A 230,686-nucleotide genomic window follows, 5' to 3' on the forward strand; every position below is an offset into this window, starting at 1 on the left:
CGTCCTTTGCCGAGGGGAGTTCGCCGGAGGAGATGGCGGCCTTGGCGTCGGACGGGCTGGTTCGCGCGGTCAGGGCGATGCGCTCGCACACGTCCTGGCCGTCTTCGAGGACGGAGGACGGGTCCTGGCCGACGTGCACCTTGCCGGCCAGGTAGTCCTTCTGCCGCCCGGTGAACGTGCCGGTGGCCGGGGTCAGGCGAGCCGCGGGCACCGTGGGGCCGGGGCTCGGCTGGACGCTTTCGGCGGTGCCGTCCGGACCGACCGAGGGGGACCGCTCGGCAGGGGGCGCGGTCGCGGTGGGGGTTGCAGCCGTGGCGGAGGAGGAGGCGGTGGAGGAGGCGGCCGCGGTGGGCCGCGCGGCCTCCGTGTGGTGGGCGCTGCCGCAGCCGGCCAGCGCCGCCGCAGCCGCCATGAACACGGCGGCTGCGGCGACGCGCGCGGGGCTCCCGGTCACGGCTGGCCGAAGACCAGGGTGAGCTGCGGGTGGCCCGACGTCCCCGGGGCGTCGCGGGACCACAGCCACGCCGAGTCCGCACCCGTGTCGGTCAGCGCCAGGTCGTAGCTCTGGCCGAGGTGGTCGCTGAGGGCGGAGGCGGTGAGAGCCGCCGAGTAGTCGGTCTGGAGCGCCGACGGCGCGTGGAGGGTGCCGAGCACGGTGGAGTCGAGGGCGGGCTTCGTGGACCAGGTGACCCCGGTCTCGGTCCAACTGCCGGTGACCGGTTGCACCGCGAGGTCGTCGGTGGAGCCGCCGGTACTGAGCGAGCTGGTGCGCACGGTCAACTCGGCGCTCTTGAGGACCATTCCGGACGGCGCCTGGGGCAGGTCGAACCGGAGGTAGGCGGTGTACCCGGTCGTGCCGCGTACCGCCAGCTGCTGGTCGGCGCCGTAGTTGGTGGTCTGGGCCGCCTCGTTGACGTAGGCGTCCGCGCCGTCCGACACGACGGTGGTGGCCGAGGTCGGCGTTCCGGGCGTGGTGACGCTCGTCGCCTCCGACTTGGCGCTGGTGTTGCCGGCCGGGTCCGAGGCGGTGACCTGGTACGTGTAGGTGGTGCCGGGCTGCGCGCTCGCGTCGGAGAAGGACAGGGTCGGGAGCTGCCAGAACGTGGAGTCGCCGGTCACGGCGCCGATCTTGGTGCCGTCGCGGTAGACGGTGTAGGTCAGCGTGGTGTCGTCGAGGTCGAGGCCGGCCTGCCACCGCAGCAGGACCCGTCCGCCGGTCGCGTTGGCGGCCAGCGCCTGGAGCGGCACGGAGGGGGACCGCGTGTCGGGGGTGTTGGCGAACCGGACCAGGCCCTGCTGGGGACGGTTTCCGTTGCTCGCGATACGGGTGAACTCGCCGCCCACCCACAGGTAGTCGGTGCCGCCGCTGGAGGCGACCGTGAGGGCGCGCGGGCCGATCTGCTCGGTGCCGGCGGGGCCGTCGTCGGTGTCCGGGAACCAGCCGAGCAGCGGCTTCGGGTTGTCCACCGACTCGGCGAGCAGGTGCTGACGGTCGTTCATCTGCGGGAACTGCCCCATGCTGGAGCAGTCGTGGGCGTGGGAGGCGCTGTAGAGGACGGACTTGTAGACGATGACCGCCTGCGTCGCGCCCAGGCAGGTGTCGCGCCACCGCTGGCCGAGGCTGCTCCAGCTGATGGCGATGCGGCCGTCGAACACCCCGCTTCCGGTGCCCTCGTTGCCGGTGTAGAAGCTCGTGCCGTCGCTGGTGATGTTCTGGACGGTGGAGGTCGCCGGAATGAAGCCCGGGTACGTCTTCACGTTCGCACCGGTGGTGGCGTCGACCACGGCCAGCGCGTGCGAGGAGGCGCCGTTCACGGTGGCGAAGTCGCCGCCGATCGCGAGTTCGGTGCCGTCCGGGCTCACCGCCAGTGACTTGCCGGCGTCGTCGGCGTCGGCCGTGAAGGGCTTGAGCGCGCCGGTGGTGGACACCGCCGCGAAGTGCTGCCTCGGCTCCCCGGCCACCGTGGTGAAGTTGCCCGCCATGTAGACGGTGTCCGAGGTCACCGCGAGACCCCGCACCTGCGCGGAGACCGACACCCCGAACGAGGACTTCACCGAGCAGGTGGCGATGTCGATCGCCGCGATGTTGCTGGCCGGCACCCCGTTCACCGCGCCGAAGGTGCCTCCGGCGTAGAGGGTGCCCTGGTCGGGGGAGACGGCCAGCGCCCGTACCGTCGCCGTGCCCGACCCGACGGTGAAGGACAGCTTGCACGAGGTCGGAGCACCGGTGGCGGCGTCGAACGCCTGGAAGTTGAGGGCGGGTTGTTCGCTCGTGCCGGCCGCCGCCCCGGGCGGCCGTACGGTCGAGAAGGTCCCCCCGGCGAAGACCACGCCCTGGGCCTGGGCCAGCGCCCACACCACCCCGTTGGTCTGCCACGTCGCCAGGTCGTCCGCGGTCATGGCCACCGGCGGTGTGAGCGCCCCCGCCGGTGCCGGCGCCACCGCGGTGCCTATCGCTGTCAGGACCGCGCACGTCACCGTGGCGGCCAACCCCCTTGTGCTGCGCATCAGATCCCCTCTGGTGCGTGCGTCATGGCGGCTGCCCGACCGGACAGCCTCGGCCGGAGACTAGCCCGGTTTCCGCCCCGGTCGTCCCCGTTCGGGGAATCTTTGACCCCGTCATGCCAGTAGCGGCTCGGGCGGCTCGGGCGGCTCGGGGGAGCACCCGCTCAGCGCAGGGGCTCGCCCACCGCGTGCATGTGGCCGAGCGCCTGGCGATAGGAGGCGAACAGGCCGGTCTCGGTGTACGGGATGCCGATACGGGCGCAGTGCGCGCGGACCAGGGGCTGCGCCCGGCGCAGGTGGGGGCGGGGCATGCTCGGGAAGAGGTGGTGCTCGACCTGGTAGTTGAGGCCGCCGAGCAGGAAGTCGACCACCGGGTTGCCGCGGACGTTGCGGGAGGTGAGCACCTGGCGCCGCAGGTGGCCCCAGCGCGTGCCCTCCTCCGGCATGGCCATCCCCTTGTGGTTGGGGGCGAACGCGCACCCGAGGTGCACACCGGTCAGCGCGTGGTGCACCGCCGCGAAGGCCAGCGCCTGCCCCGGCGTCAGCAGCGTGAGCAACAGGGCCGTGTAACCCGCCAGATGGGCCAGCAGGAGGCCGCCTTCCACCAGCCGGTCGGCGCCGCGCAGCCGGCGCAGGTCGCGCACGCTCGCCACCTTCAGCGCGAGGCCCTCCAGAAGCAGCATCGGGAAGAACAGTCCAGCCTGATGTTTTGTCAGAAAGTGTGCGAAGCCGACGCGTTCGACCGCCTGGGCCCTGGTCCACACCAGTGCGCCGACCTCCACGTCGGGGTCCTTGCCGACGTGGTTGGGGTTGGCGTGGTGCCGGTTGTGCTTGTCCGTCCACCAGGACGCGCCCATACCCAGCAGGAGGTTGCCGTGCAGCAGCGCGAGGGCCCGGTTGGCCCGGCGGCCCGCGGCCACCTGCTGGTGGCCGGCGTCATGCCCGAAGAACCCCGCACGGGCCGACAGCACCGCCGCCGGCACCGCCAGCGCGAGCACCCACCACGACCCGGTCGCGCCCACCACCGCCACGCCGGCGCAAAGGGCCGCAGTGGCCAGCAGGTTCACCGCGATGGACACCGCGTAGTGCCGCCGCCTCCGTCGGAGCAGCCCCGCCTGCCGCACCTGCCGCAACAGGGGCGCGAACTCGCTGCCCGCGCCCTCCGCGGGGACGTCCGGCAGGCCCGGGACAGGTGGAGCTGCGGTCAGGGTGCTGCTGGTGGCGGCCATCGAAGACGCTCCTCGGGCAGGCAGAGGCGGCCGCCGGACGACGGCAGGCCGGAAAGGACGGTGGCGGCCGCTCTCCGACCGCACCCCTCACGCTAGAAACCGCCGCCGCGCCGGGCCATGGCACCACCACCCGACCCCGCCGGTGGCCACCCCGTCCCGCCACCGGGGGCTACCCCCCGTGCCGGCGACCCCCGGCCCTGCTACGGAACAGCCGCCCGGGCCCCCGCCCCCCGCCGCCCGCTCAAGCCCCTGTGCGTCCCCCGAGAGGTCCCTGGGAAGTCCCCGAGTCGAACTCCCCGCCCGGGAACTGAAGATTCCGCTGCGGACGAGTCAATTCCCCCTGTCCCGTACGGGAATTGATCTCGCCGACCGGACCGGAGCCGTGCCGTCGGGATCACGATGGGCGCGGGAGTTCGGGCAGCGTCCGACGGACAGGGGGATCACCTCATGGCGAAGTGGCGGGTACGCGCGGTTCTCGCGGTCCTCTCGGCTGTCGCGGTGTTGAGCGGGTTGTTGGGAGTGGGGCCGCAGGGGGCGCGGGCGGTGGCGGACAGCGCGCGGCTGTCGGCGCCGTTGCCGCCGGGCAAGGTCAGCCCGGCGGCTCATCAGGACGCCAAGCACTCCACGCAGCCCCGCCCCGCCAAGGGCTCGAAGCGGGCCGAGCTCGTCGACGGGCTCAAGGCGCAGGACGCGGCGCGGCGTACCGCGCGGCCCACCAGCCTCACCGACGTGCCGAAAGCACTGACCGCGCGGTGGAAGGCCGCGCGGTCACCGCAGGCCGAGGCGGCCCGTGAGAAGGCCGTACTGCCCGGCGACGCACGCCATCGGACCTACGAGAAGAGCCAGCCGAAGCGGACGCTGGACCAGCTGCTCGACCCCGCGCCCGCGGCCTCCCCGACCGCGGCGAAGAGCGGCGCCGGCGGGGCGGGGACTGCCCCGGTACGCACCGTCAGCGCGGAGACCGCCTCGGCGAAGACCTACGGGGTGACGTACTCCACGGCCGGCTTCGGCGGCACGCCTCCCTGGTACGGCGGTTTCGGCACCCTGAACACCACGGTCTGCAACAAGTCCAACTTCGCCTGGGCCAAGGGCGACTACGAGCTGGGCTACCACCTCTACGCCAACGGGGACACCACGCAGAGCTCCTTCGGCTTCACCGACCTGCCGACGGCCCTGGGCGTCAACGCGTGCGTGAACGTGCCGTTGGTCGTCGAGGAGCTGGCCGCAGGCTCGTACAAGCTCGCACTCGACATGATGGAGGGGCCGACGGACGAGTGGTTCAGCACCGGGTACGGCATCCCCGCGGTCGTGGTCTCCTTCACCGTCCCGCACAGCGCCCCCAGCACGGAGATGGAGGAACCACTCGACAACGATGTCGTCGAGAACCTGGAGCCCCGCCTCTTCGTCACCGTCTCCCACGACGCCACCAAGGCACTGGACATCGACTACAGCCTGTGCGCGGAACAGGAGACCGGCGAGAGCTGCACGTCCTCCGGCTGGATGGCCCTGAACGTCCTCCCCGGGGTGTTCCGCACCACCAGCACCTGGAATCCGCCGACCTCGGCCATGCGCTGGAACACCGCCTACGACTGGCACGTCACGATCCGCGAGGCGGGTACGGTCCGTCCGCAGAGCCCGACAGCACACTTCACCACGGTCATCCCGCCCGCCCCCGGGGCCGCCTGGGGAGTGGACGCGTCCACCATCGACGCGGCCGGTGTCAACGCCCGTGACGGCAACTACACCCGCGCCGAGACCGACCTCACCGTGCCGGGTATCGGCCTGCCGCTGGAGATCAGCCGGACGTACAACAGCGCCAAGACCACCGCCGGGCTCTTCGGCCTGGGCTGGACGTCCTTCCTCGACATGCGCTCGCGCCAGGAGGGCGACGACTTCGTCGTCGTCAGCTTCCCCGACGGCCGGGAGATCCGCTTCGGGCGCAATCCCGACGGCACGTACGCCCCCCAGTACGGCGACGGCGACGCGGTCTCCGTCATGGACTACACGCACGTCATGCTGCGTGGCGGCACCCGCTACCAGTTCAACGGCGACGGCACGATCGACGAGATCAGCTCACCGGACGGCGATTCCCTCAAGGTCGACTACAGCGGCGGCGTGCCCTACCGGGTGGACGACGTCCGCTCGGGGCGCTCCCTCTACCTGACGGTGACCGGCGGGCTGATCACCCGGGTCGCCACCGCGCCCGCCGGCTCCACCGCGTCGGACGTGCAGAGCCGCACCTACCGCTACCAGGGGAACCAGCTCCAGCAGGTGTGCGCCCCGATGGACCCGTCCCCCTGTGGGACCGTCTACGCGTACGTGGGCCCCGGCAGCCGTATGTCGGGCGTCGAGCGGGCGAACGAGACCCAGCGCGCGGTGATCAGCTACGACGACGACGGCCTGGTCAGCCACGTCGACCTCGGTGACGACCTGTCCACCGGCGTGGACAACGGCTGGAGCTACGCCCGCCGCACGGACCCGGACGACGGCTCGCGGATCGTCGTGGTGACCGACCCGCGCGGCAACGCCTTCTCGTACCAGTACGCGGTCAACGGCGACCTCTGGAGCCGCTGGGTCGGGGCCGGCGCCGCCTTCGACGGCGGCACCCGCAGTTGGTTCTACGACGTGCGCGGCCGGCTCAGCGGGGTGATGGACGAGAACGACAACGTCACCCAGTACTTGTGGGACAGCATCTCCGGGCAGGTCTCCGACGTCATCCAGATGCGGGACGACAGCACCCAGATCACCACCCACACCGACTACTACTGGTACACCCCCGGAGATCCGCGCAACGGCCTGCCGCGCACCGTCCAGGACCCCGACCACGCCACCGCGTCGTACACCTACACCGCGGACGGCCGGTTGAGCACCGAGAGCGAGACCGGCTGGGCCCCGCCCACCCGCTACACCTACAGCTGCGACGGCGGCGCCGCACCGCCCGCGGCGGTCGACGACGCCGACGCTCCGGCGGGCTCGACCGTGCCGTGCGGCCTGCTCATCGACGTCACCGACCCGGAAGGGCTGCACACCCGGTACGGCTACAACACCCACGGCGACCGCACCCGAACCGTCACTGCCTCAGGGCTGGTCACCGACACCGTCTACGACGGGGTGCTGGGGCGCCCGCTGACCGTCACCACCGACGCCCTGGACGGGGCCGTGTCCACCAGCACGACCGCCTACGACGCCGACGGCCGGGTGTCCACCGTCACCGACAGCCCGGTCACGGACCCGGTCTCCGGCACCGTCCACCAGAAGCAGGTCGCCAACTCCTATGACAGCGGCTACAACCGGCTGACGTCGACCGTCACCCGCGACCTGACGCCCGCGGACCAGGGCGGCGACCCCGCTCGGACGGTGGATTACGGGTACGACAGCCGCGACCGCGTCACCGACGTCACCGAGAACGGCGTCGAGACCCAGCACGTGCGCTACGACGGCATGGGCAACGTGGTGGAGAGCTGGTCGCCGACCGGCGGCCACTACACGTTCTGGTACACGGACGCAGACCAGCTCTCCGAGGTCCGGCTGGAGAACTACACCGACGATCCGACGATCCAGTCGACCCCGCGCACAGTCCCGCTGGCCTGGTACGACTACGACGACGCGGGCCGGCTGTCGGCGACCACCGACGAGATGGGCGCCACCGTCCTGTACGACTACACCCCCGACGGCCTGACGAAGCAGGAGAGCGTCCTGGGCGCCGCCGAGGACGGCGGCGACCTCGTCCTGCACGCCTACACCTACGACAACGCCGGCAACGCGCTCACCGACACCGCGGGCACCGGCGACGAGGCGCGCACGATCAAGACGGCGTACGACGCGCAGCACCGGCCCGGTCTCGTCGAGGTGGCGCCCGACGCCCAGGACCGGACGACCTCGTACTCCTACGACTTCGACGGCAACGTCATCTCGACCCTTCTCTACGGCGCCGGCAGCCCCACCGAGGAGACGGCCGCCCTCATCGGCCCCGACGGTCAGCTGGCGCAGACGGATCAGTGGGTGTCCGCGCTCGAAGATCCCCTGGTCACGGAGTACCGGCGCGACGCGGAGGGCCGCCCGCTCGCCATCACCGACCCCCGTGGGGTCACCAGCTACGGGATCCTCGGGAACACGGACCCGGCGTACACCATCAACCAGACGTACGACGCCTACGGCCGGCTCTCCAGCATCGCCCAGCCGCCGGTCAGCGTCGATGACGGTACCGACGCGGCGCAGCACACCGAGCGGCCGACCACGGTCTACGGGTACGACACCTTCGGAGACCTGACCGAGGAGAAGGACCCGGACGGGCGGGTCACCCGGCACGAGTACGACGTCCACGGCCGCCTGGTAAAGACGGTGTACCCCTCCTACACCGCACCCGGCGACACCGCCGTCACCCCGTCGGAGTCCTGGACGTACGACGACTCGGGCAACGTCACCTCCCACACCGACCTCCGCGGCGCGACCACCGACTACGTCTACGACGTCCGCGACCGGCTCGCGCACGTGACGCAGCCCTCGGCCGGCGACGGCGCGCCGCGAGGCACCACGACCTACCGCTACGACGACGGCGGCCACCTGCTGTCGGTGGTGGACCCGACGCTCGCCCAGACCCTCCAGACCTTCGACGTGCTCGGCCGGACCACCTCGGTCACCGACGTGGTGCGCCGCGCCGGAGCGGCGGCGCAGCAGTTCACCACGTACTACGCCTACGACGACTTCGGCGAGGTCACACACGTGACGCCGCCCGACGGCCTGGTCACCTCCTACATGTACGACAAGAACGGCGACATGTGGCAGCGGTGGCAGGGCAGTGACGTGTCGTTCTTCTACTACGACATCGCCGGTCGGCTGGTCAAGGAGGTCGACCCGAACCAGGCCACCCGCTTCTGGGACCGCGACCCCACCGGCCGGGTCACGGCCGAGCGGTACACCGACGGCACGGAGCACACGCTGGCGGCGGAGACGTACAGCTACGACAAGGCGGGCAACGTCACCGGTGTCACCGACCCCGACGGCCACAAGCAGACCATCACCTATGACGCGCTGAACCAGCCCACCACGCTCACCGGACCGCAGACCACGGCCGCGGACGGAGCCGTACAGCCCCCGGCGGTGACCCGGTTCGGCTACGACGAGCTGGGCGACCCCACCCGGGTCACGGACGCGGACGACCACGCCACCACGACCACCTACAACAGCCTCGGCCTGGCCGAGAGCGTCGTCCTCCCCGCCACGTCCACGCAGTCCTCGCCGGCGGACCGCACCACGACCACCGCCTACGACGCGGCGGGCGACCCGGTGCGGCAGACCGCCCCCGGCGGCGTCGTCCGCACCTCCCACTACGACGACCTGGGCCGGCCCACCGCCGTCGCGGCGACCGGCGGCGACGGCGACGTGCAGCGCGGCTACGGCTACGACCTCGACGGCCGGATCACCTCCGCAGCCAACGAAGGGCAGCAGGCGCAGTCGTTCACCTACGACGACCGCGGCCTGCTCATCTCCAGCCAGGGCCCGGCGGGTTCGTCCTCGTACACCTACGACGGCGACGGCCGCACCCTCACCCAGGAGGATCCCGCGGGTTCGGTCAGCTACACGTGGACCGACCAGGGCCACGGCCCCATGTCACGCACCGACTCCGTGACCGGCACCACCACGAGCTACGCGTACGACATGCGGGAACTGCCGGCCGGAGAGGTGACCCAGAACTCCGCCGGCGACACCGTGCAGACCCGCACCTTCGACTTCGACCAGTTGGACCGGCTGACCAAGGACACCTCCACCGGCACCCAGAACCTCTCCCAGAGCTACAGCTGGGACCCGGCGGGGAACCTGGCCTCCGCCACCACCGACGGCTCGGCCACCGACCCGCACACCCAGACCTACACCTACGACGAAGCCGAACGGCTGACACGCACCCAGGACACCACCACCGGCGAAGGCACCGACTACACCTGGGACCCGGCGGGCAACCGGACCCGCACCACGAACTGGACCGCCGGCCCCGACGGCCAGCCCGCCAAGCAGACCTCGACCACCTCGGCCAGCTACGACGAACGGGAGCGGGTCACCGAGGCGGACTCCGCCGACGGCTCGTCCACCGCCTACAGCTACACCCCGCGCGGCACCCTCGCCTCAACCGCCACCACCCCGGCCGGCGGCGGCACCCCGGTCTCCCGCGCCACCGGCTTCGACGCGCTCGACGAGATGACGGCCGACGGCCAGAACACCTATCAGTACGACGCGCTGGGACGGCTGCTGGGCAGCTCGGACGCCGGCGGCGGAACCGGCAGGCAGTTCGGCTACGGCGGGTTCAGCCAGGAACCCGCCACGGACGGCAGTTACGCCTACGCGCGCGACCCGGACGGCACCGCTTTCGCCAGCGTCCCGACCACCACGGACGGCACGCCCTCGCTGCTGATCGACAACATCCACGGCGACCAGGTCGCCCAGCGCGACGCGGACGGCGGGGCCATCACAGCGGGACGCTCCTACGGCCCGTTCGGCGCGGTCACCCAGACCACCGGTGATCCGTCGAACCTCGGCTTCCAGGGCTCGTGGACCGACCCGGACTCAGGCCGGGTCGACGCCGAAGCCCGCTGGTACTCGCCCGACAGCGGGACCTTCACCGCCCCGGACTCCGCCGACGTACCGGTGGCCGACGCCACGTCGGTGAACCCGTACGCGTACGGTTCGGCGAACCCCGCCACCTACTCCGACCCGACCGGCCACTTCTCGATCAACCCCGCCGGACTCCTCTCCGACCTCTCCAGCGCGGTCAAGAACGCCGGCAGGGTCTCGCTGAACGCGGCGGAGACGGCCGGTTCCGCGATCGCCGAGAGCGGGGGCGGCCAACTGGTCGACCAACTCGCTGAGCGTCTCGGCACCGAGGCCGCGGAGGAGGCGGCCGCCCGGGTCGGACTGCACTTCGTGCCCGGACTCGGCGAGGTCATGATCGGCATCGACGTGGCGACGCTCGTCTACTACATCGTCAACGCCGACGGTTCCACGTCACCGGTCAACGTTCCCGGCAGCACCCAACTGAGCCAGCCGGCCACCACGACGCCGCCGATGAGCCAGGGACCCGCCAGGCAGGCGGTCACCCAGCCCCAGCCCCCGGCCCCGCCCGCCGTCCACCTGACCGGCACCAGCAGCAGCTCGTCCACCAAGGCGTGGAGCACGCAGAGCAGTTGGTGGGACGACACCAACCGCTACGACCGCACCGACGACTACACATACACGACCTACTACACCTGGAGCTACTTCTCCGACGGCTCGTCGAACTCCAAGATCACCGGCACGTCGTGGAAGGACTTCTACCGGACCGTCGTCACCCCGCTGATCGACCTCGACCACCCGGCCGCCGACCTCGGAACGCTGCCCACCGCGGTCGGCGAGGGCGTCGACACCCCGCCGTCGTCCACCACTCCCACCGGCTCGTGTACCTCCGGCGGCAGCCTCTCCGACTGCGCCCCCACGCAACGCGGCGCCCCGTTGCCACCGGACGCGCTCATCGGCGGCAACCCCTGCGGTGAACAGCCGGGCCGGGCGGTCGGCCTGGCAAACGGCCTGCTCTGCACGGGGGACGGCAACTTCATGCACCCCGGAACCGGCACCGTCTACTGCGGACCGGACGGCGGAAGCGGCGCCTGCACCCCCATGCCCGCGGGCTTCTCCGGCACCGCCGACTCCGGAGCGGCGTGCGGGAAGGACAGCTTCAGCGCTGACACCCCCGTCCTGCTCGCCAACGGTACTCACGAGCCGATCGCGGACATCCACCCCGGTGACCAGGTCCTCTCCACCGACCCCGCCACCGGCCGCACCACCGCGGAGACCGTCACCGCCACGCTCGTCCACCGCGACTCCGACCTCGTCGACCTCTCCGTCCAGGCCGACGGCCGGACGGCCACCCTCCACACCACCGCGAACCACCCCTTCTGGACACCCGCCACCCACACCTGGACCCCAGCGGCCGCACTGCACGCCGGCACCTCGCTCACCACCACCCCCGCCCACCACGCCACCGTCCAGTCCCCTCACCCAGCCCCCGGCACCGCCACCCGCTACAACCTCACCGTCTCCGATGTCCACACGTACTATGTGCTGGCGGGCGGCGTCCCGATCTTGGTGCATAACACCTGTGGAAATGGGGTCTATGAACAAGGCGGTAGCGTTCGATACCATCCGCTTGATGCGGATGGGCGCGCGACTGGTGTTTCTGCTTCTCTCTCCAAGGGCATGCTAGATACGGGCACTGCAGCTAATGGTGCAATTGAGCCATCTGGCTGGGGTGGAAATGGCACGCTCTACAATGAAGCGCGCGGCCATCTGCTCGCGGATCGACTCGGAGGCTCGGGTGATCTGGAAGAGAATTTGGTGACTCTCACGCAGGATCCGACAAATTCACCGATTATGCGCGATGAGGTTGAGGGGCTGGTGTATGATGCGGTGAATTTGGGTGAGACTGTTCAGTATAATGTCAGAGCCATTTATGGTGAAGATGGAGATGTTCCTCCGATTGGGCTTGAGATCGAAGCATTTGGAAATCAAGGCTTTTATCTGAAGCGATACCTGGAAAATCCGGCGGGCATGTTCGGGATGGACGGTTGAGGTCTGGGATGAGTAAATCCAGCGAGCTCCGCTCGCTCTGCCCTCCCCCTGCTGATCTGCAAGCTGTCGAGGTGGACTGGCTGCGACTGGAAGAGCGGATCGGTACGGAGCTGCCTGGCGACTACAAGTGGCTTGTGGAAAGCTATGGGCCTGGTTCTTTCGATGGCTTTCTCCATATTCTTCAGCCCAGCTCGCCTTTTGAGCCGCTGAGGTTGGAGGAGTCGGCAGTCAGGGCTGCTCAAATTCTCGAGCAGGTATCAAGTAATGGCGAGACAATTCCTTTTGAAATCTCGAACCTTCTTCCAGTTGGAAAGACAGACAATGGCGATGTAATTTATTGGGTGAAGCGGCCCGATGGCTCCCCTGAAGAGTGGGTGATCACTGTCAATGCGGCTCGTAATGTAAAATGGCCAGTATTTGACGGTGGAATCGTAGAGTTCTTGGTCTCCGTTCTTTCTGGCGAGCGACGGATCGAGATCTTCCCGCGCAGTTTTCCGAGCTTGCACGTTCAGTTCTCTGGATATCCTCTGCGGCGCAGAGGTCGGCGTCGGTAGGCCGCTCATCATTTCACGCAGCGGCCCCGCCGGATGCATTTCCGGCGGGGCCGCTGGGGTGTCTGACGGCAGTAGTTGACGGCAACGTCAGCGGACAGGTACTGCACCAAGCGGTGGGTCGTCGCCGTCGTCGGGCTCGGCGGCGGTCTCCGGGAGGTTGCCGAGGGCGTGTCCGAGGAGGTCGATGGCCTGGCGCTGGAGGTGGAATCGGACGTGTGCGTAGACGGTGGCGGTGACGCCGATGTGGGCGTGGCCCAAGAGCTCCTTGATAACGACGAGTTCGACGCCCTGTTCCAGGAACAGGGTCGAGACCGCCACCGAACTGCCGCCCATCGCTGTCATCATGCGCCTGGCCCGAGCCTTGGACCTCACCGTCGACATGCACCTCGCCCCTGGGGACGAGCCCACCGTCACCATCGTCACCCCGGCCGCCTGAGCTCGGGAGGAGCCATGCGTGACGCCCCCACAGCACTCGCCCGTGAGCTGGGCCGACTCGTCCGCGACCGGCGCACCGACCTCGGGCTGTCCCAGGCCGAGCTGGCCGAGCGGTGCCGGATGAAACAGCCGCAGATCTCCCGCTTCGAAGCCGGCAGAACGGTGTCCACCCTTCCGATGCTGCGCCGCCTGGCCCGTGCCCTTGGGGCCGACTTGACCATCAGTCTCACTCCACACGACGAGGCCGCTTGACGGGGATCTCAAATCCCGAGAATTCCCCGGGTGGTCTAGACCTTCGACGGCAGTAGTGACGGCAACACTGGCGGACTTCAGTGCACACGCACGGACATGGAACGGCTGTCAAATCGGAGCCTGACCAGCGAAGTTCCAGCTGACGGAGATCCCGCCCGCACAGTACTATGTGCTGGCGGGGGCCACGCCGGTCCTGGTCCACAATGACGACAAGAACCTCTGCAAGCTGCTTGGGATCACTCAGCCGCAGTTCAATAAGCTGGTCGGAGATGCCTATCGCGATCACATTGCCGACTCCTACCGGCGGCGTCCGCGTCAACTATGTTTTTGACGGCCACTGAGTTTCAGAGGTAAGCAATCATGGCATTTGAGTGTGGTGCCCTCGGGCGTTCTGGCGGCAAGACTGCTCTGGAGTGCTTGCATTAACTTCTGGTGCACCTGCTGGCCCAAGATTCCGACGTCTCCCATGGTTCGATCAAGGAAGGCGAGGGCTGGGCTGCCAGCAGAATCCAGGTCGCCCGCCCTGGGGAAGTGATTCTAGAGCAGTATATTCAGGTGAGTGTCGGCGGAGAGGTCGTGGAAATTTACCTCGAGCGTGCCCGTGGGTGTTGAGCGACGATGATCTTCAGGGGCGGGATCTCATGATGCCAACTGTTCTCAGCGGAGTAATTGATCCTGTGGTCAATGATCGGATCACGACCTACGCCCTGACGGAGTGGCACGGAGTTTCATGGGACGAGACATCTGGATTTACCGTCCCGGGATCGTCTGATTAGCGCTATTCTGTAGCGTGGTTAAGCGGTCAATGGAAGTCCTGCTGGTCCTGCCTGATTTCTGATTGGGTGCGGATCTTGCTGCGCGAACTCCTCGCCCACGGAACCACCTTCAACGAGGCGAACTGAGGCATGATCACCGAGTGCGCGAAGGGCGAGACCCATGCGGCGACGCTGATCCTGGAATGCCTGGAGAAGAACGGCAGGAAGTTCGACGTGACAGAGGCGCTCCGCATGATCGCTGAGGCGAGCGACCCCCAATGGGAGCTGAAGAGCGTCCAGGCTGCTGTGCAGCTTGTCTTCGTCGGCGCAACGCGCCTCACCCACCTGCGCTGCACCCGAGGCAAGACCTCCGAGGCCGCCACCAACCCCGACGACGGCGACGGCCCGCCGCTTTGCGCAGCCGCCGTCCGCTGACGTTGCCGTCAGCTGCTGCCGTCGGACTCCTCGAAATGCTGATCAGAATTCTAAAGGAATTCTTCACTCTCGGAGCAGGTGTGCCTGCGGCAGGAAGGGTTAAGTCGCGCCGCACCATCTATGGCTCGTTCCGCCAAGCCTGGCGACGGTGACGACCTGCCACTTTGTGCAACACCCGTTCGCCGACGTTGCCGTCAGTTGCTGCTGTCAGACACCCAAAAGGCCCCCGCCGGAACATCATTCCGGCTGGGGGCATCGACATTTTTCGCAATCCGCCACTGCTAGGCGGTCAAGCTATTCTGACATATTGGAATAGATCTTCCCCGTGAGATCAGCGGATTTGCAGCCTCTCTGGCACTCGACAACCTCTCCGGGACCGTTGAGAGCCTCCAGTAAACCGGTGAGCTTCCGTCAAACTATATGACCAAGGAACAGGCGCAGGCGGCTGGCTGGAAACCAGGAAAGGTGCTAGGCAACGGCATTCCTGGTGGGCAGATAGGTGGCGATGTCTTCGAAAATGCGAATGGTCTCGTTCCTGGGGCGCCGGGTCGCACCTGGCGAGAGGCGGACCTGGGTATCAACCTCATGATGACGGAACGCTCCGAGCTGAGCAGGGCTCTCCTGGGCATTGAAGCGTTTGAACGGATCTCGTCGGTGCTGACCCGGGTCATGGATCAGGACGAGTCCTTCGGACTGGACGAAAGGTTCGCGGTGCGCTTTGCATAGCGGATGACCGGGACGCGAGCCCGAAGAAGCCCTGCCGGAGCATGTTGGTCCGGCGGAGCAGCGGCGCCGCCGCACCCTTTGGCGGCCCTTGTGGGCAGCGGTGGAAGGGGGTGCGGCGGCGCCGGCCGGTCAGATGTCGCGGAAGATCTCGATCTGCGCGCCGATCGTGTTCAGCCGCTCCGCCAGGTCCTCGTACCCCCGGTTGATGACGTAGACGTTGCGCAGCACCGACGTGCCCTCGGCCGCCATCATCGCCAGCAGGACGACCACCGCCGGGCGCAGCGCGGGCGGGCACATCATCTCGGCGGCGCGCCAGCGGGTCGGGCCCTCGACCAGGACGCGGTGCGGGTCGAGCAGCTTGATCTGGGCGCCGAGCCGGGTCAGCTCGGTCAGGTAGATCGCGCGGTTGTCGTAGACCCAGTCGTGGATGAGGGTGGACCCCATGGCGGTGGCGGCGATGGCCGCGAAGAACGGCACGTTGTCGATGTTGAGCCCGGGGAACGGCATCGGGTGGATCTTGTCGATGGGCGAGGTCAGCTTCGACGGGCGCACGGTGAGGTCGACGAGGCGGGTGCGGCCGTTGTCGGCCCGGTACTCCGGGGTCAGCTCGTGGTCCAGGCCCATCTCCTCCAGCACCGCGAGCTCGATCTCCATGAACTCGATCGGCACCCGGCGGATGGTGAGCTCCGACTCGGTGACCACGGCCGCGGCCAGCAGGCTCATCGCCTCGACCGGGTCCTCGGAGGGCGCGTAGTCCACGTCCCGGTCGATGGTCGCGACGCCGTGCACGGTGAGGGTGGTGGTGCCGATGCCCTCGACCCGCACCCCCAGCTCCTCAAGGAAGAAGCAGAGGTCCTGGACCATGTAGTTGGAGCTGGCGTTGCGGATGACGGTGGCGCCCTCGTACCGGGCGGCGGCCAGCAGTGCGTTCTCGGTGACCGTGTCGCCGCGCTCGGTCAGCACGATGGCCCGCTTCGGCGTGATGGCGCGGTCCACCTCGGCGTGGTAGGAGCCGTCGGTGGCCGTGATGTCCAGGCCGAAGTGGCGCAGCGCGTTCATGTGCGGCTGCACCGTGCGGGTGCCGAGGTCGCAACCGCCGGCGTAGGGGATGCGGAAGCGGTCGGCGCGGTGCAGCAGCGGGCCGAGGAACATGATCACGCTGCGGGTGCGGCGGGCGGCGTCGGTGTCCATCGCGGCCAGGTCCAGTTCGGCCGGCGGCACGATCTCCAGGTCGTTGCCGTCGTTGATCCAGCGGGTGCGCACCCCGATGCTGCCGAGCACCTCCAGGATGCGGTAGACCTCCTCGATCCGCGCCACCCGGCGCAGGGTCGTGCGGCCGGCGTTGAGCAGCGAGGCGCACAGCAGCGCGACACACGCGTTCTTGCTCGTCTTGACGTCTATGGCGCCGGACAGCCGGCGGCCGCCGACGACCCGCAGATGCATCGGACCGGCGTAGCCGAGCGCGACGATCTCGCTGTCCAGGGCCTCGCCGATCCGGGCGATCATCTCAAGACTGATGTTCTGATTACCGCGCTCGATGCGGTTCACGGCGCTCTGGCTGGTCCCCAGAGCCTCCGCCAACTGCGCCTGTGTCCAGCCTCGATGCTGGCGAGCGTCGCGGATGAGCCTGCCGATACGTACGAGGTAGTCGTCGGTCATGCCAAGAAGGCTATCTCATATATGAGATACGGCTACAGGGGCTGGTCCGTTCGTGGGCGAGCCGTGACCCGCCCGTCGACGGGGGTCCGCCGCGCCGACCTCACCGTACTGCCGAGGGTCCGGGGCGCCACCCGGGACGCGCAACGGAGGTACCCGGACGGCCGCGGCCCCATGGGTGACGGACGCGGCCGGCGCCCCGGCGGTTCCCGCCCCGACCGGCCGCGGCGGTTCCCGCCCCGACCGGCCGCCGCGGTCCCGCGTCCGGCCGCGCCGATCCTGTGCGCGGCCCTGTCTGGGCGGGCGGTGGGAGGGTAGTCGAGGGGTGCCGCGGGCGGGTGCCGGGCGCGGCGGGAACGCCCGGGGGCGTTCGGGGCGGGCCGGGGGTGTCCGGGGCGCCGCCGTGTACTAGAGTTATCTCGACATCGAGATATCTGCCGAGGCGTACCTGAGACCGGCAGCACGCGGTGGTACGCGCGAGAACATCCATGAAGGAGACTGTCGTGTCGGCGAACAGCTTCGACGCCCGCAGCGCCCTGCAGGTGGGCGGCGAATCGTATGAGATCTTCCGGCTGGACAAGGTGGAGGGCTCCGCCCGCCTGCCCTACAGCCTGAAGGTGCTGCTGGAGAACCTGCTGCGGACCGAGGACGGCGCCAACATCACGGCCGACCACATCCGCGCGGTCGGCGGGTGGGACTCCCAGGCCCAGCCGAGCCAGGAGATCCAGTTCACGCCGGCCCGCGTGATCATGCAGGACTTCACCGGCGTGCCCTGCGTGGTGGACCTGGCCACCATGCGCGAGGCGGTCAAGGAGCTGGGCGGCGACCCGGCCAAGATCAACCCGCTGGCCCCCGCCGAGCTGGTCATCGACCACTCGGTCATCGCCGACGTCTTCGGCGCCCCGGACGCCTTCCGGCGCAACGTGGAGCTGGAGTACGGCCGCAACAAGGAGCGCTACCAGTTCCTGCGCTGGGGCCAGACCGCGTTCGACGAGTTCAAGGTCGTCCCGCCCGGCACCGGCATCGTGCACCAGGTCAACATCGAGCACCTGGCCCGCGTCGTCATGGTCCGCGACGGCAAGGCGTACCCCGACACCCTGGTCGGCACCGACTCCCACACCACCATGGTCAACGGCCTGGGCGTGCTCGGCTGGGGCGTCGGCGGCATCGAGGCCGAGGCGGCCATGCTCGGCCAGCCGGTGTCGATGCTGATCCCGCGGGTCGTCGGCTTCAAGCTCACCGGCCAGCTGCCCACCGGCACCACCGCCACCGACCTGGTGCTGACCATCACCGAGATGCTCCGCAAGCACGGCGTGGTCGGCAAGTTCGTCGAGTTCTACGGCGAGGGCGTGGCCGCCACCTCCCTGGCCAACCGCGCCACCATCGGCAACATGTCGCCGGAGTTCGGCTCCACCGCCGCGATCTTCCCGATCGACGACGAGACGATCAACTACCTCAAGCTGACCGGCCGCTCCGAGCAGCAGGTCGCGCTGGTCGAGGCGTACGCCAAGGCCCAGGGCCTGTGGCTGGACCCGGCCGCCGAGCCGGACTACTCGGAGAAGCTGGAGCTCGACCTGGCCACGGTCGTCCCCTCCATCGCCGGCCCCAAGCGCCCGCAGGACCGCATCGTGCTGGCCAACGCCGCCGAGCAGTTCGCCGTGGACGTGCGCAACTACGTGACGGACGACGAGGAGGCGGGCAAGGAGTCCTTCCCGGCCTCCGACGTCCCGGCCACCCACAACGGCGTGCCGACCAAGCCGACCACGGTCACCACCCCCGAGGGCGACACGTACGAGATCGACCACGGCGCCGTCACCGTCGCCGCGATCACCTCGTGCACCAACACCTCGAACCCGTACGTGATGGTGGCCGCCGCGCTGGTGGCGAAGAAGGCCGTCGAGCGCGGCCTGACCCGCAAGCCGTGGGTCAAGACCACCCTGGCCCCGGGCTCGAAGGTCGTCACCGACTACTTCGACAAGTCCGGCCTGACCCCGTACCTGGACAAGCTGGGCTTCAACCTGGTGGGCTACGGCTGCACCACCTGCATCGGCAACTCCGGCCCGCTGCCGGAGGAGGTCTCCCAGGCGGTCAACGAGGCCGACCTCGCCGTCACCTCGGTGCTCTCCGGCAACCGCAACTTCGAGGGCCGGATCAACCCGGACGTCAAGATGAACTACCTCGCCTCGCCGCCGCTGGTCGTCGCGTACGCCATCGCCGGCTCGATGAAGGTGGACGTCACCAAGGACGCGCTGGGCACCGACACCGACGGCAAGCCCGTCTACCTCGCCGACATCTGGCCGACCGAGGCCGAGGTCAACGACGTGGTCGCCGGCGCCATCGGCCAGGACATGTTCAGCCAGTCCTACAAGGACGTCTTCGCGGGCGACGCCCAGTGGCAGGCGCTGCCGATCCCCACCGGCAACACCTTCGAGTGGGACACCGAGTCCACCTACGTCCGCAAGCCCCCGTACTTCGAGGGCATGGCGCAGGAGCCGGCGCCGGTCACCGACATCGCCGGTGCCCGCGTGCTGGCCAAGCTCGGCGACTCGGTCACCACCGACCACATCTCGCCGGCCGGCGCGATCAAGGCCGACACCCCGGCCGGCACGTACCTCACCGAGCACGGTGTGGAGCGGCGCGACTTCAACAGCTACGGCTCGCGGCGCGGCAACCACGAGGTGATGATCCGCGGCACCTTCGCCAACATCCGGCTGCGCAACCAGATCGCCCCGGGCACCGAAGGCGGGTTCACCCGCGACTTCACCCAGGACGGCGGACCGGTCGGCTTCATCTACGACGCCTCGCGCAACTACATCGAGCAGGGCATCCCGCTGGTCGTGCTGGCCGGCAAGGAGTACGGCTCCGGCTCGTCGCGCGACTGGGCGGCCAAGGGCACCGCGCTGCTGGGCGTGAAGGCCGTCATCGCCGAGTCCTACGAGCGCATCCACCGCTCGAACCTGATCGGCATGGGCGTGCTGCCGCTGCAGTACCCCGAGGGCGCCTCCGCGCAGAGCCTGGGTCTGACCGGTGAGGAGACCTTCACCTTCACCGGCGTGACCGCGCTCAACGAGGGCACCACCCCGCGCACGGTCAAGGTCACGACCGACACCGGCGTCGAGTTCGACGCCGTGGTCCGCATCGACACCCCTGGTGAGGCCGACTACTACCGCAACGGCGGCATCATGCAGTACGTGCTCCGCTCGCTGCTGCGCAAGTAACCGCACCGCGGCCGCACCCCGGCCGCCGCGTCCCCCGTACGGGCCGCACCTCCGTCACCCGGAGGTGCGGCCCGTACGCTTTTGCCGGTGTTTTGCCTGTTCCCCGCCGCTCTCGGCTGGTTCACTACTTGAACACGCCTGGTGGGAGGAGGTGTTGGGCCGCGGAAACAGCTTTCGGCCAAAGTTCCGGACGTTCGCCGACCCCACGTTTCGGGCAGGTCTCAACTCGGGAAAACTTGCCGTCCAAACTTACATTCGATCTTGCCCTGTTCGAGCGAAGTGGACTATACCTGTCGCGTCCAGGGGCCCGCGGAGCGCGGGAGCGGGCGGAGGACTCGGACCGGCTGCCTGAGACGGCGTCGGCTATCGTTCCTCGCCTCACTGGATGCAGAGCATCACTCACGCTTCAACTGTTCGCGGGCGTCGGCGGGTTCCGCTGCACCGCATGAGTCCTGGAGAGGGCGAGGACTTGAGCATGGGAACCGAGTTCAACCGGCGTGACGCAGTCAAGCGGGCGCTTGCCATCGGCGTTGTGGCCATTCCGAGCGCGTCGCTGCTGAGCGCGTGCGCGTCGAGCGGCGGCGGAGACAGCAGCTCTACCCCGTCCAAGGCGGCCGTCAGCAAGGGCAATCCGTTCGGCGTCGAGGCGAACACCGAGCTGGACGTGCTGATCTTCAAGGGCGGCTTCGGCGACGACTACGCCAAGCAGTTCGAGAAGCTGTACGGCAAGGAGTACCCGAAGGCGAAGATCTCGCACAACGCCACCCAGAACATCACCGGGTTGCTCCAGCCTCGTCTGAACGGCGGCACTCCGCCGGACGTCGTCGACGACTCCGGCAACGCGCAGATCAAGCTGGACGTCCTGCAGAAGGCCGACCAGCTCACCGACCTCACGCCGTTGCTGGACGCGCCCTCGGTCGACGACCCGAGCGTGAAGGTGCGCGACACCCTCATGCCGGGCACCATCGAACTGGGCACCATCGGGGGCAAGTTCGTCACCCTGCAGTACGTCTACACCGTCTTCGGCCTGTGGTACTCGGGCAAGCTGTTCAAGCAGCACGGCTGGACCGCCCCCAAGACCTGGGCGGACTTCATCTCGATGGGCGCGGAGATCAAGAAGGCCGGCATCTCCCCCTTCGCCCACCAGGGCAAGTACCCGTACTACATCAACGTCGCCATCGTGGACCTGGCCGTCAAGAACGGTGGCATGGACTGGCTGACGCGCCTGGACAACCTCGACGAGACCGTCTGGGACGACGCCGCGGCGAAGGCCGCCATCAACGCGGTCTACGAGATCGTGCAGAAGAACTACCTGCTGCCGGGCACCAACGGTATGACGCACATCGAGTCGCAGACCGCCTGGAACCAGTACAAGGCCGCCTTCATCCCCTGCGGCGCCTGGCTGGAGAACGAGCAACTGAAGGCCACACCCTCGGACTTCGAGATGACCTTCATGCCGATGCCCTCGCTCCCCGGTGACAAGCTGCCCTTCGACGCCCTGCGCGGCGGTGCCAACGAGCCGTTCATCGTCCCGAAGAAGGCCAAGAACGCGGCCGGCGGCATGGAGTTCATGCGCGTCATGCTCAGCAAGGCGGGTGCCACCTCCTTCGCGCAGAGCGCCAACTCCCTGACCGTGGTGAAGGACGGCATCGGCGACGACGTCCAGCTCCGGCCGGGCACCAAGTCCACCGTGACCGCGCTGAAGGCGGCCGGCGCCAACGTCTTCAACCCGACCTACCTGCAGACCGCCAGCTCGCTGGACGTCGACATGGGCAATGCCAGCTCGGAGCTGATGGCCAACCGCATCAAGCCCGACGAGTGGCTGAAGCGGGTCAAGGCGGCCACCGTGAAGGCCAAGAAGGGTTCCTGACATCGTCGGGCGGCGGCGCGGCCGGAGCACACGTCCGGCCGCGCCGCCGCCCACCCCGGATTCGCAGCGGAGCAGACCAGGGGCAGCAATGAGAAGAAACAGTAAGTACCCCTTTATCGTGGGATTCCTCATCGTCCCCGTCGCCTTGTACGCAGCGCTCGTGCTGTGGCCGTACATCCAGACGATCGGCTACTCGTTCACCGACTGGTCGGGCGAGTCGCAGAAGATGAACTTCGTCGGTTTCAAGAACTACACGACGCTGTTCTCCGACACCGTCTTCCGGCAGGCGCTGTGGCACAACATCCTGCTGCTGATCTTCCTGCCGGTGATCACGATCCTGCTGGCGCTGTTCTTCGCCTTCCTGCTCAACGTCGGAGGGCGTGGCGGCACCGCCGGAATCCACGGCGTGCGCGGCTCCGCGTTCTACAAAGTGGTCTTCTTCTTCCCCCAGGTGCTGTCGGTGGCCATCCTGGTGGTGCTCTTCGAGGCCGTCTACCGAAGCGACAGCGGCGGACTGCTCAACGGCATCCTGATCAAACTCCACCTGGAGAACGCCGACAAACCGATCGAGTGGCTGAGCGACCCGAGCCTGGTGCTCTGGTGCATTCTCGCCATCCTGGTCTGGTCCGGCGTCGGGTTCTACCTGGTGCTGTTCTCGGCGGCGATGCAGTCGATCCCGAAGGAGATCTACGAAGCCGCGCTGCTGGACGGCTCCGGTCGCGGGCAGACCTTCTTCAGGGTCACGATGCCCCTGCTGTGGGACAGCATCCAGACGGCCTGGGTCTATCTGGCCATCGCGGCCATGGACGCCTTCGCGCTGGTGTCCGCGCTGACCCCGGGCGTCTCCTACGGCGGCGGCCCGGACCACCACAGCGAGGTGCTCTCCACCGTCCTGATGCGCAACTTCCTCTACGCGGGGAAGAGCGGTTACGCCTGCGCCATGGGCGTCATCATCCTCCTGCTCACCCTGATCCTGTCCATCGTCACGCTCCGGGTCACCCGGCGCGAGCGCATCGAGTTCTGAACCGGGGGCGCGAGATGAGCACACCCACCATGGAGTCCCCCGCACCCGGACTGCCCGAGGAGCCGGTCGCGCCGCAGCAGCGGACAGCGGCCAAGCAGGCTCGGTTCGCCGACAGCGGCAGGGTCCTCAACGTCTTCTCCCACGGCTTTCTGATCCTGTGGGCGATCATGATCGTGCTGCCGCTGGCGTGGATCGTGATCAGCTCCTTCAAGACCGACGGTCAGATCGGCGGCAGCGCCTGGACCTGGCCGCACCACTGGTCGTTCGACGTCTTCCAGCGGGCCTGGAACAAGGGAATCGGCGGATTCCTGCTGCACACCGTGGTCGTGATGGTCTTCTCGGTGACCCTCACCATGCTCTTCGGCGCGATGGCCGCCTACGTCCTTTCGCGCTACGAGTTCCCGGGCAACCGCTTCCTCTACTACCTGTTCGTCGCCGGCGCGATGTTCCCGGTGTACCTGGCCCTGGTGCCGCTGTTCTTCATGGTGAAGAACCTCGGCATGCTCAACACCTACCAGGGTCTGATCCTCGTCTACATCGCCTACTCGCTGCCGTTCACCGTCTTCTTCCTGCACTCGTTCTTCCGGACGCTGCCGACGGCGATTCACGAGGCGGCCATGATCGACGGCTGCTCGCACTCCCGGGCGTTCTTCCAGGTCATGCTCCCCATGGCCAAGCCCGGCCTGATCAGCGTCGGCATCTTCAACGTACTCGGCCAGTGGAACCAGTACATCCTTCCGCTGACCCTCATGCAGAAGCAGACCGGTAGCGACCACGACCGGTCGGTGCTGACCGAGGGCCTGATGAACCTCGCGCTGCAGCAGGGCTACGCCGGCGACATGCCGGCCCTCTTCGCCGGTATGACCATCGCCATGATCCCGGTCCTCGTGGTCTACCTCTCGTTCCAGCGGCAGGTGCAGGCCGGCCTGACCGCGGGCACCATGAAGTGACCGGCGCGAGCATGGGAACGACCCTTGAGGGGAATGCCCCGGGGGGAAGGTGACGAAGGGGCGGCCCCCACCGCCCGTACGCCCGCGTCCAGCGGCCCCGCACACGCGGGGCCGCTGGTCCGCGTTCGGGGTGTCGGGCCGTAATGGGGCGGCTCTGCCCCTTGACGGGACATCATCGGAAACACTCAACTTAGAGTTCACATGTTGTAGACGACGGGGTCTCGCCGGTGTGAGCAGAGCCGCATCGGCCTTCCGGCCTCGTCCCGTGCGGGCCGCCGGGCCTCGGTCCGGCCGCCGGGCAGGAGTGGATGACGTGGAGACTCCGGGATCGCAGTCGTCGCTGCACCGGGCCAACCTGGAGCGGGTGGTGCGGGCCGTCCGGCTGGCCGGATCGCTCACCCAGGCGGAGATCGCGCGTACCACCGGCCTGTCGGCCGCGACGGTGTCGAACATCGTCCGCGAGCTCCGGGACAACGGCACGGTGCAGGTCACGCCGACCTCCTCGGGTGGTCGGCGGGCCCGCAGCGTGGCGCTGTCGGGGGACGCCGGGATCGTGGTCGGCGTCGACTTCGGCCACTCCCACCTGCGGGTGGCCGTCGGCAACCTCGCCCACCAGGTGCTGGCCGAGCAGTCCGAGCCGATCGACGTGGACGCCTCGGCGGCGGAGGGCTTCGACCGGGCCGAGCAGCTGGTGGACCGGCTCGTGCGGTCCACCGGGGTCAGCCGGGACAAGGTGCTCGGCGTGGGCCTGGGCGTGCCCGGCCCGATCGACGTCGAGTCCGGCACCCTGGGCTCCACGGCGATCCTGCCGGGCTGGAGCGGCCTCAACCCGCGCCAGGAGCTCTCCGGCCGGCTCGGCGTGCCCGTCCAGGTGGACAACGACGCCAACCTCGGCGCCCTCGGCGAGCTGGTGTGGGGCGCCGGGAGGGGGGTGCGCGACCTCGCGTACATCAAGGTGGCCAGCGGTGTCGGCGCCGGCCTGGTGGTCGACGGGCGGATCTACCGCGGCCCCGGCGGCACCGCCGGGGAGATCGGCCACATCACCCTGGACGAGGCCGGGCCGGTCTGCCGCTGCGGCAACCGCGGCTGCCTGGAGACCTTCACCGCGGCCCGCTACGTGCTGGAACTGCTCCGCGGCAGCCACGGCGACCAGCTCACCATCCCCAAGATGGTGCAGCTGGGACGGGAGGGGGACCCGGGATGCCGCCGGGTGATCGGCGACGTCGGGCGGCACATCGGAATGGGCGTGGCCAGCATGTGCAACCTGCTCAACCCGAGCCGGGTGGTGCTCGGCGGAGACCTCGCGGAGGCGGGGGAGCTGGTGCTGGGGCCGATCAGGGAGTCGGTGTCGCGCTACGCCATCCCCAGCGCCGCACAGCGGCTGTCGGTGATGCCGGGGGCGCTCGGGGCGCGGGCCGAGGTACTGGGCGCACTGGCCCTGGTCCTCAGCGAGTTGGGGGACTCCACCCTGCTCGACGGGAACACCTCGGTCGATACTCCGGCATTCTCCGCGTAACCGAGCGTTCACGCAGCTAACGAGACGTGCCGTTGCCATCTCGTTAAGTGTTTACTTCTTGACGACACCCGTCAACCGGAGTTGACTCACTCGCACCTCGGCCGCGGTGTTGCGGCCCTGTCAGGGAGGCAACCTCAATGAACGCAATGACGCGTCGGATTGTCATCGGCACGGCAGCGGTGTCGATGGCGCTCACCATGGCCGCGTGTGGCAAGGCGGGTGGCAGCAGCTCCGGCAAGGATAACAAGTCCATCGGCATCCTCCTGCCGGACAACGTGACGAACCGTTACAACCAGTTCGACAAGCCCTTGATGGAGAAGAAGATCAAGGAGCTCTGCTCGGACTGCAGCATCTCCTACGACGACGCCGGCGGTGACCCCAACAAGCAGGCGCAGCAGGTCAACACCATGGTCACCAAGGGTGTCAAGGTGCTGATCCTCGACCCGCAGGACTACGTGGCGATCAAGTCCTCGGTCGAGAACGCGGTGAAGAAGGGCGTCAAGGTCGTCGCCTACGACCGCTTCGCCGAGGGCCCGGTCTCGGCCTACGTCTCGTACGACAACGAGAAGATCGGTGAACTCCAGGGCCAGGCGCTGCTGGACGCCATGGGTCCCGCCGCCACCCCGTCGAGCAAGATCGTCATGATCGACGGCGACCCGTCCGACCCGAACGCCGCCCAGTTCAAGGCCGGCGCGCACAAGGCCCTGGACGGCAAGGTCAACATCGCCTACGAGCAGACCGGCCTGTGGAAGGACACCGAGGCCAACAAGAAGATGTCCGCGGCCATCACCTCCCTGGGCGCGAAGAGCATCGCGGGCGTGTACTCCGCCAACGACACGATGGCCGGCGGTATCGCCACCGCGCTCAAGGGCGCCGGCATCAACCCGCCGCTGACCGGTCAGGACGCCGAACTCACCGGCCTCCAGCGGATTCTGACGGGCACGCAGACCTCCACCATCTACAAGCCGTACGCGCCGGAGGCCAACGCCACCGCCGAGATCGCGGTCGACCTCATCGAGGGCAAGGACTTCAAGTCGATCACGGACACCACCGCCACCAGCGGCTCGGGCCAGTCCGTGCCGGCCCACCTGATCGGCGCCACCTCGGTGACCAAGGCCAACATCAACAGCACCGTCATCAAGGACGGCCTGTACAAGGTCTCGGACCTGTGCTCCGCCGAGTTCGTCGCGGCGTGCAAGGCGGCCGGTATCAGCGTCAGCTGATGAAGCGTCACCCGCGGTCCGAGTGAGGGCCGCCGCCTCCCGCAGAGCCTGTCCGGCGCTCCCGCCCCACCACCACCCCGCTGCCGGGGCGGGGCGCCGGACGGAAGGCGGCTGCGAGGGCGGCTGGTCGGAGCCGGCCGGCGGGTCACCGGGGAACGGGGGCGTCGTGCCCCCTCCCCGTACAGTTCTGTCATGTGTGCTGCCCAAGCAGCGCCCCCTCCGCGGCTGTTCACGAACGCCGCGGCATCCCCGCCGGTCAGGCGGCGAAGGAGATGGTTCACGTGTCCGCTACGCCCGTGCTGGCGTTGCGCGGAGTCTCCAAGCGATTCGGTGCGGTCCAGGCCCTCACCGACGTCGAACTGGAGGTCCATGCCGGAGAGGTTGTCGCCCTGGTGGGTGACAACGGTGCCGGCAAGTCCACCCTTGTCAAGACGATCGCGGGTGTCCACCCGATCGACGAAGGCCAGATCGAGTGGGAGGGCAAGCCGGTCGACATCAACCGGCCGCAGGACGCCCAGCACCTCGGTGTCGCCACCGTCTACCAGGACCTCGCGCTCTGCGACAACCTCGATGTAGTCGGCAACCTCTTCCTCGGCCGGGAGCTGCTCCGCGCGGGCGCCCTGGACGAGGTCACGATGGAGAAGCGCAGCCGCGAGCTGCTCGACACCCTCTCCATCCGCATCCCCAGCGTCCGCATCCCGATCGCCAGCCTCTCCGGCGGTCAGCGCCAGGTGGTGGCGATCGCCCGCGCGCTCATCGGCGAGCCCAAGATCGTCATCCTCGACGAGCCCACCGCCGCCCTCGGCGTCGAGCAGACCGCTCAGGTCCTCGACCTGGTCGAGCGGCTGCGCGAGCGCGGCCTCGGCGTCATCCTCATCAGCCACAACATGGCCGACGTGATGGCGGTCGCGGACACCGTGAGCGTGCTGCGGCTGGGCCGCAACAACGGTTCCTTCGACGTGAAGACGACCACCAACGAAGAGATCATCGCCGCTATCACCGGTGCCACGGACAACGCGGTGACCCGTCGGCGCGCGCGCAACACGGAGGCGGCCAAGTGAGCAGCGACAAGACCACCGCGGGCACCTCCACCACGGAGGAGGTCCCTCCGCCGGCCGTGCCGGCGATCGACCCCCGACTGCTGGTCCGCGAGCAGGGCCTCGCCGGCTACTGGACGGAGTTCAGGCGCCGGATCAAGGGCGGTGAACTCGGCTCGATGCCCGTCATCGCGGCCCTGATCATCATCGTCATCGTCTTCCAGCTGGCCAACGACCGCTTCCTGAGCGCCAACAACATCAGCAACATCGGCTACTACCTGGCCGGCACCGGCATGCTGTCCATCGGCCTGGTGTTCGTGCTGCTGCTCGGCGAGATCGACCTGTCGGTCGCCTCGGTCAGCGGTCTGGCCGCCGCGATCTTCGCGGTGTTCACCACCAGCCACGGGATGAACCTGTGGCTGGCGGCCCTGCTGACCCTCGTCATCGGTGCGCTCATCGGAGCCTTCCACGGCTTCTTCCTGGCCAAGGTCGGCGTTCCCGCGTTCGTGGTCACCCTCGCCGGCTTCCTCGGCTGGAACGGCTACATGCTGTGGCTGCTCCGCAAGACCGGCAGCATCTCGATCGCGGACAAGGGCCCGATCAAGATCATGGACCAGAACTCCTACTTCATGAACTCCGACGTCGCCGGCGCCTACATCCTGGCGACCGTCGGAGTCGCGCTGATGCTCGGCACCTCGCTGTTCGACCAGGCCCGCCGCCGCAAGGCCGGTGTGCCCTTCCGGGCCACCAGCGAGATCATCCTGCGCACGGCGCTGGTGGCGATCGTCTCCTACGGCGTCGCGATCGTGCTGAACAACTACAACGGTGTGCCGAACTCCCTGGTGATCTTCCTGGTCGTCCTGGTGATCTGCGACTTCGTGGTGCGCCGCACCACCTTCGGCCGCAAGGTCTTCGCCCTGGGCGGCAGCCTTGAGGCGTCCCGCCGAGCCGGTATCAGCGTGCCGGCCGTGCGGATCGCGGTGTTCTCCCTCGCCGGCGGCTTCGCGGCCCTGGGCGGCCTGTTCCTCGCGGGGCAGATCCAGACCGCCAACACCCAGGCCGGCAGCGGCAACGACCTGATGCTCGCCATCGCGGCAGTGGTCATCGGCGGCACCAGCCTCTTCGGTGGCCGCGGCAGCATCTGGTCGGCGCTCATCGGCGGCCTGGTGATCACGTCCATCCAGACCGGTCTCGACCTGCTCAACATGGACCAGTCGATCCAGTACATGATCACCGGCGCGGTGCTGCTGGCCGCGGTGATCATCGACTCGGTCTCCCGCCGCACCCAGCGGTCCTCCGGCCGGGCCTGACCCCGGCGCGGCGCGGCCGGCCCCCGGGGCCGGCCGCACTCCGCGCCGCAGCCCCTGACGCCCGCCGGGCGGCCCCGTCACCCGGGGCGCCCGGCGGGCGTGCCGCGTTCCGGGGCCGCCGGCGGGCCGGGCTCCGCAGCGCCCTCCCGGGCTTTCCAGCGCTCTCCGGTGCTCTCCCGGCTCCCCGGGCAGGGCGGGGCCGCGCGGAGGCCGCTCCCCGCCCGGTCGGGCGGGTGGACGGCGGGGCCGCCCGGCCGCCATACCGGACATGTGCTCGAATTGCCTGCCGGACACCTGGCTGAAGGCGGGCCCCGCCACTCGTCCCACGAGGTGGCGTCCGCCCGGGTGACCCGTCTCGCATGGGTCGGCCGCCGCGCCGATAACCGGAACACTAGACTCGCTCCAGGCCAAAGGCGGCCCACGCCGAGCGTGACAGGCAGACGACAGGAAGAGGAGGCACGGGGTGGCACTGCTGACCCGTATCAACGGTCCCCGCGACCTGGACCGGCTCGGCCCGCAGCAGCTGGAGCAGCTCGCCGGGGAGATCCGCGCCTTCCTCGTCGAAGCCGTCTCCAAGACGGGCGGCCACCTGGGCCCCAACCTGGGCGTGGTGGAGCTGACCATCGCGCTGCACCGCGTCTTCGACTCGCCGGTCGACCGCGTCCTGTGGGACACCGGGCACCAGGCTTACGTCCACAAGCTGCTGACGGGGCGGCAGGACTTCAGCCGGCTCAAGTCCACCGGCGGCCTGTCCGGCTACCCCTCGCGTGCCGAGTCCGAGCACGACGTGATCGAGAACAGCCACGCCTCCACGGTGCTCGGCTGGGCCGACGGCCTGGCCAAGGCCAACCAGCTGCGCGGCCGCGGCGACCACGTCGTCGCCGTGATCGGTGACGGCGCGCTCACCGGCGGTATGGCCTGGGAGGCGCTGAACAACATCGCCGCCGCCAAGGACCGCCCGCTGGTCGTCGTCGTCAACGACAACGAGTGGTCGTACTCGCCCACCATCGGCGGCCTGGCCAACCACCTGGCGACCCTGCGCACCACCGACGGCTACGAGCAGTTCCTCGCCCGTACCCGCGAGGTGCTGGAGCGCACGCCGCTCATCGGCCGGCCGCTGTACGAGACGCTGCACGGCGCCAAGAAGGGCCTGAAGGACTTCATCACCCCGCAGGGGATGTTCGAGGACCTGGGCCTGAAGTACCTCGGCCCGATCGACGGCCACGACATCGAGGCCGTGGAGTCCGCGCTCCAGCGCGCCAAGCGCTTCCGCGGTCCCGTGCTGGTGCACTGCATCACCGAGAAGGGCCGCGGCTACACCCCCGCCGAGCGGGACGAGACCGACCGCTTCCACGGCATCGGCCCGATCCACCCCGACACCGGCCTGCCCATCGCCGCCGGCGGGGCCGACTGGACCTCCGTCTTCGGCGACGAGATGCTGGAGCTGGGCCGGGAGCGCGAGGACATCGTCGCCATCACCGCCGCGATGCTGCACCCGGTGGGCCTGACGAAGTTCGCCAAGGAGTTCCCCGACCGCGTCTACGACGTCGGCATCGCCGAGCAGCACGCCGCGGTCTCCGCCGCGGGCCTGGCCACGGGCGGGCTGCACCCGGTGGTCGCGGTCTACGCGACCTTCCTGAACCGCGCCTTCGACCAGGTGCTGATGGACGTCGCCCTGCACCGCTGCGGGGTCACCTTCGTGCTGGACCGGGCCGGTGTGACCGGCAGCGACGGTCCGTCCCACAACGGCATGTGGGACATGTCGATCCTCCAGGTGGTGCCGGGCCTGCGGATCGCCGCGCCGCGCGACGCCGACCAGGTCCGCGCCCAGCTGCGCGAGGCCGTCGCCGTGGAGGACGCGCCCACGGTGGTGCGCTACTCCAAGGGCGCCGTCGGCCCCGCCGTCGCCGCGGTCGGACGGATCGGCGGCATGGACCTGCTGCGCCCGCCGGCCGAGGGCACCGAGCAGCCCGACGTGCTGCTGATCTCCGTGGGAGCGCTGGCCCCCATGTGCCTGGAGATCGCCGCACTGCTCGACGCCCAGGGCATCACCTCCACCGTGGTCGACCCGCGCTGGGTCAAGCCCGTCGACCCCGAGCTGCCCGCGCTGGCCGCCCGCCACCGGGTCGTGGTCACCGTCGAGGACAACGGACGGGCCGGCGGCGTCGGCTCCTCCATCGCGCAGGCCCTGCGGGACGCGGAGGTCGACGTCCCGCTGCGCGACTTCGGCATCCCCCAGGAGTTCCTGCCGCACGGCTCCCGCAAGGACGTCATGGCCGCCGTGGGGCTGACCGCGCCCGCCATCGCCCGGCAGGTCACCGGCGTCGTCGCCACCCTCGGCGGCCGGTTCGCCGACGAGGCCGCCGACCCGGCCGGGGCCGAGGGCGACCCCGCCGACACCGGTCGCGCCGCCCGCGACTGAGCCAGGCCGGGGCCTGCCGGGTCCGGCCCGCGCCCAGGGAAGAGGGGGGCACCCGCACGGGTGAACCCCCTCTTCCGCTGGCGTACGCGTGAGCGCGCCTTTCCGGGTGAGACGACCCACCGCAGTGGAGTAACGACGTCGCCTGGAATCGGGAGGGCGGCACCTCGCCGCTCGCGACCCCAGGAGGTGCGCCTTCGTGGACACCGGATTCCAGGACAGCTCGACCCCGCCGCGCCGCGGGCTCTTCCGGGCGAAGACCGTCGAGGAGTCCATCGCGGACACCGAGGACCCCGAGCGCGGGCTGCGCAAGGAGCTGTCCACGCTGGACCTGGTGGCCTACGGCGTCGGTGTGATCATCGGCACCGGCATCTTCGTGGTGACCGGCTCGGTCGCCAAGCAGTACGCCGGCCCCGCGGTCGCGCTGGCGTTCATCGCCGCCGGCGTCGTGTGCGCGCTGGCCGCGCTCTGCTACGCGGAGTTCGCCTCCACCGTGCCGGTGGCCGGCTCCGCGTACACCTTCGGCTACGCCTCCATCGGGGAGCTGCCCGCCTGGATCATCGGCTGGGACCTGGTGCTGGAGCTGGCGCTGGGCGCGGCGGTGGTGGCCGGCGGCTGGTCCGGCTACATCGCCAGCCTGCTCTCCGACGCCGGGGCGGACGTGCCCGCCTCGCTCAGCCACCAGGGCGGCGGCTTCGGCTTCGACATCCTGGCCGCCGCGCTGGTCCTGGTGCTCACCGGCATCGTGATGGTCGGCATGAAGCTGTCGGCCCGGGTCACGGGCGTGGTGGTGGCGGTGAAGGTCACCGTGGTGCTCCTGGTGATCTTCGCCGGCCTCTTCTACGTCACCGGCGGCAACTACCACCCGTTCCTGCCGCCCTCGCGGTCCAACACCGGCGGCGGCTCCCAGCTGCACGCCCCGCTGGTCCAGGTGATGTTCGGGTTCACCCCGTCCTCGTTCGGCGTGATGGGCATCTTCTCCGCCGCCGCCGTGGTCTTCTTCGCCTTCATCGGCTTCGACATCGTCGCCACCGCCGCCGAGGAGACCCGCCACCCGCAGCGGGACCTGCCGCGCGGGATCTTCGGCTCCCTGGTGGTCTGCACCGTGCTGTACGTGGCGGTGTCGCTGGTCGTCACCGGGATGGAGAAGTACTCGAAGCTGGACACCAGCGCCCCGCTGGCCAACGCGTTCACCTCGGTCGGGGCGCACTTCTGGGCCGACGTGATCAGCTTCGGCGCCGCCGTCGGCCTCACCTCGGTGGTGCTGATCCTGCTGCTGGGCCAGACCCGGGTGTTCTTCGCGATGAGCCGGGACGGGCTGCTGCCCCGGGCCTTCTCCCGGGTCCACCCGCGCTTCGGCACCCCCTACCGCACCACGCTGCTGCTGGGCACGGCCGTCGCGGCGATCGCCGGCTTCTTCAGCGTCGGGCAGCTGGAGGAGATGGTGAACATCGGCACGCTCTTCGCGTTCATCGTGGTCGCCGTGGGCGTGGTGGTGCTCCGCCACACCCGCCCCGACCTGCACCGGGCGTTCCGTGCGCCGTGGGTGCCGTTCCTGCCGGCGCTGTCGGTGTGCGCCTCGCTGTGGCTCATGATCAACCTCAGCGTCGAGACATGGCTGCGGTTCGCCGGCTGGATGGTCGTCGGCCTGGCCGTCTACTTCGGCTACGGCCGCGGTCACAGCCGGCTGGCACGCGGCCGCTGAGCCCGCCCCCGTCCCGCGGCCCGGCGGGTTCACCGGCCCCGGGCGGCCACCCGCCCCGGCCCGTTTCCGGGCCGGGGCCGCGCGGTGGTAGAAATGCGCGAGAGCTCGCGCGGGACGATCGAGGTGGCGTAAGGCATGGCCGAATCCAAGGGGTCCAAGGAATCGACGGGACCCGACAGCACCGGTGGCACGACGCTGCCGGGCTCCAAGAAGCGCAAGGGCATAGTGGCCCGGCTGCGCCCTTACGCCGTGGGTGTCATGGCGATGGTCGTGGTCTTCGGCGGCTCCGCGGTCATCGGCAAGCACGTGCGGGACAACAAGGACGACAAGGTCCGCAACCCCACCGGCGCCGCCGCGCCCGCCCCGGTGCCCACCGGCCCGGCCGACAGTGCCTCGCCGAGCCCCACCGCGGCCTCCGGGTCGAAGCTCCAGATCGCCATCCACCCGTCGGCGCCGGTGACCGTCACCATCTACGAGGACCTGCGCAGCCCCGACTCCAAGGCGTTCGCGGACGAGTACCAGGACACCTTCCGCCAGCTGCTGACGACCGGTCAGGTCGAACTCCACTACCAGCTGGTCACCGCCACCGACAGGACCTACGGCGGCACGGGTTCGGAGTACGTGGCCAACGCCGCGGCGTGCGCGCAGGACCAGAGCCGCTTCACGCAGTTCGTCCTGCAGGTCTGGCAGCACCAGCCCGACCCGCACTCCGACACCCTGGCCGACGAGAACCAGATAAAGAGTCTCGCGAGGAAGGCCGGCGGGATCAAGATGGCCACCTTCGAGCCCTGCATCGAGCAGGGCGACCACATCGGGTGGGTGCGCAGCTCGCAGGCCGACTTCGCCGCCTCGAAGCTGGGCTCGGTGCCGGCCGTGGAGATCGACAACAAGCCGGTGAAGGACGTGCGCACCTCGCTCACCCCGGCCGAGCTGCGCTCCGCGGTCGAGAAGGAGGTCAAGCGCGTGGTCGCGCTCCAGGCCACCCCGACGGCCTCGCCCACCCTGCACTGACAGGAGCGGGCGCCGGCGCCCAGGCGCACTGAACGGCGGGCCGCGGACCACCCTCACGGGTGCGTACCGCGGCCCGCCGTTCCCGTGTCGCGAGCCGCGGGCCCCGAGCTCCCCGGGGCCCCGCGGCATGACACGGCCGCGGCACCAGCTCCCAGGAGCCCTGGCATCCGGCCCGGACACCGCCGGCGGGGCGCCCGTACGGCCCGCGACGCGGCGGTGCCCGGCGCCCCCTCGCGGGGGAGGCCGGGCACCGGGCGGCCGGGTGGGGCCGTCAGACCGCCGGGACGCTCGCCACGCCCGGTTCCAGGAACGGCTTGCCGTTCACCCGCTGGGACACGCCCTCCCGGTCCAGGTACGGCGTGACGCCGCCCAGGTGGAACGGCCAGCCCGCGCCGGTGATCAGGCACAGGTCGATGTCCTGCGCCTCGGCCACCACGCCCTCGTCCAGCATCAGCCCGATCTCCTGGGCCACCGCGTCCAGCACCCGCGCGCGCACCTGCTCCCCGGTGAGTACCGTGTCGCCCTGCTCGACCAGCGCCAGCACCTCGGGGTCCAGCTCCGGCCTGCCCGAGTCGTGGACGTAGAATCCGCGCTTGCCGGCCCTGACCATGGCCGCCAGGTTCCGCGAGACGGTGAACCGCTCGGGGAAGGCGTCGTGCAGCGTCTGCGACACGTGCAGGCCGATGGCCGGGCCGACCAGCTCCAGCAGCACCAGCGGCGACATCGGCAGGCCCAGCGGCTCCACCGCCCGCTCGGCGACGTCCCACGGGGTGCCCTCGTCGATGGCGTTCTGGATCTCGCCCATGAAGCGGGTCAGGATGCGGTTGACCACGAACGCCGGGGCGTCCTTGACCAGTACCGCGGTCTTCTTCAGCTTCTTCGCCACGGCGAACGCGGTGGCCAGCGAGGCGTCGTCGGTCGCCTCGGCCCGCACCACCTCCAGCAGCGGCAGCACCGCGACCGGGTTGAAGAAGTGGAAGCCGACCACCCGTTCGGGGTGCGCGAGCTTCGCGGCCATCTCCGACACCGACAGCGAGGAGGTGTTGGTGGCCAGTACCGCGTCCGGCCGTACCACCGCCTCCAGTTCGGCGAAGACCTGCTGCTTGACGCCCATCTCCTCGAAGACGGCCTCGATCACGAAGTCCGCGTCGCCGAACGCCGCCGCCTTGTCCAGGTGGCCGGTGACCAGGCCCTTGAGCCGGTTGGCCTGGTCGGGGCGGACCCGGCCGCGGGTCAGCAGCCGGTCGATCTCGCCGTGCACGGAGGCGACGCCCTTGTCGATCCGCTCCTGGTCGACGTCGGTGAGCACCACCGGCACCTCAAGGCGGCGGGCGAACAGCAGCGCCAGCTGGGAGGCCATCAGGCCCGCGCCCACCACGCCGACCTTGGACACCGGACGGGCCAGCGACCGGTCCGGCGCGCCCACGGGCCGCTTGCCGCGCTTCTGCACCAGGTTGAAGGCGTAGACCCCGGCCCGCAGCTCGCCTCCCATGATCAGGTCGGCCAGCGCCTCGTCCTCGGCGGCGAACCCCTGCCGCAGGTCGCCGCCGCGGGCCGCCGAGATGAGCTCCAGCGCCCGGTAGGCGGCCGGGGCCGCGCCGTGCACCTTGCTGTCGGCGATCTCCCGGCCGCGCGCCACCGCCAGGTCCCACGCCTCGCCGCGGTCCACCTGCGGGCGGGCCACCTCCAGCTGGCCGCGCAGCACGGCGGCGGTCCAGGCGAGCGACTGCTCCAGGAAGTCGGCGGCCTCGAACAGGGCGTCGGCGATGCCGAGTTCGAAGACCTGGGCGCCCTTGAGCTGGCGGTTCTGGTTGAGCGCGTTCTCGATGATGACGGTGACCGCCCGGTCGGCGCCGATCAGGTCGGGCAGCAGCGTGCAGCCGCCCCAGCCCGGCACCAGGCCGAGGAAGACCTCGGGCAGCGCGAACGCCGGGACCGACGCGGAGACGGTCCGGTAGGTGCAGTACAGGCCGATCTCGACGCCGCCGCCCATGGCCGCGCCGTTGTAGTACGCGAAGGTCGGCACCGCCAGCGACCGCAACCGGGAGAAGACCTCGTGGCCGCCGCGGCCGATCGCCAGCGCCTCCTCGCGGCGGGCCAGCAGCTCCACGCCCTTGAGGTCGGCGCCGACGGCGAAGATGAACGGCTTGCCGGTGATCCCGACGCCGATGATCTCCCCGTCCGCGGCCTCCTTCTCGACCTGGTCCAGCGCCGCGTCCAGGTGGCCCAGCGACCGCGGGCCGAAGGTGGAGGGCTTGGTGTGGTCGAAGCCGTTGTCCAGCGTGACGAGGGCGAACCGGCCGGCCCCCGGCAGCTCCAGGTGGCGTACGTGGGCCTGGGTGACGACCTCGTCGGGGAAGCGCTCGGCCGCCTGGGCCAGCAGGTCCTTGGTGGTGGGCTCGCTCACTTGTCCCCCTCGAAGTGCGGGTTCTCCCAGATGACGGTGCCGCCCATGCCGAAGCCGACGCACATCGTGGTGATGCCGTAGCGCACCTGCGGCTGGTCCTCGAACTGCCGGGCCAGCTGCGTCATCAGCCGCACCCCGGAGGAGGCCAGCGGGTGCCCGAACGCGATGGCGCCGCCGTACTGGTTGACCCGCGGGTCGTCGTCCGCGATGCCGTAGTGGTCCAGCAGCGACAGCACCTGCACGGCGAACGCCTCGTTCACCTCGATCAGGCCGATGTCGTCCATCGTCAGGCCGGCCCGGGCGAGCGCCTTCTCGGTGGCCGGGATCGGGCCGATGCCCATCACCTCCGGCTCGACGCCGGCGAACGCGTACCCCACCAGGCGCATCTTCACCGGCAGGCCCAGCTCCTCGGCCACGTCCTCGGCGGCCAGCAGCGAGGCGGTGGCGCCGTCGTTGAGGCCGGCGGAGTTGCCCGCGGTGACCCGGCCGTGCGGGCGGAAGGGGGTCTTCAGGCCGGCCAGCTGCTCGACCGTGGTGCCGGGCCGCATCGGCTCGTCCGCGGTGGCCAGGCCCCAGCCGGTCTCCCCGCCCTCGGGGGAGGTGCGGCGCACCGCGATCGGCACCAGGTCCGGCTGGACCCGGTTGTCGGCGTAGGCCTTGGCGGCCTTCTCCTGGCTGCGCGCCGCGTACGCGTCGGCCCGCTCCCTGGTCAGCCGCGGGAAGCGGTCGTGCAGGTTCTCCGCGGTCATGCCCATGAACAGCGCGGACTCGTCGACCAGCTTCTCCGAGACGAACCGCGGGTTGGGGTCCACGCCCTCGCCCATCGGGTGGCGGCCCATGTGCTCCACCCCGCCGGCCACGACCACGTCGTAGGCGCCCAGCGCGATGCCGCCCGCGGTGGTGGTCACCGCGGTCATGGCGCCGGCGCACATCCGGTCGATGGAGAAGCCCGGCACGGTCGTCGGCAGCCCGGCCAGGATGGCGGCCGTGCGGCCCAGCGTCAGGCCCTGGTCGCCGATCTGCGTGGTGGCGGCCACGGCCACCTCGTCGATCCGGCCCGGCTCCAGGCCCGGGTTGCGCCGCAGCAGCTCCCGGACGCACTTGATCACCAGGTCGTCGGCGCGGGTCTCGTGGTAGATGCCCTTGGGGCCCGCCTTGCCGAACGGTGTCCGGACGCCGTCGACGAAAACGACGTCCCTCGCGGTACGAGGCACCTTCACTCCCCTTCGATTGAGTCCGCTCGCCTCCGGGCTCCCCCCAGGGCGCTAACCAGGGGTTCACCACGGGCTTCCCGGTACCCGGAGCCTGCGGCCGGCGTGTTGCCCGCCATGCTACTCGCGGGTAACCCATATGCGCACGGGTACCCGGTGAAGCGGTGCACGTCACATTCCGCGTCGCGTTCGGGGGCGTCGAGCGGCGCACCCCGATGGCCGCGCGGTATCGCCCGGCCGGGTGTTACCCGAGGTTACTCGCTCGGGTCACCAGAGGTTACTCCTCGGTCGGCTGGGTGAGGAGGGCGCGGGTGAGCAGGGGAGTGGTGAGCTTGACCTGCCAGGGGCGGGCACCCAGGCAGGTCAGCTCGGCGGACACCGCCTCGGGCGACGGCTCGGCCGGGGGAGCCCAGCACAGCCGGCGCACGGTGTCGGGGGAGAGCAGGTTCTCCTGCGGCAGGTTCAGCTCCTCGGCCAGCGCCGACACCGCGGCGCGGGCCGCGCTGAGCCGGGCCGCGGCCTGCGGGTCCTTCTCCGCCCAGGCCCGCGGCGGCGGGGGACCGGTGAACGGGCCGGTCGGCTGCGGCAGCTCCCGCTCCGGCAGCGCGCGGGCCCGGTCCACGGCGGCCTGCCACACCTCCAGCTGCCGGCGGCCCATCCGATGGCCGAACCCCGGCAGCGCGGCCAGCGCGTGCGCGTTCGACGGCAGCTCCAGGGCCGCGGCCACGATCGCCGCGTCGGTGAGCACCCGCCCCGGCGAGACGTCCCGCTCCCGGGCGGCCTGGTCCCGGGTCTGCCACAGCTCCCGGACGACGGCGATCTGCCGGCGCCGGCGCACCTTGTGCATCCCCGACGTCCGCCGCCACGGGTCCACCCGCGGCGCCGCCGGGGGAGCGGCCGCGATGGCCGCGAACTCCTCCAGCGCCCACTCCAGCTTGCCCTGGCCGCGCAGCTCCTCCTCCAGCGCGTCGCGCAGGTCCACCAGCAGCTCCACGTCGAGCGCGGCGTACCGCAGCCACGGCTCGGGCAGCGGGCGGGTGGACCAGTCGACGGCCGAGTGCCCCTTCTCCAGGACGTAGCCGAGCACGTTCTCCACCATCGCGCCCAGGCCGACCCGGGCGAAGCCGGCCAGCCGCCCGGCCAGCTCGGTGTCGAAGAGGGAGGTCGGCCGCATGCCGAGTTCGAGCAGGCAGGGCAGGTCCTGCGTGGCGGCGTGCAGCACCCATTCGGTCCCGGAGAGCGCGGAGCCGAGCGCGGCGAGGTCGGGGCAGCCGACGGGGTCGATCATGGCGGTCCCGGCGCCGGCGCGGCGCAGCTGGACCAGGTAGGCGCGCTGCCCGTAGCGGTAGCCGGAGGCGCGCTCGGCGTCCACGGCGACCGGGCCGGTGCCGGAGGCGAAGGCGTCCACCACCTCGGCGAGGGCCTTCGACGTCGCCGTCACCGGCGGGATGCCCTCGCGTGGTTCGAGCAGGGGGACCGGCGCCGGGCGTACGGGGGTTGCGGTCTCTTTGGCGTCGGTCACCTGTCAAGGGTAGCCGTGCGGCGCCGATCCGGTGGATCGGCGCCGCTGCGCCGTACGGAGGCCGGGCCCCGCCGGGCCTTGAGGCGCGGTGCGGTCAGCGGGTCAGTGGATGATCCCGGTGCGCAGCGCCACCGCCACCATGCCGGCCCGGTCCCCGGTGCCCAGCTTGCGGGCGATCCGGGCCAGGTGCGACTTCACGGTGAGCGCGGACAGGCCCATGCTCACGCCGATCGCCTTGTTCGACTGGCCCTCCGCGACCAGCCGCAGCACCTCCACCTCGCGCCCGGACAGCTCCCGGTAGCCGCCGTTGTGGCCGGGCACGCCGGGCGGGCGGCGCTGGAGGCGGGCGGCGGTGGCGCCGAGCGGGGCGAGCCCGGGGCGCCCGGCCAGCGCGCCGGCGGTGTTGCGGGTCCCGGTCACGACGTAGCCCTTGACGCCGCCGGCCAGCGCGTTGCGCACCGCGCCGATGTCGTCGGCGGCCGACAGGGCCAGGCCGTTGGGCCAGCCGGCCGCGCGGGTCTCGGCGAGCAGGGTCAGCCCGGAACCGTCGGGCAGGTGGACGTCGGCGACGCAGATGTCGCGGGGGTTGCCGACACGCGGGCGGGCCTCGGCGATGGAGGAAGCCTCGATCACGTCCCGGACTCCGAGCGCCCACAGATGCCGCGTGACTGTGGAGCGGACCCGCGGGTCGGCGACGACGACCATGGCCGTCGGCTTGTTCGGTCGGTAGGCGACCAGACTCGTGGGCTGCTCGAGAAGGACGGACACCGGGCCTCCTGTGGCAAAGGGGACTGAAACGGTCACAGTCCTTTTCGGCAGCATCCCGGTCCGGCTTTAGCGGAAGATCACGATTTGTTGTGAGGTAATTTCAGGTCATTCCCGGCGAATCGGACGGCCGATCGAACGCAAGCGGTCGAAACCCCGCACAAGACCCCGAATTCGCTCACACTCGAACGTTCGGGATCACCCTCACGGCGGTACGCTGCCGCACACTTGCGACGGTAGGGCGGCTCCGGTGCGTTCGTGCGCGGCCTGCTCGCGTCCCCGCGTCCTCGCGCCTCACATGCTCGCGTGCTCGCGGGGCGGCCAGGGCCGCTGAGGCCCCGGCGCGGTCCGACGGCCCGCGCCGCCTCAGGTGTGGCGCTTCGGCAGCGGCACCACGCCGCCGGCCGCGCGCACCGGCCCGTCGGCGCCCTCCACCGGCGGCAGGCCGGCGCACGCGCACAACAGGTCGCAGAACGCCGCCAGGTGGGCGGCGGCGTCCGGCCCGGCGCCGCCGGGCAGCTCCTGCGGCGTCCACGAGGCGCGGATCTCGATCTGCGTGTCGTCGCGGCGGTCGGCGAGCCCCCCGAAGTAGTGCGAGGACGCCCGCGAGACCGTCCCGCCGGCCGCGTGGTACGCCGCGCCCCAGGAGGCCAGCGCTCCGGTCAGCCACGACCAGCTGACCTCGGGCAGCAGCGGGTCGGCCGCCATCTCCGGCTCCAGCTCCGCACGCGTCAGGGTCACCACCCGGAACTCGCCCTGCCACGCCTCCTGTCCGTCCGGCTCGTGCAGCAGCACCAGCCGCCCGTCGGCGAGCTCCTCGCCGCCCGACAGCACGGTGGCCTCCACCGCGTACGCGTACGCCGCCAGCCGCCGCGGCGCCGTGACCTCCTCGATCCGCACCTCGGCGCGTACGCGCGCGGCCCGCAGGCCGTCCACCGCCCGCCGGAAGGAGAAGGGGGCCTCGTCCGCCGAGTGCCCGTGAACCGCAGCCATGCCCGGAAGAGTAGGCGGCCCGGGTGTCCAACGTCGGCACCAACACCCGCTTCTTGACGCCGTGCCTCCACCGCCGGGGGAGCACGCGGTGAGTGGGAACGGGCGGGCGGGCGTGGTGGACTGGCTGGCGACGGGTCCCAGGCGGCTCCCGGGCGAAACCCCCGGGGGGCCGGAGGCGAAGCGCGGGCAACGGAGCGTGAAAGGATGGGCAGGTGAGTGCGCAATCGCAGAACGCAGTTTTCGTGCAGGACTCCCCCTTCCTCCGGGCATGCCGAGGGGAGGCCGTGCCCTACACGCCCGTGTGGTTCATGCGTCAGGCCGGGCGGTCGCTGCCCGAGTACCTGAAGGTGCGTGAGGGCATCCCGATGCTGGAGTCGTGCACGCGGCCGGAGCTGGTCGCGGAGATCACGATGCAGCCGGTGCGGCGGCACGGCGTGGACGCCGCGATCTTCTTCAGCGACATCGTCGTGCCGTTGAAGGCCATCGGGCTGGACCTGGACATCAAGCCGGGCGTCGGCCCGGTGGTCGCCGACCCGATCCGGACCCGGGCGGACCTGGCGCGGCTGCGGGACCTGGAGCCCGAGGACGTCCGCTACATCACCGAGGCGGTCGGGCTGCTGGTCGGGCAGCTGGGAGCGGTTCCGCTGATCGGCTTCGCCGGGGCGCCGTTCACACTGGCCAGCTACCTGGTCGAGGGCGGCCCGTCGCGCAACCACGAGCACACCAAGGCCATGATGTACGGCGACCCCGAGCTGTGGCGGGACCTGATGGACCGGCTGGCCGACATCTCCTCGGCGTTCCTGAAGGTGCAGATCGAGGCCGGCGCGAGCGCGGTGCAGCTCTTCGACTCCTGGGCGGGCGCCCTCGCGCCGGCCGACTACCGGCGGCACGTGCTGCCCGCCTCGGCCAAGGTGTTCGACGAGGTCGCCTCCTACGGGGTGCCGCGCATCCACTTCGGCGTCGGCACCGGCGAGCTGCTCGGCCTGATGGGCGAGGCCGGCGCGGACGTCGTCGGCGTGGACTGGCGGGTGCCGCTGGACGAGGCGGCGCGGCGGGTCGGCCCCGGTAAGGCGCTCCAGGGCAACCTGGACCCGGCCGTGCTCTTCGCGCCCACCAGCGCCGTCGAGGACAAGGCGCGGCAGGTGCTCGACACGGCGCGGACCGCCGGCCGCGGGCACGTGTTCAACCTCGGCCACGGTGTGCCGCCCAACACCGACCCGGACGCGCTGACCCGGCTGGTGGACTTCGTCCACCGGGAGTCGGAGCGCTGATGCCCGCCGCCGGGGCCGCCGCCCCTCCTCGGGGCCCGGCCGGGCGGTCTGCGACAGTGGGCCCATGAGCACGACGCGGGACAGCCGGGACGAGGGCGGCACGGCCGCCGCCGGGCACGTGGTGGTGGTCGGCGGCGGCATCGCGGGACTCAGCGCCGCCTACGACCTCGCCCGGGCCGGGGTGGGGGTGACGCTCCTCGAAGCGTCGACGCGGGTCGGCGGCAAGCTGCGCACCGGCGAGGTCGGCGGCGTCCCCGTCGACCTGGGCGCCGAGTCGCTGCTCGCCCGCCGCCCGGAGGCGGTCGGGCTGGCCCGCGAGGTCGGCCTCGGCGACGACCTGGAACCGCCGGCCGTGCTCGGCGCCACCCTGTGGACCCGCGGCCGGCTGCGGCCGATGCCCAAGGGCCACGTCATGGGCGTGCCCGGCGACCTGGAGTCGGTGGCGGCCTCCGAGGTGCTCTCGGCGGCCGGCCTGGCCCGGCTGCCGCTGGACCTCGAACTGCCCCGCACCGAGGTCGGCGAGGACACCGCGGTGGGCGGGTTCGTCGCCGCCCGGCTCGGCAACGAGGTGGTCGACCGGCTGGTGGAGCCGCTGCTCGGCGGGGTGTACGCCGGAGACGCCTACAAGCTGTCGCTGCGCGCGGCCGTCCCGCAGCTGTACTCCGCCGCCCGGGAGGGCCGCTCGCTGATCGAGGCGGCCCGCGCGATCCAGGCCGCGGCCGCGGCCCGCGGTGCCACCGGGCCGGTCTTCAACGGTGTGCGCGGCGGCGTCGGACGGCTCCCGCAGGCCGTCGCCGACGCCTGCCGGGCCGCCGGCGCGGTCATCGAGACCGGCACGCCCGTCCGCGGCCTGCGCCGGACCGGCCGGACCGGCTGGACGGTGCTCCTGGACGGCCGCGAACTGGCCGCCGACGCCGTCGTACTGGCCGCCCCGGCGCCCGCCGCCGCCCGCCTGCTGGCCGACGAGTCACCGGCCGCGGCGGCCGAGCTCGGCGCCGTCGAGTACGCCGGCATGGCACTGGTCACCATGGCGTTCCGCCGCGCCGACCTGGCCGGCCTGCCGCACAGCAGCGGCTTCCTGGTGCCGCCGGTGGACGGCCGCACCATCAAGGCGTCGACCTTCTCCAGCCACAAGTGGGGCTGGCAGGAGCGCGCCGGGCAGGACACCTTCGTGCTGCGCACCTCCGTCGGCCGGCACGGCGACACCGCCGACCTGGAACGGGACGACGCCGACCTGGTGCGGCTCTCCCGGGCGGACCTGGCCGACGCGGTGGGGCTGCGCGCGGTGCCGGTCGACTCCCGGGTGACGCGCTGGCAGGGCGGGCTGCCGCAGTATGCCGTCGGCCACCTGGACCGGGTGCGGCGGGTCCGGGAGGCCGCCGCGAAGCTGCCCGGCCTCGCGCTGTGCGGCGCCCTCTACGACGGGGTCGGGGTGCCGGCCTGTATCGGCGGCGGCCGGCAGGCCGCCCGCGACGTACTGGCCGCCCTCACACCGGACCGCACACCGGACACGTGACCCCGGGACACCTGACCCCGGACCGCACCCAGGACACCGACATCGACACCGGCCCCGGTACCGGCCGCCGGAGTGGACACGGGAGAATAGCCGCATGACCGACTCGAACGACCCGAACGCCGAACGCGCCCTCGACGCCGCCGCCGCGGAGGCGGCCGCGGCGCACGCCAAGGCCCCCAACGCCGGCAAGAAGGCCAAGGACCTCAACGACGTCATCCGCTACACGCTCTGGTCGGTCTTCCGGCTCAAGGACGTGCTGCCGGCCGACCGCACCGGGTACGCCGAGGAGGTGGAGGAGCTCTTCGCGCAGCTCGCCGCGAAGGACGTCACCGTCCGCGGCACCTACGACGTGTCCGGGCTGCGCGCCGACGCCGATCTGATGATCTGGTGGCACGCGGAGACCTCCGACGCCCTCCAGGACGCCTACAACCTCTTCCGCCGCACCCGGCTGGGCCGCGCCCTGGCCCCCGTGTGGTCGAACATGGCGCTGCACCGGCCCGCGGAGTTCAACAAGTCGCACATCCCGGCGTTCCTGGCCGACGAGGAGGCGCGCGCGTACGTCAGCGTCTACCCGTTCGTCCGCTCGTACGACTGGTACCTGCTGCCGGACGAGGACCGCCGCCGGATGCTCGCCGACCACGGGAAGATGGCCCGCGGCTTCCCGGACGTGCGGGCCAACACCGTGGCGTCCTTCTCGCTGGGCGACTACGAGTGGATTCTGGCCTTCGAGGCGGACGAGCTGTACCGGATCGTGGACCTGATGCGGCACCTGCGGGCCTCCGAGGCGCGCCGACACGTCCGCGAGGAGGTGCCCTTCTACACCGGGCGCCGCCGCCCGGTCGCCGAGCTGGTCGCCGGCCTGGCCTGAGGCGGCGTCCCCCGGCCCGCGCCGCCGAGCCGGGCCGGAACGGTCCCCCGGGGGCCGGCGTACGCGTACGCCGGCCCCCGCGCCGTTTGCACGGCGGCGCGGGGCCGGCGTGGACGAGGCGGGCGGTCAGGGGGCGGTCCGCCGGTTGGTCAGCCGGCGGCGGCTTGCTCGTCGTAGGCGGCGCGGGCGTCGAGGACCTGCTCGATGTGGCGCTCGGACCACTCCTTCACCGCCGCGAGGACCACCAGCAGATCCCGTCCGATCGCGGTCAGCTCGTAGTCCACCCGGACCGGCACCTCGGCGATGACCGTCCGGGTCACCAGGCCGTCCCGCTCCAGCGAGCGCAGGGTCTGGGTGAGCATCTTCTGGCTGATGCCCGCGACGGTCCGGGCCAGCTCCCCGTAGCGCATCGGGCCGTCGGCGAGCGCGACGACGAGGAGCGTCGCCCACTTGTCGCCGAGCCGCTCCAGCAGGTGGCGGGACGGGCAGGCCGCCATGAAGGCGTCGTAGGCGACCCGTGCCTCGGCGCGGCGCTGGGCGGCGGTACGGGTGGGCATGCGCTCTCCTGCGGGTGGCGGACGCACTGTGCGGGTGCCTGCTTACTTCTAGAGAGTAGCGCTCTCCGGGTGCGCCCTCCGAGCCCCGCCCGGCTCCCGCAGCACGGCTCCGGGATCGCGGCCGCACCGCTCCGGGCCCGCCACGGGGCGGGCGCCGCGCACCGCCGGGCTCAGCCGACCGTGCGGCGCAGCGCCGGGTGGTCGGCGACCACCGTGCAGGAGCCGGGCGCGATCTCGGTGAAGCCCGCGTCGCGCACCACCGGCAGGCCCGAGGCGGTGAGCGCCGGCCAGTCGGCGCGGGCGGCGGTGCGTACGGCCAGCGGGAAACCCGCCTCCTGCCAGGACGCGCGCTCCTCGGCGTCCAGCTCCCACCACGCGAGCTGGGCGCCGTGCCCGGCCTGCGCCATCGCCTTGCCCGCCGACATCGCCACCTCGGGGCTCATCCACAGCACGGGCACGCCCGGACCGGCCGGGGCGGGCGGCTCCGGGTCGTCCAGCTCGGTGCCGGAGACCTGGAGCTTGGCCAGGTCCTTGGGCCAGCCGTCCAGCGGCACCGGCGGGAAGACGCGCACCTCCGCCGCCTCGCCGGCGACGGTGATCCCCGGCAGCGTCTCGGTCCGGCGCCACTCCGCGCCCCGGGCCCGCCGTACGACCTTGCGGATGCGGGCGTCCTGCCAGTCCCGGACCGCCTGGGCCCACGCGCCGTCCTCCGCGGTGGACCGCTCGTCGGTGAGCAGGGTGAGCACGGCGCGGGCAGCGGTCTCCAGGGCGTCGGTGCGCTGCGGCGGGTCGGCCCGCTCGATCCGGACGACGAGCGGCAGGACGAACTGCGGTGCGGCGTCTCGGTCGGCGGGCTCGTGCTGGAACGGGCTGGTCATCCGATCAGTGTGCCACCGCCCCCGGACAGCTCCGACCACCGGTCCGGGGCGGCTCCGGCCCGGCAGCCCCGGGACAGCCCGCGGGCTGTCCCGAGGCGGCCCGGGACAGCCCGGCCGGACCGCGGCCCCGCGGCGGCTCAGCCCTCCGTCGGGGTGAGCCGCAGGGAGATCGAGTTGATGCAGTACCGCTGGTCGGTGGGGGTCGGGTAGCCCTCGCCGGCGAAGACGTGGCCCAGGTGGGAGCCGCAGTTCGCGCAGCGCACCTCGGTCCGCACCATGCCCATCGACCGGTCCTCGATCAGCTCGACCGCGTCCGAGTCGGACGGGTCGTAGAAGGACGGCCAGCCGCAGTGCGACTCGAACTTCGTACCGGAGCGGAAGAGCTCGGCGCCGCACGCGCGGCACGAGTAGACGCCCTCCTGCTTGGTGTCGGTGTACTCACCGGTGTACGGGCGCTCGGTGCCGGCCTCCCGCAGGACGGCGTACTCCTGCGGGGACAGCGCGGCGCGCCACTCCTCCTCGGTCCTGTCGACCGGGTACTTCCTCACGTCCTGCGACATACCTGCCTCCTCGTGACGCCTGGGGCCGCCAGACCGTCATCGGTGTGGTCACTCGCCCAGCCGGGCGAGGATCAGCGGACCGAGGTCGGTCACGTCACCGGCGCCCATAGTGAGAACGAGATCACCCGGCTTCGCCATTCCTGCCAGCAGCCCCGGAACGGCCGAGGCGTCGTGCTCGGCGGCGGTGTCCGCGCCCGCGGTCCGCGCCGCGTCCACGACGATGGCGCTGGTGATCCCCGGCTCGGGGTCCTCGCGGGCCGGGTAGATGTCCAGCACCAGCGAGGCGTCGGCCAGCGCCAGCGCCGCGCCCATCTCGGCGCCCAGCTCCCGTGTGCGGCTGAACAGGTGCGGCTGGAAGACCACCAGCACCCGCCCGTCGCCGGCCGCGTCCCGGATGGCCTCCAGGTCGGCGGCCATCTCCGTCGGGTGGTGCGCGTAGGAGTCGATCACCCGCACCCCCGCGGCCTCGCCCTTGGTCTGCAGCCGCCGCCGCACCCCGGTGTAGCCGCCCAGCGCCTTCGCCAGGTCCTCGGCCGGCACCCCCGCGGCGGCGCCGGCGGCCAGCGCGGCCACGGCGTTGTAGGCGTAGTGCCGGCCGGGCACCGACACGGTGAAGGCCAGCGCGCGGCCGTCCAGCACCACCTCGACCTCGCTGGTCAGGCCGCGCGGGGTGATCCGGGTGATCCGCACGTCGGCGTCCTCGGCCTCGCCGAAGGTGGTGACCGTCAGGCCGTCCATGCCCCGCACCCGCGAGGTCAGCTCCACAGCGCCGGACTGGTCCGCCGAGACCACGAGGGTGCCGCCGGGCCGCACCCGGTCCGCGAACGCCGTGAAGGACTCGTGGACCTCCTCCAGCGAGGCGTAGTTGGCGTGGTGGTCCAGCTCGACGTTGAGGACGATCGCCACCTCGGGGGAGTAGGCGAGGAAGCTGCGGTCGCTCTCGTCCGCCTCGGCGACGAAGAGCTCCCCGGTGCCGTGGTGGGCGTTGGAGCCGGGCGCGTCGAGGTCGCCGCCGATCGCGTACGAGGGCCCGAGGCCGAGGCCGGTCAGCGCGACCGCCAGCATCGACGTCGTGGTGGTCTTGCCATGGGTACCGGCCACCGCGATGGCCCGGGTGCCGTCCATCAGCGAGGCCAGCGCGTCACTGCGGTGCACCACCGGCAGGCCGCGCTCACGGGCGGCGGCCAGTTCCGGGTTCTCCTCCCGGATGGCGCTGGAGACCACCACGGCGGTGGCGTCCGGGGCCAGGTGGCCGGCGGCGTGCCCGATGTGCACCGTCGCGCCGAGTGCCCGCAGCGCCCGCGCGGTCTCGGAGTCCCGGGAGTCGCTGCCGGCCACGGCGGCGCCGCGCTGGGCGAGGATCTTGGCGATCCCGGACATGCCGGCGCCGCCGATGCCGATGAAGTGCGGCCGGTCCAGGCCGGCCGGCACGGACGGGCCGGTCGGGCCGCCGGAGGCGGCGGCCGGGCCGGAGGAGGGGGCGGTCGTGCTCATGCGCGGGTCTCCAGGGGTCCAGGGGGGCGGTCACTGCGGCCGGGCACCGATTCTCGCATCCCGGATTCTCCCGCCCCGTCCTCGCACCAGGATTCTCCCACCCCGCCGGGAGCGGCCCGAACGTGCCCGGGAGCCGCCGAGGGCGCCGGTACGGCCGGTGCCCGAGGGTGGCCCCCGGGCGCGCCCGGCGGGAAGGCGGCGAGGCGGCGAAGGGGTGGAGACGGGGGAGTGGGCCGGGCCGTGGAGCCGGGTGTGGGCCGGGCGGTCAGGACGACTCGGACTCGTGCTGCGCGAAGAGCTTCAGCACGGGCACGCCGACCTTGTGCCGGGCGCGGGAGGTCCAGTCGCGGTGGAAGAACTCCTCGACGAAGTGCGGGGCGGTGAGCACGACCACCTCGTCGGCCTTGTGCTCCGCCACCACCTCCGTCAACCGGTCCAGCGGGTTGTGCTCCACCACCTCGCCGACGGCGTCCGCGCCGTTGGCCTTCAGGGCCGCCAGCGAGTGGACGAGGGAGCGCTCCGCGGAGTCCTCCGCGTCCTTGCCCTCGGGGACCTCGTGCTCGCGGGTGGCGTCCTCGATGTAGCCGAGGGCCACGTCGTCCACGGCCCGCAGCAGGCGGTCCTGGTCGCCGCGCGGCTGCATGAGGACGACGAAGGAGACGTGCTCCTCGCCGTGGAGGGTGGTGACGAGTTCCACGTCCGCCGAGGCGAGCGGCTTCTCGATCATGAGTACGGTCGTGAACACGAAACGCGTCCCTCTCTGTCGTGGACCAGGCCCCGGTCTTCACGGGGCGCCGCCCCTAGTGTTCCCGCGCGGAGCGAAGCGGAACGGTACGATCCGCGTTTTTGCGGCGGTGTGTCCCCCCGGGAGAGTGCCCCGCGCCGTCCGGGACACGCCCGTACCGCCCCGGCGGCTCCCCACGGGTCCCGGCCCGGCGGTCCGCGCCGGGCTCAGCCGTCCGCGTCCGCGCCGGGCTCCCGCACGTAGCGGGTGAACAGGAAGCCGTCCTCCTCCAGCACCGACACCGGGCGGAAGCGGGCCGGACCGGGGACCGGCTCCCCGCGCATGATCCTGGAGGCGTCGCCTCCGGCGGCGAACGGCGCGAGGGTCAGGCACAGCTCGTCGACCACTCCGGCCGCCGCGAACTGGGCGAGCAGCCGCGGGCCGCCCTCGTGCAGCAGCCTCAGATGGCCGAGCGCGGCCAGCTCCCGCACCACCCGGACCGGGTCGACCCCCTCGCCCTCGCCCGCGACCACCACCCGCGCCCCGCCCGCTCGGCCGCCGCGCGGCGCTCGGCCGGCGCGCCGGCGCCGGTCAGCACCAGGGTGGGCACCACGGGTCCGGTGAACAGCGGCGAGGCCAGGTCGAGGTCCAGGCTGCGGCTCACCACGGCGATGGCCGGGGCCGGGGCCTGCCCGTCGGCGGCCCGCCGCGCCGCGAACGCGGCGCGCGCCTTCGCGGGACGGTACCCCTCCTGGCGGGCGGTCTCGGCGCCCACCACCACGACGTCCGCCAGCGCCCGCAGCACGCCGAAGACCCGCATGTCGGCGGGGGAGGACAGCGGGGCGGAACGGCCCTCGTAGTGGGCGGCCCCGTCCAGTGAGCCGACCATGTTCGCCCGCAGGTACGACCCCGCCTCCCGCGGCGGGTACGGATACGCCGCCGCGAGCGCCCCAAGCGCCCCCGGCCCCTCCTCCCCCTCCACCGGAACGGCTCCCACCTGCGACGCGGCTCCGGCGTGCGAGGCGGCGGGTTCGGGAACGGGCGGCAGGAGTCGGCGCATGGCCGCATCCTCGCACCCGCCGCCGAGGACCGCCCCCGGCGGCCCGGGAGGAGAGGCGCTGCGCGTGGGCCGGGACGCCGGTCGGTCTGGACGAAGCACCGCGACCGGGGCCGACCGTACGGAGCGCCGACGCCTTAGAGGGTGGAGCGGTAGAACACCTTCCCGGTGTGCGGCTCGGTGCCCAGTGCCGCGTAGAACGCGAGGGCGGCCGGGTTGTCCCTGTCCGCGGTCCATTCGACGCGGGAGTAGCCCAGCCCGGTGGCCACGGCACGCAACTCGGCCATGAGCGCGCCGGCGACGCCTCGGCGACGGGCGTCCTCGCGTACGAACAGTTCCTTGAGGTACAGCGACGTGTCGGCGCCGGCCGCCGGCCAGAGCAGGGAGTACGAGGCGAGTCCGAGCACCCTGTCCCCGTCCCGCGCGAGGAGGACGTCGGCGGCCGGGCGGTTCGAGCCGAGCAGCCTCCGTACCTGTTCCAGGTCGGCCGGTTCGGGGCTGCCTCCGTAGTAGTGCTCGATCTCCCCGAGGATCACGGAGATCTCCTCCGCGTCGGCCTGCGTCGCCGCCGTGATCTGCATGGGACAGCTCCTCCTCCGGTCGGGGGCAGCGCCAGTACCTCGCACAGCGCCCGAACCTCGACCGCTGTCCGGGCTTCCGGCACCCTAGTGCCGTGACTGGCAGGGTGTGCCCCGCTCGCCGCCCTGGCACGGCCGTCCGCCGCGTTGCCGTACCGGCCGAGCAGGCCCACTACGAGGCCGGTTCGGCGCCTTGCGGCCGACCGCACCAGGACACCTCGCCACCGGGCGAACCGTGCCGCTCGCGGCACTAGTCCGCGCGCTGCCGGTGTGCCGGACAGGTCTGACCGGCCGAAGTGGTGACCGGCGCGCAGGGGAGGCATGCGGGCGGCCCGGGGCGTCCGGACCGCCCGTGCCCGTCGGGCCGCCCCACCGCCCCGTACGGTCGCGTGCCCTCACCGGCGTCGGGGCGGCGTGGCGTGGAGTGGTGGCCAGAGGCGGGTACCCTGGGTAGCCGTGTCACGTGATGCCGCCGCCGCAGCCATATCCGTGCCGGCCTCGCTGAGCACGCGCAATCCCCACGTCGCGGTCGAGAGGCTGCTCGCCGAACTCGTCCCGCCGCCGCGGTTCGACGCCGTGCGCTTCGACACCTACGTGCCGGACTCCGCGCAGCCCAGCCAGGCCGCCGCCGTGCGCACCCTGGAGGGGTTCGCGACCGGGCTGGGCGGGGGTGAGGAGCAGGGGCGGCGGCGCTGGTTCCGGGCGAAGCCGGAGCGGCCGGCCGGGCCGGCCGGGGTGTACCTCGACGGCGGCTACGGCGTCGGCAAGACGCATCTGCTCGCCTCCCTGTGGCACGCCACCGACGCCCCGGCCGAGCGCAAGGCGTTCGGTACGTTCGTCGAGCTGACCAACCTCGTCGGCGCCCTCGGGTTCCGGCCCGCCGTGGAGGCGCTCAGCCGGCACCGCCTGGTCTGCATCGACGAGTTCGAGCTGGACGACCCGGGTGACACGGTGCTCGTCTCCACCCTGCTGGCGCGGCTGTCCGACGCCGGGGTGCGGCTGGCGGCCACCTCCAACACGCTGCCGGGCAAGCTGGGGGAGGGCCGGTTCGCCGCCGCGGACTTCCTGCGGGAGATCCAGGGGCTGTCCGCCCGCTTCACCGCCGTGCGGATCGACGGTGAGGACTACCGCCACCGCGGCCTGCCGGAGGCGCCCGAGCCGTACACCGACGCGCAGGTCACCGAGGTGGCCGGGCGTACCCCCGGGGCGTCCCTGGACGACTTCCCCCGGCTCGCCGAGCACCTGGCGACGGTCCACCCCAGCCGCTACGGCGCGCTGTGCGACGGCCTCCAGGCGGTCTTCCTGCGCGGCGTCGGCCAGGTCTCCGACCAGGCCACCGCGCTGCGGCTGGTGGTGCTCGCGGACCGGCTCTACGACCGCGAGGTGCCCGTGATGGCCTCGGGTGTGCCCTTCGACCGGCTCTTCCCCGAGGAGATGCTCGCCGGCGGCTACCGCAAGAAGTACTTCCGGGCCATATCGCGGCTGACCGCGCTGGCCCGCGACGCCGCACGGCTGGCCCGGCCGCAGGGCTGAACGGCGCCGCCGGGAACCGGCGACCGCCCCGGCCCCGGTCCGGTCCCGCCCCGTCCCCGCCCCGGTCCCGGGCGGGGGTACGCGCCGTTCGGTCCTGTTCGGGCAGGCGTGAATCCCGGCGGAACCACGGCAGTCGGGAGGCGGCTCCGGCCGGCCGGCACGGACGCGAACCCCGGGCGGTGCGCGCGTCCGGATGTCGGAGGGGCGGATATCCGACGCGCCCCGCGCGTTGGAACAGTGACGGCTCCTCAGCCGGACCACCGTTCTTTTCGTCCTGTCAGGACGAAAAGAAATGTTGGCGACACCGTATTGACCAGCCGTTTCCCGGGTTTGTAGCTTTCACGATGCCCCGGTGAGCGGAAAGGCCGGGGGCTTCGCCCGGGGCTGTACCCGCTCTCCCGCCCTCCCGCTCTCCCGGTTTCACTTGGTGAACGGGGACGGGCGGGCCGTCGCACCACCCGCGCCATGATGAGGAGTCTCGATGACGAGTTCCGCCCTCTCACGCAGAAGAACCACGATGGGCGCGGTGGCCGTCGCCGCCGCCGTCGTGGCCGTCACGGCCGGTTCGGGGACCGTCTCCGCCGCCGCGAGGCCGCCGCAGGTCACCGGCGACGTCCGGGTCGACCGGCTGCTGTCCGAGATGACGCTCGACGAGAAGATCACCATGATCGAGGGCAGCGCCGAGGCCGCCGCCACCAACCAGTACGAGGCCGGCTACATCGCCGGGGTACCGCGGCTGGGCATTCCGTCGCTGCGGCTCAGCGACGGCCCGCCCGGGGTGATCACCGAGCAGGACTCCACCGGCATGACCTCGACGATGGGCGTGGCCGCCACGTTCAGCACCGAGGACGCCAAGGCCAACGGCACCGTGATCGGCCGGGACGCGAGGTCCCTGGGCCAGGACGTGGTGCTGGAGCCGTTCGTCAACATGGACCGCGACACCAGCTCCGGCCGCACCTACAACACCTTCGGCGAGGACCCGCTGCTGACCTCGGCCACCGGTGCCTCCGAGATCACCGGCATCCAGAGTCAGGGCACGATGGCCCAGGTCAAGCACTACATCGCCTACGAGGGCAGCAACAACGTCGACGTCGACTCCCAGACGCTGCACGAGATCTACCTCGCCCCGTTCGACGCCGCGGTCAAGGCCGGGGTCTCCTCAGTGATGTGCTCGTACAACACCGTCAACGGCCCCCAGGCGTGCGGCAACGCGCAGACGCTGACGACGATCCTCCGCGACGAGCTGGGCTTCAAGGGCTTCGTCACCTCCGACTGGGGCGCCAACCACAGCACCGACTCCATCAACTCCGGCCTGGACATGGAGATGCCGGGCAACGGCGGACCGGCCGGGATCTCGATCCCCGCCTACTTCTCCGCCGACGCCGTCAAGGCCGCCATCGCCGCCGGACAGGTCGAGGAGTCGCGCGTCACCCAGGCCGCCGGCCGCGTCCTGTCCGAGATGGACCGCTTCGGCCTCCTCAGCGGCGCCTCCAAGCACGGCGTCACCCCCGAGAACACCGCCGCCGACGAGAAGGCGGTCCTCACGACCGCCCAGGACTCGGCCACCCTGCTCAAGAACGAGGGCTCGGCGCTCCCGCTGGACGGCAAGGACCTCTCCTCGCTGGCCCTGATCGGCCCCGGCGCCGGGCAGACCATCGCCACCAACAGCGGCGGCGAGGCGGCCGGCGGCCTGCTCGGCCAGCAGACCAGCGCCCTGTCCACGCTCAGGAGCGAGACCCGCGGCCGGGCGGACATCGACTACCAGGCCGCCGACGACCTCACCGGCACCCCCGTCCCCGCCACCGCGCTCAGCAGCGACGGCAGCCCCGGCCTGACCCGTACCACCGGCACCGCCACCAGCACCGACCGCACCGTCGACTTCACCACCGCCAGGGGCGACGCCCTGCCGGCCGGTACCGCCGCGAGCTGGTCCGGCACCCTCACCGCGCCGACCACCGGCGCGTACTGGCTGAACATCCAGTCCCTCGGCGCCACCGGCACCCTCGCCGTGGACGGCAGGACCCTCACCACCGTCGGCGGCGGCTTCGGCACCTCGCCCCGCTACGGCGTCGTGCACGCCACCGACGGCAACGCCCCCACCGCGACCACCGACGGCCTGGCCAACGGCCGCACCCAGGTCCAACTGGCCGCCGGCGCCCACACCATCAGCATCAAGGCCGCGCCCGACGTCTCCGGAAAGCCCGTACAGCTCCGGCTGAACTGGGTCACGCCCGAGCAGACCCGGGCCGACCACGACGCGGCCGTCGCCGCCGCGAAGAAGGCGAGGACCGCCGTCGTCTTCGTCTGGGACACCAGCTCCGGCGACCTGTCCAAGGCACTGCCCGACGGCCAGGACCAGCTCGTCGCGGACGTCGCCGCCGTCAACCCGAACACCGTCGTGGTCCTCCAGGCCAACCAGCCCGTCGCGATGCCCTGGGAGAGCAAGGTCAAGGCCGTCCTGGACACCTACTACGGCGGTGACCAGGCGGGTGTCGCCGCGGCCCAGCTGCTCACCGGCGCGATCGACCCCAGCGGCAGGCTGCCCTTCACCTGGCCCAGGGACATCAGCCAGGAAGTCGCCCACGACACCGCCCACCCCGAGCGCACCACCGCCGGCGTCAACGGCACCACCACGTACTCCGAAGGCGTCGACATCGGCTACCGCTACTTCGACGCCACCGGCGAGACCCCGCTCTACCCCTTCGGCTACGGCCTGTCCTACACCGGCTTCCGCTACTCCGCCCTGCGCACCGTCGGCGCCGGGGACGGCGGGCTCGACGTCACCTTCAAGGTCACCAACACCGGCCGCACCGCCGGCACGGAGGTCCCCCAGGTGTACCTCGGCGCTCCCGACCAGGCGCCCGCGGGCGTCCAGTTCGCCCCGAAGGCCCTCGCCGCCTACGGCCGTGTCACCCTCGGCGCCGGGCAGACCAGGACCGTCACGCTCCACGTCGCGCCCCGCCGGCTCCAGTACTGGAGCGACAGCACCCAGTGGACCCTGGCCACCGGCACCCGCTCGGTGACCGTGGGCTCCGACGAACGCGACACGGCCCTGACGCGGACGGTGCGGATCAGCGCCCCCTCGCACGGGCACCGCTGACCGCCGGGGAAGGGGCGCCGCACCCCTTCCCCGCCCGGACGTCCGTCCGTCAGAGTGAGGTGGCCCAGCCCCGGTCAGGGGGCCGGGCCACCTCAGCGCGCCCAGCACTGCCCCAGCACCGCCAGCAGCAACGGCCCGGAGCCGCCCAGCCCCCGCACCGCCCGCCGCCGCCCGACCCACGGAGAACGGGGCCATGACGCAGACCCGAGGCCCGCGCACCACCACCCCCGTGCTCGAACGCGCCGTGCTGGACGCCTTCCGCCACCGCCACGACCCGCTCCGCCGCGTCGACCTCATGGCGCGTACCGGCCTGTCCCGTCCGGTGGTCACCGCCCTGCTCGACAACCTCGTCGCCCAGGGGCTGGTCGCCCCGGTACCGGACGCGGCGCCGTCCGGCCGCGGCCGCCCGTCGCCCGCCTTCCGCCTCACCCGCGCCGCCACCTGCGCCGCTCTCGTCCGGCTCCACCGCGGTCCCACCGCGCTCACCCTCGTCACCGCCGAGGGCCCCACCCCGCGCCGCACCCTCGACCTGCCCTGGGCCGGCCGCTGGGACGAGTGGGCCGACGCGGTGGCCGCCCTGCTCGCCCGCGCCGAGGACGACCACGGGCTGCGCGCCCGGTACGCGGTCGTGGCGACACCCTTCCCGGTCAACACCGCCGGGGACGGCCCGGCCTTCCCGGAACCGCCCAGCACGCCCGGCGCCCACGGACCCGAGTCCCCCTTCGCGCGGACGCTGCGCGCCTGGCGGCGGGAGAACCCCCGCGAGCACCTGGTCCGCGTCCTCGGGCGGCCGGTGCGCCTCGTCAACGACGCCAACCTCGCCGCGCTGGGTGAGGCCCGGTACGGCGCCGCCGCCGGATCGGCCTCCTCACTGCACCTCTCCGTCCGCGAGGGCCTCGGCGCCGGCATCGTCATCAACGGCCGCCTCCACCAGGGGGCCCTGGGCACCGCGGGCGAACTCGCCCACGTCCCCGTCGTCGAGAACGGCCCCTACTGCCGGTGCGGCCGGCGCGGCTGCCTCGCCACGCAGACCCCGGGCCCAGGGCTGGAGGCCGCCTTCACCCGGCTCTACGAACGCCCCCTGGCCAGCGCGGACGCCGACGGCATCCTCCGCGCCCCCGACTCCGCCGCGGCCCGCCTCCTCACCGACCTCGGACGGCTCGTGGCCCGCCCCCTCGCCGGCGTCGTCACCATGCTCAACCCCGAGGTCCTCGTCATCGACCCCGCCCTCCACGCCGGGCACCGGCCGTTCGTGGACGGGCTCAGCACCCACCTGGCCCCCGCCGCCGCGCGCGCCCCGCGCATCGTCCCCGGAGACCTCCCGGACGCGCACGCCTACGGGGCGCTCGCCCTCGGCGACCGGGAGCCCGCGGCGCCGTACCCGGCGACGGCGGGCGGATCGGCGGGCGGGTGACGCGTGCCGTGCCTCAGCCCGAACAGGCCGCGCGCTGGGCCTCCTGCCACTCGCACACCGGGCAGAGCACCACGCCCTTCGCGCTCGCCGGGTACTCCGTCGGCTCCCGGCACAGCACGCACTCCGCGCGCGGCTCGCCCTCCGACGGGTCCGGGGCCGGCCGGCCGGGTGCGGGGTCCGTGGTCTGCTGCGTCATACACCCACCGTAGCGCCGCCGGCCGCCTCCCCGGAGGCCGCGGCGGCCTTCTCGTCCGCACCGCCCTGGACGCGCAGCACCGCCGCGCCGCGCGGTGGCAGCGCGACCGCGGGGCCCGGCAGCACCCGGCAGTCCGACGGGCGGGCCAGCACCACCTCGCAGGGCGCGTCGAGGGGGACGCGGGCGGGTGCGTCGGAGAAGTTGGCCAGGACGCGGAACGGCCCGCGCGCCACCCGCAGCGTGCGCCCGCCCGCGGTGGCCCCCACCGCCTCCAGCCGGGGGTCGCCGAGCGCCGGCTCCGAGCGGCGCAGCGCGATCAACGCCCGGTACCAGTCCAGCAGTTCGCGGTGGACCTGGGCCTCCGGCTCCGCCCAGTCCAGGCACGAACGGTTCCGGGTGGCCGGGTCCTGCGGATCGGGCACCTCCTCCTCGGCCCAGCCGTGCTCGGCGAACTCCCGCCGCCGGCCCCTGGTGATGGCCGCCGCCAGCTCCTGGTCGTCGTGGTCGGTGAAGAACTGCCACGGCGTGGACGCCCCCCACTCCTCGCCCATGAACAGCATCGGCGTGAACGGCGAGGTGAGCACCAGCGCGGCGGCGGCGCCGAGTTGGACGGGCGTCAGGCGGTCGCCGGTGGCGCGGTTGCCGACCTGGTCGTGGGTCTGGGCGTAGCCGAGCAGCCGGTGCCCCGGCACGGTCGCGGTGTCCAGCGGGCGGCCGTGGTGCCGGCCCCGGAACGACGACCAGGCGCCGTCGTGGAAGAAGCCGCGGGTGAGCACCTTCGCCAGCGCGGCCGGGCCGGCGGCGGCGAAGTCGGCGTAGTAGCCCTGCGCCTCCCCGGTGACGGCGGTGTGCAGGGCGTGGTGGAAGTCGTCGTTCCACTGGGCGTGCAGGCCCTGGCCGCCGGCCTCGTGCGGGGTGGTGGTGCGCGGGTCGTTCAGGTCGGACTCGCCGACCAGGAACAGCGGACGGCCCAGCGCCGCCGACAGCGCGTCCACCTCCGTCGACAGCTCCTCCAGGAAGTGCAGCGCCCGGGTGTCCACCAGCGCGTGCACGGCGTCCAGCCGCAGCCCGTCCAGCCGGTAGTCGCGCAGCCAGGCCAGCGCGCTGCCGACGAGGAAGGCGCGGACCTCGTCCGAGCCGGGCGCGTCCAGGTTCACCGCGTCGCCCCACGGGGTGTGGTGGCGGTCGGTGAAGTACGGGCCGAAGCGCGGCAGGTGGTTGCCGGCCGGGCCCAGGTGGTTGTGGACCACGTCCAGCACCACCCCCAGCCCGTGCCGGTGCGCCGCGTCGACGAAGCGCTTCATCCCCGCGGGGCCGCCGTACGGCTCGTGCACCGCCCACAGCGACACCCCCTCGTAGCCCCACCCGTTGGTGCCGGGGAACGGGCACACCGGCATCAGCTCGACGTGCGTGACGCCCAGCCGGGCCAGGTGCGGCAGCCGCTCCACCGCCGCGTCGAAGGTGCCCTCGGGGGTGAACGTGCCCACGTGCAGCTCGTACAGGACGGCCCCCGGCAGCGCCCGCCCGGGCCAGGGGGCGTGCCAGGCGAAGGCCGCGTGGTCCACCACGGCGCTGGGCCCGTCCGGCCCCTCGGGCTGCCGGCGCGAGCGCGGGTCGGGCAGCGGCGGCCCGCCGTCGAGAACGTACGCGTACCGGGTGCCGTGGACGGCGGGAAGGTCGGCGAGCCACCAGCCGGACCGCACCGGGTCGGGGGCCATCAGGTGCGGCTCCCGGGCATCCCCGGCCTCCCCCGTCCCCTTCCCGACGAGGGCCTCCACCTGCCGGGCGCCGGGCGCCCACACCTCGAACAGCACGCGACGGCTCCTGTCCGGCCGGGCGCGCGGCCCGGCCACTCCTCGCGGCCGTGTCCCGGCCGACGGCGTCGTCCCGGTCCGGGTGGTGTCCCGTCCCCGCGCAGATGCATGCCCGGGGACCGGGCGGTTCAGACGAAGTTCACACGTTCCTGCGTCACCGGATAGCCCGCTCTGACGAATTTCCGCGGCATGGGCACGTTCCCCTTGCCAGCGGCCGCCGCGATCTGCTCGGCGACCCGTGTGCCCGGCCCGGAGACGACGGCGCCGCCCGGCAGGCGGGGCCTGCCGGGCGGCGGGGGAGGGGCCCGGCGGGCCCGGGCGGCGGTCAGGCGCGGCGCAGGGCCAGGCCGACGGCGGCGCCGGCGGCGAGGAGGACGCCCGCGTCGGTGAGCAGCGCCGTGTGCAGGGTCGTGGCGGCGAGCACCGCGCTGAGCACCGGGGTGCCCAGGGTGATGCCCACCTGCTGGGTCATCGACGCCAGCCCCGTGGCGAGTCCCTGCTCCTCGTCGGGCAGGCCCGAGGTGGCGGTGACCATGTAGCCGACGATCGCCGAGATGTGGCCGAGCGCGCCCGCCGACGTCGCCGCCAGCAGCAGGACCAGGGCCCCGCCGCCGGCCAGGCCGCCGTTCAGGCCGTCGCCCAGCCAGAACATCGCGGCGGTGGCGACCGCCTGGAGCAGCAGCCCGGCCACCAGCACCCGGCGCGCCTGGAACCGGACGATCAGCCGCGGTGCCGCCAGGCCGCCGCCGAAGGCGGCGACGCCGAGGCCGCAGAAGGCCAGCCCCGTCTGCAGGGGGTTGTAGCCGAGGGTCTGCTGCATGTAGAGGGTGAGCAGGAAGACGAGCGAGCTCTCCATCGAGAAGGTGGCCAGGCCGCCGAGGTTCCCCCACATCACGCTCGGCCGGGTCAGCACCCGCACCGGGGCCAGCGGCGCCGCGGCCCGCAGCTCGATCCGCCAGAACGCCGCCAGCAGCACGGCCGCCCCGGCCAGCCAGGCCAGCGCCGAAGGGTCGCCCCAGCCGCGCTGTCCCGCGCTGGTGACGCCGTAGACGAGGGCGAGCAGGCCGCCGGTGACGGTGGCGGCGCCGGGCAGGTCGAGCCGGGTCCGGGCGCCGCGGCTCTCGGCGACCACCGACGGCGCCGCGAGCAGCACGGCCGCGGCCACGGGCACGTTGACGAGGAACGCCCAGCGCCAGCTCAGCAGGTCGGTGAGGACGCCGCCGAAGATCGCGCCGACGGTGAACCCGGCCGACAGCAGCATCCCGTTGAGGGCCAGCGCCCGGTCCCGCAGCGGCCCCTCGGGCAGCGCCGTGGTCAGCAGCGACAGCGCCGCCGGGGTGGCGAGCGCCGAGGCGAGGCCCTGCGCGGCGCGGGCGGCGAGCATCATCCCCGGCCCCTGGGCGAGACCGCCCGCCAGCGAGCCGACGGCCAGCAGCGCCATGCCCGCCAGCAGCATCCGGCGCCGCCCGGCCAGGTCGGCCAGCCGGCCGAAGAGCAGGGTGAAGCCGGCCGAGGGCAGCATCATCGCCGTCGAGATCCACTGGAGGCCGCCCTGCGAGAAGCCGAGCCCGCGGCCGATGGCCGGCAGCGCAACGTTGAGGACGGAGAAGTCCACGGCGATCATGAACTGCGAGCCGAGCAGCAGTACCATCGCCAGTTGTTGACGAGGCGTCAGGCGAGGGGCGGCGCCGGTCGGCGCGGCGGGGCGGTGGTGGGCGCGGAGGGGCCCCGGCGTCGGCGGCGGCCCGTGTGGTCGTGGTCATGGCGGTCAGGCTCCGATCGTGAGGACGGCGTTGCCGGTGATCCGGCGCTCGCCGAGGTCGTCGAGGGCGCGCGCGGTCTCCCGCCAGTCGGCGAGCCGGCCGACCACCGGGTGCAGCCGGTCCTCGGCCACCAGGCGGACCAGTGCGGCCAGGTCGGCGGCGCAGGAGGCGTCGGTGTGCTCGTAGTGGAAGTGGCGGACCGCCGCCGAGCGGGGGCCGTCGAAGAAGCGGAAGAAGTCGAGGACGGCGGGCTCACGGGATGCCTGGCCGAACCAGATCAGCTCCCCGCGCGGCCGCAGCAGTGCCAGCGCCCCGGCCGTGCTCGCGCCGCCCACGGACTCCATGACGACGTGGAAGGGGCCCTGCGCGTCCGCCAGCCGGTGCACCACCCGGGCGCCGAACTCCGCCAGCCGCGCGCCGCGTTCGGGCGTCGCGGTGACCGCCGTCACCTCGGCCCCGGCCGCCACCGCCAGCTCGGTGACGTAGTGCCCGACACCGCCGGACGCCCCCGTCAGCAGCAGCGAGCGGCCCGAGAGGCAGCCCGCGGTCCGCAGCAGCCGCAGCGCGGTCAGCCCGGCCAGCGGCAGCGCGGCGGCCGTGACGGCGTCGACGCCCTCGGGGAGCACCGCCAGCCGGTCGGTGCCGACCGCCGCGTACTCGGCCCAGCCGCCGTGCGGCGGGTGGGCGACCACCCGCTGACCGGTGCGCGGCCCGCTGCCGTCGGCGGCGCCCTGCACCACCAGCCCGGCGATGTCCTTGCCGGGGCGGAGACCGGGTCGGGGCGCGCCCCTCAGCCGGGACAGCTCCCCCCGGTTGAGGGAGAACGCCTCCACCTTCACCAGCGCCTGGCCGGGCTCCGGCACCGGCTCCTCGGCCTCTCCGGCCACCACCAGTGCCCCGGCCTGCCCGGTGGGCAGCAGTGCCCTCATCGGCCCGCTCCTTCCGTCCGCTCGCGTTGTCCGCTCGCGTTGTCCGTTCCCGCCGGCGGGCGCTGCGCCCTGCCGGCAAGAACCAGGAAAGCCGCAGGTCAGAAGGGGTGTCCAACAGCTCTCTGTCCGGGTCGACAACCGTTGTTTGTCGGCCCCGGCCAGCGCGGCGCGGACCCGGGGACGCCGGGCGGACCGGAGGCGGCGGCCGTAGCCGGCGGGGTGCTCCGGAGGCGGGCGGATAGGCTTCCGTACCGGCCGGGCGCGCCGCCCCGGCCGGTACGGAACGGGGACGGGCGGGCGATGGATCTCGACCTGGCGCAGGTGCGCGCCTTCACGGTGACGGCCGAGCGGCTGCACTTCGGGCAGGCCGCCGCCGAGTTGTTCCTGACCCAGCAGGCGCTGTCCAAGCGGGTGGCGCGGCTGGAGGAGGCGTTGGGCCGAAGACTCTTCGAACGCACAGGCCACGGAGTGGAGTTGACACCCGCCGGTCGCCGTTTCCTGGAGCCGGCACGCGAGTTGGTCAGGGCCGGCGAGGCGGCCGTGGAGGCGGCCCGGCACGAGGACCGGGCGCTGCGGGTCACCGTGTGGGGGCACATGTTCGCGCCGCTGCGGACCTTCCGGGCGGTGATGGCGCGGCGGCCCGAACTCGCCCTGGAGGTCGGCCCGCGCCCCGATTTCACCGCCGCGCTGGCCGCGCTGCGGGCCGGTGAGATCGACTTCGGCCTCGGCCGCGTGCACGGCCGCGACGAGCCCTGGCCGACCGGCGCCACCCGCCGGCTGGTGCGGCTCGAACCGGTGCACGCCGTGCTGAGCGAGGAGCACCCGCTGGCCGGTGCCGCCGTCCTCACCCCGGCCGACCTGCGCACCGGCCGGCTGTGGTTCCCCGCGCCGCGCGAACGGGTCGAGTTCCTGGACGCGTTCACCGAACGCTTCGGCATACCGGCCGACTTCGGCGGCGTGAACCTCGGCCTGGCCCCGTTCCTGGCCCGCCTGCGCGACGACCCGGAGCACTTCTCGCTGCTGTGCGCCGACCCGGACACGCCGCCCGGCCCCGGCCTGCGCGCCGTCCCGGTCGCCGACCCGGTGCCGCTGTACGCGTGGCACGCGGTGTGGCGCGACGGCGAGCACCACCCGGGCCTGTCCGACCTGCTGAGCGCCTTCGCCGACGCGGCCCGCGCGCACGGCTGGCTCGCCTACGACCCGAACCGCCACTGGCTCCCCGAGGCCGACGTCCCCACTCCGGCCCCGCCCGGCTCATGAGCGGAGCCGGCCGGAGGCCGGCGCGGGAGTGCCCCGGCGGCGCGTACGGCGTACGGTCCGCCGGGGCACTCCCGCCTCCTGGCGGGACCCGGTCCGGAGGCCGGCCCCGGGCCGGCCGCGCGGGGCGCGCTGTCAGGACGCGGCGGGCAGGGTCCACTGCTGGTTGGGGTTGCCGGTGCACCCGTACACGATGAGGGCCGTGCCGTTGGCGCTGTTGCTGGCGGGGACGTCGAGGCAGCGGCCGGAAGCCTGGTTGACCAGGGCCTTCGTGGTGGCGTTGTAGGTCCAGAGCTTCGACGTGTCGGTGACCGCGCCGCCCGGGCCCGTTCCGGCGCAGTCGCTCACCAGCACCGCCGAGCCGGAAGCGGTGCCGTTGGCGGCGAGGCAGTAGTCGGAGCGCAGCCGGAGGGTGCCGTCGGCGGCGCGGACCCACGCCTGGCCGACACCCCCGGAGCAGGCGTAGAGGTCGGCGGCGGTTCCGTCGGAGACCCCGCCCAGGGAGTCCAGGCACTTGCCGGCCAGCCCGGTGACGGCTCCGCGCACCGAGTTGCCCGTCGCCAGGTTCTGCACCGTGCCACCGGCGACGCTGTCGGTCCGGGTCATCGCGGCGCAGGCGTTGCCGTTGTTCGAGGTGCCGGAGACCCTGGCGGTGACCGTGCCGCCGTTGCCGGTGGGCAGCCCGAAGCGGGCCGCGCTGAACGGCTGGTCGTAGCAGGTGGCGCGCGGGTCGTTCCACTCGAAGTACTCGGTCCAGTCGACCATGCCGGTGGACGCGATCGCCGTGGCGGGGGTCTTGATGCTGCCCAGGGTGAAGGAGGTGCCGGCGGTGGTGTTCTTGACGGTGGCGCCGAACCAGCCGGAGCCCTGGGCGGCCACGGTGAAGGTGTAGGTGTGGCCGGCCGTCCAGTTGAGGTTCATCCGGCAGCTCTCCCCGGTGCCCTCACCGCCGAAGGCCGCGCAGGAGGTCCCGGCGCTGCCCGCGGTCGCCTGCGTGGCGTCCCAGACGGAGAACAGGAACAGCCGGTTCGAGCCGCCGTCGGACTGCATGCCGACGTACGCGCCGTTGCCCACGTCGAAGCCGAACTGGTGCGCCCAGAAGACCTGCGAGCTGAACCCGGGGTCGGTCAGCACCGTGGTCGACCAGGTGACGTCGGCCAGCGTCGGCGATCCCGTGAAGGCGTAGTTGGTGTACGTGCCGGGCGTCGTGCCGATCGTCGCCGCCTGTGCCGGGTTCACCCCGCCGCCCAGCCCCAGCGCCAGCCCCGCCACGGCGGCGGGGACGGCCAGCCGGCGCAGCCGCCTGGCGAGGGGAGCACGCCGGAGCGCTGTGCGGACCCGTCCGCGAAGGCCGGTTCCCGGGGTGTGCGGAGCCATACGATCCACCTGTTTCCTCTTGTCGGTCACTGGACGCGCGCCGGCACGCCGGTCCGGCCGGGTGTGCGCCGGCGCGGTGCGTCAGAGCGTCGGGACAGCATGGGCCGCCGCCGGACCGCGGGCCGCGGCCTTTCCCGGTTCTGTCCGGCAACCAGCGCTGCCTGTGCCGATCTCGACCCTTCGTGGCGGTCTCCCGGCGGAATCCGTGATCGTTTCGGGCTGCCGCGTCCACCGGGCCGATCGGGTGGGGAGGGCTTCGCGCACCGGCGCCGGGACGGACCGCGCCGCCGACGGCTCACGGCCGATGGCTCACAGCCGACGGCTCACGGCCGTCGCTCACGGCCGTCGCTCACGGCGGCGAAGCGCACCGGCCACGGTGGCGGGCGGGTATCGAGTCGCGAACGATCCGGCTTCCCCGCTTGTGACGGCGCCCGGCCCGGCCGGATCGTCCTACGTGACACGGGCGCGGCCTGAAGGACCGCCCGAGGGGGCGACGGCGGCGGCCGTCCCAAGAGCGGGCCGGACGACCGGGGTGGGGCTGAGATCGTGGCCAGTGGAACGGAAACGCCGAGACCAGGACGCGGGTGCGGCTGCGCCGCCGTGGTGGCCGCGACAGCCGTCCTGGCGGTCGCGCTGCTGGGCTGGCGCGTCTACAGGTACTGGCATCCGACGCCGCCGGACGTCCGGTCGTTCGCCCGGTCCGCCACCACCCAGGCGGCGGACCGGGCCGCCACCGCCACGGCGGACAGCCAGGTCAGCGCCTTCCGCAAGGCCACGCCCTGGGCGACGGACCTGGGGACGTCGCGGGTGGACCTGTGCGGGTCGGAGAGCCGGACCGGCTCCATCGGCGCCCGCCCGCAGTGGTCACGGGTCTCCTGCCAGCGGGTCACCACCCTGTACCTCGCGTTCGACGGCGACATCGGACAGCGGCTGAGGCAACTCGACGCGGCGACAGGGACCTTGGGCTGGGTCCCGCCGCCGTCCCAGCACAGGGGCCCCTCGGACGCGCTGGTCGCCGCCCTCGCCTACGAACGGCAGCCGCCGGGCGACCCCGACCCCGCGCAGTCCGCGGAGGCCGCCGAGCGGCCGGCCGACATCCAGGTGGCCTACACCCTGCCCGCCCGGCCCGACTCCTCCGACGGGCCGAGGGTCGTGCTGGGGGTGGCCCAGAAACCCCGTGCGCCCCGGACCGGCTTCGTGGGCGGCATCTCCGACCTGGACGGCACGTCGAAGCGGCCCCACGGCAACGACCAGTTCGACCGGACGGTCTACCTGACGTGGAAGCCCCTCTCCCCGACGGCCCTGGCCGCGGCGGGCTACGGGGCGCACGCGTTCACGCTCTCGCTCTCGATCACCTCCACCTACGCCACCGAGCTGCCACCGGCCACGCCCCCTCCCGCGCCGACGACGGGGTACTACTCGCCCTGCTACAGCGGCAGCCACTGCGGCTGAGGCGCGGACCGGGCCCCGTCAGGACCCGCCGGCCCGCGTCGGTCCCATCGGGCCGCGTCGGTCCCATCGGGCCGCGTCGGTCCCATCGGGCCCCGGCGGCCCCCATCGGGCCTCATCCGGGAGCCCGCCGGAACCCGCTTGCCGACGCGCCCGGGGCGGTGGAAGGCTCAGCGGCGTGTCGGACACGGCCGCGCGGGCCGGGTGGGTCGGCGTGACCGACCTGCCGCCCCGCGAACCGGGCGTGCCGGCGGTCGCGTCGACGAGGTGGCGAGTTCACGAAGGAGCCGGGTGCGGTGACAGGGATCGACGTCGAGCGGGTCCGCCGGGACACGGCGGGGGCCGAGCGGGTGGCCCACCTCAACAACGCGGGGTCGGCGCTGCCGCCGCGCCAGGTGGTCGACGCGGTGGTCGGGCACCTGCGCCTTGAGGAGCAAATCGGCGGCTACGAGGCGGCCGCCGAGCAGGAGGAGCGGATCGAGCACACCTACGACGCGCTGGCCCGGCTGCTGGGCGCCGGGCGGGACGACATCGCGGTCGTGGAGAACGCCACGCGAGCGTGGGACATGGCCTTCTACTCGCTGCGCTGGGCGCCCGGCGACCGCATCCTCACCGCCCGCGCCGAGTACGCCAGCAACGCCGTCGCGTTCCTGCAGACCGCCCGGCGCCACGGAGTCCGGGTCGACGTGGTACCCGACGACGAGCACGGCCAACTCGACGTCGACGCGCTGCGGTCCATGATCGACGACCGGGTCAGGCTCGTGGCCGTCTCCCACGTGCCCACCCAGGGCGGCCTGGTCAACCCGGCCGCCGAGATCGGCCGGGTCGCCCGCGAGGCAGGAGTCGTCTACCTGCTGGACGCCTGCCAGTCCGTCGGCCAGATCGCGCTCGACGTCGACGAGATCGGGTGCGACCTGCTCAGCGGCACCGGCCGCAAGTACCTGCGCGGCCCGCGCGGCACCGGCTTCCTCTACGCCTCCCCGCGCGTCCGCGAGGAGCTGGAACCGCCCTTCCTCGACCTCCACTCCGCCAGCTGGACGTCCTCCGACTCCTACGTCGTCCGCGCCGACGCCCGCCGGTTCGAGACCTGGGAGGGCAACTTCGCCGGCAAGATCGGCCTGGGCGTCGCCGTGGACTACGCCCTCGCCCTCGGCCTCCCGGCGATCGAAGCCCGCGTCACCGCCCTCGCCGCGACCCTGCGCGCCCGGCTGCGTGACCTGCCCGGCGTCCACCTCCACGACCGCGGCGCGCGCCAGTGCGGCCTCGTGACCTTCACCGTCGACGGCCACGACAGCCACGCCGTCGCCAGTGCCCTGCGCGCCGCGCGCGTCAACGTCTCGGTCACCTCGGCCGCCTACGCCCGCTGGGACTTCGGCGCCCGCGACCTCGCCTCCGCGGTCCGCGCCTCCGTCCACTACTACAACACCGACGCCGAGATCGACCGCCTCGTCAGCGCCCTCCCGCAGGCGGGTTGACGGTCCGAGGGCCGGGTAGGACCGTGCCCCCCGCGTTCGCCCCGGCGCGACGTGGGGCGCGGGTTGGGCAGCGCTGTGCCCCGGACCGCAGGCCGGGGCACAGGTGGGAGAGCACGTGCGGGGCGGCTCAGCCGCCGGCGAGCATCCTGCCGAGTGCCTTCGCCGCCATCTCGATCAGGGATTCCGCCAGGCTCGCGGCCACCCCCTCGCCGACGTGCGCCTCCTCGGGCGGCAGGCCCTCCGCCTCACGTCGCGCGTTCTTCTCAGCCCGTTCGATCTGCCGCATGGCGACCTCAAAGCCCATGACCCCTCCTCCGGGCCCAGCGTGACAGCTGCTGTCGGGATACCCGGAGCGCGTCCCTTATATGCCTCATTACCCGTACAAACACCGCTGGTTCGGCGAGGTGCCCGACCAGAAGACGGCAGGCCCGCGGGGACGCCCTCGTGACGCCGCGCCGCCGACTCGAACGGCCGCCGGTTCGGACGGCCGCCGGTTCGGACCGGCGTGGACGGCGCGCCGGGAGGGCGCGGACCGGTGAGGGCAGTGACCCGTACGGGTCCCGCGCGCTCTGCCCGTGGTCCTGGGGCCGCCGTAATGATGAGCGGACCGCACGTGAAGATCCGGGCGGTGTCCGCGGCACCGACGTGTGGCAGGCGGACATGCGCGAGAAAAGGAGTCCCCGTTGTTGCTTCTCATCTCCCCGGACAGCGTCGAGGAGGCCCTCGACTGCGCGAAGGCGGCCGAGCACCTCGACATCGTCGACGTCAAGAAGCCCGACGAGGGATCGCTCGGCGCGAACTTCCCGTGGGTGATCAGGGAGATCCGCGGCGCGGTCCCGGCGGACAAACCGGTGTCCGCCACCGTGGGCGACGTACCGTACAAGCCCGGCACGGTGGCCCAGGCCGCGCTCGGCGCGGTGGTGTCCGGGGCTTCGTACATCAAGGTCGGCCTCTACGGGTGCACGACGACCGAACAGGCCGTCGAGGTGATGCGCGGGGTCGTCCGGGCGGTGAAGGACTACCGGCCGGACGCGTTCGTGGTGGCCTCCGGCTACGCCGACGCCCACCGGATCGGCTGCGTCAACCCGCTCACGCTGCCGGACATCGCCCGGCGCTCCGGCTCCGACGCGGCCATGCTCGACACCGCGGTCAAGGACGGCAGCGGGCTGTTCGACCACGTTCCGCCGGACGTCTGCGGGGAGTTCGTCCGGCTCGCCCACGAGGCGGACCTGCTCGCCGCCCTCGCCGGCAGCGTCAAGGTGGGAGATCTCGGCGCGCTGACCCGGATCGGCACGGACATCGTGGGGGTGCGCGGCGCGGTCTGCGAGGGCGGCGACCGCAACACCGGCAGGATTCAGCCGCACCTGGTGGCCGCCTTCCGGGCCGAGATGGACCGGCACGCCCGGGAGCACACGGCCGCCGTCCCCGCCGCGGGATGACCGCCGGCATGCCGGGGCACCAGCCGCCGCGCGGGCGGGAGGCCGGCGGGGCACGGGAGTTCGGCGGCGCGCCGGGGGGCCGAGGTGGGCGTTTCGCGGTCCTCGACCCCGCCACGGGGGAGCCGTTCGACGAGGCCCCCGACCAGCGGCCGGACGAGCTGGACGCCGTCGTCGACCGGGCCCGCGCGGCCTGGCGCGGCTGGCGGAGCGACGCCGCGGCCCGCAGCACCGCGCTGCTCGCGGCGGCCGACGCGGTGGAGGCGGCCGGCGCCGACCTCGCGCCCCTGCTCACCCGTGAACAGGGCAAGCCGCTGACGGAGTCGTACGCGGAGGTCGCCCGCGCGGCGGCCCGCCTGCGCTACTTCGCCGGACTGGACCCCGTACGGGTGCCGATCGCCGACGGCCGGCCGGTGCGCAGCGAGGTCCGCTGGCGTCCGCTCGGGCCGGTCGCCGCGATCGTGCCGTGGAACTTCCCGATCCAGCTGGCGTCCGCGAAGTTCGCGCCCGCGCTGGCCGCGGGCAACACGGTGGTGCTCAAACCCTCGCCGTTCACGCCGCTGGCCGCGCGCCTGCTGGTGTCGGTCGTCGCGGCCGCCCTGCCCGAGGACGTACTGACGGTCGTCACCGGTCGCGAACCCCTCGGCGCCCGCCTCGCGGCCCACCCGGGCATCCGCCACGTGACCTTCACCGGTTCGATCCCCACCGGGCGGGCCGTGGCGGCCGGCGCGGCGGCCTCGCTCGCCCGGGTCACCCTGGAGCTGGGCGGCAACGACGCCGCCGTCCTGCTGGACGACGTGGACGTCGAGCGGATCGCGGACCGGCTGTTCTGGGCGGCGTTCCGCAACTGCGGGCAGGTCTGCATGGCGGTCAAACGCGTCTACGCTCCGGCCCGGCTGTACGCCGACGTGGTCGAGGCCCTGGCGCAGCGCGCGAAGTCCGTCGTCGTCGGCGCCGGGCTCGACCCGGACTCCCGGATGGGGCCGCTGAACAACGCCCCCCAGCTGGCCCGGGTGGAGGGCTGCACCGCCCGCGCGCTCGCGGACGGTGCCAGAGCCGCGGCCGGCGGCCACCGGCTCGACCGGCCGGGCTACTTCTTCGCCCCGACGGTCCTCGCCGACGTCCCCTCCGGCAGCCCGGTGGTGGTCGAGGAGCAGTTCGGACCGGTACTGCCGGTGCTGCCGTACGGGAACCTCGACGAGGCCGTCGCGGCGGCCAACGCCACCGGCTTCGGGCTGGGCGGCTCTGTCTGGGGGACCGACCTCGACCGGGCGGAGGCGGTGGCCGGCCGGCTGGAGTGCGGGACGGCGTGGATCAACCACCACGCCGAACTGTCCCTCGCCCAGCCCTTCGCGGGCACCAAGGAGAGCGGCGTCGGCGTGGCGGGCGGGCCGTGGGGGCTGTACGGGAACCTCCAGCCGTTCGTCCTGCACCGCCCCATGGAGCCCGAATCCGGCTCCGGGTCGGAGGTGGAGGCGTGGCGCTGAGGTTCGACGCGGCGGTGCTGCGCTCGTACGAGGGCCGGTTCGCCGTCGAGGAGGTGGTCCTGGACTCGGGACCGGCCGGCGGGGAGGTCCTGGTGCGGGTCGCGGGCAGCGGGATGTGCCGGACGGATCTGGCGGTGCGGCGTTCGGCGGGCCGCTCGCCGCTGCCCGCGGTGCTCGGCCACGAGGGGGCCGGGGTCGTCGTGGAGACGGGCGGGCCCGACACCGGGCTGAGCGTCGGCGACCACGTCGTGCTGAGCTTCGACTCCTGCGGACACTGCCGGAACTGCAGGGGCGCCGCCCCCGCGTACTGCGACTCCTTCGCCTCGCTCAACCTCTTCGGCGGCCGCACGGAGAACGCGGCGCGGTTCACGGACGCGGCCGGGGGCGGGCTGGCGCCCCGGTGGTTCGGGCAGTCGTCGTTCGCCGACTACGCGATGGTCCCGGCCCGCAACGCCGTCCGGGTCGATCCCTCGCTGCCCCTCGAACTGCTCGGGCCGCTCGGCTGCGGGTTCCTCACCGGCGCGGGCGCGGTCTTCCACTCCTTCGGCGTGGGCGCGGGCGACACCGTCGCGGTCTTCGGCGCGGGCGCGGTGGGACTGGCGGCGGTGATGGCGGCCACCGCCGCCGGGGCGCTGACCGTGGCCGTCGACCGGTACCCCGAACGGCTGGCTCTCGCGGAGCGGCTGGGTGCGATCGCGTTGGACGCCGCGGCCGGCGGACTGCCCGGCCGGGTCCGGCAACTGACCGACGGCGGCGCGCAGTACGCGCTGGACACCACCGGCTCGGACCGGCTGATCAACGACGCGCTGCGGGCACTGCGCCCGCTCGGCCACCTCGGGCTGGTGGCGCGGCTGCACAGCGCGCTGCGACTGGAGGTGGGGGCGCTGGACCGGGGGCGGCGGATCTCCCACATCTGCGAGGGGGACGCGGTGCCGGGGCTGCTCGTCCCGCGGCTGATCGGCCTGTGGCGGGCCGGGCGGTTTCCGTTCGACGAACTGATCCGCACGTACCCGCTCGGCGGCATCAACGAGGCCGAACGGGACTGCGACGAGGGCCGGGTGGTCAAGCCCGTGCTGATTCCGGAGGGGAGGGGGCGGTGACGGCGAAGAGCACCGGTCCGGGCGCGCGGTCACCGTGCCGCCCCGGACGGCCCACGGTGCAGCGGGCCGTCCGGCACGCGCGGGCGATCCGGCACGAGGGGGCGATCCGGCACGCGGGGGCGATCCGGCACGCGGGGCCCTCACTCATACCAAGGGAGCACACATGGTCGGCACGGCGCAGCAGAACACCGGTGTGGAGGACGTGCAGGGGGGCGTCGGCCTGACCGCGCTCATGGTGGCCGCGGCACGGGCGATCGAGACCTGTCGGGCCGACAGCCTGGCCCAGGACGCCTACGCGGAGCACTTCGTGCGGGCCGCACCGGCCTGCGCGGACTGGCCGCTCCGTATCGAGCAGGTCCCGGACGGGGACGCGAACCCTCTGTGGGGGCGGTTCGCCCGCTACTTCGGTCTGCGCACCCGAGTCCTCGACGACTTCCTGCACCGCTCGGTGCGCGAGGCCGGGGCCCGCCAGGTGGTCCTCCTCGGGGCGGGACTGGACACCCGGGCGTTCCGGCTCGACTGGCCGGAGGGCTGCGTGGTCTTCGAGATCGACAGGGACGGGGTGCTGGCGTTCAAGCACCGGGTGCTCACCGGACTGTCCGCCGCCCCGAAGGCGGAGCGGGTGCCGATCCCGGTCGACCTGCGCGACGACTGGGTCGGGGCGCTGACCGGCGCCGGCTTCGACGCGGCCGCACCGAGCGTCTGGCTGGCCGAGGGCCTGCTGTTCTACCTGCCGCACGCCGCCGAGACGTACCTGATCGACATGGTGGACCGGTTGACGACGGCGGGCGGCGCCCTGGCGTTCGAGGTCAAGCTGGAGCGGGACCTGCTGGACTACCGCACCAGCCCGCTCTACGTCGCGACGCACCAGCAGATCGGCATCGACCTCCTCACGCTGTTCGACCGGCAGCCCCGGCCCGACTCCGCGGGCGCCCTGTCGGCCAGGGGCTGGGCCACCTCGGTCCACACCCCCTTCGACTTCACCCGGCGGCACGGCCGCGGACCGCTGCCCGAGCAGAACGACGCGCTGGAGGGCAACCGCTGGGTGTTCGCGCGCAAACCCCGCCCGTGACGCGGCCCGCTCCGTGACGCCCCCGGACCCGTGACGCGGCCGGCCCCGCGGCGGAGCCGTTCCGGCGACCGCGCCGGCGGGGCCGTCCCGGGCGAGGGGCCGCACCCGGCCCCTGGGCTGTCCCCACCGCGCGGCGTGGGTACCAGCGCGGGTGTCAGCGCGAGGAGCGGTCCGTGCCCGGGCGGACGGGGGGCGCCGGGGGCTCGGGCGCGGTGCGGTCGAGGAGGAGCATGGCGTCGTGGTCGGGGGTGCCGGGTTCGGCGGTGTAGGCGCCGAGGCGCTGGCCGGGGGTGCCCTCCAGGTGCATGCTCTGGCTGCTGAGGGTGAGGACGCCGACCGCGGGGTGGTGGAAGGTCTTCTGGATCTTCTTGTGGCCGATGACCTCGTAGCGTTCCCAGAGCTTGGCGAAGTCGGGGCTCTTGAGGAGGAGTTCCCCGACGAGGCCGGTGAGGTCGGGGGCGTCGGGGTTCATTCCGGCTTCGGCGCGCAGCCGGGCGACGCAGCCGCGAACCTGGGTGTCCCAGTCGGGGAACAGCTCGCGGGCCGCGGGGTGGAGGAAGAAGTAGCGGGCGAGGTTGCGCTGGCTCGCGGGCCAGCCGGCGATGCCGGCGTACAGGGCCAGGCCGGCGGGGTTCCAGGCGAGCAGGTCCATGCCGCGGCTGATGACGTAGGCCGGGTTCGGCCGCATCGCCTCCAGGAGCAGCATCAGGTGCGGGCGGACGGTGCGGCTGGGCGGGGGCGGCTGCTGGGCGTACCGTGCGGACCGGGCGGCGAGTTCGCGCATGTGGTGGTGCTCGGCGTCGTCGAGGCGCAGGGCGCGGGCGAGGGCGTCGACCACGGCGGGGCTGGGGCGGGTCTCCTTGCCGCGCTCCAGCCGGGTGTAGTAGTCGATGCTGACCCCGGCCAGCGTGGCCAGCTCCTCGCGGCGCAGCCCGGGGGTGCGCCGGACGCCGGGCCCGGGGGTGAGGCCGACCGCCTGGGGGCTGGTCTGGGTGCGGCGGGCGCGCAGGAAGCGCGCGAGTTCGTCGCCGACGGTGTGCTGCTCGGGTGCCATCCTCCCAGTGTCGCAACGCGGCCACCCGGGCGGTGTCCGCGAGGGAGGCCCTGCCGTACCCCCGCTGGCCACCCCCCTGCAGAACCCGGTCTGCCTGTCGGGCCCGCGAGCCTCCAGGGTGGATGACGTCACCACGTCACCCACCCTGACCAGGAGCTTCGCCCCGTGTCCGTCCCCGTCAGCGCGACCGCCGCACCCGTACACAACGCCCCGGCATCGCGCCGTCCCGGCGCCGCCGCGGCGCTGGGGGCCGCGCTGCTGGGCTTCTTCGTGATCACGCTGGACGCCCTGGTCGTCAACGTGGCGCTGCCGTCGATCCGGACCAGCCTGGGCGGCGACATCACCGGGCAGCAGTGGGTGGTCGACGGCTACACGCTGATGTTCGCCGCGCTGCTGCTGTCGGCGGGTTCGCTGAGCGACCGGCTGGGTGCCCGCCGTACCTTCGCCGTGGGGCTGGCCGTGTTCGTGGCGGCCTCGGCCGCGTGCGGGCTGGCGCCGAACCTCGGGGTGCTGGTCGCCGCGCGGCTGGTGCAGGGCGGCGGAGCGGCGGTGATCGTGCCCTCCTCGCTGGCACTGATCCGGGAGGCGTTCCCGGACGCGGGCAGCCGGGCGAAGGCGATCTCCGTGTGGGCGCTGGGCGGCTCGGCAGGCTCGGCGGCCGGTCCGGTCGCCGGCGGCCTCCTCAGCCAGGTCGACTGGCGGCTGATCTTCTTCGTCAACCTGCCCGTCGGCCTGGTCGCCCTGGTCCTCCTGTCCCGCACTCCGCACCCGCCGCACCCGCCGCGTGCGCTGCGGGCGCCGTTCGACTGGACGGGGCAGCTCTCGGCGGTGGTGGCGATGGGCGCGCTCACCTTCGCGGCGATCGAGGCCGGCGCCGACGGCTTCACCGCCCTACCCGTGACCGCCGCGTGCGTCGCGGTCGTGGCCGCCGCCGCCGTCTTCACGCTGTCGCAGGCGCGGGGCCGGCACCCCATGGTCGGGCTGCCACTGCTGCGCGAGCGCACCATGGTGCTCTCGGCGGCGATCGGCTTCGCGCTCAACGTCGGCTTCTACGGCATGATCTTCCTGCTCAGCCTGGACCTCCAGCAGGCCAGGGGGATGTCGGCGCTGGCCACGGGGCTGGCGTTCGTACCGATGACGGTGCTGACGGCGTTCGTCAGCCCGACCGCGGCGTGGTTCGCCGGCCGGTTCGGCGCCCGGATGCCGGTGGTCACCGGGCAGGTGGCCATGGCGGCCGGCCTGGTCCTGCTGGCGCTGGTTCCCTCCTCCGCGCCGACCTGGCTGCTGGTCGCGGCGATGGTCCCGGTCGGCGCCGGCGGCTCGTTGGCCGTCCCCGCCCTGACCTCCCTGCTGCTCGACCATGTGCCCGCCCGGCAGGCCGGCACGGCAAGCGGCGTGCTGAACACCTCCCGCCAGGTCGGCGGAGCGCTCGCGGTGGCGGTCTTCGGCGCGCTGATCGCCGGTCGCGGCCGCCTGGCGGCCGGACTGGAGACCAGCCTGCTGGTCGCCGCCGGAGCGGTCCTGCTCACCACCGCGGCCAGCTTCCTGCTCCGGCCCGCAACCCGGGCCTGACCCAGGCCCGCCACCCGGGCCTGACCCCGGCCCGGCGCCGCGCCTGCCCGGGAGCCGGCCTCCCGCGGCACAGACTGAACCGAAACATGACCAAAGGGGAGGAAATGCCGTGAAGTGCGTCAAATTGCTCGATCTTGGTGTCTCCCGGACCGGCCTCTGCGCCACGGGGAGTTCCCGCAGCCGCACCGACCACCCCGGGACCGACGTGGCGGAGTCCGCCGAAGCCGGGCGCCGGATGCTCGGACGCTGATCCCAGCCACCTCCGCCCAACCGTCCACCCTCCCCGCCATCCCCTTCCCGCCATCCCCTCCCGGCCGACAGGACCCGGCCGGACCCCCGACACGAACAGTTCTGCCGCCGGAGACCGGCGGCCCCCGAGAGCAAGGAGCCCATTCCATGCGTGCAGCGGTGATGTACGGCGCCGGCGACGTCCGCATAGAGGACCGTCCCGACCCGAAGATCCAGCAGCCCACCGACGCCGTCGTCCGGGTCGTGCTGTCGTGCGTGTGCGGCAGCGACCTGTGGCCGTACGCGTCGATGCCCGCCACCGACACCGGTCGGCCCATGGGGCACGAGTTCGTCGGCGTGGTCGAGGAGGCCGGTTCCGACGTCTCCGGCGTCAAGGCCGGCGACCTGGTCGTCGCTCCGTTCACGTACTGCGACAACACCTGCGACTTCTGCCGCAGGGGCCTGCACTCCTCATGCCGGCACGGCGGCCGGTACGGGTTCGACGGCGTGGACGGCGGCCAGGGCGAGGCGGTGCGCGTTCCGCACGCCGACGGCACGCTGGTCACGCTGCCCGTCGGCGTGGACTCGGCGCTGCTGCCCTCCCTGCTGGCCCTGTCCGACGTGATGGGCACCGGCCACCACGGCGCCGTCACCGCGGGTGTCGGCCACGGCGACTCCGTGCTGGTGATCGGGGACGGCGCGGTCGGCCTGTGCGCGGTCATCGCCGCCAGGCGCCTGGGCGCCGAAAGGATCATCCTGATGGGCCGCCACACCGCGCGTACCGACCTCGGCCGCGGGTTCGGCGCCACCGACGTCGTCGCCGAGCGCGGCGACGAGGGCATCGCCCGTGTCCGCGACCTGACCGGCGGAGCCGGCGTCGACAAGGTGATCGAGGCCGTCGGCGCCCGGCAGGCCCTCGACGCGGCGTTCGGCACCGTCGTGGACGGCGGCACCATCAGCCGCCTGGGCGTCCCGCAGTACGAGGAGGGCCCCATCGGCCCGTCGATGATCATGCGGAACATCACCCTCACCGGCGGCGTCTCCCCGGCCCGCGCCTACATCGAGGAGCTGCTGCCCGACGTCCTGGACGGCACGATCCAGCCCGGCCGGGTCTTCGACCAGCGCTTCACCCTCGACCAGACCCCGGACGCCTACCAGGCCATGGCCGACCGCCGCGTCCTCAAGGCCCTCATCACCCTCTGAGCCCCTGAGCCTTCCGAACACTCTGACCCTTCTGGCACCCACCCGCACGACAAGGAAGAGCCCATGCAGCACGTCACCCTGAACAACGGCGTCGAGATGCCGATCCTCGGCTTCGGCGTCTACCAGATCCCGGCCGAGCAGACCGAGCAGGCCGTCTCCCAAGCCCTCGCGGTCGGCTACCGCCTGCTCGACACGGCGGCGGCCTACGGCAACGAGGAGGCCGTCGGCCGGGCCGTCAGGGCCAGCGGCATCCCGCGCGAGGAGCTGTTCGTCACCACCAAGCTGTGGGTCCAGGACGCGCCCGCGCAGGAGAACACCCGGCGCGCCTTCGAGACCTCGCTGCACAAGCTGGGCCTGGACCACGTCGACCTGTACCTGATGCACCAGCCCTTCGGCGACGTGTACGGCCAGTGGCGGGCCATGGAGGAGCTGAACCGCGAGGGCCTGGCCAGGGCGATCGGCGTCGCCAACTTCTACCCCGACCGGCTCCTGGACCTGGTCTTCAACAACGAGATCCCGCCGGCGGTCAACCAGATCGAGACCCACCCGTTCTTCCAGCGCACCGCCTACCAGGACCTCATGCGCGACCACGGGGTCCAGCACCAGTCCTGGGGCGGCTTCGCGGAGGGCAAGAACGGCCTGTTCACCCACCCCGTCCTGAGCGGGATCGGCGAGGCGCACGGCAGGTCCGTCGCGCAGGTCGTGCTGCGCTGGCTGATCCAGCGCGGCGTCGTCACCATCCCGAAGTCGGTCAACCCCGACCGGATGGCGCAGAACCTCGACGTCTTCGACTTCGAGCTCACCGGCGGCCAGATGGCCGAGATCGCGGCCCTGGAGACCGGCACGACGCAGTTCTTCGACCACCACGACCCCGAGATGGTCGCCTGGCTCAGCAAGCGCCGCCTGGCCGGCTGACCGGACGGGCTGACCGGCCGGGGCCCCCGGGGCGGTGCCCCGTCCTGCCGCTCCTGCCCGGTGTCCGACCGGCGCACACCCTTGCCGTCCTGCCGTCCTGCCGTCCTGCCGTCCTGCCGTCCTGTCGTCCTGCCGTCCGGGCCACGGCGACGGTGACACCGGAGCCGCGTCGGCGCAACCGCGACACGCCTGGGAGGGGGGCCCTGTCACGCCCCCGCTGGCCAGTCCCCGGCCCATCGCGACCTGCCTGGACGAGACGGACTGAGGCAGGCTCGAAGGTGTGGAGCGGTGCCCGCGGGCCCCGGCCGGCTCAGGCCGGCGGGGGTGGGGACCGGCGGTGCCGCGAGATACGACGAACTGGTTCGAGAGGCAAGACCTGCGATGCGAGCAACCCTCATGTACGGCCCCGGCGACGTCCGGGTGGAGAACGTGCCCGACGCGCGGATCGTGGCGCCGACGGACGCGGTCGTCAGGGTCACCCTGGCCTGCGTCTGCGGCTCCGACCTGCACCCTTACCACTCCATGGACCCGTCCGGCGAAGGCGCGCCGATGGGCCACGAGTTCCTCGGGGTCGTCGAGGAGACCGGCTCGGAGGTGCGCGGCCTCAAGCGCGGCGACTTCGTCGTCTCGCCGTTCGCGTACTCCGACAACACCTGCCCGATCTGCCGCGACGGCTTCCACACGGCGTGCCCGCGCGGCGGCTGGTACGGGGCCGGCGGCGTGGGCGGCGCGCAGGCCGAGGCGGTCCGGGTCCCGCAGGCCGACGGCACGCTGGTGAAGCTCCCCGACGACGTGGACCCGGCCCTGCTGCCGTCCCTGCTCACCCTGAGCGACGTCTACCTCACCGGCTACCACGCCGCGCACATGGGCCGCGTCGGGCCCGGCAGGACCGTCACCGTGATCGGCGACGGCGCGGTGGGCCTGTCCGCGGTGCTGGCCGCCAGGCGGATGGGCGCCGGAACGCCCGACGCCGAAGGGCGGGGCAGGATCATCCTCATGGGCCGCCACAAGGTCCGCACGGACCTGGGCCTGGAGTGGGGCGCCACCGACGTGGTCGCCGAGCGCGGCGCGGAGGGCGTCGCCAAGGTCATGGAGCTGACCGGCGGCGAGGGCTCCCACGTGGTGCTGGAGGCCGTCGGGCTGATGCCCGCCTACGAGCAGGCGTACGGCATCGTGCGCCCCGGCGGGGTCATCTCCCGGGTCGGCGTGCCGCAGTACGAGGAGGCCCCGGTCGGCTTCGGATCGCTGTTCGGGAAGAACGCGGGCCTCACCGGCGGCCCGGCACCGGTGCGCGCCTACATCGAGCAGGCGATCCCGGACGTCCTGGAGGGCCGCATCGACCCCGGCAAGGTCTTCGACGCCGAGGTCGGCCTGGACCAGGTCGCCGACGCCTACCGGCTGATGGACACCCGCGCCAACCTCAAGGTGCTGGTGCGGCCGTGACCGTGACCGCGCGCGAGCCCGACGACGACGCCATCGCCGCGCACGGGCGGCTGTTCCCCGGCGGCCTCTCCACCCTGGCGGCCACCGACCCGGAGCTGGTCGGGTACTTCGACGGCTTCGCCTTCGGCGAGGTCCCGCGCCACACCGCCGGACTGCCCGAACGCACCCGCCTGATGGCACAGCTCGCGGCGACGGCAGCCGTCGGCGCGGTCGCCGGGCACCGGGCGCTGCTCGGCGCCGCGCTCACCCTCGGCGTGACCCCGGTGGAGGCCAAGGAGATCGTGTACCAGGCCGTGCCGTACGCCGGCATGGCCCGCGTCCTCGACGTCCTGCACGCCACCAACGACGTGCTGGCCGAGCGGGGCGTGGACCTGCCGCTGCCGGGCCAGTCCACCACCACCCCGGCCACCCGCGCCGCGGACGGCCTGGCCGTGCAGCGGCGGATCGTCGGCGAGGAGCGGGTGGCGGCGATGCACGCCGACGCCCCCGCGGACCTGCGGCACATCCAGGAGCTGCTCAGCGCCAACTGCTTCGGCGACCACTACACCCGCACCGGCATCGACGTCCCCACCCGCGAGCTGCTCACCCTCGCGATGCTCGCCGCGCTCGGCGGCGCGGACGCCCAGGTCCGCGGGCACGTGGCCGCCAACCTGCGCGTCGGCAACGACCGGAGCACCCTGATCGCCGTCCTCACCGCGCTGCTCCCGTTCATCGGCTACCCCCGCACCCTCAACGCCCTGGCCGCCGTCGACGACATCGCCCCGGCCCCCTCCGCGGGGGAGGAAGCATGATCGGGTACACCTGACCGATCACACTCCGGGGACGTCAGAACCCTTCAAGAAGCGAGGAACCGTGAAGCACATCAAGCTGGGTGGCCTTGAGGTCGCCCGTATCGGGCTGGGCGCGATGGGCATGTCCCACGGCTACACCGGCGCCGGCACCGACGACGCGGAGTCCGTCCGCACCGTGCACCGCGCCCTGGAGCTGGGCGTCACCTTCATCGACACCGCCGAGGTCTACGGCCCGTTCACCAACGAGGAGCTGATCGGCCGCGCGCTCAAGGGCCGCCGGGACCAGGTCGTGCTCGCCACGAAGTTCGGCCTGATCTCCCACACCGGCCGGGAGGGCGGTGCCGACAGCAGCCCGGCCAGCGTCCGCGCCGCCGTCGAGGGCTCCCTCAAGCGCCTGGGCACCGACCACATCGACCTGTACTACCAGCACCGCGTCGACCCCGGCACGCCCATCGAGGAGACCGTCGGAGCCCTGGCCGAGCTGGTCACCCAGGGCAAGATCCGCCACATCGGCCTGTCCGAGGCCGGGCCCGACACCATCCGCCGCGCCCACGCCGTCCACCCGGTCACCGCCGTCCAGTCGGAGTACTCGCTGTTCACCCGGGACCCCGAGGCCCGGGTGCTGCCGGTGCTGCGCGAACTCAACATCGGCTTCGTCCCCTTCTCGCCCCTGGGACGCGGCTTCCTGACCGGCACGATCCGCTCCACCGACCAGTTCGCCGCCACCGACTTCCGCGCCGACAACCCGCGGTTCACCGACGAGAACTTCCAGCACAACCTGCGCCTGGCCGACGAGGTCGCCGCCGTCGCCGCCGGGGTCGGCGCCACCCCGGCCCAGGTCGCGCTGGCGTGGCTGCTGGCCCAGGGCGACGACATCGCCCCCATCCCCGGCACCCGGCGGGTGGCCCGCGTCGAGGAGAACGCCGCGGCCGACGCCGTCCGGCTCACCGACGAGCAGCTCGCCCAGCTCACCAGCCTCCCCCCGGCCGCCGGCGACACCCACAACGAGGCCCAGATGCGCATGATGGAGCGCTGACCGCCACCCCGGCCCCACCCCCCCCGCAGACGTACGAGAGCAAGGAACAACCGTGGAGTTCGTCAGCCCCAAGCCGACCGGCAAGGGCCCGCAGGAGTGGTTCAACGGTGACGTCTGGTTCGACGTCATCCAGGCCGGCCAGGAGCCCTCCCGGCTGCGCGCCAACATGGTGCGCTTCGCACCCGGCGCCCGCACCGCCTGGCACCACCACGCCGTCGGCCAGACCCTGCACGTCGTGGCGGGCACCGCCCTGGTCGGCACCCGCGACGGGGTCGTCTTCGAGGCCCACCCGGGCGAGACCGTCAGCTGCCCGCCGGGCGAGGAGCACTGGCACGGCGCCACCGGGGACCGCTTCATGCAGCACCTCGCCCTGTGGGACGGCACCGCGCCCGACGACGACCGCCCCGAGACCACCTGGCTGGAGCACGTCACCGACGAGCAGTACGACGCCCCCCGCACGCGGGGCCGCTGACCGCGCGGGGGCGGCTGCCGCCGGCCGCCCCCGTCCCCGAGCCCGACCACTCGCCCCGCTGCCGCGCACCCCGGAGCGCCGGGGCGCGCGACAACCGCCGTGCGTCTGCCGGGCGGTGCGGCCCCGGGGCGGGCCGCACCGGGGTGAGCCGCACCTCTGGCCATCGCCGCGGGGAGGCTGCTTGACTGGCGTCCACAGGCCGGGGGAGGCGTGGATGTCCGATCTGGAACGTCAAGCTGCAGCGCGGGCACAGCAGTTGAGGCAGGCGGCCGAGGCCGAGGCCGCTCGGCAGGCCGGACAGCGGCGCGCCGCCGAGAGGGACGCCGCCCGGCTCAGGCAGCTCGCCAGCGAGTTCCACACGCTGGCCCGCGCCCACGGGGCCCAGGTGTTCCGCCGCTACGACGCGCCGGAATCCATCAACGACCTCACCGTGGTGCGGCGCACGGACGAGATGTGCGTCGTGGGCGCGGAGTGGGGCAAGGGGACGACCGGCACCGGCCCGCGATGGGCCGTCAGCGCCGACGGTGACGTCTACGCCTGGGCGAACATCCGCCGCCGCTCGCTGTACCGCCGCGCGAGGCAGCAGGGCATGCGCGACGACGTGTTCCTCACGGTGAACGTCCGCGACCCCCGCTTCCGGTTCCTCAGCCTGATGGAGCCCCACTTCGTGGCCGCGGTCGCGGCCCTGCTCGACCCGCTGCCGGTCCACCCGCCGCAGCCGGACCCGCACACGGGCGTGCAGCCCGACGGCTCCGTCGCCTACTGGCTCTGACCCCGTGCGGCGGGCCCGCGCCCGTGGCGTCCACCAGCACCGGGGCGCCGTCCGCGTCCCGCGCCCCGGTCCGGGCGGGCCGCTTCGGGGCTGCCGGACCGGCGGGGCTCGGGTCGGCCGCGTCCGGTCGGCCGCGCCCGGGTCAGACGCGCAGGTCCAGGTACGGCTCCGCGTAGCGGGTGCGGCCGCAGATGGTGAGGAGCACCGGGTACTCCCCGTCCGGCAGCTCCAGCAGGCGGCCGACGAGGTGCTCGTCGAAGGAGCGGGCCGGGCGGGCGAAGCGGCCCTGCGCCGCGGCTCCCAGGCTCAGCCCGTGCGCCAGCCAGCCGCAGGCGAGGTGGAGCAGGCTCCAGGCGGCGGGGCCCTGGCGGTCGATCAGCTTCTCCAGGTCCACGGTGCAGAACCAGAGGGAGGAGGCGTGCCGGACCCCGCGGTCGTTGCCCGGGGCCAGCGGATAGCCGAAGCCCTCCTCCAGCTCCGCGGCCAGGCCCTCCGCCCGCCGGACCAGGGCGAGTCCGCCGTCCGGCGCGGCCCGGTAGTGGCCGTCGGGCAGGCCGGCGGTGCGCTGGAGCACCACGTGGACGGACACCGCCTCCCGGACGGCGGTGAGCGGCCCGGGCGGCACCGGCACGCCCGCCCAGGCCGCCAGCGAGTCCACCTCGGCGGCCGTGCTGCCGCCCGGCCGTACCGAGAAGCCGGTGAGCGGCGACGGGACCCGGCCCGCGCCGCGGTTCCACAGCACCTCCGCCCAGGACGGCTGCCCGTCGCGGCCGTCCTGCCCGCCGGCCGACTTGGGCAGCGCCGCGGCCGGGACGGCGGCGGCGTCCGGTGCGGTGCGGCGCTGCCCGGCCACCGGCGCCGATCCGGTCAGGGTGGGGTGGGCGGCGGAGCCGGGCAGCAGCGCGTTCTGCTCGGCGGTGACCGGGCGGTCGTCGGCCGTCGCGTGGAACGGCCCGAACGGCCCCGTGCCGTGCAGGGTCACCACCACCGGCACCGACCAGCAGCCGGGACCGGTGTCCGCCATCAGCCGTTCGGCCGCGGCCGTTTCCGGGCCGGTGCTCTGAACCGTCGCCGGACAGCCGAACAGCTCGGCGGCCGTCACCACGGCCCGCAGGTTGATGCCGAGTTCCAGGTCGCCCAGCGCCCGCCGCAGGATGCCGTAGGGCGTCGGCAGATCGGTCGGCCGGGCGGCCAGCACCACCCGCACCGCCGCCTCCGGCGGCCGCAGCTCCGCGGGCACCGGGGCGTCCACCGCCACCAGGGCGTGCCGGTACAGGTCGAGGTACCCGGCCCGGCCGTCCGCGCCCACCACCAGTACGTGCACCGGGAACTTGCTGCGGACCGACGCCACCGCCCGGTGGTCGTTGGCCGGGTTGGACGGCTCGCGGCGCTGCATGCCCAGGGCCGCGACCAGCAGGTGGCCGAGCCGGTCCGGGGGCTGCCGCGTGACCGGTCCGCCGCCGAACGGCAGCTCCTCCAGCAGCCGGAACGTCCCGGCCGGCAGCGGGCGGAGCTCCCTGCCGCGCGCCGCCGCCGGTGGCAGCAGCGCGGTGGTGGCGACCCGCTCGTCCACCGCGATCGGGTCCAGGAGCAGGCCCCGCAGCGGGCCCTGGGCGAGCGCGAACCGCAGCACCTCCGCTTCGGGCGGGGGAGTGGGGGCGGAGGACATCCAGGGCTCCTTCGGGGTGGGCGGTCGCGGGCGGTGTGTCCGGGGGCGGCGGTCGGAGGGGCGGTTCCGACGTCGGCGGTCCGACGTCGGCGGTCGGAGGGCGGCGGTCGGAGGGGGCGGGGTCAGAGCAGGCGGAGCCGGGCGCAGGTCCACGGCAGCGGCCCGAGTACCGGGTCGGCGGCCGGCCGCCGGGCCGAGACCGGGTGGACGGCCAGCAGGCCCTTCAGCGAGCGGGTCAGCGCCGGCGCGGTGAGGTGCTCCACGCACCAGGTGCCGGTCGACGGGTGGGTGCCGCCCGTGGTCTGCGCGGTGAACAGCGTCCCGAGGACGGCGTAGGCGGCTGACGCCGGGCTCGGGCCCCACTCGGCGGCGAGGGGGACGCCCTCCGGAGAGTGGGCGGCGACCAGGTGCCAGGCGGTGTCGTCGAGCCGGTGGACCGTCAGGTCGAAGCGGCGGTCGTGGTAGTCGGCGAGCGCGCTGTGCAGGGCGCGGGCGGCCGGGTGCTCCAGGCCGGACGGCGGAAGGGCCCGGCCGGGGGTGCCGAGCACCCTCGGGGCCAGCGCGCGGAGCAGGCCGTCGAGGACGGCGTGCGCGGGGGTGGTGCCCGCGCAGGCCGGTTCGGCGGGGTCACCGTCCGGGCAGGGCGGCAGCGCCGGGGCGCCGTCCGCGTGGTGGCGGAGCAGGGCGAGCAGCGCGTGCCGGCGGGCCGCCGCGGTGTCCTCGCCCCAGCCGGTCAGCGCCGCCGCCCCGATCGGCGTGACCGGACGCAGCGCGACCGCGGCGACCGGGCGACGGCGTTCGGGCCCGGCGCGGTCCAGCCACGCGCCGAGGCCCCGCCACGGCTCGGTCAGTACGGCCGGATCGGTGTCGCCGGGCGGCTCGTCCGGGTCGAGCGGCCGCCAGCCGGACGGGGCGGCCCCGTCCGGGAGGTCGACGGCGGTCACCTCGGCGGTCGGGCCGTGGACCACCAGCATTCCGTCGACGGGCACCAGGCCGGTGATCCGGTCGGCCACGCGCCGGGCGGCCAGGGAACCGGCGAGCACCGCTCCCACCGGCATCGGTACCGGCCCCTGCGGCAGCACCGCCAGCCAGCCCGCCACCCGCCGTACCGCCGCGCGGAAGCCGGCGACCTGGTCGGGATCGTCCAGCACCGGACCGACGACGGCGTGCCGGGGGCCGACGGAGACGGGGAGGACGGCGCCCGGTGACGGGGGCTCGGCCGGAGCCGCCGTTCCGTCGGCCGGGTGCGGGGCGGGCGCACCGTCTGGCGAGGCCGCCGGGGCGGACTCGGCCAGCACCCGCACCGTGACCTCCGCCGCCCCGCCCGGCGGGTTCGCGGTGCCGACGGCGAGGCGGGTGAGGGAGCGGGCGGCGGCGTCGGCGGCGGGGCCGGTGCCGGTGACGGTGACGGGAGTGCGGCGGAGCCGGTGGTAGAGGGCGTAGGGGCGGTCGGCGTGCTCCTCCAGGTGGGCGACGATCTCCTCGTGGCGGGGGTCGGTGGGCGGGGGCCGCCCGCGGTGTCCAGGTCGAGCAGGAGTCCCCGCTCGGCCAGCAGCGGGAGCAGCCGGGCGAGCAGCGGGCCGTACGGTCCGTCGGCGAGGTCGGCCGGGTCGGCGCCGTCGCTGAGCGGGCCGAGCTCGCGGTCGAGGGCGTCGAACAGGGCGGCGGGGCCGCGGACGACGAAGGAGGCGCCGTGGAAGGAGCAGTGCAGGCCCTGCGGCACCGGGGCGAAGTGGCAACCGGGCCGGAGCTTCAGCCGGTTCACCGGGGCCGGCTTCCGCAGTCGACCAGCCACCGCTCGGCGACCGGTTCGCCGGAGCCGAGCAGGGTCCGGCCGATCCGGGGCCGGCCGGGGAGCCGGGCGGGCAGCTCGATCCGCAGGCGCGCGGCGCCGGAGAGCCAGGCGGCGATCTGGACAGGGGCGGGCAGCCGCCAGGCGGGGCGGGAGGGCGGGCAGGCGACGGTGAGCGGGCGGCCGTCCTGGTCGGTGACGGCGAGGGTGTCCGTCTCGGGGCGGTGGCTGAGCCGGGCCTCGTACCAGGGGTCGGGGGCCGGGTCGGCGGGCGGCCCGGCGGTGCCCGCGCCGAGCAGGGCGAGCCGGCCGTCCTGGGGAGCGGTGAGGAGCTGGTAGCCGCCGGGCGGTTCCTGGAAGCGGGCCGGCAGCTCGGGGACGGGCCGTTCCGGGTCGGTGCCGGCGGGCAGCTCGGGCAGGCCGGCGGTGGCGCGGGCGCGGGCGGTGAGCAGGGCGGTGAGCGAGCCGTCGGCCGGGCCGAACTCCTCGGCGCTGCCGGCGTCGAGCCGGCCCGACCGGCGGTGGACGACACCGAGCAGGTCGGCGGCGCAGTCCACCAGCGGGGCGGAGCCGCCGCGGCTGTGGCGGTCGGTGAAGGCGACGGTGAGCAGCGCCCGGATGTCGTGGCCGCGGTCGAGCAGGCCGAGCAGCGGGAGCAGGGCGGCGAGGTCGGCGAAGGCCGCGGCGTAGCCCTCGGGGGCGCGGCGAGCGTGTGGTGCCGGAGCGGTCCGGGGTCGAGCGGGCCGGGAGCGCCGGAGGTGCCGGCGGGGCAGGGCTGGAGCTGTCGGCGGCGGTGTCCGCTGGGGAGGCCAGCAGCAGCCCGCTGTCGAGGCCCGCGGTGACGGCGGCTTCGGCCGGGCCCGGGCCGAGCCGCCGGGCGAGCGCGGCGGTGAGCCGGTCGCGGCCGGCGGTGCCGAGCGCGCTCAGCGCCACCAGGGTCCGGACGGTTCCGGTGGCCGTGACGGCGAGGTCGAGGGTGCGGTCGGGCGCGACGACCCGGTAGCGGACCTGGCCGTCGCGCAGCACCGCGGTGGCGTTCAGCGCCACGGTGCCGGCGGTCGTGGTGGTCACCGGGCCGCCCCCGGGAACTGCGACCGGACCTTCTCGACGAACAACTCGGTGCTGCGCAGTGCGGCCGCGCCGCCGAAGTCGCCGAAGTCGGCCTGCCAGAGCAGCCCGTCGACGTTCATCCGCTCCTGGAAGCGGCCGATCTGCTCGGCGACGTGCTCGGGGGAGCCGACGACGGCGCTGCCGTTGGCGCGCAGGTCCTTGGCGCTGAGGGTGCGGATCGAGGCGGCCAGGCCGGTGTACTGGTGGTAGTCCTTGGAGACGGTCTCGTCCCACGGGTCGAGGGCGGAACTCCACACCTCCAGGTAGCGGTTGAGGTGCGGGTCGGCGACGGCCCGGGCCTCCTGGTCGGTCTCGGCGACGACCAGCGGGAGGCTGGCCATCACGCGCGGCGCCGAGTCGGGGTGGTGCTCGGCGTAGGTCCGCCGGTACAGCTCGACCATGGCGGTGTCGAGTTCCCGCCCGGTGGGGGTGATCAGCAGGCCGTGGCCGAGCTCGCCGATCCGGCGGAAGCTCTCCGGCGACTGGACGGCGGCGATCCACAACGGCGGGCCGTCCTGCTGGGTGGGGCGGGGCAGCACGGTGGCGTTGCGCAGGGTGAAGTAGGGGGTCCGCTCGTCGACGCCCTCCTCCCGGAGCATCCGCGCGACCGCGGCGACCACCGCCTCGAAGCGGGCACGGCTGCCGTCCATCGGCACGTCGAAGGCGTGGAACTCGTGTGGCAGGTAGGCGCGGGCGAAGCCGACCTCCAGCCGGCCGTGGCTGATCGCGTCCACCATGGTGATGGACGAGGCGAGCTGCACGGGGTGGTGGAAGACCGGGAGCACGCAGCCGGTGATCAGCCGGATGTCGGTGGTCTGCGCGGCGACGGCGGTGAGGAAGGTGAGCGGGCTGGGACAGTAGCCGCCGTAGGGGTGCAGGTAGTGCTCGGTCATCTTGACGTAGTCCAGGCCGGCCTCGTCGCCGTACCGGGACAGCGCCAGCACCTCGTCGTAGTACGTGGCGGGCGACTTGGTCTCCGGAGTGGAGTCGGGCAGGAAGGACAGGCCGAAACGCACGGAGTACCTCCGGGAGCGGGGGAGCGGGGACGGGTCAGGGTTGGAGGACGATCCCGGTGAACGCGCCGGGATCGAGGTGGACGCGGGCCGCCTCGGCGACCTGGTCGACCGTCACCTCCGCGAGGGACGCCGGGAACTCGGACAGCCAGGCCGGCGGCAGGCCGCGCACGGCGGTGTCGAGCAGGGCGTCGGCCAGGCCGGTCTGGGTGGCCAGGGAGATCGCCCGGATGCCCGCGCTGTACCCGGCCGCGGCCTCGACCTCGGCCGGGGTGGGCGGCTGCGCGCCGCTGAGCCGTTCCAGCACGCCGAAGGTGCGGTCCAGGGACGCGTCGCGGTGCCGGGGGTCGACACCGAACTGGACCAGGTTGACGGCGGTGGCGCCGAGTTCGAGGACGGCGCAGCGGGCGCTGTAGGCGTAGCCGGCCTCCTCCCGCAGCGAGCGGACCAGCCGGGAGGAGAAGTACCCGGCGAAGACCAGTTCGGCCAGGTGCAGGGCGCCGAAGCCCGGGGCGGTGCGGGGCAGGGAGGGCGCGGCGAGCCGGGCCTCGGCCTGCCGCAGACCGGGCATCCGGACGTCGACGACCGGGCCGCCCGCGACCCGCGGGGGGCTGGCCATCTCGCGGGCCGGGCCGGGGCCGGTCCAGCCGGCCAGCGCCCGGCCGGCCGCGGCGAGCGCCCGCTCCGGCGTCAGGTCGCCGACCAGGACCAGGGTGGAGCCCTCGGGGAGCAGCCCCTCGGCGCGGCGCCAGGCCAGAGTGTCCACGGCCACGGCCCGGACCAGTTCGGCCTCGGGGGTCTCCCGGGCGGCGGGATGCTCGCCGAAGCAGTGCCGCAGCAGGGCGGTACGGCCCGCGTACTGCGGCATCCGGCCGGCGAGCTGGACCCGCTGGAGCAGCCGGGCCCGTTCGGTCTCCACCTCGGCGGCCCGGAAGGCGGTCCCGGTGAGCAGGTCGGCGAGCAGGTCGAGCAGGGTCGGCAGCCCCTCGCTGAGCAGCCGGGCGGTGACCTTGAGCCGCTCCGGCCGGGCCTCGACCCGCAGGCTGCCGCCGTACTCGGCGAGGACGTCCTCGACGGCGGCGCGGTCGCGGCGGGCCGCGCCGCAGGTCAGGGCGGCGGCGAGGAGCTCGGCCTCGGCGGCGTGCTCGGCGGTGCCGCCGCCGAACGGCACCGCGAGGCGCAGTTCGACCACCGGGACGGCGGCGCGCCGGGCGGCGAGCACCCGCAGGCCGTTGGGCAGGGTGGCCTCGCGGTACTCCGGCGGGCGGCCCGGGGCCGGTCGCGGCACCACGGGAACGACGGGGGCGGTGGTCACGGGCGGCCTCCGGCGGGTTCGACACCGAGGACAGCGGGCGGGCAGGCGGCGAGCGCGGCCGCGGCGGCGTGGACCCGTCCGGCGTCGACGGCGGCGAGCAGCGCGGGCAGTTCGGCGACCAGCTCGGCCCGGCCGAACAGCACCTCGAAGGCGGCGGCGCGCCGGGCCCGGGCGGCGACGGGGTCGGTCTCGCTGTACCAGGCGGCGCTGAGCCGCCGCACGGCGCGCGCCAGTTCGGCCTCGTCGAAGCCGTCCGGCTCGGCGAGCAGAGCGAGCTGGCGCCGGATCAGCCCGGCGAGCTCGCCGGTGGTGCGGCCGGGTGCGCAGACCGCGGTGGCGACCAGCGCCTCGGGGGCGCGGGCGTCGAAGGCCTGGCCGGTGAGCGAGGGCAGGACCGCGGCCTGGGTGGCCTGCCCGTCGCGGACCAGGGTGCGGCGCAGCCGGCCGTGCTGCGGGTCGCCGAGCAGCGCCGCGACCAGCAGGTCGGCCAGGTGCTCGGGGCTGCCGGGCGGGGAGCAGCGCCAGCCGACCGCGACCGCGGCGGCGGGGCCAGCCGGTCGGTGAGGGTGTGGGCGCGCTCCTGGTCCGGCGGTGGTTCGGCGTGGTCGCGGCGCGGCGGGCCGGGGCGGGCCGGCAGCGCGCCGAAGTACGTGTGCGCCAGGTCGAGGGCGTGCCGCGGGTCGAAGGCGCCGCTGATCGCCAGGACGGCGCCGCCCGGGCCGTAGTGGTCGGCGAAGAACCGCTCGCACTCCTCGGGGCTGACCCCGCTCAGCGAGCGGGTGTCGCCGTAGCCGTTGTGGCTGTTGGCCTCGTCGCGGAACAGCACCGGCGGCAGGGCGAAGGCCGGGAAGCCGCCGTAGGGGCGGCCGAGGAAGTTCTGGTTGATCTCCTCGGTGACCACCGCGACCTGGTTGGCGATGGTCTCCGGGGTGATCCGGGGGCCGCGCATCCGGTCGGCCTCAAGGAACAGCACCAGCTCCAGCGCCTGCGCCGGCACCACCTGGTAGTAGCAGGTGTGGTCGCGCTGGGTCACGGCGTTGAAGGCGCCGCCCGCGGCCTGGACCCGCTCGGCGTGGGCGAGCTTCGGCAGCGAGGAGCTGCCCTGGAACATCAGGTGCTCGAAGAGGTGGGCGAAGCCGGGGCGGGCCTCGCTGCGGTAGCCGACGTCGTAGCCGACCGCGACCGCGACCGCCGGGACCTCGGGGTCGGGCAGCAGGACGACGGTGAGCCCGTTGCCGAGCCGGTGGCGCGTCAGCTGTCCGGGGGCGGGTGGCGCGGTGGTGCCGAGGGGCACGGGGGTTCCCTTCTGCGGGGTGGCCGGCCGGCGGGTGCGGGTCGCTGTCGGCGGGGGTCGGCGGGGTCGGCGACGGGTCAGCGGTCGGCGGCGCGGACCGAGCGCAGCCCGAACCACACGGTCAGGACGGCCAGGCCGAGGGTGACCGCCGCGCCGGTCAGGGCGTCGGTGGAGGCGAGCCGGCCGGCGAACAGCTCCCGCACCCCGGTCACCACGTGGGTCAGCGGGTTGACCCGGGACAGGCCGGACAGCCAGCCGGGGGCGAGCGTCATCGGCAGCAGCACGCCGGACAGCAGCAGCGTCGGCAGGGTCAGCGAGTTGATCAGCTGCCCGAAGACGTCCTCGGCGGGGATGCGCAGCGCCATCCCGTAGGAGAGCGCCGACATCGCCAGGCCGAGCACGCACAGCACCACGAAGGACAGCAGCACCCCGGGGAGCGAGGCGCGCAGCCCCAGCCCCACCGCGCCGAGCACCAGCAGGCCGCCCTGGACGGCGTACACCACCGCGTCGCGCAGCACCCGGCCGAGCAGCAGGCCCAGCTCACCGGCGGCGGTCACCCGCATCCGGTCCAGCACGCCGGAGCGGATCTCGGCGATCACGCCGAAGCCGACGAAGGCGGAGGCGAACACGCTCTGCTGGACCAGCAGGCCGGGGACGAACACCCGCCAGGGGTTGTCGCCGAACCCCGGTACCGCGGCCAGCTTGGACAGCAGCGGGCCGAACAGCACGAGGTAGAGCAGCGGCTGGACCAGGCTCATGACCACCCAGGCGGGGTTGCGCAGGGTGTACCGCAGCGAGCGGCGGAAGATGACCAGACTGGTGCGGAAGGTGCTCACCGGGCCACCGCCGAACCCGCGGTGGGGCGGTCCTCGCGCAGCGAGCGGCCGGTGAGCCGCAGGAAGGCGTCCTCCAGGCTGGGCCGCTTCACCTCCACGGAGGCGAGCACGACCCCGGCCGCGTCCAGTGCCCTGAGCAGCTCCGGCAGCCTGCGCTGCGCGTCGGCGCAGTGCAGGTGGACCCGCTCGGCGGTGACGTCCGGCCGGCAGTCGGGCAGCACCCGGGCCGCGGCGGCGGCGCAGTCGCCGATCTGCTCGGTCTCCAGGATGATCACGTCACCGCCGATCTGGTCCTTCAGCGCCTTGGCGGTGTCGGCGGCGACTATCCTCCCGCCGTCGATGACCAGGATCCGGTCGCAGAGCCCGTCCGCCTCCTCCAGGTAGTGCGTGGTGAGGAAGACGGTGAGGTTCTGCTCGGCGCGCAGCGCCCGCAGGTGCTCCCACAGGTTGGCCCGGGACTGCGGGTCGAGCCCGGCGGTCGGCTCGTCCAGGAACAGCACCCGGGGCCGGTGCACCAGGCCGAGGGCCAGGTCGAGACGGCGGCGCTGCCCGCCCGAGAGCCGCCCGCACGGGCGGTCCAGCAGCTCGGTCAGCTCGAAGCGTTCGGCGCTCTCGGCGGCCCGCTCGGCGGCCCGCGCCGCCGTCATCCCCTGCAACTGTGCCTGGGTGCGCAGTTCGTCGCCCGCGCGGTGGTCGCCGCCGGAGCCGCTCTGTCCGACGTAGCCGATCTGCCGGCGGACCTCGGCCCGCTGCCCCACCACGTCCAGTCCGGCGATGGTGGCGGTGCCCGAGGTGGGCCGCAGCAGGGTGCACAACATCCGCACGGTGGTGGTCTTCCCGGCCCCGTTGGGGCCGAGGAAGCCCACGGCCTCGCCCTCGGCGACCGACAGGTCGACGCCGGCGACGGCCTCCACGGGGCCCGAGCGGGTGCGGAAGCTTCGGGTCAGTCCCTGGGCTTGGATCACGATGGCTCCGATTCTGAAGCTGGGTGCCCGGCCGGATCGGCGGCAGGAGGGCAGCGGGAGCGGGTGCGGCGCCAGGCCGATCACCGACTCTGCGAGGTCGGCCCCGACGGCGTCCAGAGCCGACGGGGCACCGGAGCGCTCGTTGGCAGCAAACTGCAAGGGGGAGATGACCGGTTTGCTGCGTTCCGATGCCCGGCAAGGGCGCCGCGGGCCGTCGGCTGCTGCTCCGTGCCGCGTCAAAACCTGCCGCCGGACGGCAAGTTGATGTCGCGTCAGTCGCTTGCCGAGTGGATCTCCCGACCCGGAAGCTGATTGCCGTCGCGAGGACGGCCAGCGTCCTCGCCACGAACCGAGAGGAGAGTCCGCATGAGCATCGACTTCGGCGCCTTCGACGTCACCGAGCTGGAGGTCCTGGAGGCCGGCGACGGTGTCGCGCTGCCCGACATGGGCGCGTCCATCGTCGTCATCGTGGCCGCGACCCCGGACGGCGAGGAGATCCTCGGCGAGGCCGACCTGGGCGTCTCCGGCTCGCTGTCCACCTCCTGCTGCTGATCGGACGCGGCAACTGAGGCGCTGACCTCCCGCCGGCCGGCCGGAGTGCCGGACTGAACCGGGACAGCGCCACGGACCCCCCAATCGGCCACCTGCGAACGCCCGTGCGGCCTCAGCCGCACCGGTCGCCTCGCGTACCTCCGGGAGACACGCCATGGAAACCATCGGCCCGGGCACGGCCGTACGCATCACCGACCACTCGGCGCAGCCGCGGGACCTGCTGCGCGCCCTGGACACACCGCTCCGGCGGCTCAGGGACGCGCAGCAGCTCCCGGTGGTGCACCTGCGCCGCGGCTGGCTGCACGGATCGCACCTGCGGGTGCTGGTCCGCTCCTACCCGCACCGGCCGCCGGCGCTGGCCGAGTTCACCGAACAGGCCCGCCTGGCCGTCGCGGCCCTCACCGCGCGACCGCCGGCCGAGGCCGACTACCTGCGCCGCGCCGAGCAGCTCGGCCGCTGGGAGAACCGCCGCGAGGACCCGCTGCCGCTGCACCCGCACGGCCTCGTCGAGTCCGGCCCCGACGAGAACGCGGACCGTTTCCCCACCGCGCTGCTCCTCACCCGCGACCTGATGGCCGACGCCTACCTGGACTCCGTCCTGGACACCGCCGCGCTGCCCGACGAGGAGCTGCTGCCGCAGCTCGTCCGGGTGCTCGCCCTGGTCGCCCGCTCCCACCCGCTGGGCTTCGCCGTCGGCACCCTGGCGCTGCGCTCCCACGTCGAGGGTGTCTGCTCCGCCACCGGCAACCACACCGACCTGCGCGCGATCTACGCGCGCAGGTACCTGCAGGACGCGGACCGCTTCACCGCCGCGCTCACCGAGCCCGTCGACACCCCGCTGCTGGCCGGGTGGGAGAGGGCGCTGGCCCGGATCTGGGGCACCGCCGAGGCGGCGTGCGCGCACGGCGCCCTGGACGAGGACTCCATCCACGAGGCCGTCGGCCCGATGGAGTACCCGCTCGGCACGCCGGTGCGCAGCGAGTTCATCGCCGCCTACCTGGAGAACCGGCAGGCCGCCGAGCAGAACTACCGGCAGAACGCGTACCGGCTGCTGCTCAACTCCCTCTATCCGACGCTGACCTGCTTCGGCATCACCCCCATGCAGCGCTACTACCTCTGCTTCGGCCTCGCCGAGGCCGCGGACGCGCTCACCGGGGCCACGTCGGTGGAACGGATGCGGGCCCGGCGCCACCAGCTCGCCGCGTCCTGACCGGCGCCATCCCCTCCCGGCGGCCGCCAGCCCCCTGTGTCGTGCCCGAGCCCCCGTCGCCGGCCCGAGCCCCCTTCGCCGTGCCCGCCCGCGGTCCGGCGCGGCCCTGCCGGGCGCCGGCCGCGCGGCCGGCACCGCGCGCCCGCGCGCAGCCGCGTTCCGCTCCCAGAGAGGTCGCCTTCCGGTGCCCACCTTCGCCGTTTCCGCCCCCGCCGCCCCGCCGCGCTCCTGTCCGGGCGCCGGCGGCTGGGTCGTGGCCGACAGCGTGATGCTGCGGATCAACCCCACTCCCGCCCGACGGCTCGCCTCCCCCGAACTGCGCACCGCGCTGGCCGCCCTGGCCGAGTCCGAGCAGCGCTGCGCCCGGCTCGCCGACGCCGCCTGCGACAGCCTGTACACGACGATCGCGCACGCCGAAGGTGCCGACCGGCACCGGCTGCTGCACCTGCGCCGCGCCATCCACAACGACCGCGACCCCGGCGCCGGGCCGTGGCCCGAGCCGCTGCCCGAGCCGGTCACCGGATGGCTGGACGCCGACGGCCGCCGCCGGCTCGCCCGCACCGCCGTACGCGCCGGACACGCCGCGTTCCTCTCCCACGAGCGCGCCGCCTTCGCCGAGGCCCTCGGCAGCGAACCGCTGCTGCTCTCCCTGGCGCTGAACTCCCCGCAGGTCCTGGACGCGGTGCAGCGCTACCGCAAGGCCGCCGGCCGCACCTCCGCCCGCGACCGCAAGTCCGAACGCGGACTGGTCCAGCACTACGCCCGCGCCGTGGTCCGGGTCAGCCCGCTGGCCCGCCTCACCGCCGTCGGCTTCGCCGCATGGGCTGACGACGGCACCCCGCTCGACCAGGCCCGCTTCCCCCGCCGGGACGCCCGCAGCCTGCTCCGGCTCGACCAACCGCAGCTGTCCTGCCTGGTCAACGGCGTGCTCCAGCCTCCCGAGCGGACCACCGTGACGATGCTCGTCCGCAACCCGATGCTGCGCGTCGAGGGCGACCGCATCCACTTCCACCACCACAGCGACGGCCAGGGCCGGATGCTGGCCGCCGAACTCAACCCGGACCTCACGGCGCTGCTCCGGCTCATCGAGATGGGCCCGCTCTCACCGCGCGAGCTGGCCGAGGCCACCGCCGGACGGCTCGGCGTCCCCGCCAGGGCCGCCGCCTCGCTGGTCACCGCCGCCGTCCAGGCGCAGATCCTGGTGCCCGCACCGGTTCTGGACGAGCAGAGCCGCGCCCTGCTCACCGACGCGGTCAGCGCCCTCGCCCCCGGGCACGGCCGGGCCGCGGAACTCCTCGACGGCATCGGCGCCGAACTCGCCCGCGCGGCCGGCAGCGCGGTGCCCGAACGGGTCGCCGCGCTCAGCCGGGTCGACCGCGCGGCCCGCGAACTCAACACCCTCAGCGCCGTCCCGGTCCGGCTGCGGGTCAACGAGGACTACCTGCTGCCGCCGACCAGGGCCGCCGCCGCCGGACACGAGCGGGCGCTCGGTGAACTGCCCGCCGTCGGCCGCTTCCTGCACCTCTTCGACCGCCACCACGACGTGCGCGCCCTGCTGGTACGGGTCTTCACCGAGCGCTTCGGCGCCGGCGGCCAGGCCCCACTGGTCGACCACGCCCCCGACCTGGTCGCCGAGGTCCGGGCCCGCCAGCGGCAGGTGGAGAGCGACCCGGCCGCCGCCGACGGCGTACTGGCGCAGCTCCAGCGGGCCCGCGCGCACGCCGAACGGGCCCTCACCGGCGTGCTGGAACGCGCTCGGGCCGACGGCCTGCCCGAGGCCAGCCTCACCGCGCGGGAACTGGCCGCCCTCGCCGACGGCCTGCCCGAGCAGTGCTCCGACGACAGCGCCTCCTACGGCCTGCTGGTCCAACCCGCCGGCCCCGGCCGGCTGGTGGTCAACGCCTGCTACCCCGGATACGGCCAGCTCACCACCCGCTTCCTGGAGAGCGCCGACCCCGACGGGGTCTTCCGCGACCGGCTGCGCGAGCGGCTCACCCGGCTGCACTCCGGGCGCGGCGAGCAGCCCGTCGAGGACCACGGCCTGCACGGCAGCAACCTCAACCACCGGCTGCCGCTGCTGGAGCGCCGGCTCACCCCGCAGGACTGGCTGCGGGCACGGCTCGCCCACGACCCCGCGGCCGACCGGCTCACCCTGCTCGACGCCGACGGCCGACCGATCCGGGTGCTCTCCCTCGGCATGAAGTGGATCGACGCCCAGCCCGCTCCGCTGCTCCTCGCCGCCTGGCTGCACGGTCCCAGCCTGGTCGCCTTCGACCCGGTGGAGCGCGCCCACCGCGCCGCCGGCGCGCCCGGCGACAGCGCCCCGACCGCGCACTACCCCCGGCTGCTGGCCGGGGACTGCGTCCTGCAGCGCCGCCGCTGGTACCCCGGCGCGGACCTGCCCGCGCCGTCCGCGCCGATCGACGAGACCGCCGACCTGCTCGCCCTCACCGCCTGGCGGGCCCGGCACGACGTGCCCGAGCAGATCGTCGTCAAGACGCCGCTGTGGCGGCTGCCCGGACTGGCCCGCGGCGGCCAGGAGGACTCCGCCGCGCCGCGGATCGAGCAGATCGTCGCCGCCCGCCGCCGCGAGAAGCCCCAGTACCTCGACCTGGCCAGCGCCCTGATGGTCCGGGTGCTGCCCCGGCTGATGGAACGCCGCCACCGCGGCTACTTCGAGGAGGCGCTGCCCGCCGTCCGCAACGGCGCGCACGCCTTCGAGTGGGCGGTCGAGGTCGACCGGGAGGTGGCGCGCGGATGAGAGTCAGACTCCGCCCCGACACCCACTACGCACCCGTCCCGCAGGGCCTGTACGTCGCCCAGGGCGGCCGCGACTTCGTCCTCGCCGGGCCCCCGGCCCTGCACGAGCTCGTCGACGGCCTGCTCGGTCCGCTCACCGCCGGCGCCGACCTCGACGAACTGACCGCCGCGACCGGGGACCCGGCCGCCCGGCCGGTCCTCGCCCACGTGCTGGGGCAACTGCTCCAGCAGGGCGCCCTGCTCGACCTGGACGCCCTCACCGTGCCCGCCCCCGACCCGCGGACCGCCGCCGAGTACGCCGACGTGCTCGCCCACCTGGAGAGCCGCAGCGCCGACCCCTACCGGGACTTCGCCGCCCTGCGCGCCGCCACCGTCACCGTCCTCGGGGCCGGCACCGACCCCGCCACCCGCACCGCCGTGCGCACCCTGCGCGGCGCGGGCGTCGACGACCTGCCGGGCGGCGAGGCCGAACGGACCGCGCTCACCCTGCGCTCCGCCGGCTGGACGGTCACCGTCCACACCGACGACCGCTACGCCCTGATCGGCGACGGCACCGAACCCGCCGCCCTGACCGGCCGGATCGCCGCCTGGCTCGACGCCCGGCCGCACGAGGCCGCCCCCACTCCGCTCAGCGCCACCCTCGCCGGGTCGCTCGCCGCCCACACCGCCCTGGACCGGCTGCTCGGCGGCCCGGGCCGCCCCGGTCCGCTGCTCATCCACGGACAACAGTTGACGACCCGTCAACTGCCGGCCCTGCCGGCGCGGACCGCACCCGAGTGGAGCGCCCTGGCCGGGCTGCCCGGGGCCGACGGCGCCCCGGCCGCCGACGCGGCCTCCAGCCCCCTGGGCGCGGCCGCCGACGCGGGTGCCGTCCCCCCGGACGCGGCCGCCGTCCTCGGCACCCTCACCCCGCTCACCGCGCCCTGGACCGGACTGGTCGTACCCGGCGACGACGGCCCGCTCCCGCAGCTGCCCGTCTCGCTCGCCACCGTCCGCCCGATCGGCGGCGACCTGCTCGCCGGTTGGGGGCGCACCAGGGCCGCCGCCGTCCTGGACGCCGTCCTCCAGGCGCTGCGCGTCCTGGCCGGCCGGGACCGCCCGTCCGGCCCGTGCCCCGCCGGCGCGGTGCCCGCGGCGGGCAGCACCCCGACCCGCTTCCTGCTGGACGGCGCGCTGCGGCTGCCGCAGGCCGCCCTCACCGCGCCGAGCCCGGTCGCGTGGGAGGACCTGGACAGCGCCCGGCAGCGGTCGATGTGGAGCGTCCTGGACGAGTGGTTCCACCGCGACACCACCCTGACCGTCCGCCGGCTCGACGGCACCGGCTGGTGCCTGGCGGAGGTCGCCGACACCACCGGGGAACTGCGCGCCGCCGCCTGGGGAGCGGACCGGTCCGCCGCCCTGGAGGCCGCCCTCACCGCGGCCGCCGCCCAGGCCCAGGCCGACCCCGGCATCCGCGCCCGGCTCGCCGCCGCCGGGCCGGCCACCTCCGTCGAACACCTCACGGGGGACCAGGCCGGCGCCGCGCTCACCAGCCTCGCCCGGCACCTCGCCGACCGCGGCGGCACGCTGCGCGCCGTGGTCCGCACCCACGACCCCGTCCTCGGCCCGCTGCCCGCCACGGCCGGACGGGTGTGGTGCGCATGACCTCCGCCGTCGACCCGGGCCGGCTTCTCGGCCCCGGCCCGCTGCTCGGCCCCGGCCTGCCCGCCTCCTGGCCCTGGCAGCACTGGGCCGACGCCCTCGGCCCCCGCCTCCGGCTCGCCGCCCGGTCCGGGTACGACGCCGACTGGGAGCGCGCCGCCCTCGACCTGGCCCGCGGCCAGGGCCAGGCACTGCTCTCCGTCCGGCTCACCGCCCGGGAGGCCCTGATCGGCCCGCTGTGGGCCCCCGCCGGCGACCGCGGCTGCGCCGGCTGCGCCGAGCGCGCCGACCGGGCCCGCCGACTGGAACCCGAACAGCGCTTCGTCCGGCAGCGCGCCGAACGCGAGGCACCCGCGCCCCGCCCCGCCGCCCCCGCGCGGCCGGCGCCCCGCCGCCCTGGCTGGCCGGAACCGTCGACGCGCTGCTGCTCGACCTGGCCGCCCGCGAACCCGTTCCCGGCGAGGCCACCGCCGTCACCGCCGACGGCCGGATCAGCCGCCACCGGGTCGCCCGCGACCACGGCTGCACCGTGTGCGGCGACCCGGCACCGCCCCTGCTCGCCGATACCGCCCCGCCACCCGCCCGGTCCACCGGGCCCCGGCCGACCCCCGCCGCGGTGCCGCTGCGCGGCCCGGACGCCCCGTTCGGCCTCGACCCGGCCCGGATGCGCGCCGCGCTCGCCGACCCGCGCTTCGGCCCCATCACCCGCACCACCCGGCACGCCGCCGGCGCCTTCCCGATCACCGAGACCGAACTGCTGGCCGGCACCCCCGCCGGAATGGGCCGTGCCGGCTCCTTCCGGGAAGCCGAGGCGATCTCCGTCCTGGAGGCGTACGAGCGCACCGCCGGGTACCCGCACCACGCGCCGCTGCTCCCCGGCCTCAGCCACCGCGAACTCGGCGACCTGGCCCTCGACCCGACGGCCCTCGGCCACCACACCGACACCCAGCTCGCCTCCCCGCACAGCCGGCTGCGCCGCTGGACCCCGGACACCCGGCTGGACTGGGTCTGGTCCCACCCGCTGACCGGCGGCCCGCCCCGGCTGGTCCCCGCCGAGATCGGCTTCTTCCGGTACCGCTACGACCTGCGCCCCTACGGCGAGGGCCCGGAGGCCGGGCGGAACTGCTTCCTGGAGTCCTCCAGCGGCAGCGCCCTCGGCTCCGGCTACGAGGAGGCGGCCCTGCACGCCCTGCTCGAACTCGCCGAACGCGACGCCTTCCTGCTGGCCTGGCACCGCGCCCGGCCGCTGCCCCGGCTCGACCCGGGCTCGATCCGGGACCCGGCCGCCCGGATGATGCTCCGGCTGGCCGACGAGCACGGCTACGACGTGCACCTGCTGGTGATCACCGACCAGCTCGAACTGCCCGCCGTCTGGGCGCTGGCCGTCAACCGCCGCCGGGCTCTGCCCGCCAGCTTCAGCACCGCCGGCTGCCACCCGGACCCGGAGCAGGCCGTCCGCGCCGCGCTGTGGGAGCTCACCCAGATGGTCAGCGGCGGCCTGGCCTGGGACCCGGCCGAGTACGAGCACACCGTCGACGACCCCTGGTCGATCCAGACCATCGCCGAGCACTGGCGGCGCTACACCTTCCCGGAGCTGCTGCCCCGGGTGGAGCGCGTCCTCGGCGGACCCGCCACCACCGCGGCGGAGGCGTTCCCCAACTGGCCGCACACCCTGGTCCGGGCCGCCCGCGGTGACGTGCGCGGCGCCCTGGACCACGTCGCCGGGCTCTACGACGCGGCCGGGCTGCGGCAGATCCTGGTCGTCGACCAGTCCACCCCCGAGCACACCGCGCACGGCATGACCGCGGTCAAGGCCGTGGTGCCGGGAATCGTCCCGATGTGCTTCGGCCACGCCCAGCAGCGGCTGGCCGGACTGCCCAGGCTCCTCGGCACCCTGGACGCCGACGAACGGGACCTGCCCTTCGACCCCCACCCGTTCCCGTGACCGCCCGCCCGGCGGTCAGCCCCGCCCAGGCGCTCGCCTTCAGCTACCGGCAGGGCCCCGGCAAGCGCCTGCTCGGCGAGCAGCGCGCCATCGACGACGCCGCGCCGACCACCGCCCACCTGCCGCCGCCGGAGGCCACAGGCAGCACCGGCACGCCACTCCCCGGCGACCTGTACGACCTGCTGGCCGGCACCGCCTTCCCCGCCCCCCTGCGGCACCCCGCCGACCCGCTCGGCGCGGCCCTGGCCACCGCCTTCGGGCTCCAGCGCCGCGAGCCCGACCACCAGTTCCCCGACCACCGGGGCACCGCCTCCGGCCGGGCCCGCCACCCCGTGCACGCCCTGCTCGGCGGCCCAGGCATCCGCCGCTACCTCGACCCGTACCGGCAGGCACTGGTCGACCTCGCCGCCGCGCCGGGCGACGGGCCGGGCGCCCGGCCCGGCGACCCCTCGGCCGGACCGGCGGCGGACGCGGCGGCCGACGACCGCACCCGGCTGGTGCTCGCCGCCCGGTACTCCGACCTGCCCGCCGCCTACGGCAGCCTGCGCTTCGCGGTCTGCGAGGCCGAACTCGGCGTCAACCTGCGGGCCTGGGCCGTCGCCGGACAGGCCTTCGGCGTCCCCGGCCGCCTTGAAGCGGACACCGCGCCCGCCGAGCGCCTGCTCGCCGCCGCCGGAGCCGGCCGCTGGAGCGCCCCGCTGAGCGTCGCCCTGACCGCCCACCGGCCCGCGCCCGGCCGCCCGCTGCCCGGTCCGCCGCGCGCCCCCGCCCCGCCGACGGCGCCCGGTTCACCGCCGCCGACCCCGGTGCCGAGGACTGCCGGGCACTCAGCCGCTGCCGCGCCAGCGTCCCGGCCGGACCCCTGATCGGCCTCCCCACGGCCGCCGCCGAACCCGGCCCCAGCTGGGCCGAGGTGCTGTGGCGGCGCTCCGCGGGCCGGGTCCCCGGCCGCCGCTACGGCTTCGCGCTGCGTCCCGCCCCGGTCGCCGAACCCGCGCTGCGCGCCCTGCTGGCCTGGGCCGCCGTCCCGCCGCCCGATGCCCAACTGGCGCGCGTCGCCGAACGGATCAGCCGCACCGTGGTCCTCCAGGGCGTCGCCGGACTCCGCGACGGCGCCTACCGCCTGAGCGACGGCCGCCTCACCGCGCACCGGCTCGGCCCCGGCCTGCCCGCCCGGCTGGAACCCGGCTTCGGCCGGCCCAACGGCCCGGACACCGGCATAGCCCTGCGGCACGCCTCGGTGCTGTACGTCCACAGCGCCGACCCCGGCGCGCTGGTCGAGGAGTTCGGCCCCGCCGCGCCCGCCCTGGCCGCCCAGTGGTGCGGCTGGGCCGCCCACGGCCTGTGCCTGGCCGCGGCCGCCCACGGCCTGACCGCCCGGCCGGCCCGCTCCTACGACGAACACCACCTGCAGCCCCTGCTGGGGCTCGACCGCAAGGAGGTCCCGGTCTTCATGACTGTCTGCGGCACCCCCCGGTACACCGGGCCGCTCTGGGACCTGCGCGGATGAACGCCGAACAGCGCTGGCACAGCTGGCACCTGCACGTCCCCTCCAGCGACCCGGCGGTGATCGACACCGTCCTGCTGGAGTGCGTCCCCGCGGCCCTGCGGCTGGCCGGACCGTCCGCCGACGGCACCCCGCGCCCCTGGTTCTACCTCCGCTACTGGCAGTACGGCCCGCACCTGCGGCTGCGCGTCGCCGACCTGCCGGACGGCAGGGCCGCCGAGGTGGCGGCCTCGCTGGCGGAGAGCCTGGCCCGGGTCGAGGCGGCGCTGCCCGCCGAAGGCCGCCTCACCGCCGCCGGGTACGCCCGGCTCGCCGCCCCGCTGGCCGCCCTGGGCGAGTACGGCACCAGCCTCCCGGCCGGCGAACTGCTCGCCCCCGGGGTCCACCGGGCCGAGTACCTGCCGGAGGTGGAGCGGTACGGCGGCCCGGACGCGATGGCCGCCGCCGAGGGGCTGTTCCACGTCTCCAGCGCGGTCTGCCTGCGCGCCTGCGCCGCCCGGGCCGACCACTCCGCCCGGGCCGACCACTCCGCCCGTTCCGGCCGCGGCCGGACCCTGCTGGACGGGCTCGAACTGCTCGCCGCGGTCCTGCCCGCCTGGCCCGACCCGGAGGAGTTCCTGCGGTCCAACACGGCCGGTTGGCGCGTCCTGCTGGACGCCCCGCCACCCGATCCGGCCGTCCTCGACGCCAAGGCCGAGGTGCTGAGGCCGTGCGCCCCCGCCCTGCGGCGGCTCGCCGCAGGGGAACCCGGCCGCTGGTCGCCGCTGACCCGGCGGCTCACCACCGCCACCGCCGCCCTGACCGCCGGACTCGGCCCCGGCCGGGCCCGCCAGATTCTCGGCTCCCACCTGCACATGGCCCACAACCGGCTCGGCCTCGGACTGGCCGCCGAGTCGCAGCTGGCCGGAATTCTCCTACGTCTGGGCATCGTTGATCACATCTCAGGCAATGCCGGGAGTGATTGCGCCTACACTGGCCCGCCGAGCCCGGAGCCGTCCGGGACCGGCCGCACCGCGGGGGCCGGCTTTCCGCCGGAGCAGCACTGAAGACTCAGAGATGCCCACACGACGGAGAGGGTGTCACATGACCCTGGATTCCAGCGGGATCGCGCAACCGGCACAGTTCCCCGCTGTCCGAGCCTCCATGATGGTCCGCGCGGCGGCGGACGGGCTCCCCCGGTACGAGAGCGCCACCGGAAGACGCGCGGTCGGCGCCACCCTGGCCGACCTGCTGCGGGGCGCCCGGAACGCGCTGATCTGGCAGCGCAGCCCCGGGGAGGCGGCCCTCGACCTGTGGGACTTCGCGCTCACCTGGCACGACCTCGACCGCCGTGCCCTGTTCGACCCGGAGGCCCTGTGCAGCTGCCGCGAGCAGCTGGCCGGACACCCGCTCGCGGAACACGTCCGGGTCGCCGAGAGCGGCGGCGAGCTCGAACGGCGGCTCGACGCCGTCCTGGTGGTGGACCGCCGGGTCGCCGCCCTGCTGCCCCGCACCCCCGAGAGCGAACCGCCCACCCTGGTGATCGGGGACGCCGCGGTCGCCGAGGCGGTCGCGGCCGCCTTCGACCTGGTCTGGCCGTCCGCCCGCTGCCTGCGTCCGGCCAACCCGATCGACGAGATGCTGGAGAGCAACCTGAAGCGCGAGATCATCCGCAGGCTGGTCGGAGGGGAGAAGGACGAGACCATCGCCCGCAGCCTCAACGTCTCGCTGCGCACCTGTCGCCGCCACATCGCCGACATCATGAGCGCCACGGACGCGGTCAGCCGCTTCCAGGCCGGCTTCCGGATCGGCCAGGACACCCGGGCGGTGGCATGGTGAGCGGTGCCCCCCGGCACGGCGCTCCTCACCACGACGCGTCCCCGCACGACGCGTCCCCGCACGACGCGTCCCCGCACGACGCGTCCCCGCACGACGCCTCGGCGGGCGGCGCCGCGGCGGGCGGTGTCCGGCTGGACGGGGTCGAGAAGGCGTTCGGCGACGTCCGCGCCGTGGACGGGATCAGCCTCGACCTGCGGCCGGGGCGGCTCACCGCCCTGCTCGGCCCCAACGGCGCGGGCAAGACCACCGTCATGGACCTGATCCTCGGCCTGCAGACCGCCGACCGCGGCGGGGTCACCGTCCTCGGCGGCACCCCGGCGGACGCCGCCGCCCGCGGCGAGGTCGGCGCGGTGCTCCAGGACGGCGGGCTGCTGCCCGACCTCACCGTCACCGAGACGCTGCGCTACGTCGCGTCGCTGCACCACGACCCGCTGCCGGTCCCCGAAGCCCTCGAACTGGCCGGCCTCCGGGCGGTCGCCCGCCGCCGGGTCGGCGCCTGCTCCGGCGGCGAACGGCGGCGGCTGCACTTCGCGCTGGCCCTGCTCGGCCGTCCCCGCCTGCTGGTCCTCGACGAGCCCACCGCCGGCCTGGACGTCACCGGCCGCCGCCAGTTCTGGGACGCCGTGGGCCGGCTCCCCGGCCGCCCCACCGTCCTGTTCGCCACCCACCACCTCGACGAGGCCGAGCGGTACGCGGAACAGGTGGTGGTGATCGCCGCCGGCCGGGTCGCCGCCGAGGGCACCCCCGCCGAGATCCGCGGCCACGCCGCCGGCCGGGTGGTGCGCGTGCACTGGCCGGACGCCGACCTGGCCGCGCTGCGCGCGCTGCCCGCCGTGGAGCGGGTCGACCAGCACGGCCCCACCGTCACCGTCCGCACCCGGGACTCCGACCTGGTGGTGCGCCACCTCGCCGGAACGGCCGCCCGCGAGATCGAGGTGGGCTCCGCCGGCCTGGAGGAGGCGTTCCTCGCCCTCGCCGCGGCCGTCCCCCCGCCCGCCCGCGCCCAGGACTGAGAGGCCCCGTTGTCCCTGCCGCTCTCCGCCGGCTCACCGCTGCGCGGCTGCAACCGGACCGTGCTCGCCCTGGAGATCCGCCGGGTGCTGCGCAACGTGCGCACCGTGGTGCTGGTGGTCGTGATGCCGACGTCCTTCTTCCTGCTCTACGGACTGCCCAGCCGGGCGTCCGGCGGGCGGCCGGCGGCCCAGACGATGGTCAGCATGGCCGCCTACGGCGCGATGGTGGGCGCGGCGGGCTGCGGCGCGGGCGTCGCCGTGGAACGGGCCCTCGGCTGGCAGCGCCAGCTGCGGCTCACGCCGATGCGCCCGCTCGCCCAGGTCGCCGTCAAGGCGGTCACCGCGATGGTGCTCGGACTGGTCTCGGTGGCGGCCGAGTTCGTCCTCGGCGCGGCCTTCGGCGTCCGGCTCGGCTGGGGCCGGTGGCTGCTCGCCGCCGCGGCGGCCTGGCTGCCCGCGCTGCTGTTCGCCGTCCTCGGCCTGCTCTGCGGGCTGCTGCTGCCCGCCGCGAACGTGATGCAGCTGGCCGGCCCCGGCCTCGCGCTGCTCGCCGTCTTCGGCGGCCTCTTCGTCCCGCTGGAGGTGCTGCCGCGCCGGCTCCGGGACATCGCGCCGTTCACCCCGGCGTACGGCCCGGGCGCGCTCGCCCGGGCCGCGGTGTCCGGCGGTGGCGTCCTGGTCCCGGTACTCGGCCAGGCCGCCTGGACGGTCCTGTTCGGAGCCCTGGCGGTCCGGCGGCTGCGCCGCGACATCCGCCGGACCTGACGGCGGGTCGACCGGCTGGTCCGGCGGCGGACCCGCTCCGCCGCCCGGCGTTCACAGCGGCTCGGCGGTCTCCCAGAGCATGTCGGCCAGATGGTGCGCGACCCGCGCGGCCGACCGCTCCGCCACCTGCAGCACCTCGGCCTGGCCGGCCGGCGTCTCCCGCGCCGATCCCAGCAGGACCACGGCGTCCGCCAGCAGCATCGGCTGCACCGGGCCCGGCACCGCCCGCAGGGACACCCCGGCCTCCTGCAGGCCGGCCAGCGCGGTCCACTCCGCCGACCTCTCGGCCCGCCACGGCCGTTTGCCGCCCAGCAGCAGCCGGACGTCCCTTCCCCCGCGGGCGCTGTCGGCGAGCACCCCGGTCAGCGGGCCCAGCCCGAAGCCCCGGTCGGCCGGGCCGTCCGCCGGCGATAACAGGACGATCCGCTGCCGGGCCCGCGCCACCGCCGCGGCCACTTGCCGGGCCACGCTCTCCCGGCCTCCGAGGCCGCGCGGCTCCGGCGCGCCGAAGGCGGTCTCCAAGGAGCGGGCCCAGCTGTAGGTGGCCTCGACGAGTTCTCCGGTCTGATCGGGTGAGATCAAGGAAACCCCCTCTGTCTTTTCGAGACCTTCACAAGGATTATGCAGAGTCGGGGCGGTCGGATGAGTGAATGTCGGGGATTCGCGCCTCGCCGGCCGGTGATTTGGTGACGCGTGCACATAAGTATGCCGCTCGGCGCTTCCGCCGTCTCGGAGATGAGGTCGGGACGTCGGCCGATTCGTCGCCGGGCGGGTGTCCGAGGCGAGTCGAAGGGTGCGGCGGGCTGGGTGCTCGACGGCTTTGACGAGGTCCGGAGCGTCCCGGCGCCCGGGGTGCGGGGGTCTGCCGCGGCGGAGGTCGGTCCGGGTCGGCGGGTGACGAGTTCGGCGGGTCGCAATTCCGCGGTGGGTTTGTTCCGCGAGATGACGTGGCGGCGGACCATGTCGCCCTGGTTCTTGTGGTGGGTGTGGCCGGTGCAGTCCAGGGTGAAGCAGCGCAGGGAGGTGAACCGGCTTTTGAAACGGTTGGGTCAGAAGGAGTTCATCGGTGCGGGCGATTTCCATGGTGTTTGCATCTGCCTGTGCCGCAACCGGCCGGACGTTTTTGTCCGGCCCGTGGCCGGCCGTCGCGAAGCCTGTGCCGCCGGCCGAGGCCGGCCTCGCGGCGCGGTCCGGTGCCACCGCGGGCGCCTGGCGCGGCTCCGCTCCGGCGGGACGGACGGCGGCTTCGGACTCCCGGGCCCGGACCGTGTCGGCGCGGACCGTGTCGGCGTGGACGGCATGGGCGCGGGGGAGAGGCACCGGAGTGGGGGCGGGGAGCGGGGAGGACGAGAGGAGGGGCCGCCCGGTGGTGGGGGCTCCCGGCTCTCTCCGGGGCGGGACTTTCGACGACGTCGATCAGAAACGTTCGCGGGTGATCGCGGCGGCGCGCGAACGTTTCGGACGATGTCGGCCTGTGGGCGGAAGTTGCACACGATAGAGGCGCGTGGCGGTGGTCGACGGCCACCTTTAGTCATATCGAGGCTGTCGCCCAGGTGCCCGGGGTGCACCCCGTCGAATCGCCGGATCTCCTTGTCAGGGAACTTTTCTGACGCTCCGTACGAGTCTGCGGGAGCTCTGAAGGATGTCTTGACTTTTGCTCACAGGAAGCTAAACAGTGTGTGAGCCAGTTTTCGTCAGTTCGGTGGGCCGCCGCGACGCGCGGTGCTTCGCGGGTGAAGGAGACAACGTTGTCAGCTCGACGTTCCAGCTGGCATGGCCTCAGCCGGGGTGCCGCCCCGGGCCCTGGCAGCCTCCGCCTCGCTCCCGGCTTCTCGAACCACCCGTGACCGTGTACTCCGCGCACGCCACCACCACCGGTGCCGGCGCGCTCCCCATGACCCTGTGTCCCAGCGACGCATGACGTGAAGGAGACAACCATGCACTCCCGAAGACTCCGAAAATCAGCCGGACGGCTGCTGGCCGTGGCGATAGCGGTGACCGTGGTCGCCGGCCTGCCGGCGGTGGCGCAGGCGAGCGCGGGGGGTTCGGCGCAGTCCGTCGCCTCGACGCAGCCGATCTACCTGGACACCCACTACTCGTTCGCCGAGCGGGCGGCCGACCTGGTGTCGCGGATGACGCTGGCCGAGAAGGTGGGGCAGCTCCAGACCAACGACGCGCCGGCCATCCCGCGGCTCGGGGTCCAGAAGTACACCTACTGGAGCGAGGGCCAGCACGGCATCAACCGGCTCGGCGCCGACACCGCCGCGGGCGGCCAGGGCGAGCTCGACGTGACGGCGACCAGCTTCCCGGTCAACTTCGCGTCCACGATGTCCTGGGACCCGGAGCTGACCTACCAGGAGACCACGGCCGTCTCGGACGAGGCGCGCGGGTTCCTCGACAAGTCCCTCTGGGGGACCGGGCAGAACAACCTCGGCCCGTCCGCCTCGGACTACGGCGACCTCACCTTCTGGGCGCCGACGGTCAACATGGACCGCGACCCGCGCTGGGGCCGGACCAACGAGTCGTTCGGCGAGGACACCTACCTGGCGTCCACGATGGCCGACGCGTTCGTCGACGGCTACCAGGGCGAGACGATCACCGGCAAGCAGCAGACCCCGTACCTGAAGGTCGCCGCGACCGCCAAGCACTACGTGCTGAACAACGACGAGAACAGCCGCCACACCCAGAGCGCGAACACCACCGACGCGAACATCAGGGACTACTACACCAAGCAGTTCGCCAGCCTGGTGCAGGACGCGCACGTGTCCGGCGTGATGACGTCGTACAACGCGGTGAACGGCACGCCGGCGCCCGCGGACACCTACACGGTGAACGAACTGCTCCAGGCGACCTACGGGTTCGGCGGGTACACCACCTCCGACTGCGGCGCGGTCGGCGACGTCTACTCCTCCGGCAGCCACGACTGGGCACCGCCGGGGTGGACGACCAACGGCACGACCTGGACGAACACCACCACCGGCAAGCAGATCTCCGCGTCGGCGGGCGGCCAGGCGTACGCGCTGCGGGCCGGCACCCAGCTGAACTGCGCCGGCGGTGAGCTGACCACGCAGAACATCGACGCGGCGATCTCGCTGGGCCTGCTGAGCCCCGGGGTGATCGACGGCGCGCTGACGAAGCTGTTCACCGTCCGGATGGAGACCGGCGAGTTCGACCCCGCCGGCAAGGTCGCCTACACCAAGATCACCAAGGACCAGATCGAGTCGCCCGCGCACCAGGCGCTGGCCACGAAGATCGCCGCGCAGGACCTGGTGCTGCTGCAGAACAACAAGGTCTCCGGCACCTCCTCCCCGCTGCTGCCGGCCAACCCCGCCAAGCTGAAGAACATCGTCATCGTCGGCAACCTGGCGAACACGACGACGCTCGGCGGCTACTCCGGCCAGCCGACCCACAAGGTCGACGCCGTGCAGGGGATCACCGCGGCGGTCAAGGCGGCCAACCCGTCCGCCACGGTCACTTTCGACGGCTGCGGCACCTCGACGACCGTCACCACGCCCGCCGCGTGCTCGGCCGCGACGCAGGCCGCCGCCAAGACGGCGGACCTGGTGATCGTCGTCGCCGGCTCGGACCTCAGCGTGGCCGACGAGGGCACGGACCGTTCGACGCTGGCCCTGCCCGGCAACTACGACTCGCTGGTCAGCCAGGTCGCCGCCATCGGCAACCCGCGCACGGCGCTGGTCATGCAGGCCGACGGCCCGTACGACATCCAGGACGCCCAGAAGGACTTCCCGGCGATCGTGTTCAGCGGCTACAACGGCGAGAACCAGGGCACGGCACTCGCCCAGGTGCTCTTCGGCCAGCAGAACCCCTCCGGGCACCTGGACTTCACCTGGTACGCGGACGACTCGCAGCTCCCGTCGATGGACAACTACGGGATCACCCCGTCCCAGACCGGCGGGCTCGGCCGTACGTACATGTACGCCACCGGCAAGCCGACCTACCCGTTCGGATACGGCCTGTCCTACTCCACGTTCGCCTACTCCCACGTGAAGGCCGGACCCGGCTCCGTCTCCGCCGACGGCACGGTGAAGGTCGGCTTCGACGTCACCAACACCGGCACGGCCGCCGGTTCGACGGTCGCCCAGCTCTACGCCGCGCCGCAGTTCACGGTGCCCGGCACGGAGCTGCCGAAGGAGCAGCTGGCCGGGTTCCAGAAGACGGCGGTGCTCGCGCCGGGTAAGACCCAGCACGTCACGCTGTCCGTCAAGGTCTCCGACCTCAGCGCGTGGGACGAGAGCGCCCTGAAGCAGGTCGTCCACGACGGCGCGTACCAGTTCCGCGTCGGGCCCGACTCCGCCACGGTGGCCGGCTCCGGCACGGTCCGGGTCAAGGGCGCCATCACCCCGAAGGTGCAGACGGTCACCGTCCAGCCGGGCCAGGTCGTCTTCAACGCCGGCGACACGCTGAACCTCGACGCCGCCAACCCGTGGATCGCGCCCGACACCGACTCCTCGCTGGAGCAGAACCACGCGACCGCGGACAACATCGTCGAAGCGGCCGACAACGACCAGTCGTTCGCCGACCTGTCGAAGGCCCACGTCACCTACCGCAGCACCGACCCGAAGGTCGCCACGGTCAACGGCAAGGGCGTGGTCACCATGCGCGCACCCGGCGCCGCGAGCATCGAGGTGACGGTGAACGGCGTGACCGGCACCGCCCCGATCGTGGTGCACAGCCCGTTCGCCCTGCAGTCGGCGAGCGTCGTGCAGCCGAACTCCACCATCACCGCGACCGCGACCTTCACCAACACCAGCGCGCAGGCCGTCCACGGCCTCGCGGTGAACCTGGCCACGCCGAGCGGCTGGACGGCGACGGCGACGTCACCGGTCTCGCTGTCCGCCATCGCTCCGGGCAAGAAGGTGACGGCCACCTGGAATGTCACGGTCCCCGCCGCCGCGAGCCCGGGCACCAAGGCGGAGCTGGACGCGACGGCGGAGTTCACCGGCGGGGCCGGCGCCTACAGCGAGGCCGCGGTCAGCACGCTCACCGTGACCTCCGGTGCCACCCCTGAGCAGGTCACCCCGGTCGTGACCGGGACCAACCCGCCGGCCGGCTCGCTCAAGGTCGTCCTGAGCAACCCCTCGGACACCCCCACCACGGTGACCGCGGTCAACTGGAAGCTCGGCAGCCAGTCGGGCACCCAGCCGGTCAGCGCCACCATCGCGCCCCAGGGCACGGCCTCCGTGGACGTGCCGGTGACGGGCATCACCTTCGCCAAGCCGTACACCTTCACGGTGACCAGCGTCATCGCCGGCGGCCTGACCTCGGAGGCCCTCAACGGGCACGCCACCTTCCTGCCCGTGGCCAACAAGAGCCTCGGCAGCTCGTGGACGCTCGCCGACGTCCAGGACGGACCCTCGGTCGACCTGGCCACCACCGCCGACGGAACCTGGGAGTCGCTGGACGGCTCCCAGCCCTACGGCGGTTCGTCCGACCTCTCGGGCAAGGTGTGGCTCGACTGGGACGCCACGAACCTCTACCTCACCGCCGACATCACCGACGACGTCCAGTCCGAACCGGCGACCGACGCCAACATCTGGCAGGGCGACTGCCTGCAGTTCGCGGCCACGTCCGGCGTTCCCGGGTCGTCCGCCAAGGAGAGCACCGACTCGGTCAACGGGCACTACGAGTACGGAACCGCGCTCACCTCGGCCGGCGCCCAGCTGTACCGGTGGATCGCTCCGACCGAGGGCAGCGGGGCGGTCACCGACGCGACCGTCAACGTGACCCGGGACGAGTCGACCCACACCACCCTGTACGAGCTGGCGCTGCCGTGGAGCGACCTCACCTCGGTCCAGCCCGCCGCGAACACCGTGTTCTCCTTCTCGCTGGACCTCAACGACAAGGACAACGGCGTTCGCAAGGGCTACACCCAGTGGGGCGACGGCATCGGCACCAGCAAGGACGTGGCCGGCTTCAACATGGCCCAGCTGATGCCGGCGAGCGCCTCGTAGCCGCGCCGCGCGCACGGAGATCCGCGTGACCACGGCGTGCCGGGAGCACCGACCCGCCTGACACGCACCCACGGCCACCCGCGCTCCGATGAGACCTCCGAGGTCTCGCGGAGCACCGGGTGGCCGTGGGCTGTGCCCGGGGCGGCACGCCCGCCCGGAGCGGCCCCCGCCGGGCGCACCGCTCCTCCGGCCTCACGGGCACAACGCGGCGGCCGTCCCCGGCCCTTCGGGAACCGAGACCCGAAGGTGCCGTGCGGACGGCCGCCGCGTTGTGCCCGCCGCGTTGTGCCCGCCGCGCTCCGGCGGTGCGTCGGATGCGGCTGGTCCGGTCCTGCGGGCCGTGGAGCGTCGTACGGCCGGGCGTACGGCCCGCCTGGTACGGCTGGTGGCCGCTGTACCTGCCGCTGTACCTGCCGCTGTAGCGCCGCCGTAGGGCCGAGGGCGGGTGCGCGGTCGGCCGCGGGGCCGGCGGACGGCGGTGTGCCACCCGACGGCCCCGCGACGGCCGACTGCCCCCTCCGGCCGACGGCAGGCTTGCCCGTCAGGCCGGAGGAGGCAGTCGGTGGGTGTCCGCCCCTCGCGGGGCGGAGGGTGCCGGGGGAGGGGGCTACCCGGCGACGGGGTTGTCGATCTCCAGCCCGTCGAAGGTGGCGTACGAGCCGGAGACCTTGGCGACCGTGATCGTGTGGACGCCCGACGCGAGGGTGGGGCTGGTGTAGACGACGGCGTCGGCGTGGCGCGCGCCGTCGGCCGGCACCGTGCTGACGATGACGGGGGTCCCCTGGTCGATGGACACGCTGATGTCGCCCTGGTCGGTGTACTCCTCGCCGAAGACCTTGACGCCCGTGCCCATGAACGTGGACGTCAGGCTGGCGCCGTTGGCCGTCGTGTAGTGGATGTCGTTGTTGTAGTCGCCGTAGCCACGGCCTGCCGAGTAGCTCCAGTTGCTGTAGGTGACCGACGCGTCGGTGTCGTCGATCCGCGCCGCGGCCGGCGGCGTGCCGACGTAGACCGCGACCCCCGACGACGGCTTGGAGGCGGCGCTGCCGTCCTTGGTGGACTGGGTGGCGGTCAGCGTGTGCCGGCCTTCCGCGGCGCCGGCGAAGGCGCAGGTCCAGCCGCCCGTCCTGTCGACGGTCGCGGTGCAGCCGGCGTTGCCGGTCTCGTCGGTGGCGGCGACGGTGTCGCCGGCCGCCCCGGTGCCGCGGACCGTGAAGGTGTCCGCCAGGCCGACGGTGCCGACGGTCGGCGAGGTGATCTGCGGCCTGGGCACGTAGGCGCCGACGGTGACGTCGGCGGCGTCGGCTCCGGCCGGCACGGTGGCGACGAGGAAGCCGTGGGACACCCACCGCACGCTGGTGGCGCGCTGGTCACCGAAGAAGACCGGGGTGGTCGGCGTGAAGCCGGAACCGGCGATGAACACCTGCTCGGTGGTCGATCCGGCGGCGACCGGGGTGGGCGCGGAGAGGTAGTCGGCCTCGGGGCGCAGGCCACCGGTCAGCGACTGGTAGGCGCCGGTGGGCCCCGCACCCGCGAGGATGGACTCGGGGATGTCGTTCGGGCCGGGCGAGGCCGGGATGACGGTGTTGCCGCTGATGTTGGAGTCGACCGGCGGGTTGCAGTCGTAGCTGCCGACCCGGTCGGAGAAGTAGTTGCCCGTCACCCAGAAGTGGCCGGTGGACGAGCAGCCGCCCTGCGCGGCGAGCGGGGTCAGCGGGTGGAACTCCACGTTGCCGCTGAAGTCGATCCACTCCGAACCGGCGTCGTCGTAGTACGCGTTGTACAGGGAGCCGTCGTTGTAGACGACGTTGCCCGTGATGTGCAGGCCGTTGGCGAGGGTGGCCGCGGAGTCCAGCGTGCCGTCGGCGTTGTCGACGTAGCCGGCCTGGTGCCCCTCGATGTAGATCGCCCCGCCGTCGTCGAGCACCTTCATGACGTCGTGGATGAGGTTGTCGCTGATGGTGTTGTCGGCGTTGATGTTGGTCGAGTTCTGCGGGTGGTCCGCCTCGTCCACGTGGCCCTCGATGACCCCGGCGGTGATGCCGGTGTACGGCAGGTCGTAGAGGTCGTTGTGGGTGATCGTGGTGTGCCGGCTGAACAGCAGCGTGATGCCGCAGGCCGAGGGGTAGTCGGTGCCGACGGCGTGGATCACGTTGTCCGCGACGGTGGTGTGGTCCAGGATCTCGTTCTCACCGATCCGGTCCGCGGCCACCTTCTTGGGGTCCGGGGTGCAGTTGTCCTTGATCACCGAGGCCGACGTGGTCGTCGGGGTCGGGTCGTAGGTGCAGCCCAGCGAGATCGCGGTGGAGGCGATCTGTGTGAACTCGTTCCCCTCGATCACGTTGTGCGAGCCGCCGTACTTGAAGCTCAGGCCGGCGCCGCCGAGGTCGGCGAACTCGTTGCCGCTGAGCGTCACGGAGTCGGCGCCGGTGAAGTCGACGTTGGCCAGCGGCTGGGTGAGCGCGCCCCACGGGCAGCTTCCCGCCGGGGTCGAGAAGGTGCACAGCCCCTGGTTGTTGGCCTGCGTCCGGCGCAGGTTGCTCTGCACGTCGGCGAAACCGACGGAGGTCGACGGGTCGTTCCAGGTGGCGTAGGAGAACTGGAGGCCGGTGAAGGTGATGTCGTGCACCGGCTTGGTGAGGCTTCCGGCGCCCCGCAGCAGCGTCTCCAGCCGCGGCAGCTCGACATCCGCGGCGGACATCCGCTGACCGCTCTTCGGCGCGTAGTAGATCCGGTCCTGGGCGCTGTCGAGGAACCACTGCCCGCTCCCGAGGAGGCCGCGGGCGTTCCGGACCGTCGTCGGCATCTGCGAGGGGGACATCGACGGCAGGCCGCCGCTGCCCTGGGTGAACGGGGCGCCGTTGGTGGCGTCGTTCCAGCAGGGCTGGTCCATGACCAGCTCGCTGCCGGACATGCTGGCGACCCCGCACTTGGAGTCCGTCCAGGGGCCGCTGCCGCCCGGGTAGTCGAACTCGACCTGTGCGACCTGCGCGGGAGTGAGGGCGGCGAACCAGGCCAGGGCGGCCGGGTCCTTCGACAGGTCGTAGCCGGTGGCCGAGCCGGTCCAGCCGCCCGCGAAGCCCAGGGCGGCGGGCGTGGCCTGGGCGACGGGGGCCTCGGCGCCGTCGACGTAGAGCTGGCGGCTGGCGCTGTCGCGCGGGACCTTCGCCGACCACACGCCGGTGCCGCCCACCTGGGACCAGCCGGTCACCCGGGTCGCCCCGGAGACCACCGGGTGCGCGCCGGGCGCCGCCCGCCACACGACCGGGTGGCCGGGGGTGCCGGAGTCGGCCGTGCCGAACTTCCAGGTCTTCGCCAACCGGTAGGTGCCGTCGAGCAGTTCGACGGTGGCTCCGGCCGGCTTCCGGCCCCGCTCGACGCGGCGGACAGCGGTCTGCGCCGCGTCCAGCGAGCAGGGCGTCTTCGCCGTGCAGGCGGCGCCGTGGCCGTCGGGCGCCGCCCACAGCACGGTCGGGGCGGCAGCCTGTGCGTCAGTGGCCGCTCCGGCCAGCACCCCCGCACTCACCAGGCCGAACGTGATGACGGAACCGAGAACTCTGCACGCTGATGCCATCCTCTTCATGACCGCTCCGGGAACGACAGGACCTCACGGGTTTTCCCGTGAGGGGACAAAGACATCGGATGATTCGGCAGCCTGGCATTCGCGGTTGATCGGCGTCAACAGGTGTGACAGCAAAACAGTGATCCTTCGATACACCGCGCGACGAGAAGGGATCGGATGTCCGCGGATGTCCGCGCCGCCCCTGCCCGCCCCGGAAGTCCGCCCCGCCCCATGTCCCGAAGGCGTCGAACGAGGGGTGGCGCGAGGGCCCGGTCCGGTCGGCGGGTCCGGGGTGCGGAGTCCGTGCCACCCGGTCGGCGCCGACCGGCGCCGTCGGGGCGTCGATCTCCGGGTGCCGCTCGCCTCGTGGCATCGCGAACGGGCCGCCCGGCCGCGGGAATCGACGGAGCCGGACCGCACCTGACGGGGCGTTGCCGCGCGCTTTTTCGTCTTTCTCGCGACGGTTGTCCGTTTGCCGAAAGCCGCCTGCCGCCGGCTGCGCTTTCCGGCGGCGCCTTTCGGTGAAGAAGGGTGCCGCACGGGGATTGACCGGCTGTCGGCAACGGGACTAGGTTCTCCGAAAGTTGCGGAGGAATTTCGAAAGTTTCGGAATGCGGGCCGTCGGCCCCGCCGATCCGGACGGGAGTCCTCCGCGTGGGCAGGCCGGCACGTGCGGGTGCGTGCCGCCGCCGGACCGCCTCGGGCGGGCCGGGGCCCGGCCCTCGTCGCAGACCTCCGCTGAGCGAGCCGCGAACATGCACGGGAGAGAGAGCATGCACGACAATTCCGCGAGACACCCCAGTCGCAGGTCGGTGCTGGGCCTCGGCCTCGGGATCACCGCGCTGGCGTCGCCACTGGTCGCCACGGCGCTGCCGGCCGGGACCGCCTGGGCGGATTCGGCCGGGCCGGGCGGCGCGGCCTGCCGACGGACTTCGGGTCCTACGTCTCCTTCACCCCCGTGCACGGCGGCTTCCCGCTGGCCGAGGCCGGGAAGGCGGTGCCGATCGTGGTCAGCGGGAGCGACCATGCCGGTGTCGTCCGGGTCGTCGGCGACCTGCGGGACGACATCGAGCGGGTGACCGGCGTCCGCCCCGAGGTCTCCCAGGACAGGCTCCCCGCCGGGCGCGAGATCACCATCGTCGGCACCATCGGGCACAGCCCCCTGGTCGACGGGCTGGTCGCCGCGGGCAAGCTGGACGTCAGCGGGATCGCCGGGAAGTGGGAGACCTCGCTGCAGACGGTGGTGGACAAGCCCCTGCCCGGCGTCGACCGCGCCTTCGTGATCGCCGGCAGCGACCAGCGGGGCACCGTCTTCGGCGTCTACGACGTCTCCCAGGGCATCGGCGTCTCCCCCTGGTACTGGTGGGACGACGTGCGCCCGATCCGCCGCAAGGCGCTGTACGTGCTGCCCGGCCGGCACTCCCAGGGCACCCCGGTGGTCAAGTACCGCGGCGTCTTCATCAACGACGAGAACCCCGCGCTCGGCACCTGGGCCCCGGCCTACTTCGGCCCCGGCAAGGCCGCAGCCTACCCGGGGGGCTTCAACGCCGACTTCTACGCCAAGGTCTTCGAACTCCTGCTGCGCCTCAAGGCCAACTACCTGTGGCCGGCCGTGTGGGGCCGCGCCTTCGCCGAGGACGACCCGCTCAACCACGCCACCGCCAAGCGGTACGGCATCGTCATGGGCACCTCGCACGAGGCGCCGATGATGCGCGGCATCGAGGAGTGGAACCGGCACGCCGTCGCGGCCACCCGGGACAGCGCCGGCAACGTCGTCACCCCGGGCCACGACCCCTACGGCGGCACCGGCGAGTGGTCCTTCCGCTACAACTCCGCGGCGCTCGAACAGTACTGGCGCGACGGCATCCAGCGCATGGTCGACCAGGACTTCGAGGGCGTGGTCACCCTCGGCATGCGCGGCAACGGCGACGTCAGCCTGCCGGACGGCGACGGCATCGACCTGATGACCGAGATCATCGCCACCCAGCGCCGGATCCTCGCCGAGGTCACGGGCAAGGACCCCGACGCCACCCCGCAGGTGTGGACCCTCTACAAGGAGGTCCAGCGCTACTGGGACCGCGGCCTGCGCGCGCCCGACGACGTCACCGTGGTGCTGGTCGACGACAACTGGGCCAACCTCCGCAAGCTGCCGGACGTCCGCACCGACCCGCGCGCCGGCAGCTACGGCCTGTACTACCACTTCGACTACGTGGGCGTCGGCCGCGACTACAAGTGGGTGGACACCACCTCGCTGCCCAACATGTGGGACCAGCTCAACCAGACCGCCACCTACGGCGGCCACGGGCTGTGGGTCACCAACGTCGGCGACCTCAAGGGCAACGAGCTGCCGACCCAGTTCTTCCTGGAGTACGCCTGGGCCCCGGACCGCTGGCCGCTGGAGTCGCTCCCCGAGTGGGAGGTGCGGTACGCCCGGCAGAACTTCGGCGACGAGCAGGCCACCGCGATCGCCGCGGTGCTCGGCCGGTACGCCCAGCTCCAGTCGCGCCGCAAGCCCGAACTGCTCAACCGCCGGATCACCGTCGACCCCGCCAAGGACATCACCCGGGACCCCTCGGCGATCGTCTACGACGACCAGGCCACCCCCTTCAGCATGACCGACTACCGGGAACTGGAGCGGGTCACCGAGGACTGGCAGGACCTCGCCTCGGACGCCGCCCGGATCACCCGGCAGCTCCCGGGGGCCGACCAGGACGGCTGGTACGAGCTGGTCGCCTACGAGGTCCAGGCCACCGCCAACCTCTACGAGCTGCGCAGGGCGGAGTTCACCAACATCCGCTACGCCGGGCAGGGCCGGGCGCTCACCAACGACCTGGCCGCCGCCGCCGAGGCCCGGCTGGCCGACGACTTCGAGCTGGCCGACCGCTTCGACAACCAGGTCGCGGGCGGCAAGTGGAAGGGGTTCCAGACCCAGCCGCACATCGACTACGGCGACGTCGCCCGCTACGGGTCGACCGCTCCCTGGCAGGAGCCGGAGCTCGACAACGTGGCCATCGCCGACGTGCTCTTCCCCGCCGTCCAGCGGATCGAGCTGCCGGACACCGCCGAGATGGGCGTGGCGATCGACGGCTCCGACGGCTGGTGGCCGCACGAGGAGGGCGAGGCGGTGCTCCCCGTCTTCAGCCCGTACCAGAGCCAGCCGGCCCAGTACATCGAGGTGTTCAGCCGCGGCACCAGGGCGTTCGACTACCGCGTCAGCACCGGCGTGCCGTGGCTGACCGCCGACCGCAGCCGCGGCCACGTGGTCCAGGAGGACCGGATCACGCTGACGGTGGACTGGTCGCGGGCGCCCAGGGGTACCACCCGGCTGCCGATCACGGTCTCCGGGCCGAACGGCCGCACGGTCGTCGTCCAGGCCGTGGTCGAGAACCCGGCGCTCTCCCGCGCCGCCCTCCAGGGCTTCGTCGAGGCCAACGGCTACGTCTCCATCGAGGCCGCCCACCACTCGCGGGCGGTGGAGACCCGCGGCGTCTCCTGGGTGCGGATTCCCCGGATCGGCCGGACCGGTGACGGCATGGAGCCGTTCCCGGTCACCGCGCCGCGGCAGACCCCGGGCGGCGCCGGCCCGCGGCTGGAGTACCAGGTCAGCCTGTTCACCACCGGACCGGTCACGGTCTGGGCCTACCTGTCGCCGCGCAACAACGCCCTGGCGACGGACGGCCTGAAGTACGCCGTCTCCTTCGACGGTGACGCGCCCCAGACGGTGAACATCACCACGGCCACCGGTTCCGACGACAACGCGATGAACAACCAGTGGGCCCGCAACACCTCGGACAACGTCAACCGGACCAGCACCGTGCACACCATCGCCCGGGCCGGCGCGCACACGCTGAAGTTCTGGATGGTCGACCCGACGGTGGTGCTGCAGAAGCTGGTGATCGACACCGGCGACCTCAGGCCCAGCTACCTGGGCCCGCCGGAGAGCCTGCGCCTCGGCTGACCTGACCGGCCGCGGCGGCGGGGCGCCCCGGAGCGCCGGGGACCTCCCCGGCGCTCCGGGGCGCGTCTCGTGGGGCGGGGACGCCGTCGAGGGCCGGCGGGTGGGCGGCGCGGCCCGGCCGTGGCCGCGGTGCGACACTGTTGCTCCGCGGCGAGCCCCCGCGGGGCGGCCGGGGAGGGGATGGCAGGTGGCGCGAGGCAGCGGCGGCGTGCGGCGGATCCGGCCCCGGCACCCGGTACGGGTGGGGCTGGGGATTCCGGTGTGCCTGGTGCTGCTCCCCGGCGGCGGGGCACTGAGCGCCTTCGGCGGCTGGTACGCCGTACTGGGCGTCGTGCTCTGCCTGTTCGGCGCCCTGTGGCTGATCGCCGCCGTGACCTTGCTGTGCCCGCGCCCGGTGGTGCGGTGGCTGGCCCTGGTGCCGCTGCTGGTGCCGCTGGTGGCGGTGCCCGTCGTCTGCGCCGACTCCGCGCAGGCGGCCGTCCTGCGGTCGCGGGGCGTCGTCCGGCACGGCGTCGTCACCGGCGTCGAGACCGGTACCGGGCGGACCACGACCTACTCGTGCGAGGTGCGGTACGACGATCCGCCGCCCTCCGGCACGCGGATCGACTGCGACCGCGGCGACCGGGTGGGCGAGCGGGTCACGGTTCTGGAGGACCCCGAGGGCCGGGTCGACCCGGAGCTGGCGAAGGGCCCGGTCGCGCCCGTTCCGGACGCGTCGGACGACGACGCGTGGCTGGCCGCGATCGGAGACCTCTGTCTGCTGGTCCTCGCGGGCGGGGCGGTGGCGGTCTCGGTGCCGGCCCTGCGCAGGGTGCCGCTCTCCAAGTGACCGGGGCCGGCCGGGCCGGCCGGGTCCGCCGGGCCCGCCCCAGGCCGTCCGGAGGCGAAACCGGAGGCGCCCGGAGAAGCCAAACCGGCCCCCGGCCGCCATAGCTGACACACCGTGGCAGAACGTCGCCCGGGCATATTGTGGCAAGGGCCGCGGGTTGATCGGACTCCTTGTCCGGAAGCGATCTCGGGGATAGGCTGCCACAGGCCGAGTTCGAGGAGGCCACTCGAACTCGGCGGCGAGATGGCGAACGTGTGAATGCGGAGCGTTGCTCCGTCCGGCGTTTCGCGCGGTCGGAAACCGACTGCCGGTGATGTCGCCCGTCAGGACAGCGGTGGATGGGGCCCCTTGACGGTGCCTCGCAGAGAACCGATTCCCCCGTCGAAGCTCGAAGTCAGCTCCACGTCTGCAATGCGCAAGGAATTCGCGAAGCCGATCGAAGGGGTTGATCCCTTGCAAGGCTCGTCCGTGACGCGGTGCGCGGTTTTCGGTGTCGGCCGAAGGACGTTGAAGGACTACGTGCCCGCTCTCGTCGCCTCAGGGCGGCGCGTCGACCTGGTCGCCGCGTGCGATGTGGAACCGGCCGCGGAGAAAAGGCTCGTGGACGAGCTGGAACGGCTCGGAAGCGGCGCGCGGCCGCTTTTCTTCACCGACCACGTCGCGCTGCTGGATTCCGTGTGTCCGGACCTCGCCATCGTCGTGACGCCGCACCACACGCACGACGACATCGTCAAGGAGCTCTTCCGGCGCGGGGTTCCCGTCCTCAAGGAGAAGCCCTTCGCCCTCTCCTCGGCGCGGGCCCGCGAGCTCACCGAGGCCGTCGAGGAGTACGACGGGCACCTGCGCCTGTGCGTCCAGCGCCGTTACCACCCGCTCTACCTGCGGGCGCGGGCCGCGCTGGCGGAGATCGGCGGGCTCCGGCACTTCGACGCGGTCTACCAGCTCAGCACCGACGCCTACCAGGCCGGATGGCGGGCCAGCCTGGACACCTCGGGCGGCGGCGCGGTCATCGACATGGGCTACCACATCATCGACCTGCTCCACTGGTTCTTCGGCATGCCGTCCCTCGTCTACGCGAGCGCGGCTCCCAAACTGGTTCCCACAGCCTCCTACGACATCGAGGAGACCGTGCTGGCGAACCTGTCGTATTCCGACGGCGTCACCGGAACGCTCAGGCTGTCGCTCTGCGAGGCCAGCAAGGAAGAGCTGATCCGCGTTTACGGCACCGCCGGGTACATCAGGCTCACCCGCGACTCCTTCGAACGGTTCGACCGCTCGAACAACCTGGTCGAGCGGGTGGCGGCCGACCATTCCTGGAACTCCGCCGCCGGAGTCCTGGCGGACACGCTCGACAACCTCACCGACCCGGAGGTCACCCGCCGGGAGATCGCCGACGGTGTGCGGGTCACCGCCACCATCGACGCGCTCTACCGTTCCATCGCACAGCAGACGTCGGTAAAACCGCTGCACGGGGAGAATAGTGGTGAGTGTTTCGGATCTGGCCGTCGACGGGGGACAGCCGGTACTGGATCGGACGACGGCGTATCCGTGGCCGAAGCAGCGATCGGAATGGTCTGAACGCGTCCTGCGCCAGCTGGAGAGCGGAAAGCTCTCCGTCTACGACCGGTCGGGTGTGGTCGCGGAGTTCGAGGACGCCTGGGCGGCGGCGCACGGAACCGAATTCAGCCTGGTCACCAATTCCGGTACCGCGGCGCTCCATTCCGCCTTCTACGGTATCGGCCTCGGACCCGGCGACGAGGTGCTGTGCCCGACCTACACCTTCTTCGCCACCGCGGCGTCGCTGTTCCAACTGGGGGCGCTGCCGGTGCTGGCCGACTGCCGGCCCGACGGCTCCTTCGACACCGGGGCGGCCGAGCAACTGGTCACCGACCGCACGAAGGCGATCGTCATCACGCACATGTGGGGCCTGCCCTGCGACATGGACGAGGTGGTGGCCTTCGCCGAGCGGCACGGCCTGGACCTGGTCGAGGACTGCTCGCACGCCCACGGCGCGACCTACCGCGGCCGTCCCGTCGGCACCTTCGGCGCGGCCGGCGCCTGGAGCCTGCAGACCCAGAAGCTGATCGCCGCGGGCGAGGGCGGCGTGCTGGCCACCCGCAGCCGCGAGGTCTACGACCGGGCCCAGCTCCTCGGCCACTTCAACAAGCGGGCCATGAAGGAGATGGACGCCGCGGGGCCGCTCTACCCGTACTCCGTCACCGGCCTCGGCCTGAAGTACCGCGCGCACCCGCTGGGCGTCGCCTTCGCCGTCGGCCAGATCGCCGAGCTGGACTCCTGGATCAAGGGCAAGCAGGGCTTCGCCGAGGAGATCGCGCGGCTGTTCACCCGGATCGCGGGGATCACGCCGCTGACGCTGTCCACGGCCGAGCGGACCTCGGCGCACTACGCCCTGCTCTTCGACGTCGACCCCGCGCTCGTCCCGGGCGGCAGGGACTGGCTGGTGGCGGCGTGCAACGCGGAGGGACTGGACGACGTCGACATCCCCAAGGCCACGTCCCCGCTGCACACCCTGCACCTGTTCCAGAACCCGATCTCGCCCGTGACCACGTACGACAGGACCTGCGTCCGGACCGCCTTCCCCATCGCCGACCGCCTCGCCGCCCGCACGTTCAAGATCTCGGTGCCCTGCGCGCCGGTGGGCTACGAGGAGGAGGACGCCGGGTACCTCGCGGCGGTGGAGGCCGTCGCCCGGAAGCTCGCCGACCACCTGTCGGGCGCCGCCCGGCCGGCACCGGCCCCTTCCACCGAGGCGGTCGGCACCGAGGCGGCCGGCACCGGGGCGTCCTCCGCCGAGGGGGTCCGGTGAGCCACGGCCTGAGGGAGGTCAAGGACCCGGGCGCCTCGGCACGGGTCATCGAGGCGACCAACCGCAAGCGCGCGGGCGCGGCCCTCGACGCCGAGGAGATCGCGGGCGTGGTCACGGACTTCGTCGCCGACCGCATCCCGGACTACCAGATGGCCGCCTGGCTGGCGACGGTCGCCTGCCAGGGCCTGTCCACGGCGGAACTCGCCGCCCTGACCCGCGCCTACACCCTCGGCGGCGGGCGGCTGGACCTGAGCGGGGTGGACGGCGCGGTCGTCGACAAGCACAGCACCGGCGGCGTGGGGGACACCACCACCCTGATCGTCGTGCCGGTCGTCGCCGCGTGCGGCACCCCGGTGGCGAAGATGACGGGACGCTCCCTCGGCTTCACCGGCGGCACCCTCGACAAGCTCGAGTCGATCCCGGGCCTGCGGACCACCGTCCCGCTCGACGCGATCGTGCCGACGCTCAGCTCCGTCGGCATGGTCATCACCGGCCAGAGCACCGACCTGACCCCCGGGGACGGCGCCACCTACGCGCTGCGCGACGTCACCGGCACCGTGGAGAGCATCCCGCTGATCGCCGCCAGCATCATCAGCAAGAAGTTCGCCGTGCACGCCGACGGGCTCGTCCTCGACGTCAAGACCGGTGCCGGGGCGCTGATCCAGGAACGCGACCGCGCGGTGCGGCTCACCGAGACGATGCTCGACCTGGCCCGGGCCTTCGGCCTGAGCGCACGGGCCGTGCTCAGCGACATGAGCCAGCCGCTCGGCCCCTCGGTGGGCAACGCCCTGGAGATCCGGCAGGCCCTGGCCGTGCTGCGCGGGGAGCGGACACCCGGGCTGTGGGACCTGTGCGCGACGATCTGCCGGCTGATGCTGCGGAGCGTCGACCCCCGGCTCACCGACGAGCAGGCCGCGGCCAGGATCGACCGGGTCCTCGACGACGGCTCCGCCTACGAGATGTTCCTCCGGTGGGCGGTCGCGCAGGGGGCCGACGGCGCCGCCCTGGAAGCCGAGCGCCTCCCCGCCGCCACGCGGCGGCAGTTCGTCCGGGCGGCCGAGTCCGGCTGGATCACCCGGATCGAACCGCGGGCCGTCGGCAACGCCACCCTGCTGGTCGGGGCCGGACGCCTGGCCTACGACGCGCCGCTGGACCACGGCGCCGGCGTCCTGCTGCGGCACCGGGTCGGCGACCGCGTCGCCAAGGGCGACGTCATCGCCGAACTGCACTACGACCGGGGGGACGCGGACACCGCGAGGTCGCTCGTGGAGTCGGCCGTCCACCTCGGGGACGAAGCGGTCACCGCGCCGTCCGCTGTCCAGCAGATCTTCGAACCCTGAGGACCATGACATGTCTGTAACCGCCAGTGAAGGCGCCGAGAGCCCGGCGCGCACGGGGATCGCCATCGTCGGATGCGGCTTCGTCGCCGGCCTCTACCTCACCACACTGGACAACCACCCGGACCTCGAACTGATCGGGGTGTACGACATCCTGACCGAGCGCGCCGAGGCGGCCGGCGCGCGGCACGGGGTCGTCGTCTACGAGAAGCTGTCCGACCTCGTGGCCGACGACCGCGTGGACGTCGTCGTCAACCTGACGAACCCGGAGAGCCACGCCGAGGTGACACTGGCCGCCCTGGACGCGGGCCGGCACGTGTACACGGAGAAGCCGATGGCCACCACCGTCGAGGACGGCCGGCGGATCACGGAGGAGGCCGAGCGCCGGGGGCTGGTGGTGGCGTGCGCCCCCGCGAACTTCCTCGGCGAGGCGTTCCAGACGCTGTGGCGCGAGGTCAGAGCCGGGTCGATCGGCACGCCCCGCCTCGTCTACGCCCAGCTCGACGACGGCATCATCCACCTGATGGGCTGCGAGACCTGGCGCAACCACCTGGGCGTCGCCTGGCCGTACCGGGAGGAGTTCGCCGTCGGGTGCACGATCGAGCACGCGGGCTACCACCTGGTGCCCCTGACCGCCATGTTCGGGGCGGTGCGCAAGGTCGTCTCGGACCAGGCCACCCTCATGCCGGACAAGTTCCCCCCGGGGGAGTCCGGCCCGGTCGGCCCCGACTTCATGACCGCCTCGCTGACCTTCGAGGACGGCGTCGTGGCCCGGCTGACGTGCAGTATCGTCGCGCCGCACGACCGGTCGCTGACCGTGATCGGCGACGCCGGGGTGCTCCGCCTCACCAACTGCTGGGACTTCGGCTCCCCCGTCACCCTGCGGACGGTCAAGGCCGGCGACGCGGCGTACCTCGTCGACGACCACGAGGTGCCGCCCGTGCGGCCGTACGTCCGCACGGACGGTACGGAGGCCGACCACGACATGGACTTCGCGCGCGGCATCGCCGAGATGGCCGCCGCCGTCCAGGAGGGGCGGACGTCGCGGCTGTCCACCCGCCACGCCCTGCACGTCCTCGAAGTCACCCTCGCCCTGGCCGAGTCGGCCGGGACCACCGGGATCACCTCGGAGTTCGACCGGCCGGAGCCGCTTTCGTGGGCGAACTGAGCCCCCCGCCGCCGACGCCCGGACCCGGCCGGGCCGCGACCGGCCGGGCGCGGCCCAGGATGCGGCCGATCGCGGGGCTGCTGCCGCTGGCCGGCGCCGGCCCGGTCGCGGCGACGGTCGCGTGCGACGTGCTGCTCGGGGTACTGCCGGTGGTCTTCGTGGTCAGCGGCAGCGTCATGGTGGGCCGGATTCCCGCCGCCGTGGCCGCCGGCACCGGCTCCGCGCGGTGGACGGCGGTGCTGGCGGCGTTCGCCGTGGCGGCCGCCGCGTTCACCGGGCAGCAGCTGGTGGCGCCGTTCCAGGCGGCGCTCGGCGAACTGGTCGCCCGACGCGTCGACGGCAGGCTCTTCGACCGCCTCATCGCCGCGGCCCTGCGCGGTCCGGGCATCGGCCCGCTGGAGGACCAGCGGCTGCTCGAGCACCTCGGAGAGGCCCGCCGCGAGTTGGAGTTCGGCGCCGACAGCCCCGGCAAGGCGTGCGCCGGCCTGCTGCACCTGACCGCCCGCGGGATGCAACTGGCCGGCTGCGTCGCCGTCATCGGGTACTGCTACTCCTGGCCGGCCGGGATCGCCGTCCTGGTGGCGGTCCTGGCGCTGCGGCACGGGCTGCGCACCGGCCTGCGCAAGCACATGGACAACTGGGTGGCCCTGGCCGGGCACCGGCGCGAGGAGCGCTACCTGCGGGACCTGGCCACGCGCGCGGCGGCGGGCAAGGAGATCCGGATCTTCGGCCTGGCCCCCTGGCTGCGGGAACGCCACCGCACCGCCGCCCTCGCGTGGATGGTCCCCGCGGCGGCCGAGCGCCGCCGGCTGCTGCTGTGGCCCTACCTGCGCTACACGGCCTTCGGCCTGCTGGTCACGGCGGCGGTGCTGGCCGCGGTGGCCGCGGCAGGCGCGGGCGGCACCTCGCTGACCGACCTGGCACTGGCCACCCAGGCCGTGCTGATCGCCGTCCGGCTCGGCGAGTTCTACCCCGAGTCCGACATGCAGACGCTGCTGGGCATGAACGCCCACCGCGCGCTGACGGCGTTCGAGCGCGGCGTGGGACACCACGCAGTCCGCGAACCGGCCCGGTCCGGCGGGACGCAGGCGGCGCGGCCGCCCGTCCCCGCGCCGGCCGGCGAGATCAGGTTCACCGGGGTGTCCTTCGGCTACCCCGGCCGGGAGCCGGTCTTCGACCGCCTCGACCTGCGGATCGCCGCCGGGAAGTGCACCGCGATCGTGGGGGTCAACGGCGCCGGGAAGACCACCCTGGTCAAGCTGCTCACCCGGCTGTACGAACCCGACGAGGGCCTGATCACCGTGGACGGCAGCCCGCTGCGCTCCTTCCCGGTGGACGCCTGGCGGGCCCGGGTCGCCGTCGTCTTCCAGGACTTCAACCGGTACGAGGCCAGCGCCTTCGACAACGTTCGCTACGGCGCCGCCCACCGCGCGGACACCGCCGCCGTCCGGGAGGACGTCCGCGCGGCGGCACGGGACGCGGGGGCCGCCGCCGCACTCGCCCCGCTGCCCGACGGCTTCGACACCCCGCTGGCGAAGCACCTGGCCGGCGGCACCGACCTGTCCGGCGGGCAGTGGCAGCGTGTCGCGCTCGCCCGCGCCCTGTTCCGGCTCCGGCGCGGCGGCGGGGTGCTGGTGCTCGACGAACCGACCGCCAGCCTCGACGTGCGCGCCGAGGCCCGCTTCTTCGAGGAGTTCGTCCGCGAGGGGGCGACCACCGTGCTGATCTCGCACCGCTTCTCCACGGTGCGGCACGCCGACCACATCGTCGTCCTCGCGGGCGGGCGGGTGAGCGAGCAGGGCTGCCACGACGAACTGCTGCGCGCGAAGGGCGAGTACGCGCGGCTGTTCCGGCTCCAGGCGGACCGCTTCGCCGCAGACAGCCCCGCGCCGGAGGGACCGGGGGTGCCCGTGTGAACAGCCTCTTCGCCGCCGCCGCCGGGCTGCTGGCCATGTGCTGGCGGCAGAGCAGGAGCAGGACCCTCACGGCCCTCGGGCTGATGGTGGCCGGCGGCACCGCGATGCCGCTGGGCGGCCTCGGCCTGCGCGTCCTCTTCGACGCGGCGCGCGCCGGCGACAGCGGCCGGGCGGTGGCCGCCGGCGTCGCGGTCGCGCTGCTGCTGGTCGCGGCGCTCACCTGCGGCCACTTCGCGCACATCGCGTACTTCGAACTGGCCGAGATGAACATGCTCCGCTACGGCGACGAGCTGATCGGCCTCGCCAACGGGACCGCCGGCCTCGACAGCCACGAGAGCCCGCGGCGCGCCGACCAGTTCACCGTCCTGGAACGCGAGGTCCAGCAGACCCGCAACACCCTCCAGGCGCTGCTCACCCTCGCCGGGCTCGGCGCCGGGCTGCTGCTGACCGCCGTCATGCTCGCCCTGCTGCACCCCGTGCTCCTGCTACTGCCCCTGGCCGCCGTGCCGCCGGTGCTGGTGGGACGCCGCGCCGAAGGGCTCATGGACGCGGCCAGGAGCACCACGGCCGAGCCGACCCGGCGGGCGCTGAACCTCTTCCGCCAGGCCACCGACGCGGCCTCGGCCAAGGAACTGCTCGCCTACCAGTTGGAGGGCGAGGTGCGCACCTCCCACGGCGCCCTGTGGGACCAGGCGAGCGGCGTCCTGTGGCGGGCACAGCGCCGGGCCGCCGCGCTGCGCGCCCTGAGCCAGCTGGTGTTCGCCGCCGCCTACGCGGGCGCGGTGCTGCTGATGCTGCGTCAAGCCGTCACGGGCCGCGCCACGGTGGGCGACGTGGTGCTGGTCGTCGTCCTCGCCGCGCAGGCCAACACGCAGGTGGCGCAGACCGTCGGGCTGCTGCCGGACCTGCAGCGCCTGACGGGGGTCGACCGGAGGCTGCGCGAGCTGCGGCAGCCCCTCGACCCGGCCGCGGCGGTCCCGGACACCGCGCCGCCGTCCCCGACGGTCCCCGACTCGCCGCCGCCGGCCCCGGCGGCCGCCCTCGCGGAACCCGCTCCGGCGCCCGGACCTGCCCCGCGCCGCCTCCCCGCGGCGCCCCGGGCCGCCGTCGTGCCCGAGCGCGTCCGGGACGGCATCACCCTGAGCGGGGTCTCGTTCGGCTACCCCGGCGCCGCGGCGCCCTCGCTTCGGGACGTGGACCTGCGTCTCCCGGCCGGCGCCGTCGTCGCGCTCGTCGGCGAGAACGGGGCCGGCAAGTCGACCCTGGTCAAGCTGGTGTGCGGGCTCTACCAGCCCACCGCCGGCGCGATCCTGGTGGACGGCACCGACCTGAGGAGGCTCCCGCCGGAGGACTGGCGGGCCCGGACAGCCGCCGGGTTCCAGGACTTCGTCAGGTACGAACTCGCCGTCCGGCAGGCCGTCGGTGTGGGCGACCTGCCGCGTGAGCACTCGGAGCAGGCCGTACGCGCCGCCCTGGAGCGGGCGCGGGCCGCCGACGTGCTCGACCCGCTGCCGGACGGCCTCGCCACCCGGCTCGGCCGGAGCTACACCGACGGAACCGAACTCTCCGGCGGCCAGTGGCAGAAGCTCGCCCTCGGCCGGGCGTTCATGCGCGAACGGCCGCTGCTGCTCGTCCTCGACGAGCCGACCTCGGCCCTCGACGCCGGGGCGGAGCACGCGCTCTTCGAACGGTACGCGGAGCACGCCGGGCGGACCGCGGCCGACGGCGGCGTCACCCTGCTGGTCTCGCACCGCTTCTCCACGGTCCGTATGGCCGACCTCATCGTGGTCCTGGCCGGCGGCCGGGTCGCCGAGGCCGGCAGCCACGCCGATCTCGTCGCCCGCGGCGGCCTGTACGCGGAGCTGTACGCGCTCCAGGCCAGCGCCTACCGCTGAACGCGCCTGCTGCCGAGCACACCGCTCAGCGCGCCGACCCGTCCGCGGTGCCTCCCGCCCGGCTGCGGCGCGGCGACCGCCTCCGGGACCTCGCCGCATCGCGCCGCGGCCGGGCGGGAGAGCACGCCCCCGAATACCTGGTGCCCGAACACGGGCGGAAGTTATGATTCGCGGGTGTCGAATGAGGAGATACTCGCCGATCGGCTCCGTGCAGCAGGGTACGCCGCGAAAGAGGTGGAAAAGGCCGCCGGCGGTGTGGTGGCCGTCGCGGGTCTGGTGACGCTCCAGGACGGCACCGAGATATTCGCGAAGACCCTGCTCGGACCGGATCGGGACATATTCCCGGTCGAATCCACCGGTCTGTCCGAACTCCGCGCACTCGGCGGGGCGAACACCCCGGAGGTGCTGCTCGCCTCCCCGCGGCTGCTGGTGCTCGAAAGAATGCGGCCGCGTCCGGACGACGGGCGCTTCTGGGAACAACTCGCCCACATGCTCGCCGCCCTGCACGCGTCCACCGTCTCCGACCGCTTCGGCTGGCACCGCGACGGCTGGCTGGGCCGCATGCGCCAGGACAACACCTGGGAGCCGGACGGCCACACGTTCTTCGCCGAACGGCGCATCCTGCGCTGGCTCCCCGAACCGCTGGTCGAGGCCGCGTTCGACCGCGAGGAGCGGCAGGCCCTGGAACGGCTGTGCGCGGCCCTGCCCGAGCTGGTTCCGCCCCAGCCCCCGTGCCTGACCCACGGCGACCTGTGGCAGGAGAACGTCGTCGCCACGGCCGCCGGGGCCCCCGTGCTCATCGACCCCGCCGTGTCGTACAACTGGCCCGAGGTCGACCTGAGCATGCTGTGGTGCTCCCCGCGGGTGGCGGCGGCGGATCGTTTCTTCGCCGTGTACCGGGAGGTCGCCCCGCTCCAGGACGGCTGGGAGGAGCGGATGCCGCTCCTCCACCTCCGCGAACTCCTCAGCGTCATCGCCCATGACGACGACGACTGGGGCGCCGCCGAGGCCGTCCGGAAGGTCATCGCGCCGTTCCGGAGGACCGGCGCCTCTCCTGCCGGGCCGCGTCGTACGCGCGAAAGTGCCGGCTGAGCATGGGACCCACCTCGGCCCACTCCGGGTAGTCCGCGTAGTCGAAGGAGCAGGGTGAGAAGCGGAAGGCAGGATCGCCGACGTCGATCCTGCCCCCGTTCCCGTCGAGGTGGTCGAGGAACGCCTGCGACTCCCCGACGACGGAGCGGTGCAGCAGCCGCCACTCGCCCGACGAGTAGGCGGCGACCCTCCTGGCCAGGCGGCGCTGAGCGGAGGCGGTCCACTTGACGTGGTGGACCTGGGCGTGGATGTCGGCCACCGGGACGCCGCGGCCGGTCCACGCGTAGTGCTGGCCGAGGTCGAGTTCCACCGTGCCCCGGGCGAGCGTCACCTTCGTCGGCCTGCCGTCGAGCAGCCGGAAGGTGAGGAAGCCGGCCAGCGGGTACTGGCGCCACAGCGGCGTCCGGCCGTGCGGGGCCAGGTCGGTGAGGCGGCCGTCGGCGGCGACGCGGTCCAGGAAGGCGCCCTCGACGAAGTCGAACCCCCGCCGTTCGCAGTGCTCTACGACCTCGGAGAGCGGCCTGTCGTAGACGTGGAACTCGTCCAGGTCGGCGACCACCCACCAGTCGTCCGGGTGGGCGGCCATCTGCTCGCGGATGAGTTCGGCGTTGAGGTCCTCGTGCCAGGGCGCCACGCGGACTCCGGCGAAGTCGAGTCCGGCCGCCCGCATCACCGCCACGGAAGGCTCCAGGCTCTCGTCGTCCCGGCTTTCCACGTGGCGTACCACGTGGAACTTCTCCACCCCCAGATCGCGGTAGTGGGCCAGCGAATAGGGAAGCAATGAGACATCGCCGCCCACGACGGAGACAAATCGTAGAGTCATGTCCAACCCTGAGTCGGTCCACTGGCGCCACGTCAGTGAATTACTGTTCAGCGCCTCCGTCATCCTGTCAAGCCTCGACCAACCGGATCCGACGACCGGCCCGAATCACCCCGCGAGGAAAGGTATGGACCGAATATGAGGCCGAGAACGCGTATGGGATGGTTCCTGGCGCACGAGGAATGGCAGCCGGAGTCGCTGGTCGAGCAGGGCCGGCTGGCCGAGGAAGCCGGCTACGACGCGCTTCTGGTCTCCGACCACCTCCAGCCCTGGGTGGACGCCGGCGGGGCCGCCGGGTTCAGCTGGGCGACGCTGGGCGCGCTGGCCGCCGCCACCCGGAGCGCGGCGCTGATATCGGCGGCCGTGTGCCCGCTGTTCCGGATGCACCCGGTGCTGGTCGCGCAGGCCGCGGCGACCGTGGACCGGATCTCCCAGGGGCGGTTCGAGCTCGGCCTCGGCATGGGGCAGGCCGTCAACGAGCAGCCCCTGGCGGGCCCGCTGCCGCCGTACCGCGAGCGCCTGGAGCGGACCGCCGAGGCCGTGCGGCTGATCCGCCCGCTGCTCCAGGGCGCGGAGGTGAGCTCCGACGGGCCGTACTACCCCGTGTCGGCCATGAGGCTGCACAGCCCCTGCCTCGCGCCGACGCCGCTGTACCTGGCCGCGTCCGGACCGCGGTCGGCCGAGGCCGCCGGACGGCTGGCGGACGGCGTGATCACCTCGGTGAAGGACGTCGCCCGTACCCGGCGGGAGGTCGTCGACGTGGCCAGGTCGGCCGCGGCGGCCGCGGGGCGCCGACCGCCCCGGGTGATCCTCACCTGCTTCCTGGTCCTCGCCCGGAGCGACGAGGAGGCGTGGCGGGCCATCCAGCCCTGGCGGGGCATGCGCACCCCCAACCGGCTGCGGGAGGGCAGCCCGCGCCGACTGCGGCAGGACGCCGACGCGTTGGGGCGCGAGACCGTCCTGCGGAGCTTTCCGCGCTACGGCGACGCCGCGGACGTGGTGGAGCTGTGCCGGACCATCGTCGACGGACTCGCCCCCGACGTCCTGGCGCTCCAGGTGGCGGCGGCCGACGGCACCTCGGCCCTGGAACTGCTGAGCGAGGTGCCCGAGCGGCTGCGGAGCTGAACCGGCCGGCCGGCGAAGCCGAACTGAGCAGCCGGCGGAGCTTGACTGAGCACATGCGGAGCTGAACTGGCTCCTCCCGGAGCTGAACTGAGCTGCCGCTCAGGGGAACTGAGCAGCTATCACGATGAGCTGGGGCAGGCTCAGCTCCGGCCGGAGCCGCCGGCCAGGGTGGCGAGCAGAGCCGCCTCCGTGGCGTCGACCATCCGCTGGAGGGTGAAGTGTTCGAGCACCTGCTCGCGGGCCCGCTTGCCCATGTCCTGGCGCAGCGCGTCGTCGGACACCAGGGTGAGCAGCGCGTCGGCGAGCCGGCCGGGGTCCGGGGACGGCACCAGAGCGGCGGACCCCGGCTCCCGCACCAGTTCGCCGATGCCCGGGAAGTCGACGGTCAGCAGCGGGCGGCCGGAGCTCATGGCCTCCAGCATGGCCAGGCTCAGGCCCTCCCCGGAGCTGGGCTGGGCGACGACGTCGGCCAGCGCGAGCACGTCCGGCATCAGGTCGAAGGTCACCCCGGTGTCGATGCGCACCACGTCCTCAAGCCCGTGCGCGGCGATCTCGGCCCGCAGCCTTCCGGGGTAGTCACCCGACGAGGAGCTGACGGCGCCGACGACGAGCAGCCGGGTGTCCGGCCGCCGGGCGTGCACCGCCGAGAAGGCCCGGACCAGCTCCAGGATGCCCTTCCGGAGCTTGAGTTGGGCGGCGCAGACGACGACGAGATCGGTCTCGGCGTAGCCGTAGCGCGCCCGGACCGCCGCCGTGTCGCGGTCCGGGCGGAACCGGGTGGTGTCCACGCCGTGCGGGATCAGCCTGGTGACGTCGGCCGAACCGTTCCTGCGGGCGCGTTCGGCGTAGTTCTCCGCGCAGGCCAGGACGAGCGAAGGGCGCAGGACCTCGTGGACGACGCGCAGCCGGGCGGTCCCCAGCGGCTGGCCCTCCGGTTCGTGCTCGTGGAAGGTCGCCACCCACGGAACGCCCCGGTCCAGGGCGATCCACTTTCCGGTCAGGGCGGCGTCGAGCGTGTTCGTGAACACCAGGTCCGGCCGCGACTCGTCGGCGCACGCGGCGATCTCCGGGGCCAGCGCGAAAGCCATCTGCTCCCACAGGACCTTGCTGGGGTCGTCGAGCAGCGCGCGGTACCCGGAGAGCCTGCGCACCGTCACCCCGCGCGGGTCGCCGTCGACGGCCTCTCCCGCGGGCGTGCCCCGCAGCCCGTCGGTCACCACCATGACCTCGTGCCCGCGGCCGGCGAGCCCCTCCGCGATCACGTGCGCATAGGTCTCCGCGCCTCCGGTGGTGGGGTGGAAGCTGGAAGCGATCATCAGCAGTCTCATGCCACTCCTGTCCCACCGACGGCATCACCGCCCCGATCATGCCCTGTTCGACCCAGCCGTAGTCCCGGCCGGCGGCCTCGGATCGGCCGGACCGGCAGCGGGCCCGCCGATCCGGCCGCCGTGCCCTGAGCCGTGCTCAGACGGCTCGATGACGTGAGCGGTTCGCCATGCGATCATCGGATCGGTGGGGGACGCGACCAGCGGGGGACGCGGTACTCGTGGCACAGGGGGTGCCGGCCGGCGTCCGCGGTCCGCCTCCCAGGGGTGTCTCCCGCCACCCGCTACCCGCCACCCGTCTTCCGAGCACGAAGGTGAGGTCACCATCGATGACCAGTGACGCGCTGCCCGGTACCGCCGACCCCACGACGCTCAGCGCCTGCCAGGACATGGCCGCGGAGTTCCGCCGGCGCGCGGCCCTCCACGTCACGGCCGACGTCGCCCTGCTCGACGCGTGCGCCGAGTTGGGGGAGCTGGCCGGGGCGTACCTGAAGCAGTCCGGCTACGCCCCCTCGGCCGGCGCGAAGGGCGTCGCGGGCGCCCCGCCGTCGGACCGGGTGCGGGCCGAGTTCGGCGACGCGCTCTTCGCCTTGCTCAGCTTCGCGGACGCGGCGGGGCTGGACGCCGAGGCGGAGTTCCTCGACACGATGAACCGGTACGAGGCACGGTTCGCCGGTGCGGGTTCCGCTGCGGGCTCGGGTGGGCGTTCGGGTGCCGGGACGGGTGAGCGGCGTGGGTGACTACCACGTCCACCTGCATCCCCACGCGCCGCGCCCGGACAGCCCTCCGCCCGGCGTGTACCCCCGGGGGCACGTCGACGCCTACGTGGAGCGGGCGCTGTCGCGCGGCGCCGCCGAGGTGGGCTTCACCGAGCACATGCACCGCTTCGTCGACCTGGAGTCCGTGGCCGCGGGGTTCTGGAACGTCGGTGATTCGGCCGACCTCACGGAGCGCTCCCGCCAGTACTACTACGACGAGTTGAACCTCCACCTCGACCGGTACACCGAAGCCGTGCTGGGCGCACGGGACCGCGGGCTGCCGGTGCTGCTCGGCCTGGAGGTCGACTTCCTGCCGGGGCGGATGGAGAAGATCCTCGACGTCCTCGCCGCGTACCCGTTCGACTACCTCATCGGGTCGGTGCACTGGATCGGCTCGTGGGCGGTGGACCACGACGGGATGACGGACGAGTTCGAACGACGCGGCGTGCGCCGCTCCTACGAGGACTACTTCGGGCTGGTCGCCGACCTGGCCGAGTCGGGCCTGGTGCAGGTGCTCGCCCATCCGGACGTGGTGAAGAAGTTCGGCCACCGCTGCGACGAGGAGCCGGTGGACCTCTACCGCCGCCTGGTCGACGCGGCACAGCGCGGCGGCGTGGCCTTCGAGGTGTCCAGCGCGGGGCTGCGCTACGAGGCGCTGGAACCGTACCCGGCGCCGACGCTGCTGCGGATGTGCCACGAGGCGGGGATCCCGATCACCCTGGCCAGCGACGCGCACTACCCGGACCAGGCCGCCGACCAGTACCGGACGCTCGTCCGGTACGCCCGCGCCGCCGGCTACCGGCGGCGCGTCAGGTTCCGCGAGGGCGGCGGGAGGGAACTGGTGGCCCTGCCCGATCCGGACCACGACGCCGACTGGCCGACCCCCGCTCCCGCCTGACGATCCGCCGCCCGCACCGTCCCGATCGCCGGCCCGGTGACCGGGACGGCGCGGTACCGGCGATGGTCCGCGTCGCCGCCGGTCAGCGGCCCTCCGCCGTCCGCCCGTCCGCTGCCCGGCCTTCCACCACCCGCTCGTCCGCTGCCCGCTCGTCCGCTGCCCGGACGTCCAGACCGAGGCGGACGGCACCGCGCACGATCGGGGTCAGCACGGCCGCGGCGGTGGAGTACAAGCGGCGCGGCACGAGGTTCCGAACCGCCCCCAGCGCCATGGTGGCGAGAGCGCGGCGGGCGACGGGAGTCGACATCGCGGCCGCGGGGGAGACCCGGGCGTCCAGGGACGCGCCGACGGCGGCGGCGCGCAGGCCGAGGCTGAACGCGGCGAGCCACAGCTCGAAGAGGAGGTGCTCGCCGAGCAGGCTCCGGCCGCGCTCCGCACCCGGCTCGCCGCGCAGGGCCTGCCGGCCCATTCCCCGCAGGTCGCCCTCGGAGAAGCCCAGGCCGCCGAGGACCTCCACGGCCCGCACCTTGCGCCAGCCCTCGGCCGCCAGCGGGTCGCGCAGGCGGAAGTACGCCCCGGGCTCACCCCACCACGCCATGGCCGGAACGGCGTCGACCCCCGTGACCGACCGCCGGAGGTCCACGCCGGGAAGGGGGGCGCCGGAGCTCCAGCAGGTGGCGCAGCGCATCCCGTGGTGGTGGTTGCCGGTCAGGCTGGAGACGTCCCGGTGCTCGACCAGGTTCGGGACGCTCACATGCGGGACGGTCCCGGTCGAGGCCAGGTAGCCGCGGAGTGCGACGTCGTCGGGCTCGTCGCCGCGCAGCGCCTCCGCGAAGTACTCGCTGACGGCCCTGGCCGTACCCGCCGGCATGATGACGGCCTGGGTCGGGACGTAGTTGTCGACCACCTCGGCCCAGCCGGCGCCGGTGAGCGCCGCGATCCGCGCCACGCCGCCGGTCCAGGCACCCCACTCGACGAAGAGGGAGGTCACGCCGTCCGGCCGGTGCTCGGTCAGCGACCGGGCGGCGGCCAGGAAGCCCTTCGTCAGCCGTACGTCGTCCTGCAGGACGAGGTGGTGTGTGGCGTCGGCTCCCACGGCGGCCCACGCCCGCTGGGCGGAGCGGAGCGAGCCGCGTTCCCCCTCCGGCAGGGTGTCGCAGACGACGCGGATGTCGAGCTGGGGATGGCTGTCCCGCAGCCGCTCGGCCATCTCCAGCCGGAGGCGGTGGGTCATGACCGCTATGGACAGGCGCCGGTGCTCCTCAGACAACCTGCAGTCCCTTCAACGGGTTCCGGGGGTCTCTCAGGGGTCGCGCTCGCGTCTGCATCCTCGCCCGCCGAGCCGGTGGCGGTCAATCAGACCGCGTCCGCCCCGCCGTTGCCGGCGGTGCCCCCGAACAGCCGCGGCGCCGCCCGCTCGTGGCGGACGTCTCCGCGGCCCCGCGGCCCTGGTGCCGCGGGTCGGGCTACCGCGGGGTGATGTCCGAGCCCCGGGCGCGGAAGTGTTCAGCTCGCCGACTCGCGGCGTTCTTGAGGGATATCGGCAGGTTTGCGTGGTTAGAGTCTGATCGAAGCACCGCTTGAACAAGGTCCGCGCACACCCCCGCCGGCGCCGCGTGAAACCTTCCCCGTCCGTATCCCGGCGCCACCCGCCGGCCCGACACGCGCACGCCGACCTGCGGCTGCGCCCTGCCCGCGGCGGCCGCGACCGGGTCGGCTCGCGGGCCCGTGGGGAGGGGGCGGCCACAAAGGTGCACCGAAGACCTGCACGGGTCTTCCGGGACGGGCCCCCGCGTGCGCACCATTCCTCAGGCAGGGACGAGCACGTGCCCCGCCGCCGGACGGAACGGAACGCGAAGGCCGGACCGCCGGCGGCCGGACGGCAACGGAAGGCATGCGTACGGCGACAGGCCGGACGCCGGCGCACGGCGCGCACAGCACGCAGGCCCGCAAGGCCCGCAGGGAACGCCACACCGCAAGCTCCGCACGTACCGGTCGCACCGCAAGCGCAGCACGGCACAAGCACCGCCCGCACAGCACAAGCACAGCACAAGCACCGCACACTCCCCGCACGCGCGGGGAACCTCGCACCGCCCGCACGGCAAGGGCCGGACGGCGCGCACCGGACGGACCAGGACACGCCAGGACGGCACCAGGGCCGGCCTGGGCCGGTCCACACCGGGGCGGCGCCGGGGGCTTCGTCACGTCATCGACACGAAGGGGTCAACATGTCCGTATCCCGGAGATCGGTCCTCAAGCTCACCGGCGGCGGTGTCGCCGCGGCAGGTCTCGTGACAGCGGTCCCCGCGGCGGCGGGCGCGAGCACCACGGCTGGGTCCGCCTCCGGACCGGCGGGTGGCGCGGTGGCGTCCGGCCCGGTTCCCTCCGCGCCCGTCGTGCTGCCGGGGTCGGCGGCGGCGGTGAAGAAGGCGCGGGCGCTGGTCGCGCAGATGACGCTGGACGAGAAGATCGCGTACTGCCACGGGGTGCCGGCCGGCAAGGGCTACACCGGGCTGATCCCCGCGAACACCCGGCTGGGCCTGCCCGCGCTGCGGTTGGGGGACGGTCCGAGCGGGGTCGGCAACGGCTCCGTCGGGGTGACGCAGTGGCCGGACTCGAAGACGCTGGCCGCCTCCTGGGACCCCGACCTGGCCGAGGCGTACGGCAAGGCGTACGGCGCCGAGCACGCGGCCAAGGGCCACAACATCGCGCTGGCTCCCTGCATCAACATCCTGCGGCTGCCGCACTGGGGGCGGTCCTTCGAGACGTACACCGAGGACCCCTACCTCAACAGCCAACTGGTGATCGGGGCGGTCAAGGGCATCCAGTCCAACCACGTCATGGCCACGGTCAAGCACTTCGTGGCGAACAACCAGGAGACGCTGCGCAGCTCGATCGACGCGATCATCTCCCAGCGCGCGCTGGAGGAGCTGTACTTCCCCGGCTTCAAGGCCGCGGTGCAGCAGGGCGGCACCGGCGCGATCATGACCTCGTACAACAAGGTCAACGGCAACTGGTCCTCGGAGCACCGGCTCCCGGTGCAGGACACGCTGCGGGACACCTGGGGGTTCGACGGGCTGGTGATGTCGGACTGGGGCGGTACGCACTCCACCGTGCAGACCGCCAAGGCCGGCTCCGACATGGAGATGCCCGGCGGCACCTACCTGGCCGACGCGCTGAAGACCGCGGTCACCGACGGCTCGGTCAGCGTGGAGACGCTGGACGCGATGGTCACCCACGTGCTCACCGCGGCGCTCCGGGTGGGCCTGGTCGACCACCCGGTGGTGGACCCGGTGACCGCGGTGGACACGGTCGTCAGCACCCAGGAGCACCTGGACCTCGCCCGCGAGATCTCGGTGAGCGGCAGCGTCCTGCTCCGCAACAGCGGCGGCGTCCTGCCGCTGGCCGCGCCGAGGTCCATCGCGGTGATCGGCGACGCCGCCGACGCCCACCCGCAGACCCACGGCGGCGGCTCCGGCAGCGTCAACGCCACCGGCACCGTCTTCAGCGCGCTGGCCGGGATCAGGGCCCGGGCCGGGTCCGTCCCCGTCACCTACACCCCGGGCACCCTCGGGATCGCGGCCCCGCCGGTCGCGCCGGCCTCGGTGTTCGGCGCCGGGCTGACCGCGACCTACTACCCGGGCACCGCCTTCACCGGCACCCCGCTGGGCACCGAGACCCTGCCGAACCTGGACTGGAGCAGCGCGCCGAGCGCCGTCGCCGCCGCGGCCGCCACCGGCTGGTCGGCGAAGTACACCGGCACGTTCACCGCGGCCACGGCCGGCGGCTACCGCTTCTCGGTCAGCGCGGGCGGGGCGGTCACGGTGGCGATCGACGGCTCGACCGTCCTGACCTTCGTCACCGGCGCCGAGTCCGTCCAGAACGGCCTGGTGGACCTCACGGCCGGCGCGCACGACATCACCGTCACCTACGTCTCGCCGGCCGTGGCGGCGGGCGGCCGCGCACCCCGGGCCAGCCTGCACCTGGGGCTGCAGGCGAACTACGACGCGCTCATCGCGCAGGCCGCCGCCGCGGCGAAGCAGGCCGACGTGGCGGTGGTGGTCGTCGCCGACGTCACCAGCGAGGGCATGGACCGCTCCACGCTGGCGCTGCCCGCCGACCAGGACCAGCTCGTCTCCGCGGTGGCGAAGGCCAACCCCCGCACCGTCGTGGTCCTCAACACCGCGGGCGCGGTGCTGATGCCGTGGCTGTCCGAGGTGAAGGGCGTGATCGCCAACTGGTACGGCGGACAGGAGCAGGGCAACGCGGTGGCCGCCATGCTCTTCGGCGACGCCGAGCCGGGCGGCCGGATCACCGAGACCTTCCCCGCCGACGACGACCAGGGCCCGGCGAAGACCACCGTCGAGTTCCCCGGCGACGGCGTCCAGGTCTACTACGACGAGGGACTGGCCATCGGCTACCGCTGGTACGAGAGCAGCGGTGAGAAGCCGCTCTTCCCGTTCGGGTACGGCCTGTCCTACACCACCTTCGCCCTGACCGACCTGCGCACCAGCCGCGCCTCCGACGGGACGGTCCGGGCCACGGTCAAGGTCACCAACACCGGCCACCGCGCCGGCGCCGAGGTCGTCCAGCTCTACGTCGAGTCGCCGAAGGCGGCGGGCCAGCCGGCCAAGCAGCTCAAGGCGTTCGCGAAGGTCAGGCTCGACGCCGGCAAGTCGACCACCGTCACCCTCGACCTCGGCGCCGACGCCTTCGCCAGCTGGATCAACGCCAGCACCGGCTGGACCGTGCTGCCGGGCACCTACGGCATCCACGTCGGCACCAACGCCGCCGACCTGCCCCTGAGCACCCGGATCACCGTCAAGTAGGCGCAGCCGGGCGGCACACCACCCGGGCCCCGCCGGAACACCCCCGCGGCCGGGGCATCACACCCCGGCCGCGGGGCCGACGGACCCCGGACCCGGAACCCCGGGCCGCCGAGCCGCCGGACCGGCGGCCACCCGGGTACGCTCACCGGTTCATGACCGACACCCGCAGGGAACGCCTCCGCGCCACGTTCACCGAGGACGCGGAGCTCTACGACCGGGCGCGCCCCGGCTACCCGCGGCAGCTGTACGAGGACCTGGCGGGGCTGTCGGCACTCGGCCCGGGCTGCCGGGTCCTGGAGGTGGGGTGCGGCACCGGCAAGGCGACGGTGCCGCTGGCGGCGCGCGGCTGCCGGGTCACGGGCGTCGAACTCGGCGCGGAGATGGCGCGGGTGGCGCGGCGGAACCTGGCGGCCTACCCGGACGCGGAGGTCGTGGTGGCCGCCTTCGAGGACTGGCCGCTGCCGGCGGAGCCCTTCGACCTGGTGCTCGCGGCGACGGCCTTCCACTGGATCGACCCGGCCGTCCGGACGGCCAGGGCGGCCGACGCCCTGCGGCCCTCGGGCGTGCTGGCGGTCGTCTCCACCCACCACGTCAAGGGCGGCAGCGAGGAGTTCTTCGCCCGGACCCAGCCCCTCTACGAGCGCTTCGACCCCGCGACGCGGCCCGGTCTGCGGCTGTCGCCGGCCGAGGACATCACCTCGGACGCGGCCGCCGAACTCGCCGTCTCCGGCCGCTTCGGCCCGGCCGCGATCCGCCGCTACGCGTGGGACCTGGCGTACACGACCCGGGAGTACCTGGACGTGCTCCTCACCTACTCGGGCCACCGCGCCCTGCCCGCGCCGGCGCGCGAGGGGCTGCTGGCGGGCATCGCCGACCTCATCGACAACAGCTACGGCGGGAGCATCACCAAGCGCTACCTGACGGAGCTGACGACCGCCGAGCGGCTCCCCTGAAGCCCGGCCGGACGCGGCCTGGGCGGCCTGGACCCGAACGGGTGCCTGGTGCTCGCTGCCCGGTGGTCCGTGCGCGGACGATGACGGGAACTGCAATTTTGGGGCATGTTCTTGTCAACTACGTGCATCTGCTGCGTCAATAGACGGCACCAGGCCCTGGGCCCGCCGAGTCGTGGCGGTCCGACCGATCCTTGCGAGGTTGTGTCCTGTGACATCACCCCTTGCCCGGCGCGCCCGAACGGCGCTGGCCGGCTGCGGTGCGATAGCGCTCGCCTTCTCCGGGGCGCTGCTGGCGGCCCCCGGCGCCGCCGCAGCGGCTCCGGCGGCCAGCCCGGCCCCGTACCCCGACTACGCGCCCACCCCGCCGATGGGGTGGAACGACTGGTCGTACTACCAGTGCGACATGGACGAGCAGACCATCCTCGGCAACGCCCGCGCCCTGGTGAGCAGCGGGCTGGCAGCCGACGGCTACGACACGGTCACCACCGACGACTGCTGGATGTCCGGCAGCCGGAGCAGCACCGGCGACCTCGTCCCCGACCCGGTGAAGTTCCCCGACGGCATGGCCTACGTCGGCGCCCGACTGCACGCGATGGGACTCAAGTTCGGCATCTACGAGGACGCGGGCACCAAGACCTGCGGCGGCTACCCCGGTTCGCTGAACCACTGGCAGCAGGACGCCGACCTGTTCGCGAAGTGGAAGGTCGACTACGTCAAGCTCGACGGCTGCAACGTGCCCACCACGCCGGGCGAGACCGACGAGCAGAGCTACCACGACACGTACTCCGCGTGGAGCCGGGCGATGCTCGACACCGGCCGCAAGATGGTCTTCTCCGTCTCCGCGCCCGCCTACTTCCAGGGCACCGCCGACTGGGACAAGGTCATCGGGTGGTCCGCGCAGGTCGGCAACCTGTGGCGGGAGGGTGCCGACATCGCCCTCGGCCAGGAGAGCGGCCCGGCCAAGTGGAGCTCCCTGCTCTACAACTACCAGTACAACGCCGACCTGGCCGACCTGCAGAGCCCCGGCCGCTGGAACGACCCGGACTTCCTGCTCGCCGGCGACTCCGGCCTGAGCCGCGACGAGATGCAGAGCCAGATGTCGCTGTGGGCCATGATGGCCGCGCCGCTCATCTCCAGCACCGACCTCACCCACCTGTCCGCGGACGCCCGCGCCGTCCTGGGCAACAAGGACGTCATCGCCGTCGACCAGGACCGGACCGGCCTCCAGGGCCGGATCGTCCAGCAGGGCGCCGACTACGACGTCCTGTCCAAGCAACTGGCCGGCGGGGAACGGGCGGTGGCCCTCTTCAACCGTTCCGACTCCGCGCAGACGATCACCACGACGGCCGCCGCCGCGGGCTTCGGGAAGGGCTCGTCCTTCGTTCTGAAGGACCTGGTGACGAAGAAGTCCACCGTCACCACCGGGACCATCTCCGCCGACGTCCCGCCGCACGCCACCGTGCTCTACCGGGTCAGCGCGGGCGGCGGCCACGGCACCGCCCCCGCCACCGCGATCACCTGGAAGGACGTCAGCACCGCCGGCCACCCCGGCACCTACCGGGTGGAGCTGGCAGACCTCGGCCCGACGGGCCTCTCCGACACGGTGCTCTCCCTCGCCGGCCCCGACGGCGAGACGTTCGCCCCCAAGGAGGTGCGCCTGAACCGGGTGGCGCCCGGCGGCAGCGCCGGTGCCACGGTCACCGTGACCGGCCCCGGCTCCGCGCCGCCCGGAACGACCGTCGCCACCATCACGGCGACCGCCCGCTACCGGGCCGGGGCGGCGGGAGCCGACACGGTCAGCGGACCGCTGACCGTGACCACGGTGGTGCCGTACCCGTCACTCGCCTCGGCCTTCGACAACGTGGGGGCCACCGCGGAGAGCGCCACGGCGCCGGGCGACTTCGACGGTGACGGCGACAGCTACTCCGCCGACGCGCTGACCCAGGCCGGCGCCGCCCCGGGCGCCACCGTCACGGCCAACGGCGCCACCTTCACCTGGCCGGACGCCGCTCCGGGCACCCCGGACAACGTCTCCACCGACGGCCAGCAGATCGAGCTGACCGGCCAGGGCGGCCAGCTCGCCTTCCTGGGCGCGGAAGCCGGGTTCACCGCCGGGGACGTCACCGTCACCTACACCGACGGGACGACCAGCACCGGCTCCCTCGGCTTCCCCAACTGGTGCTGCACGGACAACACGACCTACGGCGCGAAGGTCGCCATCACCACCGACCACCGCGACACCCCGTCCGGCCCGGCCAACTTCGGCACGAAGTACCAGGTCTTCACCAACACGGTCCCGCTGACCGCCGGCAAGACGGTCGCCGCCGTCACCCTCCCTGAGCAGCCCGCCATCCACGTCTTCGCCCTCGCCCTCCAGCCCTGACCCGGAGGGCCACCCGCCGGAGCGGGACCCGGGCACGCCCGGGCCCCGCTCCACCGGGTCCCGCTCGGCGCCGTACGCAGGGCGCGGCACCTTCCGTACTCGGCGGATACGGACTCCGGGGACGACGTGTACGGGCCGTTGGGCGGTCCGCTTCTCGTCCGGGGAGCTCAGCCTCTCCCGGCAGGGTGTGCCCCGCTCAGACCCCGCCGGTCGCGGGGCTAGCTGATCGTCCAGGTCTGGTTGGAGCCGCCGTTCGGCGTCCACTGCTCGACGAGCGCGCCGTCGGAGGTGGAGCCGCTGACGATGTCCGCGACGAGGCCGCTGGCCGCGTCGACCAGGACGTAGCTCGCGTTCGTCGCCGAGGTGTAGCCGCCGGTGGCCTGGAGCACCCACTGCTGGGAGGCGGTGGAGGCGCAGGCGCGGATGTCGAGCCGGGCGCCGGTGGTGGTGGAACCGGAGGGCACCTCAAGGCACTTGCCGCTGCCGACGCCGGTGAGCGTGTAGGTGCCGCCGGCCACCCGGTGCAGGGTCCACTGCTGGTTGGTGCCGCCGTTGGCCGGCCACTGGTCGACGCCCGTGCCGTCGGCGGTGGCCGCGCCGACCACGTCCAGCCGTTCGCCGCTGTTGGCCGCGGTGAGCTGGCGGGTGCCGTCCGCCGGGTTGGCGGTGCCGGTCCAGGTGCCTGCCGTCACGTCGAGGGTCCAGCTGTTCTGCCAGGAGACCGCGGCCGTCGTGCCGTTGAGGGTCAGCGGCAGCCACACCTCGGGGGACGAGCCGAGGTCGCCGGTGGTCCACCGGTCGGCGGCGAAGACGTAGGAGGTGCCGCTGCCGCCGGCCACCGGGATGACGTTGGCCGTCTGGGAGTTGTACGTGTCGGTGCCGACCGGCGCGAAGGTGCGGAAGGAGGACCAGGTGCCGGTGAGGGAGGTGGCGGTCGCGTAGACGTTGTCGTTGGTGGACCAGCCGCTCAGATGCGACCCGAAGAGGTAGTACGTCCCGTTCACCTTGACCATCGCCGGCGCCTCGTAGTCGCCGAACACCTTCACGGAGCTCGCGACGGACAGGTAGTCGGCGGACAGCTTGTCGATGCGCAGGCCGTTGGCGCGGTCCTCGGTGAGCAGGTACGCCGATCCGTCGGTGTCCTGGAACAGGCCGATGTCCCGGCTCTGCTGGCCCAGCGGCTGGAAGCTGCCGCGGTACGCGTACGGCCCGCACGGCGTCGAACTCGTGGCGACGCCCACCTTGGCCTCGCCGTACGAGCTGTTGTCGATGTGCAGGTACATCACGTACGTGCTCGTGGCGGAGTTGTAGACCACCTTGGGGCGCTCCACCACGCGATTGGGGCCGAGGTCGCCGCCGTCCTGGCGGGTGAGGGCGTCCGACTGCCGGGTCCAGTGCGCGAGATCGGTGGAGCTGTAGCAGGAGACCGACTGGAAGGCCGCGTCGGACGACGACTCGCCTGCCTTGTTCTCGCCGAAGCCGTACCAGGTGGAGCCGGCCTTGACGATGCCCAGGCCGTGCAGCTGGAGCGCGTTGCCCGCGCTGTCCTGCCACGCGGCTCCGGGGGAGAACGTCGCCGTGGTCGCGGCCGGCGCCTTCGTCGCGGCGGCGAGCGAGCCGGCGACCGCGAGCAGGACGGCCGCCGCGAGCAGCAGCCACGAGGGGAGCGGGCGGGGGCGGTTCCGGCGGGGTGCGATGACGACCGGTGGGGCGGACATGTGTCACCTCTCGGGGCTGAAGTCGGTTGCGGTCGAAGGGATTCGGGAGCCGGGAGACGGGGAGTCGGGTGTGGGGGTGGGGGAGTGGGCGGCGCGGGCGGATGGTTGCGCAAACATTCGCCGCGCCGCGGGCATCCGCTCCCTGGTCCGTGAGCCGGCTACGGAGTGTCGTCCGGTCGGCGGTGCGCGTCAAGGCCTCGCGGATTCCGCGGTCGACCGACGGATCGTCAAGGAGGCGTACGGAGGTGGCTGCTCGTCGTGGTGCCGCGGTTCGGGCGGTCCGCGCGGAGTTCGCGAGTCGGCCAAGGGGGCTGGCCGGTAACGGCGTTCGCCCGCCCGAACGCGGGTCGGCGGTCCGCGACTCGGCGGTCGGACGGCGCTGATCCCGCGCGCCGCCGCTCCGTTCGGGCCCGAGTCTTGACGGCCGTCCGGGCTGGTGCCAGCATCGCCGTCACCGAAATGTTTGCGTAAACCTCCTCGCCGTCGCACGGCCATGGTTGCGCAACCATCCCCGTCCGCTCCCATGCGACCGGACACCGCAGTCCACCACGTCAGGGATGAGCCATGGCCGTCATTTCACCGCCCGGGGCAGGTGCCGGGGGCGTCCGGCGCTCCGCACGCCCCGCGCGCCCGGGACAGCGTCCGCGATGGGCCGGGTGGGGCTTCGTGAGCCCCTTCCTGGTCGCCTTCGCGCTGGTCTTCCTGGCGCCGATCGTGTACTCGGTCCATCTCAGCCTGTACCGGAACCAGTTGATCGGCGGCAACCACTTCGTCGGCCTGGCCAACTACACACAGGCCCTGCACGACCACGAGTTCTGGTCCGGGCTGGGGCGGGTGGGACTGTTCCTCGTGGTCCAGGTGCCGATCATGCTGGGCATCGCCCTGCTGGTGGCGCTCGCGCTGGACAGCGGGCGGCTGTACGGCCGGGACTTCTTCCGGATCTCGATCTTCCTGCCCTACGCGGTGCCCTCCGTGGTGGCCGCGCTGATGTGGGGCTTCATCCTGGGCGACCGCTTCGGACTGGTGGCGAGCGTCAACGCGCACCTGCACACCTCGATCCCGGACCCGCTCGCCCCGCACTGGGTGCTGGCCGGCATCGGCACCATCGTCACCTGGGAGTTCGTCGGCTACAACATGCTGATCTTCTACGCGGCGCTGCGGACGGTCCCCGAATCGCTCTACGAGGCCGCGGAGATCGACGGGGCCGGGCAGTGGCGGATCATCGCGGCGGTCAAACTCCCCGCGATCCGCGGCGCGCTGGTGATCACCACCGTCTTCTCGATCATCGGCAGCTTCCAGCTGTTCAACGAGCCCAGCATCCTCAAGAGCCTGGCGCCGAACGCCATCACCACCTACTTCACCCCCAACACCTACACGTACGCGCTCTCCTTCTCGGGCCAGGAGCACAACTACGCCGCCGCGGTCGCGGTCGTGATGGGCGTGCTCACCATGGTCGTCGCCTACACGGTCCAGCTGCGCGGCATGCGGAAGGACGTGTGAGGACGATGAGCGCTACCAGCCACGTCCCCGAGGCCGGCGCCCCCGCCGGAGCCCGCCAGGACGACGCGGCCCGTCCCGCCGTCCGGGCCGCCCGCCGCGTGCGCCGCCGTGAGCGGCGCCGGCCCCGCCGCAGCGTGCTGCTGACCGTGCTGACCGCACTGGTCTCGCTGTACGCCCTGCTGCCCCTGGTCTGGCTGCTGGTCAACGCGACCAAGACCCAGCCGAGGCTGCTCGACTCCTTCGGCCTGTGGTTCAGCGGCCGGTTCGCGCTGTGGGACAACATCCGCGAGACGTTCACCTACGACGACCACATCTTCGTGCGCTGGCTGCTCAACACCCTGCTGTACGTGGTGGCCGGGGCCGGCGGGGCGACGATCCTGGCGGCACTGGGCGGCTACGGGCTGGCCAAGTTCGACTTCGCCGGCCGGCGGGCCGTCTTCGCCCTGGTGATCGGCGCCGTCGCCGTCCCCAGTACGGCGCTGGCGGTGCCGACGTTCCTGATGTTCAGCAAGATCGGGCTGACCGACACCCCGTGGGCGGTGATCGTCCCCTCGCTGGTCTCGCCGTTCGGCCTCTACCTCATGTGGGTGTTCGCCGCCGAGGCTGTGCCGGACGAGATCCTGGAGGCCGCCCGCGTGGACGGCTCCGGCGAGCTGCGCACCTTCCTCCGGATCGGCCTGCCGCTGCTGGCGCCCGGCATCGTCACGGTACTGCTCTTCACCACCGTCCTGACCTGGAACAACTACTTCCTGCCGCTGATCATGATCAAGAACCCGCACTGGTATCCGCTGCCCCTGGGGCTGAACGCCTGGAACGAGCAGGCGTCCACGGTCGGCGGCCAGCCGGTGTTCAACCTGGTGGTCACCGGGGCGCTGCTGACCGTCGTCCCGCTGATGGCCGCCTTCCTGCTCCTCCAGCGCTACTGGCGGTCCGGCCTGGCCGCCGGAAGCGTCAAGGAGTGACCCGGCCCGCACCCTGCCACCGCTGACGCCCCGCCGCCCCGTACCCCGCCGGTGCCGCACGCGCGAGCACGAGCACGCACAAGGACCCCGTCCGCACCCGTCCACCACGCACAACGGAGTGACATGAGATGACGAACAAGGTACTGCGCCGCTGGGCGCGAGGCGCCGCGGTGGTCGCCGCGGCCGCCCTGGGACTGACGGCGTGCGGCTCCGGCGGCTCGGGCTCGGGCGGCTCCGGCTCCGGAGGGGGCTCCGCGAGCACGGCGAGTGGTGCGGACTCGGTGCGGGCGGCTCTCGCCAAGGGCGGCTCGATCACCGTCTGGGCATGGGAGCCCACCCTGAAGCAGGTGGTGGCCGACTTCCAGACGAAGTACCCGAAGGTACACGTCAACCTGGTCAACGCCGGGACCGGCAACGACCAGTACACCGCGCTGCAGAACGCCGTGCAGGCCGGCAAGGGCGTGCCCGACGTCGCCCAGATCGAGTACTACGCGCTGAGCCAGTTCGCGCTGGGCAAGTCGGTGGTGGACCTGAGCCGGTTCGGGGCGAAGTCGCTGGAGAAGACGTACTCGCCCGGGCCGTGGAACTCCGTGGACATCGACGGCGGCGTCTACGGACTGCCCATGGACTCCGGCCCGATGGCGCTGTTCTACAACAAGAAGGTCTTCGACACGTACAAGCTGCCGGTGCCCACCACCTGGGACCAGTACCTCGACGACGCCCGCAGACTGCACAAGGCGGACCCGAAGGCGTACATCACCAGTGACACCGGCGACGCGGGCATGACCACCAGCCTGATCTGGCAGGCCGGGGGCAAGCCGTACACGGTGGACGGGACGAAGGTCTCGGTCGGCTTCGGGAGCGACTCCGGCACGGCCGCCTACACCAAGGTGTGGCAGCAGCTCATCTCCGAGAAGCTGCTCGCGCCGGTGCCCGGCTGGAGCGACCAGTGGTACAAGGGGCTGGGCGACGGCACGATCGCCACCCTGGCGACCGGCGCCTGGATGCCCGCCAACTTCAGCTCCGGCGTCAAGGGCGCCTCCGGTGACTGGCGGGTGGCCCCGCTCCCGCAGTGGCAGGCGGGCGCGACGGCCAGCGCGGAGAACGGCGGCAGCTCGCTGGCCGTGATGAAGGCCGGCAGCCACCAGCAACTCGCCTACGCCTTCCTCCAGTACGCCGACCAGGGCGCCGGCGTGCAGACCCGGATCAAGGGCGGGGCCTTCCCGGCGACCACCGCCGACCTCGACTCCCAGGCGTTCCTGGACACGAAGTTCCCCTACTTCGGCGGCCAGCAGGCGAACCAGATCTTCTCCGCGTCAGCCAAGAACGTGCTGCCCGGCTGGTCCTACCTGCCCTACCAGGTCTACGCGAACTCCGTCTTCCACGACACCGTCGGCAAGGCCTACGTGTCCGGGACCCCATTGTCCAGCGGCCTGAAGGCGTGGCAGGACCAGTCCCTCAGCTACGGCAGGCAACAGGGCTTCAGCGTGGGCTGATCCCGGGCTCGGCGACCCCGGCGGCGGGGCGGGACCCGTGCTCCCCGCCACCTAGACTCTCGGCAGGCCACCATCCGGCCGAACACGTGCGAGGTGCGAGCAGCAGTGGGCAGCAGCGATACGGCCGGCGCGGCGGGCCGAGGCGACCCGGACGTCCCGGCCCCCAGGGCCTCCGCGGCGGATCGTGGCGCTCCGGCCTCCCCGGCCGGCCGTCGCAGGCGGGGCGCGTCCATGGCGGACGTCGCCCGGCTCGCCGGCGTGTCCGCGCAGACCGTCTCCCGCGTCTCCAACGGCTACGCCGGCGTGGTGGAGTCCACCCGGGAGCAGGTGCTCACGGCCATGAAGGAGCTCGGCTACCGGCCCAACAGCGCGGCGCGGGCGCTGAAGAGCGGCGAGTTCCACACCATCGGCGTGATCATGTTCAACCTGTCCACCACCGGCAACACCCGCACGATCGAGGCCGTCGCGACCTCCGCGGCGGTCGAGGGGTACGCCACGACGCTGCTGCCCGTGGCGGTGCCCACCCAGGACAGCGTGCGCGGGGCGTTCACCCGGCTGGGTGAGCTGGCGGTGGACGGCATCGTGATCCTCATGGAGGTCCACCTGCTGGACGCCGCCACGGTGGCGCTGCCGCCCAACGCGCACGTGGTCGTCGCCGACTCCAACGCCGGGGACCGCTACTGCGTGGTCGACACCGACCAGGTCGGCGGCGCCCGCGCGGCGGTGGAGCACCTGCTGGGCCTGGGGCACCGCACGGTGTGGCACCTGGCCGGACCGGCCGACTCGTTCTCCGCCGAGCGCCGGGTGGAGACCTGGCGGGCGGTCCTGCGGGAGGAGGGCCGGGAGGTGCCGGCGCCGCTGCGCGGGGACTGGTCGGCGGACTCCGGCTACCGGGCCGGGCTGCTGCTGGCCGAGGAGCCGGACTGCACGGCGGTGTTCGTCGCCAACGACCAGATGGCGCTCGGCGTGCTGCGGGCCCTGCACGAGCGGGGCCGGCGGGTGCCGGAGGACGTCAGCGTGGTGGGCTTCGACGACATACCGGAGGCGTCGTCGTTCCTGCCGCCGCTGACCACCGTGCACCAGGACTTCTCCGAGGTCGGCCGCCGGTGCGTCGACGGCGTGCTGCGCCAGATCCGCAACAACCAGGAGGAGACCGGCACCCACCTGGTGCCCACCCGGCTGGTGGTGCGCGCGAGCACCGCGCCGCCGCGCACCGCCCCCTGACGTGCGGCGCCGCACCGCAACCGCCTCCGGCGGCGCGGCGCCGCACCGGCCCCGGCGTCCGCGCTCGGCGGGGACCGCCTCGTCGACCGCTCTGGGCACCGTCTCGGCGACCATTTGACACGGAAGGCGGCCGGCCGGCCCGCGGGAGGACGCGCGTATCGCCGATGATTGCGCAAACACCCGCCGATCGGACCACCGCCCACTTGGGAGAACAGGCAGAACACCATGTCCGAACTGCTGATCGGCACCGACGGCTTCCTCCTGGACGGCGAGCCGTTCCGGGTCGTCTCCGGGGCGCTGCACTACTTCCGCGTCCACCCGGACCACTGGCGCGACCGGCTCGGCAAGGCCCGGGGCATGGGGCTGAACACGGTCGACACCTACATCCCGTGGAACCTCCACGAGCCCTCGCCCGGCAGCCTGCGCCTGGACGGCGGCCTCGACCTGCCGCGCTTCCTGGACCTCGCGGCCGAGGCGGGCCTGCACGTGCTGCTGCGCCCGGGGCCGTACATCTGCGGCGAGTGGGAGGGCGGCGGACTGCCCTCGTGGCTGCTGGCCGAGCCCGACATCCGGCTGCGCAGCACCGACCCGCGCTTCCTGGACGCGGTCGACGGCTACCTCGCGGCGCTGCTGCCGCGGCTGGCGCCGTACCTGGCCACGCGCGGCGGCCCGGTGGTCGCGGTGCAGGTCGAGAACGAGTACGGCGCCTACGGCGACGACACCGGATACCTGGAGCACCTGGCCGGGACGCTGCGCCGGAACGGCGTCGACGTGCCGCTGTTCACCTGCGACCAGCCCGCCGACCTGGCCCGCGGCAGCCTGCCCGGGGCGCTGGCCACCGTGAACTTCGGCCGCGGCGCCGTCCGCAACCTGGCGCGCCTGCGCGAGCACCAGCCGCACGGCCCGCTGCTGGTCACCGAGTTCTGGAACGGCTGGTTCAACCGGTGGGGCGGGGTGCACGTCACCCGCCCGGCCGAGGACGCGGCGGCGGAGCTGGACGCGGTGCTGGCCGCCGGCGCCGGCGTCAGCTTCTACATGTTCCACGGCGGCACCAACTTCGGCTTCACCAACGGCGCCAACGACAAGCACACCTACCGTCCCACCATCACCTCCTACGACTACGACGCGCCGCTGGACGAGGCGGGCGACCCCACACCGAAGTACGCGGCCTTCCGCGAGGTGATCGCCCGCTACGAGCCGGTGCCGGACACGCCGCTGCCCGAGCCGTCGAAGAAGCTGAACGTGCTCGACGTCCGGCTGCCCGACAGCGCGCCCCTGCTCGACGCCGCGCCCCTGCTCGCCGCCGCGCGGGAGGCCGACCGGCCGCTGGGCATGGAGGAGTTGGGGCAGGACTTCGGGTTCGTGCTGTACTCGGCCGTGCTGCCGCAGGCCGGGCCCGTCCACCTGGTGGTGGAGCGGGTCGCCGACCGGGCGCAGGTGTTCGTCGACCGGCAGCCGGTGGGCGTCCTGGAGCGGGAGAACCACCACAGCGCGCTCACCTTCACCGCGCCCACCGCCGGCGCCCGGCTGGACCTGCTGGTGGAGAACCAGGGGCGGGTCAACTACGGCCCCGGCATCCACGACCGCAAGGGCGTCCTCGGGGAGGTCCGCGCCAACGGCCGGCCGCTCGCCCGGTGGACCAGCCGCCCGCTGGACCTCGCCACCCTCGAACCCCTGGCCTTCCAGCCGACGGTCGCCCCGCCGACCGGCCCGGCCTTCCACCGCGGCGTGCTCACGCTGGAGGAGCCCGCCGACACCTACCTCGACCTGGCCGGCTGGACCAAGGGCAACGCCTGGATCAACGGCTTCCACCTCGGCCGCCACTGGTCGCGCGGCCCCCAGCAGCGGCTCTACGTGCCGGGCCCGGTGCTGCGGGCCGGCGCGAACGAGATCGTCGTCCTCGAACTGCACGCCACCGCCCGCGCGTCGGTGGACCTGCGCGACACCCCCGCCCTCGGGCCGACGGAGGAGTGAGCCCGCCGGCGGGGGAGGTGCCCGGCGCCGGGGCGCGCCGGGCACCTGTCCGTGCCCTTCACCCGGAGGGAGGTGTCAGCCCCGGGACCACTTCTGGTGGGAGCCGCCGTTGCAGGTGTAGATGTCGATCTTCGTGCCGTCGGCGGTGCCGGCGCCGGCGGCGTCCAGGCAGAGCCCGGAGTGGACGTTGGTGACGGTGCCGTCGGCGTTGACGCTCCACTTCTGGTTGTCGCCGCCGTTGCAGGTGTAGATGTCGACGACCGTCCCCGCCGAGGTGCCCTGCTGGTACGCGTCCAGGCAGGTGCCGGTGCCGTACACGGTGAGCTGCCCGGACGGGGTGAGCGTCCACTGCTGGTTGGAGCCGCCGTTGCAGTCGTACAGCTCCTCCTGCGTGCCGTTGGTGTGCGAGGCGCCCGGGACGTCGAGGCAGCGGCCCGAGGCGGTGCCCTTGACCGCGGTGGTCGCCTTCGCGGCCGAGACGGACGTGCCGCCGCCCCACGCGTACTCCAGCCGGTCCACGCCGGTGGGGTCGTTGCTGGTGAGGTAGAGGGCGGTGCCGCTGCCGTGCAGGGTCTCCATCGAGTAGGTGTCGCCGTTGCGCAGGCCCGGCCAGTAGACGGTGCCGACACCGAGGCCGCGGGCGGTGTCGGTGGCGGCTTCGACGAAGGCGGTGAAGTTGTCCGCGGTGCTGGGGCCGTCGTAGTTCTCGCCGGTGGTCATCGGGGCGCCGAACTCGTCCATCACGGTGCGGGAGGCGCACGACCCGATGGACGCCTTCAGCTGCGCCACCCATCCGGCGTAGTCGCGGGTGGCCCAGAAACCGTAGTCGTGCAGGGCGAGCAGGGTGCCGGACAGGCGGCTGTCGGCGCACTCGGCGGTGACGTCGGAGTCGTAGCCGGTGCCGCTGACGAGGACGCGGCCCTTCGGGACCGACGGGTAGGTGCTCAGCCAGGACGCGGCCAGGTCGGTCCAGTCGGTGGCGCTGTAGCCGTGCGGTTCGTTCATCGGCTCGAAGTAGACCAGGCTGTCGCCCCCGTACTTGGCGGTGATGGTGCTCCACATCGACCACCAGGCGGTGGTGTTGTCCACCAGGCCGTCCTCGGAGGAGGTGCCCTCCCAGTAGCCGAGGACGACGCTGAAGCCGAGGTCGGTGGCGGCGTCGATCGCCCCGGTGTAGGAGTTCCACCAGGCGGTGCCGACGGAGGCCGGGTTGACCGGCAGCCGCACGGTGTTGGCGCCGAGGTCGGCGCGGAAGCCGGTGAGGACGGCCTTGGCCTTGGCGTAGGTGGTCGCGTAGCTGTCCGAGGTGGACAGGCCGGAGGGGACGACGGCGCCGTCGGCGAAGTTGTCGTCGGGATCGGCCCAGTTGACGCCGTGGAACTGCGAGGTGCCGGCGGCGGCGGCCCTCGGCGCGGCGGCGCGGGCGGGGCGGTGGCGGCGGCGGTCGTGGCGAGCGCGGCGGTCAGGGCGAGCGCCGCGCCGGCGGCGAGCAGCCGCAGGCCGCGGACGGCGCGGAACCGTCCGGGCGACGTACCCGGCAGATGGGACACGGTGGCTCCTTGCGGGGGTGGGGGAGGGGAGAGCCGTTCCGCGGGCCGGGCGATGGTTGCGCAAACATCACCGGCGCCGCGGAAACGTGTGTGCTGGTGTCGGAGTGTGCTGGGCCCTGTCGGGACCGTCAAGGCGTCGCGCGGGTACGGCTGTCGACCGGCTCTCGCTCGTGCCTCTCCCGGCACGGTGTGCCCAGCTCGCCGCCCTGGCACGAGCCCTCGCGGCGCGCGGGCCCTCGCGGCGTCGGACGAAAGAGCCGCGTAGGCCCACTGCGAGGCTTTGTCGGCCGCCTTGCGACGACCCGCGCCGGCGCACCTCGCCACCGGGCAGCCCCTGCCGGTCGCGGTACCAGCCGCCCCGCACGCCGCGGCAGGCCCGAGGCGGGCCGGACAGGGTGCCCGGCGCACCCGGGCGGGGTGCCGCTCACCCCGCCCGGCGCGCGGGGTCACCGCGCCTGTTCGCCGACCTCCGTCGCCGGGCGGCGAGCCGCAGCCGTGTTGACGCAGGCCAGCGCCGACGGGAGGGCCTCCGCCGCCGAACCGTCCCAGCCGGTGACCGTCACGGTCGCGGACTCGCCGGGGAGCAGCGTCACCAGGCCGCGGTCGGCGCGCGCGTCGGGGTGGAGGCGGTCGGGCCGCAGGAGCAGGTCGCGCAGGAGCGAGTGCGCGGTGACGGTGACCCGGGCGCCCCCGGCGGCCGGCTCCACCCGCGTGCTCATCTCCGGGACCGGGTAGGCGAACTCGTCGTCGCGCACCGCGAAGTGGGTCGCCCGCAGGCCGTCCGCGTCCACCACCAGGAACTCCCGCTCCGGAGCGGCCAGGCGGCCCACCCGCTCCGGCAGGTCGAGGAGGACGACGCTACGGGCGCCCGCCTCGAACGGCAGCTGGAGCTGCGCCAGTTCCGCCCCCGAGACGTCGAACCGGCGGACCAGCGCGGTGCCGTTCCAGGGCTCGGCGGCCTGGTTGACCAGGGCGGCCACCAGGCGCCCGGCGCGCTCCTGCACGGTCACCAGCCGGTCGGCGTAGAGGCGTTTGAGTTCGTGGTAGAGCGGCTTCTCCCGCTCGTCGCCGTCGATCGCGGCCCAGGAGGTCACCGGCCAGCAGTCGTTGAGCTGCCAGACGATGGTGCCCGCGCAGCGCGGCCAGTGCGAGCGCCAGTGCTCGACGCCGGTGGCCACCGCGCGGGCCTGGTTGACCTGGGTGAGGTAGTGCCAGGTGTCGAAGTCCGCCGGCACCGGGAAGTGGTGGGCCAGGCCGCGCTCCAGCTTGCCGTTGCCGTCCTCGGCCTTCTGGTGGTGGAGCATGCCCGGAGAGTCGGGGGTCAGCGGCCGGTCCGTGACGGAGCGGACGACCGTCGCGTACGCCGGCGGGGCCTGCCAGCCGAACTCGGCGACGAACCGCGGCACGTCGTCGCGGTAGGCGGTGTAGTCCAGCCGGTTCCACACCTCCCACGAGTGGGCGGTGCCGTGGCCCGGGTCGTTGGGGTGCAGCTCGCGGGAGCCGGACCAGGGGCTGCCCGCCCAGTACGGCCGGGTGGGGTCGGTCTCGGCGACGACGCGGGGCAGCAGGTCCAGGTAGTAGCCCTCGCCCCAGGAGGCTCCGTCCAGCTCCGGCGCCCAGCCCCAGTCGCGGAAGCCCCACAGGTTCTCGTTGTTGCCGTTCCACAGCACCAGCGACGCGTGCGGCATGAGCCGCACCACGTTCTCCCGGGCCTCCGCCGCGACCTCCGAGCGCAGCGGCTCCTCCTCGGGGTAGGCGGCGCAGGCGAACAGGAAGTCCTGCCACACCATCAGCCCGAGCTCGTCGCAGACGTCGTAGAAGGCGGCGTCCTCGTAGATCCCGCCGCCCCACACCCGCACCAGGTCCACGCCCGCCGCCGCGGCCTGCTCCAGTCGGCGCCGGTAGCGGGCCGCGCCGATCCGCGACGGGAACACGTCGTCGGGAATCCAGTTCACCCCGCGCACGAACAGCCGTACCCCGTTGACCACCAGGGTGAAGGCGCTGCCGTGCTCGTCGGCGGCGGTGTCCAGCTCGACGGTGCGGAAGCCGACGCGCCGCTCCCACCGGTCGAGCGGGCCGTCGCCGCCGGCGAGTTCCACGGCGCACGCGTACAGGTGCTGCCCGCCGTGGCCGCGCGGCCACCACAGCTCGACGTCCGGCACCTCCACCTCGACCACGGCCGAGTCCGTGCCCGGCGGCAGCTCGGCCTCCGCGGTCCGGCCCGCCACGGCGACGGTCAGCCGCAACGGCCGCTCCCGCCCGCCCGCCGTCCGCTCCACCACGACGTGCGCGCGCACCCGGCCGGTACCGCCGTCGCCGACGGTCACCTCCGGGCGGACCTCGGCGAGCCGCGCGGTGGACCACTCCTCCAACCTGACCTCGCGCCATATGCCGGCGGTCACCAGGGTCGGGCCCCAGTCCCAGCCGAACGAGCAGGCCATCTTCCGGACGAAGTTGAACGGTTCCGGGTACGCGTTCGGCCGCGGCCCGAGCGCCGCCCGCACCGCCTCGGCCTCCTCGTACGCGGAGGTGAACGCCACCGACAGCGGCACGCCGGCGGCGTCTGCCTGCCCGGTGACGTCGAACCGGTAGGCGCGGTGCATGTTGCGCGTCGTTCCCAGGACGGTGTCCCCGAGCCGGATCTCCGCCACCGTGTCCAGCCCGTCGAAGACCAGGTCGGCCCGTTCGTGCCCGCCGCTCGGTGCGGGAAGCTCCGTGTCGTAGCGCCAGTCGGCGCGGCCGACCCAGGCGACCCGCGTCTCGTTGCGGTCCAGGAACGGGTCCGGGATCAGCCCGGCGGCCAGCAGGTCGGTGTGCACGCAGCCCGGCACCGTCGCGGGCACGCCCGGCCCGGCCAGCGCCTCCGGCGCCTGCGGCGGGCGGGTCCTTGAGGCGTCGAGGTGCAGGGTCCAGCTGCGGGTGAGCGGGGTGCTGGCCTTCATACGGTCTCCGTAGGTCATGAGGTGGCCGGCCCGGACGGGCGCGGCGGTGCGGACGGACGCGAGAGGTGCGGCGGGTCCAGCGCTCCGGCGGACCGCGGCGGGGGCGGGCACGACGGGAGGTGGCGCCGACCCGCGGGAGCCTCCGCGCTGATGGCCGATGCCGTCCGGGGAGCGGTGCCGCGGCTCCCGGCGATCATGTTCGTGTCGGCCATGCGTCCCAGTATGAGGAGCCACGCCGCAGGTGTGACCGGGCCGTTGGCGGTCTTGCGCGGCCTCCTCCACGCCGGGTCGGGACCCCGTCCGCCGACGGGTGACGCGCGTCACATCCGCGCCGTGTCACACCGCGCCGGGCTACGGGGTCATACCCGTACAGGCACGGATACGGCAGAGGAGCCTCAGCCATGGACGCTCGTTTGAACTTCGTCGGTGACAAGAACACCGCCACCGTCGTCAAGCACTTCGTCGCCGCCAACGCGGCGATCACGGCATCGGGACTGCCCGAGGCGACGCAGGAGCTGGTGAAGATCCGCGCCAGCCAGATCAACGGCTGCGGCTTCTGCCTCGACATGCACACCAAGGACGCCGCGGCGGCCGGGGAGACCCCCTTGCGCCTCAACCTGGTCGCCGCCTGGCGGGAGGCCACCGTCTTCACCGAGGCCGAGCGCGCCGCCCTGGAGCTGGCCGAACAGGGCACCCGCATCGCCGACGCGGCCGGCGGCGTCACGGACGAGGCGTGGGCGAACGCCGCCAAGCACTACGACGAGGGGCAGCTCGCCGGACTGGTCTCCCTCATCGGGATCATCAACGCGTTCAACCGCATGAACGTGATCACCCGCCAGCCCGCCGGCAGCTACCAGCCGGGCCGGTTCGCCTGACCGACAGGCCCCGGACCGGCCGTACCCGGGTGGAGAGGAGGGGGCCCCACCCGGGTACGGGGCCGGCTCCGGGCCACGGCCGCGACAGCGCGGGTCGGAGAGGGACGTCAGGGAAGCGTCGCCGCACCGTACCGGGCCGCGACGGCTCAGCGGTCGCGGTGGGACCAGCGGACGGCGGTGCGGACGAGGCCGCCGCGCAGCGCGGCGCGGGCGGCGTTGGCCCCGGGGGCGCCGTGCACGCCGCCGCCGGGGTGGGCGGAGGCGGAGGCGAGGTAGAGGCCGGCGACGGGGGTCTCGGGGCGGCCCAGGCCGGGGGTGGGGCGGAAGAACAGCTGCTGGTGGAGGGCGGTGGTGCCGCCGTTGATCGCGCCGCCGGCGAGGTTCGCGTCCTTCGCCTCCAGGGTGGTCGGCGCCAGGATGCGGCGGCCGCGCACCAGCGCGCGGAAACCGGGGGCGTACCGCTCGATCCGGGCCTCCAGCCGGTCGGCCATGACCTGCTGCTCGTGCGGGTCCCAGCTGCCGGTGAGCCCGTCCGGGCCCGCGTCGCCCCTGGTCTCCTGCGGTACGTGCGTGTAGGCCCACGCCGACTCGGTGCCGGCGGGGGAGCGGCTGGGGTCGGCGGTGGTCATCTGGCCGAGGAGCGCGAACGGGCGGTCGGGCACGTGCCGGGTGGCGAGCTGCGCGGCGAACCGGGTGAGGTCGTCCACGCTGTCGGCCAGGTGGACGGTGCCGGCCGAGGCCGCCGGTTCGGCCGTCCACGGCACCGGGCCGTCCAGCGCCCAGTCGACCTTGAACGTGGAGAAGTCCCACTGGAAGCCGCGCCGCAGGTCGGCCAGGAGCCGGCCGGGAAGGTGCTCGGCGCCCACCAGCCGGGTGAAGAGGTCGGGCGCGGACACGTCGGCGAGGACGGCCCGGCGCGCCGGCACCTCCTCACCGCGGGCCGTACGCACCCCGACCGCGCGCCCGCCGCGCACCACGACCTCGGTCACCGCCTGCCCGCACCGGACCGCGCCGCCCAGGCGTTCGAGCCGCCGCGTCAGGGCGCCCGACAGCGACGACGCGCCGCCGACCGGCACCGGGAACCCGTGCGCCTGGGCGAGCATGGACATCACCCAGCCGAAGCCGCCGCCGACGGCCGACTCCGGCGAAAGGTCGGCGTGCAGCGCGTTCCCCGCCAGCAGCAGCCGGCCGCCCTCCCCGGCGAACCGCTCCTCGCCCAGCCGCCGGGCCGGCAGCAGCAGGTCGCGCACCAGCCGCAGTCCGCCGCCCGCCCGCAGCCGGGCGGCCAGCCGCAGCCCGGCCCGGACCGGCGGGACGGGCGAGAACAGGCAGCCCAGCAGTTCGGCGCCGACGCCGTCCCACGTCTCGCACAGCTCCCGCCAGGCCGCGCCGTCGCCGTCCCCGAAACCCTCCAGGTTCTCCTCGGTCCGCGCGCGGTCCCGGTCCAGCACCACGCACCGGCCGTCGGGCAGCGGGTGGGCCAGCACGGCCGGCGCGTGGCTCCAGCGCAGGCCCTCGCGGTCCAGCCGCAGGTCCGCCAGGACGGGGGAGGCGGCGGCCAGCGGGTAGAACGCGCTGAACACGTCGCTGACGAACGCCGGGTCCACCCCGTGGTCGCTGCGGACGGCACCGCCCGGATCGCCCTGCTCCTCCAGCACCTCCACCCGCCAGCCGGCGTCGGCGAGGATGTTCGCCGCCACCAGGCCGTTCGGGCCCGAGCCGATGACCACGGCGTCCGTCATGAGCGCTCCTCCTCGGCCGTCCGGCGCCCCACGGCCTCAGGGCTCCGGCCGGGGCGGCGCGGGGGCGCGGACTCCTCGGCCACGGCGGCCAGCCGGCCGAGCATCGTGCGGTGCCTGAGCTGGATGAAGGAGTCGAGGACGAAGTTGTGCAGGGTCCCCGCGGTGCCGCGCAGCGGGTGCTCGTCGAGGACGGCGAGGCACTCGTGCTCGCCCCACGAGCGCAGCTCGACGGCGATCCGGGCGGTGCCGAGCGGGCCGCTGTCCGCCTCCAGCTCGATCGCCTCGGCGGGCTGCGAGCGCCGCACCACCGTCCGGCCGTGCCCCCGCCACGGCCCGAACCGCACCTCGTACCGGAGGTCCGCGCCCACCGCCGGCCACTCCCCCCGGCCCACGCTGGAGTCGAAGACCCCCACGACCCAGTCGCTGTAGCGGTCGGGGTCGGCGAGCACCGCCCACACCTGGTCGGGATTCCGCCCGATGAGCTGGTGACGTACGGCCATCGCTCCTCCGGTCGCCGAACCCCGGGCCGCCGCACCCGCTGTCCGTTACAGCGTAAGGAGGCATGCCCCGCCCCGCCTGTCGGCGGCCGCGGGCGGACCCGGCGCGGGCGGTGAAGCGGTGCGGTCCGTGCCGGGACGGACGGTACGGGCCAGGTCATCCGCGCAGGTGGGACGGCGTCTCGGTGGACGGCCACGCGGCCCCCTGGGCGGTCCCGGCGGGGGCCGGCGCGGCGTCCGGGCCCCCATCACCACCACGGAGCGGAGCGGAGTGGACCGGGCCCGCCGCCGACCGCCGTGTTCGACGAGGCCCGCGTGGGCCGCGCGAGAACCCGCGCCCGCCGTCGCGGAGCACCTCCGGCAGACTCGCCGGACGGGCACGGGTGGCGGGCTTGAGCTGCCGGCGCCGCCGGCCCCGCGGCGCGCGCCGGCGACGGGGAACGCGCGTCTCGCGGGGCTCTCCACCCCGGTGGGCCCGGTGGCCAGGTGGCCCGCCCGACGGCAGGGACACCGTGGGGCCGTGCGGCCGTCGGATCAGCGGCCTGCCGTGCTCAACTCCCCCAGCCCGTCTCGGAGTACGGTTCGCCCGCCGCGATGCAGGCGAGGGCGGCGCGGGTGTAGGGGACGAGGTCGCCGGGGAGGGCGTCCCGCGGCCAGAACCGCCAGGCGGTGCAGCGGTCGGGCTCCAGGACGCGCGGGGTGCCGCTCCAGCGGGTGGGCGCGAAGAAGAACTGGAGGCGCGGGCGGGAACCGCCCGGGTCGAGCACGTGGGCGGTGTGGACCAGGCGGAGGTCCGCCGGGTCGATGCGCAGCCCGGCCTCCTCGGCCGCCTCGCGGGCCACGCAGGCGCGCACCGACTCCGACTCGCAGTGCCCGCCCAGGGCGTGCCAGGTGGACGGGGCGAAGTCGCAGGACGGGTGGCGCAGGCCCAGCAGTACCGCGCCGTCCCGTTCGAGGTGGAGGTGGCCGCCGACGACGCTGGGCACGGCACCGCTGCCGGACGGGCGCGGCGGGCGCGGGGGGTGCGGCACGGTGGGGACGGAACCGGGCCCCGGTGCCGCGGGAAGTACCGGACGGGTCCGCTCGTACTGTGCGAGGCACTCGCGGGAACCGGGGGCCATCGACAGGTACGGCAGCGTCGCCGCGTCGAAGAAGTGGAACATGATGCCCTCGGTGACGTGCAGCGCCGACGGGTCGCCGTCCCAGAAGCCGGTGAAGGTGCGCACCAGGCCGTGCTGGCCGGGCCCGGTGGCGAACGGGACCAGCCCGGGCACCACCAGGCCCGCCTCTTCCAGGAGTTCGCGGGCGATCGTCTGCTCCGGCTCCTCCCCGGGCTCGATCCCGCCCCCGGGCAGCGCCCACACCCCCGGCTGCCAGATGTCCTTGTTGGCGTCGCGCAGGTGCAGCAGGTACTGGCCGCGGGAGTTGACCAGCAGGGCGTCGACCGCGGTGACGGAGTCGCTGCGGGCGGGCGGTTCGGACGTCAAGGCCCCTCCAGGGACGGACGGTGCTGGGGTTGCTGACGGTCAGGGCGCGGACTCCGCGCCGGAGTCGATCTGTTGCCGACGGTAGCCGGTTCCGAGCGCCCGGGCCCCGCGAACCCCGTTCCCGGGGCCGCGCGGTCCGGCACATGACCCTGAACGTCGCTGTCCTCCGCGTCAGTTGGCGAAGGACGCCGCCGTCAGCTCCACGGGACCGGCGGACAGGTCGACCTGGGTCACGCGCCCCGGTACACCACCGTGTGGGGCCCGTCGGCGCCCGCGTGGAGCGCGGACAGCCGCACCGACACCAGCTCCGCGCCATCGGAACCGCCTTCGCGCCACTCGACGTCCACCCGCACCCCGGGGCGGGCCACGAGGCCGGTGACCCGGGCCGGGGCGAACCGGGCGGGCACCGACGGAAGCAGCTCGATCCGGCCGAGGTGGCTCTGCACCAGGCACTCGGCGACGGCCGCCACGTAGCCGAGGTTCGCGTCGATCTGGAACGGCGGGTGGGCCGCGAACAGGTTCGGGTAGAGGCCGCCCGACCACGGGCCCCGCTCGGTCGCCATGTCCCGGAAGAGCAGCGCCAGCAGCCGGCCGACCGCGTCCGGCTGCCGCAACCGGGCGCGGAGCGCCAGCCGCCACGCCAGCGACCAGCCTGTCGACTCGTCCCCGCGCAGGTCGAGGCTGCGCGCGGCGCCCCGCAGCACCTCCTCCGGCAGCTCCGTCCGGCCAGGGAAGACCGGGTGGAGGTGCGACTGGTGGCGGTGGTGCGGGTCGTCGGCCGCCGGGTCGTCCGCCCACTCCACCAGCGCGCCGTCCCGGCCCTGGCGCGGCCCGGGCAGCCGGGGCAGGGCCCGCGCGGCCCGCGCCGCCACCTCGTCGCCGGCCAGGCCCAGCCGGCCCGCCAGGGCCACCAGGTCGGAGAGCAGCTCCGCGCTGAGCGCCAGGTCCATCGCCGAGGACCGCGCCACCGAGGCGGTACGCCCGTCCGCCGTCAGGTAGGAGTTCTCCGGCGACGTGGAGGGCGCCGTACCCAGCCGGCCGTCCTCCTCCCCTTCCGGCACCAGCCAGTCCAGCAGGAACTCCGCCGCCGAGCGCGCCAGCGGCCACACCGTCTCCCGGGCGAACGCCTCCGGGTCGGCGGCCGAGCGCCCCCCGAAGGACAGGTGGTCCTGGAGCTGCCCCACCAGCCAGGCCCCCGCGAACGGCCAGAACGCCCACTTCGGGTCGTCGTTCCCGGCCCCCACCGGCTGGGAGTACGCCCACACGTCGGTGTTGTGGTGCGCGACCCAGCCGCGGGCCCCGTACAGCCGCCGGGCGGTCCGTGCCCCGGTGCGGCTGAGGGCGCCGACGAGATCGACCAGCGGCGGCAGCACCTCGGGCAGGTCGGCGGTGTCGGCGGCCCAGTAGTTCATCTGGAGGTTGATGTTGGCGGTGTAGTTGGAGCTCCACGGCGGGCGCATCTCGCCGTTCCAGATGCCCTGGAGGTTCGCCGGGGTGCCGCCCCGGCGGGAGCAGGAGATCAGCAGGTAGCGGCCGTAGTGGAAGAGCAGCGGCGCCAGTGCCGGGTCGGCGGCGAGGGCGTCCCCGGCCGCGTTGGCGCGGGTCAGCCGCTCGTCGGTCGGAAGCGCCTCGACGGTCGGAATCGTCGTGTCGGTCGGGAGCGTCGTGTCGGTCGGAGGTGTCCCGTCGGTCGGCAACGGTCCCGCCGGGTCGGCCGGTTGCCAGCTCACCCGCCGGTACAGCGCCCGGTGGTCGGCGAGTTGGCGGCGCCGCACCTCGTCCGGCCCGCTCGCCAGGGCAGTCCGAACCCGCTCGCGGGCGCGGGCCGAGGCGGCGTGCTCGTCGCCCCGCGGCGGCAGCCCGACACCCTCGAACGTGGTGGCCGTGGCGATCACCGCCGCCACCCGGGTGGCCCCCCGCAGCACCACCGTGCCGGGCTCCGTGCCCGGCGCGGCGAGCCCGTCGTGGGCGACGCCGACCACCACCGCCCCGCGCAGCGCCGCGCCCTCGCGGCCGTCCCAGCGCAGCGTTTCGGGTGCGCCCTGGAAGGGCGGGGCGACGTCGCTGGGCAGCTGGAGCAGCAGCCCCGCCTCGGCGGGCGCGCGGTCGTCCGTCCCCGTGCCGAAGCCGCCGAGCACCCGCAGCGGGGAGGTCAGTGCCAGCGTCACGTCCACCGGGCCGGAGGCGGTGACGCGGTGGACCAGCACCCGGTCCGGGTGGCTGGCGAACGAGGCGGCCGTCACCGCCGTACCGCCGTGGCGGTAGCGGACCGTGTGGGTCGCCGCGTCCAGGTCCAGGACCCGCTCGTACCCCTCGAACGGGCCGTTCGCGCCGCTCGTACCCGGCACCTCCACCCGCACGCCGACCTCCGCGAACGGCAGGAACGTCTGGCTCCACCGGTGCTGGAGCCGGCGCACCGCCGCGTCGGCCGCGGGCCCGTCGCCCCGGCCCAGCGCGGCGCGGGCGTCGGCGAGCGCGGCCCGGGCCCGCTCCGCGCTGACGACCGGCGGCAGCGCCTCGTTCCCGGGGCCGCCCGACCACGCGGCGCCGTCGTTGAGGAGGACGCGTTCGGCGCCGGGTATGCCGTAAAGCATCGCGCCCTGGAGGCCGTTGCCGATCGGCAGCGCCTCGGTCCACTGGTCGGCCGGCCGTCTGTACCGCAGAGTGTGCACCTGTGCTCCTGGGAGGTCGTGGGCCGCGTCCGCCGGGCTGTCCGGCGGCCCGCCTGTCCGTCTGTCCGACGGCCCCTGTGGGCTGGGAGGACACCGGCTGGTGCGGGCCGGACGGCGCCGCGGCGGGTCAGTCTGCCGTGGTGCCCCGGGCCGCGCAACGGCCGCCGGCGGGCAGGCCCGGCGGGCCCCCTCGGGCAGCCGGGCGGACTCACGGCCACCTGGGATGACGGACAGTCAAAAAAACTCACCGGCCCACGGCCTGGCCCGCGGCGTGGCATCATCGGGCCCTACCCCCACGGCCAGGCCGAACGTCCCCCGTTTCCGACGCCTGACGCGCCCGAGTGCGCAGGGGGCCGCGAAACCCCTCCTTCGGATGACGTTCGGTCACTTTGCCCATGTGGCGGCGTGGGCGGTCCTAATCTGTACGCCTCCGAAAACACCAGTACGGTATGTGGCGGTGTGCATACGCACCGTTCGAAAGGCGGGGGGTGCGTGTGGACGGCAGCACGGAGCCGAGGCTTCCGCGGGGGCCTGTGGTGGGGGGCTACGACGGCCCCCGTTGGGACTCCACCGGTGAGGACGACTCCAGCGGCGTCATGCGGGCGGTCGGCCGCATGATCAAGGCGTGGCGCGAGGAGGCCGGTATGACCCAGACGGAGTTGGGCGCGGCCATCGGCTACGGCGAGGAGATGGTCTCCAAGGTCGAACGGGGAATCCGCGTCCCGAAGTCGGAGTTCCTGGACAACGCGGATCGCGTCCTCAACGCGGGCGGCAAGCTCGCCATGCTGAAGCCGGACGTCAAGGAGGCCCGCTACCCCAAGAGGGTCCGCGACGTGGCGAAGCTGGAGGCCGATTCGGTCGAGTTGGGCGCGTATGTCAACACGGTCGTCCAGGGCCTCCTGCAGACCGAGGAGTACGCGCTCGCCAACTTCCGTGAACGACGTCCCAGCTACAGCGAGGACGAGCTCGAAGGGCTCATGGCCGCGTGGATGTCCAGGCTGACGATCTTCGAGCGGCGGCCCGCGCCACTGATGACCTTCGTCCAGGACGAGGTCACCCTGCGGCGGCCGATCGGGGGCAGAGCGGTGCTGCGCCGTCAACTGGAGCACCTGCTGGAGGTCGCCAGGCTGCCGTGCGTCGAGATCCAGGTGATGCCGACGGAGACGGAGGAACACGCCGGCCTGGGGGGTTCGTTGCGGGTGCTGAAGCTGATGGACGGCTCGGCCGTCGCACGGGACGAGGTCTCGCTCACCGCGCGTCTGATCACGGATCCGCGCGAGGTCCAGATCATCGAGATGCGGTACGGCCTGATCCGGGCGCAGGCCCTCACCCCGCGCGAGTCGATGGCCTTCATCGAGAAACTGCGGGGAGCGCTGTGACCCTCAAGCCCTCCACCGGTGGAGATGCCGTACTGGCCTGGACGAAGAGCAGCTACAGCACCAACGACGGCGGGGACTGCGTCGAGGCGGCGACGGTGCCGAGCACCGTCCTGGTGCGGGACTCGAAGGACCCCGAGGGTCCGCACCTGACGGTGACGGTCGAGGCGTGGACGTCGTTCGTGGCCTTCGCGGCAGCCGCGGAGGTCTGAACCGGGCGGCCCACACGGGCTGTCGGCCCGGCCCGGAAGGAACCCCTCTCCCGGACCGAGCCGTCGCGCCGTCGCCGCGCGAACCCGCCTCAGCCCGCGGTGATCGCGGTGATGCGCTGTGCGCCCGCCGCCGTGCCCGGCCCCGCGCTCACCAGGTCCAGCCTGAACCGCGCGGCGTGCACGGGGGAGAAGGTGACGGCGGTGGGCGTGCCGCTCGCCGTCGCCCAGGCCACCTGCTGGTCGCGCACCGCCACCCAGCGGTCCCTGTCCCAGTACGAGACGGTGACCGACGCGGGCAGGGAGTGCGTGGCGTCCACGGTGAAGGTGGCGGAGAGGGTGCCCACCGTGCGCGCCTGGCCCCAGTCGACCGAGATCCAGTCCCCCGTCCTGGCGCCGTTGAAGGCGGGCAGCAGGGCCGTCGCGCTCTTGTTGAAGGCGTTGGACCAGCCGGTCGACGGGTCGCCGTCGAGCACCGCCGCCGGGAGGGTGGTCGGGGAGCCGGAGTAGCTGGCGTCCGCCACCGGGTAGGCCACCGCGCCGGGGCCCGGGCCCGGGGCGAGCCGGACGGGAGCGGTGGTGGCGACCGGGCCGTCCGCCTCGGCGGTGTGGACCGTCACCGTCCCCGGGTGGAGCCCGGCCGCCGTCGCGGTGACGGTGAGCCGGCCTGCGGCCGTCCCGGTGCGCACGATGGCGAGCGCCTTGCCGTGGAAGGTGGTGCGGGTGGTGGCCTGGTAGCGCTCACCGCTCTCCTGCTGGCCGTTGTCGACGCCCGCGAGCGAACCGCCCGCGACGGCGAACGTCAGCAGCTCGGCCGCGTCCGGCAGCACCACGCCCCGGGCGTCGACCACTTCGGCCGTCACGTACACGAGGGAGTCGCCGTCCGCCGGGGCCGTACCCCGGTCCGCGGTCAGCCGCACCGCGCGCGCCTCACCGGCCGTCCGCAGCGTGTCCGTCGCCACCGTCCGGCCGCCCTCGCGCGCCACGGCCTTCAACTCGCCCGGCTGGAAGGGGACCTGCCAGGTGAGGTGGAGCTTGCCGGCGCTGCCGTTCGGGCTGGTGTAACTGCCCGGGTAGGGGCCGCCGGTGACCGTCTTGTCGTCGCCGGTCGGCTCCGTGGTCTCCAGGTAGGAGCGGCCGTCCGCGGTCGTCTTCCGGTCGAACGTCCGCACCCCCAGCGACCTCCCGTTGAGGTAGAGCTCCACGCTCTCCACGTTGGCGTACGCCCACACCTCGACGGTCTCGCCCGGCTGGTGGCCGGTCCAGTCCATCGGCAGCAGGTGCACCATGGGTTCGTCGGACCACTGGCTGCGGAAGAGCCAGTACATGTCCTTGGGGAAGCCCGCGGTGTCCACCGCGCCGAAGAACGACGCCTTGACCGGGAAGACGTTGTACGGCGTCGGCTCGCCGATGTAGTCGGTGCCCGACCACAGGAACTGGCCCGCGAAGAACCGCCGGTCGCGGTCCTTCTTCAGCCCGTACTCGCCGCTGATCGTCCACGACGCGAGGTTGTTGTCGAAGCTGGAGGTGGCGCGCTTGCCCGGGGTGTAGTTCTCACCGGTGTTGAGGGCCTGCGGCTGCTGGTAGGTGCCGCGCGAGGAGGTCTCCGAGGACGACTCGGACTCGAAGAGGAACAGGTGCGGGTAGCGCGCGTGCAGGGCGTCGACGGAGGCCGCGGTGTTGTAGTTGAGGCCGAGGCCGTCGAGCTTGGCGAGCATCAGGTCGGCCGGGGAGCCGACCGCCGGCAGGCCGCGGTACTTGTCCGAACCGATCACCACCGGCCGGCTGGCGTCCACCGACTTCACCGTGCTGATCAGCCGGTCGGCGATGGTCAGGCCGAGGGAGCTGGTGGAGTCCGGGATCTCGTTGCCGATCGACCACATCAGCACGGCGGGGGAGTTGCGGTTGGCGAGCACCATCTCGGTGATGTCCGCGCCGCTGTCCGCGTCGAAGTACAGGTGGTAGTCGTACGTGGTCTTGCCCGTGTGCCAGCAGTCGAACGCCTCCACCATCATCACCACGCCCAACTCCTCGCAGACCTGCCGCATCTCCGGCGAGGGCGGGTTGTGCGAGGTGCGGAAGGCGTTGACGCCCATCGACTTCATGACGGCCATCTGCCGCCGCACCGCGTCGGAGTGGATCGCCGAGCCCAGCGCGCCCTGGTCGTGGTGCAGGTCCACGCCCCGCAGCTTGGTGTGGCGGCCGTTGACGGTCAGGCCCAGGTCCGGGTCCACGCTCATCCAGCGGAAGCCGAAGCCGGTGGTGTACGAGTCGGCGGCGCGGCCGCCGACCGCCACGTCGGCGACGAGGGTGTAGCGGTTCTCCGGGGTGTCCGGCGACCACAGCTCCGGGCGGTCGACGCGCAGGTCGAACGCGGCGGTGTGCGCGTCCGTGCCGGCCGGCAGCTGCACGGCCGTCCTGGACCGGGCCGCCTGGCGGCCGTCGCGGTCCAGCACGGTGGCGGTGACGGTCGCGGAGGCGGCGGCGCCGCTCTCGTTGAGCACCGACACCTCGGCGTGCGCGGTGCCGTACCCCTTGCCGACGGTGTCCGCCAGCCCCGGCGTGGTGACGTAGGCGCCCCAACGGGCCACGTGGACGGGGTCGGTGACCACCAGGCGGGCGTTGCGGTAGATGCCGCTGCCCGAGTACCAGCGGCTGCTGGGCAGTTGGTTGCGGACCAGGACGGCGAGCACGTCCGGGGTGCGGCCGTCGGTGTGGACCAGGTCGGTGACGTCGTAGGCGAAGCCGGTGTAGCCGTAGGCGTGGTTGCCCAGCAGGGTGCCGTTGCAGTAGACGTCGGAGTCCATGTAGACGCCGTCGAACTCCACGGAGATCCGACGTCCGGCCGCCGCCTTCGGCAGTGTGAACTCCCGCCGGTACCAGCCGAGTCCGCCCGGCAGGAAGCCGGTGCCGCTGGACGTGCCGCCGGAAGCGGTCGGGGTCTGCTCGATGCTCCAGTCGTGCGGCACCCGCACGGTGCGCCAGCGGGAGTCGTCGAAGCCGGGGTCGGCCGCGTCGGCGTAGGCGCCCGTCGGGTCGGTGACGCCGGCCGCGTTGACCAGGGCGAACCGCCAGCCGTCGGCGAGCGGGATCGAACGGGGGACGCTGCCCGACGGCTGCTCCCGCTCCTCCGGGTGCCCGGGGGCCGCGGCTGCGGTTCCGGTGAGCCCGGGGAGGACGGGCACCATCGCGGCGCCTGCCGCGCTCGCCGCACCTGCCGCCAGGAGTGATCTGCGGTCGACCGACACGGGGGACCTCCTTGGTCCGAGACATGCGGGGCCGGGTGCCCGCAGTGACAGCGCGAGGCACCACAACTGATCAGCAGCAAACAGATCCGATCAATCGCCCACGGATTCTTTCAGCACGCTCCCGCGCGGGGTCAAGGGTCGCGTCACGCCCCGCTCGCCCGCCCCGCGCGCCGCGAGGGTTCGATCGGGACGACTCGGGCGCGTGCCGATCGCGACGCGGGAGCGGCGGCGCTGGTTACGGGTGGGGACAGAGGGGTGTGTGTGGCGATCGGAATTTCTGGAAGCGGAATTCTGGCGAATCTGCCCGGGTGGGCGACCGGGTGCGCCGCGGGAGGGGAGCCGGGGGGTGATGTGTCTGGAGGTGCTGATGGTGTCCGTGTGGTGAACGGAAGTTCCGTCGATGGAATTCTGCTGGGCGCTCCGGCTGCGACGGCGCCGTTCGAGCGGTGACGCCAGCGGTGACACCAGTGGTGCCACTGGTGTCCGTGTGGCGATGGAAAGTTCCACGGACGGAATTCTGCCGACGTAGGGGGCGGTCGGCGCCGGACGTTGTCCACGTACCTGGCCGCCTGATCGCCGTACCCATGAGGCAGGAGACCGTCTGAGGAGCGCGACGATGGGCAGCGCCGACGGCACACCGATAACACGTTGTGGTTGCGGAGGCCCAGCCGTAGGGTCGCCCGCATGTCTCTACGCCTTCGTATGCGTCAGGCGCTGCCAGAAGCGATGCGCGTCCGCGACAAGGTCGCGGTGGGTGCCCTGCGCGCGGCGCTCGCCGCCGTGGACAACGCGGAGGCGGTGCCCGTCGGCGGAGCCGAACTCCGCGGCCTGGCGCTGGAGCAGTCGCCGGTCGGTGCGGGTGCCACCGAAGCGGTGCGACGCGAGCTGAGCGAGCGAGCCGTGGCGGATGTCGTGCGCGCCGAGGTCGCCGAGCGACGTGAGGCCGCGGCGCAGTTGTCCGCTCTCGGACAGGCCGACCGGGCTGAACGGCTGCTTGAGGAGGCCGCCGTGCTGCTCCGTTTCCTCGACGGTCCCGGCGCCGCGTAGGACTCCGGGCGCCAGGACGCACCCCGCGACGCGGTGGGGCGAGGCGGTTCAGCCAGGTCGTGAGGAGGGCCTCCAGGGCGTGCGCCTCGCCCGGGGGGAACGCGGCGTCGAGCAGCCGCCTTTCGCTGTGCACGTGGTCGGTGAACGCGCGGTCGAAGAGCTCGCGGCCCCCGGGGCGAGGACGACGACGCGGCCGCGGCCGTCGCTCTCCGCGCGCCGCCGGGTGACGAGCGCGCCCCGCTCCAGGCGGTCGATCCGCTTGACCATGGCCCCGGTGGTGACCATGGTGTGCGCGGCCAGTTCGCCCGGCGCCCGCTCGTACGGTTCTCCGGCCCGGCGCCGTGCGGCGGGTACGTCGAACTCGCCCTCGCTGAGGCCGTAGCGCGGGGAGACCAGGCACAACTGCTCGGTGAGCAGCCCCGCGACGCGGTGCGGCCGTCCGATGACCCCGCGCGGGGCGACGTCGAGATCGGGACGCTCACGGGACCACGCGGCCTGGATGCCGGCGAGGTGGTCGGCCTGACTTGCCTGCTCAACCCGCCACCGGCGTCCTCCTCGGCACCGCCGTCGCCCACGCACCCTTCGTCTTCCGGCAGCCGGCCGGCCTCCCGCTGGTCCTGGCCGGTGTCCTGCTCGGTCGCCCGAGGCCGGCCCCCAAGGTGCCGGCCCGGACGTCCGCCCCTCCCCACGGCGCCCCGCGCCGTGGGGAGCGCCGGGCCCGGGCGCCGCGGCGACCACAGCGGGTAGGAGCGGTCCGGGTCCGCGGGGGGTGAGGGGCCGGCCGTCGACCAGGCCGCTTCACCAGGGCAGCGGACCCTCCGCGCTGAAGAACCCGGCGGTCGGCCCGTCATCGCCGAGCGTGGCCAGCCGCACCAGGACCGCCGCGCCCTGCCGGATCGTGAGGAACCCCGTGTGGTTGTTGCTGTCCGTGTCGACGAAGCCGGGCGCCGCCGCGTTGACGAGGACGCCCTCCTTCCGCAGCTCGTTCGCGTACTGCACGGTCAGCGCGGTCAGCGCGGACTTGGACGGCGAGTACGCCGCCGAGGGCAGCAGCGCCGCCATCGGTCCGTTCGGGTCGGCGGTCAGGGCCAGCGAGGCGGCGTGGCTGCTGACGTTGACGATGCGCGGCGCCGGGGAACGCCGTAGCAGCGGCAGCATGGCGTTGGTCACCGCGATCACCCCGAAGACGTTGGTCTCGAACACCCGCCGGACCATGTCCAGGTCGACAGTGCTGGGGACCTGGTCGTGGGCGTCCTGCGGCGAGACCTGGCCGGAGCCGCTGATGCCGGCGTTGTTGACCAGGACGTCGAGGTGGTCGAAGCGCTCCTCGACGAGCCGCGCGGCCTGCCGCACGCTCGCCCGGTCGGTGACGTCCAGGGTGACCGCGTGCGCGTCGCCGCCCGCCGCCCGCAGCGCCGCGGCGGTGTCCTCGCCGCGCGTCGCGTCCCTGGCGCCGACCAGCACCGTGAAGCCCAGCTCCGCGAGCTGTTCGGCGGCCCCCCGGCCGATCCCCTTGTTCGCGCCGGTGACCAGGGCGATCTTCCGGTACGTGCTCTGCTCGGTCATGACCCGCTCCCTGCGGTGGAGGAGGTTTCTCGGAACCCCGTCGGTGCTTCCCGGAAACCCGTCGTCACCTTCCGAGACGAGACAGCCCGGCCGGTTGTGACATCGACCCGTCCCGGTGGGCGTGAACGGCACCGCGGCCCGAAGGGCGCGGTGCGCGCCCGGTACGACGGGCGCCCCGCCGCCGACCGCCGAAAACGGCTGGCCCGGCCCCGACCGGGCTCGGCACGATGGCCCGATGGATGATCACCAGCGGACCGAACCCTCGCGGAGGGCCGGCGACCGGGCGTCGCTCACCGGCTTCCTCCAGTACCAGCGCGAGACCCTGGCCTGGAAGTGCGCCGGCCTGACGGCGGAGCAGCTCGGGCGGCGGGCCGTGCCGCCCTCGGACCTGTCCCTGATCGGTCTGGTCCGGCACATGGCCGAGGTCGAGCGGAGCTGGTTCCGGAACGTGGTGGCGGGCGGGACGGCACCGGCGCACTGGCACCGCCGGGAGCCCGGCCACCAGGCGGAGTTCGACGTGGACGGCACCGACCCCGAGGAGGCGTTCCGGGTCTGGGAGGAGGAGTGCGCACGGTCCCGGGCGACGGTGGAGGGCGCCGCGTCGCTCGACGACACCCTCCACTGGCGGGGCGAGGTCTTCACGCTCCGCTACGTCATCACGCACCTGATCGAGGAGTACGCCCGCCACAACGGCCATGCCGACCTGCTCCGCGAGTGCCTCGACGGGGCGACCGGGGAGTAGGAGGGCTCCCCGCGTGCCGACTCCCGGGGTGCCCGGGGGCGGTCGCGTCGGCGGTCGACGACGCCCCGGATACCCCGCCGTCAGGCGTGTGGAGCGCGCCCGGCCTCGGATAAGATCGAATGGTGGAATCACCATCTCAATATTCGAGACGTCATGGTTGACGGGCGGCGGGACCCCCGGGCGGCGCGCGCGGCGGGGGCCGAGGAGGCGGACCGCCGTCCGGGGCACCCCGAGCGAAGGTCGATCGGGTTCTTCGCGATCTGCCTCGGCTACTTCGCGATCATCCTCGACGGCAGCGTGCTCAACGTCGCGATCCCGGCGATCCGGCGCGACCTCGGCGGCTCCCTGGCCACCGCCCAGTGGGTGCTCAACGGGTACACCCTCACGCTCACCGCGCTGCTGCTGACCGCGGGCGTCCTGGGCGACCGGATCGGCCTGCGCCGCACCCTGCTCGGCGGAGTGCTGGTGTTCACCGGGGCCTCCGCGCTGTGCGCCGTGGCCCCGGACGCCGCGGCCCTGATCGCAGCGCGGGTCGTGCAGGGCGTCGGGGCGGCCGCGCTGCTCCCGGCCACCCTCGCGCTGATCCCGCACCTGTTCCCGGACGCGGGCGAGCGCGCGCGGGCCACCGTGGTCTGGGTGGCCGTCGGCGCGATCTCGGTGGCGCTCGGCCCCCTCGTCGGCGGGCTGCTGATCGACGCGTTCGGGTGGCGGAGCATCTTCCTGATCAACCTGCCGGTCGGCGTGGCCGCCGCCGCGCTCGCGCGCTGGAGTGTGCCGGAGACCCCGCGGCGCGCCACCCCGGTCGACCGCCTGGGGCAGTGCACCGCCGCGGCCGCGCTCGCCCTGCTCACCGTCGGGCTGATCCGGGGCGGGGAGGTGGGCTGGGACGCCCCCTCCACCCTCGTCCCGCTCGCCCTCGCGGTGGTGGCCGGGGCGGTGTTCCACCGCGCCGAGCGCCGCGGCGCGCACCCGATACTGCCGCCGGCCTTCCTGGCGCAGCCCCTGCGGGCCACCGCGGTCGCCTCCGCGGGCCTGATGGGGTTCCTCTTCTACGGCACGCTGTTCGTGATGTCGCTGTACTTCCAGCAGCTGCGCGGATGGTCACCGGGGAGCACCGGCTTCGCCCTCCTCCCGATGACCGTCGGCAGCACGGTGGGGCCGCTGGCGTTCTACCGCCCGCTGGCCGCCCGCTACGGTCACCCGGCGATGCTGCTCGGCGGGTTCTGCTGCTGTGCGGCCGGCGTCGCCACACTCACCGCCGCCGGACCGGACGCCCGCTACCCGCTGCTCGCCCTCGGCCTGCTGCTGGTCGGCGTCGCCAGCACCATGGTCTTCTCGGCGCTGACCTCGCTGCTGATGGCCGCCACCTCCGACCGGCAGGCCGGACTGGCGTCCGGGATGCAGAACACCACCCGGCAGGGCGGCGCGCTGATCGCCGTCTCCGTCCTCGGGGCACTGCTCAACTCCGGTACCCTCAGCGCCGCTTCGCTGCGCGGAGCACTCCCGGCCGCCTTCACCGTCCTGGTGGTGGCCGTCGCCCTCGGGGTCACCGTCGCGGTACTGGCGGTGCGCGCCGCCGCCCGCGCCGCCCGGGCTGCCGCCTGACCGCACCCGCCGCGCCCGCCGCGCCCCGAACACGCGTGACGGCGCGGGACCTCGGGACCTCGAACCCGCGCCACGCACGCGCCTGCCGGCGGGGGCTGCGGCCGCACCGGGTCCCGGACGCACGGAACCCGCCCGGCTCGGCGGCCGGGCGGGTTCAGGCGGGTCCATGGTGAGGCCCGAAGGTCTCGACTCGCGGCCGACTCGAAGGTCGAGACCGGAAAGCCGGATCGTCGGACTGCTCACACCGTCGGACCATCGGACGGCCGGACGGTCAGGTCATCGAACGGCCTGACCGTCAGACCACCGGTCCGTCGGCTTGTCAGTTCCTCGGACGGATCAGACCAGGTCGAACCGGTCGAGCTCCATCGTCTTGGCCCACGCCGCGACGAAGTCCTTGACGAACTTCTCCTTCGCGTCGTCGCTCGCGTAGACCTCGGCGACCGCGCGCAGCTCGGAGTTGGAACCGAAGACCAGGTCGGCCCGGCTGCCGGTCCACTTGACCTCGCCGGTGGCGTCGTCGCGGCCCTCGAACTCGGACTGGTCCGCGGTGGTCGACTTCCAGGTGGTGCCCAGGTCGAGCAGGTTGACGAAGAAGTCGTTCGTCAGCACCCCGGGGGTCGAGGTGAGGACGCCCGTCTTCGACTGCTGGTAGGTGGCACCCAGCACGCGCAGACCGCCGACCAGGACCGTCATCTCCGGAGCGCTGAGGGTCAGCAGGTTCGCCCGGTCGATCAGCAGGTACTCGGCCGGCAGGCGGTGGCCCTTGCCGACGTAGTTGCGGAACCCGTCGGAGGTGGGCTCCAGCGCGGCGAACGACTCGACGTCCGTCTGCTCCTGCGTGGCGTCGGCGCGGCCCGGGGTGAAGGGCACCTCGACCTCGAAGCCGCCGTCCTTGGCGGCCTTCTCCACACCGGCGGCACCGGCCAGCACGACGAGGTCGGCCAGCGAGATCCGCTTGCCGCCGGACTGGGCGGCGTTGAAGGACTCCTGGACACCCTCCAGGGTGCGCAGCACCAGCGCCAGCTCGTCGGGCTCGTTGACCTCCCAGCCGCGCTGCGGCTCCAGGCGGATACGGGCGCCGTTGGCGCCGCCGCGCTTGTCGCTGCCGCGGAAGGAGGAGGCGGAGGCCCACGCGGTGGACACCAGCTGCGCGACCGTCAGCCCCGAGGCCAGCACCTGCGCCTTGAGGGCCGCGACGTCCTCGGCGTCCACCAGCTCGTGGTCGACCTCCGGGAGGACGTCCTGCCACAGCAGCTTCTCGCTCGGGACCTCCGAGCCGAGGTAGCGGACCAGCGGGCCCATGTCGCGGTGGGTCAGCTTGAACCAGGCGCGGGCGAAGGCGTCCGCGAACTGGTCCGGGTTGGCGTGGAAGCGCCGCGAGATCTGCTCGTAGGCCGGGTCGAAGCGCAGCGCCAGGTCGGTGGTGAGCATCGACGGCGCGATCTTCTTCGACGCGTCGTGGGCGCTCGGCACGGTGCCCTCGCCGGCGCCGTCCTTCGGCTTCCACTGGTTGGCGCCGGCCGGGCTCTTGGTGAGCTCCCACTCGTAGCCGAAGAGGTTGTCGAAGAAGCCGTTGCCCCACTGGGTGGGCGTGCTGGTCCAGGTCACCTCAAGGCCGGAGGTGATGGTGTCGGCGCCCTTGCCGGAGCCGTAGGTGCTCTTCCAGCCCAGGCCCTGCTGCTCCAGCGGGGACGCCTCCGGGTCCGGACCGACGCTGTCGGCCGGGCCGGCGCCGTGGGTCTTGCCGAAGGTGTGGCCGCCGGCGATCAGCGCGACGGTCTCCTCGTCGTTCATCGCCATCCGGCGGAACGTCTCACGGATGTCGCGGGCCGACGCGATCGGGTCCGGGTTGCCGTTGGGGCCCTCGGGGTTGACGTAGATCAGGCCCATCTGCACCGCGCCGAGCGGGTTCTCCAGCTCGCGGTCGCCGGTGTAGCGCTCGTCGCCGAGCCAGGTGGTCTCCGGGCCCCAGTAGACGTCCTCCTCGGACTCCCACACGTCCGGACGGCCGCCGGCGTAGCCGAAGGTGGTGAAGCCCATGGTCTCCAGGGCGACGTTGCCGGCCAGGATCAGCAGGTCGGCCCAGGACAGGCTCTGGCCGTACTTCTTCTTCACCGGCCACAGCAGGCGGCGGGCCTTGTCCAGGTTGGCGTTGTCCGGCCAGCTGTTGAGCGGCGCGAAGCGCTGCTGGCCCGCCCCGGCGCCGCCGCGGCCGTCGCTGATCCGGTAGGTGCCGGCGCTGTGCCAGGCCATGCGGATGATGAACGGCCCGTAGTGCCCGAAGTCGGCCGGCCACCAGTCCTGCGAGGTGGTCAGCGTCTCGGCGATGTCCTGCTTCACGGCGGGCAGGTCGAGGGTCTTGAACGCCGCGGCGTAGTCGAAGTCCTCACCGAGCGGGTTCGCCACGGCGGGGTTCTTCGCGAGGATCTTCAGGTTCAGCCGCTCCGGCCACCAGGCGCGGTTCCCGCCGCCCTGCGTCGGGTGGGGGGCACGCCCGTGCGCGACGGGGCAGCCGCCGGCGGCGTCCTCGGTCTTCGCGTCTACGACGATTGCATCATGGTTCTCAGACATGGGAATCCTTCCGGACCTGGCGGGTTGCGGTGCTCGGGGTCGGGGAGTGCGGTGCTGGGGGACGGGCGGCGGTGGTGCCCGCGGAGGCCACCGGACCCCGTCGCGGGCACGGCGGGACGGGCGGTCGGCGCCGGCCGGCCCGGGCGGCGGCCGCCCGGGCGCGCGCACCGGAGCCGGGGCCGGGCCCGGGCCGGTACCCGCGGCGGACGGGACGCGGGCGGCTGTCATCCGCAAGCCGGCACCGCGCGGCTCGGCGGTGGTCCCGTCACGTCGGCGTCTCCTGACCGTGCTGGCCTACTGGTGTGACCCATGAGGGTCATCCTGTCCCTTGGCTATTGCCGGAACCGATCCTACGATGGACGCTGTCCAAGTCAAGAACCACGCCAAGCGCACAAATGATCAGATTCCGGACTCCGCTGGTAAACTCCGGTCGTCCCTCGAACCTGAAAAGGTGAACCGATATGAGTGACCTGCTGGAGCGACTGCGGGGCCGCGGCTGGCGGTTGACCTCGCAGCGGCGCGTCGTCGCCGAGGTCCTCGACGGTGAGCACGTGCACCTGACGGCCGACGAGGTGCACGCGCGGGCGGCCGCACGGCTGCCCGAGATCTCCCGGGCCACCGTCTACAACACGCTGGGCGAGCTGGTCTCCCTCGGCGAGGTGATAGAGGTCACCACCGACGGCCGCGCCAAGCGGTACGACCCCAACGCCCACCAGCCCCACCAGCACCTGGTCTGCTCCCGCTGCGGCACCGTCCGCGACGTCCACCCCACCGGCAACCCGCTGGCCGACCTCCCGACCGAGGAGCGCTTCGGCTTCGCGGTCTCCCAGGCCGAGGTCACCTACCGCGGCATCTGCCCCACCTGCGCGTAGGGGCGGGGTGTTTCCGACGCCGTCGGTGCTCCGGTTCTGACGTGGTGATCAGCTGGCCACGGGCGACGTCGGACTCCTGAATCTGCCCTCCGCTTCTGATCTCGATCGACGACAGGGCGGTGCGGACCAAGGACGGGGCGCGCCCTTTCGGGTGATCCGGTCGCGCTGTTCGAGCTGGGGCTCGATACGCGTCGCCAGGCGCGGATGGGCCTCGATGGTCTCGACCGGGTGGATCGGCACGACCGTGTCCCATGCGGCGATCTCGTCTGCGGCGAAGCCGCGGGCACCCTGGGCGGGCTCAGCTGTCAGGCCGGCCAGCCGAGCCGGCCGTTCACGACGGCCGGGAGGGATGTGGGCATCTCGTCGGTGACCCAGGCGAACTCCAGGCCTGCGAGCGCGGCTCCGCGGTCCGTCCACACGAGGATCTCGCCGACGTAGGCTCCGGACGGGTCGTGGACGTGTGCGTCCACGGGCACGAGGGCTTCCGGCAGCGCCGCATGCTCGCAAGGTTCCCGGACCAACTCCGCCGACAGGCCAGGAGTCCACGGCGGTCTTCCACACCCCGGCCGGCCGGATCGGGGAACTCGCGGCACTGGCCGAGCCGCTGCAAGCCGTGGCCCGCGGCTGGTATCCCGAGCGCGCGCCCCACCTGGTTGCGGCGCGCGGAGGCACCCACCGGAGGGTGCCCGCCTGTCCCGGTGCACGCCGAGATCGGCGCCGAGCGGGTTCCCGGGGCGGCGGAAAAACAGAAAAACCCCTGATGAACAGGGGTTTCTCAGTGGTGTCCGAGGGGGGACTTGAACCCCCACGCCCGATAAAGGGCACTAGCACCTCAAGCTAGCGCGTCTGCCATTCCGCCACCCGGACCGGGTGTGTCCTCGCGGTGATCGGCCGCGGCGACGGGGATAACCATAGCAAAGTCCGAGGCGTGCCGATCACCAGCGGGTGGCCGGGGCAGGTGGGTGGAGCCGGCGGGTGGCGGGGTGGGGGTGGGATCACGGGCGGCGGCGGTGGAGTATGGGGGTGCGTGGCGTCGCGGCGGCCGCGGCCACGGACGTACCGGTGAGCGCAACCGGGAATGAGCGAGGAGACAGCGTGAGCGGTTCGGTGCCTGACAGGACGCAGAGCGATCACGGCAGGGGCGAGGACGAGGTCGTCGACCTGTGCCGGGACCTGCTCCGGATCGACACCAGCAACTACGGCGACCACTCCGGGCCGGGGGAGCGGGCCGCCGCCGAGTACGTGGCGGAGAAGCTCGCCGAGGTGGGCCTGGAGCCGCAGATCTTCGAGTCCCACCCCGGCCGTGCCTCGACGGTGGCCCGGATCGCGGGCGAGGACCCGAGCCGGCCCGCGCTGCTCATCCACGGCCACACCGACGTCGTCCCGGCCAACGCGGCCGACTGGACGTACGACCCGTTCGGCGGCGAGATCGCCGACGGCTGCCTGTGGGGCCGCGGCGCCGTCGACATGAAGGACATGGACGCCATGACGCTGGCGGTCGTGCGCGAGCGGATGCGCTCGGGCCGCAAGCCCCCGCGGGACGTGGTCGTCGCCTTCCTCGCGGACGAGGAGGCCGGCGGTGTGTTCGGCGCCCGCCACCTCGTGGACAACCACCCCGACCTGTTCGAGGGCGTCACCGAGGCGATCGGCGAGGTCGGCGGCTTCTCGCTCACCGTCAGCGAGGACCTGCGGCTGTACCTGGTGGAGACGGCCGAGAAGGGCATGCACTGGATGCGGCTGACCGTGGACGGCACCGCCGGACACGGCTCCATGACGAACACGGACAACGCGATCACCGAGCTCGCCGAGGCCGTCGCCCGGCTCGGCCGGCACGAGTTCCCGGTGCGGCTGACGAAGTCCGTGCGCGGCCTGCTCGACGAGATCGGCGACGCGTTCGGCATCGAGATCGACGTGGACGACATGGACGGCACCCTGGCGCGGCTCGGCGGCATCGCCCGCATGATCGGCACCACCCTGCGCAACACCGCGGCGCCCACCATGCTCAACGCCGGGTACAAGGTGAACGTGATCCCCGGGCAGGCCACCGCCCACGTCGACGGGCGGTACCTGCCCGGCTACGAGGAGGAGTTCCTGGCCGACCTGGACAGGATTCTCGGCCCCAAGGTCAAGCGCGAGACGCTCCACTCCGACAAGGCGCTGGAGACCGACTTCGACGGTCCGCTGGTCGAGGCCATGCGTACCGCGCTGAAGGCGGAGGACCCGATCTCGCACACCGTGCCGTACATGCTCTCGGGCGGCACCGACGCCAAGTCCTTCTCCGACCTCGGCATCCGCTGCTTCGGGTTCGCCCCGCTCCAGCTCCCGCCGGACCTGGACTTCGCCGGCATGTTCCACGGCGTCGACGAGCGCGTTCCGGTGGACGGCCTGCGCTTCGGCGCCCGGGTGCTGGACCGGTTCCTGGACAACTGCTGACGGCGGCCGACCGCTGACGGCGGGCCACCGCCTGCGGCGGATCATGACGGCGGAGGGGCGGACCACGGCGGTCCGCCCCTCCGCCGTTCCGTCTCCCGGCACCGGCGCGGGCGCCGACACCGGTGCCGACACCAGCGCCGCCACCGGCGCGTTCAGCGCGCCGCGCGCCCCCACCTCGCCCCAACGCGCCCACACTCGCGGGCAAACCCGCACGTTCAGGTGAATCCGTCTCCTCCGTCGTAGCCCAGCTCCGGGCTCGTCGTTACGACGGGTGTGCCGCCTGTTCCGGGACGTCGAGGAGGCGGGCGCGCGGCCTTCCGTGAGGTGGCAGGGCAGCTCGGCCCCAGGGCCGGACTGGCGGCCCGAAGCCGCCGAGACCACGCGCCCGCCTCCTCGACGCGGCTCCGGTCGGAGTGTCGGACAACGCTGACCCGCGGACCGAGCCGTCCGCGCGTCGCGAGCACAAGAGCCTAGGAAACTGAGGAGGCGCAGCGATGCGCGAGGTCGTGAGGAAGAGCCTGCTGACGGTGGTCGCCACAAGTGGCGTGCTGGCGGCCACAGGCGGGCTGGCGTATGCGGACGCCGGCGCGATGGGAACGGCGGCGGGATCGCCGGGCGTGGGGTCCGGCAACGCCGTGCAGGTGCCCGTGCACGTGCCGGTGAACCTCTGCGGCAACACCGTGGACGTGGTGGCCCTGCTGAACCCGGTGTTCGGCAACCAGTGCGAGAACGCCAGCACGGGCGGGCCGGTGCAGATCACGCCGGTGCAGACCATGCCGGTCAACCCGGGCGGCCCCGTCCAGCCCGGCACGCCGAGCCACCCGGGGCACCCCGGCCACCCTGGGGCGCCCGTCACGTCCACCACGCCGTGCCCCCCGGGACAGCCCGGCACCCCGAGCACTCCCACCACCCCCGGGACGCCGACCACGCCGAGCACCCCCACCACCCCCGGGGCGCCGAGCACCCCCAGCACCCCGGGGACGCCGAGCACCCCCAGCACGCCGAGCACCCCGGGAACGACCACCCCGGGCACGTCCGGCACCTCGGGAACGACCACGGCCGCTCAGACCGGCCCCGCCGCCGCTGAACTCGCCCACACCGGGTCCGACGGGATGGGTCTGGCGGCCGCCACGGCGGCCGGGCTGGTGCTCGGCGGTGCGGTCCTCTACCGCAAGGCCGGTGCCGCTCGCCGCTGACCGGTGGGCACGACCAGCACGACAGCACGAGCCCCCGGGTCCGCAACAGGCCCGGGGGCTTCGTGTTTTCCGTGTTTTCCGCCGCGGGTTCGCGCGCCGACGCCCTCGCGGGCACACGTCAGGTCGTCAGGTCGCCGGATCCGGCTCCGGGGGAGTCCTCATCGGAGGGCTCGGAGGGCTCGGAGGGCTCGGAGGGCTCGGACTGCGCTTCCGCGGGGCGTACCGTCCGCCGAGGCCGGTGGCTCAGCGCCCCGGGGGAGCCCCGAGGAAGCCCTCCAGGACCCGCTCCTGCGGCCCGCGGCGGCCGGGTGCGGGAATCCCCCGGCCAACCGCGAACAGACCCCCACGGCCCCTACGGCAGCCCCCGGGCGGGCTCCGCCTCGGGAAGGCTCGGCCCGCGGCGCACGTGGGGCGGTCAGGGGCGTGGCGGCCCAGCCGTCAGGCCGGGCTCACCAGGTGGCCCGTATCTGGCGGATGATCCTGCGTCGCAACCGCACCCAGCGGCTGCCGTCGGGGTACAGCCGCACCCGGTCCAACTCCCAGTGCCTGTACTCCGCCTCGTCGGCCAGCAGGCGCGCCGCGTCCTTGCGGGAGACCCCGCGCGGCACGCGCATCTCTCTGAATTCGTATTCCGGCATCGCATCTATTGTGCGGGCAACGGCCCGGTGCGGATAGCGTCTGCTCCATGTCTGATGACGTACAGCCCACCGCGGCCGAGGTCCGAGCGGCCGTCGACGCCTTCAAGGCCGCCCTCGACCGCCACCTCGACGCGATTGAGAACCGCACCGGTGAGGACGACCCCGGCGTCTACACGGCCTTCGAAGCGCTGGCCTCGGCGGCCGAGTCGTACGACGAGCTGCTGTACGAGCGGTACGACGAGGTCACTCCCTTCGAGGTCCCCGCGGGCGACGGCGCTCCGGAGTACATCGGCCCGGAGACCCCGGAGGCCGTCTCGGTGCTGATCCGCCGCGACTACACGATCGCGGCGCCGGCCCGGCTGATCGCCCAGGCCCGGCGGGTGGCCGAGGACGAGGACGTCGCGGACGGCACCGTCAACGGGGCCCTCGCGGCGGTCTTCGGCGAGTACGACCCCGACGAGATCGCCCAGCGGCACGAGGAGTTCGGCCTGGAGGAGGGCGACGCCACCCTCTGGGTGGCCGCGGCGGAGCCCGCCGAGCCGGGGGAGTGGCTGGAGGCGCCCTTCGAGCAGGCCGACCCGGCCCTGGCGATCTGCCGGTTCGACATGAGCTCGGCCTTCGAGGACGAGGAGGACGACGACCTCAGCGTCCTCGACTCCGACTGACACGGCGGCTCCCCGGCGCGCCCGGGGAGCCGCCGCACGCCGGGGGCGGGCAACCAGGCCCCGGCTGAGCCCAGCGGTGCCCGCCGCCCCCGTGGGCACCGTGGCGGCCTCAGCCCTCCGCGGCCAGCTCCGCCAGCACCGAACGGAGCCGCGTCGTGCGCTCCTTGGCGTGGGGGCCGGCCACCGCCGCCGCCAGCTTCTGCTCCGCGCCCTGCACCACGGACAGGTGCCGCTCCCCGCGCCCGAACGCGGTGTAGACCCAGGAACGGGTCAGCGCCTGACCGTCCCCCGGGACGACCACCACCGCGGCCGGCCAGCGCCGGCCCGCGGCCTCCTGGGCGGTGAGCGCCCAGCCGTGCCGCACCGTGCCGGCGACCTCCTGGCGCGGCACCAGCACCGGACCGTCCTCGCACACCAGCCGCAGGCCCTCCGGGTCCGCGCCGGCCACCGTGCCGGTGGCGAGCCGGCCCGGGGCGGGGACGTGCACCACCCGGTCGCCCGGGTCGAAGCCGCCGAACCGGCCGGGACCCGGGTTCAGCCGCTCCTTGAGGGCCGCGTTCAACGCCTGCGTGCCGGCCGGGCCGCCGTGCTCCGCCGTGACGACCTGGGTCTCCTGCGGCTGCACCCCGAACGCGCGGGGCACCGAGTCCGCGACCAGCTGCACCGCCCGGTGCACCGCCTCGCCCGGGGCGCGCACCGGCACCACCACGACCTCCTTGCCCGGCGCCTCCACCGCGGCCAGTTCGCCGACGGCCACGTACGAGGTCAGCTCGCCGATCGGGCCCGGGTCGGGGGTGCGGGAGACGATCCGCGGGCACACCTTGGCGGCCAGCAGATCCGCGAAGGCCCGGCCGGGGCCCTGCGACCACAGCGCGTTGGGGTCGCCGCTGAGCACCAGCCGGGCGCCGTCCGGCACCGCCTCGACCAGCGTGGCCGCCTCCTCGGCGGACAACTGCTGGGCGTCCAGGACGACCAGCACGTCCACGGGCAGCGTGCCGTCGGCGGCCCGCGGCGAGGCGAGCAGCCCGGAGACGGTGAACGCCGACTCCTCGCCCAGCGGTCCGGCCAGCCGGCGGCGGCCGTTCTCCGTCCAGGCGGCCGCGCGGGCCCGCAGCCCGGCCGCGCGGGCGGCGGCGGCCAGGGCGACGGGCTCGGCGCGGGCGGCCTCACCGCCGCTGTGCACCACGAGGCCGTGCGCCGCCGCGGCGCGGATCAGCTCGGCTGCGGAGGGGGAGGGCGCGGACCGCTCGGCCGCGGCCCAGTCCGGGTCCCGTCCGACGTCCTCGGCCGGGCGCTGCTCGAAGGCGCGCAGCAGCCGCACGCAGCCGTCGGCCAGGCTCTCCTCGGCCAGCGCGTACCGGTCGAGGGCGAACAGCACCGGCACCTCGGCACCCGCGCCCTCCTCGGCCTCCGCCCCGTCCTCGGCCTCCTCGAAGGCCCCCGGAGCCTCCTGGGCGGGGCCGCCGCCGGACTCGGCGCGGAAAACCAGCACCCCGCCCTCCTCGACGGCCGCGCCCAGGGCGGTGTCGGGGTCGGGCACCCCCGCGCGGGCCAGCGCCTGCCGCAGGGTGCCGCCCTCCAGCGCGGTGTGGCCCTGCTCGGCGGCGTACCCGAGCATGTACGCCACCACCGCCCGGCCCCGCCGGACGTCCCCGGGGCCGGCCTCGGCGCCGAGCAGGGCCCGCGCGAACGCGTCGGCGTCACGGGGCTGGACCAGCCCGCCGCCCAGCCCCAGGACGAGCCAGGGGTCCGCGGCCAGCTGCTGCGCGGCACCGCCGCCGAGGGTGCGCACCAGCGCCTCGGCCAGCCCCTCGGGGGCGCCGCCGCGAGTGAGGACGGCGCGCACCGCGTCGACGGCTGCCGGGTCGACGGGGGCGTTGGCCGCGACCGCTCGCCGTACCTCGGCGGGGCCCCGAACGGCCTGGGCGGCGCCCGCCGCCCGCGCGCCCTGCTGTACCTGCCCGGGCTCGGCGTCGGCCCGGGCCGAACCCGAGGCCGCCGCGGTGTCCTGCGGCTCGGCCGCGCCGGGCGCTGCCTCAGGGGCTGCCCCAGGCGTGTCCGACGGATCATCCGCGGCCTCAGGGGAGGCGTCAGGGGAGGCGTCCCGGACGGTTTCCGGCGCGGTTGCTTCAGGGGCGCCCTCCGGGGCGTCCGACGGGTCGCCCTCCGCCTCCGCGGCGGCCTCCCGCGCCTCCGACGCGTCGGCGGCGGCCTCCGGGACCCCCTCGGCGCCCTCCGCCTCCGCGGCGGCGCTCTCCGGGGCGGCCGCCGAGCCGCCGGCCTCGGCCAGCTCGGCCGCCCGCATGGCCTCGGTCTCCGCGGCCATCGCCTCCTTGCGCCGCCGCCGGGCCTCCGCGGCGTCCCCCTTCGGGGCGGGCGCCGCCGGGTTCTCGCCGCGCTCGATGGCCCGGATCGCCGCGGCCAGGTCCGCCAGGTCGGCCCGGCCGCCCGGCGCGCCCCCCGAGCCCTCGGCGGGCTGCTCCGCGGGCCCGCCGCCGGGAGAGGGGGTGCCGTTCGGCGAGGTCGGGTCGGTCACGGGAGGCGCCTTTCGCGGACGGTCCGGACCCGCCCGGACGCCGCCCCGAGGGCCTGCGGGGGAGAGCCGCGGCGGCGCCTCAGAGGGTCGTCCAGTCGTGGTCCGGGTAGCGGTGCAGCGGCGCCGACACGTCGTCGAGCGCCAGGTAGATCTCTTCCGGAAGCGTAAGGCCCTCCACCGACAGCGCCGCCGCCAACTGCGCCGCGTTGCGCGCGCCGAGGATCGGCGCCGTCACCCCGGGCCGGTCGCGCACCCAGGCCAGGGCCACCTGGAGGGGGGAGACGGCCAGGCCGTCGGCCGCTATGGCCAGCGCGTCCACGATCAGGCCGGCCGTCTCGTCCAGGTACGGTGCCACGAACGCGGACATGTCCGCCGACCCGCCACGGGAGTCCGCCGGGGTGGCGCCGCCCCGGTACTTGCCGGTGAGCACGCCCCGGCCCAGCGGCGAGGAGGGCAGCAGCCCCACGCCCAGGTCGATCGCGGCCGGCAGCACCTCGCGTTCCACTCCGCGCTGCAGCAGCGAGTACTCCATCTGCGTGCTGGCCAGCGGGGTCCGGCCCGAGCCGCTCCCCGACAACTGCCAGGCGGCCGCCTTGGCGAGCTGCCAGCCGGAGAAGTTCGACACGCCGACGTAGCGGGCCCGCCCGCTGCTGACGGCGATGTCGAGCGCGTTGAGGGTCTCCTCCAGCGGGGTGCGCTGGTCGTAGGCGTGCACCTGCCACAGGTCGACGTAGTCGGTGCCCAGCCGCTGGAGGGAGGCGTCGAGCGCGGCCAGCAGGTAGCCCCGGGAGGTGTCGAAACGGCGGTCCGGGTCGGGCACGCTGCCGGCCTTGGTGGCGATCACCAGCTCCGAGCGCGGCACCAGCTCCTCGGTGAGCCGCCCGAGCAGGTACTCCGCGCCGCCGTCCGCGTAGACGTCGGCGGTGTCGACGAGCGTGCCGCCCGCCTCCCAGAACGCCTTGAGCTGGTCGGCGGCGTCGCGCTCGCCCGTGTCGCGCCCCCAGGTGAGCGTGCCGAGTCCGAGTCGGGACACGCGCAGCCCCGTGCGCCCCAGGTGCCTGTGCTCCATGACCGCTGAGGCTAGCGCCCGTACCACCGGATTGGGCAGCAGTGACGTACCCGACAGGCGCGAACGTCGCCCGAGGGCGCTACAGTCCGGAGGGTCAGCGACGTTACTCGCCAGTACAAAGGGGAGCGGTATGCGGCTCGGGATCAACCTCGGCTACTGGGGCGCCGGCATGGACGGGGACAACCTGGCCGTCGCGCAGGAGGCGGACCGGCTCGGCTACTCGGTGTGCTGGGCCGCGGAGGCGTACGGGTCCGACGCGCCCACCGTGCTGTCCTGGGTCGCCGCCCGGACCGAGCGGATCGACGTCGGCTCGGCCATCCTCCAGATCCCCGCGCGCACCCCGGCGATGACGGCGATGACCGCAGCCACCCTCGACTCGCTGAGCGGCGGCCGCTTCCGGCTCGGTCTGGGCGTCTCCGGCCCCCAGGTGTCCGAGGGCTGGTACGGCGTCAGGTTCGACAAGCCGCTCGCCCGCACCCGGGAGTACGTGGAGATCGTCCGCAAGGCGATGGCCCGCGAGCGCCTGGTCCACGAGGGCGAGCACTGGACGCTGCCGCTGCCCGGCGGTCCGGGCAAGCCGCTGAAGCTGACGGTGCATCCGCAGCGCGAGCACATCCCGCTCTACATCGCGGCGATCGGCCCGAAGAACCTGGAGCAGACCGGCGAGATCGCCGACGGGGCCCTGCTGATCTTCCCGTCCGCCGCCCACCTGGAGGAGACCGCGCTGCGCCATCTGCGGGCCGGCCGGGAGCGGGCCGGGCTGACGATGGACGGCTTCGACGTCTGCCCCACGCTGCCGCTCGCCCTGGGCGCCGCCGCCGACCTCCCCGCGCTGGCCGACACCTTCCGCCCGTACACCGCCCTGTACGTCGGCGGCATGGGCAGCCGCGAGCAGAACTTCTACAACCGGCTGGCCCGGCGCATGGGCTACGAGGAGGCCGCCGAGCGCGTCCAGGACCTCTACCTCGCCGGCGACAAGGCGGGGGCCGCCGCGGCCGTGCCGCACGACCTCGTCGACTCCACCGCGCTGCTCGGCCCGGTGGAGCGGATCGCCGACCGGATGGCCGAGTACGCCGCCGCCGGGGTCACCACCCTCACCCTGGCCCCCTCCGGCTTCACCCTGGAGGAGCGCGTGGCCGGGCTGCGGGCGGGCGTCGAGGCCCTGGAACGGGCGGGCCTGGCGTAGGGGCGGGCGCTGCCGGCGGTCAGGAGGAGGGGACGAGACGGCCCAGGAGGTTGCCGAAGTCGACCAGGCGGGCCATCTGGCCCGCGCCGCCGTCGTCCAGGGACTTGCTGAACCGGAACGACTCCGGACGCAGCTTCGCGGCGGCCGGCAGCGGGGAGTCCGGGTCGGCCGGGACCGCGCTCAGCTCGTGCGGCATCGCCGTGGCGAGTACGAGGTAGACCCCGCGGTCCACCCGCCGTCCGCGTTCGTCGTGGCCCACCAGGGTGCGCATGCCGATGTGGCCGATGGAGTCCAGCGGCAGCACCTGCACGGAGGAGTCCAGCACGGTGCCGCCCGGCGCCGTCGCGTCCGCCAGTTCCTCGCTGTGCCACAGGATCAGGCGCCGGCCGTCGCAGACGGCCGCCTCCTGCCAGACCGAGGCGCCGGACTCCGTCAGATCCACCACCCGCTCCAGGGTGAAGCCGCGGACGCGACGCCGGCCCAGGACGCCCGCGATGGCCTCCATGGCGATCTCGGCGTGCAGGAAGTACGCCCCGGCGGCGTCCTGGAGGCGGGAGTAGGGCGACCAGTCGGCTCCCACGGGGCCGGGGCCCGCCCCCGCCGCCGCACGGCTCTTCGTCGCCTTGCCGAACATCGCCACCTGCTTCGCGTTCCCGATCCCGCGGGGTCCGGGTGCGCCCCCGCCGCCGTCACCTTACCCAGGGGGCGTGGCGACAGGGAGTGACACCGGTCGCGGCGGACCCGGCGCGGACCCGGGCTCGGGCCTGGCGGCGGTCCGGCCGGCACCTCGGGCGGAGCGGCCGGGGACGTCCGGGAGACGCCGGGGGTGGAGATCCGCGGCCGTGGTGGGGGCTCGGGGGTCCTCCCCGCCACGGCCGTCACCCAGCACAACGCGTCGTCCCGGGAAGGGTTACGGTGGCGGGCATGCCCACCGTGATCCTTGTCCGGCACGGCCGTTCGACCGCCAACACCGAGGGAGTGCTGGCCGGCTGGAGCGCCGGCGTCGCCCTCGACGACACCGGTCGTGCCCAGGCCACCGCCCTCGCCGCCCGCCTCTCCGCCCTCCCGCTCGCCGCCGTCGTGTGCAGCCCGCTCCAGCGCTGCCAGGAGACCGTGGGCCCGCTGCTGGCCACCCGCCCCGAGCTGCCGCTGCACACCGACGAACGGGTCGGCGAGTGCCACTACGGCGACTGGACCGGCCGGAAGATCAGCGAGCTGGCCGGCGAGCCGCTGTGGACCACCGTCCAGCGGCACCCCTCGGCCGCCGTCTTCCCCGGCCCCGAGGGCGAGTCGATGCGGGCCATGCAGGCCCGCGCGGTCGACGCGGTCCGGGACTGGAACGAGCGGATCGAGGCCGAGCACGGCCCCGACGCGATGTACGCGGTGTGCTCCCACGGCGACGTCATCAAGGCGCTCGCCGCCGACGCGCTCGGCCTGCACCTGGACCAGTTCCAGCGGATCAGCGCCGACCCCTGCTCGGTCACGGTGGTCCGCTACACGCCGCACCGGCCGTTCCTGCTGCGCCTGGGCGACACCGGCGACCTCACCGGCCTGATCCCGCCGCCGCCCAAGGCCGAGGCGGCCGATGCCGCCGCCTCCGCCGGGCCCGCGGGACCCGCCGCGGGCGGCCTCGACGCGGGCGACGCGGTCGTCGGGGGGTCCACGGGCACCCGGTGATCGGCTTCCGCAGTAGGGTGGATGCCCGGTGCCACCAGCGGTGAGCGGTGTGGCGCCGGCGCCCACCAGCCACAGCGTAAGGCGGCGCGCCAGCAGATCGTCAGAGCAAACCGATCAGTCGAGCAAACGGAGCAAGACGTGCCCCGTCAGGTCTTCTTCTACGAGCAGCCGGACCGCTTCGTAGCCGGCACCGTGGGCCAGCCGGGCCAGCGGACCTTCTTCCTCCAGGCCACCGCGGCCGGCCGGACCACCAGCGTCGCCCTGGAGAAGACCCAGGTGGCCGCGCTCGCCGAGCGGATCGACGAGCTCCTCGACGAGGTGGTGCGGCGCAGCGGCGGCAGCGCCCCCGTACCGGCCGTGGCCCCGGCTGAACTCTCCGACACCGCGCCGTTGGACGCGCCCGTCGAGGAGGAGTTCCGGGTCGGCACCATGGCGCTCGCCTGGGACGGCGCCCACGACCGGATGGTCGTCGAGGCGCAGGCCCTGGTCGAGCTGGCCGGCGACGACGAGGAGGACCTGGAGGCGGCCGAGGAGCAGATGCTCCAGGACGAGGAGAACGGCCCGCCGCTGCTCCGGGTGATGCTCACCGGCGCCCAGGCCCGGTCCTTCGCCAAGCGTGCCCTCCACGTCGTCTCCGCCGGCCGGCCGCCGTGCCCGCTGTGCAGCCTGCCCCTGGACCCGGAAGGACACGTATGCCCGCGCCAGAACGGATACCGGAGGTCGGCCTGAGCCCCGCCGCGCGCCAGGGCCACGACCCCCGCGACGTCGAGGCGCTGCTGCACGGCGAGCTGACCGTCAAGGGCCAGATCCGGGACGCCTCCAACGCGGTGCTGTACTGCGAGGCGGGCCACGACGGACGCACCGTGGCCTGCGTGTACAAGCCGGTCGCGGGGGAGCGGCCGCTGTGGGACTTCCCCGACGGCACGCTCGCGCAGCGCGAGGTCGCCGCCTACCTCGTCTCCGAGGCCACCGGCTGGGGCCTGGTACCGCCCACGGTGCTGCGCGACGGCCCGTACGGCGAGGGCATGGTCCAGCTGTGGGTCGACGCCCAGGACGACGACGCCGAGGAGCCCGACGCCGAGGACGCCGGGTCTGTTGAGGACGCCGAGGCCGAGGACGCCGAGTCTGCCGGGGACGCCGGGTCGGGGGAGGCGATCGAGCTGGGCGCCGGCGGGCTGCTGGCGCTGACCGAAAAACTGGAGCCGGCGCCCGGCTGGAAGGCCGTGGTCCGGGCGGAGCTGGCGGACGGCCGCCCGGTGCTGCTGGTGCACGCCGACGACGCCCGGCTGCGCCGGCTCGCCGTCCTGGACGCGGTGCTGAACAACGCCGACCGCAAGGGCGGCCACCTGCTCGCCTCGGCCGGCGGCCGGCTCCACGGCATCGACCACGGAGTGACCTTCCACACCGACGACAAGCTGCGCACCCTGCTGTGGGGATGGGCGGGCGAGCCGCTGCCCGCGGAGGCCCTGGTGGTGCTGGAGAAGCTGTCGGGCGAGCTGTCCGGCGCCCTGGGGGAGCGGCTGGAGGAGCTGATCACGCGGGCCGAGACGGCGGCGCTGCGGGCGAGGGTGCGGTCCCTGCTGGAGAGCGGCCGCCACCCCGAGCCCGGCGGTGAGTGGCCGAGCATCCCCTGGCCACCGGTCTGAGCTGCCCTCGGAGGCCGCCCGGGGCCACCCCGGCCCGCTCCCGCGAGCGGGCCGGGGCGGGCGTCCGTGCTGCTCCCGGTCGTGTTCTCGGCCGGACGTGCGGTTAACCTCAAGACATGCATGCCTGGCCAGCTTCCGACGTCCCCGCCCTTCCGGGCACCGGACGCCCCCTCCGACTCCACGACACGTCGACCGGCGGACCCGTCTCCGTCGACCCCGGACCCGTCGCCCGCATCTACGTCTGCGGGATCACCCCGTACGACGCGACGCACATGGGCCACGCGGCCACCTACAACGCGTTCGACCTCGTTCAGCGCGTGTGGCTCGACACGAAGCGCCAGGTCCAGTACGTGCAGAACGTCACCGACGTGGACGACCCGCTGCTGGAGCGGGCCGCCGCTACCGGTGAGGACTGGGTGGCGCTCGCCGAGCGTGAGACCGCCCTGTTCCGCGAGGACATGAGCGCGCTGCGGCTGCTGCCGCCGGCGCACTACATCGGTGCCGTGGAGGCCATACCCGGCATCGTCCCGCTGGTGGAGCGGCTGCGCGACGCCGGCGCCGCCTACGACCTCGACGGCGACGTGTACTTCTCCGTCGGCTCCGACCCGCACTTCGGCGAGGTCTCCGGGCTGGACACCGCGACGATGCGGGCGCTGGCCGCCGAGCGCGGCGGGGACCCCGAGCGGGCGGGCAAGAAGAACCCGCTGGACCCGATGCTGTGGCGTGCCGCCCGCGAGGGCGAGCCGAGCTGGGACGGCGGCTCCCTCGGCGCCGGCCGGCCCGGCTGGCACATCGAGTGCGTGGCCATCGCCCTGGACCACCTGGGCATGGGCTTCGACGTCCAGGGCGGCGGCTCCGACCTGGCCTTCCCGCACCACGAGATGGGCGCCTCGCACGCGCAGGTGCTCACCGGCTCGCACCCCTTCGCCAAGGCGTACGTGCACGCCGGGATGGTGGCGCTGGACGGCGAGAAGATGTCGAAGTCCCGGGGCAACCTGGTCTTCGTCTCGAAGCTGCGCGAGCAGGGCGTCGACCCCGCCGCGATCCGGCTGGCGCTGCTGGCGCACCACTACCGCTCGGACTGGGAGTGGACCGACGGCGGGCTGGCGGAGGCCGTGGAGCGGCTCGGCCGCTGGCGGGCAGCGGTCTCCCGGCCGGACGGTCCCGCGGCGGAGGGGGTGCTCGCGGAGGTCCGCGAGGCCCTGGCCCACGACCTGGACTCGCCGCGGGCTCTGGCCGCGGTGGACGCGTGGGCGGCCGAGCAGACGGCTACGGGCGGCACGGACACCGGGGCGCCGGGCCTGCTCTCCCGCCTCGTCGACGCGCTCCTGGGCGTGGCGCTCTAGGGACCGCCAGAGCCCTCCGACGGCGTCCCCGGGCCAGCAAGGGCCGGGGACGCCGTTCTGCTGCCCATGAGAGTCCGTGAGGGCGCATGGACGCACCGACGCGCACCGACGCCCACCGACGCGCGCGCAGACGTGCGGACGCGGTCGGCGGCGGGAGGCGTCCCGCCGCCGACCGTCCGCCGCCGTGTCCCGGGCCGGTCAGTCCTCTTCGGGGCTGTCGCCCTCGCGCTTCTCGGCCGGGGAGCCGTCGCCGGCGCCGTCGCCGGAGCCCTTCTCGGGCCCGTCACCCTTCTCGGGCGCGGACGAGCTCTCGGCCTCCGGCTGCTCGGGCGACCGCGGCTCCCGCGGGTCCCCGGCGTCCTCCCCGTTTTCGGCGGTCCCGGTGTCCTCGGCGGCGCCGTCCGAAGTGCCGCCGCCCGGGTTGCTGGTGTCCGGGCCGTCGTCCGGACCGCCGCGGCCCGGCTCGGAGGGGCGGAAGTGGGGCGACCGCTCGGCGCCCTCGCTGGTGGCGTACCCGCCGGGCTCGCGGCGGCGCAGGTAGCGCTCGAACTCCTTGGCGATGGCCTCGCCCGACGCCTCCGGCAGCTCCGCGGTGTCGCGGGCCTCCTCCAGCGTCTGGACGTACTCGGCGACCTCGGTGTCCTCGGCGGCCAGCTGGTCCACCCCCACCTGCCAGGCGCGGGCGTCCTCGGGCAGCTCCCCCTGCGGGATGCGCAGGTCGAGGAGGTCCTCCAGCCGGTTGAGCAGGGCCAGGGTGGCCTTCGGGTTCGGCGGCTGCGAGACGTAGTGCGGGACGGCGGCCCACAGGCTGACCGCCGGGATGCCCGCGTGCGTGCACGCCTCCTGGAGGATGCCGACGATGCCGGTGGGGCCCTCGTAGCGGGACTCCTCCAGGTTCATCGACGTGGCCAGGTCCGGGTCCGAGGTGACCCCGGTGACGGGGACCGGGCGGGTGTGCGGGGTGTCCCCGAGCAGCGCGCCCAGGACCACCACCATCTCCACGCCCAGCTCGTGCGCGAAGCCCAGCAGCTCGTTGCAGAACGACCGCCAGCGCATGCTCGGTTCGATACCGCGCACCAGCACCAGGTCGCGGGGCTTGGGCGACTTGACGCGGACCACCGACAGCCGGGTCGTCGGCCAGGTGATCTTGCGGACGCCGCCGTCCATCCACACGGTGGGCCGGTTGACCTGGAAGTCGTAGTAGTCCTCGGCGTCGAGGGCCGCGAAGACCTCGCCGCCGAACTCCCGGTCCAAGTGGTCGACCGCGGTGGAGGCCGCGTCGCCGGCGTCGTTCCAGCCCTCGAACGCGGCCACCATGACCGGGTCGATCAGCTCGGGCACCCCCTCGAGCTCGATCACCCAGCGCCTCCTTCCGGCCGGCGTCCGGCGGCTGTGCCGTCCGCCCACCGGCTGCTGATCCATCAACGTGCGGCACCAGCCTACGGCGTCACCCCCCAGGGTTCGCAGCCTGCGCGCACCCGGCGGCGCGCGAGGCGGGCAGGTCAGTGACGGTATGGCGGAGATCGTCACTTACCGGTCACTTGCCGACCACGTGCAGGCCGTAGACATCCGACCTGTAGACCGATTCGCCCCGGCGGCCGTCCATAAATTTGCCGCATCCCCCTGGACGAGTGAGCCCGTCCGCCGCTATACATCGGATCACCGAAAAAAGATCCGATGTCTTGCGACGGGAGTGTGCATGAGTCCGACCATCACCGAGGTCGACGTCTACGACATCCGCTTTCCGACCTCGGAGCAGCTCGACGGCTCGGACGCCATGAACCCCGACCCCGACTACTCCGCCGCCTACGTGGTGCTCCGTACCGACTCGCCCGACGGCCTGGCGGGTTACGGCCTGTGCTTCACCATCGGTCGTGGCAACGACGTCGTCGCCGCCGCGATCGAGGCACTGCGACCCTACGTCGTCGGGCGCGCGGTGGACAGTGTCACGGGGGGTCTTGGCGACTTCTACAAGCTGCTCACCCACGACTCCCAACTGCGGTGGCTCGGGCCCGAGAAGGGCGTGATGCACATGGCCGCCGGCGCAGTGGTCAACGCCGCCTGGGACCTCGCCGGCCGCCAGGCCGGGAAGCCGGTGTGGGAGCTGCTGTCCGGGATGACTCCGGAGCAGATCGTCGACCTCGTCGACTTCCGCTACCTCAGCGACGCCCTCACCCGCGACGAGGCGCTGGAGATCCTGCGCCGCGCCGAGCCCGGCCGCGCCGAGCGCGCCGCGCGGCTGAGGGAGCTCGGCTACCCGGCCTACACCACCGAGCCGGGCTGGCTCGGCTACACCGACGACAAGCTGACCCGGCTGGCCAAGGAGGCCGTCGAGGACGGCTTCACCCAGATCAAGCTGAAGGTCGGCGCCTCACTCGACGACGACATCCGCCGGATGCGGCTGGCCCGCGAGGCGGTCGGCCCGGACGTGCGGATCGCGGTGGACGCCAACCAGCGGTGGGACGTCCACGAGGCCGTCGCCTGGATGCGGGCGCTGGCGCCGTTCGACCCCTACTGGATCGAGGAGCCCACCAGCCCCGACGACGTCCTCGCGCACGCCGCCGTGCGGGCCGGCCAGCCGGTCCGGGTCGCCACCGGCGAGCACGTCGCCAACCGGGTGGTCTTCAAGCAGCTGCTGCAGGCCGGCGCCGTGGACTTCGTGCAGATCGACGCGGCCCGGGTGGCCGGCGTCAACGAGAACGTGGCCATCCTGCTGCTCGCCGCCAAGTTCGGCGTGCCGGTCTGCCCGCACGCCGGCGGCGTGGGCCTGTGCGAGCTGGTGCAGCACCTGTCGATGTTCGACTACGTGGCCGTCTCCGGCACCTGGGACGACCGGGTGATCGAGTACGTCCCGCACCTGCACGAGCACTTCACCGACCCCGTCGTCATGGCCGAGGGCCGCTACCAGGCGCCCGCCGCCCCCGGCTTCTCCGCCCGCATGGTGGACGCCACCCTCACCGACTACCGCTACCCGGACGGCCCGGTCTGGGTGGCCCGACAGGAGCTCGCCCGATGACCGACGCCACCCCCGACACCGCCTCCGCGGCCCTGCCCGCCGACCCGTACGACCTGACCGGCCTGACCGCCCTGGTCACCGGTGGCGCCTCCGGCATCGGCGCCGCGACCGCCCGGCTGCTGGCCGCCCGCGGCGCCCGCGTCGCCGTACTGGACCGCGACCCCTCCGGCGCGCCCGAGGGCACCGTGCCGGTGCAGGCCGACGTCACCTCCGACGAGGACGTGCGGGCCGCCGTCGCGCAGGCCGTGGCCGAACTCGGCAGCCTGCACATCCTGGTGGGCAACGCCGGCATCGGCGCCGTCGGCACCGTCGAGTCCAACGCCGACGACGAGTGGCAGCGGGTCCTGGACATCAACGTGGTGGGCCTGGTGCGCACCGCCCGCGCCGCCCTGCCGCACCTGCGGCGGGCCGCCGCCGTCCGCCCGGGCAGCGCGTCCATCACGCACACCTGCTCCATCGCCGCCACCGCCGGGCTGCCGCAGCGGGCCCTGTACAGCGCCAGCAAGGGCGCGGTGCTCGCGCTGACGCTGGCGATGGCCGCGGACCACGTCCGCGAGGGCGTGCGCGTCAACTGCGTCAACCCCGGCACCGCCGACACGCCGTGGGTCGGCCGGCTGCTGGACCAGGCCGACGACCCGGGCGCCGAGCGGGCCGCGCTCAACGCCCGGCAGCCGATGGGCCGTCTGGTCAGCGCCGAGGAGGTGGCGGCGGCGATCGTCCACCTGGCCAGCCCCGCCGCCGCCAGCACCACCGGCGCCTCGATCGCCGTCGACGGCGGCATGCAGGGCCTTCGGCTGCGGCCGGCCGGCTCCTGACCCGTACCGCCCCGTTCCACCCGAGCCCTACCCCAGCTCCACCAGCTCCACCGAGGAACACCAGCTCCACCGAGGAACACCCCAGCGACACCCGCGAAGAACCCGCGGGAACGGACGCGGCCCGTCCCGTGCGGCGCCCAACCCCCCCGCATCGAGCCGAACAACACAACCGGAAGGTCAGGACTCGACGATGAGACTGCGCACCACGACCGTGGCGGCGTGCGCCGCACTGCTCGCGGTCACCGCGCTCGCCGGATGCAACAGAGGCAGCGACGACAGCAAGGCCGGAGGCTCCTCCTCCTCCTCGTCCGGCAAGGTGGGCATCGACCTGCCCCGCTCCGACAGCGACTTCTGGAACTCCTACAACAGCTATATCGAGAAGGACGTCAAGGCGGGCGCCGTCTCCGCCCTGCCGCGCACCAACTCGCAGAACGACATCGGCAAGCTCGTCGCCAACGTCGACAGCTTCGCCAACGAGGGCGCCAAGGCGATCGTCATGGCCCCCCAGGACACCGGCGCGGTCGCCTCCACGCTCGACCAGCTGGCCAAGAAGAACATCCCGGTGATCAGCGTCGACACCCGCCCCGACAAGGGCAAGGTGTACATGGTGGTGCGCGCCGACAACCGTGCCTACGGCGAGAAGGCCTGCGAGTACCTGGGCCAGCAGCTCAAGGGCAAGGGCAAGATCGCCGAGTTCGAGGGCGACCTGTCCTCGATCAACGGCCGGGACCGCTCGGAGGCGTTCGCCTCCTGCATGAAGAGCAAGTTCCCCGCCATCAAGGTGATCGCGCTGCCCACCAACTGGGACGGCGCCACCGCCTCGGCCAAGCTCCAGACCACGCTGGCGTCCAACCCGGACCTCAACGGCATCTACATGCAGGCCGGCGGCGTCTTCCTGCAGCCCACGCTGGCGCTGCTGAAGCAGAAGGGCCTGCTCAAGCCGGCCGGCAGCCCGGGCCACATCACCATCATCTCCAACGACGGCATCCCCGAGGAGTTCAAGGCCATCAAGGCCGGCGAGATCGACGCCACCATCTCCCAGCCCGCCGACACCTACGCCAAGTACGCGCTGTACTACGCCAAGGCGGCGACCGAGGGCAAGACCTTCACGCCCGGCCCGACCGACCACGGCTCGAACATCATCAGCATCCCCAACGGGTTGGAGGACCAGCTCCCCGCGCCCCTGGTGACCAAGGCGAACGTGGACGACCCCAACCTCTGGGCGAACCAGATGGGGAAGAGCTGACCCATGGGTGAGGCCGCAGCGCCCGCCGCGGTCCACGCGGAGGGCATCGTCAAGAAGTTCGGGGCCACGGTCGCGCTCAACGGCGTCGGCATCACCGTGAAGGCCGGCGACTCGCACGCACTGGTCGGCCGCAACGGCGCCGGCAAGTCGACGCTGGTGTCGGTGCTGACCGGGCTCCAGACCCCCGACGAGGGGCGGGTCGCCTTCCAGGGCGAGCCCGCCCCCGCCCCGGGGGACACCGCCGCCTGGCAGTCCAAGGTGGCCTGCGTCTACCAGAAGTCGATGGTGGTTCCGCAGCTCACCGTCGCGGAGAACCTGTTCCTCAACCGCTTCGGCGGCGTCGGCCGCATCCGCTGGTCGGCGCTGCGGGACCGGGCCCGCGACCTGCTCGGCGAGTACGGGGTGGACGTCGACCCGACCGCGCTGGCCGCCGACCTCACCGTGGAGCAGGGCCAGTTCGTGGAGATCGCCCGCGCGCTGTCGTTCGGCGCCCGGTTCATCATCCTCGACGAGCCCACCGCGCAGCTCGACGCGGGCGGCATCGACCGCCTCTTCACCAAGCTGCGCGAACTCCAGGACCAGGGCGTCGCGTTCCTGTTCATCTCGCACCACCTCCAGGAGGTCTACGACCTCTGCACCACCGTCACCGTCTACCGCGACGCCCGGCACGTGCTCACCGCGCCGGTCGCCGAGCTCGGCAAGTCGGAGCTGGTGGAGGCGATGACGGGCGAGGCGGCGCAGGCCAAGGTCGCCTGGCACGCCGGGGCGAAGGCCGCGGCGCCGGCCGGCGCCGAGCCGGCGGAGGCGGTGCTGCGCACCGAGGGGCTCGCCCTGGAGGGCGCGTTCGAGCCGCTGGACTTCGAGGTGCGGCCCGGCGAGGTGGTCGGCCTGGCCGGCGCCACCGCCAGCGGCAACACCGCGCTCGGCGAGACCCTGGCGGGCCTGCGCCGCGCCACCGGCGGCCGCACCCTGGTGGGCGGCCGGCCGGTGAAGCCCGGCAGCGTTCCCAAGGCGCTGGACGCCGGCATCGGCTACGTGCCCGAGGACCGGCACCGGCAGGGCCTGGTGCTCGGCCGCAGCGTCGCGGAGAACGCCACCCTCACGGTGACCGACCAGCTCGGCCCGTACGGGACCGTCCTGCCGGGCCGCACCAGGCGGTTCGCGCAGGGCATGATCGACTCGCTGGACATCAAGACCTCGGGGCCGGCGCAGCCGGTGTCCGACCTGTCCGGCGGCAACCAGCAGAAAGTGGTCATCGCCCGCGCGCTGGCCCGCGAACCCCGGGTACTGGTGGCCATCAGGCCCACCGCGGGGGTCGACGTGAAGTCCAAGGACGCCCTGCTGGGCGTGGTACGGGGGGTCGCCGACCGCGGCGACGCCGCCGTCATCGTCTCCGACGAACTGGACGACCTGCGGGTGTGCGACCGGGTGATCGCCCTCTTCCACGGACGGGTGATCGCCGAGTTCGGCAGCGGATGGAACGACCGGGACCTGGTCTCGGCGATGGAAGGGCTGCCCGCGGGCGGCGACAAGGGAGTCGACGGCAATGAGTGACACCAGCCAGCTGACGGCCGACCCGGCCGCCCCCGAGCTGCAGTCGAAACGGGCCGCGCCGCGGCTGCGGCTCGGCAACTACCGGGACCTGTCACTGATCCCGGTGATCCTGATCGTGGGCGTGGTCGGCTTCATCGTCTCGCCGACCTTCCTCACCTCGGACAACCTCATCGGCGTCCTCCAGCAGTGCAGCGAGCTGAGCCTGCTGGTGCTGGGCGAGGCGATGATCCTCATCCTGGGCCGGATGGACCTGTCGCTGGAGTCCACCATCGGTGTGGCCCCGGTGATCGCCATGTGGCTGGTGATGCCGAGCACCGGTTCGGCCACCTACCACGGCATCGGGGCACTGCCCGGCTGGATGTCGATCCCGCTCTGCCTGCTGGTGGGCGTGCTGGTCGGCGGGTTCAACGGCTTCATGATCCTGCGGCTGCGGGTGAACGGCTTCATCGCCACCCTCGGCATGCTGACCATGCTGCGCGGCCTCCAGGTCGGCATCTCCCAGGGCAAGTCCATCGTCGAGGTCCCCAAGTCCTTCTCCTACCTGGGCGGCGCGACCTGGCTGGGCGCCCCCGCGGCGATCTGGCTCTGCCTGGTGCTGTTCGTGGCCGGCGGCCTCGGGCTGGGCTACATGCGGCACGGCCGGGCGCTGTACGCGATCGGCGGCAACAAGGAGGCGGCCCGCGCCGCCGGCATCCGGGTGGACCTGATCACCTGGACGGTGCTCATCATCGCCTCGGTGCTGGCCGCGTTCGCCGGCATCCTGTATGTCGGCCACTACGGCGCCATCTCCTCCACGCAGGGCCAGAACTGGATCTTCCAGGTCTTCGCCGCCACCGTCATCGGCGGGGTCAGCCTCAACGGCGGCCGCGGCACCCTGTTCGGCGCGCTCACCGGCGTCGTCGCCCTGCAGCTCGTGGTCAACGTGATGACGCTGGGCGGTGTGCCGCCGCTGTGGGACCAGTTCCTCTACGGTGCCATCATCATCGTCGCGCTGATCATCTCCCGCTTCGCCAGCGGCGAGCAGGAGGACTGACCCGGCCCGGACACCGGGGGCGGCAGCCGCCTCCGGCATCCGGGCACCGGCCCCGGAGGGTCGCGGGCACACCGCCCGCGGCCCTCCGGGGCCCGTCCTGTTCCCCGCTCCGCCTCTTCCCCCGTCCCGTCTGCTCCCGCTCGTTCCCCCTCCGTCCGCCGCCCGGGACGCCCGCACCCGCACACCCGCGCACCGCACGTCGGCACACCCGCACACCCGCACGTCCGCCATCCGTGTCCGGCCCCGTACCGCCACCACCCCGTACCGGCGCCCGCACGGACCGCAAGGAGAGAGACCACCCATGCCCGTACCGGCACTGCCCCGGCTCGGCCTCGGCTGCGCCCCGCTGGCGAACCTCTACCGCGCCGTCTCCGACGAGGAGGCCGAGGCCACCGTCGCGGCGGCCTTCGACGCCGCCGGCGACGCGCCCGCCTACCTGGACACCGCGCCCCACTACGGCCTGGGCCGCTCCGAGGAGCGCCTGGGACGGGCCCTGGCCGGCCGGGACCGCGCCTCCTACGTGCTGTCCACCAAGGTCGGACGGCGGCTGCGCGACCTGGAGCCGGGGGAGTCCCCCGACGAGCAGGGCTTCACCGACTCCCCGCGCCGCGCCCGGGTCTGGGACTTCTCCGCCGGCGGCATCCAGGCGACCCTGGAGGGCTCGCTGAACCGGCTGGGCGTGGACAGCGTCGACATCGTCTACCTGCACGACGTCGAGGACCACCTGCCCGAGGTGTACGCCACCGGCTTCCCGGCGCTGGCCGCGCTGCGCGAGCAGGGCGTGGTGAAGGCCATCGGCTTCGGCATGAACGTCAGCGGCGTGCTGGCCCGGCTGGTCGCCGACCTCGACGTCGACGTGGTGCTGTGCGCCGGGCGGTGGACGCTGCTGGAGCGCACCGCCTACGACGACCTGCTGCCGGTGTGCGAGCGGCGCGGTACGAAGGTGGTCGTCGGCGGCGTCTACAACTCCGGGCTGCTGGCCGACCCCCGGCCCGGCGCCCCCTACAACTACACTCCGGCGCCCGAGGAACTCCTGCGCCGGGCGCAGTCCATCGCCGCCGTCTGCGCCGAGTTCGGGGTGCCGCTGCGGGCGGCGGCGCTGCGCTACCCGTTCGCCCACCCGTCCGTGGTCTCCGCGCTGGTCGGCGCGGCCGGCGCGGCCGAGGCCCGGGACAACGCCGCGATGTTCGCCCGGCCCATCCCCGACGAGCTGTGGCCCGCGCTGGTCGAGCGCGGGCTGCTGGACGCGGACGTGCCGCTGCCGCTGTCCTCGGTGGTGGCCGCCAACGCCGCCGGGCACGCCGCCGCGGCCGGCGGTAACGGCGGGGAGCGGTGAGCGCCGTGCGGATCGACGCCCACCACCACCTGTGGGACCTCGGCGCGCGGCCGCAGGCGTGGCAGGCCGCCGAGCAACTGGCGCCGCTGCGCCGGACCTTCCGGTTCGCCGAGCTGGAGCCGCACCTCGACGCGCACGGCGTCGACGCCACCGTCGTCGTGCAGTCCAGCTCCTCGCTGCCCGAGACCCGCGAGCTGCTGGCCGAGGCGGCCGGCTCCGGCGGGCGGATCGCCGGCGTCGTCGGCTGGGCCGACCTCACGGCGCCCGGCCTGGGGCAGGAGCTGGCCGAGCTGCGGACGGCCGGGCCGCTGGCCGGCATCCGCCACCAGGTGCAGGACGAGCCCGACCCGGACTGGCTGGACCGGCCCGACGTGCGCGCCGGGCTGCGCGCGGTCGGCGCGGCCGGCCTGGTCTACGACCTGCTGGTCACCCCGCGCGAACTCGCCGCGGCCGAACGGGCCGTCCGCGAGCTGCCCGAGGTCCGCTTCGTCCTCGACCACGGCGCCAAGCCGCCGATCGCCGCGGGGGAGCGGGAGCCGTGGGCGGCGGGCGTGACCGCGCTGGCCGCACTGCCCAACGTCGCCTGCAAGCTCTCCGGTCTGGTCACCGAGGCCGACTGGACCACCTGGCGGCCGGCGGACGTGCTCCCCTACGCCCGGCACCTGCTGGACGCCTTCGGCCCCGGGCGGCTGCTGTTCGGCTCCGACTGGCCGGTGTGCACGCTCGCCGCCTCCTACGCCGACGTGTACGCCCTGGCCGGCCAGGCCCTCGACCAGCTCACCCCCGCCGAACGGGACGGCGTCCTCGGCGCCAACGCCGTGCGGGTCTACGGGCTGGCGCAGAGCGGCTGAGCGGCTGACCCGGGGGGCGGGCCCGGGGCGCTCGCGCGCTCCCGGGCCCGCGGCTCCCGGCCGCGGACCGGGCGCCGCCCGGCCGACCCACGGGGGCCGGCCGGGCGGCCCGCGCCCGAGGCGGGATCAGAGCGTGGAGCGCAGCCACTGCTCGACGCTGGCCACGTGCACGGTGGCCCAGGAACGGGCGGCCTCCGCGTCGGCGTCACGCAGCGCCGACAGGATCGCCCGGTGCTCGTGCAGGGTGCGGCTGACCGCGTCCTCCTGGGTGAGGCCGCGCCACACCCGCGCCCGGGTGGTCGGCCCGGACAGGCCGTCCAGCAGCGAGCACAGCACCGAGTTGCCCGAGCCCTGCACGATGCCGCGGTGGAACTCCAGGTCGGAGGCGACCAGCTCCTCCACCGAAGGGGTCGGGCCCAGGGCGTCGAGCTTGCCCTCCAGGGCATCCAGCTCCTCCGGCGAGATCCGGGTCGCCGCCATCGCCGTGGCGGCCGGCTCCAGGATCCGCCGCACCGCCAGGAACTCCAGCACGGTGTCGTCGCGGTGGAAGTCCACCACGAAGCTCAGCGCCTCCAGCAGCAACTGCGGGTCGAGGCTGGTGACGTAGGTTCCGTCCCCCTGGCGCACGTCCAGGATGCGGATCAGCGACAGGGCCCGCACCGCCTCCCGCAGCGAGTTGCGGGAGAGCCCCAGTTCGGCGGCGAGCTCGCTCTCCTTCGGCAGCCGGTCGCCCGGGCGCAGCGCCCCCGAGACGATCATCGCCTTGATCTTCTCGATTGCCTCATCTGTGACGGCCATCAGCGCCCGCCCTCCCCACTGTCCAGTGCCGATTCCTGGCACTCCGACTGGCACTCCGAGCGCGCCAGACCTCCGATGTATCAGTCCATTATGAGTCAGAAACCGGCCGGAGGGCCAACCTTCCGCAACTCGCGCACCGGACAGCCTCCGGAATCGCTCCACCACCACCCGCGACCCCGCCACAGCCCGCGCGGCGCCGGGCTCCCGCCATTTCACAACGGTCCGCCGCCGGAGCCCCCGGTCCGCCGCGCGCCCCGGAACGGCCCGGCGGCACTGTCCGCCGAGGCCGCGACCACGGCGGCCTCGGCGGACGGTGCCGCCGGAACTCCGACGTATCCGGTGCGCGCGGCCCGCCGTTCGCAGCCGGACCGCGCCCCAGCCCCGCCCCGGTTCCGGACGCCCAGCCCCGCCCCCTCAGCCCCGGGCGCGCAGCAGGCGCTCCACTCCCGCCCGTACCTCGGGCGTGTCCAGGCCGCGCACGGTCAGGGTCGTGCGGCGGCGCAGCACGTCGTCCGCGTCCAGCGCCCACTCGCGGTCCCGGGCGTAGACGACCTGCGCCCAGATCTCCGGCGCGTCCGGGTGGACGCGTTCGGCCAGCGCCGGGTCCTCGTTGGCCAGCCGGGCGATGTCGAACGCGAGTGAGCCGTAGTGCCCGGCCAGGTGCCGGGCGGTGTCCGGCGCCATGGCCGGGCCGCCCTCGGCGCCGTCCACCAGCAGCCGGTGCGCCACCGCGTCCGGGTTGGCGAACCCGGGCAGCGGGGCGAACCGCGGCAGCCGGGAGACCGGCTGCATCCCCCCGGCCAGCGGCCGGTCGGGCAGCGCGGCGAGCCGGGCCAGCACCGTGCGTCCGATGTGCCGGAAGGTGGTCCACTTGCCGCCCGCCACCGACAGCATGCCGCCCGGGCCCTCGGTGACCACCGTCTCCCGGCGGGCCGTGGCAGTGTCCCCGGGCCCGCCCGGCAGCACCCGCAGTCCGGCGAAGGAGTAGGCCACCAGGTCCCGCGACAACTGCTGGTCGCGGACGGACAGCGACGCCTCGTCCAGGATCTGCGCCACGTCCGCCTCGGTGGCCGCCACGTCCGCCGGGTCGCTCTCGTACGGCTCGTCGGTGGTACCCAGCAGCAGCATGTCCTCCCAGGGCAGCGCGAACGTGATGCGGTAGCGGTCGATCGGCGTGGCCAGCGCCGCCCGCCACGGGGCGGTGCGCCGCAGCACCAGGTGCGCGCCCTTCGACAGCCGGATCGACGGCGCCGCGCCCGGGTCCTCCATCCGCCGCAGGTGGTCCACCCAGGGGCCCGTCGCGTTGAGCACCAGCCGGGCGTCCACCCCGAACTCGGTGCCGTCGGTGCGGTCCCGCAGCTCGGCGCCGGTGACCCGGCCGCCCGTGGTGCGCAGCCCGGTCACCTCCGCGTGGTTGAGCACCGTGGCACCGGCCTCCACGGCGGCCCGCACCGCCATGAGCGCCATCCGGGCGTCGTTCATCTGCCCGTCCTCGTAGACGGCGACCGCCCGCAGGCCGTCCGTACGCAGCTCCGGCACCTCCCGGGCGGCGCGCGCCGGGCTGACGACGTGCCCGACGCCGTCCCGGAACGCCGACAGGGCGGAGTACGTGAAGACGCCCGCGCCGAGCTTGGCCGCCCCGTGCGGGCCGCCCTTGTAGACGGGCAGGTAGAAGGTGAGCGGCCGGGCCAGGTGCGGGGCCACGTCCCGGGAGACGGCACGCCGCTCGACGTGGTTCTCCGCCACCAGCCGCACCGCGCCGGTCTGCAGGTAGCGCAGCCCGCCGTGGAGCAGCTTGGACGAGGCCGAGGACGTCGCTCCGGCGAAGTCCCCGGCGTCCACCATGGCCACCCGCAGCCCCGACTGCGCGGCGTGCCAGGCGGTGGTGATGCCCAGGATGCCGCCGCCGACCACCAGCAGGTCGAACGCGGCCCGGTCGAGCAGCTCCCGGGTCTCGGCCCGCCCGGGGTTGGCACCGGCGGTCGGGTGCGTCCCCAGCGAGGGAACGCGTTGCAGGGTGTCCATGGCCGTCCTCAGTTCTCGTCGTTCTCGTCGTGCGCGTTCTGGTTGTTCTTCTGCGGCTCGGGCTCGTCGTCGATCCAGCCCATCGTCCGTTCCACGGCCTTGAGCCAGTTGCGGTACTCGCGGTCGCGGACCGCGGCGTCCATGCCGGGCGTCCACTCCGCCGCCCGCCGCCAGTTGGCCCGCAGCGCGTCGGTGTCCGGCCAGAAGCCGACGGCCAGGCCGGCCGCGTAGGCGGCGCCCAGGCAGGTGGTCTCGGCGACCATCGGGCGCACCACGGGAGCGTCCAGCACGTCGGCGAGGGTCTGCATGAGCAGGTTGTCGGAGGTCATGCCGCCGTCGACCTTCAGCGCGGCCAGCTCGACGCCGGAGTCCTTGGTCATCGCGTCGGCGATCTCCCGGGTCTGCCAGGCGGTCGCCTCCAGCACCGCCCGGGCGATGTGCGCCTTGGTGACGTAGCGGGTCAGCCCGGCGATCACGCCGCGCGCGTCGTCCCGCCAGTACGGGGCGAACAGGCCGGAGAAGGCGGGCACGAAGTAGGCGCCGCCGTTGTCCTCCACCGTCAGGGCCAGCGTCTCGATCTCGGCGGCGGTGCTGATCAGCCCCATCTGGTCGCGCATCCACTGCACCAGCGAGCCGGTGACCGCGATCGAGCCCTCCAGCGCGTAGACGGGCGGCTGCTCGCCGATCCGGTAGCCGACCGTGGTGATCAGGCCGTTGTGCGAGTCCACGGGGGTGTCACCGGTGTTCATCAGCATGAAGGTGCCGGTGCCGTACGTGGACTTGGCCTCGCCCTGGGCGAAGCAGGTCTGGCCGAAGAGCGCCGCCTGCTGGTCGCCGAGCGCCGAGGCCACCGGCACGTCGTCCAGCCCGCCGACGCCGGTGGTGCCGTACACCTCGGAGGAGGAGCCGATCCGCGGCAGCACCGCGGCCGGCACGCCGATCGCGTCGAGGATCTCCTGGTCCCAGTCGAGGGTGCGCAGGTCCATCAGCAGGGTGCGGGAGGCGTTGGTGACGTCGGTGACGTGGACGCCGCCGTCCGGGCCGCCGGTCAGGTTCCAGATGACCCAGGAGTCCATGGTGCCGAAGAGGATGTCCCCGGCCTCGGCCCGCTCCCGCAGCCCCTCGACGTTGTCCAGCAGCCAGCGGATCTTCGGGCCGGCGAAGTAGGAGGCCAGCGGCAGCCCGGTGGTGGCGCGGAACCGGTCCTGGCCGCCGGTGCGGCCCAGCTCGCGGCACAGGGCGTCGGTGCGGGTGTCCTGCCACACCAGGGCGTTGTGCACGGGCTCGCCGGTGTGCCGGTCCCACAGCAGGGTGGTCTCGCGCTGGTTGGTGATGCCGATCGCCTTGACGTCGCCGGGGGTGAAGCCGGGCACGTCCTGGCCGGCCTTCGCGACGGCGCCGGCCACCACCTCCTGGACGTTGGCCCAGATCTCGGCCGCGTCGTGTTCGACCCACCCCGGCTTGGGGAAGATCTGCTGGTGCTCCTTCTGGTCGACGGCGACGATCCGGCCGTCACGGTCGAAGACGATGCATCGGCTGGAAGTGGTGCCCTGGTCGATGGCGGCGATGAACGGTCCGGTGCCGTGCGAGCCGGCGGGGGAGGGGGTCGGTGTGGTGGAGGCGTCGGTCACGGTGTGCTCCTCGGTACGGGTGGGCGGCGCCGGTGCGGGCCGCGGCGCGGCCGGGCGGGCGGCACGGCGGGCGCGGGCGGCGGCACGGCGGGCGGGCTGCCGGGCCGCGGGCCGGACGGCGGGCGGCCCGGCCTGGACGGCGGACGGGAGGCCGGCGGGGGCCGCGGTCCCCGGGACGCTCGCCCGGGGACCGGAGACCCCGGGCGGTTACGTGAAGGCGAGCCGGTAGAGCCCGCCGGCCACGGCGGCGCCCACCAGCGGGCCGACCACCGGTATCCAGGCGTAGCCCCAGTCGGAACGGCCCTTGTTGGGCAGCGGCAGCAGCGCGTGCACGATCCGCGGGCCCAGGTCGCGGGCCGGGTTGATGGCGTATCCGGTCGGCCCGCCCAGCGACAGGCCGATCCCCACCACCACCAGCGAGGTCAGCAGGATGCCCAGGCCGTTGAGGGCCAGCCCCTTGGTCATGCCCTGGGTGAGGATGAACAGCACCAGCGCGAAGGTCGCGATGGCCTCGGTGAGCAGGTTCTGCACCGGGTTGCGGATCTCCGGGCCGGTGGAGAAGACGCCCAGCACCGGCCCGCCGGCCGGGTCGTCCCGCAGCCCCTCGACGACCTCCGGATCGGTCAGGTGGGCCTGGAACTGGCCGAGATAGGCCCCCCACACCAGCACCGCGCCGATGATCGCACCGGCGAACTGGCCGATCAGGTAGTACGGCACGGTGCTCCACTCGCCGGTCTTGATCGCCACGCCCAGCGTAACCGCCGGGTTGAGCTGGCCGCCGGAGTAGCCGTTGGCGATGTACGCGCCGGCCAGCACCGCGAAGCCCCAGCCGAACGCGATCGCGACCCAGCCGGCGCTCTGCGCCTTGGACCGCTTGAGGGTCACGGCCGCGCAGACGCCGCCGCCGAGCAGGATGAGGACGGCGGTCCCGAAGAGCTCGCCGATCACTATGTGGCCGTTGGACACATCGACTCCCTTGTCTCACGTCCAGGTGCGGCGACCTTCGAAATCCATCCGGTGTTCGACATTGTCGACCGCAGGTCGAAAGTCTCGTACGTGGACTTCCGGAGGTCAAGAGCGGCGTAACGGACGGTTCGCCACACCGGCAGCACGGCGCCACGGAGCCGGCGGCACGGCTCCCACCTGCCCGGACGCGCCGGAATCACGCCTCGAAGGGGCCGCCGGCGCCGGCACGCGCCCGCCCCTGGAAGGCGCGCGCGTCCGTCGGCCCCCGAGCTCCCGGGCGGGCCGGGCCGGCGGCGGAAACCCCCCGCGGAGCCGCGGGACCGGAAGCGCGAACGCGGACCGGAGGCGGCCCGCGGGTCAGAAGCGGCCGGCCCCCAGATCCCGGGAGACCGCCCGCGCGCAGTCGCGGACCGAGGCCACCAGCCGGGGCCGGACCGCGCCGTCCTCGCAGACCCGCTCCACCGCGCCGGTCACCCCGACCGCGCCCACCGGCATCCGGCGCCGGTCGTAGACGGGCGCGGCCACGGAGGCCACCCCCTCCCACGTCTCCTCCAGGTCCGCCGCCCAGCCCTGCGCCCGCACCAGCGCCAGCGTCTCCTCGAACTCCGCCGCCCCCGTCACCGTGCGGGGGGTCAGCGCCGCGCGCTCGCCCTCGGCCGCCTCGTTGTGGGCCACCGGGTCGAAGGCCGCGAGCACCTTGCCCAGCGCGGTGGAGTGCAGCGGCTGCATGGCCCCCACCTCCAGCACCTGGCGGCTGTCGTCGGGCCGGAAGACGTGGTGCACCACCAGCACCCCCTGCTGGTGCAGCACCCCCAGGTACGCGGCCTCACCGCTGGACCGGGCCAGGTCGTCGGTCCACACCAGGGCCCGGGCGCGCAACTCGTGCACGTCCAGGTAGCTGTTGCCCAGCCGCAGCAGCTCCGCGCCGAGCTGGTACCGGCCGGTCGCCGGGTCCTGCTCCACGAAGCCCTCCTGCTGGAGCGTGCGCAGGATGCCGTGCGCGGTGCCCTTGGCCAGGCCGAGCGAGGACGCCACGTCCGACAGCCCGAGTCGGCGCTCCCCGCCGGCCAGCAGGCGCAGGATCGACGCGGCGCGTTCCAGCGACTGGATGGGACCTGGCATGACGGGCGGCTCCACAACTCACGCGGGGGACGGCGGGGCAAGGGCGACGACGCGCCGGTAGAGGTCCGGTGGACGTGCGCCACCATGCGCCGGCGTGCGCCGGCCCATTCGACATTGTCGAACGGTGGCGCCCCCCATCATCGCAGAGAGTCGATTCTCCGCCACCCGTGCGCTACCCGTGTGCCGTCCGGACGCCACCGTGTGCGGGCCGGTTGCCACTCGTCCGCACCGGGGATGCGGCCTCGGCGAAGCGCTCCGGCTACCCTGGCGGGGTGCGTGTCCGCCGCGGGCGCGCGGGTCGCCGGTCCGCCGGGGCCCGAGCGCGGACCGGGACGGACACGGCATAGCCGACAGCCGTCGCATCCAGGGAGACAGCACATGGCCTCGCCGTCCTCGTCCGCGTCCACCGCGCCCAGCGCCGCGGACCCCGTCCGCATCGCCGCGCTGCGCGAGGCGCTCGCCTCGCGCGTCGTCGTCGCCGACGGCGCCATGGGCACCATGCTCCAGGCACAGGACCCCACGCTGGACGACTTCCAGCAGCTCGAAGGGTGCAACGAGGTCCTCAACGTCACCCGCCCGGACATCGTGCGCTCCGTCCACGAGGCGTACTTCCAGGCCGGCGTGGACTGCGTGGAGACCAACACCTTCGGCGCCAACCACTCCGCCATGGGCGAGTACGGCATCACCGACCGCATCGGGGAGCTGTCCGAGGCCGGCGCCCGGCTGGCCCGCGAGGTCGCCGACGGCTTCGCCGCCGACGGCCGCCGCCGCTGGGTGCTCGGCTCCATCGGCCCGGGCACGAAGCTGCCCACCCTCGGCCACACCACCTACGCCACGCTGCGCGACGGCTACGAGGCCAACGCGGCCGGCCTGATCGCCGGCGGCGCCGACGCCCTGGTCGTCGAGACGATGCAGGACCTGCTCCAGGTCAAGGCCGCCCTCGTCGGCTCCCGCCGGGCGATGGCCGCCGCGGGCGTGCAGGTGCCGCTGATCTGCTCGGTCGCCGTGGAGACCACCGGCACGATGCTGCTCGGCTCCGAGATCGGCGCCGCGCTGACCGCCCTGGAGCCGCTGGGGATCGACCTGATCGGCCTGAACTGCTCCACGGGCCCGGCCGAGATGAGCGAGCACCTGCGCTACCTCGCCCGGCACTCCCGCATCCCGCTGACCTGCATGCCCAACGCCGGCCTGCCGGTCCTCACCAAGGACGGCGCCCACTACCCGCTGTCGCCCAGCGAACTGGCCGACGCCCACGAGGTGTTCGCCCAGGAGTACGGGCTGTCCCTGGTCGGCGGCTGCTGCGGCACCACGCCGGAGCACCTGCGCCAGCTGGTCGAGCGGATCGGCGGCCACGACCTCACCCCGCGCAACCCGCGCCCCGAGGCCGGCGCCGCGTCGCTCTACCAGACCGTGCCCTTCCGGCAGGACACCACGTACCTGGCGATCGGCGAGCGCACCAACGCCAACGGCTCCAAGAAGTTCCGCGAGGCCATGCTGGAGGGCCGGTGGGAGGACTGCGTGGAGATGGCGCGCGACCAGATCCGCGAGGGGGCCCACCTGCTCGACCTGTGCGTCGACTACGTGGGCCGGGACGGCGCCGCCGACATGGCGGAGATCGCCGGCCGGCTCGCCACCGCCTCGACGCTGCCGATCGTGCTGGACTCCACCGAGGTCGACGTCCTCCAGGCCGGCCTGGAGAAGCTCGGCGGCCGCGCGGTGCTCAACTCCGTCAACTACGAGGACGGCGACGGCCCGGATTCCCGGTTCGCCCGCGTCACGCGGCTGGCCCAGGAGCACGGCGCCGCGCTGATCGCGCTGACCATCGACGAGGAGGGGCAGGCCCGCACCGTCGAGAAGAAGGTCGAGATCGCCGAGCGGCTGATCGACGACCTCACCGGCAACTGGGGCATCCTCGAGTCCGACATCCTCATCGACTGCCTCACCTTCACCATCTGCACCGGCCAGGAGGAGTCCCGCAAGGACGGCGTGGCCACCATCGAGGCCATCCGCGAACTCAAGCGCCGCCACCCCGAGGTACAGACCACCCTCGGCCTGTCCAACATCTCCTTCGGCCTCAACCCGGCCGCCCGCGTGGTCCTCAACTCCGTCTTCCTGGACGAGTGCGTGAAGGCCGGCCTGGACTCGGCGATCGTGCACGCCTCCAAGATCCTGCCGATCGCCCGCCTTGAGGAGGAGCAGGCCAAGGCCGCGCTCGACCTGATCTACGACCGGCGCGCCGAGGGCTACGACCCGCTCCAGCGGCTGATGGAGCTCTTCGAGGGCGTCAGCACCTCCTCGATGAAGGCCGGCAAGGCCGAGGAGCTGGCCGCGCTGCCGCTGGACGAGCGCCTCAAGCGCCGCATCATCGACGGCGAGAAGAACGGCCTCACCGACGACCTCGACGCGGCGCTGGCCGAGCGGCCCGCCCTGGAGATCGTCAACGAGACGCTGCTGGACGGCATGAAGGTGGTCGGCGAGCTGTTCGGCTCCGGCCAGATGCAGCTGCCGTTCGTGCTCCAGTCCGCCGAGGTGATGAAGACCGCGGTGGCCTACCTGGAGCCGCACATGGAGCGGAGCGACGACACCGGCGGCAAGGGCACCATCGTGCTGGCCACCGTGCGCGGCGACGTCCACGACATCGGCAAGAACCTCGTCGACATCATCCTGTCCAACAACGGCTACAACGTCGTCAACCTGGGCATCAAGCAGCCCGTCTCGGCGATCCTGGAGGCGGCGCAGGAGCAGAAGGCCGACGTCATCGGGATGTCCGGGCTGCTGGTGAAGTCCACGGTGATCATGAAGGAGAACCTGGAGGAGCTCAACCAGCGCGGCCTGGCCGCCGAGTACCCGGTGATCCTCGGCGGCGCCGCCCTCACCCGCGCCTACGTCGAGCAGGACCTGCACGAGATCTACCAGGGCGAGGTCCGCTACGCCCGGGACGCCTTCGAGGGACTGCGGCTGATGGACGCCCTGATCGGCGTCAAGCGCGGCGTGCCCGGCGCCGCCCTGCCCGAGCTGAAGGCCCGTCGGGTGGCCCGCCGGGAGCAGCCCGAGCAGGAGCCGGACGCCGCGCTCGGCCAGGTCCGCTCCGACGTCGCCACCGACAACCCGGTGCCCACCCCGCCGTTCTGGGGCAGCCGGGTCGTCAAGGGCATCCAGCTCGCCGACTACGCCTCCTGGCTGGACGAGGGCGCCCTCTTCAAGGGCCAGTGGGGCCTGAAGCAGTCCCGGGTGGGCGGGCCCAGCTACGAGGAGCTGGTGGAGACCGAGGGCAGGCCGCGGCTGCGCGGGCTGCTGACCCGCCTCCAGTCCGAGGGCCTGCTGGAAGCCGCCGTCACCTACGGCTACTTCCCGTGCGTCTCCAAGGGCGACGACCTGATCGTCCTGCACGAGGACGGCACCGAGCGCACCCGCTTCACCTTCCCCCGGCAGCGCCGGGGCCGGCGGCTGTGCCTGGCCGACTTCTTCCGGCCCGAGGAGTCCGGCGAGACCGACGTCGTCGGCTTCCAGGTGGTCACCGTCGGCAACCGGATCTCCGACGCGGCCAACGAGCTGTTCGCCAGCGACTCCTACCGCGACTACCTGGAGCTGCACGGCCTGTCCGTCCAGCTCGCCGAGGCGCTGGCCGAGTACTGGCACGCCCGGGTCCGCGGCGAGCTCGGCTTCTCAGGCGAGGACCCCTCGGACGTCGAGGACATGTTCCAGCTGAAGTACCGCGGCGCCCGCTTCTCGCTGGGCTACGGCGCCTGCCCCGACCTGGAGGACCGGGCGAAGATCGCCGACCTCCTGGAGCCGGAGCGGATCGGGGTGAAGCTCTCCGAGGAGTTCCAGCTCCACCCGGAGCAGTCCACGGACGCCATCGTCATCCACCACCCGGAGGCGAAGTACTTCAACGCCCGCTGACCCGGCCACCCGCCGACGACCTGGCAACCGACGGGCAACGCCCGCCGACCTGGCCCCCGGCCGCCGGGCCGCCGGTGCGGGCGCCGGCCGGACACCTCCCCGCGGCCACCGGGCGGCCGTGGGCGGCCCGACGTAGACTGGACGATCCGGCGGAGGCCGGTCGCCGTCCCGCGGTCCAGCGGGGCGCGGCGACCGGCCTTCGTGTCCCCCTGGAGCCGAGGAGTGGGGCCCATGACCAGTAGCGTTCCCGCGGTCGACACCGTCACGGCCCAGGGCGGCACGCCCTGGGCCGTCCTGCTGGACCTGGACGGCACCCTCGTGGACACGGAGGGCCTGTGGTGGGCGGCGGAGTCCGAGGTGTTCGCGGCGCTGGGCCACGTGCTGGACGAGGCGCACCGCGCGGTGGTGGTCGGCGGCCCGATGGCCCGCAGCATCGGGCACCTCATCGAGGCCACCGGTGTCAGGGCCACCCTCGGGGAGCTCAGCGCCGCCGTCAACAGCACCTTCGAGCGGCTGCTGGAACGCGCGGGCGCCCCCCTCATGCCCGGAGCGCTGCGGCTGTTGGGCGACCTCACCGCCCACGGCGTGCCCACCGCCCTGGTGTCCGCGTCCCACCGGCGCACCATCGACGCCATGCTGCGCACCCTGGGCCGCGAGCACTTCGCGTTCACCCTGGCCGGCGACGAGATCGCCCGCACCAAACCGCACCCGGACCCCTACCTGCTGGCCGCCGCCCGGCTCGGCGCCGACCCGGCGCACTGCGTGGTCGTCGAGGACACCGCCACCGGCGTGGCCTCCGCCGAGGCGGCCGGCTGCCAGGTCGTCGCGGTGCCGTCCGTGGTGCCGATCCCGCCCGCGCCGGGCCGGACCGTGGTGCGCTCGCTGGAGGAGCTGACCGTGCCGTTCCTCCGCGCTGTGAACACGCGCCTTCACTGAGCGTGTGGTCGAAGACGCCCGCCGGCCGCCCGGCGGGCGTCTTTGGCCTCCCGTTGGTGCTGGGGCAGGGCAATGTCGGTATCGTCGCCCGAGCGTGCCCCACCGGATGTGCTGGAATACCGGCGGCAGGCCGCATCAGGACGCCCCGGTGGCCCGCGCCCCCACACGTCCGCCCTGCCCACCGCCGAGGCCCCCGGCCCGGGTGCGCGGGCGGTTCGTCCACGGCGCCGACCGGCCGCGCGGGCACCGCACCACAGGTACACGGGCAAGAGGAGAACGACCACGATGAACCGCAAGCTTCTGGTGCTGCCCGCCCTGCTGGGCGCGCTGGCACCCGTCGTCACCGGGTGCGGCAGCTCCGGAGGAGGGAGCGGCGGTGGCAAGCCCATCGTCGTCGGCAGCACCGACAGCATCGAGCTGAACAAGGACAACCCGGCGCCGCTCGACCCCGCCGCGGAGTACGACGCCGACACCTGGCAGGTCTTCTACAACACCTTCCAGGAGCTGCTCGCCTACCCGCGCGGCAGCACCACCCCCTCCCCGGACGCGGCCAAGGAGTGCCACTACGCGGACAGTTCGGGCCTGGTGTACCAGTGCACGCTGCGCAGCGGCATGGAGTTCTCCAACGGGCACCCGATGACCTCCCAGGACGTCAAGTTCTCCGTGGAGCGGGTCATCTCGCTGAAGGCGACGGCCGGCCCCTCCTCGCTGCTCTCCGACGTCAAGTCCGTCGAGACGCCCAGCGCCAGCGTGGTGGTCTTCCACCTCAAGGCGGCCGACGCCACCTTCCCGGCCAAGCTGGCCACGCCCGCCGCCGCGATCGTGGACCACCAGGTCTACTCGGCGACGAAGACGCTCACCGGCTGGCGGGTCGTCGGCTCCGGGCCCTACGTCCTCAACTCCTACTCCCAGGACAAGCAGGCCGTCTTCACCAAGAACCCGCACTACAAGGGCATATACAAGATCAACAACAGTGCGGTCACGATGAAGCTCTACGGGGACTCCAACAAGATGGAGGACGCGCTCAAGAGCGGCCAGCTGGACGTGATGACCCGTGAGCTGGCGCCGGACCAGATCCAGGCCCTCCAGGACAACCCCCCCAGCGGCGTCAAGCTCACCCAGGTGGCCGGCGGCGAGTCCCGCTACCTCTTCCTCAACACCAAGGACGGCTCGCTCAAGAACCTCGCGGTGCGCCAGGCGATCGCCCAGCTCATCGACCGTCAGGAGATCACCCGCGACATCTACAAGCGCACCGACGTGCCGCTGTACTCGATCGTCCCGCAGGGCACCACCGCGCACGTCAACTCGTTCTTCGACAAGTACGGCGATCCCAGCACCAGCAAGGCCCGCTCGATCCTGCAGAAGGCCGGCTTCACCGACAAGGTGCCGCTGACCATCAACTTCCGCCGGGACCTGGGTGGTACGGCCTACAAGGCCGAGGCGCAGATGATCGCCAAGCAGCTCGACGCCTCGGGTCTGTTCGACGTCAAGACCGAGGCCGAGCAGTGGAACGTCTTCCTCCAGGCCGCCGCCGCGGGCAAGTACCAGGTGTTCGCGGTCGACTGGCTTCCCGACTTCCCCGACCCGGACAACTACGTCGCGCCGTTCCTGGACAAGGAAACGTTTATTCCGCTGCCCTACCAGAACAAGGAGATCCAGGACACGATCCTGCCGGAGACCCGTCAGGAGGCCGCGCGCAGCGCGACCGCCGACGCGTTCGAGCGGGCGCAGCAGATCGTCGCCGACGACGTGCCGATGATCCCGCTGTGGCAGGGCAACCAGTACATCGTGTCCCGCTCCGACATCACCGGCGTCGAGTGGGCGCAGAGCAGCACGGGCACCACGCAGTTCTGGGAGCTCGGCCGCGGCGCGTCGGAGTGACCTCCGAGCCGGAGTGACGGCCGGGCCGGAACGACGGTCGCACCGGCCCAGGCGCCCGTCCGGCGGCCGGGAGGGGGCTCACCCCGCCCGGCCGCCGGACCCGGCCCGGCCCGGTCCGCGGCCTCGCACGGCTGACGGGGGGCCGGGTGGGCGGGTGCCACCCCGTGAACCGGGGCCGAGGGATGCTGGGGGCCCGGGAGCCCCGGGAGCCCCGGGAGCCCGGGGAGCCCGGGGGCGTCAGGAGGCGCCGGGCCGCACCAGGCCGCTCTCGTAGGCGTAGACGGCGGCCTGCACCCGGTCCCGCAGCGCGAGCTTCGTCAGCACGTGCCCGACGTGCGTCTTGACGGTCGTCTCGCTGACGAACAGCTCGGCGGCGATCTCCGCGTTCGACAGGCCGCGGGCCACCAGCTTCAGCACCTCGACCTCGCGCTCGGTCAGCGTGTGCAGCGGCTGCGGCACGGTCTCGTCGCCCGACGGCAGCCGGCCCGCGTACTTGTCCAGCAGCCGACGGGTGACGCTCGGCGCGAGCGTCGCCTCGCCCGCCGCGACCACCCGGATGGCCTGCACCAGCTCCGCGGCGGGGGCGTCCTTGAGCAGGAAGCCGCTCGCGCCGGCCCGCAGCGCCTCCACCACGTACTCGTCCAGGTCGAAGGTGGTGAGCACCAGCACCTTCGCCGGTCCGGCGCGGTCCGGGCCGGTGATCTGCCGGGTGGCCTCCACCCCGTCCATCCGCGGCATGCGGATGTCCATGAGCACCACGTCGGGCTGGAGCACCCGCACCTGGTCCAGCGCCTGCTGGCCGTCGCCGGCCTCGCCGACCACGGCCAGGTCCGGCTCGGCCTCCAGGATCATCCGGAAGCCGGTACGCAGCAGCGGCTGGTCGTCCACCAGCAGCACGCGGATCGCCACAGGGCACTCCTCCTCATGAGACCGCACCATTGTCGCCCACCGCCGGCTGCTCCAGGCCGCCTACGGGGAGCGGGTAGGGCGGGGGAGTGCCGCCGAACTCCGGGCACAGCGCCTGGTGGTCGCACCAGCCGCACAGCGGGGTGCGCCGGGGCAGCCACTCCCCGGACTCGGTGGCCTCCCGGATGGCCTGCCACAGCGCCAGCAGCCGCCGCTCCGTCAGCCGCAGGTCCGCCTCCGTCGGGTCGTACGTCCGGACGTCGCCGCTGCCGAGGTAGACCAGCTGGAGCCGGCGCGGCACCAGCCCGCGCAGCCGCCACAGCACCAGCGCGTAGAACCTCATCTGGAAGAGCGGCTCGTCCGCGTACTCCGGGCGCGGTGCCTTGCCGGTCTTGTAGTCCACCACCCGCAGGTCGCCGGTGGCCGGTGCGACGTCCAGCCGGTCCACGTAGCCGCGCAGGGTCAGCCCGGACTCCAGCACCGTCTCCACGTACAGCTCGCGCTCGGCCGGCTCCAGGCGGGTGGGGTCCTCCAGCGTGAACCAGCGCTCGACCAGCTGCTCGGCCCCGGCCAGCCACTCCGCCAGCGCCCCCGCGGAGGCCGCCCCCTCGGCGGCCTCGAAGAGGCCGGCCAGCTCCGGGCGGGCCGCCAGCAGCCGCTCCCACTCCACCGGGACCAGCGCGCGGGCCCGCTCGGCGGTGCGCTCGGCGGCCGGCACGTCGAAGAGCCGCTCCAGCACGGCGTGCACCACCGTGCCGCGGGTGGCGGCCGGGCTCGGCTTCTCCGGCACCCGGTCGATCACCCGCAGCCGGTACAGCAGCGGGCAGCGCATGAAGTCGGCCGCGCGTGACGGAGACAGCGACTCCGGCGGGCGCGGCGGGCGGGACGGGCGTGGTGCGGGGATCCCCATGGGACCAGACCCTACGGCCTGCCACCGACAGCGGACCCGGACCCGGCCCGCCGGTCCTGCCCGGCGGCCGTCCCGGAACCGGCCTCGGCCCCGCCCGGCAGCCGTCCCGGAGCCGGCCTTGGCCCCGCCCGGCAGCGGCCCCGGACCCGGCCCGCCGCCCCGCCCGGCGGCCGTTCCCGCCGGTCGCGCCGCGCTCCCGGCGGTGTGCCGGTGTGCGGCGCCGGGCAGGGCAATAGCATGGGGGTGACGGCCCTCGTGCCGCATGATCATGCGAGGACCGTGGCCAGAAGGGGAACACGTGAGCGAGAGCGGTCAGCCGCCTACCCAGGACACCCGGCCCCCCGACCCGCGGCCGTCCGGCGGCAGCACCGGCAAGCCGGAGCAGCGGGAGTCCGGCGGCGGCATTCTGATGGGCCGGTTCTTCGGTGTGCCCATCTACGTCGCTCCGAGCTGGTTCCTGGTGGCCGCGCTGATCACCTGGGTCTTCGGCGACCAGCTCGACACCGTGCTGCCCGAGCTGGGCGGGGTGCGCTACCTCGTCTCGCTCTTCTTCGCCGTCGCCTTCTACGCCTCCGTGCTCGTGCACGAGCTCGCCCACACCGTGGCCGCGATCCGGTTCCGGCTGCCGGTGCGCCGCATCCAGCTCCAGTTCTTCGGCGGCGTCTCGGAGATCGAGAAGGACTCCGAGACCCCGGGCCGCGAGTTCGTGCTCGCCTTCGTCGGGCCGCTGCTCTCCCTGGTGCTGGCCGGGGTCTTCTTCGGCGGCATGCAGCTGGTGGAGCGCGGCACCGTCCCCGGAGTGCTGCTCGCCGGGCTGATGATCAGCAACCTGATCGTTGCGATCTTCAACTTCCTGCCCGGGCTGCCCCTCGACGGCGGCCGGATGCTGCGCGCCGTCGTCTGGAAGGCCAGCGGCAACCCCATGACCGGCACCGTGGCCGCCGCCTGGGTCGGCCGCGCCCTCGCCGTCGCCCTCCTGGTCGGCCTGCCCCTGCTCTCCTACGCCGGCGGTAACGGCGGAGGCGCCGGCTCGCTCACCGACGCGCTGCTCGCCGCGGTCCTGGCCGCCATCATCTGGACCGGCGCGGGCAACGCGCTGCGCATGGCCCGGCTGCGCGAACGCCTCCCCGGCCTGCGGGCCCGCACGCTGACCCGCCGGGCCGTGCCGGTCTCCTCCGACACCCCGCTCTCCGAGGCGCTGCGCCGCGCCAACGAGGCCGGCGCCCGCGCGCTGGTCGTGGTCGACGGCCGCGGCGCGCCCACCGCCCTGGTCCGTGAGTCCGCGATCGTCTCCGTCCCCGAGCACCGCCGTCCCTGGGTGGCGGTCAGCGGCCTCGCCCAGGACCTCACCCCCGGTATGCGCGTCTCCGCCGAACTCGGCGGCGAGGAGCTCCTCGACATCCTCCGGGCCAACCCCGCCACCGAGTACCTCGTGGTCGAGCCCACCGGCGAGATCTACGGCGTCCTGTCCACCACCGACGTCGAACGCGCCTTCCTCGCGGCGATGACGCGGAACTGAGCTCCTCCGCTCCCCGGTCCACCCGGCCGGAGGCGCCCACCGGACAGTCCGGGAGGCGTGCGGGGCGTGCCCGGGAGACGGGCCGGGAAAAAAGAAGCTGCTCAGCCACTAAAGTGAACGTATGCAACCGACTGGTGCGGCTCGCAGGCGCGGGCCCTTCAAAGTCGGGGATCAGGTCCAGCTCACCGACCCCAAGGGACGCCACTACACCTTCACGCTCGAAGCCGGGAAGCAGTTCCACACCCACAAGGGTGCGTTCCCGCATGACGAGCTGATCGGTGCGCCCGAGGGCAGTGTGGTCCGTACCACGGGAAACGTCGCCTACCTCGCGCTGCGCCCGCTGCTCCCCGACTACGTCCTGTCCATGCCCCGCGGGGCCGCCGTGGTCTACCCGAAGGACGCGGGGCAGATCCTGGCGATGGCCGACATCTTCCCCGGCGCCCGGGTGGTGGAGGCCGGCGTCGGCTCCGGCTCGCTCAGCACGTTCCTGCTGCGGGCCATCGGCGACCAGGGGATGCTGCACAGCTACGAGCGCCGCGCCGACTTCGCGGAGATCGCCTCCCAGAACGTCGAGCGCTACTTCGGCGGTCCGCACCCGGCCTGGCAGCTGACCGTCGGGGACCTCCAGGACAACCTGTCCGACACCGAGGTCGACCGGGTCGTGCTGGACATGCTGGCGCCCTGGGAGTGCCTGGAGGCCGTCAGCAAGGCGCTGGTGCCCGGCGGCATCCTGTGCGCCTACGTGGCCACCACGACGCAGATGGCGCGTACCGTCGAGGCGATCCGGGAGCACGGCACGTTCAACGAGCCGGCCGCCTGGGAGACCATGGTGCGCACCTGGCACGTGGAGGGGCTGGCCGTGCGGCCGGACCACCGGATGATCGGCCACACCGGCTTCCTGCTCACCGCCCGCCGGCTGGCCGACGGGGTGGAGCCGCCGCTGCGGCGCCGGCGCCCGGCCAAGGGCGCGTACGGGGAGGACTACACCGGCCCCGGCAGCGGGAGCGGCGGGGCCGGCGCGGAGGCGTAGCGGAAGCCCGGACCGCCGACGGGTCCACCGCCCGTTCCGGCCAACTTCGCCGAGCCGTCGCCGTTTTGTCCGATTAGGGCAGTCGGCGGCGGCTCTCGCGCACCAGGGGTCCCCGCCGTTCCACCCCGCTGTGACGTGTGGCACGATGCTGGCCACACGCAGGCCACCCCCGTCGACCGACCCCAGGAGACAGGCGAGTGCAGCTGTCCGCAGGCCCGGACCTCCCCCACACCCGCAGCGGTGCCGTGCACTGGTTGAGCACGGCCGCGGTGCTGGCCGCCGTGGTCGCGGCGGCGGCCCTGGTCCAGCCGGCCGACGCCAGTACGAAGGACGGCGCCGCGGACGCGAAGCCCCCGCGGCCGACCGTGCCCGCTCCCGACCCGCACGCCGCGAAGTACCCGCTGACCTGCGCGCCCGGCGCGTCCGTCGACGTGACCGCGTCCGTCAAGGACGACATGGACGGCGACGGGCGGCCGGAGACCGTGGCGGTGGTCCGCTGCCAGTCCGACACCGGCACCCCGCCCAACGGCGTCTACGTGCTCTCCTCCGCCAAGAGCGGGAAGGGCGCCCCGAAGATCGCCGCGATGCTGGTCAACCCCAGGGACGACCGGCAGGTCACCGGCCTGTACGCGCGCGGCGCGGTGGTCGGCGCGACCGTCCTCGGATACTCCAGCGACAGCACCCCGCGCTGCTGCCCGGACATGAAGCGCGACTACACCTGGGAGTGGCGTACGGACACGTACGTGGCCATCCCCGGCGCCGCCCCCGGCAGCATCTGAGGACCCGTCCGAGGACCTTCCGAGGAGCGCGGCCGGGACCGTCCGAGGACCGGCCGCCCCGCTCGGAGGCCGAACGGGCGGGACGGCGCGCGGGTCACGCCGCGTGGAAGCCCGTGTGTCGGGTGTCCTCCGTGCGCCCCGGCCGCGCTTCGAAGCGCCCCGCGTGCGCCCGGACCGTCCCGGGCCGCCGCGGAGGCCCCTAGCGGCCGCCCTCGGCGCCAAGCCGCCCGGGGCGGCTCAGGCCCGGGCCGTACTCGCCGTGAGGACGGCGGGAATCAGGATGTTCCGGGCGTTCCGGGCGGGGCCGCGGCCGCTCAGGGGGCGTCCGGGCCGTAGACCTCGACCCCGTCCGACACCCGGCGCACGTGGATGCAGTCGCCCGGGCACTCGTTGGCCGAGTCCCGCACGTCCACCAGCAGCGGCAGCGGCACGGGCACCGTGGCGCCCGGGGACTGGCGCAACTCGTCGTCGGAGCCCTTCACGTAGGCCAGGCCGTCGATGTCCAGCTCGAAGACCTCGGGCGCGTACTGCGCGCAGATCCCGTCCCCGGTGCACAGGTCCTGGTCGATCCAGACCTCAAGGGCCTCAGTCGTGTCCTGGGCGTCGCTCACGGAAACTCATCCCTGCCGTTGGTCGTTCGGAAAGCACATCGGGAAGCAACCGTGCCTCGCGGCTGTTGACCGAGATGTCCACCGGTTGGCTCTCGCCGATCGTAACGACGATACAACCGGCCGCTTTCGGATGGAGATCGGCGGGTATCCCAGTGGCGGAGGGGCGTGCGCAAGGGTGAAGATCGGACACACCGCGATCGTCTTTGTGATCTAGGGGTTTCAACCCCTACCAGCCCAGGTAGGGTCTGGGAACGTCCAGCTCCCCTTGGAGGAGGTGAGGACCGTGGCGGCCCACGACGACGAATTCAACCGTGGCGGCCGACCCGCTCGTGGTTCGGAAGACCCCATGAGCCAGGTCGCCTTTCTTGAGCAGGAGATCGCCGTCCTGCGACGCAAGCTCGCCGACTCTCCGCGGCACACGAGGGTTCTCGAAGAGCGGATCGTCGAGCTGCAGACCAACCTGGCGGGGGTGTCCGCGCAGAACGAACGGCTGGCCGGCACCCTGCGCGAGGCACGCGACCAGATCGTGGCCCTCAAGGAGGAGGTCGACCGGCTGGCGCAGCCGCCGGCCGGCTTCGGGGTGTTCCTGACGGCCAACGAGGACGGTACGGCGGACATCTTCACCGGCGGGCGCAAGCTCCGGGTCACCGTGAGCCCGTCCGTCGAGGTGGACGACCTCCAGCGCGGGCAGGAACTGCTGCTCAACGAGGCGCTGAACGTGGTCGACGCCCTGGAGTTCGAGCGCGTCGGCGACATCGTCACCCTCAAGGAGGTCCTGGAGGACGGCGAGCGCGCCCTGGTCATCGGCCACACCGACGAGGAGCGCGTGGTGCGGCTGGCCGAGCCGCTGCTCGACGGTGCCCTGCGCACCGGCGACGCGCTGCTGCTCGAACCGCGCACCGGATACGTGTACGAGCGGGTGCCCAAGAGCGAGGTCGAGGAGCTCGTCCTCGAAGAGGTCCCCGACATCGACTACCGGCAGATCGGCGGCCTGGGCAACCAGATCGAGCAGATCCGGGACGCGGTGGAACTGCCCTACCTGCACGCGGACCTTTTCAAGGAGTACGAACTGCGGCCGCCCAAGGGCGTGCTGCTGTACGGCCCGCCCGGATGCGGCAAGACGCTCATCGCCAAGGCGGTCGCCAACTCGCTGGCCAAGAAGGTCGCCGAGGTCACCGGCCGCCCCCAGGGGAAGAGCTACTTCCTCAACATCAAGGGCCCCGAGCTGCTCAACAAGTTCGTCGGCGAGACCGAGCGGCAGATCCGCCTGGTCTTCCAACGGGCCCGGGAGAAGGCATCCGAGGGCACCCCGGTGATCGTCTTCTTCGACGAGATGGAGTCCCTCTTCCGCACCCGCGGCTCCGGCGTCAGCTCCGACGTCGAGAACACGATCGTCCCCCAGCTGCTCGCCGAGATCGACGGCGTCGAGGGCCTGGAGAACGTCATCGTGATCGGCGCCTCCAACCGCGAGGACATGATCGACCCGGCGATCCTGCGGCCCGGCCGGCTGGACGTCAAGATCAAGATCGAGCGGCCGGACGCCGAGGCGGCCAAGGACATCTTCTCGAAGTACCTCCTGGACACCCTGCCGCTGCACGGCGACGACCTCGCCGAGCACGGCCAGTCGCCGGCCGCCACCGTGGACGCCATGATCCAGTCGGTGGTCGAGCGGATGTACGGGGAGACGGAGGAGAACCGCTTCCTGGAGGTCACCTACGCCAACGGTGACAAGGAGGTCCTGTACTTCAAGGACTTCAACTCCGGCGCGATGATCCAGAACATCGTGGACCGGGCCAAGAAGATGGCGATCAAGGAGTTCCTCGACCACAGCCAGCGCGGCCTGCGCGTCTCCCACCTGCTCGCCGCCTGCGTCGACGAGTTCAAGGAGAACGAGGACCTGCCCAACACCACCAACCCCGACGACTGGGCGCGCATCTCCGGCAAGAAGGGCGAGCGGATCGTCTTCATCCGCACCCTGGTGACCGGAAAGCAGGGTGCCGACACGGGGCGTTCCATCGACACCGTCGCGAACACCGGACAGTATCTGTAAGCACCAGCGATCCGGCTGCAAGCACCACCGCGCCGGCTGCGGGTCCCGACAGCGGGCACCCGCAGCCGGTGTGTTTCCGGTTCGGACGGGCCGGAACCGGGCAAGGAGGGCCGCATGACCGTACGGCGAGTAATGGGCATCGAGACGGAGTACGGCATCTCCGTCCCCGGCCACCCCAATGCCAATGCCATGCTCACCTCGTCCCAGATCGTGAACGCCTACGCCGCCGCGATGCACCGGGCACGCCGCGCCCGCTGGGACTTCGAGGAGGAGAACCCGCTGCGGGACGCCCGCGGCTTCGACCTCGCCCGGGAGGCGGCCGACTCCACGCAGCTCACCGACGAGGACATCGGCCTGGCCAACGTCATCCTCACCAACGGCGCGCGCCTCTACGTGGACCACGCCCACCCCGAGTACTCCTCGCCCGAGGTCACCAACCCCCTCGACGCCGTGCTGTGGGACAAGGCGGGGGAGCGGATCATGGCCGAGGCCGCGTTGCGGGCCGGCCAGCTCCCCGGCGCCCAGCCGATCCACCTGTACAAGAACAACACCGACAACAAGGGCGCCTCCTACGGCACCCACGAGAACTACCTGATGCGCCGGGAGACGCCGTTCTCGGACATCGTGCGCCACCTGACGCCGTTCTTCGTCTCCCGCCAGGTGGTCACCGGCGCCGGCCGGGTCGGCATCGGCCAGGACGGTCGCGAGGACGGCTTCCAGCTCAGCCAGCGGGCCGACTACTTCGAGGTCGAGGTCGGCCTGGAGACCACCCTCAAGCGCCCCATCATCAACACCCGCGACGAGCCGCACTCCGACGCCGAGAAGTACCGGCGGCTGCACGTCATCATCGGCGACGCCAACCTCTCGGAGATCTCCACCTACCTGAAGCTGGGCACCACCTCCCTGGTGCTGGCCATGATCGAGGACGGCTTCATCAAGGTCGACCTCGCGGTGGACCAGCCGGTGCGCACCCTCCACCAGGTCTCGCACGACCCCTCCCTGCGCCACCTCGTCACGCTCCGCAACGGCCGCACCCTCACCGCGGTGCAGCTCCAGATGGAGTACCTGGACCTGGCCCGCAAGTACACCGAGGAGCGGTACGGCAGCGACGCCGACGAGCAGACCCGCGACGTGCTGACCCGCTGGGAGGACGTGCTGGGGCGGCTGGAGCGGGACCCGATGAGCCTGGCCGGGGAGCTGGACTGGGTGGCGAAGCTGGAGCTGCTGGAGGGCTACCGGCGCCGCGACGGCCTGGGCTGGGACGCCGCCCGGCTGCACCTGGTCGACCTCCAGTACGCCGACGTGCGCCCCGAGAAGGGCCTGTACAACCGCCTGGCGGCGCGCGGGCGCGTGCAGCGGCTGCTGGACGAGCAGGAGGTGCTGCGGGCCGTACAGCAGCCCCCGGACGACACCAGGGCCTACTTCCGGGGCCGCTGCCTGGAGCAGTACGCGGACGACGTGGCCGCGGCGTCCTGGGACTCGGTCATCTTCGACCTGCCCGGGCGGGACTCCCTCCAGCGGGTGCCGACCCTGGAGCCCCTGCGCGGTACGCGTGAGCACGTCAAGACGCTGCTGGACCGCTGCCGGACCGCCGAGGAACTGGTCCGCACGCTGTCCGGCGGCTAAACGGGCCGGAACCGGGAAGAACCGGGTAGAGCCCGGGACGCGCCGGGAAACAGGACCGCGGTCCGCGGACGTTCACCAAGCGGCGACTTATCCGGGAGCCGCGATCCGGCCCTCCTTGTAGGGTCTGATCTTGTAGGCACGCAACCGAGCGGGGTGAGGGACATGGCTACGAAGGACACCGACGGCGGGCAGCAGCGGGCTACACGCTCCAGCGACGAGGCCGAGGAGGTCCAGGAGGAGACCAAGGCCGCCGATGACCTCAAGGAGCGCCACGAGAAGCTCTCGGACGACGTGGACTCCGTCCTGGACGAGATCGACGACGTGCTGGAGGAGAACGCGGAGGACTTCGTGCGCTCCTTCGTCCAGAAGGGCGGCCAGTAGCAGCCGGAAGGCCGCGACCGGGCCTCGTCCGGGCCTGCTCCCGGCCTGAGCCGGGCCTCGTCCGGGCCTGATCCGCGTCCGGTCCCGAGCCGGGGGCGCGCCCGGGCACGCCGGGGTCCGCGCGGCGCGGTACGGCAGCGGCCTCCAGGGGCCTCCAGCGGCTTTCCGGAGGCCGGCGGGCAGCCGGCCGCCGTCCGCGGCCGGAGGCACCCGCCGGCGCCCGTGCGCACTCGGCTGTGCCCGACCGTGCCCGATCGAGCTCATCCGTGCTCGTCCGTACTCGTTGTCCGCTCACCCGGTTCCTTCCGCCCCGCGCCTGCCGTCAACCCGTCGCCAGGCCGCGGGGCGGACGGATGCGCGGGCCGCGGGTGGACGCGCCGGGGCACGGGTAGGGTCCGTACCTAACGTCATGATCGTGTGGAAGGAATCGCGTGGAAGCCAACACTCGCAGCACCACCGGGCGTCTGCCGGCCGCCTTCCTGACGCCCGGCTCCTCCTCGTTCCTCGACTTCCTGGGCGACCACGCCCCCGATCTGCTCCCCGGCAGCCGCCCGCTGCCCGCGGTGAAGGGCGCGGTCGAGCTGCCGCACGGCACCACGATCGTCGCGGCCGTCTTCCCCGGCGGCGTGGTCCTGGCCGGCGACCGCCGCGCCACCATGGGCAACCTGATCGCGCAGCGCGACATCGAGAAGGTCTTCCCGGCGGACGAGTACTCCGCCGTCGGCATCGCGGGCACGGCCGGCCTCGCGGTGGAGATGGTCAAGCTCTTCCAGCTCGAGCTGGAGCACTACGAGAAGATCGAGGGGGCCACCCTCTCGCTGGAGGGCAAGGCCAACCGGCTGTCGACCATGATCCGGGGCAACCTCGGCATGGCGCTCCAGGGCCTGGCGGTGGTCCCGCTCTTCGCCGGCTACGACACCGACCGCGGCCGCGGCCGGATCTTCTCCTACGACGTCACCGGCGGCCGCAGCGAGGACACGGGCTTCACGGCCACCGGCTCCGGCTCGGTCTTCGCCCGCGGCGCGCTGAAGAAGCTCTACCGCCGGGACCTCACGCAGGAGCAGACCGTCACGGCGGTCGTCCAGGCCCTCTACGACGCGGCCGACGACGACTCCGCCACCGGCGGCCCCGACCTGACCCGCCGCATCTACCCGGTGGTGACCGTGATCACCGAGGACGGCTACCGCCGGCTGCCCGACTCCGAGGTCGCCGACGTCGCCCGCGCCGTCCTCGACGGCCGGCTGGAGAACCCCGACGGCCCGCGGGCCGAGGTGCTGTGACAGCGGCCGAGCCGCGAACCGGCCGCCCCGCCCGACCGGCGGCCCCCGCCACCCCCGCCCCAGCGCCGACAGCAGAAAGGCACGGATAGCCGGTGTCCACCCCGTTCTACGTCTCACCCCAGCAGGCCATGGCGGACCGCGCGGAGTACGCCCGCAAGGGCATCGCGCGCGGCCGCAGCGTCGTCGTCCTCCAGTACACCGACGGCATCGTCTTCGTCGCCGAGAACCCCTCCCGCGCCCTGCACAAGGTCAGCGAGATCTACGACCGGATCGCCTTCGCGGCCGTGGGCAAGTACAACGAGTTCGAGAACCTGCGGATCGGCGGCGTCCGCTACGCCGACCTGCGCGGCTACACCTACGACCGCGACGACGTGACGGCGCGCGGCCTGGCCAACGTCTACGCGCAGACGCTGGGCACGATCTTCTCCAGCGTCGGCGAGAAGCCGTACGAGGTGGAGCTGATCGTCGCCGAGGTCGGCGCCGGCCCCGAGGACGACCAGATCTACCGGCTGCCGCACGATGGCTCCATCGTCGACGAGCACGGCGCGGTCGCCGTCGGCGGCAACTCCGACCAGATCGGCAGCTACCTCGACCAGCGGCACCGCGACGGCATGACGCTCGCCGAGGCGCTGAAGCTCGCCGTGGAGTCGCTGGTGCGCGACAGCAACGGCAGCGGCGACCGGGAGCTCACCGCCGAGCAGCTGGAAGTGGCCGTGCTGGACCGCACCCGGCCGCAGCAGCGGAAGTTCAAGCGCATCCTGGGGAGCCAGCTCACCCGTCTGCTGGCGGCGGACGGCGGGGCGGCCCCGGAGCCGGACGAGGAGGGCGACGCCACGGCGGGCGGCGACGGCGAGCCGGGTGCCGCCGGCTCCGCCGACGCGCCGGAGTAGCCGGCCCGTCCCTCCCGCCAGGGCCGCCCCCGGTCCGCTCCAGGAACCCGTCAAGGGCCCCGGAGCGGACCGGGGGCGGCCCTTTCGCGCTCTCCGAGGGCCGTGGTCCGCTCGATGACCCGCTCGACGATCCGCTGATTCCATGATGTCCCTGTGGGACATATGTCTCATCGGGAAATATGTCCCATGGGGACATTCGGGCGTAGCGTGAGCGGCATGGACGCCGAAGAGCCCGAACCGCTGACCGGAGCACCGGTCGAGGACCGCCGGCTGCTCCGGGCCCGCCGCACCCGCGACGCGCTCGCCACCGCCGCCCTCGACCTGATCCTGGAACGCGGCCTGGCCGCCACCACGGTGGAGGCCGTCGCGGAGCGCGCCGACGTGACCCGCCGTACCTTCAGCCGGTACTTCACCGGCAAGGAGGACGCCGCCCTCGGCTTCGTCCGCGACGACGGCGAGCGCATCAACGCCCTGCTGCGGGCCCGGCCCGCGGCCGAGCCGCCGCTGGTGGCGTACCGCCGGGCGGTCTGCGCCTGGCTGGCCGACCGGGAGAACCCGGCATGGCACCTGAGGCCGAAGACGCGCCGGATGATCACCCTGGTCAACCGGGAGCCCGCGCTGTTCGCCGCGTACGAACGCATCCGGGTGGACGCCCAGGACGAGTCGGTCGGGATCATCGCCGACCGCCTCGGCGCCGGCCCGGGGGACCTGCGCCCGGCCGTCGTCGTGGCGGCCGCCGCCGGTGTGCTGACCGCCGCGCTGCGCGCCTGGGCGTGCGACGAGGGCGACCCGGACACCGCGGCCGACGACCTCGCCGACCTCGTGGAGCGCGCCTACGACGCCCTGAACACGGAGGCCGCCGACGCGGACCTCCACCGCACTACCGATGAGTGAGAGCACCATGAGCACCACCCCCACCCCGGCGACGCCCGCCGAAGTCCCCGCCGCCCCCGACGCCACCGAGTTCGCCGGGCGCACCGCCCTGGTCACCGGCGCCGCCTCCGGTATCGGCCTGGCCACCGCGCGCCGGCTGGCGGCCGGCGGCGCGAACGTCGTCATCGCCGACTACAACACCGAGGGCGCCGAGAAGGCCGCCGCCGCGCTGACCGCCGAGGGCCTGTCCGCCGCCGCCACCGGCCTGGACGTCACCCGGCCGGAGTCGGCCGAGGCGGCCGTCCGGTTCGCCGCCGACACCTTCGGCGGCCTCCACCTCGCCGTCAACAACGCCGGCATCGGCGGCCCCAGCGCCCCCACCGGCGAGTACGACATCGCCGCCTACGACCGGGTCATCCGCACCAACCTCGACGGCGTCTTCTACTGCCTGCGCCACGAGCTGCCCGCGATCGAGGCCGCCGGCCGCAGCGGCAGCATCGTCAACGTCGCCTCCATCCTCGGCTCGGTCGGCTTCGCCGGATCGCCCGCCTACGTCGCCGCCAAGCACGGCGTCGTCGGGCTGACCAAGACCGCGGCCGCCGAGTACGGCGCCCGGGGCATCAGGATCAACGCGGTGGGCCCCGGCTTCATCGAGACGCCGCTGCTCCAGGGCATGGAGAAGGAGGCGTACGACGGCCTCGTCGCGCTCCACCCGGCCGGGCGGCTGGGCCGGCCCGAGGAGGTCGCGGAGCTGATCGCGTTCCTGCTCTCGGCGCGGGCCTCGTTCGTCACCGGCGGCTACCACCTCGTCGACGGCGCCTACACCGCCGTCTGAGCCGGCCGAGCCACCGACTCAGCCGACTCACCCGACTCACGTGGGTCACCTGAGTCATCCGAGTCATCCGAGAGGAGAAGAAAGCCATGAAGGCACTCCAGTACCGCACGATCGGCGCCGCCCCCGAGGTGGTGACCGTCCCCGATCCCGAGCCCGGCCCCGGCCAGGTGCTGCTCAAGGTGACCGCCGCCGGGGTGTGCCACTCCGACATCGCGGTGATGAGCTGGCCCGCCGAGAGCTTCCCCTACGCGCTGCCGCTCACCCTCGGCCACGAGGGCGTCGGCACCGTCGCCGCCCTCGGCCAGGGCGTGACCGGCGTACGCGAGGGCGACGCCGTCGCCGTCTACGGCCCCTGGGGCTGCGGCCGCTGCGCCAAGTGCGCCGAGGGCAAGGAGAACTACTGCCTGCGCGCCGACGAGCTCGGCATCCGCCCGCCGGGTCTCGGCGCGCCCGGCGCCATCGCCGAGTACCTCCTCGTGGACGACCCGCGCCACCTGGTTCCGCTCGACGGGCTCGACCCGGTGGCGGCCGTGCCGCTGACCGACGCCGGCCTGACGCCGTACCACGCCATCAAGCGGGCGCTGCCGAAGCTCGTCCCGGGCTCGACCGCGGTCGTCATCGGCACCGGCGGCCTCGGGCACACCGCGATCCAGCTGCTGCGCGCGCTGACCCCGGCCCGGGTCGTCGCCCTCGACGTCAGCGAGGAGAAGCTGAAGCTGGCCCGTACGGTCGGCGCCCACGAGACGGTGCTCTCCGACGACAGCGCCCCGGCCGCCGTGCGCGAGCTGACCGGCGGGCTTGGCGCCCAGGCGGTGTTCGACTTCGTCGGCGCCGACCCCACCGTGCGGATCGCCGGCGCGGTCGCCGGGGTCGAGGCCGAGGTGGTCCTGGTGGGCATCGGCGGCGGCGCGCTGCCGGTCGGGTTCGGCCTGATGCCGTTCGAGGTGTCGGTCAGCGCCCCCTACTGGGGCAGCCGCGGCGAGCTCCAGGAGGTGCTCGCCCTGGCCCGCTCGGGCGCGGTCTCCGTCCACACCGAGACGTTCTCCCTGGACGAGGCGCCGCTGGCCTACGAGCGGCTGCACGCCGGGAAGGTGAACGGCCGCGCCGTGATCCTCCCCAACGGCTGATCCGGTCCGCCGAACCGGCCCGAGGCGGGTCCCCGGAGCGCCGGGGCCCGCCTCGGGCGTCGTACGGGGCGTCCCGGCCCTCTTCGGCTCCTCGCCGCCCCCGAGACGGCAGGGCCCGCGAAGGAGCCTCAGGACGGCGCCTGGGCCGTGGAGCCGCGGACGACCAGTTCCACCGGCAGCTCCACCGGCTCCACGGCCTGCCCGTCCAGCAGCGCCAGCAGCGCCCGCATGCCCTGGGCGCCGACCTCCTCCGCGGGCAGCCGTACCGTGGTCAGCTCCGGATCGAGCGCCACCGCCATGGACAGGTCGTCGAAGCCGGTGACCGACACCTCCGACGGCACCCGCAACCCCAGTTCCCGCACCGCCTTGCAGGCGCCCGCGGCCAGCACGTCCCCGTCGCACAGCAGCGCGGTCGGCCGCGGCCCCGGGCCGGTCAGCGCGCGCAGCGCCGCCTCCCGGGCCGCGCCGACGTCCAGCGCGCACCGCTCCGTGCGCGGCGCCCCAGCCCGGCCGCCGCCAGCTCCTCGGCCGCCGCCCGCGCCCGCACCCGGAACGTCCAGGTGTCCACCTCCGCCGCGAGGTGGGCGATCCGCCGGTGGCCGAGCGCCAGCAGGTGCCGCACCATCTGCCGGATGCCGTCGCCGACCGCCAGGTCCACGGCCGGCGGGCCGCCCGGCAGGGCGGGACCGCTGTCCAGCATCACCAGCGGCAGGCCGCCACCCGCGCCGTCGCCGTTGCCTCCCTCGCCGCTCCCGCCCTCGGCGATCCCGGCCAGCGCGTCCACCGCCATGGAGGAGGCGATCACCCCGTCGATGGCCGCCCGCGCCGAGCCGAACGGGTCCCGCGCCGGCCCCACGCCCTGCGGGCTGGGGTAGAGGACCACCCCGAAGCCGTGCTCGTGGGCCACCTCGGCGGCTCCGGTGTAGACCCGGGCGAAGTACTCGTTGGTGAGCGCCGGGACCACCAGCAGGGCCGTCCTGGTACGGCCCAGGCGCAGGCTGCGCGCCGCCAGGTTGGGCCGGTACCCCAGCGTCCCGGCGGCCTCCCGCACCGCCTCCGCCGTCCGCTCCGACACCCGGCCGCGCCACTTGCCGCCCAGCACCAGGGACACCGTCGCCTGCGAAACGCCCGCCGCCCGCGCCACGTCCCGCGAGGTCGGCCTCGGCGCCCCGCCGCCCGCCGGTCCGGAGCCGGACTGATCCGCGCCGGGGCCCCGCCGCCCGCCGCCCCGCCGTCGTCCGCCCGCGCACCCGCGGGCGCGTGCCCGCCGTCCGCCCGCGCACCCACCGCCGTGTGCCCCCCGATTCCGCGCCCCACTGCCGCACCGCCCCGCTCTCGCCCGTGCCGCGCGGGTGGACCCGGCGGATGCGGGGATGGTACATATACCCCCGCAGGTTATACGTACAACTACGCGTCGGCGCGGCGGAGGGGAAGCGGACATGGCGGCCGGATACGGCGAACTGCTGCGTACACGGCACGCGGCGAGACTCATCGGCGGCACCCTGCTGGGACGGCTGCCCAACGGCATGGCCGCACTCGCCGTGGTGCTCTTCACCCGCGCCCACGGCGGCGGCTACGGCCTCGCCGGGGCGCTGTCGGCGCTCTACGGCCTGGCCATGGCGCTGGGCCAGCCGCTGCTCGGCCGGGCCGTCGACCGGCGCGGCCAGCCCCGGGTGATGACGGGGGCGGCGCTGGTCTCCGGCGCGGGCCTGGCCCTGCTGGCCGTCAACGGGCCCCGCCCGCTGCCCGTCGCGGTGGTGGCCGTGGTGCTCGCGGGCGGGGCCACACCGCCCCTGGAGGGCGGCCTGCGCGCGCTGTGGCCGGCCGTCCTGGAGCGTGAGGAGCAGGTGCAGCGGGCGTACGCGCTCGACGCCGCCGCCCAGGAGGTGCTCTTCACCCTCGGGCCGCTGCTGGTCACAGTCG

At 73.6% G+C, this 230,686-nt stretch carries 167 protein-coding genes, 1 tRNA gene and 4 pseudogenes (2 of these 172 only partly in view); 107 read left to right on the forward strand and 65 right to left on the reverse strand.

All coding sequences use genetic code 11. From position 1 onward, the window contains the following. From BS72_RS36795 to BS72_RS26355, 3 genes are all read right to left on the reverse strand, one after another. Nucleotides 1–454, reverse strand: partial view of a hypothetical protein gene (locus BS72_RS36795; protein WP_051951724.1) — the 5' portion only. The gene continues 44 nt to the left of window position 1, outside the view; only the first 454 of its 498 coding nucleotides appear in the window; the start codon lies at nt 452–454; the stop codon falls past the left edge of the window. Further along, the gene (locus BS72_RS26350) at nt 451–2,508 is read right to left on the reverse strand and encodes a CBM96 family carbohydrate-binding protein (protein WP_078901649.1); all 2,058 of its coding nucleotides are present in this window, start codon (nt 2,506–2,508) and stop codon (nt 451–453) included. Before BS72_RS26350 ends, BS72_RS36795 begins: the two co-directional genes overlap by 4 nt. 161 nt (nt 2,509–2,669) lie before the next feature. Continuing rightward, nucleotides 2,670–3,734 (reverse strand): fatty acid desaturase family protein, encoded by a 1,065-nt coding sequence (locus BS72_RS26355; protein ID WP_078901650.1) that lies wholly within the window; start codon nt 3,732–3,734, stop codon nt 2,670–2,672. Between the two features lie 447 nt (nt 3,735–4,181). Between BS72_RS26355 and BS72_RS26360 the strand changes: the two genes are divergently transcribed. Then, nucleotides 4,182–12,329 (forward strand): polymorphic toxin-type HINT domain-containing protein, encoded by an 8,148-nt coding sequence (locus tag BS72_RS26360; RefSeq protein ID WP_157856333.1) that lies wholly within the window; start codon nt 4,182–4,184, stop codon nt 12,327–12,329. A gap of 8 nt (nt 12,330–12,337) precedes the next feature. Further along, nucleotides 12,338–12,883: an SMI1/KNR4 family protein gene (locus BS72_RS35970; protein WP_107498893.1), complete on the forward strand. Its 546-nt coding sequence runs from the start codon at nt 12,338–12,340 to the stop codon at nt 12,881–12,883. Nucleotides 12,884–12,970: 87 nt separating this feature from the next. Here BS72_RS35970 and BS72_RS26365 read toward each other — a convergent pair whose 3' ends face one another. After that, nucleotides 12,971–13,216, reverse strand: coding sequence for a hypothetical protein (locus BS72_RS26365; protein WP_051951727.1), 246 nt, complete (start codon nt 13,214–13,216; stop codon nt 12,971–12,973). Between the two features lie 117 nt (nt 13,217–13,333). Here BS72_RS26365 and BS72_RS26370 point away from each other — a divergent pair, with 117 nt between their 5' ends. The 4 genes from BS72_RS26370 (at nt 13,334) to BS72_RS34760 (ending at nt 15,486) form a co-directional block, all read left to right on the forward strand. Beyond that, a complete protein-coding gene (locus tag BS72_RS26370; RefSeq protein WP_037914153.1) occupies nt 13,334–13,570 on the forward strand; it encodes a helix-turn-helix domain-containing protein in 237 nt (78 codons plus the stop codon). Between the two features lie 432 nt (nt 13,571–14,002). Further along, a complete protein-coding gene (locus BS72_RS36800; protein WP_157856334.1) occupies nt 14,003–14,182 on the forward strand; it encodes a hypothetical protein in 180 nt (59 codons plus the stop codon). Between the two features lie 293 nt (nt 14,183–14,475). Continuing rightward, entirely contained in the window at nt 14,476–14,760 is a 285-nt protein-coding gene (locus tag BS72_RS26375; protein ID WP_037914156.1) for a hypothetical protein, read from the forward strand. 420 nt (nt 14,761–15,180) lie between these two features. After that, complete coding sequence (locus BS72_RS34760; protein WP_078901651.1) at nt 15,181–15,486, forward strand: ribonuclease domain-containing protein; 306 nt, start codon at nt 15,181–15,183, stop codon at nt 15,484–15,486. A gap of 129 nt (nt 15,487–15,615) precedes the next feature. Here BS72_RS34760 and BS72_RS26380 read toward each other — a convergent pair whose 3' ends face one another. Beyond that, nucleotides 15,616–17,145, reverse strand: a complete 1,530-nt coding sequence (locus tag BS72_RS26380) for a helix-turn-helix domain-containing protein (protein WP_037914159.1) — start codon at nt 17,143–17,145, stop codon at nt 15,616–15,618. A gap of 500 nt (nt 17,146–17,645) precedes the next feature. On the opposite strand from BS72_RS26380, the gene acnA reads away from it, so the two are divergent. The 11 genes from acnA to BS72_RS26435 all read left to right on the forward strand — a co-directional run bounded on the left by acnA (nt 17,646) and on the right by BS72_RS26435 (nt 34,425). After that, nucleotides 17,646–20,360, forward strand: coding sequence for an aconitate hydratase AcnA (gene acnA / locus BS72_RS26385; protein ID WP_037914162.1), 2,715 nt, complete (start codon nt 17,646–17,648; stop codon nt 20,358–20,360). Nucleotides 20,361–20,835: 475 nt separating this feature from the next. Beyond that, nucleotides 20,836–22,230 carry an N-acetylglucosamine/diacetylchitobiose ABC transporter substrate-binding protein gene (ngcE, locus tag BS72_RS26390; protein WP_037914164.1) on the forward strand — a complete coding sequence of 465 codons (1,395 nt, stop codon included), beginning with the start codon at nt 20,836–20,838 and terminating at the stop codon, nt 22,228–22,230. An 88-nt stretch (nt 22,231–22,318) separates the two neighbouring features. Then, the gene (locus BS72_RS26395; RefSeq protein ID WP_037914167.1) at nt 22,319–23,254 is read left to right on the forward strand and encodes a carbohydrate ABC transporter permease; all 936 of its coding nucleotides are present in this window, start codon (nt 22,319–22,321) and stop codon (nt 23,252–23,254) included. A 14-nt stretch (nt 23,255–23,268) separates the two neighbouring features. Next, the gene (locus tag BS72_RS26400; RefSeq protein ID WP_037914170.1) at nt 23,269–24,204 is read left to right on the forward strand and encodes a carbohydrate ABC transporter permease; all 936 of its coding nucleotides are present in this window, start codon (nt 23,269–23,271) and stop codon (nt 24,202–24,204) included. A gap of 313 nt (nt 24,205–24,517) precedes the next feature. Continuing rightward, nucleotides 24,518–25,720: an ROK family transcriptional regulator gene (locus BS72_RS26405; RefSeq protein ID WP_037914173.1), complete on the forward strand. Its 1,203-nt coding sequence runs from the start codon at nt 24,518–24,520 to the stop codon at nt 25,718–25,720. Between the two features lie 137 nt (nt 25,721–25,857). Beyond that, the gene (locus BS72_RS26410) at nt 25,858–26,943 is read left to right on the forward strand and encodes a sugar ABC transporter substrate-binding protein (RefSeq protein ID WP_037914176.1); all 1,086 of its coding nucleotides are present in this window, start codon (nt 25,858–25,860) and stop codon (nt 26,941–26,943) included. A 272-nt stretch (nt 26,944–27,215) separates the two neighbouring features. After that, complete coding sequence (locus BS72_RS26415) at nt 27,216–28,004, forward strand: ATP-binding cassette domain-containing protein (protein WP_078901652.1); 789 nt, start codon at nt 27,216–27,218, stop codon at nt 28,002–28,004. Beyond that, nucleotides 28,001–29,290, forward strand: a complete 1,290-nt coding sequence (locus BS72_RS26420) for a sugar ABC transporter permease (RefSeq protein ID WP_051951729.1) — start codon at nt 28,001–28,003, stop codon at nt 29,288–29,290. Before BS72_RS26415 ends, BS72_RS26420 begins: the two co-directional genes overlap by 4 nt. A 463-nt stretch (nt 29,291–29,753) precedes the next feature. Continuing rightward, nucleotides 29,754–31,712, forward strand: a complete 1,959-nt coding sequence (dxs, locus tag BS72_RS26425) for a 1-deoxy-D-xylulose-5-phosphate synthase (RefSeq protein ID WP_037914182.1) — start codon at nt 29,754–29,756, stop codon at nt 31,710–31,712. 196 nt (nt 31,713–31,908) lie between these two features. Beyond that, nucleotides 31,909–33,414, forward strand: a complete 1,506-nt coding sequence (locus tag BS72_RS26430; protein ID WP_051951731.1) for an amino acid permease — start codon at nt 31,909–31,911, stop codon at nt 33,412–33,414. A gap of 135 nt (nt 33,415–33,549) precedes the next feature. After that, entirely contained in the window at nt 33,550–34,425 is an 876-nt protein-coding gene (locus BS72_RS26435; protein ID WP_051951732.1) for a DsbA family protein, read from the forward strand. A 271-nt stretch (nt 34,426–34,696) separates the two neighbouring features. On the opposite strand, the gene BS72_RS26440 is transcribed toward BS72_RS26435, so the two are convergent. From BS72_RS26440 to BS72_RS26460, 5 genes are all read right to left on the reverse strand, one after another. Continuing rightward, a complete protein-coding gene (locus BS72_RS26440) occupies nt 34,697–36,832 on the reverse strand; it encodes a 3-hydroxyacyl-CoA dehydrogenase NAD-binding domain-containing protein (RefSeq protein ID WP_037914185.1) in 2,136 nt (711 codons plus the stop codon). Then, nucleotides 36,829–38,046, reverse strand: coding sequence for a thiolase family protein (locus BS72_RS26445; RefSeq protein ID WP_037917764.1), 1,218 nt, complete (start codon nt 38,044–38,046; stop codon nt 36,829–36,831). The genes BS72_RS26440 and BS72_RS26445 overlap by 4 nt, the downstream gene beginning before the upstream one ends. 274 nt (nt 38,047–38,320) lie before the next feature. Next, nucleotides 38,321–39,565, reverse strand: a complete 1,245-nt coding sequence (locus BS72_RS26450) for an HRDC domain-containing protein (RefSeq protein WP_037914186.1) — start codon at nt 39,563–39,565, stop codon at nt 38,321–38,323. Nucleotides 39,566–39,667: 102 nt separating this feature from the next. Continuing rightward, the gene (locus tag BS72_RS26455; protein ID WP_037914188.1) at nt 39,668–40,333 is read right to left on the reverse strand and encodes a response regulator transcription factor; all 666 of its coding nucleotides are present in this window, start codon (nt 40,331–40,333) and stop codon (nt 39,668–39,670) included. Between the two features lie 363 nt (nt 40,334–40,696). After that, entirely contained in the window at nt 40,697–41,323 is a 627-nt protein-coding gene (locus tag BS72_RS26460) for a DUF3000 domain-containing protein (protein ID WP_037914189.1), read from the reverse strand. A gap of 212 nt (nt 41,324–41,535) precedes the next feature. Between BS72_RS26460 and hemE the strand changes: the two genes are divergently transcribed. From hemE to hemQ, 3 genes are all read left to right on the forward strand, one after another. Then, nucleotides 41,536–42,594 carry a uroporphyrinogen decarboxylase gene (gene hemE / locus BS72_RS26465; RefSeq protein WP_078901653.1) on the forward strand — a complete coding sequence of 353 codons (1,059 nt, stop codon included), beginning with the start codon at nt 41,536–41,538 and terminating at the stop codon, nt 42,592–42,594. A gap of 64 nt (nt 42,595–42,658) precedes the next feature. Next, the gene (gene hemG / locus BS72_RS26470; protein WP_037914191.1) at nt 42,659–44,110 is read left to right on the forward strand and encodes a protoporphyrinogen oxidase; all 1,452 of its coding nucleotides are present in this window, start codon (nt 42,659–42,661) and stop codon (nt 44,108–44,110) included. A 94-nt stretch (nt 44,111–44,204) separates the two neighbouring features. Further along, nucleotides 44,205–44,978: a hydrogen peroxide-dependent heme synthase gene (hemQ, locus tag BS72_RS26475; protein WP_037914193.1), complete on the forward strand. Its 774-nt coding sequence runs from the start codon at nt 44,205–44,207 to the stop codon at nt 44,976–44,978. A 149-nt stretch (nt 44,979–45,127) separates the two neighbouring features. On the opposite strand, the gene BS72_RS26480 is transcribed toward hemQ, so the two are convergent. The 7 genes and pseudogenes from BS72_RS26480 to BS72_RS26510 form a co-directional block, all read right to left on the reverse strand. Next, the gene (locus tag BS72_RS26480) at nt 45,128–45,535 is read right to left on the reverse strand and encodes a winged helix-turn-helix transcriptional regulator (RefSeq protein ID WP_037914196.1); all 408 of its coding nucleotides are present in this window, start codon (nt 45,533–45,535) and stop codon (nt 45,128–45,130) included. Between the two features lie 170 nt (nt 45,536–45,705). Beyond that, nucleotides 45,706–46,413, reverse strand: coding sequence for a peptidyl-tRNA hydrolase (locus tag BS72_RS26485; RefSeq protein WP_037914199.1), 708 nt, complete (start codon nt 46,411–46,413; stop codon nt 45,706–45,708). 137 nt (nt 46,414–46,550) lie between these two features. After that, complete coding sequence (gene msrB, locus BS72_RS26490) at nt 46,551–46,973, reverse strand: peptide-methionine (R)-S-oxide reductase MsrB (protein WP_037914201.1); 423 nt, start codon at nt 46,971–46,973, stop codon at nt 46,551–46,553. Nucleotides 46,974–47,021: 48 nt separating this feature from the next. Beyond that, nucleotides 47,022–48,467 carry a UDP-N-acetylmuramate--L-alanine ligase gene (murC, locus tag BS72_RS26495; RefSeq protein WP_051951733.1) on the reverse strand — a complete coding sequence of 482 codons (1,446 nt, stop codon included), beginning with the start codon at nt 48,465–48,467 and terminating at the stop codon, nt 47,022–47,024. Nucleotides 48,468–48,732: 265 nt separating this feature from the next. Beyond that, nucleotides 48,733–49,212 (reverse strand): indole-3-glycerol-phosphate synthase, encoded by a 480-nt coding sequence (locus BS72_RS26500; protein WP_037914205.1) that lies wholly within the window; start codon nt 49,210–49,212, stop codon nt 48,733–48,735. Nucleotides 49,213–49,418: 206 nt separating this feature from the next. Then, a pseudogene (locus tag BS72_RS26505) lies at nt 49,419–50,251 on the reverse strand (pyrimidine reductase family protein). Between the two features lie 134 nt (nt 50,252–50,385). Then, nucleotides 50,386–50,829, reverse strand: a complete 444-nt coding sequence (locus tag BS72_RS26510) for a GNAT family N-acetyltransferase (protein ID WP_051951734.1) — start codon at nt 50,827–50,829, stop codon at nt 50,386–50,388. Nucleotides 50,830–51,282: 453 nt separating this feature from the next. On the opposite strand from BS72_RS26510, the gene zapE reads away from it, so the two are divergent. The 3 genes from zapE (at nt 51,283) to BS72_RS26525 (ending at nt 56,873) form a co-directional block, all read left to right on the forward strand. Further along, complete coding sequence (zapE, locus tag BS72_RS26515; RefSeq protein WP_037914207.1) at nt 51,283–52,359, forward strand: cell division protein ZapE; 1,077 nt, start codon at nt 51,283–51,285, stop codon at nt 52,357–52,359. Nucleotides 52,360–52,840: 481 nt separating this feature from the next. Continuing rightward, nucleotides 52,841–55,459 (forward strand): beta-glucosidase family protein, encoded by a 2,619-nt coding sequence (locus tag BS72_RS26520; RefSeq protein ID WP_232792541.1) that lies wholly within the window; start codon nt 52,841–52,843, stop codon nt 55,457–55,459. A 193-nt stretch (nt 55,460–55,652) separates the two neighbouring features. Then, nucleotides 55,653–56,873, forward strand: coding sequence for an ROK family transcriptional regulator (locus BS72_RS26525; RefSeq protein WP_037914211.1), 1,221 nt, complete (start codon nt 55,653–55,655; stop codon nt 56,871–56,873). Nucleotides 56,874–56,886: 13 nt separating this feature from the next. On the opposite strand, the gene BS72_RS26530 is transcribed toward BS72_RS26525, so the two are convergent. The 4 genes from BS72_RS26530 to BS72_RS26545 all read right to left on the reverse strand — a co-directional run bounded on the left by BS72_RS26530 (nt 56,887) and on the right by BS72_RS26545 (nt 61,575). Beyond that, entirely contained in the window at nt 56,887–57,069 is a 183-nt protein-coding gene (locus tag BS72_RS26530; RefSeq protein ID WP_037914214.1) for a hypothetical protein, read from the reverse strand. Next, on the reverse strand, nt 57,066–58,883 hold the full coding sequence (gene treZ / locus BS72_RS26535; RefSeq protein WP_107498895.1) for a malto-oligosyltrehalose trehalohydrolase: 1,818 nt from the start codon (nt 58,881–58,883) through the stop codon (nt 57,066–57,068). Before treZ ends, BS72_RS26530 begins: the two co-directional genes overlap by 4 nt. 325 nt (nt 58,884–59,208) lie before the next feature. After that, nucleotides 59,209–60,534, reverse strand: a complete 1,326-nt coding sequence (locus tag BS72_RS26540; protein WP_078901655.1) for an MFS transporter — start codon at nt 60,532–60,534, stop codon at nt 59,209–59,211. 117 nt (nt 60,535–60,651) lie between these two features. After that, the gene (locus BS72_RS26545) at nt 60,652–61,575 is read right to left on the reverse strand and encodes a zinc-binding dehydrogenase (protein WP_037914217.1); all 924 of its coding nucleotides are present in this window, start codon (nt 61,573–61,575) and stop codon (nt 60,652–60,654) included. 300 nt (nt 61,576–61,875) lie between these two features. On the opposite strand from BS72_RS26545, the gene BS72_RS26550 reads away from it, so the two are divergent. Next, nucleotides 61,876–62,835 (forward strand): LysR family transcriptional regulator, encoded by a 960-nt coding sequence (locus BS72_RS26550; protein ID WP_037914219.1) that lies wholly within the window; start codon nt 61,876–61,878, stop codon nt 62,833–62,835. 132 nt (nt 62,836–62,967) lie between these two features. On the opposite strand, the gene BS72_RS26555 is transcribed toward BS72_RS26550, so the two are convergent. After that, complete coding sequence (locus BS72_RS26555) at nt 62,968–64,209, reverse strand: RICIN domain-containing protein (protein ID WP_063836143.1); 1,242 nt, start codon at nt 64,207–64,209, stop codon at nt 62,968–62,970. A gap of 603 nt (nt 64,210–64,812) precedes the next feature. On the opposite strand from BS72_RS26555, the gene BS72_RS26560 reads away from it, so the two are divergent. Together BS72_RS26560 and BS72_RS26565 are read left to right on the forward strand one after the other, a co-directional pair. Next, nucleotides 64,813–65,661, forward strand: coding sequence for a hypothetical protein (locus tag BS72_RS26560; RefSeq protein ID WP_157856335.1), 849 nt, complete (start codon nt 64,813–64,815; stop codon nt 65,659–65,661). Between the two features lie 293 nt (nt 65,662–65,954). Then, the gene (locus BS72_RS26565) at nt 65,955–67,133 is read left to right on the forward strand and encodes an aminotransferase class V-fold PLP-dependent enzyme (RefSeq protein WP_051951736.1); all 1,179 of its coding nucleotides are present in this window, start codon (nt 65,955–65,957) and stop codon (nt 67,131–67,133) included. Between the two features lie 127 nt (nt 67,134–67,260). Here the strand turns inward: BS72_RS26565 and BS72_RS36805 are convergent, their stop codons facing one another. Then, nucleotides 67,261–67,437 carry a hypothetical protein gene (locus BS72_RS36805; protein WP_157856336.1) on the reverse strand — a complete coding sequence of 59 codons (177 nt, stop codon included), beginning with the start codon at nt 67,435–67,437 and terminating at the stop codon, nt 67,261–67,263. Between the two features lie 379 nt (nt 67,438–67,816). On the opposite strand from BS72_RS36805, the gene BS72_RS26570 reads away from it, so the two are divergent. From BS72_RS26570 to BS72_RS26585, 4 genes are all read left to right on the forward strand, one after another. Beyond that, complete coding sequence (locus BS72_RS26570; RefSeq protein ID WP_051951737.1) at nt 67,817–68,572, forward strand: (5-formylfuran-3-yl)methyl phosphate synthase; 756 nt, start codon at nt 67,817–67,819, stop codon at nt 68,570–68,572. Between the two features lie 8 nt (nt 68,573–68,580). After that, nucleotides 68,581–70,056 carry an aldehyde dehydrogenase family protein gene (locus BS72_RS26575; protein WP_051952041.1) on the forward strand — a complete coding sequence of 492 codons (1,476 nt, stop codon included), beginning with the start codon at nt 68,581–68,583 and terminating at the stop codon, nt 70,054–70,056. Beyond that, nucleotides 70,053–71,156, forward strand: coding sequence for an NAD(P)-dependent alcohol dehydrogenase (locus BS72_RS26580; protein ID WP_037917794.1), 1,104 nt, complete (start codon nt 70,053–70,055; stop codon nt 71,154–71,156). The genes BS72_RS26575 and BS72_RS26580 overlap by 4 nt, the downstream gene beginning before the upstream one ends. 163 nt (nt 71,157–71,319) lie before the next feature. Then, nucleotides 71,320–72,228 carry a class I SAM-dependent methyltransferase gene (locus BS72_RS26585; protein WP_037914224.1) on the forward strand — a complete coding sequence of 303 codons (909 nt, stop codon included), beginning with the start codon at nt 71,320–71,322 and terminating at the stop codon, nt 72,226–72,228. A gap of 154 nt (nt 72,229–72,382) precedes the next feature. Here the strand turns inward: BS72_RS26585 and BS72_RS26590 are convergent, their stop codons facing one another. After that, a complete protein-coding gene (locus BS72_RS26590; protein WP_037914225.1) occupies nt 72,383–73,282 on the reverse strand; it encodes a helix-turn-helix transcriptional regulator in 900 nt (299 codons plus the stop codon). Nucleotides 73,283–73,447: 165 nt separating this feature from the next. Here BS72_RS26590 and BS72_RS26595 point away from each other — a divergent pair, with 165 nt between their 5' ends. The 8 genes from BS72_RS26595 (at nt 73,448) to BS72_RS26630 (ending at nt 81,714) form a co-directional block, all read left to right on the forward strand. Further along, nucleotides 73,448–74,854, forward strand: coding sequence for an MFS transporter (locus BS72_RS26595; RefSeq protein ID WP_037914227.1), 1,407 nt, complete (start codon nt 73,448–73,450; stop codon nt 74,852–74,854). A 396-nt stretch (nt 74,855–75,250) separates the two neighbouring features. Beyond that, nucleotides 75,251–76,285 carry a zinc-binding dehydrogenase gene (locus BS72_RS26600; RefSeq protein WP_198545955.1) on the forward strand — a complete coding sequence of 345 codons (1,035 nt, stop codon included), beginning with the start codon at nt 75,251–75,253 and terminating at the stop codon, nt 76,283–76,285. 63 nt (nt 76,286–76,348) lie between these two features. After that, entirely contained in the window at nt 76,349–77,200 is an 852-nt protein-coding gene (locus tag BS72_RS26605; protein WP_037914232.1) for an aldo/keto reductase, read from the forward strand. 381 nt (nt 77,201–77,581) lie between these two features. Beyond that, nucleotides 77,582–78,643, forward strand: a complete 1,062-nt coding sequence (locus BS72_RS26610; protein ID WP_198545956.1) for an alcohol dehydrogenase catalytic domain-containing protein — start codon at nt 77,582–77,584, stop codon at nt 78,641–78,643. Beyond that, nucleotides 78,640–79,434 (forward strand): carboxymuconolactone decarboxylase family protein, encoded by a 795-nt coding sequence (locus BS72_RS26615; RefSeq protein ID WP_198545957.1) that lies wholly within the window; start codon nt 78,640–78,642, stop codon nt 79,432–79,434. The genes BS72_RS26610 and BS72_RS26615 overlap by 4 nt, the downstream gene beginning before the upstream one ends. Nucleotides 79,435–79,495: 61 nt before the next feature. Then, nucleotides 79,496–80,470, forward strand: coding sequence for an aldo/keto reductase (locus BS72_RS26620; RefSeq protein ID WP_037914238.1), 975 nt, complete (start codon nt 79,496–79,498; stop codon nt 80,468–80,470). A gap of 52 nt (nt 80,471–80,522) precedes the next feature. Continuing rightward, nucleotides 80,523–80,942 (forward strand): (R)-mandelonitrile lyase, encoded by a 420-nt coding sequence (locus BS72_RS26625; protein WP_037914241.1) that lies wholly within the window; start codon nt 80,523–80,525, stop codon nt 80,940–80,942. Nucleotides 80,943–81,156: 214 nt separating this feature from the next. Then, nucleotides 81,157–81,714 (forward strand): hypothetical protein, encoded by a 558-nt coding sequence (locus tag BS72_RS26630; protein WP_157856337.1) that lies wholly within the window; start codon nt 81,157–81,159, stop codon nt 81,712–81,714. A 142-nt stretch (nt 81,715–81,856) separates the two neighbouring features. Here BS72_RS26630 and BS72_RS26635 read toward each other — a convergent pair whose 3' ends face one another. The 9 genes and pseudogenes from BS72_RS26635 to BS72_RS26675 all read right to left on the reverse strand — a co-directional run bounded on the left by BS72_RS26635 (nt 81,857) and on the right by BS72_RS26675 (nt 91,708). Then, nucleotides 81,857–83,383 carry a hypothetical protein gene (locus tag BS72_RS26635; RefSeq protein ID WP_051951738.1) on the reverse strand — a complete coding sequence of 509 codons (1,527 nt, stop codon included), beginning with the start codon at nt 83,381–83,383 and terminating at the stop codon, nt 81,857–81,859. 122 nt (nt 83,384–83,505) lie between these two features. Further along, nucleotides 83,506–84,687, reverse strand: coding sequence for a hypothetical protein (locus tag BS72_RS26640; protein WP_037914246.1), 1,182 nt, complete (start codon nt 84,685–84,687; stop codon nt 83,506–83,508). 457 nt (nt 84,688–85,144) lie between these two features. Further along, complete coding sequence (locus tag BS72_RS26645; protein WP_037914249.1) at nt 85,145–85,732, reverse strand: hypothetical protein; 588 nt, start codon at nt 85,730–85,732, stop codon at nt 85,145–85,147. A gap of 510 nt (nt 85,733–86,242) precedes the next feature. After that, nucleotides 86,243–87,301, reverse strand: coding sequence for an LLM class flavin-dependent oxidoreductase (locus BS72_RS26655; RefSeq protein WP_051951739.1), 1,059 nt, complete (start codon nt 87,299–87,301; stop codon nt 86,243–86,245). A 34-nt stretch (nt 87,302–87,335) separates the two neighbouring features. Further along, complete coding sequence (locus BS72_RS26660; protein WP_051951740.1) at nt 87,336–88,613, reverse strand: M16 family metallopeptidase; 1,278 nt, start codon at nt 88,611–88,613, stop codon at nt 87,336–87,338. Continuing rightward, on the reverse strand, nt 88,610–88,834 hold the full coding sequence (locus BS72_RS37505; RefSeq protein WP_051951741.1) for a hypothetical protein: 225 nt from the start codon (nt 88,832–88,834) through the stop codon (nt 88,610–88,612). Before BS72_RS37505 ends, BS72_RS26660 begins: the two co-directional genes overlap by 4 nt. Nucleotides 88,835–88,882: 48 nt before the next feature. Further along, nucleotides 88,883–90,024 (reverse strand): annotated as a pseudogene (locus BS72_RS34770) (M16 family metallopeptidase); the annotation flags it as partial. Continuing rightward, entirely contained in the window at nt 89,985–90,743 is a 759-nt protein-coding gene (locus tag BS72_RS26670) for an ABC transporter permease (protein WP_037914254.1), read from the reverse strand. The pseudogene BS72_RS34770 and the gene BS72_RS26670, both read right to left, overlap by 40 nt. Beyond that, the gene (locus BS72_RS26675; RefSeq protein WP_037917809.1) at nt 90,740–91,708 is read right to left on the reverse strand and encodes an ATP-binding cassette domain-containing protein; all 969 of its coding nucleotides are present in this window, start codon (nt 91,706–91,708) and stop codon (nt 90,740–90,742) included. The genes BS72_RS26670 and BS72_RS26675 overlap by 4 nt, the downstream gene beginning before the upstream one ends. Before the next feature lie 366 nt (nt 91,709–92,074). Here BS72_RS26675 and BS72_RS26680 point away from each other — a divergent pair, with 366 nt between their 5' ends. From BS72_RS26680 to BS72_RS26730, 11 genes are all read left to right on the forward strand, one after another. Then, the gene (locus BS72_RS26680) at nt 92,075–92,260 is read left to right on the forward strand and encodes a hypothetical protein (RefSeq protein WP_037914258.1); all 186 of its coding nucleotides are present in this window, start codon (nt 92,075–92,077) and stop codon (nt 92,258–92,260) included. A 154-nt stretch (nt 92,261–92,414) separates the two neighbouring features. Continuing rightward, nucleotides 92,415–93,470 (forward strand): hypothetical protein, encoded by a 1,056-nt coding sequence (locus BS72_RS26685; protein ID WP_037914261.1) that lies wholly within the window; start codon nt 92,415–92,417, stop codon nt 93,468–93,470. A 184-nt stretch (nt 93,471–93,654) separates the two neighbouring features. Further along, on the forward strand, nt 93,655–96,231 hold the full coding sequence (locus tag BS72_RS26690) for a hypothetical protein (RefSeq protein ID WP_037914262.1): 2,577 nt from the start codon (nt 93,655–93,657) through the stop codon (nt 96,229–96,231). Then, nucleotides 96,228–97,874 carry a hypothetical protein gene (locus BS72_RS36815; protein WP_037914263.1) on the forward strand — a complete coding sequence of 549 codons (1,647 nt, stop codon included), beginning with the start codon at nt 96,228–96,230 and terminating at the stop codon, nt 97,872–97,874. Before BS72_RS26690 ends, BS72_RS36815 begins: the two co-directional genes overlap by 4 nt. Before the next feature lie 235 nt (nt 97,875–98,109). Then, nucleotides 98,110–99,816: a YcaO-like family protein gene (locus tag BS72_RS26700; protein WP_051951743.1), complete on the forward strand. Its 1,707-nt coding sequence runs from the start codon at nt 98,110–98,112 to the stop codon at nt 99,814–99,816. Then, the gene (locus BS72_RS26705) at nt 99,813–100,682 is read left to right on the forward strand and encodes a hypothetical protein (RefSeq protein ID WP_037914264.1); all 870 of its coding nucleotides are present in this window, start codon (nt 99,813–99,815) and stop codon (nt 100,680–100,682) included. The genes BS72_RS26700 and BS72_RS26705 overlap by 4 nt, the downstream gene beginning before the upstream one ends. Before the next feature lie 47 nt (nt 100,683–100,729). Further along, nucleotides 100,730–101,326: a nitroreductase family protein gene (locus tag BS72_RS26710; protein WP_037914266.1), complete on the forward strand. Its 597-nt coding sequence runs from the start codon at nt 100,730–100,732 to the stop codon at nt 101,324–101,326. Further along, nucleotides 101,323–102,369, forward strand: coding sequence for a thiopeptide-type bacteriocin biosynthesis protein (locus BS72_RS32820; protein WP_051951744.1), 1,047 nt, complete (start codon nt 101,323–101,325; stop codon nt 102,367–102,369). The genes BS72_RS26710 and BS72_RS32820 overlap by 4 nt, the downstream gene beginning before the upstream one ends. Before the next feature lie 37 nt (nt 102,370–102,406). Further along, nucleotides 102,407–103,141, forward strand: coding sequence for a helix-turn-helix transcriptional regulator (locus BS72_RS32825; RefSeq protein ID WP_051951745.1), 735 nt, complete (start codon nt 102,407–102,409; stop codon nt 103,139–103,141). After that, nucleotides 103,138–104,154 carry an ABC transporter ATP-binding protein gene (locus BS72_RS26725; RefSeq protein ID WP_232792543.1) on the forward strand — a complete coding sequence of 339 codons (1,017 nt, stop codon included), beginning with the start codon at nt 103,138–103,140 and terminating at the stop codon, nt 104,152–104,154. The genes BS72_RS32825 and BS72_RS26725 overlap by 4 nt, the downstream gene beginning before the upstream one ends. A gap of 9 nt (nt 104,155–104,163) precedes the next feature. Continuing rightward, nucleotides 104,164–104,919: an ABC transporter permease gene (locus BS72_RS26730; protein WP_051951746.1), complete on the forward strand. Its 756-nt coding sequence runs from the start codon at nt 104,164–104,166 to the stop codon at nt 104,917–104,919. A gap of 51 nt (nt 104,920–104,970) precedes the next feature. Here the strand turns inward: BS72_RS26730 and BS72_RS26735 are convergent, their stop codons facing one another. Further along, a complete protein-coding gene (locus tag BS72_RS26735) occupies nt 104,971–105,501 on the reverse strand; it encodes a hypothetical protein (protein ID WP_037914271.1) in 531 nt (176 codons plus the stop codon). Between the two features lie 1,355 nt (nt 105,502–106,856). Between BS72_RS26735 and BS72_RS26740 the strand changes: the two genes are divergently transcribed. After that, nucleotides 106,857–110,891: a glycoside hydrolase family 3 C-terminal domain-containing protein gene (locus BS72_RS26740; protein ID WP_037914272.1), complete on the forward strand. Its 4,035-nt coding sequence runs from the start codon at nt 106,857–106,859 to the stop codon at nt 110,889–110,891. Nucleotides 110,892–111,498: 607 nt separating this feature from the next. Here BS72_RS26740 and BS72_RS26745 read toward each other — a convergent pair. Next, nucleotides 111,499–114,465 (reverse strand): right-handed parallel beta-helix repeat-containing protein, encoded by a 2,967-nt coding sequence (locus tag BS72_RS26745; RefSeq protein WP_157856338.1) that lies wholly within the window; start codon nt 114,463–114,465, stop codon nt 111,499–111,501. Between the two features lie 946 nt (nt 114,466–115,411). Between BS72_RS26745 and BS72_RS26750 the strand changes: the two genes are divergently transcribed. The 9 genes from BS72_RS26750 to BS72_RS26790 all read left to right on the forward strand — a co-directional run bounded on the left by BS72_RS26750 (nt 115,412) and on the right by BS72_RS26790 (nt 129,475). Further along, nucleotides 115,412–118,411: a glycosyl hydrolase 115 family protein gene (locus BS72_RS26750; protein WP_407639018.1), complete on the forward strand. Its 3,000-nt coding sequence runs from the start codon at nt 115,412–115,414 to the stop codon at nt 118,409–118,411. A gap of 187 nt (nt 118,412–118,598) precedes the next feature. Continuing rightward, nucleotides 118,599–119,240, forward strand: a complete 642-nt coding sequence (locus BS72_RS26755; protein ID WP_037914280.1) for a hypothetical protein — start codon at nt 118,599–118,601, stop codon at nt 119,238–119,240. A 411-nt stretch (nt 119,241–119,651) separates the two neighbouring features. Then, nucleotides 119,652–120,818 carry a Gfo/Idh/MocA family protein gene (locus BS72_RS26760; RefSeq protein WP_265736812.1) on the forward strand — a complete coding sequence of 389 codons (1,167 nt, stop codon included), beginning with the start codon at nt 119,652–119,654 and terminating at the stop codon, nt 120,816–120,818. Then, nucleotides 120,724–122,067, forward strand: coding sequence for a DegT/DnrJ/EryC1/StrS family aminotransferase (locus BS72_RS32830; RefSeq protein ID WP_157856339.1), 1,344 nt, complete (start codon nt 120,724–120,726; stop codon nt 122,065–122,067). Before BS72_RS26760 ends, BS72_RS32830 begins: the two co-directional genes overlap by 95 nt. Further along, complete coding sequence (locus BS72_RS26770) at nt 122,064–123,407, forward strand: thymidine phosphorylase (RefSeq protein ID WP_051951748.1); 1,344 nt, start codon at nt 122,064–122,066, stop codon at nt 123,405–123,407. The genes BS72_RS32830 and BS72_RS26770 overlap by 4 nt, the downstream gene beginning before the upstream one ends. Nucleotides 123,408–123,417: 10 nt before the next feature. Further along, on the forward strand, nt 123,418–124,572 hold the full coding sequence (locus BS72_RS26775; protein WP_051951749.1) for a Gfo/Idh/MocA family protein: 1,155 nt from the start codon (nt 123,418–123,420) through the stop codon (nt 124,570–124,572). Next, nucleotides 124,560–126,488, forward strand: a complete 1,929-nt coding sequence (locus BS72_RS26780; RefSeq protein ID WP_198545958.1) for an ATP-binding cassette domain-containing protein — start codon at nt 124,560–124,562, stop codon at nt 126,486–126,488. The genes BS72_RS26775 and BS72_RS26780 overlap by 13 nt, the downstream gene beginning before the upstream one ends. Then, on the forward strand, nt 126,485–128,383 hold the full coding sequence (locus tag BS72_RS26785; protein ID WP_198545959.1) for an ATP-binding cassette domain-containing protein: 1,899 nt from the start codon (nt 126,485–126,487) through the stop codon (nt 128,381–128,383). Before BS72_RS26780 ends, BS72_RS26785 begins: the two co-directional genes overlap by 4 nt. A 174-nt stretch (nt 128,384–128,557) precedes the next feature. After that, entirely contained in the window at nt 128,558–129,475 is a 918-nt protein-coding gene (locus BS72_RS26790; protein WP_051951750.1) for a fructosamine kinase family protein, read from the forward strand. Here BS72_RS26790 and BS72_RS26795 read toward each other — a convergent pair. Next, nucleotides 129,405–130,298: a glycosyltransferase family 2 protein gene (locus BS72_RS26795; RefSeq protein WP_157856340.1), complete on the reverse strand. Its 894-nt coding sequence runs from the start codon at nt 130,296–130,298 to the stop codon at nt 129,405–129,407. The genes BS72_RS26790 and BS72_RS26795 overlap by 71 nt on opposite strands. Before the next feature lie 153 nt (nt 130,299–130,451). Between BS72_RS26795 and BS72_RS32835 the strand changes: the two genes are divergently transcribed. Next, a complete protein-coding gene (locus BS72_RS32835) occupies nt 130,452–131,420 on the forward strand; it encodes an LLM class flavin-dependent oxidoreductase (protein ID WP_051951752.1) in 969 nt (322 codons plus the stop codon). 140 nt (nt 131,421–131,560) lie between these two features. Here the strand turns inward: BS72_RS32835 and BS72_RS26805 are convergent, their stop codons facing one another. Then, nucleotides 131,561–132,748 (reverse strand): glycosyltransferase family 4 protein, encoded by a 1,188-nt coding sequence (locus BS72_RS26805; protein ID WP_037914286.1) that lies wholly within the window; start codon nt 132,746–132,748, stop codon nt 131,561–131,563. A 326-nt stretch (nt 132,749–133,074) separates the two neighbouring features. Here BS72_RS26805 and BS72_RS36820 point away from each other — a divergent pair, with 326 nt between their 5' ends. Together BS72_RS36820 and BS72_RS32840 are read left to right on the forward strand one after the other, a co-directional pair. Next, nucleotides 133,075–133,485 carry a nucleoside triphosphate pyrophosphohydrolase family protein gene (locus BS72_RS36820; protein WP_037914289.1) on the forward strand — a complete coding sequence of 137 codons (411 nt, stop codon included), beginning with the start codon at nt 133,075–133,077 and terminating at the stop codon, nt 133,483–133,485. After that, nucleotides 133,478–134,401, forward strand: a complete 924-nt coding sequence (locus tag BS72_RS32840) for a histidinol-phosphatase (RefSeq protein ID WP_157856341.1) — start codon at nt 133,478–133,480, stop codon at nt 134,399–134,401. Before BS72_RS36820 ends, BS72_RS32840 begins: the two co-directional genes overlap by 8 nt. An 82-nt stretch (nt 134,402–134,483) precedes the next feature. Here BS72_RS32840 and BS72_RS32845 read toward each other — a convergent pair whose 3' ends face one another. Continuing rightward, nucleotides 134,484–135,635 carry a hypothetical protein gene (locus BS72_RS32845; RefSeq protein ID WP_051951754.1) on the reverse strand — a complete coding sequence of 384 codons (1,152 nt, stop codon included), beginning with the start codon at nt 135,633–135,635 and terminating at the stop codon, nt 134,484–134,486. A gap of 994 nt (nt 135,636–136,629) precedes the next feature. On the opposite strand from BS72_RS32845, the gene BS72_RS26825 reads away from it, so the two are divergent. The 3 genes from BS72_RS26825 (at nt 136,630) to BS72_RS37510 (ending at nt 142,566) form a co-directional block, all read left to right on the forward strand. Then, complete coding sequence (locus tag BS72_RS26825; RefSeq protein ID WP_078901664.1) at nt 136,630–139,230, forward strand: glycoside hydrolase family 3 C-terminal domain-containing protein; 2,601 nt, start codon at nt 136,630–136,632, stop codon at nt 139,228–139,230. A 152-nt stretch (nt 139,231–139,382) separates the two neighbouring features. After that, the gene (locus BS72_RS26830; RefSeq protein ID WP_037914290.1) at nt 139,383–140,183 is read left to right on the forward strand and encodes a class I SAM-dependent methyltransferase; all 801 of its coding nucleotides are present in this window, start codon (nt 139,383–139,385) and stop codon (nt 140,181–140,183) included. Between the two features lie 208 nt (nt 140,184–140,391). After that, a complete protein-coding gene (locus BS72_RS37510) occupies nt 140,392–142,566 on the forward strand; it encodes an NEW3 domain-containing protein (protein WP_063836144.1) in 2,175 nt (724 codons plus the stop codon). A 218-nt stretch (nt 142,567–142,784) separates the two neighbouring features. Here the strand turns inward: BS72_RS37510 and BS72_RS26840 are convergent, their stop codons facing one another. Continuing rightward, complete coding sequence (locus BS72_RS26840; RefSeq protein WP_037914291.1) at nt 142,785–144,284, reverse strand: RICIN domain-containing protein; 1,500 nt, start codon at nt 144,282–144,284, stop codon at nt 142,785–142,787. A gap of 564 nt (nt 144,285–144,848) precedes the next feature. On the opposite strand from BS72_RS26840, the gene BS72_RS26845 reads away from it, so the two are divergent. From BS72_RS26845 to BS72_RS26865, 5 genes are all read left to right on the forward strand, one after another. Continuing rightward, nucleotides 144,849–145,784 (forward strand): carbohydrate ABC transporter permease, encoded by a 936-nt coding sequence (locus tag BS72_RS26845; protein WP_037914293.1) that lies wholly within the window; start codon nt 144,849–144,851, stop codon nt 145,782–145,784. Between the two features lie 5 nt (nt 145,785–145,789). Further along, on the forward strand, nt 145,790–146,746 hold the full coding sequence (locus BS72_RS26850; RefSeq protein WP_037914296.1) for a carbohydrate ABC transporter permease: 957 nt from the start codon (nt 145,790–145,792) through the stop codon (nt 146,744–146,746). Between the two features lie 128 nt (nt 146,747–146,874). Then, entirely contained in the window at nt 146,875–148,242 is a 1,368-nt protein-coding gene (locus BS72_RS26855) for an ABC transporter substrate-binding protein (protein WP_037914298.1), read from the forward strand. A gap of 231 nt (nt 148,243–148,473) precedes the next feature. Continuing rightward, nucleotides 148,474–149,466: a LacI family DNA-binding transcriptional regulator gene (locus tag BS72_RS26860; protein ID WP_037914300.1), complete on the forward strand. Its 993-nt coding sequence runs from the start codon at nt 148,474–148,476 to the stop codon at nt 149,464–149,466. A gap of 225 nt (nt 149,467–149,691) precedes the next feature. After that, nucleotides 149,692–151,440 (forward strand): glycoside hydrolase family 35 protein, encoded by a 1,749-nt coding sequence (locus tag BS72_RS26865; protein WP_037914303.1) that lies wholly within the window; start codon nt 149,692–149,694, stop codon nt 151,438–151,440. 75 nt (nt 151,441–151,515) lie between these two features. Here BS72_RS26865 and BS72_RS26870 read toward each other — a convergent pair whose 3' ends face one another. Further along, nucleotides 151,516–153,054 (reverse strand): ricin-type beta-trefoil lectin domain protein, encoded by a 1,539-nt coding sequence (locus BS72_RS26870; RefSeq protein WP_107498899.1) that lies wholly within the window; start codon nt 153,052–153,054, stop codon nt 151,516–151,518. A 382-nt stretch (nt 153,055–153,436) separates the two neighbouring features. Next, nucleotides 153,437–155,932, reverse strand: a complete 2,496-nt coding sequence (locus BS72_RS26875) for a glycoside hydrolase family 2 protein (protein WP_051951756.1) — start codon at nt 155,930–155,932, stop codon at nt 153,437–153,439. Nucleotides 155,933–156,333: 401 nt separating this feature from the next. Here BS72_RS26875 and BS72_RS26880 point away from each other — a divergent pair, with 401 nt between their 5' ends. Beyond that, nucleotides 156,334–156,807 carry a carboxymuconolactone decarboxylase family protein gene (locus tag BS72_RS26880; RefSeq protein ID WP_037914305.1) on the forward strand — a complete coding sequence of 158 codons (474 nt, stop codon included), beginning with the start codon at nt 156,334–156,336 and terminating at the stop codon, nt 156,805–156,807. A gap of 146 nt (nt 156,808–156,953) precedes the next feature. Here the strand turns inward: BS72_RS26880 and BS72_RS26885 are convergent, their stop codons facing one another. From BS72_RS26885 to BS72_RS39320, 4 genes are all read right to left on the reverse strand, one after another. Beyond that, nucleotides 156,954–158,549, reverse strand: coding sequence for a phytoene desaturase family protein (locus BS72_RS26885; RefSeq protein ID WP_037914307.1), 1,596 nt, complete (start codon nt 158,547–158,549; stop codon nt 156,954–156,956). Continuing rightward, nucleotides 158,546–159,049: an SRPBCC family protein gene (locus tag BS72_RS26890; RefSeq protein WP_037914309.1), complete on the reverse strand. Its 504-nt coding sequence runs from the start codon at nt 159,047–159,049 to the stop codon at nt 158,546–158,548. The genes BS72_RS26885 and BS72_RS26890 overlap by 4 nt, the downstream gene beginning before the upstream one ends. A gap of 548 nt (nt 159,050–159,597) precedes the next feature. Next, nucleotides 159,598–160,533, reverse strand: coding sequence for an NUDIX hydrolase (locus BS72_RS26895; protein ID WP_037914311.1), 936 nt, complete (start codon nt 160,531–160,533; stop codon nt 159,598–159,600). A gap of 230 nt (nt 160,534–160,763) precedes the next feature. Next, nucleotides 160,764–163,205, reverse strand: coding sequence for a glycosyl hydrolase family 95 catalytic domain-containing protein (locus tag BS72_RS39320; protein WP_051951757.1), 2,442 nt, complete (start codon nt 163,203–163,205; stop codon nt 160,764–160,766). Between the two features lie 596 nt (nt 163,206–163,801). On the opposite strand from BS72_RS39320, the gene BS72_RS26905 reads away from it, so the two are divergent. Beyond that, a complete protein-coding gene (locus tag BS72_RS26905; RefSeq protein WP_232792683.1) occupies nt 163,802–164,584 on the forward strand; it encodes a helix-turn-helix domain-containing protein in 783 nt (260 codons plus the stop codon). Continuing rightward, a complete protein-coding gene (locus BS72_RS26910) occupies nt 164,581–164,793 on the forward strand; it encodes a DUF397 domain-containing protein (RefSeq protein ID WP_037914315.1) in 213 nt (70 codons plus the stop codon). The genes BS72_RS26905 and BS72_RS26910 overlap by 4 nt, the downstream gene beginning before the upstream one ends. Before the next feature lie 89 nt (nt 164,794–164,882). Here the strand turns inward: BS72_RS26910 and BS72_RS26915 are convergent, their stop codons facing one another. After that, nucleotides 164,883–168,038: a glycoside hydrolase family 2 TIM barrel-domain containing protein gene (locus BS72_RS26915; RefSeq protein ID WP_037914317.1), complete on the reverse strand. Its 3,156-nt coding sequence runs from the start codon at nt 168,036–168,038 to the stop codon at nt 164,883–164,885. Nucleotides 168,039–168,764: 726 nt separating this feature from the next. Here BS72_RS26915 and BS72_RS26920 point away from each other — a divergent pair. Continuing rightward, nucleotides 168,765–169,085 carry a GatB/YqeY domain-containing protein gene (locus BS72_RS26920; protein WP_037914319.1) on the forward strand — a complete coding sequence of 107 codons (321 nt, stop codon included), beginning with the start codon at nt 168,765–168,767 and terminating at the stop codon, nt 169,083–169,085. A 28-nt stretch (nt 169,086–169,113) separates the two neighbouring features. On the opposite strand, the pseudogene BS72_RS26925 reads toward BS72_RS26920, so the two are convergent. Both BS72_RS26925 and BS72_RS26930 read right to left on the reverse strand, forming a co-directional pair. After that, nucleotides 169,114–169,586 (reverse strand): annotated as a pseudogene (locus BS72_RS26925) (MarR family winged helix-turn-helix transcriptional regulator); the annotation flags it as partial. 297 nt (nt 169,587–169,883) lie between these two features. Further along, nucleotides 169,884–170,651, reverse strand: coding sequence for an SDR family oxidoreductase (locus BS72_RS26930; RefSeq protein ID WP_037914321.1), 768 nt, complete (start codon nt 170,649–170,651; stop codon nt 169,884–169,886). Between the two features lie 235 nt (nt 170,652–170,886). Between BS72_RS26930 and BS72_RS26935 the strand changes: the two genes are divergently transcribed. Beyond that, nucleotides 170,887–171,393 carry a DinB family protein gene (locus BS72_RS26935; protein WP_037914324.1) on the forward strand — a complete coding sequence of 169 codons (507 nt, stop codon included), beginning with the start codon at nt 170,887–170,889 and terminating at the stop codon, nt 171,391–171,393. Nucleotides 171,394–171,546: 153 nt separating this feature from the next. Further along, nucleotides 171,547–172,998 carry an MFS transporter gene (locus BS72_RS26940; protein ID WP_051951758.1) on the forward strand — a complete coding sequence of 484 codons (1,452 nt, stop codon included), beginning with the start codon at nt 171,547–171,549 and terminating at the stop codon, nt 172,996–172,998. Nucleotides 172,999–173,334: 336 nt separating this feature from the next. Here the strand turns inward: BS72_RS26940 and katG are convergent, their stop codons facing one another. Further along, nucleotides 173,335–175,569, reverse strand: a complete 2,235-nt coding sequence (katG, locus tag BS72_RS26945) for a catalase/peroxidase HPI (RefSeq protein WP_037914326.1) — start codon at nt 175,567–175,569, stop codon at nt 173,335–173,337. A gap of 461 nt (nt 175,570–176,030) precedes the next feature. Between katG and BS72_RS26950 the strand changes: the two genes are divergently transcribed. After that, nucleotides 176,031–176,441: a Fur family transcriptional regulator gene (locus BS72_RS26950; protein ID WP_037914328.1), complete on the forward strand. Its 411-nt coding sequence runs from the start codon at nt 176,031–176,033 to the stop codon at nt 176,439–176,441. A gap of 305 nt (nt 176,442–176,746) precedes the next feature. Here BS72_RS26950 and BS72_RS36830 read toward each other — a convergent pair whose 3' ends face one another. Both BS72_RS36830 and BS72_RS26955 read right to left on the reverse strand, forming a co-directional pair. After that, complete coding sequence (locus tag BS72_RS36830) at nt 176,747–176,911, reverse strand: hypothetical protein (protein WP_157856342.1); 165 nt, start codon at nt 176,909–176,911, stop codon at nt 176,747–176,749. Nucleotides 176,912–177,220: 309 nt separating this feature from the next. Then, nucleotides 177,221–177,308: transfer RNA gene (locus BS72_RS26955), tRNA-Leu, on the reverse strand. 228 nt (nt 177,309–177,536) lie between these two features. On the opposite strand from BS72_RS26955, the gene BS72_RS26960 reads away from it, so the two are divergent. Beyond that, nucleotides 177,537–178,874, forward strand: a complete 1,338-nt coding sequence (locus BS72_RS26960; RefSeq protein ID WP_037914331.1) for a M20/M25/M40 family metallo-hydrolase — start codon at nt 177,537–177,539, stop codon at nt 178,872–178,874. A gap of 494 nt (nt 178,875–179,368) precedes the next feature. Further along, nucleotides 179,369–180,070, forward strand: coding sequence for a chaplin (locus BS72_RS39650; protein ID WP_037914333.1), 702 nt, complete (start codon nt 179,369–179,371; stop codon nt 180,068–180,070). A gap of 449 nt (nt 180,071–180,519) precedes the next feature. Here the strand turns inward: BS72_RS39650 and BS72_RS26970 are convergent, their stop codons facing one another. Continuing rightward, nucleotides 180,520–180,708 carry a DUF5703 family protein gene (locus BS72_RS26970; protein ID WP_037914336.1) on the reverse strand — a complete coding sequence of 63 codons (189 nt, stop codon included), beginning with the start codon at nt 180,706–180,708 and terminating at the stop codon, nt 180,520–180,522. A 47-nt stretch (nt 180,709–180,755) separates the two neighbouring features. On the opposite strand from BS72_RS26970, the gene BS72_RS26975 reads away from it, so the two are divergent. Beyond that, nucleotides 180,756–181,373, forward strand: a complete 618-nt coding sequence (locus BS72_RS26975) for a hypothetical protein (protein ID WP_037914338.1) — start codon at nt 180,756–180,758, stop codon at nt 181,371–181,373. A gap of 109 nt (nt 181,374–181,482) precedes the next feature. On the opposite strand, the gene BS72_RS26980 is transcribed toward BS72_RS26975, so the two are convergent. Both BS72_RS26980 and BS72_RS26985 read right to left on the reverse strand, forming a co-directional pair. Then, nucleotides 181,483–183,699, reverse strand: a complete 2,217-nt coding sequence (locus tag BS72_RS26980) for an ATP-dependent RecD-like DNA helicase (RefSeq protein ID WP_232792685.1) — start codon at nt 183,697–183,699, stop codon at nt 181,483–181,485. A gap of 289 nt (nt 183,700–183,988) precedes the next feature. Continuing rightward, complete coding sequence (locus BS72_RS26985; protein ID WP_037914339.1) at nt 183,989–184,978, reverse strand: aldo/keto reductase; 990 nt, start codon at nt 184,976–184,978, stop codon at nt 183,989–183,991. A 130-nt stretch (nt 184,979–185,108) separates the two neighbouring features. On the opposite strand from BS72_RS26985, the gene BS72_RS26990 reads away from it, so the two are divergent. Beyond that, a complete protein-coding gene (locus BS72_RS26990; RefSeq protein WP_037914340.1) occupies nt 185,109–186,164 on the forward strand; it encodes an LLM class F420-dependent oxidoreductase in 1,056 nt (351 codons plus the stop codon). A 19-nt stretch (nt 186,165–186,183) separates the two neighbouring features. Here the strand turns inward: BS72_RS26990 and BS72_RS26995 are convergent, their stop codons facing one another. Further along, nucleotides 186,184–186,798, reverse strand: a complete 615-nt coding sequence (locus BS72_RS26995; protein ID WP_037917873.1) for a hypothetical protein — start codon at nt 186,796–186,798, stop codon at nt 186,184–186,186. Between the two features lie 290 nt (nt 186,799–187,088). Here BS72_RS26995 and BS72_RS27000 point away from each other — a divergent pair, with 290 nt between their 5' ends. The 4 genes from BS72_RS27000 (at nt 187,089) to mshC (ending at nt 190,833) form a co-directional block, all read left to right on the forward strand. Continuing rightward, the gene (locus BS72_RS27000; protein ID WP_037914341.1) at nt 187,089–187,841 is read left to right on the forward strand and encodes a histidine phosphatase family protein; all 753 of its coding nucleotides are present in this window, start codon (nt 187,089–187,091) and stop codon (nt 187,839–187,841) included. A gap of 138 nt (nt 187,842–187,979) precedes the next feature. Continuing rightward, the gene (locus BS72_RS27005) at nt 187,980–188,570 is read left to right on the forward strand and encodes a DUF3090 domain-containing protein (RefSeq protein WP_037914344.1); all 591 of its coding nucleotides are present in this window, start codon (nt 187,980–187,982) and stop codon (nt 188,568–188,570) included. Continuing rightward, complete coding sequence (locus tag BS72_RS27010) at nt 188,534–189,487, forward strand: SCO1664 family protein (RefSeq protein ID WP_037914345.1); 954 nt, start codon at nt 188,534–188,536, stop codon at nt 189,485–189,487. The genes BS72_RS27005 and BS72_RS27010 overlap by 37 nt, the downstream gene beginning before the upstream one ends. 116 nt (nt 189,488–189,603) lie before the next feature. Next, complete coding sequence (gene mshC / locus BS72_RS27015; protein WP_037914346.1) at nt 189,604–190,833, forward strand: cysteine--1-D-myo-inosityl 2-amino-2-deoxy-alpha-D-glucopyranoside ligase; 1,230 nt, start codon at nt 189,604–189,606, stop codon at nt 190,831–190,833. Nucleotides 190,834–191,031: 198 nt separating this feature from the next. Here mshC and BS72_RS27020 read toward each other — a convergent pair whose 3' ends face one another. Next, the gene (locus BS72_RS27020; RefSeq protein WP_078901667.1) at nt 191,032–192,192 is read right to left on the reverse strand and encodes a PAC2 family protein; all 1,161 of its coding nucleotides are present in this window, start codon (nt 192,190–192,192) and stop codon (nt 191,032–191,034) included. 340 nt (nt 192,193–192,532) lie between these two features. On the opposite strand from BS72_RS27020, the gene BS72_RS27025 reads away from it, so the two are divergent. The 7 genes from BS72_RS27025 (at nt 192,533) to BS72_RS27055 (ending at nt 200,684) form a co-directional block, all read left to right on the forward strand. After that, nucleotides 192,533–193,849, forward strand: coding sequence for an L-fuconate dehydratase (locus tag BS72_RS27025; protein WP_037914347.1), 1,317 nt, complete (start codon nt 192,533–192,535; stop codon nt 193,847–193,849). Next, nucleotides 193,846–194,664, forward strand: coding sequence for an SDR family NAD(P)-dependent oxidoreductase (locus BS72_RS27030; protein ID WP_078901668.1), 819 nt, complete (start codon nt 193,846–193,848; stop codon nt 194,662–194,664). Before BS72_RS27025 ends, BS72_RS27030 begins: the two co-directional genes overlap by 4 nt. A gap of 190 nt (nt 194,665–194,854) precedes the next feature. Next, nucleotides 194,855–195,910, forward strand: coding sequence for a sugar ABC transporter substrate-binding protein (locus BS72_RS27035; protein ID WP_037914352.1), 1,056 nt, complete (start codon nt 194,855–194,857; stop codon nt 195,908–195,910). Nucleotides 195,911–195,913: 3 nt separating this feature from the next. Continuing rightward, nucleotides 195,914–197,464 carry a sugar ABC transporter ATP-binding protein gene (locus tag BS72_RS27040; protein WP_037914354.1) on the forward strand — a complete coding sequence of 517 codons (1,551 nt, stop codon included), beginning with the start codon at nt 195,914–195,916 and terminating at the stop codon, nt 197,462–197,464. Further along, entirely contained in the window at nt 197,457–198,497 is a 1,041-nt protein-coding gene (locus BS72_RS27045; RefSeq protein WP_037914356.1) for an ABC transporter permease, read from the forward strand. The genes BS72_RS27040 and BS72_RS27045 overlap by 8 nt, the downstream gene beginning before the upstream one ends. Before the next feature lie 301 nt (nt 198,498–198,798). Further along, nucleotides 198,799–199,833 carry an aldo/keto reductase gene (locus BS72_RS27050; protein ID WP_051951759.1) on the forward strand — a complete coding sequence of 345 codons (1,035 nt, stop codon included), beginning with the start codon at nt 198,799–198,801 and terminating at the stop codon, nt 199,831–199,833. Nucleotides 199,834–199,838: 5 nt separating this feature from the next. Beyond that, complete coding sequence (locus BS72_RS27055) at nt 199,839–200,684, forward strand: amidohydrolase family protein (RefSeq protein ID WP_078901928.1); 846 nt, start codon at nt 199,839–199,841, stop codon at nt 200,682–200,684. 126 nt (nt 200,685–200,810) lie between these two features. Here BS72_RS27055 and BS72_RS27060 read toward each other — a convergent pair whose 3' ends face one another. The 5 genes from BS72_RS27060 to BS72_RS27085 form a co-directional block, all read right to left on the reverse strand. After that, nucleotides 200,811–201,482, reverse strand: coding sequence for a FadR/GntR family transcriptional regulator (locus BS72_RS27060; RefSeq protein WP_037914358.1), 672 nt, complete (start codon nt 201,480–201,482; stop codon nt 200,811–200,813). A gap of 414 nt (nt 201,483–201,896) precedes the next feature. Next, nucleotides 201,897–203,507: a glycerol-3-phosphate dehydrogenase/oxidase gene (locus BS72_RS27065; protein WP_037914360.1), complete on the reverse strand. Its 1,611-nt coding sequence runs from the start codon at nt 203,505–203,507 to the stop codon at nt 201,897–201,899. A gap of 8 nt (nt 203,508–203,515) precedes the next feature. Then, nucleotides 203,516–205,138 (reverse strand): glycerol kinase GlpK, encoded by a 1,623-nt coding sequence (glpK, locus tag BS72_RS27070; protein WP_051951760.1) that lies wholly within the window; start codon nt 205,136–205,138, stop codon nt 203,516–203,518. A gap of 207 nt (nt 205,139–205,345) precedes the next feature. Further along, the gene (locus tag BS72_RS27080; RefSeq protein ID WP_037914362.1) at nt 205,346–206,104 is read right to left on the reverse strand and encodes an MIP/aquaporin family protein; all 759 of its coding nucleotides are present in this window, start codon (nt 206,102–206,104) and stop codon (nt 205,346–205,348) included. Nucleotides 206,105–206,461: 357 nt separating this feature from the next. Further along, on the reverse strand, nt 206,462–207,226 hold the full coding sequence (locus tag BS72_RS27085; RefSeq protein WP_037914363.1) for an IclR family transcriptional regulator: 765 nt from the start codon (nt 207,224–207,226) through the stop codon (nt 206,462–206,464). A 378-nt stretch (nt 207,227–207,604) separates the two neighbouring features. Here BS72_RS27085 and metH point away from each other — a divergent pair, with 378 nt between their 5' ends. The 3 genes from metH to BS72_RS27100 all read left to right on the forward strand — a co-directional run bounded on the left by metH (nt 207,605) and on the right by BS72_RS27100 (nt 213,946). After that, on the forward strand, nt 207,605–211,129 hold the full coding sequence (metH, locus tag BS72_RS27090) for a methionine synthase (RefSeq protein ID WP_037914365.1): 3,525 nt from the start codon (nt 207,605–207,607) through the stop codon (nt 211,127–211,129). Nucleotides 211,130–211,360: 231 nt separating this feature from the next. Beyond that, complete coding sequence (locus BS72_RS27095) at nt 211,361–212,065, forward strand: HAD family hydrolase (protein WP_037914367.1); 705 nt, start codon at nt 211,361–211,363, stop codon at nt 212,063–212,065. Between the two features lie 285 nt (nt 212,066–212,350). Further along, nucleotides 212,351–213,946, forward strand: a complete 1,596-nt coding sequence (locus BS72_RS27100) for an ABC transporter substrate-binding protein (RefSeq protein WP_037914368.1) — start codon at nt 212,351–212,353, stop codon at nt 213,944–213,946. Nucleotides 213,947–214,183: 237 nt separating this feature from the next. On the opposite strand, the gene BS72_RS27105 is transcribed toward BS72_RS27100, so the two are convergent. Together BS72_RS27105 and BS72_RS27110 are read right to left on the reverse strand one after the other, a co-directional pair. Next, nucleotides 214,184–214,855, reverse strand: a complete 672-nt coding sequence (locus BS72_RS27105; RefSeq protein WP_037914369.1) for a response regulator — start codon at nt 214,853–214,855, stop codon at nt 214,184–214,186. 13 nt (nt 214,856–214,868) lie between these two features. After that, complete coding sequence (locus BS72_RS27110) at nt 214,869–215,762, reverse strand: RecB family exonuclease (protein WP_063836145.1); 894 nt, start codon at nt 215,760–215,762, stop codon at nt 214,869–214,871. Nucleotides 215,763–216,060: 298 nt separating this feature from the next. Between BS72_RS27110 and BS72_RS27115 the strand changes: the two genes are divergently transcribed. From BS72_RS27115 to BS72_RS27125, 3 genes are all read left to right on the forward strand, one after another. Then, complete coding sequence (locus tag BS72_RS27115; RefSeq protein ID WP_037914371.1) at nt 216,061–217,281, forward strand: site-2 protease family protein; 1,221 nt, start codon at nt 216,061–216,063, stop codon at nt 217,279–217,281. Between the two features lie 121 nt (nt 217,282–217,402). Continuing rightward, nucleotides 217,403–218,311: a tRNA (adenine-N1)-methyltransferase gene (locus tag BS72_RS27120; protein ID WP_037914372.1), complete on the forward strand. Its 909-nt coding sequence runs from the start codon at nt 217,403–217,405 to the stop codon at nt 218,309–218,311. A gap of 197 nt (nt 218,312–218,508) precedes the next feature. Further along, complete coding sequence (locus BS72_RS27125) at nt 218,509–219,090, forward strand: hypothetical protein (RefSeq protein ID WP_037914373.1); 582 nt, start codon at nt 218,509–218,511, stop codon at nt 219,088–219,090. 314 nt (nt 219,091–219,404) lie between these two features. Here BS72_RS27125 and BS72_RS27130 read toward each other — a convergent pair whose 3' ends face one another. Continuing rightward, complete coding sequence (locus BS72_RS27130) at nt 219,405–219,701, reverse strand: ferredoxin (RefSeq protein WP_037914374.1); 297 nt, start codon at nt 219,699–219,701, stop codon at nt 219,405–219,407. A gap of 283 nt (nt 219,702–219,984) precedes the next feature. Here BS72_RS27130 and arc point away from each other — a divergent pair, with 283 nt between their 5' ends. The 8 genes from arc (at nt 219,985) to BS72_RS27170 (ending at nt 228,763) form a co-directional block, all read left to right on the forward strand. Further along, a complete protein-coding gene (gene arc, locus BS72_RS27135) occupies nt 219,985–221,751 on the forward strand; it encodes a proteasome ATPase (protein WP_037914376.1) in 1,767 nt (588 codons plus the stop codon). Nucleotides 221,752–221,865: 114 nt separating this feature from the next. Continuing rightward, nucleotides 221,866–223,377 carry a depupylase/deamidase Dop gene (gene dop, locus BS72_RS27140; protein WP_037914377.1) on the forward strand — a complete coding sequence of 504 codons (1,512 nt, stop codon included), beginning with the start codon at nt 221,866–221,868 and terminating at the stop codon, nt 223,375–223,377. Between the two features lie 162 nt (nt 223,378–223,539). Next, entirely contained in the window at nt 223,540–223,758 is a 219-nt protein-coding gene (locus tag BS72_RS27145; RefSeq protein WP_037914378.1) for a ubiquitin-like protein Pup, read from the forward strand. A 431-nt stretch (nt 223,759–224,189) separates the two neighbouring features. Beyond that, the gene (gene prcB / locus BS72_RS27150; RefSeq protein ID WP_037914379.1) at nt 224,190–225,038 is read left to right on the forward strand and encodes a proteasome subunit beta; all 849 of its coding nucleotides are present in this window, start codon (nt 224,190–224,192) and stop codon (nt 225,036–225,038) included. 92 nt (nt 225,039–225,130) lie between these two features. Further along, complete coding sequence (gene prcA, locus BS72_RS27155) at nt 225,131–225,928, forward strand: proteasome subunit alpha (RefSeq protein WP_037914381.1); 798 nt, start codon at nt 225,131–225,133, stop codon at nt 225,926–225,928. Nucleotides 225,929–226,144: 216 nt separating this feature from the next. Next, nucleotides 226,145–226,822, forward strand: coding sequence for a TetR family transcriptional regulator (locus tag BS72_RS27160; RefSeq protein WP_037914382.1), 678 nt, complete (start codon nt 226,145–226,147; stop codon nt 226,820–226,822). A gap of 7 nt (nt 226,823–226,829) precedes the next feature. Next, entirely contained in the window at nt 226,830–227,636 is an 807-nt protein-coding gene (locus BS72_RS27165) for an SDR family NAD(P)-dependent oxidoreductase (protein WP_037917888.1), read from the forward strand. An 86-nt stretch (nt 227,637–227,722) separates the two neighbouring features. After that, nucleotides 227,723–228,763: an NAD(P)-dependent alcohol dehydrogenase gene (locus tag BS72_RS27170; protein WP_037914384.1), complete on the forward strand. Its 1,041-nt coding sequence runs from the start codon at nt 227,723–227,725 to the stop codon at nt 228,761–228,763. A gap of 128 nt (nt 228,764–228,891) precedes the next feature. On the opposite strand, the pseudogene BS72_RS27175 reads toward BS72_RS27170, so the two are convergent. Continuing rightward, nucleotides 228,892–229,907 (reverse strand): annotated as a pseudogene (locus BS72_RS27175) (LacI family DNA-binding transcriptional regulator). Between the two features lie 295 nt (nt 229,908–230,202). On the opposite strand from BS72_RS27175, the gene BS72_RS27180 reads away from it, so the two are divergent. Then, nucleotides 230,203–230,686 carry the start of an MFS transporter gene (locus BS72_RS27180; RefSeq protein ID WP_037914385.1) on the forward strand. It continues 764 nt past the right edge of the window, so only the first 484 of its 1,248 coding nucleotides appear in the window; it begins with the start codon at nt 230,203–230,205; the stop codon falls past the right edge of the window.

This window comes from Actinacidiphila yeochonensis CN732, from assembly GCF_000745345.1.
Classification (GTDB): domain Bacteria; phylum Actinomycetota; class Actinomycetes; order Streptomycetales; family Streptomycetaceae; genus Actinacidiphila; species Actinacidiphila yeochonensis.

Bases quoted from the DNA above. Each gene is read 5' to 3' on its own strand.
- BS72_RS26680 (WP_037914258.1), top strand. From the start codon at position 92,075: ATGAGCATCGACTTCGGCGCCTTCGACGTCACCGAGCTGGAGGTCCTG.
- BS72_RS26520 (WP_232792541.1), top strand. From the start codon at position 52,841: ATGACGAGTTCCGCCCTCTCACGCAGAAGAACCACGATGGGCGCGGTG.
- BS72_RS34760 (WP_078901651.1), top strand. From the start codon at position 15,181: ATGACCAAGGAACAGGCGCAGGCGGCTGGCTGGAAACCAGGAAAGGTG.
- BS72_RS39650 (WP_037914333.1), top strand. From the start codon at position 179,369: ATGCGCGAGGTCGTGAGGAAGAGCCTGCTGACGGTGGTCGCCACAAGT.
- BS72_RS26740 (WP_037914272.1), top strand. From the start codon at position 106,857: ATGCACTCCCGAAGACTCCGAAAATCAGCCGGACGGCTGCTGGCCGTG.
- BS72_RS27120 (WP_037914372.1), top strand. From the start codon at position 217,403: ATGCAACCGACTGGTGCGGCTCGCAGGCGCGGGCCCTTCAAAGTCGGG.
- BS72_RS35970 (WP_107498893.1), top strand. From the start codon at position 12,338: ATGAGTAAATCCAGCGAGCTCCGCTCGCTCTGCCCTCCCCCTGCTGAT.
- BS72_RS27065 (WP_037914360.1), bottom strand. From the start codon at position 203,507: ATGGACACCCTGCAACGCGTTCCCTCGCTGGGGACGCACCCGACCGCC.
- BS72_RS27045 (WP_037914356.1), top strand. From the start codon at position 197,457: ATGAGTGACACCAGCCAGCTGACGGCCGACCCGGCCGCCCCCGAGCTG.
- BS72_RS26635 (WP_051951738.1), bottom strand. From the start codon at position 83,383: ATGTCCTCCGCCCCCACTCCCCCGCCCGAAGCGGAGGTGCTGCGGTTC.
- BS72_RS26930 (WP_037914321.1), bottom strand. From the start codon at position 170,651: ATGACCGAGCAGAGCACGTACCGGAAGATCGCCCTGGTCACCGGCGCG.
- BS72_RS26370 (WP_037914153.1), top strand. From the start codon at position 13,334: ATGCGTGACGCCCCCACAGCACTCGCCCGTGAGCTGGGCCGACTCGTC.
- BS72_RS26545 (WP_037914217.1), bottom strand. From the start codon at position 61,575: ATGAGGGCACTGCTGCCCACCGGGCAGGCCGGGGCACTGGTGGTGGCC.
- msrB (WP_037914201.1), bottom strand. From the start codon at position 46,973: ATGTCGCAGGACGTGAGGAAGTACCCGGTCGACAGGACCGAGGAGGAG.
- dop (WP_037914377.1), top strand. From the start codon at position 221,866: ATGACCGTACGGCGAGTAATGGGCATCGAGACGGAGTACGGCATCTCC.
- BS72_RS32845 (WP_051951754.1), bottom strand. From the start codon at position 135,635: ATGACCCACCGCCTCCGGCTGGAGATGGCCGAGCGGCTGCGGGACAGC.
- BS72_RS26350 (WP_078901649.1), bottom strand. From the start codon at position 2,508: ATGCGCAGCACAAGGGGGTTGGCCGCCACGGTGACGTGCGCGGTCCTG.
- BS72_RS27035 (WP_037914352.1), top strand. From the start codon at position 194,855: ATGAGACTGCGCACCACGACCGTGGCGGCGTGCGCCGCACTGCTCGCG.
- BS72_RS27040 (WP_037914354.1), top strand. From the start codon at position 195,914: ATGGGTGAGGCCGCAGCGCCCGCCGCGGTCCACGCGGAGGGCATCGTC.
- BS72_RS27050 (WP_051951759.1), top strand. From the start codon at position 198,799: ATGCCCGTACCGGCACTGCCCCGGCTCGGCCTCGGCTGCGCCCCGCTG.
- BS72_RS26760 (WP_265736812.1), top strand. From the start codon at position 119,652: ATGCGCAAGGAATTCGCGAAGCCGATCGAAGGGGTTGATCCCTTGCAA.
- BS72_RS26585 (WP_037914224.1), top strand. From the start codon at position 71,320: ATGGTCGGCACGGCGCAGCAGAACACCGGTGTGGAGGACGTGCAGGGG.
- BS72_RS26460 (WP_037914189.1), bottom strand. From the start codon at position 41,323: ATGGCTGCGGTTCACGGGCACTCGGCGGACGAGGCCCCCTTCTCCTTC.
- BS72_RS27160 (WP_037914382.1), top strand. From the start codon at position 226,145: ATGGACGCCGAAGAGCCCGAACCGCTGACCGGAGCACCGGTCGAGGAC.
- BS72_RS26600 (WP_198545955.1), top strand. From the start codon at position 75,251: ATGCGTGCAGCGGTGATGTACGGCGCCGGCGACGTCCGCATAGAGGAC.
- BS72_RS26410 (WP_037914176.1), top strand. From the start codon at position 25,858: ATGAACGCAATGACGCGTCGGATTGTCATCGGCACGGCAGCGGTGTCG.
- BS72_RS32825 (WP_051951745.1), top strand. From the start codon at position 102,407: ATGACCCTGGATTCCAGCGGGATCGCGCAACCGGCACAGTTCCCCGCT.
- BS72_RS26885 (WP_037914307.1), bottom strand. From the start codon at position 158,549: ATGACGGACGCCGTGGTCATCGGCTCGGGCCCGAACGGCCTGGTGGCG.
- BS72_RS36815 (WP_037914263.1), top strand. From the start codon at position 96,228: ATGAGAGTCAGACTCCGCCCCGACACCCACTACGCACCCGTCCCGCAG.
- BS72_RS26840 (WP_037914291.1), bottom strand. From the start codon at position 144,284: ATGTCCGCCCCACCGGTCGTCATCGCACCCCGCCGGAACCGCCCCCGC.
- BS72_RS26590 (WP_037914225.1), bottom strand. From the start codon at position 73,282: ATGGCACCCGAGCAGCACACCGTCGGCGACGAACTCGCGCGCTTCCTG.
- BS72_RS27025 (WP_037914347.1), top strand. From the start codon at position 192,533: ATGAGTCCGACCATCACCGAGGTCGACGTCTACGACATCCGCTTTCCG.
- BS72_RS27165 (WP_037917888.1), top strand. From the start codon at position 226,830: ATGAGCACCACCCCCACCCCGGCGACGCCCGCCGAAGTCCCCGCCGCC.
- BS72_RS26920 (WP_037914319.1), top strand. From the start codon at position 168,765: ATGCGCGTCCGCGACAAGGTCGCGGTGGGTGCCCTGCGCGCGGCGCTC.
- BS72_RS26540 (WP_078901655.1), bottom strand. From the start codon at position 60,534: ATGGTACTGCTGCTCGGCTCGCAGTTCATGATCGCCGTGGACTTCTCC.
- BS72_RS26550 (WP_037914219.1), top strand. From the start codon at position 61,876: ATGGATCTCGACCTGGCGCAGGTGCGCGCCTTCACGGTGACGGCCGAG.
- BS72_RS26480 (WP_037914196.1), bottom strand. From the start codon at position 45,535: ATGCCCACCCGTACCGCCGCCCAGCGCCGCGCCGAGGCACGGGTCGCC.
- BS72_RS26510 (WP_051951734.1), bottom strand. From the start codon at position 50,829: ATGCAGATCACGGCGGCGACGCAGGCCGACGCGGAGGAGATCTCCGTG.
- BS72_RS26355 (WP_078901650.1), bottom strand. From the start codon at position 3,734: ATGGCCGCCACCAGCAGCACCCTGACCGCAGCTCCACCTGTCCCGGGC.
- BS72_RS26485 (WP_037914199.1), bottom strand. From the start codon at position 46,413: ATGACCAGCCCGTTCCAGCACGAGCCCGCCGACCGAGACGCCGCACCG.
- BS72_RS26905 (WP_232792683.1), top strand. From the start codon at position 163,802: ATGCGGGCGGTCGGCCGCATGATCAAGGCGTGGCGCGAGGAGGCCGGT.
- BS72_RS26530 (WP_037914214.1), bottom strand. From the start codon at position 57,069: ATGACGCAGCAGACCACGGACCCCGCACCCGGCCGGCCGGCCCCGGAC.
- BS72_RS26980 (WP_232792685.1), bottom strand. From the start codon at position 183,699: ATGGCCGCGGAGACCGAGGCCATGCGGGCGGCCGAGCTGGCCGAGGCC.
- BS72_RS26950 (WP_037914328.1), top strand. From the start codon at position 176,031: ATGAGTGACCTGCTGGAGCGACTGCGGGGCCGCGGCTGGCGGTTGACC.
- hemG (WP_037914191.1), top strand. From the start codon at position 42,659: ATGAGCACGACGCGGGACAGCCGGGACGAGGGCGGCACGGCCGCCGCC.
- BS72_RS27060 (WP_037914358.1), bottom strand. From the start codon at position 201,482: ATGGCCGTCACAGATGAGGCAATCGAGAAGATCAAGGCGATGATCGTC.
- BS72_RS27145 (WP_037914378.1), top strand. From the start codon at position 223,540: ATGGCTACGAAGGACACCGACGGCGGGCAGCAGCGGGCTACACGCTCC.
- BS72_RS26935 (WP_037914324.1), top strand. From the start codon at position 170,887: ATGGATGATCACCAGCGGACCGAACCCTCGCGGAGGGCCGGCGACCGG.
- BS72_RS26775 (WP_051951749.1), top strand. From the start codon at position 123,418: ATGTCTGTAACCGCCAGTGAAGGCGCCGAGAGCCCGGCGCGCACGGGG.
- BS72_RS26685 (WP_037914261.1), top strand. From the start codon at position 92,415: ATGGAAACCATCGGCCCGGGCACGGCCGTACGCATCACCGACCACTCG.
- mshC (WP_037914346.1), top strand. From the start codon at position 189,604: ATGCATGCCTGGCCAGCTTCCGACGTCCCCGCCCTTCCGGGCACCGGA.
- BS72_RS27110 (WP_063836145.1), bottom strand. From the start codon at position 215,762: ATGGGGATCCCCGCACCACGCCCGTCCCGCCCGCCGCGCCCGCCGGAG.
- BS72_RS26630 (WP_157856337.1), top strand. From the start codon at position 81,157: ATGTCCGATCTGGAACGTCAAGCTGCAGCGCGGGCACAGCAGTTGAGG.
- BS72_RS26830 (WP_037914290.1), top strand. From the start codon at position 139,383: ATGACCGACACCCGCAGGGAACGCCTCCGCGCCACGTTCACCGAGGAC.
- BS72_RS26850 (WP_037914296.1), top strand. From the start codon at position 145,790: ATGAGCGCTACCAGCCACGTCCCCGAGGCCGGCGCCCCCGCCGGAGCC.
- BS72_RS26985 (WP_037914339.1), bottom strand. From the start codon at position 184,978: ATGGAGCACAGGCACCTGGGGCGCACGGGGCTGCGCGTGTCCCGACTC.
- BS72_RS26745 (WP_157856338.1), bottom strand. From the start codon at position 114,465: ATGGCATCAGCGTGCAGAGTTCTCGGTTCCGTCATCACGTTCGGCCTG.
- BS72_RS27085 (WP_037914363.1), bottom strand. From the start codon at position 207,226: ATGCCAGGTCCCATCCAGTCGCTGGAACGCGCCGCGTCGATCCTGCGC.
- BS72_RS26555 (WP_063836143.1), bottom strand. From the start codon at position 64,209: ATGGCTCCGCACACCCCGGGAACCGGCCTTCGCGGACGGGTCCGCACA.
- katG (WP_037914326.1), bottom strand. From the start codon at position 175,569: ATGTCTGAGAACCATGATGCAATCGTCGTAGACGCGAAGACCGAGGAC.
- BS72_RS26865 (WP_037914303.1), top strand. From the start codon at position 149,692: ATGTCCGAACTGCTGATCGGCACCGACGGCTTCCTCCTGGACGGCGAG.
- BS72_RS32835 (WP_051951752.1), top strand. From the start codon at position 130,452: ATGGGATGGTTCCTGGCGCACGAGGAATGGCAGCCGGAGTCGCTGGTC.
- BS72_RS26415 (WP_078901652.1), top strand. From the start codon at position 27,216: ATGGTTCACGTGTCCGCTACGCCCGTGCTGGCGTTGCGCGGAGTCTCC.
- BS72_RS26990 (WP_037914340.1), top strand. From the start codon at position 185,109: ATGCGGCTCGGGATCAACCTCGGCTACTGGGGCGCCGGCATGGACGGG.
- BS72_RS26435 (WP_051951732.1), top strand. From the start codon at position 33,550: ATGGCCGAATCCAAGGGGTCCAAGGAATCGACGGGACCCGACAGCACC.
- hemQ (WP_037914193.1), top strand. From the start codon at position 44,205: ATGACCGACTCGAACGACCCGAACGCCGAACGCGCCCTCGACGCCGCC.
- BS72_RS26395 (WP_037914167.1), top strand. From the start codon at position 22,319: ATGAGAAGAAACAGTAAGTACCCCTTTATCGTGGGATTCCTCATCGTC.
- BS72_RS26975 (WP_037914338.1), top strand. From the start codon at position 180,756: ATGTCTGATGACGTACAGCCCACCGCGGCCGAGGTCCGAGCGGCCGTC.
- BS72_RS27100 (WP_037914368.1), top strand. From the start codon at position 212,351: ATGAACCGCAAGCTTCTGGTGCTGCCCGCCCTGCTGGGCGCGCTGGCA.
- BS72_RS26875 (WP_051951756.1), bottom strand. From the start codon at position 155,932: ATGAAGGCCAGCACCCCGCTCACCCGCAGCTGGACCCTGCACCTCGAC.
- metH (WP_037914365.1), top strand. From the start codon at position 207,605: ATGGCCTCGCCGTCCTCGTCCGCGTCCACCGCGCCCAGCGCCGCGGAC.
- BS72_RS26380 (WP_037914159.1), bottom strand. From the start codon at position 17,145: ATGACCGACGACTACCTCGTACGTATCGGCAGGCTCATCCGCGACGCT.
- BS72_RS26880 (WP_037914305.1), top strand. From the start codon at position 156,334: ATGGACGCTCGTTTGAACTTCGTCGGTGACAAGAACACCGCCACCGTC.
- BS72_RS26605 (WP_037914232.1), top strand. From the start codon at position 76,349: ATGCAGCACGTCACCCTGAACAACGGCGTCGAGATGCCGATCCTCGGC.
- ngcE (WP_037914164.1), top strand. From the start codon at position 20,836: ATGGGAACCGAGTTCAACCGGCGTGACGCAGTCAAGCGGGCGCTTGCC.
- BS72_RS26360 (WP_157856333.1), top strand. From the start codon at position 4,182: ATGGCGAAGTGGCGGGTACGCGCGGTTCTCGCGGTCCTCTCGGCTGTC.
- BS72_RS26575 (WP_051952041.1), top strand. From the start codon at position 68,581: ATGCCGGGGCACCAGCCGCCGCGCGGGCGGGAGGCCGGCGGGGCACGG.
- BS72_RS26400 (WP_037914170.1), top strand. From the start codon at position 23,269: ATGAGCACACCCACCATGGAGTCCCCCGCACCCGGACTGCCCGAGGAG.
- BS72_RS26860 (WP_037914300.1), top strand. From the start codon at position 148,474: ATGGCGGACGTCGCCCGGCTCGCCGGCGTGTCCGCGCAGACCGTCTCC.
- BS72_RS26365 (WP_051951727.1), bottom strand. From the start codon at position 13,216: ATGGGCGGCAGTTCGGTGGCGGTCTCGACCCTGTTCCTGGAACAGGGC.
- BS72_RS27000 (WP_037914341.1), top strand. From the start codon at position 187,089: ATGCCCACCGTGATCCTTGTCCGGCACGGCCGTTCGACCGCCAACACC.
- BS72_RS26525 (WP_037914211.1), top strand. From the start codon at position 55,653: ATGACGCAGACCCGAGGCCCGCGCACCACCACCCCCGTGCTCGAACGC.
- BS72_RS26995 (WP_037917873.1), bottom strand. From the start codon at position 186,798: ATGTTCGGCAAGGCGACGAAGAGCCGTGCGGCGGCGGGGGCGGGCCCC.
- BS72_RS36820 (WP_037914289.1), top strand. From the start codon at position 133,075: ATGACCAGTGACGCGCTGCCCGGTACCGCCGACCCCACGACGCTCAGC.
- BS72_RS26805 (WP_037914286.1), bottom strand. From the start codon at position 132,748: ATGAGACTGCTGATGATCGCTTCCAGCTTCCACCCCACCACCGGAGGC.
- BS72_RS26970 (WP_037914336.1), bottom strand. From the start codon at position 180,708: ATGCCGGAATACGAATTCAGAGAGATGCGCGTGCCGCGCGGGGTCTCC.
- BS72_RS26610 (WP_198545956.1), top strand. From the start codon at position 77,582: ATGCGAGCAACCCTCATGTACGGCCCCGGCGACGTCCGGGTGGAGAAC.
- BS72_RS26890 (WP_037914309.1), bottom strand. From the start codon at position 159,049: ATGGCCGTACGTCACCAGCTCATCGGGCGGAATCCCGACCAGGTGTGG.
- BS72_RS26825 (WP_078901664.1), top strand. From the start codon at position 136,630: ATGTCCGTATCCCGGAGATCGGTCCTCAAGCTCACCGGCGGCGGTGTC.
- BS72_RS27010 (WP_037914345.1), top strand. From the start codon at position 188,534: ATGCCCGCGCCAGAACGGATACCGGAGGTCGGCCTGAGCCCCGCCGCG.
- murC (WP_051951733.1), bottom strand. From the start codon at position 48,467: ATGAGCACGACCGCCCCCTCCTCCGGCCCGGCCGCCGCCTCCGGCGGC.
- BS72_RS27095 (WP_037914367.1), top strand. From the start codon at position 211,361: ATGACCAGTAGCGTTCCCGCGGTCGACACCGTCACGGCCCAGGGCGGC.
- BS72_RS26845 (WP_037914293.1), top strand. From the start codon at position 144,849: ATGGCCGTCATTTCACCGCCCGGGGCAGGTGCCGGGGGCGTCCGGCGC.
- BS72_RS26375 (WP_037914156.1), top strand. From the start codon at position 14,476: ATGATCACCGAGTGCGCGAAGGGCGAGACCCATGCGGCGACGCTGATC.
- BS72_RS27030 (WP_078901668.1), top strand. From the start codon at position 193,846: ATGACCGACGCCACCCCCGACACCGCCTCCGCGGCCCTGCCCGCCGAC.
- BS72_RS32820 (WP_051951744.1), top strand. From the start codon at position 101,323: ATGAACGCCGAACAGCGCTGGCACAGCTGGCACCTGCACGTCCCCTCC.
- BS72_RS26940 (WP_051951758.1), top strand. From the start codon at position 171,547: ATGGTTGACGGGCGGCGGGACCCCCGGGCGGCGCGCGCGGCGGGGGCC.
- BS72_RS26795 (WP_157856340.1), bottom strand. From the start codon at position 130,298: ATGACTCTACGATTTGTCTCCGTCGTGGGCGGCGATGTCTCATTGCTT.
- BS72_RS27170 (WP_037914384.1), top strand. From the start codon at position 227,723: ATGAAGGCACTCCAGTACCGCACGATCGGCGCCGCCCCCGAGGTGGTG.
- BS72_RS36805 (WP_157856336.1), bottom strand. From the start codon at position 67,437: ATGGGCTTTGAGGTCGCCATGCGGCAGATCGAACGGGCTGAGAAGAAC.
- BS72_RS26855 (WP_037914298.1), top strand. From the start codon at position 146,875: ATGACGAACAAGGTACTGCGCCGCTGGGCGCGAGGCGCCGCGGTGGTC.